The organism is Sphingomonas sp. GW821-FHT09E03, assembly GCF_059416225.1.
The window spans coordinates 1-222,558 of sequence record NZ_JBWKOS010000001.1 but is presented as its reverse complement, the minus strand read 5'-3'; the positions used below and the strand labels follow the sequence as shown (position 1 = coordinate 222,558).

Below are 222,558 nucleotides of genomic sequence, written 5' to 3'. Positions count from 1 at the left end.
CCAGGCTTCACGCGCGCTTCGCGGTGTGCGGGATGATCGATGGCTATAACGCCGCCGATCCGGTGCAACTGCGCTACATCGCGCGGATGATCGGCATGCGGGTGCGGCTGCAGGGCTTCATCGTCACCGACTTCGCCGACCGCGCCGCCGACTTCTACCGCGACATGGGCGGCTGGCTGAAGGACGGCAAGCTCTCCGGCGAGGAGACGGTGATCGACGGGCTGGAGCGAATGCCCGAGGCGTTCCTCGGGCTGTTCTCCGGGCAGAACAAGGGCAAGATGTTGGTGCGGGTTTAATCCGCCGACCCCGCCCTTTCATTCCGGCTGACGCTGGGATGACAGGGCGGGATGATAGGCGTTAGCGCGCCACCTTCATCGGCTGGCGGCTGGCGTACAGCCCGTAGGCGCCGATCACGGCGTAGCAGAGCGCCGGCAGCAGCAGCGAGAAGTGGAGCGAGCCGCTCTGGTCGGCGAGATAGCCGGTGAGCGGCGGCACCACGGCGCCGCCGACGATCGCGGTGGCGATGACCCCCGAGCCCTCGGCCGCGCGCTTGCCAAGACCGGCGCTGGCGAGGCTGAAGATCGTCGGGAACATGATCGAGTTCATCAGCCCGATCGCGAGCAGCGTCCAACCCGAGACATCGCCCACGGTGTTGGCCGAGATCAGGATCAGCGCGATCGAGCCGGTGGCAACGCAGGCGAGCACCTTGCCCGGCGACACCAGCCGCAGCACGCCCGAGCCGATGAAGCGGCCGACGAGCGCGCCACCCCAATAATAGAAGACGTGGTTGCCGGCGATCTGGTCGCTGACGCCCCACACGTCGCTCTGGGTGAGATAGGAGACGATCAGCGAGCCGATCGAGACTTCGGCGCCGACGTAGAGGAAGATGCACAGGGCGCCCATCGCGAAGCGCGGGCTGGAGAGCAGCGTGAGCGGGTGGAAGATGCTGCCACCCTTTTCCTGCTCCTCCTGGAGCCGGTTGCGGCGGGTCCAGACCACCGCGGCGATCACCAGCAAGGCGACCGCAAGGCCAAGATAGGTGTGGACGATCGCGCGCGACGATTCGACGCGATAGGCCTCGAGCGCGGCGCCGGTCAGCGACGCGGCCGACAACGACGCGAGGCCGCCAAGGATCAGTGCCGAGCCGACCCGCGGGAAGATGGTGGTGCCGAGCGAGTTGAACGCCTGGGCGAAGGTCAGCCGGCTCGGTGCCGTCTCGGGCTTGCCGAGCAGCGAGATCAGCGGGTTGGAGACGACCTGGACCACCGTGATGCCGGCGCCGAGCACGAACAAGGCAAGCAGGAACATGCCGAAGGTCGCCGAGGAGGACGCCGGAATGAACAGCAGGCAGCCCGCGGTCATCGTGACGAGGCCGATCGAGGCGGTGCGCATGTAGCCGAACCGACGCACGATCGCCGCGGCGGGCAGCGAGAACAGCGCATAAGCGAAGAAGAACGCCGAATTCACCAGCTGCGAGGTAAAGTGATCGAGCGTGAACAGCTCCTTCAGCTTGGGGATGATCACGTCGTTGAGGCTGGTGATCCCGCCAAAGATGAAGAACAGCGCGAACACGAAGACGCGCAGGTCCGGTGCGTCATAGCCGTGGGCGGCGTCGCCGGCGGCGGCCGGATCGCTGCTGCTGGTGGTATCGAAATGCATTGCCATGGACGAACGCGGCCCCTCTCGTGGATCTTTGCCGGTGGGCATAGGCCGCGCGCGCAGCCGGTGGCAAGCGGATCAGCCGAGGCGGAATCCCGAGACGACCCACCCCATTACCGTATCGCGATAGTCGCGCACCGCCCGGTCACCGCCGCCGGCGCCGACCGTAACCATCAGCGGCAGCAGATGCTCGGCCTCGGGATGGGCGAAGCGGGCGTGCGGCAGCGAGCGCCAGTTGGCGAGCCGCGCGGCGCGGCAATCTGGATCGGGGTCAGTCACCGCGGCGGCCAGCGCATTGTCCCATTCGGCCGCCACCGGCGTCACCTGGGGTCCGCGGGCGCGCAGATTGTGGAAGCTCATCCCCGAGCCGACGATCAGCACGCCCTCGTCGCGCAACGGCGCGAGCGCGGCGCCGACCGCGAGGTGCGCGGCGGGATCGAGATCGGCGCGCAGCGAAAGCTGCACCAGCGGGATGTCGGCGTCCGGCACCGCGACCATCATCGGGATGAACACGCCATGGTCCCAGCCCCGGCTCGCCTCCTCGCCGACCTCATGGCCCGCCGCCATCAGCAGCGCCGCGGCCCGGCGGGCGACATCGGGCGCGCCCGGCGCGTCCCAGCGCAATTGGTAGGTGTGCGGCGGGAAGCCGGCGTAGTCGAACAGCAACGGCTTGCCGTCGCCGACATGCACCGTCACCGCGGCCGTTTCCCAATGGCCCGAGACCATCAGAATAGCGCGCGGCCGCTCCGGCAGCGAGGCGATCAGCCCGGCGAGATAGGCTTGCATCGGCTGCCACATCGGGTCCGCCGGGCCGCCGTGCGGGTCCATGAAGAAGCACGGGCCGCCGCCGTGTGGGATGAAGAGGGTGGGAAGCGTCATGCCGGCACCATCGGCAGGCACCAGCCCTGCCGCAATCGCCTGGATCGAAACGCACTGTTCGGGCTTGGTGGCTGAGGCTAGGAGACGGCATGACGCGCCTCACCGTCAACAACCAGCCGGTCGAATACCGGCTCGACCCTGCGACGCCGCTGCTTTGGGCGCTGCGCGACGCGTCAAACCTCACCGGCACCAAATATGGCTGCGGCACCGGCGCGTGCGGCGCCTGCACCGTCGATGTCGACGGCCGCGCGGTGCGCGCCTGCCAGGTGCCGATCGGCACGGTGGAGGGCACCTATGTCACCACCATCGAAGGCCTCAGCCACGAGCGCAACCACCCGCTCCAGCTTGCTTTTATCGCCGCCAACCTGCCGCAATGCGGCTTCTGCATCCCGGGCATGATCATGGCCGCCGCCGTGCTGCTCAAGAAGGACGCCGAGCCCGATGAGGCGGCGATCCGCGCAGGCATCGACAATCTGTGCCGTTGCGGCGTCTATCCGCGGCTGATCGAGGCGATCCAGCGCGCCGGGCGGGCGCTGCGCGGCGAGGAGACGATCACCGCCGGTGCCCGCCCGGGGATCGACGCCGCCGATGCCGCGCGCGTGGTGCCGGCGCTGGTGCCGCACCGCGACTGAGCCTCCGCGAAGCTTTCGCAATGCTGACGAACCAGTTCAGCCTTCGATCAACGCGCCGGGCGTAATCGTCGATCATCGGAGCCGGCCCGGGTGCCGGCGGGAGTGAGGACGACCATGAACATCGTGATCAAGGCATTGCTGGCCGCCACCGCGCTGATGCCGATTGCCGCCCACGCGCAGGAGGCCCAGCAGCCGGACCGCCAGGGCCGCGCCGAGCATCAGGGCGGCCGCGGCGAGCGCGGTGACCGCGGCAATCGCAACTACCAGCGGCCACAAGGTGCGGTGCAGCCGGTCAACGGCCAGCGCGGCCAGCCGCAGCCATTCCAGGCCGATCGCGGCCCCGATCGCCAGGCCTTCGCCGCCGACCGTGGACCGGATCGCGGCGGGCGCGACCTTGCGGCCGGTCGCCCGGATTTCACCGGCGGCCGCGGTGACGAGCGTCGCCAGGGTCAGGGTCGCCCGGTTCAGTTCCAGGATGGTCGCGGGAGCCAAGGTCGCCCGGTGCAGTTTCAGGGTGGCCAGGACCCGCGCGGCGATCGCGGCGATCGCAACAATGTCATCCAGGCCGGCCAGCGTGGTCGCGACGACCGTGGCCGCGGCGGTGATCGCGGCAATTATGGCGGAGGGTACGGCGGCGGTTATGGCGCCGGCGCAGGCCGCGGCTATGCCGACAATCGCGCCGGGGCGTGGAACCGCGGCTGGCGCGGCGACAATCGCTACAATTGGAACAGCTACCGCCAGGTGAACCGCGGCGCCTATCGCCTGCCGCATTATTATGCGCCTGGCGGCTGGGGCTATGGCTATCGCCGCTTCTCGATCGGGTCTGTGCTGTCGTCGGTGCTGTGGAGCGACAATTACTGGATCGACGATCCCTACGACTATCGCCTCCCGGAGGCGTACGGCCCCTATCGCTGGGTGCGCTATTATGACGATGCGATGCTCGTCGACCTGCGCTCGGGCCGGGTGGTCGACGTCGTTTACGACATCTTCTGGTAAGCGGCGGTCAACTTGACGGTTGATCGGTAAAGAGGGCTCGGCCGGGCGGCCGGGCCCTTGCCTTTGCCGGTTACCAGCGGCACCGTTGGGCTCATGTTCTTCCGCAAATCTTTTTCCGCCAGCAAGCCCAGCAAGGCCCGCCAGCTGGTCGGACGCCGCGTCGCCGAGCGGCTAGACGCCAATCCGAGCGTCACCAAGGCCGAGATCGAGGCCGCGCAGGTCTTCTACCATCTCGACTTCCTTGATGCCGCGCAATGCGACGCGCTGATCGCGCTGATCGACGCCAATCGCCGCCCCTCCACCCTGCTGTCGGACACCGTCAAGGACGACTTTCGCACCAGCGAGAGCTGCGACATGGACCGCTGGTCGCCCGCGGTGCAGCCGATCGACGAATCAATCGCGCAACTGCTCGGCATCGACCCCGACCACGGCGAGACCATGCAGGGTCAGCGCTACGCCCCCGGCCAGCATTTCCGCGCCCACCATGATTTCTTCCACGAGGCCGAGAGTTATTGGCCGGCGATGAAGGCATCGGGCGGCCAGCGCACCTGGACCGCGATGATCTACCTCAACGACGTCGCCGATGGCGGCGCTACCTGGTTCCCGCAGGCCGGGTTCAAAATCGCGCCGCGGCGCGGCCTGCTCTTGTGCTGGAACAACATGAACCCGGACGGCAGCCCCAATCTGCTGACGCTGCACGAGGGGACGGACGTGGTGGTGGGGACCAAGTACATCGTCACCAAATGGTTTCGCGAGGGCGCCTGGGTGAAGCGCTGAGGAGATGGGTTTTCGCTGTTGGTGAAGCGGATGGTTGGCTCGGCGTTCGCGATCGACGACCAGCAATCTACCCTCAGCCCCAGCTCCCGTCCCACATCGGCCCGTGCGATCCGGGCGTGGCGGTGGTAACGGGAACGATGTCCTCCACCATTGCCTCGCTGTCACCCCGCGCATGACCCCTGTCCTCGGCGTCACCACCTCGATCCTCGGCCAGCCGTGGCGCTGGCGCGCGCTGTCTGCCGATACTCGCGACGGCGTCGGCGCGGACGGCTTTGGCGGCGACGATCTCGTCACGCAGTTGCTGCTCGCCCGCGGCTGCCCGCGCGAGGCGCTCGACCAGCATCGCGCGCCCTCGATCCGCGCGTTCATGCCCGATCCGTCGATCTTCCGCGACATGGATCGCGCCGCCACCCGCCTCGCCGATGCGGTCGCGGCCGGCGAGCAGATCGCGGTGTTCGGCGATTATGACGTCGATGGCGCAACCTCGGCGGCGGTGATGATCCTGGTGCTGCGCGACCTCGGGCTGGAGGCGCGCGCCTACATCCCCGACCGGCTGACCGAGGGCTATGGCCCGTCGGGCGCCGCGATGGTCCGGCTCAAGAACGAGGGTGCGTCGCTGATTGTCACCGTCGATTGCGGCGCGCAGGCGTTCGAGGCGCTGGCGACCGCGCGCGACGCCGGGGTCGACGTGCTGGTGGTCGACCATCACAAATGCGCCGCCACCCTCCCGCACGCCCATGCGGTGGTGAACCCCAACCGGCTCGACGAGGATGAAGGCGCCGCGCACGGCCATCTCGCCGCGGTCGGCGTCTGCTTCCTGCTTGCCGCGGCGCTGATCCGCACGCTGCGTGCGCGCGGCTTCTTCCAGGATCGGCCCGAGCCCAAGCTGATCGACCTGCTCGATCTGGTAGCGCTCGGCACCGTCGCCGATGTCGCCCAGCTCAGGGGGCTCAACCGCGCCTTCGTCGCCCAGGGTCTCAAGGTGATGGCGCAGCGCCGCAACATCGGCGTCGCCGCGCTGATCGAGGCATCCCGGCTCACCCGCGCGCCGACCTGCAGCGATCTCGGCTTCGCGCTGGGGCCTCGGATCAACGCCGGCGGCCGGGTGGGCCGCGCCGATCTCGGCGTCCGCCTGCTCACCACCCGCGATCCCGAGGAGGCGCGGGCCATCGCCGAGGAGCTAGACCGGCTCAATGACGAGCGCCGTACCATCGAGGCCGGCGTCCAGGAGGCGGCCGAGCTGCTCGCCGCCGAGGACCGCCGCGTCGCGGTGGTCGCCGGGCTCGGCTGGCACCCCGGGGTGATCGGCATCGTCGCCGGGCGGCTCAAGGAGAAGCTCGGCCGCCCGGTAATCGTGATCGCGCTCGACGAACAGGGCCTCGGCAAGGGATCGGGGCGCTCGATTCCCGGCGTCGATCTCGGCGCCGCGGTGCTCGCCGCCAAGGAGCATGGCCTGCTCGTCGCCGGCGGCGGCCATGCAATGGCGGCGGGCCTGACGATCGCGGCAGGCGAGCTCGTCGCTTTTGCCGACTTCCTCGAGCAGCGGCTCGCAGATCCTGTCGACCGTGCCCGCGAGGATCGTTCGCTGCTGCTCGATGCGGTGCTCGCCGCCGGCGGCGTCAATCCCGCGCTGGTCGAGGCGCTTGAGGTCGGCGGCCCCTATGGCATGGGCTGGCCGGCGCCGCGGGTGGCGATGGGGCCGGTGCGGATCATCAAGGCCGATGTGGTCGGCAACGGCCATGTCCGCGCGGTGGTGGCAGGCGACGACGGCCGCAGCCTCAAGGCGATGGCGTTCCGCGCCGCCGACAATGCGCTCGGCCAGGCGCTGCTCTCCGCCGCGCCGCACCGCCGGCTGTGGCTCGCCGGCCGCGCCAAGATCGACGACTGGGGGAGCCGCCCTGCCGCCGAGCTCCACCTCGAAGACGCCGCCTGGGCCGATTGAGCGGCTTGACCCCGCCGCCCGCGCCGCCTAGGGGACATCGGCGCTGGCCCCTTCGTCTAGCGGTTAGGACGCGGCCCTTTCACGGCTGAAGCACGGGTTCGATTCCCGTAGGGGTCACCAGCATCTGCCCAAGGGGCGGCAAATCATAATTCCGCAGGATTCGAGGGCGCATCACCATCCTTGTTTGCAAAGGATGCGTACAACTTAGCCGCATGGCTGCTCTTCGATGTTCCTCGCACGGGCATTTCTACTGCCGCGAGGTCATCCCGGTCGCACTCCGCCCGTTCTTCGACAGTGGCGCTAGCGAGTGTAAGCGGGGTGGCCTTCGCCTGAGCTAAAAGACCGGCGATGACGGTTTATCGCCGGTGTGTTCGTTGGCGCCGGGTTCGATCTGTTTAAGTGCTAAACATTGCCGCGCGAGCACGGTCCGTCGGGTTCAGGGCAATCGGGCCAACACCCGTGCTGTAGCAGTTCGGTAAAACACCGTGTTGACGACCGTCGAAACGCGCGCGATGATCCGATCTCGGACAAGGGCACGATCAACACGCGATCGTCGCCACCGGGACAGGGAAGCGCCACGCAGAGGACACTCGCGGGCGATATTGGGGGAACGGCGTTGGATAGACGGGACTTCCTGGCCGCGAGCGGCTTGGCACTTGGCGGCGGTCTGTTGCCGACCTTCCTCGGACGCGCGATCGCCGCCGAGGAGCTGATCTCGACCGTCGACGTCGCCGTGAAGAAGCGCCTCGCCGACGCCGCACTGAACGCCGCTAAAAGCGTTGGCGCCAGCTATTGCGACGTCCGCGTCGGCCGGTACCTGCGCCAGTTCGTCATCACGCGCGAAAAGAACGTCGAGAACGTCGTCAGCACCGAATCGACCGGGATCGGCGTCCGCGTCATCGCCAATGGCGCATGGGGATTTTCCGCCACCAACGAAATGACCGTTGACGCGGTCGCCAACGCCGCCAAGCTCGCCACGGCGATCGCCAAGGCCAATGCCACGTCGCAGACCGCGCCGGTGCAGCTCGCGCCCACGCCCGGCGTAGGCGAGGTATCGTGGCGCACGCCCATCAAGAAGAACGCGATGGCGGTACCGCTCAAGGAAAAGGTCGATCTGCTGCTCGGCGTCAACGCTGCGGCGATCGACGCCGGGGCGAGCTTCGTCAACTCGATCCTGTTCCTCGTCAACGAGCAGAAGTATTTCGCCTCAACCGACGGATCGTACATCGACCAGGACGTGCACCGCATCTGGGCGCCGCTGACCGTCACCGCGATCGACAAGGCGTCCGGCAAGTTCCGCACCCGAGAAGGCCTCTCCGCGCCGATGGGCATGGGCTACGAATATCTCGACGGTGCCGCCTCGGGCAAGTTCATCTCGCCCAACGGGGTCGTGAACTACGGCCTGTCCTACGACATGAAGGAGGACGCAATCGCCGCCGCCAAACAGGCGCAGGCAAAGCTCAAGGCGCCGTCCGTGAAACCCGGCAAATACGATCTCGTGCTCGATCCGTCGCATACCTGGCTGACCATCCATGAATCGATCGGCCATCCGCTCGAGCTCGATCGCGTGCTCGGCTATGAAGCCAATTATGCCGGGACCTCGTTCGTCACGCTCGACAAGGTCAAGCAGCGCTTCCAGTACGGCAGCCCCGAAGTCTCGATCGTCGCCGACAAGACGCAATATGGCAGCCTCGGCGCAGTCGGTTACGACGACGAGGGCGTCAAGACCAAGAAATGGGACCTGATCCGCGACGGCAAGCTGGTCGACCTGGAGGCGATCCGCGACCAGGCGCACATCATCGGCAAGTCCGCATCGGACGGGTGCTGCTATGCCGACAACTGGGCCAGCGTGCAGTTCCAGCGCATGCCCAACGTCAGCATGGAGGCCGGCAAGAAGAAGCACAGCGTCGCAGACATGATCGGCGGCGTTGAGAACGGCATCTACATCATCGGTGACGGCAGCTTCTCGATCGACCAGCAGCGCTACAATGCGCAGTTCGGCGGGCAGCTGTTCTACGAGATCAAGAACGGCAAGATCACCCAGCAGATCGAGGACGTCGCCTATCAGATCCGCACGCCCGAGTTCTGGAACGCGTGCGTCGGCGTCTGCGACGCGAGCGACTACCGGATGGGCGGCTCGTTCTTCGATGGCAAGGGCCAGCCAAGCCAGGTGTCGACGGTGAGCCACGGCTCCTCGACCGCGCGCTTCAACGGTATAAACGTCATCAACACCGCCCGCTCGCTCGGCTGATAGGAGATACAGGTCATGAGCATCCTCACCGAAGAGCAGGCGCGCGCCATCCTCACCAAGGTCGTCGCGCTCTCCAAGGCCGACGAATGCACCGCACAGCTGGCAGGGTCGATCGACGGCAACATCCGGTTCGCGCTGAACAACATCTCGACCAGTGGCGTGATCACCAACTCGGATCTCGCCGTGCAGGTCGCGTTCGGCAGGCGCGTCGGTACCGCAACGATCAACCAGTTCGATGATGCCTCGCTCGAACGCGTCGTACGTCGCGCCGAAGACCTCGCTCGGCTCGCCCCCGAAAACCCCGAGTTCGTTCCTGCCGTCGCCAAGCAGGTCTACAAACCCTCGCCGACGTTCAGCGCCGCGACCGCAGCCATCAATCCCGATTATCGTGCCAAGGTTGCGGGCGACTCGATCACCGCGTGCAAGGCGGAGAAACTGATCGCTGCCGGCTTCCTTCAGGATGGCCAAAGCTATGTCGCGTTCGCCAATTCCAAGGGTAATTTCGGCTATCAGCGCGCCTCCTCAATGGATTACACCTGCACGGTCCGCTCCGAAGACGGTCGCGGCTCGGGTTGGGTCGGTCGCAGCCTGCAGGATTCCGCGGCATTCAGCGCCGCGACCGATATCCGCACCGGCATCCGCAAGGCATCCGCCTCGGTCGACGCCCGCGCGCTGGAACCCGGCAAATACACCGTGATCCTCGAACCCGCGGCGGCAGCGGGGCTCATCAGCTTCATGATGAACTTCTTCGATGCGCGGCAGGCGGACGAGGGGCGCAGCTTCCTGTCGAAGAAGGGCGGCGGCAACAAGGTCGGCGAGCAGGTCTACGATCCGCGTGTCACATTTACGGCCGACCCCTGGGCGCCCGGCGCCGCGGTGATGCCGTGGGACGACGAGGGCCTGCCGCGCGAGACGATGCCGATCGTCAAGGACGGCAAGGTCGTGAACCTCAACTATTCGCGCTACTGGGCCCAGAAACAGGGCAAGCGCGCGGTCGGCGCACCGGGCAACCTGCTGATGGCAGGCGGCACCAAGTCGACCGCCGACCTGATCCGCGGCACCGAGCGCGGCATCCTTGTGTCGCGGACCTGGTATATTCGCATGGTCGATCCGCAGACCGTACTGCTGACCGGCCTGACGCGCGACGGGACCTTCTATATTGAGAATGGCGAGATCAAATATCCGGTGAAGAACTTCCGCTTCAACGAAAGTCCGGTCATCATGCTCAACAACATCGACGAACTCGGCAAACCGGTTCGGGTGGCGGGCGACGAGAGCTCGCTGGTGATGATGATCCCACCGATGAAGCTACGCGACTTCACCTTCACCTCGCTGTCGGACGCGGTCTGATTTGCCTGACGTTCAACGCCACCACCCCGCCATGGGCCGGGGTGGTGGCGTGACACGGCGATGCCAGACGACATGACGCGTCACGACTTCCTCAAGCTAATGGGTGCGGCCGTGGCCACCGCCCTCCTCCCGCGCGCGGCCACAGCCGCCGGGGCGTACGACTTCTGGTTCACGCGGCTTCGCTATCAGTCGGGCGACTGGGACGTCGACCAGCGGATGCCGTCGAACATCCTTACCTCGCTGATCGATTACACCAACCTGCGCGTCGACCCGAAAGAGCATGTCGTCGCGCTCGCCGACCCGAAGATGCTGACGGCGCCGTTCTGCTACATGGCCGGGCACAAGCTGGTCGAGTTTTCCGCCGACGAACGGCGCAACTTCGAACGCTATGTGCGCAACGGCGGGTTCGTGCTGGTCGACGACTGCAATCACGACATCGACGGGCTGTTCGCCCAATCCTTCGAACGCCAGATGACCAAGATCTTCGGGGCCCGCGCGCTGCAGAAGCTGCCGCCGAAGCATCCGATCTACACCAGTTTCTTCAAGTTCACCGGCCCGCCAGCGACGACGTTCGAACTGAACGGCTGGGGCGACGACCTCGTCCACGACTATTTGAAGGGAATCACGATCGATGGCCGGCTCGGGCTGCTGTACAGCAACAAGGATTACGGATGCGAATGGGACTATGACTGGCGCAACAAGCGCTTTCTCGCGCAGGACAACACGAAGTTCGGTGTCAACATCGTCATGTACGCGCTGACCGTTTGAGACAGGCCCTCCCCCGAGTATGCTCTTATGAACGACATGACCCGAACGGACGTCACCGAGACCGAGGTCGCCGCGCAATTGGCCAAACTCGGCGATCTTCGCGCCGCCATCGGCCAGGCGATCGTCGGGCAGGAGGCCGTGGTCGAGCAATTGCTGATCGCGCTGATCGCCGGCGGGCATTGCCTGATGGAAGGCGTTCCCGGGCTCGGGAAGACGCTGCTCGTGCGGTCGCTCGGCGAGGCGCTGGCGCTCGATTTCCGCCGCGTCCAGTTCACGCCCGACCTGATGCCGAGCGATATCCTGGGCACCGAATTGCTCGAGGAGGATCACGGCACCGGCAAGCGCTATTTCCGTTTCCAGCAAGGCCCGATCTTCACCAACCTGCTGCTGGCCGACGAACTCAATCGCACGCCGCCCAAGACGCAGGCCGCGTTGCTGGAGGCGATGCAGGAGCGCACCGTCAGCTATGGCGGCACCACCTACACGCTGCCCGACCCGTTCTTCGTGTTGGCGACGCAGAACCCGATCGAGCAGGCCGGCACCTATCCGCTGCCCGAGGCGCAGTTGGACCGCTTCCTGCTCCACGTCCGCGTCGATTATCCGACAGAGGCGGAGGAGCGCGCGATCATCGCGCAGACCACCGGCAGCCGCACCGCGACAGTGCCGCGCGTCCTCGGGGCGGAGGATGTGATGCGGCTGCGCCGCTGGGTGCGCGACGTGCATCTCGGCGAAGACCTGCTCGACTGGATCACGCGGATCGTCCGTGCGAGCCGGCCGGGCGACGCGATGCCGGACGCAATCCGCAGCTATGTCCGTTGGGGGGCCGGGCCGCGTGCCGGCCAGTCTCTGGTGCTCGCGGCCAAGGCGCGCGCGCTGCTCCAGGGGCGGCTTGCCGCGACCCGTGACGACATTCTCGCGCTTGCCGCGCCCGTGCTGCGCCACCGCCTGATCCTGTCGTTCGCTGCCGAGGCGGAGGGTGTCAGCCCGGAGCAGGTTGTCGCCCGGCTCGTCGGCGCGATGAGAGGACCGGGTGCCTGAAACACTTCTACCGGCTGACGTCCGGCACAGGTTGAAGGGACTGTCGCTGGTCGCCCGCCGTGCCGTGGGGGATCGCGGGATCGGGCTGCACGCAAGCCACAGCCGCGGGACGGGTCTCGAATTCGCGCAATATCGGCCGTACGAATTCGGGGACGAACCGCGCCAGATCGACTGGAAGCTGTACGCGCGATCGGATCGCTTCTTCGTTCGCGAAGCCGAGCGGGAAAGTCCCGTCGCGCTCTGGATCCTGCTCGATGCGAGCGCGTCCATGACGCAAGCGGACCGGCGCCGCCCTGAGTATTCCAGGCTCCATGCGAGCAAGGGCTTGATCGCTGCGCTGGCCGAGCTGGCGTTGGCACAAGGCGACCGGTTCGCGTTCGCCGCGTTGCGCGACGCGGGGCTCGCGCTGACGCGTCCGGCGAGCGGCACGCGGCACCGCGACCGCCTCCACCTCGACCTTCACGGACTGGCGGCGGCGGGCGGCTTTCCCGACGAGGCCGCCTTGTCGCCCTTGTGGGAGCGCGTCGGCCCGCGCGACCTGGTCGTCATCCTGTCGGACTGGTTCGACCCGGCCTGCCTCGATCTCGCGCGGCGCCTGTCGGCGGCGGGGCGCGAAGTGCTTGGCATACAGATACTGACCGTCGGCGAACGCGATTTCGATTATGACGGCGGCTACCGGTTCCGCGACCCCGAGACGGGCGAGGACCTGCTCGGCGACGCCGCCGCTTTGCGGGCGGACTATCTTGCCCGTTTCGGCGAGGCACAGGCGGGCCTCCACGCCGCGCTCGACGCGGCCGGCGTCCGCCACGCCGCGCTCGTCCTTGATCAGCCGCTCGACACGCCGCTGCAGCGGCTGTTCGGCCGCACCGGCAACCGGGTGGGCGGGGAATGACCCCGACGCTGCTGCTGCCGCTCGGCCTCGCGGCCCTCGGGGCGATCCTTGTTCCGCTCGTCCTGCATCTCGCACGCCGAACCGAGCAACGCCCGACCGACTTCGCCGCATTGCGCTGGCTGCGCCAGAAGCCGCGCCCGCGCCACCGGCCCAGGTTCGACGAACTGCTGTTGCTGGCGGCCCGAATGTTGTTGCTCGCACTGCTGTCGCTCTTCCTCGCCGCGCCGGCGCTGCTGGACGCGCAGGATGCGACACCCGTGATCGCCTTCGCCCCGGGAACAGATCCCGCGACCGTGCCGCGGGATGCGAGCGCGCGCGCGGTATGGCTCGCACCCGGCTTTCCGTCGGCGGACACTCCCTCCCCGCAAGGCCAGGTTCCGATCGGCAGCCTGATCCGCCAGCTCGACCTTCAAACCGCCGCGACGGCGCCGTTGACCATCGTCGTTCCGGCCACGCTGGACGGCGCGGATGCCGAGCGGCCACGCGTGTCACACCCTGTGCGCTGGCGGATCGTCCCCGGTGCCATGGCCGCGGGCAATCCCGTCCCATCGCCGCTCCGCCTCGCCTTGCGCACCGACGCCGCGCATGCGAGCGGTGCCCGCTATATCCGCGCGGCAACCGCCGCACTCGATCTCGCGAGCGACGTCGGCGATACCGCGCGCGCGCTGCCATCGCAGACGACCGCGCTGATCTGGCTGGCGAGCGGTACGCTGCCCGCCGGCGTAACCCGCTGGATCGATGGCGGCGGCACTGCGCTCGTTGCCAGCGATACGGTGATCGAGGCGGGGCCCACGGTCCCGGCATGGCATGACGAAACCGGGCGGCCGCTCGCCGAGACGCGGGCGGAGGGCAAGGGGCACGTCACGCGACTGCTGCAACCGCTCGATCCGATCGCCATGCCCGCCCTCGTCGAGCCCAGCTTCCCGAAGAACCTTGCGCAGAGCCTCGCACCTGCTCCGCCACCGGCGCGGGTCTCGGCGCGCGCGTACCGGCCGCTGCCCGGCCGCCTGCCCCCGGCGAGCCAGTCGCGCGATCTCCGCCCCTGGTTCGCGCTGGCCATCGCCGCCGCGTGGCTGGTCGAGCGCTGGCTCGCGACCCGTGCCGGGCGGGCGATCGCCCCATGAGCCTGGAGCCGCCCGTTACCGGCTGGGCCGGATCCGCGCGCACGCGGTCGATGCGTGACGACGTGCTGCTCGCGGCGCCGATCGTGATCGTCATCGCCGCATCAGGCTGGCGGCTGGCGAACCCTGCGGCGGGGTTCGCCCTGGCCCTCCTCGGCGCCGTCGCGATCGTCCTGATCGCCCGCACCCGCGCGCGTCGCTACGACCGTCGCTGGCTGATCGCGGCGATCGATGCCGCGCGATCCGACACGGAGGATAGTAGCGACCTTCTGTTTGCCGATCCGACGGCGCTGACGCCGTTCCAGCGCCTGCAACACACCCGGATCGAGGCGAGACTGGCTACCGAACCCACGCCCGATTTGTATCGGACTCGATCGCATCGAACCACGGCGGGGCTGTGGCTGGCCGCCCCCATCATCATCGCCGCGATTGCGCTCTGGCCCGACCGGGCCGGGCCGGGCGGCGCACTGTCCCCGGCACATGAAGGCACCGCGCAGCCCGGCGTCCCTACGCTGACCGCACAGCGCCTGACGGTGGTCCCGCCCGCCTATACCGGCCTGCCGGTGCGCGCGCTCGATACGCTCGACGCGCGGGTCCCGGCGGGATCGCGGCTCGAATGGACGCTCGCCTTCTCGCCCGAGCCGGTGGCCGCCGCGCTCGCCGTCCTCGACGGAACGCGGACACGGCTCGCGCAATCGGGCGTGACATGGACGGCCGCGCGCACCGCCGCTTCGGCCTTCCTCTACCGCGTCGTCGCGCAGGGTGGGCAACTCGCACCGCCGCTGCACCGCATCGATGTGATCGTCGACCAGCCGCCCCAGATCCGCCTCATCTCGCCCGCCGCAACGCTCGTCCAAATGGCGCCGGGCCAGCGCAGCTGGTCGCTGTCGTTCGAAGCGACGGACGATTATGGCGTGCAACCGGTGGCGTCGCTGCGCCTCGTGGTCGCGCAGGGCGAGGGCGAGAACGTCCGCTTCAGCCAACGCATCGTTACCGTTCGTGGGACCGGCGCCTCGCGCCGTCGCCTCTTCGCAACGACCATCGCGATCGCCGGAACCGGATTCACCGAACCCGGCGATCTTGTCGCGCAGCTCACCGTCGCCGACACCCGTTCGCCGGCGCCGCAGCGCGTGATCGGTCCTGCCATCATCCTTCGCCGCCCACCCGCCAGCGGCGGCGAGAGCGGCCTGGAGGCGATGACCCGCCGCACGATGCCGGCCTATTTCAGCAGCCAGCGGCAGGTCATTATCGACGCCGAAGCGCTGCTCGCCGAGCGTCCCCGCCCCGCTTCCGATCGCTTCCTCGCACGCTCGACCTCGATCGCCGACGACCAGCGCCTTTTGCGGATGCGCTATGGGCAGTTCATGGGGGAGGAAGTCGGCGGTGGCGCGACCAACGCCATGCCGACCAGCGACGCGGAAGAGGGCGCCGTGCCCCCGCCCGGGGAGGAACATGCGGGGGAGCCTCCCGCTCCGGTACCTCAATTCGGGCAGGAGAGCGCGATCGTCGAGACGTACGGCCACACTCATGACGAATCCGAAGCTGCGACGCTGCTCGACCCCGGGACACGCGCGACGTTGCGCCAGGCGCTCGACAATATGCGCCAATCCGAAACCGCACTCCGACTAGGCGACCCCAGGCGCGCGCTGCCGTTCGCGTACAAGGCGCTGCGCTTCATCAAACAGGTCCAGCAGGCGACCCGCATCTTCCTCGCGCGCACCGGATCGCACCTGCCCCCGGTTGATCCCGCACGCCGGCTGACGGGCGACCGATCCGACATGGCTGCGCGCGGCCTCGCTCCCACCGTTGCAGATCCGGTCGACGCGACACCCTCGGCGATCTGGGCGGCGCTCGACACGCGCAACGACGTGGGCGGGCTGGACGCATTGGCGCGCTGGGTACGCGCGAACGCGGCGCGCGTGTCCGATCCTCTCGCCCTGTCCGCCGCGATCGACACGCTGCGTCGCGATCCGACCTGCGCCGCCTGCCGTGCGAAGCTGCGCGGTACGCTGTGGAGCGCGCTGCCCCGGCCGACCCCCGGGCTGACCCGACGCCCGGCCGGAGACGCCATCGGCCGCCGCTACCTGGACGCGCTGCCATGACTGTTGCGACGTGCGTCGCAGCGATCCTGACCCTCGCGGTCGTGCTCGGCTGCGTGCGGCTTCTCCTGTGGCAGCGACGTGCCCCGGCGTCATCCCGTTCGCGGCGCTGGCGCCTAGCCGTGTTACTGGCGCTGCAGCCGGTGGCAGCCATGTTGCTCTACTGCGCGCTGTTTCCCCCCGCTGCCGCAGGAAAGGCGACCGGCACGCTGGTCATAGCGACGTCCGGGGCGCGCCGATTCGTCCCGACCGGACCGGGCGAGCGGCTGATCGCGCTGCCCGAGGCGCCGGCCGTGGTCGGCGCCGAGCTCCTGCCCGATCTCGGGACCGCCCTCAGGCGATACCCCGATGCCGGCGCCCTGCGGATCGTTGGCTCCGGTCTGGAACCCCGCGATCGGCAGGCCACCGCCGGACGGTTGGTGCGCTTCGAACCCACAAGCGAGCCACGCGGCCTGATCGCGCTGCAACCGCCGGCACCGATCGCCGCCGGCGCGCGGTTCGCCGTGACCGCCCGCGCCGCGCGGCTTGCAGGCGGATCGGCGGAGTTGCTCGATCCAGCCTCGCAGATCGTCGATACGCAACCGATCGGACCAGCGGGCGATGTCGCGCTATCCGGCACCGTACGCGCCCCGGGAACGACGCTCTTTACCTTGCGTCTGCGCGACGGATCGCGCGCACTGATCGAGCAAGCATCCGTACCGGTCCGGGTCCCCTCCTCGTCGCCCGCACGCGTCCTTATTCTTGCCGGTGCGCCGAACCCTGAAGTCAAGTATCTGCGCCGATGGGCGACTGATGCGGGGCTGGCGCCACAGGTCCGCGTCGACGTGGGTGGTGGCGTCTCGCTATTCGATACGCCGCCCGATCTAGCGACGGCTGCACTCGGGAAGGTCGATGCAGTCATCATCGACGACCGCGCCTGGGACACGATCGGCACGGGCGGGCGCCAAGCCGTCGCCGCCGCAGTGCGGGGCGGCCTGGGCCTGATCGTGCGGATAACCGGGCCGGTGCCGCGCGACTGGCACGTTCTGGGATTGACCGCATCCGGCACCCCCGACGTCGCGCCGGTGACGTTGGATGCCGACGTCCCCAGCGACGAAGCGCTTGCCGCGCGCCGTGGCCCCGGTACGCGCGACGACCCCGCCTCGATGGCAGGCGCGCGCGAAACCGTGCCGCTGCTGACCCGACAGGCGGTGATCCTCGCGGGCGGCTTGCCGATCCTTCGCGACATCCGCGGGACTGTGCTCGCGCTGTCGCGGCGCAGCGGACGCGGCAAGGTCGCCTTGATCAGCCTTCAGGACAGCTTCGCTCTCGTCACCAGCGGCCATGGCGATGCTCACAACGAATTGTGGAGCCACTTGGTCTCGGATGTCGCCCGTCGGCAGGCCGGCCCGTTCATACGGGTCGAAAATCCGGCGTTCGCCGGCCAGCGAATGGCCATCTGCGGCGCCGGTCCCATTTTCGTGACCGATCCCGCAGGAGACGTAGGTCGGGCGCTCGTCGATCCCGCGAGCGAAGCAGCCGGATGCGCGGGCTATTGGCCGACCGTCGCCGGCTGGCACCGTTCATCGGGTCCCGCGGCAATGCCCTTCTACGTCTATCCGGCTGACGCACTGCCGGGCCTCCGCGCGAAGGATCGTCGCGACTGGACGCTGAGCCAAGTTGGTGGCGGCGATCGCGCAAGCGTGCGGCAGGTCGAGACCAACCGTGAGCCATCCTGGCCTTGGTTCATCGGCTGGCTCATCATTGCCACATTGGCATGGTGGTTTGAGCGTGCGCAAACTGGCCGAACTGCACAGCATATCCTTGAAGAACAGCACGTATCCTGATGTGCTCTTGACCAACAGCTGACCGTTCCTGCTCGCGTCGCGCCTGTTGCGCGCCGAGGAGAAACACCGCGCCGTCCCCATCAAGCGGCCCACCGAAAAGGCAGGCCGTTTCACTAAGGACCAGGACGGTGGCGACGCCAGCCGTCCGAGCGACACCTTGGGTAAGGCGCAACACGGGCCGCCGCGGATGTCATCGCTCATCTAGCTGACACTTAGAGAATGGCCGTGCCTGCGCCGATGCTGCACGGAGCAGTTGCTGCGATACCGTTCAAGCATGGCCAGAGCACCCGCTTTCAAACCGCGGGCGATCGTCAAGCTGCAAGCCCCTGGAGCGCCGCTGCGCGAAGTGCTTGGATCGAATGGAATCGCTGACACCGATCATGTCGCGCGCGTGTGAGCATACGGTTACATCTTCGGCGGCCGATACCCAGTGGCGACCACCCACGATCTGCTCGGCGCTTCTCAAAATTCCGCAACGTGCGCCGTGCGCGGCCATTCAGATAAACCGGTTGGCGGATCGGCTAAAGCCCACCTACCTTCAACAGGCGCAGTGACGCGCGCCCACGCAGTTGTCGGGAGAGAGGACGTGGAACACGGTCGCAATTGGCTGATTGACCATACCGGCATCGGCGTCTCCGATATCGTCCGATCCTCCCAGTTCTACGAAGCTTCATTGCGCCCGCTCGGGTGCACCATCATCATGTGCATCGACAGCGAGATGAAGCTCACCGAGATCGATAACCGCAACTTGGCCGGCGTGGCATTTGGTGTGGATTACCCCTCCTTCTGGATCGACATCTTTCATCCGAGCGCGGCAAAGCAACATACCGCCTTCCGCGCGACGTCGCGCGACGAGGTTGACGCGTTCCATCGAGAGGGCCTTGCCGCGGGAGGCTTGGATAACGGCGCCCCAGGTTTGCGTTCAGCGGGTTACCCGGCCGGCTACTATGCCGCCTTCCTGCATGATCCCGATGGCAACAACGTCGAGGCCGTCTATCGTGAGTTCGGTGGACCTGAACGTTGAACCCCATTACCCGGGGATGGCCTTGCCCGAAACATCTTGCGCCCATTCATTGAAGAGCAACGAGAGCCAAATCCGATCACTCAACCTGCCCTCGTCGCCTGCCTAGACCGGACGTTCATTCATGAACTGAACTGCGCGGTTCCGCGATCTGGCAGCGAGCGTTACGCGGATGGCGACCTTCAGTCCCGAGGGTCGGGCGGCTTAGGCAACGCTGGTCCTGCGGGCAGGACGGGGGCTTGTCCTGGAACCTCGGTGCCGATGGCGGCATCCCCTACGGCTGGGTGGCGCGGGACAAGCTCGGATTGGTCGCTCCACAACTCCGCACTTTCAAAAAGCAGTTGGCTGATGGCGAGGATCCGACGGCAATGCGGAAAGCTGTTCAGCAGGCCAAGCACTTGGTGTTCCTCGCCTTCAGCTTTTACAGCCAGAACATCCGCCTGCTCGCGCCCGACCTGGATGCCCGATCAACAAAGATCGTTTGCTCTCTATACCGAGAGCCTGGCGCTGCCAGGGAGACGATCGCTGAGGAACTCAGACGGCTCACCCGACCGCTCGGAGCGACCGCGGCGATCGTACCGAGCTTACCCAACATGAAGCCTGCGGCCGGCTCAGCAGCCTCATTCAGCGCCTCAACTCGGATCCCCAACGTCCGCATCCAAGGTCGCAGCTAACGCGCACCGCCACCGGCTGAGGCCGGAGCCTCGGCTACCGAGCACCTGGACGCCGGCGCGCCGCGGATCGACTGGCAGCGAGTGACGTTGGGGCGGGGCATGGCGATGCAGCGTCCCCTTGGTCGCTTGTCGCCTGCCGCGAAAGGTAACGATCCGATGGCAACCGAAAAGCTCGATCCCGATTTCGCCCACCTGCCGCCGGCGGAACGCGCCGCGATCGAGGGCCTGTCCGGCATCGGACTGCATCACGCGCCTCCTGCCGCCAACCCCGATGTCACCGGTGCAGCGTTCCATCACCCCGAACGCGACGCTGCCGGGACCGAGTGGGCACCCGATTGGGAGCCGATCGATACCTATCAGGACGGCGACGTCGTCATGCTCGACGATGGCGAGCAACAGCTGCTCGGCCGGCGCGAGATGGGGATGTGGATGCGGCTGGTCGACGGCGAGGAGATCGCCCAGCCCGATTTCCTGCCGATGCTCTGGTCGGCCGCACCCGAGCAGGTCAAATATGACATGATGTGACGGACCGGCGGCTTACCGCCTCGACCCGCCCCAAACTTGCCCCAAGTTCCTGTGGCATAGGCTCGGTGGTAGCCTTCGCCCCTTGCACCAGCGCCATAGCTCCGCGATGGGGGCGGGGAGAGGATGCCCGGTGGCCAGTGTAGAATTACGTCGGGTAACCAAGCGCTTCGGCGAGATCGAGGCATTGGCGCCAGCCGATCTGATGATCGAGGACGGCGAGTTCGTGGTGATCGTCGGGCCATCGGGGTGCGGCAAATCGACGTTGCTGCGGGTTATCGCGGGGCTCGAGGAACCGAGCGACGGCACCGTCCTGATCGGCGGCCGCGACGTCACCCATGCCGCGCCGGCCGATCGCGGGCTGGCCATGGTGTTCCAATCCTATGCGCTCTATCCGCACCTGACGGTGGCCGAGAACATCGGCTTCCCGCTGAAGGTCGCCCGCCGCCCGGCGGCAGAGATCCGTGCCCGCGTCGCCGCTGTCGCCGCCACGCTGGATCTCGCCCACCTGCTCGAACGCCGCCCGCGCGCGCTCTCCGGCGGGCAGCGCCAGCGTGTCTCGATTGCCCGCGCGGTCATCCGCAACCCGCAGGTGCTGCTGCTCGACGAGCCGCTGTCCAACCTCGATGCCGAGTTGCGGATGCGCATGCGCCATGAATTCGCGCGTCTCCATGCCCAGCTCGGCGCGACGATGATCTACGTCACCCACGATCAGCTCGAGGCGATGACGCTCGCCAACCGGATCGTCGTGATGAGTGCCGGCAAGGTCGAACAGATCGGCGAGCCGATCGACCTCTATGATCGCCCGGCGACCGTCGCCGTCGCCCGCGCGATCGGCTCGCCGGGGATGAACCTGATGCCCGCGACGGTGGTGGCCGCGGATGCGGCGGGGACGACGGTGCAGCTGGCCGACGGGCAGACGCTGCGCGCGGCCGCCCATGGAGCGGTCGGCGCGGCCGTCACGCTCGGCGTGCGCCCGGAGCATCTGCTCCCCGCCGACGACGGCGTGTTCGCCGGCGCGGTCGAGCTGTTCGAGCGATTGGGCCCCCTCTCCTTCGCGCATCTCGGCGCGCGCGGGGCGAGCGACACGGTGGTCGCGCAGCTGCCCGGTGATCGCCGCATCACCCTTGGCGAAAACCTGCGGTTCGGCACCGCGCCCGGTCGGGTCCATCTGTTCGGCGGCGACGAGCGCGCCCTGCCGCGCGTCGGCGCTTGAGGCTGCCGCGCCTCAACCCTTGATGCTGCCGCCGAGCAGCCCGCTCATGTAATAACGCTGCAGGCAGACGAAGATCGCAAGCACCGGCAGCGTCGTCACCACCGCGGCGGCCATCATCAGCTCGCCATCGGCGGCATGCTCGCGGGCGATCCCCGCCACCGCCACCGGCAGCGTGTATTTGTGCTGGTCGGTCAGCACGATCAGCGGCCACAGAAAGTCGTTCCAGCTCGCGAGGAACATGAACAACGCGAGCGTGACGGTGATCGGCGCAAGCAGCGGCAGCACGATCGAGACGAAGATCCGTGGTTCGCTCGCGCCATCGATCCGCGCCGCGTCGAGCATCTCGTCGGGGATGCCGAGCGACGCCTGGCGCACGAACAGCAGCGCGAAGATGCCAGCGAGGCCGGGCAGGATGACCCCGGCATAGCTGTTGACCAGGCCCAGCTCCTTGAAGATCAGGAACAGCGGCAGCATTGCCACCTGGCCCGGCACCACCAGGCTCATGATCAACGCCTTAAGCAGCCGCTCGCGGCCGGCAAAGCGCAATTTGGCGAAGGCATAGCCCGCCGGCACGGTGAGCAGCAGCCCGAACAGGGTGGAGAGCGCGGCGACGCCGAGGCTGTTCCACAGCGCTGGGACGATCCGGTAATCGAACCAGGCGCCATCGATCTCGCGGCGGACCAGCAGCTCGTGGTAATTCTCCCACGACCAGCGGCTCGGCCAGAACGGCGGCGGGAAATGGCTCGATTCGCCGCGTGGCATGAACGACACCGTGATCATCCACACCAGCGGCACCAGCGTGACCGTGGTCAGCAGCGCGACGACCATGTTGGCGATGATCGCGCGGCCAGCCCGCCGCCGGTTGATCACAGCCATTCGAACCGCCGGCCGATGCGGGTCTGGACAAGCGTCACGGCGAGGATCAGCCCGAACAGGATCAGTGCGACCGCGCTCGCCTGGCCGAGGTTCCACCATTTGAAGCCTTCGTCGAACATGAAATAGAGGATCGTCACCGTGCTCTGAGACGGGCCGCCAAGCGTCATCACATAGGGCTCGGCGAACAGCTGGAGGAAGCCCGCAACGCTCATCACCGCGGCGAGCAGCAGTGTCGGTCCGATCGCGGGCAGCGTGACGTGGCGGAAGCGCTCCCAGCGCGACGCGCCGTCGAGCCACGCCGCCTCCATCAGGTCCTGCGGCACCGCCGACAACGCGGCGGTGAAGATGATCATGTTGTAGCCGAAGATCTTCCAGGTGACGAACAGCAGGATCGCCGGGATTGACGCGCGCGGATCGCCGAGCCAGTCGACCGGACCGATGCCGAGGAAGCCGAGCGCGTAGTTGATCAGGCCGTAGCGGGCGTTGAGCAGGAACTGCCACACCACCGCGGTCGCGACCACGCTGGTGACATAGGGCGCGAACAGCGCCACCCGCCACAGCGCCTTCCAGCGCACGGTGGTGTCATGGAGCAGCAGCGCCGCGGCGAGCGAGGTGCCGATCGCCATCGGCACGCCGAGCAGCGCGAACAGCGCGGTGTTGAGCAACGCCCGCCAGAACAGCGGCGTCGCCAGCAGCCCCGTGAAATTGCCGAAGCCGATGAAGCGAAGATTGCCCCGGTCGGCGAGCGCATAGATGCTGTAGTCGGTGACGCTCAGCGCCAGCGCCAGCGCGGTCGGCAGCACGAACACCAGCGCGATGATCGCCAGCACCGGCGCGGTGAACAGCCAGGCGGTCCGTTCCTGCCGGGTCATGCGATCCGCCCCGCCTCGACGAGCTGACGCCGCTTGGCGAGGATGCCGTCGGCGCGACGGTCCATCTCGGCTTGCGCCGCCGCCAGCGTCAATTGCCCGCGCACCAGCCGTTCGGCGACAAGCTGGACCTCGATCCGGATCCGCTCCCATTCGACCACATTGGGCGAGATGGCGGGCTGCGCCATCTGCTCGAGGAACGGGCGCAGCGCCGGTGCCTGCATCTGCGACGTCTGCCAGGCGGCCGTGCGCGCCGGCAGGCTGCCGATCAGCGACTGGAAGCGCAGCTCGGCGGGCACGTCGGTCATGTAGCGGACCAGCGTCCAGGCCGCGGCAGGATCGCGCGCCTGCGCCGAGACGCACAGGGTGGCGCTGATCCCGCCGGCGGGTCCCGGGCCATGCGGCCCGGGCATGCGGGCGACGCCCCACGGCGCCTGCGCCATCTCGTCGCGGCGGCGGTGGAGATCGAGCAGCATCGCCGGCGATCGCGGGTAGATCGCGAACGCGCCCTGCGCAAAGGCGGCGAAGGGATCCTGCAGCTCGGTCGACAGCATCGCCGGCGCCAGCCGCTCGTCGTAGAGCGACGTGTAGAAGGCGAGCGCCTCGCCGAAGCCCGCCGAGCGGAAATTGCCGCGGGTGTCGCGCTCGCGCAGCAGCGGCGTGCCGGTCTGGCCGGCGAAGGTGAACAGCGCGTCCCACCAGTTGAGCGGCATCAGGAACACCCATTCGTCCGGCCGCCGGCGCTTGAGCGCCCGCCCCATCGCGCGCCACTCGTTCCAGCGCAGCGGCGGCGACTGATAGCCCGCGGCGGCGAGCAGATCGCGGCGAAAGAACTGGGCTTCGGGCGCAACCGACCAGGGCACCGAGTAATCCCGTCCCGCGTACCGGCCGGCATCGAGCGCCCCGGGGAACAACCCCGCGAGCAACCTTCGATCGGCGACGGGCGCAAGCGCCCCGACCATCGCGAACTCGCCCACCCAGCCGGCGGGCAGCATCAGCACGTCGGGCAGCGCACCGCCGGCCTGGGCGGTGAGCAGCTTCTCATGCGCCGCCGTCCACGGCAACGATTGCACCTCCACCTCGATCCCCGTCGCACGCGTGAACGCCGGCATCAGCATCGGCGAATAATCGCCTTCGTAGCTCATCGCCCACAGCCGCAGTGCCCGGGCCGGCGGTCGCCCTGCGCAGCCGGCGACGGCCGACGCCGCGACACCCGCCAGCACGCTGCGGCGCGTCACGCCCGGCTGTTCCGCTTCGCTCATCCGCCGCGTTGTGACAGCGTGAAACGTTTTGCGCCAGCAATTGCCATCTTCGTAACTTCGCCCGATAGGGCCTTGAGAAAAAACAAAGGTTGGGCGGCGGCCCAACACAGATTTGGGGACACGCACCACCATGACGACCAAGCTCCTTGCGCGCGCCCTGCTGTTGGCCGGCGGCGCATTCCTCGCCATGCCCGCGTTCGCCCAGCAAGCCGATCCGGCCGCTGCCGCTGCCGTCGCCGACCCTGCGCCGGCGGACGAGATCGTCGTCACCGGCTCGCGCATCCAGCGCCCCGACTATGAGGCGCCCAACCCGATCGTGTCGGTGGACGCCGCCCAGATCCAGCGTTCGGGCAACACCAACATAACCAATTTCCTCCAGCGCGTGCCCGCGCTGACCAACTCGCTCGACAGCACCCGCACCGCGGGCAATGCGCAGGGCGACGGCGCGCTCGGCCAGGTCGGGCTCAACCTCCTCGACCTACGCGGTCTCGGCACAAGCCGCACGCTGGTGCTGGTCAACGGCCGCCGCCATGTCGCCGGCCAACCCGATACCGCGGCGGTGGACATCAACTCGATCCCCACCGATCTGATCGAGCGCGTCGACGTGCTCACCGGCGCAGCCTCGGCGGTCTATGGCGCCGATGGCGTCTCGGGCGTGGTCAATTTCGTGCTGCGGCGCGATTTTGATGGTCTGGCCGCGCGCACCCAGTTCGGCATCTCGGATCATGGTGACGCCGGCAACCGTTTCGCCTCGGTGATCCTCGGCCGCAACTTTGCCGATGGTCGCGGCAATGTCACCGCGGCTTATGAATATAACGCCGACGACCCGCTCGCCAACGATGACCGAGCCTATCTGCGCAGCGCCAACCGCGCCAATTTCGTCAATCTCAACGGCTATGATCCGGCACGCCCCGGCAGCTATCAGCAGGGCCCGGTGCGCGACCTGCGCTATCCGGACAGCTCGACCTACGGCTATGTCGACATCGCCGGCGTCCGCTACCGCGGCGATGGCGCGCTCTACACGCCGGGTACCCGGCTCGACAACGACGGCTATTCCACCGGCGGCGACGATACGCCGGTGGCGGGCTATGTCGGTGACATCTTCCCCGCCACCGAGCGCCACGCGGTCAACCTGCTCGGGCATTATGACGCGTCTGATGCCTTCAAGCTTAGCCTAGAAGCCAAGTTCGTCCAGACCACGGTGACGACCTTCAGCGGCTTTGGTGGCGACTATCCCGCGACGATCGCGCTCGACAATCCGTTCATCCCGGCCAGCATCCTCGCCGCGGCCAATGCCGCCGGGCTCGCCGCGGTCGACGTCAACCGCAACAACTTCGACCTTCCCCGCCGCGGCGAGCAGGATCGCCGCCGCACCTGGCGCGGCGTAATCGATGCAGCCGGGCGGATCAGCGATCACGCCAGCTACGACATTTCCTACACCTATGGCCGCACCGACCTGCGCGCGACCAAGCTCAACGATCGCCTGTCCGACGCCTTCACCGCCGCGCTTGATGCGGTGCGCGATCCCGTCACCGGCCAGGCGGTGTGCCGCTCGGCGAGTGCGCGCGCGGTCGGCTGCGTGCCCGTCAACCTGTTCGGCGCCGGCGCGGTCGATCCGCAATCCTATGCTTATTATCTCTACAACCCGGTCAGCGATGCCAGCATCCAGCAGCACGTCGCCAACGCCTCGCTGACCGGCGATTTCGGCCAGTTCTTCCGCCTGCCGGGGGGGCCGGTGCAATTCGCGGTCGGGGGTGAGTATCGGCGCGAATCCAGCAGCTTCCGGCCTGCCCAGGAACTCGTCGACAACGTCTTCTATCAATATGACGAATACATCATCCCGACGCCGTCGAGCGGCAAGTTCGACGTGTGGGAAGCATTTGGCGAGCTCAACCTGCCGCTGGTCAAGGACCGGCCGTTCGCGCACCTGCTGTCGGTCGGCGCCGCCGGCCGGTTGTCCGATTATTCCACCGTGGGCCACACCCAGGCCTATCAGTTCAACGGCATCTGGGCGCCGGTGGAGGATATCAGCTTCCGCGGCTCCTATGGCCGTTCGGTGCGGGCGCCCAATATCGCCGAGATCTTTCGGCCGCGCACCGGCTCGAGCGATTTCATCACCGATCCCTGCTATCTCGGCAATCGCGACCAGGGAACGACTTATCGCGCCGCCAATTGCGCCGCGTTGATCAGCGCCGCTGGGGGCAACCCCGCCGCCTTTACCGCCGCCAACAACCCCAACGCCAACGTCAACATCCCCGGCGCGCAGCAGGGCAATGCCGATCTGCGCCCCGAAGTCGCACGGACCTGGACGGCGGGTGTGGTGCTGCGGCCGCGGTTCGTGCCCCGCCTGCAGATCGCGCTCGACTGGTATGACATCCGCCTCAAGGACGCGATCAGCACCGCCAGTGCCTCCACCGTGGCCGCGCTCTGCGTCGACCAGCCGACCACCGCCAACCCGTTCTGCCAGACGATCAGCCGGGCGGCGGGCAGCGGCTATATCGACGGCTATGTCGTCCAGCCGGAGAATGTCGCCGCGTTCCGCACCGCCGGGCTCGAGCTGAACGCCAGCTACCAGCTGCCGACCAGCCACATCGGCACCTTCGACCTGCGGCTGGTCGGCGGCTATCTGCACCGGCTCGAGCAGATCGCCACCCCCGGCGCGGTGGTGGAAAACAACGTCGATCGCCCGTTCCGCCCCAAATACACGCTCGATTTCTCGCCTAGCTGGAGCCTCGACAAGGTGACGATCAGCTACAATCTGCGCTGGCAGGATGGCGTGCGCCGGTTCGACCGGATCACCACCGACGACAATCCGAGCTTCGTCGACCCGCGCTATTTCAGGTTCAAGCCGCTGTGGCAGCATGACGTTCAGGTGCAGGTCCAGGCGACCGACGCCTTTGCGCTCTATGGCGGCGTCAACAATCTCGGCGGGCAGACTCCGGACATCGGCTATGACACCAACGTGCCGGTGTCACCGCTCGGCCGCTACCTCTACGCCGGGGTAAAGCTGTCGCTGCCGCACCGCTGAGGCGGACAATGTCTGGCATGACACCACAGACGCCTTGCCCGGCGCCGCTGCACTGCACATAGCGCCGGCATGCTCAATATTGACGCCCCCGTCGCAGTGGCCCTGCCGCTGCCTGCCTATGACGTTGTCATTCCTTGCTACAATCGTGCTCATGTCGTCGCCGATGCGGTGGCGAGCGTGCTGGCGCAGGACCATGCCCCGTCGCGGGTCATCATCGTCGACGACGGCTCGCGCGACGATAGCGGCACGGTGATCCACGCGCTGGCGGCGTCCAACCCGGCGTTGATCCAGGCCGCCGTCCTGCCCCGCAACGGCGGCGCGTCACACGCGCGCAACGTCGGCGCGGCTTTGTGTCGGTCACCGTGGATTGCCTTCCTCGACAGCGACGACGTCTGGCTGCCCGGCGCGGCTCACGCGCTGCTCGCGCGCGCGGGCCAGGCGGACATCGTCTGCGGCCATTTCGCGCGAGTGGAGGATGGCGGGCCGCCCGGGGCGCCTGAATGTGGCTGGTGGGGCGACGACATCGGCGTGGCGCTGAGCCAGGGCGGCGTGATCGGGCCCTCGTGGTCGATCGTCCGCCGTGACATAGTTACCTTGATCAACGGCTTCGATCCGTCGTTCCACAACTGCAACGACTGGGATTTCTACACCCGCGCCGCCGCTGCGGGAGCCGTCTTCACCCGGATCGAAACCCCGATCGCTTTGTACCGGACCACGGCGGGCGAGCGCCTGATGAACGATCATGCGATCGGCGCCGCCAATGCCCAGCGTGTTCTTGCTCACCCGTATTTCGCCGACGTCAGACGCATGATCGCTTGATGTGCGCGTTGATGCAGCACCTGCCCGTCGTGACTGCCTAACCCAAGGGTAGGTCCGCCGCCGGCTTGAAGAATTGCCAAACCATGGAAGGCGTCAGCGCTAGGCGGGCACGTGTGCCGAACGCCTCGCGCTCAGGGTCGGTCGCCCGAGCCGCCATCCTCCCTACTCATGCCGGCATTGGCGATAATGGCCTGTGCGGCGCTCGGCCAGGCGCCCGTCACCGGATGGTCGTCCGAGATCAGGTTGTTCATATCGGCCGTCCATTCACCCTGCACGCGCCCACCGCGATGCCAGTTGCGGGGCGCCATGTATCGATGGTGATCCGCATCGAGAAAATGGCGTGCACCGTGTTGGCGTTGAGCCACACCCCCGCCTGATCGACCACATTGTCGCGCACGGTGACGCACCGCAATTCCTCGTCAAGGTAGAGGCCGATCGCGCCTGGCGCGTCGAACACTCGGTTCTCGGCGATCACCGCGTCGGGATCGGCCGAAAGGTCATAGATGGCGCCACCATCCTCGAACCACTGCTTGACCTTGTGGATGCGATTGCAGGCGACGAACGTGTCGCGCAGGATAGTCGGCGTGTCGTAAATCGGCGGGGGTGGCATGGCCGCCATGCTGTCGCAGGCAATCGGTCAGTCCAACGCCGCCTTGATGCTGCTCACGGGTAATCCGATCGACAGCGCCCGCGCCCGCGATTGAGGTCTGGTGAGCGCGATCGTTGATCCTGATGACTAGATGCCGCTTCCGCGTGAACTGGCGAGCACCATTGCCTCGCGTGCCCCGATCGCCGCCGAAACCGCCAAGGCCAATCTGCGCGCCGCCGTGTCCATGCCGCTTGATCAGGCGATGCGTATGAGCGCGATCTTCAGGCGATCTGTTTCGCCACCGACGACGCGCGCAAAGGCCGCGCGACTTTTGCGGAAAAGCGCACGCCGGTGTTTCGCCGACAGTAACCGCAATGGCGTGACGCCGGGCTGGCGAGCGGTGGAGCACAAGCGCAATCATGGCGACCGCCGAGCAGAACCATCTGACAGCGGCCACGTAGCACTACTGCCCTTTCCTCACCACCAGCCGGATCACGTTCCGTCTCGACGCGTCGTAGACCAAGTGGCATTACCAACACCCATGGCTAACGTAAAATGGCCGATCATGGGAGAGTGTCGGGTGCGACGAATTTGCCGGCTGACCGTCATGGCTCTTGTCACCAGCCTGTTCGCTTGCGCCGCCGACGCCCGGGCCTTTGACTTTCATGACAGCACCCTGATTGCCGATCCCGCCGGCACCGGCGACACCATGACGCTGGCGACGGGCATGCTCGCCGACGACCTGGCCGCTCTCAGCGGCAAGCGCCCGTCGATCGCAACGCGGCTGCACGACTGTGCCCGTTCCTGCGTCCTGATCGGCCGTTACGATGCACCGATAGTCGCACAGGTGGCGCGCGCGGGGCATGTCGATCTGTCCGCGCTCGTCGGCGGCTGGGAGCGCTACGTGCGCGCCGCCGTGACCATCAACGGACAGCGAATATTGCTGATCGCGGGCTCCGACCGTCGTGGCGCGATCTATGGCGTCACCGATCTCTCCCGCACGCTCGGCATCTCGCCCTGGTCTTGGTGGGCAGACGTGACACCGCGCCGCCGCGCGACGGTGGCGATCGACGATGCGACCATCGTATCGCGAACGCCCTCCGTTCGATACCGTGGCATCTTCCTCAACGACGAGGATTGGGGGCTCGAGCCCTGGGCCGCCAAGACCCTGGACCGCGGCACGGGCAACATCGGTGCGCACACCTATGAGCGCGTGTTCCAGCTGATGTGGCGGCTGAAGGCAAACACACTGTGGCCGGCGATGCATTCGGTTTCGACGCCATTCTATGCCGATCCCGCCAATGCGCCGCTCGCGGATCGCTATGCGATCGTGATCGGCACCAGCCATGCCGAACCGATGCTGCGCAACAACCTGCGCGAATGGCAGGAGGCGCTGCGCGGCCCCTTCGATTTTACCCGCCGCCCCAAGGCCATCCTTGATTATTGGCGCGAGCGGGTCGCGGCAACGCGCAATACGGAGGTGATGTACACGCTCGGATTGCGCGGAATCCACGACGGGCCGATGCAAGGCGCGACCACCACAGACGAGCGTCGCGCGATCCTGGAGAAAGTGGTTGGGCTCCAGCGCGATCTGCTGACGGGCACCTTGAAGCGGCCACCCGCAAAGATTCCGCAGGTGTTCGTCGCCTATCATGAGTTGCAGGAGGCCTATGACGCGGGATTGACGCTCCCGCCCGACGTTACCTTGATGTGGACTGACGACAATTACGGCTACCTTCGCCGGCTGTCGTCGCCGAGCGAGCGCCGGCGCGCCGGCGGCGCGGGCATCTACTATCACTTGTCCTATTGGGGCCGTCCGCACGATTATCTGTGGCTTGGTACCACCCACCCGGCACTGATCCGCGAGGAGATGGGGCGTGCGTGGGCCACCGATGCGCGGCGGCTGTGGATCGTCAATGTCGGCGACATCAAGCCGATCGAATATCTGTCGCAATATTTTCTTGATCTCGCCTTCGATGCCGATCGGCTGACCCAATCGCCCCAGGATCATCTGCGCGACTTCATGGCCGAGCAGTTCGGCGATACCGATGCCGCTGAGATCGCCGCGATCATGATGCGCTTCTACGATCTTGCCTGGGAACGCCGGCCCGAGTTCATGGGCTTTGGCGAGACGGAATGGGTGACGCCCACCCGCGCTACCGATTACGTCCAGTCGGATGGTGAGGAGGCGCAGCGTCGGCTGGCGGCCTACGCCGCGCTGGTCGTCCGTGCTGAGGCTGTCGCCGCACGGCTGCCGGCCGATCGCCGTGACGCGTTCTTTGAGCTGGTGCTGTATCCAGTGCGGGGCGCGGCGGCGCTCAACGAGCGCATCCTGCGGCTGGATCTTGCCGCACTATACGCGCGCCAATATCGTGCCAGTGCCAATTGGTATGTCGCCGGCGCCCGCGCCGCGCATGCCTCGCTGCTCGCCGATACGGCGCGCTACAACAAGCTCGCCGGCGGCAAGTGGGACAGCATGATGGACATGATGCCGCGGCGGCTGCCGGTCTTCGACGAGCCGCTGTGGCCAGCCTGGGCGCCATCCAGCAAGACGGGCTGCGAGGCGGCGCTGTGGGGAGAGTGGATCGGCGACGAGAACACGCTGACCTTCAAGCAGGGGCAACCCGACCGGCATACGATCACGCTGTTCGCCCACCAGCCTCGGCCGCTGCCGTGGCGGGCGGCGTCGCTGCCTGGCGGAGTCACCCTGTCGGCGACCAGCGGCACCCTGTCTTCGGCGAACGGTTATGAGCAGCGGCTGACCTTGTTATATGACGGCCGCGGGGCGGCGGGTACGGCCGCGCTTGCCTGCGGGGATATGACGGTGCCGATCCATACGGCGCTGGTCGCCCCAGCATCCGCCGATGCGCGTGTGATCACCGAGCGGCAGCGCCGCGTCACCCTGCCCGCGCTCGCTGCGCACCCCGGTCGTGACTGGCAAGCCGTACCGGATCTTGGTAGCCAGCATGGCGCGCTGCGCTCGGTGCTGACCCTGCCGAGCAAGCCGCTGTCGCGCGTGAGCGACGGCGATCCCGCCACGTATCGCTTCGCCACCATCACCGCGACGGGCGCTACCCTGCGCGTGGTCGGGCTGCCCACCCACCCGCTGACGCCGGCGCAGGGCGTGCGGATTGCCGTCGCAATCGACGACGCCGCCTATCAGGTGCTCGACTTGGCCACAGTGGGGCGGAGCGACGCCTGGCGACACAATGTGCTGACCAACACGGCGATCGCGACCGTGCCGGTCAAGATGATACAGCCAGGCCTGCACCGGCTGCGGCTGGTTGCGCTCGACCCCGGCGTCATGCTCGATCGCATCGAGCTGGTGTTCGATCGCGCCAGGGCGCTGTACGGCACCGACGCCCCTGATCAGCCCTGAGCGCTTCGCGCACCGGGTGGCAAGGCCAACCGGACACATTGGCCTATTGTACTGCTTTCCCCGGCATGACATTTAAACAGCCATGAAGCAGCGTGCCGAGAAGCTCTACCAGAAGATCGCGGCCGCGATCGCCGAATCGATTGCCGATGGCCAGTATCAGACCGGCACGCGGCTGCCAGGCGAGCGCGAGCTGGCCGAGGAATTTGGCGTCAGCCGGCCGACCGTTCGCGAAGCGATGATCGCGCTCGAGATCCGTGGGCTGGTCGAGGCCCGCCACGGCTCGGGTCTTTACGTGATCGCCACGCCAACAGACACGCCGGCGCCGGCGGAACTGGACGTCGGCGCATTCGAGCTGATCGAGGCGCGGATCTTGTTCGAAGGCGAGGCCGCGGCAGTCGCTGCGACGGTGATCGAGGACGATGCCATCGCCAAGCTTGACGACATCCTGGTCGAGATGGCGTCGTGCGACCCTGCCGGCGCCGCGGCGATGGACGCCGATCGCCGTTTCCACCTGCTGATTGCGGAAAGCACCGGCAATTCGGTGATCAGCACGGTCATCGACATGTTGTGGAACCTGCGCGAGCGGGCGCCGCTCAGCGCCTATATGTTCGCCGAGGCACGGCGCGAAGGCGTCCACCCGCGAGTGGAGGAGCATCGCCTGATCGTCGACGCGTTACGCGCGCGTGACCCGGCGCTCGCCCGCAAGACGATGCGCGACCATCTGCAGCGGGTGGTGGAGGATCTGCTCGCCGCCACCGAGGTGGAGGTAATGCGCCGTGCCCGGTCCGAGATAGAGACCAAGCGCGGCCGGCTCGCGCTGCGCCTCCACGCCTGAGCCGTCGACCGTCTCGGCCGCAAGCCGGGTGCTACCGTGCTCCTGCCAGGCAGGAGCACGGTACCGGCCCTAGCGTAGATCCAGCATCACCACGGATTTGGCAGGAAGCGTCACCGTCAGGGTCGTCCCTGACAGGCTTGCACCCGCAAACGGCGTCGGGCTCACCGCGTCAGGGTGATCGACGCTGTTGTGTGCATCGATCGTGGGCGCGGTCAGAACTCGCCCGGTCACCGCGGCGCCACCGATGCCCTCGAGCGTCACCTTGACGATTTCGTCGCGGTTGGGATCGACGTTGGTCAGGCCAAGGTGGATGACGCCGTCGACTCCGCGGACCGCGCTCGCGCTGACCGCCTTCATCGTCCACTCGTTCTTGTTGTACCAGCGCGACTGCACCTCGACCGGCAGGACGACGCCGTCCTGATAGTCCTTGTACAGATCGAACACCCAGTAAGTGGGTGTCTTCACCATGTGAGCGCCATCCGTCAGCAACATCGCTTGAAGCACGTTGACCATCTGCGCGATATTGGCGCCGCGCAGTCGATCGGTGTGCCGGGCGAAGATGTCGAAGTTCAGGCTCGCGACCAACGCGTCGCGCAACGAATTCTGCTGATAAAGGAACCCCGGGTTGCTGCCCGGTTCGCCATCATACCAGGTGCCCCATTCGTCCACCAGCAGCGCCACCCGCTTGGCCGGATCATATTTGTCCATCACCTTGGCGTGGCCGGTAATCAGCTCGTCCATGCGCAGCGTCTTGGCGAGCGTCCGCGCCCAGCGGTCCTCGTCGAAGCCCGTTGCCGCACCCTTGGCCTTCCAATCGTATGGCACCGTGTAATAATGCATGCCGATGCCGTCGAACCGATCGGCGGCCTTGCGCATCATCACGTCCGTCCATTCATAATGGTCGCCGTTGGCGCCACTGGCGATCTTCATCACCTGCTGGCCCTGCGGCACCTTGACGAAGGTGCCGTAGCGACGCGTCTCGTCAGCGGCATAGTCGCCGAGCATGTTGCCCCCGCAGCCCCACAGCTCGTTGCCCAGCCCGAACATCGGCAGCTTCCACGGCTGCTTACGACCGTTGCTGGCCCGTTCCTTGGCAAGGCTGGAGCCGGTGGGAGACGTGATATATTCCACCCACTCGGCCATCTCGTACGGCGGCGCATTGCCGACATTGCCCGAGACATAGGCTTCTGCACCGACCAGTTCGGAGAAGTTCATGAATTCGTGGGTGCCGAAGCTATTGTCCTCGGTGACGCCGCCCCAATTGGTGTTGACCTTGATCTTGCGCTTGGCCTGAGGGCCGATGCCCTCGCGCCAATGATATTCGTCGGCGAAACAGCCGCCCGGCCAGCGGATCTCGGGCACCCTGATCGCCCTCAGCGCCTCCACCACGTCGCGGCGATACCCCGCGATATTGGGGATCTTGCTCCCCTTGCCGACCCAGATCCCACCGTAGATGCCATGGCCAAGATGCTCGGCGAACTGGCCGAACAGCCGGCGGTCGAACTTGGCAGCAGGACGATCGCCGTGAACGATCACGGTATCCACCGGAGCGGTCGGCGTGTTCTGCGCCGCGGCGGGCGCCGCCAGCAGCAGGACGGCAGTGAGCATTAATCGCATGATCTGGTCTCCTTTGAGGGGCACGTTGGCACGTCGCGGTAGCGGCACAGAGCGGCCGGCGTCCGGGGGGTCACTCACCCGTGACGTGCCATTCGATGATCTCGGCGCCGTGGGGGAAGCGGGCGCGGAGGTATCGCGCGCGACCGGCAGCGGGAATCGTCAGTGGTGAACCGGCAACGACATGGTCGCCCCCGATCGGCCGCCAACGAGTGCCATCGATCGAGGCCTCCACCGAGAAGCGCAACGGACTGCCAGGGAAGCCGGGACGCAATGATGACGCGCCGACGGTGACCACCCGGCCCAGATCCGCCTGCAGCCAGGCCGCTCCCGGACCGGACCGCCAGCTGGTTGCATAATTGTCGTCGCCGGCTGCCGCCGCTTGATGATCCGGGTCGGCTGCCGCAGAGGCGATAAAGGTTGCCGGCAAGCCAGGCTGCCGACGCGCGAGCCCGCCGGGAACGTCGTCGCCGGCATTGGTCGGCTGCACGGTGACCAGCCGGTCGCCCGCGATGCGCAGTCGATCCACCGCGATCTGGCGTAACACTGGGCCGCCCTCGACGAACGGTAGCGACTGCCGGTGATAGAGGATGAAGTCCTTGCCTTCGGCGTGGAACATCGCGTGGTGCCCGGGGCTGATCACCCCGCGCGTCCGATCGGTGGCGAGCAGCGGCGCGTCATCGCGCTCGCGAAACGGGCCGAGCGGCGAAGCGCCGACAGCATAGCGAACCTGGTAGCTGTCCTTCGTGGTATTGCCCCAGCTGTAGCTCAGAAAATAGCGGCCGTTGCGCTTGATCATGAACGGCCCCTCGAAATAATGCGGCGGCGTCACGTCACGCGGGTCGCCGTCGAACGAGACCATGTCGGGCTTGAGTTTGACGGCAAAGCAATGCCCGTTCACCCAATTCAGCCCCGATCCCCAGTAGAGATAGGCCTGGCCATCATCGTCGACGAACGCTTCGGCATCGATCATGTGAAAGCCGGGGCGGAAGTTGCCCGGGATCAGCGGCTTGCTGCCAAGGGCATCGCGCCACGGCCCGGCGGGATGGTCGGCGACGCCCACCCACACCTCGCTGCCGACCGAGACATACATCCAGTAGCGGCCATCGCGGCCCCGCACCACGGACGGCGCCCATACCTTGCTTCCGTTCGACGTGGGGCTGGTCGCCGCCGCCTTGGTCGGCCAATTTGGCGTCGAAAAGGTCCAGTGGCGAAAATCGCGCGAGCGCCACAGCCCCAGCGTCTCACCACCCCAAGGATCGATCGTCGCATAGACGAACCATTCGCCGTCGGCCCGGAGGATCGACGGGTCCGCAAAATAGCCCGGCAGCAGCGGATTGCCGGCATGCGGCGCCAGCGGCCCCGCCTCGCGTGACCGTGGGGCGTCGCCGGCCGATGCGCCGGCCGCGGCGATCGCGGCGAGACCCGCAGCACACCACCTGGACACCCGGCTGCGCGTGGCCACGTTCATGCCGGCTTGATGCCGCGTGCATGAGCGAGCCCCAACTCCAGCCCGCGCAGCTCGGCCAGCCCCTTCATCCGCCCGATCAGCGAATAGCCCGGGTTGGTGCTGCGCCCCAGATCGTCCAGCATCTGATGGCCATGATCCGGGCGCATCGGTATGCTGCGGCCGGAGTCCGCCGAGATATCGATGACCGCGTCCATGACGGCAGCAACATCGGTGCTCCCTTCGAGGTGCGCGGCCTCGAAGAAGTCGCCATCGCCCTGTCGCTGAACCGCGCGCAGATGAAGAAAGCCGATGCGATCGCCGAACCGCCTGATCATGCCCGGCAGATCGTTATCGCCGCGTGCACCAAGCGAACCGGTGCAGAAGCACAGGCCGTTAGCAGGGCTGGGAACACGGCGGAACAGCGTCGCCAGATCAGCCTCGGTGCTGACGACCCGTGGCAGCCCCAGCAAAGGAAATGGGGGATCATCCGGATGCACGACCAGTCTGAGGCCGAGCGCTTCGGCGGTCGGGCAGATTGCCTCTAGGAAGGCGATGTGATTGGCGCGCAACCGGTCGTCGTCCACGCCAGCATAGGATTCGATGGCGGTCAGAAATTCGGCCGACGTGAAGCTTTCCTCGCTGCCGGGCAGGCCGGCAAGGATCGTGCGTTCGAGGCGCGCGCGCGCGGCCGAGTCCATACCGGCCACCCGGCGGGCCGCCCGCTCGACCACTGCCGGCGGATAATCGTGCTCGGCGTTGCGGCGGCCGAGGATGTGAATGTCATACGCCGCCAACGCCTCCCATTCGAAGCGCAACGCCAGCGCACCGTCGGGCAATGACCAGGCCAGATCGGTTCGTGTCCAATCGAGCAGCGGCATGAAGTTGTAGGTGACAACCGTGATCCCGCACGCCGCGAGATTGACCAGGCTCTGCCGATACGTGTCCAACGCCGCGTCGCAGCCTGCCCCGCTGGTCTTGATCGATTCGTGGACCGGAAGGCTTTCGACCACCGTCCAGCCGAGCCCCGCTGCTTCGATCTCCGCCCGCCGCGCCGCGATCGCCTCACGTGTCCACACGTCGCCGTTGGGCACCTCGTGAAGCGCGGTGACGACCTCGCGCGCTCCTGCCTGTCTGATGCCCACCAACGGCACCGGGTCGGCCGGACCAAACCAGCGCATCGCTTGTGTCATCAGCAAACCGGCGTCTCCCATCGCCTTTAACTCAGAATGCTTCGTCGACTGTCAGGCCATCTTGGTCAAGCCAATTATACCGTCATCGGCTGATTGCGGCCATTGCGGCAGCCACGGTAAGCACGCGGCTAGGTGCATCGACTGCACGGCAACGGCACTGCCTGTCTCATTTCACAACCCGCACAGGGACACGCCGTGCATTCATCCGCAAAAAATGTTTTGCCAAATGCGTCTTGATCAGTACGGTAAGATGGTAAGGCCAGTTCGCCCGACCGTTGCACCAAGCCGCGGCGATCGAACTGGGTGGCGACTGTACGCCGGCACTAGGGGAGGTTTCGATGCATTCACGCCATCCGCGCTTCAAGTATCTGACGGCAATGCTGCTTGGCGGGAGCATGTTCGCCGCGTTGCCGGCGATCGCCCAGACGGCACCACAGAGCGCGCCGGCGGACACGCCGACACCGACCGTCGCCACCCCCGCCAACCCTGATCAGAGCACCGAAGCGCAGCCCGGCCTCGAGCCGGTCAAATCGGTCACGGGCGATGCCGATATCGTCGTCACCGGTTTTCGCCAGAGCTATGCCAATGCCATTGCGACCAAACGCGACTCGGTGGGCATCACCGATGGCATCTCGTCGGATGGCCTGGGCCGGTTTCCCGATCTCAACGTCGGTGAAGCACTCCAGCGCGTACCCGGCGTCCAGATCAATCGCGAGGCGGAGGGGCGCAACGCCACCATCAACCTGCGCGGCCTGCCCGGCGAATATGCCCGCCTGACGTTGAACGGCGTGGCCTTTGCCGAACCGATCCTTTCCGAAGCGGCACCGCTCGGTGCGTTCAACTCGGACATCTTCAGCGCGATCGTCGTCGACAAGTCGCCACTGGCCAATGCGCAGAGCGGCGGCCTGTCGGGCAACGTCGATCTGCAGATCGCCTCGGCGCTGAGCCGCAAGGAAGGCGGTTTCGCCAAGGTTGCCTATGAGCACAACGATCTCGGCAGCGTTGGCGGCCCCGAAGCCACGGTTGGTTACAACAAGCACATCACCGACGACTTCGCGGTGTTTGGCACCTTCGCCTATAAGCGCGAGCATTTCCGGCGCGATTCGCTGCTGTTCAACAGCTACACCGCGCTGACGCCCGCGCAGGCCCAAGCCAACGCCGCCACCGTCGGCGCTTATTACCCGACATCGGCGGCCTGCCCGTCGTGCACCGGGACCACCTCCACCGCGGGAGTGATCTACGATTCGACCATCCGGCAATATTCACGTGATAACGTCGGCAACCTCTACTCGGCCGCCGGTGGCGCCGAATGGCGCGTGTCGCCCGAAGCCAAGATCGGCCTGACCGGCTTCTACACCAACCGCCAGCAACCCAAGACCACCCAATATCTCAATATCGCCTACACCACCGACGCGAGCACGGTGACGGCATTGTCGGATCCGACCAAGCTGTCGGACGGCCGCTATGTCATCAACGACGTCCAGTACGGCAATCCCGTCACGGTGACCTCGACCCGTCGCTACGGCCAGGAACAGCTCGCCTGGGGCGGCAACCTTACCGGGGAATGGAAGAGCGACGACTGGCGGGTAAGCGCCGTGGGCACCCTGTCGCAGGCGCATAACCGTTCCAGCGAGACCGAAGTCGATCTCGAGCGCACCCAGGTGGCCGGTGGCAATGGCGTCTCGGCAATCATCCACACCGGCGGCGGGTCGCTCGACGATTTCTCCTACACGATCACGCCCAATCCGGTCGCGACGCTCAATGGCCTCACCACCGGCGTATGGGGCGGCGCCGCCGATCCCACCTATTTCTACAACAGCGCCGATACCGCCCTGCGCACCAATCGCCTGCAGTTCACCGGTACCCAGAGCTATGCCACCAACAAGCTGCTCGCCGGCCAGTTCGACGTCGAGCGCACCCTCCACGGTTTCATTACCGGGCTTCAGGCGGGTGCGCGCTACGAGCGCAACAAGTTTGAATCGCAAGGCTTCCGCACCATGGCCTATGGCCTGCAGCTGCAGAATCTGACGAGCGACGTGCTGATCAACAGCCCCGCCGCAAGCGACTTCTTCAACGGCCATGGCGGTGATCAGACCACCAACTGGCAGGCGGTCGACATCGACAAGTTCCTCGACGAAGTGACCCCGGTCACCGTCTACCCGGGCGGTCAATTGTCGCCGCTCGGCTATAACATCCGCTACAATGACAACAGCTATTCGCTGTACAATTACTCGAACGAGAACAACATCGCCTCGGTCTATGGCCAGGTGAAATACGAGTTCAACCTCGGCAGCATCCGGGTGCGCGGCAATGGCGGCCTGCGCTTCGAGCACACCGACAACACCATCGTCGCCTTGAACCGAGTGTCGCTGACCGGGGCGCTCGGCTCGCCCAACGACTTCGCACCGACCACCTACAAGCAGAATTACAACAAGCTGCTGCCCTCGTTCATCGCCATCGCCGACATCACCGACAAGTTGCTGGTCCGCGCCGCGGCCTATCGCACCTATGTCCGCCCGCAGCCGCGGCAATTCTCCCCGGTCACGGTGGTCAGCGCGCCTTCGAACGGCGCCTATTCGCTCACCCTCGGCAACCCGAACCTCAAGCCCTACAATTCCACCTCGCTCGACATCTCGGCGGAATGGTACAACCGGCCCAACGGCATCATCTCGATCGCCGGCTTCCAGAAGCGCATCACCGGGCTGATCGGCCAGATCACCGATCCGGCGCAGCTCTGCCCTGCAGACGCCACGGCGCTTGGTCTCGGCACGCTGACGGTGAATGGTGATCGCTGCGAGAGCAGCCTTACCTACACCCAGGCCGGCGTGACGACGCCCTATCTCGTCACCGCATCGGGCGTCGAAAATCAGAACAACCCGATCACCGTACGCGGCGTCGAGTTCAACCTGCAGCAGACGCTCGACTTCCTGCCCGGCCTGCTCAGGAATTTCGGCGGCGGCTTCAACTATGCTTATACGACGATCAGCGGCAAGACCGCGACCGGCGCCGACGCGACGCTCCCGGGCGTGTCAAAGCACAATGCCAACTTCATCGGCTATTACGAAACCCCGGGCTACGGCCTGCGCCTGGTCTACAACGTGCGCAGCAAATATGATCTCGCCTCGGCAGGCACCTTCACCGGCGCCGCGCGCCAGGTGCGCTCCCGCGGCCAGCTCGATGCCTCGGCCTCGTATAACATCAGCAGCTTCCTCACGCTGTCGGCCGATGCCTACAATCTGACCAATGCAGTGCGCTACGAATATGAAAACCAGCCGGAGCTGCCACGCCGCTTCGACTATGACGGCCGCACCTATACGGTGACGTTGCGCGCGACGTTCTGAGGTACTGGCGCCGGCGGCGATCGCGCGCCGCCGGCGCTCCCTCGGCGGGGCGTGAGCGAGGATTGATGATCGAAAAGGATCGAATGACCATGAGCCGTGTCAGGCACCTCCTGCTGGGAGCGGCCGTGCTGGCTTTGACCGGCAACGCGGCGGCGCAGAGCGGGTCGCTCTCACGCTATGTCGATCCCCGGGTCGGGCTCGGCAACGACAACCAGGGCGATACCATCCCGGGGCCGGCGCTACCTGCCGGATCGATCCATCCCAGCCCTGAAACGCTCACCGGCAGCAACGCCGGTTATGATCCCGCCGCCCCGATCAGCGGTTTTGCGCAACTGCACACCCAGGGCTCCGGCGGTCGCACCACCTACGGCACCTTCCTCGTCTCGCCGCAGACCGGGGCCCCCGCACTCGACGAGCCGGCGCATCTCTCGCCCAAGGCAGACGAACAGTTTGCGGCCGACCATTACGCGGTGACGCTGAGCCGCTACGGCATCCGCGCCGAAGTGACGCCGGGTCATTATGCCGCCATCTATCGCTTCACCTACCCCACCGACCGGCAGGCGACATTGGTGTTCGACCTGACGCGCAAGATCGGCGGTGAACTCGCCAGCGATGGCGCGGACGTGCAGTTGCTACCCCAACAGGGCCGCATCATCGGCCGCGTGCGCGCCAAGAACTACTGGTCGCCGGCCAATGTCGACATCTGGTTCGTTGCCCAGCTCGATCGGCCTCCCAGCGCCTGGGGCATTCGCGCCGGCGACGCGGTCACCGCTGGCGGCACGACCGCGACGGTGCCTGCCGATACCAAGCTCGGCGCCTGGTGGCAGTTCAGCGGCGGTGGCCCCGTTTCCCTCAAGGTCGCGGTGTCCTTCACCAGTGCCGAGCGAGCCGCGGAGCTGCTCGACGCGGAGCTCGGCAACCAGCGCTTCGAGGCGGTGCGCACCGCGGCGCGCGCCGCCTGGGACGCCGAGTTGCAGCGCGCCACCATCGATGGCGTTGGCGAGGCGGACAAGCGTCGGTTTTACACTGCGCTATACCATTCGGTGATCCAGCCACGCGATCGCAGCCTGGATCAGCCCCTCGCCGATCGGGCGACGCCGCACTGGGACGATTATTACACACTGTGGGACACCTATCGAACCGGCTTCCCGCTAATGTCGCTGCTGCGGCCAAGCGTCTACGCCGGCAACATCGCCTCGATCGTCGGCACCTATCGCCGCTTCGGGGTGGCGCACACGGCCTTCATTGCCGGGCGCAACTATCATGTCGGCCAAGGCGGCGACGAGATCGACAACGTGCTGGGCGAAGGCCTGATCCGTCAGGTGCCCGGCGTCAACTGGAAGGCTGCGGCCGAGGTGGCGCTCCACAATGCGCTGGAGGTCCGCCGGCCGCGCTACCTGATCGACGGCTGGTTTGCGGTGAACGACCGCAGCCCCGAGCCTGACAATCAGCGCGCCAAGTCGGGATCCTCGACCGTCGCCTTCGCGCTCAACGATTTCTACGCCGCGCGTCTGGCAGCCAAAACCGGCCAGGCCGACCTCGCCGCCACGCTGGACCATCGTGCCGGCAACTGGCGCAACGTCTGGGACAAGAATGCGACCAGCGACGGCTTTGCGGGCTTCATCATGCCGCGCTACGCCGACGGCCGATTCCAGCCGATCGATCCCAAGCTGGGCTGGGATGGCAAGACCTATGACAATGTCGGCTTCTACGAAGGCACCGCCTGGGTCTATTCCTATGATGTTCTTCACGATCTCCCCGGGCTGATCACGGCAATGGGCGGCCGGACCCGGTTCATCGCTCGCCTCAGCCATGCGCTCGACCATGGGCTGATCGACATCACCAACGAACCAAGCTTCGCAACGCCGTGGCTGTTCAGCGAAGTTGGCCGCCCCGATCTCGCCAGCTTCTGGGCCAACCGTATCTTCCAGCGATTCACCGCTGACGCCTATCCGGGCGACGAGGACAATGGCGCGATGAGCTCGCATTATGTGTTCAACCGTCTCGGCCTGTTCCCCAAGCTGACGACCGATCTGTTCTACCTTCATGCGCCGCATCAGCCGCGTGCGACACTGCGGCTGGAGAACGGCCGTACGTTCACCATTGCGGTGCCTAATTGGAAGCAAGGCAGGATCTACATCACGGCGGCCCGCCTCAACGGTAGGCCGCTTGAGCGCGCGTTCATCAGCCAGTCCGACATCATGGCGGGCGGCACGCTGAACCTTACCGTTGCCGCGCATCCCAACGGCTGGGCGCAAGCCACCGCCGCCCCCTCCAGTGCTGAGTGATCCCGATGCCCCGATCCTTCCGCCACCTCGCGCTGGCTCTGCTGCTCGGATCCACCGCGGCACTCGCCGCCGACATTCCGCCGCCGCTCCAGCCGCAAGTCGATCCCTCGCGCCCGGAGTGGGAAAACCCCGCAATCTTCGCGATCGGCAAGCTACCTGCGCGCGCGACCGGTTTTCCGTTCGAGAATGCGGACAAGGCGCAGGTCGGCGACATTGCCGCTTCCTCACGCTTTCTGTCGCTCGACGGCCAGTGGAAGTTCGCCTTCTCGCCATCGGCCGACGGCGCGCCGAAGGACTTCTTCCGCCGTGATTATGACGTGTCGGGCTGGAAGAGTATCAAGGTGCCGGCAGATTGGCAGGCCGAAGGCTATGATCAGGCGCGCTACAACAACATAACCTATCCCTTTCCCGCCAATCGGCCGCTGATCCCCCACGCGACCAACCCGGTCGGCTCCTACCGCCGCGACGTGACGCTGCCGGCGACCTGGCGAGGCAGCGATGTGATCCTCCACATCGGCGCGGCGGGATCTGCTTATTACGTCTGGGTCAACGGCCAGAAGGTCGGTTACAGCGAAGACAGCAAGCTACCCTCCGAGTTTGATGTCACCCGCTGGATGCGCCCGGGCCGGAACAGCGTTTCGATCCAGGTCTATCGCTGGTCCGACGGCAGCTACATCGAGGACCAGGATTTCTGGCGCGTGTCGGGAATCGAGCGCTCGGTGTATCTGATCGCGGCACCCCGCGCGCGCTTGGCCGATTTTGCCGTGACCGCGGGGCTCGACAGCGATGATCGGCAGGGCAAGCTGGCGCTGTCGCTTACCACCACCGCCGCGGCCAAGGGCATGACGCTGCGCGCCACGCTCAAGGATGGCGCCACCACGATCCTCACCCGCACGGCGATGGCAGCCACCGCCGCCACGACCGTCATCTCCGCCCCCGTACCTGACGTCCGGCCCTGGACCGCAGAGACCCCCAACCTCTACACGCTGCTGATCGAACTGGTCGACCGTCACGGCCGGGTCGTGCAGGCGACCGCCCAGCGGATCGGCTTTCGCACGGTGGCGATCCGCAACGGGCTGGTGACGATCAACGGCAAGCCGATCACCATTCGCGGCGTCAATCGCCACGAGCATGATCCCGAGACCTTCCACGTCATCTCCGCCGCGTCGATGCGCCACGACCTGCAGTTGATGAAGCTCGCCAACATCAACGCCGTCCGCACGTCGCATTACCCCAATGACGAGCGTCTTTACGCGCTCGCCGACGAGCTCGGCCTTTACGTGATGGACGAGGCCAACATCGAGAGCCACGCCTATCTTGGCGCGGGCCGCGCGACGCCCGAGCTGCAGAAACGCTACTTCCTCGGCTACGACCCGGCCTGGGAAGCGGCGCACATCGCGCGCGTCACCAACATGGTCGCGCGTGACCGCAACCATCCGTCGATCATCTTCTGGTCACTCGGCAATGAAAGCGGCGTTGGCCCGACCTTCGAAAAGGCGGCCGCCGCCGCCCGGGCGCTGGATCCCACGCGCCTGATCTCGTTCCTCGGCTGGAGCGCCACCGAGGATCATCGCATCGTTCCCTATTCCGATATCTTCGCGCCGATGTACCACAGCATCGCGCAGATGCTCGATTACGCGCAGCACACCGAGCTGAAGCAGCCGCTGATCGCCTGCGAATATGCGCACATGCAGGGCAATTCGGGCGGCGGGTTCAAGGACGATTGGGACACGATCTACGCCCATCCCGATCGGCTGCAGGGCGGCTTCATCTGGGACTGGGTCGAGCAGACCATGTACCGCTACACCAAGGACGGGCGCCGCTATTGGGGCGACGGCGGGGAATATGGTCCCAATCCGGGTGGCGACATCGAGTTCGGCGATGGGCTGATGCAATCGGATCGCACGCCCAACCCGCAGCTGTACGAGGTGCAGAAGGTATACGCGCCCGTCCAGTTCGCCGCCACGGACGCTGCCGCGGGCCGGTTCACCGTCATCAACCACAACGACTTCCGCGATCTCTCCGGCTATCGCGTCACCTGGCAGATAACCGAGGATGGCGTGCCGATCGCCCATGGCGAAGTGCCCGCCCTCCACACCCCCGCACGCGGCACGATGCCGTTCACCCTTGCGCTACCTGCCCTCACACGAAAGCCGGGAGCAGAATATTTCATCACCCTGCGCGCCTATGACACCACCGGCGCGATGCCTTATGCGCCGGCTGGTCACGTCATCGGCTGGGATCAATTCGCGTACGGCGCACCGGCGGCTCGTGCGGCACCGCCGATCGCCGGTCGCGTCGGGCTCAGCCAGACCGCGAGCGCCATCACGCTCTCGGCCAGCGGCGCGACGCTGTCGGTCGACCGGCGATCTGGCCTCGTCGCCGGCTATGCGGCAGCAGCCACCGCGCTGCTCACCGGCGGCACGCCCAATTTTTACCGGATGCCCACCGACAATGATCTTGGCACCGGCACCGCCAAGCTCGCGGCGCCCTGGGCGACGATGTCGACCGAACGGACGGTTGAAAGCGCGACGGTGGAGCGTCGCCGTGGCGGCGCCACCATCATCGTCCGCTATGGCCTGGGCGCCGGCGCCGCGCGCTTCGAAACGCGCTACACCATGCACGGCGACGGCAGCCTCGCCGTTGACGGCCACTTCACGCCATTGAGGCCCGATCTGCCCGAGATGATGCGGGTCGGGCTCGAGTTTGCAATGCCGACACGCTTCGACACGGTCCAATGGTTCGGGCGCGGGCCGCACGAGAGCTATGCCGATCGCAAGTCGGGCGCGATGATCGGCCTGTGGCAGGGCGCGATCGCCGATCAATATCACGACTTCATTCGCCCCCAGGACACCGGCACCAAGACCGATGTACGCTGGATGCAGCTGAGCGGTGGCAACGAGCCTGCGCTCCGCGTCACCGGCACGACGCCGCTGACGATGAACGTCCTGGCCTTTCCCTACGAGGATCTGCGTCGGAAACCGCCGGGCGTCGCGAAGAGCAGCGACATCGTGCCGCACGACCACGTGACCCTGCTTGTGGATGCCGTGCAGGCGGGGTTGGGCGGCAACACCACCTGGGACAGCCATGGCCGTCCGCTGCCGCCCTATCGTGTTCTGCCCGTCGAGCGGCGGTTCGGCTTTGTCCTGCGCCCGCAGGCGGCACGGTGATGGCCGCGCTGACGGACATGATCAGCGGTGTAGAGGCGGCAGCTAAGGATGTTTCGGCAAGCCGGTACACGGTCGGCGTCGAACTGGGCGGCACCAAGACCATCGCAGTGCTCGGCTGCAACGGCACCATCATCGAGCGGGTGATCGTCCCGACGACCATGCCGGCGGACACGCTTGGCCTGCTCGGCCACCGGCTTCGGCAGTGGCACGAGCGCTACCGGCCGGTCGCGCTGGGGATCGCGAGCTTTGGTCCGATCTCGCTCAACGGCCGCCACGGCCAGCGCGGCACGATGCTGCCCAACCCAAAGCCGGGCTGGTCGACCGCCGACATTCTCGGCCCGCTGGGCGAGGCACTGCCGGTGCCGGCGACGCTCCACACCGACGTCACCGCCGCCGCCCTCGCAGAGGGTCGCTGGGGTGCCGCCAAGGGGTTGCGCGATTACGTCTACGTCACCGTTGGAACGGGCATCGGCATGGGCATCATCGCCGATGGACGGCCGCTCGCAGGGCGCATGCACCCGGAGGCGGGTCACATGCACGTTCGCCGCCTCCCCGGCGATACGTTCGGCGGCGTCTGCCCCTTCCATGGCGACTGCCTGGAAGGGCTTGCCTCGGGACCGGCGGTGGCCGCGCGGGCCGGCGTCGATGGCGAGGGCTTGTCGCCGACCGACCCCGCGTGGATCCCGGTTGCGGACGCCTTGGCTGAGGCTTGCACGGTGCTGCTTCTGACGCTGTCGTGCGAGCGCATCGTCATCGGCGGCGGCGTGGGTGTTGGGCAGCCACACCTCCTGCCCATGGTACGCGCCGGGATCGTCGCGAAGCTCGGCGGCTATCTGCCCGGGATCGATGCAGCCACGGCCGAGGAGATCGTCGTCGCTGCCGCGCTGGCCGGCGACGCCGGGCCGCTCGGCGCCTTGCTGCTCGCAGACCAGGTGAACGACTGAGCCTCGGCAAATCACGGCTTGGCTGACGGCGAGGCGTCACCGTAGCTGCAAACGATCACCACTCGCGATGACAAGAGCGCTTGCGCATTGCTCAGTGGCCTTACATATAGGCCAGGCCTCTCAAAGGCTTTCTCTCCATCCTATCGGCCGATGTCACCATCGGCCGTTTTTGTTTGTGCCGAATTATTGGCGGGGCGACGCCGGGCCGCATGGGAGCGACGCCGCCGACTGTGGCAACGGTTCTGCTACCGAGCGCAAAGACGCGCAGCATTGTCCCCACCACCAGTGCTTCAAGTCGCAGCCGTCTGCCACTTTGAGGTAGATTGGCAAGACCAGTTGTGCGAGCAGGGTCATGGGAGATAGTAATCCATGCCAGCGCTTACGCTCGATCCAGATCGCCTCTTTCCGGTCGACCCGGACACCCGCGCCATCGCGCGTCGACTGTTCGGCGCGGTGGCGACGCTCCCGATCATCAGCCCGCATGGTCACACTGATCCGCGCTGGTTCGCTGACGACGCGCCGTTCGGCGACGCGACCGAGCTGTTGCTGACCCCCGATCATTACGTCCTGCGCATGCTGTACAGCCAGGGTGTGCCGCTGGAGGCCCTTGGCGTCGCTGCTCACGGGAGCCAGCCGACGGCCGATCCTCGGGCCGCATGGCGGCTGTTTGCCGATCATTACCATCTGTTCCGCGGAACACCGTCACGGCTGTGGCTCGACTGGGTGTTCGCCGAAGTATTCGGGCTGGATCTCAGGCTCGAAACGGCAACGGCAGACCTCTATTATGATCGTATCACCGAGGCGCTGCGGCAGGACGCCTTCCGCCCGCGCGCGCTGTTCGATCGCTTTGGCATAGAAGTGCTGGCGACCACCGAATCACCGCTCGACCCGCTTGATCATCACGCCGCCATTCGGGCAAGTGGGTGGCATGGGCGGGTGATCTCCACCTACCGCCCTGATCCGATCATCGATCCCGCGTTCGAGGGTTTCCGCGACAATCTTCGCCGGCTTTCGTCGCTGACGGATCAGGACGCCTTCGACTATCACGGATACCTTGCCGCGCACCGTATCCGGCGCGCATGGTTCGCACAGATGGGGGCGACGGCGACCGATCATGGCCACCCCACGGCGGCGACGGCCGACCTGACCCCGCAGGCAGCCCAGGCGCTGTTCGGCCGGGTGACGGCCGAGGTGGTCGATCCGGCCGACGCCGAGCTGTTCCGCGCGCACATGCTGACGGTGATGGCGGGGATGAGCCTGGAGGACGGGCTGGTGATGCAGATCCACCCCGGATCGTTCCGCAATCATAACGCCGCGCTGTTTGCGCGCTTCGGTCGTGACAAGGGCGCTGACATCCCCGTCGCCACCGATTATGTTCATGCGCTGCAGCCCCTGCTCTCGCGCTACGGCAATGAGCCGGGCCTCGGCATCATCGTCTTCACCCTCGACGAGACGAGCTACGCGCGCGAACTGGCCCCGCTCGCAGGCCATTACCCCGCACTCAAGCTGGGCCCCGCCTGGTGGTTCCACGACAGCCCGGAAGGCATGCGGCGGTTTCGCGAACAGACCACCGAGACCGCAGGCTTCTACAACACGGTCGGGTTCAACGACGATACCCGCGCCTTCCTCTCCATCCCGGCGCGCCATGACGTGGCACGGCGTATCGATTGCGGCTTTCTTGCCGGACTGGTGGCCGACCACCGGCTGGAGGAGTGGGAAGCGGCGGAGCTAGCGGTCGATCTTGCCTACACCTTCGCCAAGCGGGCCTACAAATTGTGAGGCTGGCACCGGAAACGCTTGCCGCCTTGCCAGCCACCGTGGAGCGTCCTCGCTACGATGCGGCCCAGCAGCGGATCGGCCAGGTCCATCTCGGCATCGGCGCGTTCCACCGCGCCCATCAAGCGGTGTACACCGACGATGCCTTGAACGCCGGGGATCGTGACTGGCGGATCGCGGGCGTCTCGCTCCGCCAGCCCATCGTGCACGATCAACTGGCGCCACAGGCGGGGCTTTATACCGTCACCGAGCGGTCGGGCGCCGGCGAACGCTCGCGCCTGGTAGCGGCGATCGCTCAGATCCTCGTTGCGCCGCGCGACCCTGCACGGGTCAGCTCGCTCTTGGCGGCACCCACCACGCAACTGGTGACACTCACCGTCACCGAGAAAGCCTATCAATTTCCGTCGCCGGGCACTGACGGCACGATCTATGATTATCTTGCGAGCGGGCTGGCGACGCGGCGTGCGCATGGCCACGCGGGGCTGACGCTGCTGAGCTGCGACAATCTCGCCGGCAACGGCGAGGTGCTGGCGGGAACGCTGGACGATTTCCTCCGCCGCAGCGACCCTGCGCTCGCCGATTGGGTCGCGGCCCGTTGCACCTTTCCCTCATCCATGGTCGACAGGATCGTACCGGCGACCACATCGCTCGACCGCGAGACACTGGTATCGCGCCTCGGCATCAAGGACGAAGCTGCCGTCTTCACCGAACCCTACCGGCAATGGGTGATCGAAGACCGCTTTGCCGGACGCCGTCCCGACTGGGAAGCGGGCGGCGCCGAGCTGGTGGCCGATGTACGCCCCTATGAGATGGCGAAGCTGCGCATGCTCAACGGCGCTCATTCCGCGCTCGCCTATCTCGGCCTCGAGCGTGGCCTCGGCTTCGTTCACGAGGCGGTCCGCGATCCGGTCATCGCGCCGATCGTCGATGCGCTGATGCGGCTTGAGGCAGCGCCGAGCATCAACGCCATGCCCGGCCAGGACCTCGGCCGCTACGCCGATGCCCTCATCGATCGGTTCGCCAATCCGGCCTTGAACCACCGCCTTGCACAGATCGCGATGGACGGATCGCAGAAGATTCCGCAACGCTGGCTCCACACCCTCGCCTGGCATCAGGCTCGCGATCACGCCTGTCCTGCGATTCTCCGTGCGCTAGGGGCATGGCTGCGCCACCTGCGCGGCACCGGTCATCCGGTGTCGGATCCACGATCGGCTGAACTTGCCGCACTGTGGACCGCAGGAGGTGCCGCCACCATCGTCGACGGCCTGTTCTCCGAGCGCGGCCTGTTCGCCAGTGACTGGACAGCCTCGCCGGCGAACCGCCAGCTCCTGCTTCGCGAGACTGACCGCGCCGTCCTGGCGAGGCAGCCATGAAGAACCAGCTGCGCTGGGTGATCATCGCGCTGGTCACGCTCGGCACCGTTCTCAATTATCTGGCGCGTTCGTCGCTATCGGTCGCGGCGCCGACGCTGAAACACGAGTTCGGTCTGTCGACGCAGCAATACAGCTGGGTCGTGGCGGCGTTCCAGGCCTGTTACACGGTGATGCAGCCGATTGCCGGCTATGTGCTCGACCTTGCCGGCCTCCGTCTTGGTTTTGCGCTGTTCGCCATCGGCTGGTCGTTGGCCAATTGCTGCCACGCCTTCGCGACGGGATGGCCCAGCCTGGCTCTCTTCCGCGGCATGCTGGGCTTGACCGAGGCCGCCGCAATCCCGGCGGGCATGAAGACCGTCGCGCAATGGTTTCCGCCGCACGAGCGGACCGTCGCCACCGGCTGGTTCAATATCGGCACCTCGATCGGCGCGATGATCGCACCGCCGATCGTGGTGTTCTGCATCGCCGTCTGGGGCTGGCAATCCGCCTTTGTGGTGACCGGCGCGGTCGGCTTCATCTGGGCTGCGCTGTGGTACGGTTTTTACCGCAACCCCGACGAGCATCCTTGGGTGTCGGCGGAGGAGCGCGCCTATATCGCGGCCGGTGACGTCGAGATCGCCGATCGCGGTGGTCCGCTGACTTGGCGCGCCGTCCTTGCAACCCGCGCCTTCTGGAGCATCGCCATTCCGCGCTTCCTTGCGGATCCCGCCTGGCAGACGTTCAGCTTCTTCATTCCCCTCTATCTGGTCGAGCAACGCGGCATGGATCTCAAGGGGATCGCGGCGTTCGCCTGGCTGCCCTTCCTCGCCGCCGACGCCGGCTCGGTGCTCGGCGGCTATTATGCCCCGTTGTTGATCCGCCGCTACAAGGTGTCGCTGCTCACATCCCGCAAGATCGTGGTCACCACCGGGGCAGCCCTGATGATCGGGCCGGCCTGCATCGGCCTGACGGTAAGCCCCGCCGCCGCGATCGCGCTGTTTTGCATCGGGGGCTTCGCCCACCAGATGCTGTCGGGGGCGCTGATCACCCTGTCAGCCGACGTGTTCGATCAGCGCGTCGTGGCGACCGCGACGGGCATGGCGGGATCGGCGGCCTGGATCGGCGGCCTCAGCTTTTCGCTGCTGATCGGCGGCCTGGCCGATGTGGTCGGCTATGGGCCGCTGTTCGCCTGCTTGGCGCTGTTTGACGTGATCGGTGCCGTGATCCTGTGGCGGCTGATGCCCCCGTTTGGCATCGCCCGGCAGCAGGTGGTTGCGATCGGCACCGGTCGCTAACGCTTGTAACAATTCGCTGTCACGGGGGCCTTTTTAAGGATCCCACGACCATGGTCATGCCCCTCCCGGCGATGCTTGCCGCCGCTGCCGCCGCCTCATCCCCGGCGCCGGTGCGCATCAATGACATCGCCGTGATCGGCACCCACAACAGCTACAAATTGCCGATGCCCGCCGCGACCATGGCGCGGATCCGCGCCGCCAGCCCGGCGATGGCCGACGCCCTCGATTACGGCCACCGCTCGCTGGTCGCGCAGCTCGACGCCGGTGCGCGCCAGCTCGAGATAGACGTCAACTACGATCCCGAGGGCGGTCGCTACGCGCGCGGCTCGAATGATCCCAAACTCACGCGCCCGGGCTTCAAGGTGCTGCACATCCCCGGCATCGACAATTCGAGCAGCTGCTTGCTGCTGGTCGATTGCCTGCGCCTGATCCGCGGCTGGTCGGACGCGCATCCCGGCCATGTCCCGATCATGCTGATGTTCAACGCCAAGGACGAGCAGAACGCCGCCAAGGGCGGGATCGACGCCCTGCCCTTCACCGCCGCCGCCTATGACGCGCTCGACGCCGAGATCCGCTCGGTGCTGTCGCCCGACAAGCTGATCACGCCCGACGACGTCCAGGGCCGCTACCCGACGCTGCGCGACGCGGTGCTCGCCGGCAACTGGCCGACGCTGGACACGGCACGCGGCCGCATCCTGTTCGCGCTCGACGAGCCCCCCGCCAAGGTCGCGGTCTATCGCGGCACGCGGCGTTCGCTCGAGGGCCGGGTGTTCTTTATCAACACCGACGAGGCCTCGCCGGCCGCCGCCTATCTGACGATCAACGATCCGGTCGCAGAGGGCGCGCGGATCAGGCGCGATGTCGCGCTGGGCTTCCTGGTGCGCACCCGCGCCGATGCCGATACCCGCGAGGCGCGTGCGAACGACACCACCCGCCGCGACGCCGCGCTGGCGAGCGGCGCCCATTATGTCTCGACCGATTATCTGTGGGCGGACCCGCGCTTTCCCGGCAATTACACCGTGCACCTGCCCGGCAACGCGGTCGTGCGCTGCAACCCGGTGCGCGCGACGGCAAGCTGCGCCGCGGCGACGCTGGAAGCCCCGATCAAGTGACACTGTAGCCTTCGAGGTCGGGCGGCGCGGGCGCGATCAGCCCTGGTGATGCGGATCGTGATGCGGGTCGTCGGCACCGCCACCCATGCCCCCCATCCCGCCACCGCCGCCCAAGCCGCCGCCGCCACCACCACCGCCGCCCGCCCTGCCGCCCTCGTCCTTGCCGCCGCCCTTGGCGCCACCACCCGATCCCGCCGGCCGGGTCGGCCCCTGCATCGGGATCACCAGATCGGCCGGGATCGGATCGAGATCGAGCGCGTCGCGCACGAAGGCGCGCAACGACACCACCAGCTCATGGGTGTGAACGGGATGGCCGGCGACCAGCTCGCGCACCGCACGGTCGGCGAGACGGACATGCTCCTCGGTGCCGAGCAGGATGGTGTCGGACAGCGCCGCCTCGACCGCGTCGCGGATGCGCCGGGTGCGATCCGATCGCGACGCGCCCTCGGCGCTGAGATCGAGCGTTGCCATCGGTTCCTCGCCCGCCGGCGCGTCGGCCATCGGCGGCGTACCGCGTCGCGCGTCGCGCTTGTGCGCAGGGTCGACGGTGAGATCGCCGGTGAACGAGCCGCCCAGCGTCTTGTACGCCGCGATCAGCGTGCGCAGCCGCTCGTTGATCTGGCGGTTCATCCGCTCGCGGCGCTGCTGGAAGGTCATCATCGTCAGCAGCCGGATGCCGACGCCGAGCAGCGTCACCAGCGTCAGGCCAAACAAGGTACCGAGCAGGCTCTGCCACGAGCTGAAATCGATATTTCTCAATCACCGTCCCCCACAGCATCCCCCGCAACGCGCGCCGGCAGCGCGCCGTTCCGGCCGGTGCAGGGCAGCCGCTGCTAGAGCCCGGCCTTGTCCAGCGCCGCGGCGAGTTCGTCGCTCACCGCGGTGTCCCCCTTGGGCGTCAGCCGGTTGAGCACGGTCTGCACCCTCGTCTGGGCGACCTGCAGCGTCTTGTGGCGCACCTCGCGGATCGCATTGGTCCGCCACGACGGGCTCTCGCCGAGCAGCGCGGCCCATTTCGCCTCTTCGGCGGCGAGAATCGACAGCGCGAGACGCAGGCCGTCGCGCCGGCCATGCGCATAGTCGCCGGTCATCGGGCCCCTCCTCGCGCCGCGGCGGGCATCGCCGGCCGCCTCAGCCGCGCACCTGGTGGATATAGCCGCTGACATTGTCGGCGAGCACGCCGAGCGGGACGTTGCCGCCGTCGACCACCGCCTGGTCGAAGTCCCGCAGGTCGAAGCGCGCGCCGAGCGCCGCCTTGGCGCGGTCGCGCTGCGCGACGATCTCGGTCTGGCCAAGCTTGTAGCCGCACGCCTGCCCCGGCCATGCGCAATAGCGGTCGATCTCGCTCTCGGCGTTGCTGCGCGGCAGCCCGGTGGCGGCGACGAATTCAGCGAGCGCGCGATCGCGCGACCAGTTCATGGTGTGGATGCCGGTATCCACCACCAGCCGCACCGCGCGCCACGACAGCCCCATCAGGTAACCGAGCCGCCCGGGTGCATCGCCCTGGTACATGCCGAGTTCGTCGGCGAGCTGCTCGGCATAGAGCGCCCAGCCCTCGGAATAGGCGTTGAAGGTGAGGATCGAGCGGATCAGCGGTAGCTGCTGGGCATATTCGCCCTGCCAGACGTGGCCAGGAATGCCCTCGTGGAAGACCAGATCGGGGATCGTCACCTTGTTGTGGATCGAGGGATCGCCGAGGTTGACCCAGACCTTGCCGGGGATCGTGCCGTCGAGCGACCCCGGGCCGCCATAGGCCGCCGCCGCGCCGGGCTCCTGCGCCAGCGGCAGGCGGCGGATCTCGAGATTGCCCTTTACCAATCGCCGGAACGCCTGCGGTAGCCGCGGCCGGATCGCGTCGAGCCGCCCCTGCATATAGGCGATAATCTGCCGCCGGCCCTCGTCGTCGTTGCCGAAGGCGATTCCGGGCCGATGCTGGAGCGCGGTGGCGCGCTCGGCAACGCTGCCCTGCGTCAGCCCCTGGCTCTTGAGGATCGCATCCATCTCACCCTGCAGCGTCGTCAGCTGCGCGCGGCCGAGCGCATGGATCTCCGTCGCGCTGCGCCGGGTGGTGGTGCCGGCGCGCAGCCCCCAGGCATACCATTCGTGCCCCTGCGGGCGCAGGCCGAGTCCTGGCGCGTCGGTCGCCACCGCGCGCTCGGCGCGCAATTCGGCGAGCTGGCGCTCGAGCGCCGGCACGATCGCCGCGCGCGCGATCTGCGCCGCGCGCTCGGTCCATGCGGCGGGGATCGCCTTCGCCTTGCGCGCCAGCGGTGCGATCAGCGGGCCGTCGGCTTTGGCGGCATCGGCGATCGTGCGCGCCATACCCGCAATCGTCTTGTCGAGCAGGAAGGAGGGCGGCACCAGGCCTTGCTCGCGCGCGGCGCGGATGCGCACCGTCTCGCCATCGAGCTGTGCCGGCATTGCCGCGAGCCGGGCGAGATAGGCCTCGGCATCCGCCGCATCGCGCACCGGATGATCGCCCTCGAGCAGTTGCGGCACATCGAGCCACGAGCCGACGTTCTGGATCACCGCATAGGGCGAGTTGCGCCAGCTGCCGATCGTGGCGACGCCATAAGGCAGTGCCATGCCGTCGAGCGCGGTGCGGAACGCGCTGTCCGCGACCGCGAGGCTGGTCGCGGTCACCGCGTCCAGCCCGGTGCGCGGCGTCCGCGCGAGCTCCGCGAGTGCCGCCGTGAGGAACTGGCGGCGCGCCGCATAGCCGGCGGGCGAGCGGTCCTCGAGCCGCCGGCGCAGATCGGCATGGGCACCGGTGTCGACGCCGAGCCCGGTCGCCTGCGCCGGATCGAAGGCGAGTAGCGCCCAGGCAAAGCGGTCGAGCATCGCCGCGGCATCGGCGGCAGGTGCTGCGGCACGGGCGGGAACGGCGGCAAGCGTCGCCGCGGCAGCGGCGCCGGCGAGCGCGTCGCGGCGGGAGGGCAAGGCGGACATGGCGACGTGATGCATGGCGCCACCGGCGAGGTCAAACGGTGCCGCGTCCGCATCGGCGGAAAACGGTGCGCGGCCCGGCGTCACCCGCTATGCCGAGGCGATGGGTGGCATGCCGCCGGCAGGCAGAAGTTGAGGAAGCGAACCATGGCCAAGCGTTTTTGGGCTCAGTTGATCGAGATGGACGAAGAGATCGAGCCCGCCAGCATCCCGGGCGCAAACGATCATGCGGATGCCGCCGACGCACTCGTCACCGATTTCGTCGGCGCGATGGGCGGCGAGATCACCAGCGGCGCGGTGCGCGTCTGGATCGAGGGCGGCGGTCAGGAAAAGATCTTCGACTGGAGCGCCGAGTTCGAGATGCCCGACACCGACGGCCTCGATCCCGACGAGGACATCGAGGTCGAGGGTGAAATCGTGCTCACCGAGCGGATGCCGCAGGCCTGACGACCGCCGCGCGCGCTCGGGTGACCAACCCGTAGGTCAGGCGCGGATCGGCGGCACCGCGGTCTGGTCGCTGCCGCCCAGCGCCGCGGCGATCATGCTGCGAACGTCGACTCGTGCCTTGAGCCGGGCGGCGAGCAGCGCGGTGCCGCTGATCTTGCGCTGGACGAACAGCGTCTCGACCGGCGGCACGTGCCAGGTGTCGCGGTCGGCGGCCATCGTCATGCCCTGCTCGCGCAACCCGCCGACGAAGGCGCGATCGCCGAAGTCGAACGGGCCGGCGCGGTTGAGCTCGCCAAGGATGACATCGATCATCGCGTCGATCTGCGGCCGGTGGGCGTCAACCGCCGCTTCGCCCAGGAACCCTGCCGCGATCGCCGCCGCGCGCACGTCATCGCGGCTGCCGCTGAGCCCGGCGGCGAGCAAGCGGCGATAGCCGTCCGCGGTTGCCGGCGTGATCGCCCGCGTCGCGCCGAAATCGAGCAGCACCAGCCGGCCGGTCGCCGGCTGGTAGCGGTAGTTGGCGAAATTGGGATCGGTCTGCATCAGCCCGAAGTCGAACAATTCGCGCAGCACCAGCGCGATCAGCGCCCGCATCGCCGCGTCGCGGACGGCCTGGTCGGCGTCCGCCAGCGTCTCGATCGCAACGCCATCGACGAAGCTCATCGCCAGCACGTCGTCGCCGCTGAATTCCGCGTCGAGCGTGGGCACGACATAGGCGGGATCGTCCGCCAGCAGCGCGCCGAACCGTGCGAGCTGCGTTGCCTCGCGGCGATAATCGGCCTCCTCGTGGAGCTGGCGCTTGGCCTCGGCGAGCAGCGGCGCAATGTCGAGCGCCTTGGGCAGCACGCCCGACACCCGCAGCAGCGTCGCGACATTGTCGACATCGGCGTCGATGCTGTCGCGCACGCCGGGATATTGCACCTTGATCGCGAGAATGCGGCCATCGGGCGTCGCCGCCCGGTGGACCTGACCGATCGACGCCGCGGCGACCGGCGTCGCGTCGAACCACGCGAACCGCCGCCGCCAGTCCTTGCCCCAATCGCGCGCCAGCACCCCCTGCAGCTGCGCGGGCGGCATATGGTGTGCCCGATCGCGCAGCCGGCTGAGGATCTGCGTCAGCTCGTCGGGCAAGAAATCGCCGGCATCCATCGAGATCATCTGGCCGAGCTTCATCGCCGCGCCGCGCAGGTGCGAGAGCTGGTCGGCGACCCGACCGATGTTGCCCGGCGTCATCAGCAGGTCGCCCATTCGCGGCCGTTGTCCGTCGGCGAGCCGCCGCGCGCCCTCGGCGATCACCCCGCCGGCGACGCCGCCGGCAAGCCGCCCGAACACGCCGAGCCGCGCCAGCCGCCCGCTCGGCACCGCCTTGCCGCGCCCGTCCCGCTCGTCGGTCATGCCGCCGCGCGCCGTTGCGCGAGCCGCTGGAGCCGCGGCCGCACGCGCAGGAACTGCCGATAGCCCCGCTCGAGCCCTGTCAGCACCAGCCGGTTGCGCGCGATCAGCCCGAGCGGCCGCAGCACCGGGATCGCCCGCCACATCGCCGCGAACGCCGCCGCTCCCGACACCAAGGTCCCCTCCTCGCGTGCGTGGAAGCGGCCGAGGAGCTCGGCGCGATCCACCGGGCAGGCGATCGGCGCATCGCCCGCGGCATCGACGAAGGTGATGCGCCCGCGCCGGTCGAGCCGCCGCATCAGCGCGATCTCGCGCCGGCACAGCGGGCAGTTGCCATCGTGCCAGACGGTCAGTGTGGCGGAGGTTGCAGCGGGATCGTCAGGAGTCATGCGCAGCGTCAACGCCGCCGCGCCACGATCGGGCGCGGCAGCCATAAGCCGTCACCGCTAATTAGTCGGGCGACGGCGGACCTATCGTCTCGGATGCATCGTTGGGACACCAGTTTCGAGAGGATGACCATGGACGCCACTTCGCAAATCCTCGCCTCGAGCGGCACCGATGCCGCGGCGCTGGGCAGCCGCTTCGGCCTCAGTGCCGAGCAGACCCAGTCAGCGATGGCGTCGCTGCTGCCCGCCATCCTCGGCGGCCTCCAGCATCGCCCCGACGCCGCAGCGGCGGGACAGACGATCGACCACACCGATCCCGCCGCGGGCAACGACGTGCTCGGCCAGATCTTCGGCACCAAGGACGTCAGCCGCGAGGTCGCGGATCACGCATCGGGGCAGACCGGCGTCTCGAGCACGGTGCTCAAAGCGATGCTTCCGATCGTCGCGGCGATGGTCGCGCGTCACTTCGCCACCGCCGGCGGCGGGGGCGGCGGCCTCGGCGGCCTCCTCGGCTCGCTCCTCCAGCAGGGCGCCGGCAATCAGGGCGGCGCCCAGCCCGGCCTGCCGGGCGGGCTTGGTGGCCTCGCCGGCATGTTCGGCGGCGGCAACCCGCTCGACGCGATCCTCGGCCGCAACCGCTAACCATCGCATTCCATCGGAGACGACGACATGGCCGTATTCAACAAAGACATGATCGCGCTGGCGACCAAGAACAGCCACTTCCAGAAGGAAGTCTATTACGACGAGAATTGCCAGGTGGTGATGATGAGCATCGAGCCGGGCGACGACATCGGCGAAGAGACGCACGATGCTGATCAGACGACCTTCTTCGTCGCCGGCGAGGGCCAGGCGGTGGTCGACGGCAGCCGCAGCAAGGTGACCGTCAACCACATGGTGATCATCCCCAAGGGCGCCAAGCACAACATCATCAACAAGGGCGACGAGCCGCTCAAGCTGTTCACCGTCTACGCCCCGCCCGCCGAAGAGGAAGGCGTCAGCCACAAGACCAAGGCCGACGCCGAGGCCGCCGAGGAGGAGTGATCCTCCCTTCCCCGGTCGGCGCGCGGCGCCGATCGGGTCGGGCCGTCCGCCCGCCCGCATCGACCATCACCTTCCCCGCCTGGGCATCCAGCGCCACCAAAGAGACAGCCGCCGCATGAGCGAATTAGACAGTGTTGCCGGCTACAAGGACGTGTTCACCGGTAGTCGCGACGCGCCGCCGCCCGAGGCCGGCGCGGCCGCGATCAAGCCGGTGTCGGCGCCCGAACTGAAGACGCTGGCCGGCGTCGCGGTCGGCACGCTCGTCATCGCCGCGCTCTATTTCGGCCAGCAGGTGCTGATCCCGATCACGCTCGCAGTGATGCTCTCCTTCGTGCTGTCGCCGGTCGTCAACCTGCTGCAGCGGCTGCGGCTGTGGCGCGCGCCGGCGGTGATGCTGACGGTGCTCGCCGCGCTTGGCGTGCTCGGGCTGGTCGGCACCCTGATCGGCAGCCAGGCCGCCTCGCTCACCGCCAACGCCCCGCAATATGCCCAGACCATCGAGGCCAAGGTCCAGGGCGTGCAAGGCTATGCGGTGTCGCGCCTGGCGTCGATTTCCAAGGAGTTCGGCAGCGGCCGACAGAATGGCGCGCACCACGGCACGGCGCCCGCAGCCGGCAGCACCGCCGCCCCCGCGGGCAACGGCCAGCGCCGGCCGATCCCGGTCGAGGTGGTGCAGGACAGCACCTCGCCGTTCACTATCGCCAAGACCGTGCTCGAACCGATTCTGGGTCCGCTCGAGACCACCGTCATCGTCCTCATCGTCGCGATCTTCGTGCTGATGCAGAAGGAGGATCTGCGCGATCGCTTTATCCGCGTGTTCGGCTCGAGCGATCTCCACCGCACCACCCGCGCGCTTGACGACGCCGGCCAGCGCCTCAGCAAGTATTTCCTGTCGCAGCTCGCGGTGAACGCCTGTTTTGGTGTCGTTATCGGCCTCGGCCTCTGGGCGATCGGCATCCCCTCGCCCGCAATGTGGGGCGTCATGGCCGGCCTGCTGCGGTTCGTGCCCTATATCGGCTCGTTCCTCGCCGCGGTCGCGCCGGCCGCGCTCGGCGCCGCGGTTGATCCCGGCTGGGGCATGACGCTCGAGGTGGTGGCGCTGTTTGCCGTCATCGAGCCGCTCACCGGTTATGTCGTGGAGCCTTTGCTCTACGGCCACTCCACCGGGCTGTCGCCGGTATCGGTGATCGTCTCGGCCATCTTCTGGACCTGGCTCTGGGGGCCGATCGGACTGATCATGTCCACCCCGCTCACCTTGTGCCTGGTGGTGATGGGGCGCCACGTGAAGAGCCTCGAGTTCTTCGACGTGCTGCTCGGCGATCGCCCGGCGCTCACCCCGGTGGAGAGCTTCTACCAGCGCATCCTCGCCAACAACCCCGACGAGGCACTGGCGCAGGCCGAGACCTTGCTCACCGATCGCCCGCTGGTTGCTTATTACGACGGCGTCGTGCTCGAAGGCCTCAAGCTCGCGGTGGAAGACGAGGCGCGCGGCACGATCGATCCCGCGAGCGCGACGCGGATGACGCGCTCGATGCTGTCGGTGATCAACGATCTGCAATCCTATGCCCCGCGCGACGCCGCGGCGACCGCACCGGGCCGGGTGATCTGCGTCGCCGGCCATGGCGCGTTCGACAAGGCCGTCACCGCGATGCTCGTGCAATTGCTCGGCCAGCGCGGCATCGACGCGCGCAGCGTCGCCGACGCCGCCGTGTCGCGCGAGACGATCGCCACGCTCGACGTCGCCGATGTCGGCGTGATCGCCATCTCCTATCTGGAGGTCACCGGCTCTCCTGCCAGGCTCCGCTACCTCATCCGTCGCCTGCGCGCCCAGGCACCGGCGGCGCGGATCGTCGTTGGGCTATGGCCGCAGGGCGAGGCGGCCTTGAGCGACACCGCGATCCAGCACGCGCTCGGCGCCGACAGTTATGCCGGCTCGCTTGCCCAGGCGGTCGACCTGATCGGCGTGAACGATGCCGCCGCCAAGGCCCGCGCAGCCTAGCCGGCGTCGACGACGACCATCCGCGCCTCCTGCGCCAGCGCGCGCTCGGCCTTGATCGGCGCACAGTCGGCCGATTCATGGAAGGCGAGCGCGTCGGCGAGGGTGGGGAATTCAAACACGCCGGCGATCGGCAATGGCGTGACATCGCCCTCCAGCGTCGTGGCGACCGGGACAAAATGGAGGATGAGGCCGCCCGCCGCCTGCAGCGCTGCCTGGAAGCGTGGCGTCAGCGCCGCCTGCCGCTCGGGATCCTTGATGCGCAGGTTCACGTGGACATAGGCCGTCATTCCGTTGCTCCCAAGCAATGCCGTCGCGTCCGCGATACCTAGCGAGGGAGGCGCCGGGCCATCGACGCGACCACCCAGGAGAATGGCTGCCTCAGCGGTGCTGTGATATGACGGTCGCGAACCCACAGGATGACCATCATGAAGCTCAGCGCGCGCAATCAAATTTCCGGCACCGTCGTCGCCATCACCCCCGGCGCCGTCAACGGCACGGTCAAGATCGACATCGGCGCGGGCAACATCGTCACGGCGAGCATCACCGAGGAGGCGATCGCCGATCTCGGCCTCGCCGAGGGCGACGCCGTCACCGTGGTGATCAAGGCCAGCGACGTGATGATCGGCAAGTAACCGCGATGCGCGTCGGCCCGCTCAAGCTGAAAGCGCAGCTGTTCTGCGACGGCGAGACCGCGATGGGTCCCGGCAAGGCCGATCTGCTCGAGGCGATCGACCGCGAGGGCTCGATCTCGGCGGCCGGCCGCGCGCTCGGGATGAGCTATCGGCGTACCTGGCTGCTGGTCGACACGATGAACCGCTGCTGGGCCGAGCGGCTGGTCGACACCGTTCGCGGCGGCAACAGCGGCAACGCCCGCCTCACCCCGCTCGGCCGCGAGGTGCTCGCAACCTTCCGCGCGCTCGAGGAACGGCTCGCGGCGGTGGCCGCCGATGATCTCGCGACGCTGGCCGCGCTGCTGCGCGCGCATCCGCTGGGTACCGAGGACGAGGTCGGGGCGGAAGTCGGAGAGTGATGCTATACCAGGATCGTCACCCCAGCGAAGGCCGGGGTCGTTCACGGCTCCTGCCCTGCGCTCGCCGCAAGAGATTCCAGCGTCCGCTGGGATGACCGATATCGAACGGCGACCACCCGTCGTCGCGCAACTCTACCTCGGCACCCTCGCCACCATCACCGGCACCGACACCGTCTTGCTGCCGGTCACCTGCAGCACGTAACGGCCGGGCTTGAGATCGAAGTCCACCATCTTGCGGATTCCCGAGCAATCCGGCCCATGGCTGTGCGCAGCCGAGGCGAGGACCTTGCCGGCGCTCACCACGTCGATCCAGGCGCCCTCGCCGAGCGCGACGCGATAGCGCCCTGCCCGTGCCACCGCGAACTGGAACAGGCCGGCCTGGCCCGGCGCCTCACCGCTCTTGGTCGACGGCGCGGCGAGCTTCACGCCCGCCTCGTCACGCAGCGTCGCGCGGACGCTACGGCCGATCGTCAGCACCGGCGCCAGGCCCACCCGCTCGCCGGCCTGGATCGGCGCCATCGCCGTCCAGCCGCGCAACGCCGCGGGCGGCGCCACCGGCCGTGCCGGGCACGCCGGCTGATGCTCGGCCATGCCTTGCGCCACCGCGGGCGCCGTGCCCGTCGCCAGCAACGCTCCCGCCAGCACCGCCGCTTGCCGCATCCATGTCGTCGCCACTGCCGCCATTCCTTTAGCCATTGTTGCCGGCACCATCGGCGCAGGCGCGGGTCGAGGCAAGGCGGCATCCCGCGGGATGGGGCGCCGGCCGCGTCTCAGTCGTCGACATCGCCATCCGCATACCGTGCCCCGACATGCGCCTCGCCCCGCGCCGCGGCGAGCCGTGCCTGGCGATGCCGCTCGGCGTAACCCGCCTGCTGGGTCGCATCGCGCTCGTCGTGGCAGCGCGGACAGGCCACACCATCCACATACAGCGGCGAGGCGCGATCGGCCGGGTTCACCGGCATCCGGCAGCCATGGCACAGGCTGTGCGTGCCCGGGGCGAGGCCATGGCCCACCGCCACCCGCTGGTCGAACACGAAGCATTCGCCCTGCCAGCGGCTCTCCGCGGCGGGCGTTTCTTCCAGATAGCGCAGGATCCCGCCCTGCAGGTGATACACCTCCTCCACCCCTTCCGCCTTGAGGAAGGCGGTCGATTTCTCGCAGCGAATGCCGCCGGTACAGAACATCGCCACCCGCTTGCGCCCGGCGAGCAGCGCGTCGCGATGCTCGCGGAACCATCCGGGGAAATCGCGGAAGCTGGCGGTGTGCGGATCGATCGCGCCGGCGAAGCTGCCCACCGCCACCTCATAATTGTTGCGGGTGTCGATCACCAATGTGTCGGGATCGTCGATCAGCGCGTTCCACTCTGCCGGCGCGACATAATGGCCGGTAGCGAGCGGGTCGATCTCGGCCATTCCCATCGTCACGATCTCGGCCTTCAGCCGGACCTTGGTGCGATGGAACGGCATGGTCTCGGCCCGCGAGTTCTTCACCTCCAGATGCTCGCAGCCCGGCAGCGCGCGGATATGGTCGAGCACCCGCTCGACGCCGTCGTCGCTTCCCGCGATCGTGCCGTTGATCCCTTCGCGCGCGAGCAGCAGTGTTCCGCGCACGCCGTTCGCCTCGCAGGCGGCGAGCAGCGGTGCCCTGAGCACCGCGGGATCGGCGAACGGTGTGAATCGATACAAAGCGGCAACGCGGATCGGCATCATGCGCGGCCCCATAGCGCGGTTCGGGCGCCAGCAGGAGTGTTTCGCCATGGCGGATGGCGGCGAAATGCTTATCTCGGGCACGTGGCTAAAAAACCAAGAGCAGGGCTGCCGACGCGGCAGCAAATCCTCACCTTCATCGAGCAATCGGACGTTCCCGCCGGCAAGCGCGAGCTCGCCCGCGCCTTCGGCCTCACCGCGCAGGACAAGATCCAGCTCAAAGCGCTGCTCAAGGACATGGCTGACGAGGGGCTGATCGACAGCGCGCCGGGCCGCGCCTTCCACAAGATGGGCGGACTGCCCAAGGTCACGGTGCTGCGCGTCGCCGAGGTGGACGATGGCGGCAACGTCTGGGCGGTGCCCGATCGCTGGGAGGCCGACACGCCGGTGCCGCGGCTGCGGGTGCGCGAGCGCAAGCGCGGCGCCCTGGGCGTCGGCGAGCGCATCCTTGCCCGCACCGAGGAAGCCGGCAACGGCTGGATCGCACACCCGATGAAGGTGCTCGCCAAATCGTCCGAGCAGATGCTCGGCGTGCTCCGCGCCGAGGGCGAGCGGTTCTGGCTGGTCGGCGTCGAGAAGAAGGAACGCCGCGAGTTCATGGTCTCCGACACCGGCGGCGCCGAGGCCGGCGACCTGGTGATGGCCGAGCTCGCCGGCAAGCCGCCGCGGATCACCGCGCGCGTCGTTCAGCGGCTCGGCGATCCGTTCGCGCCGCGCAGCTTCTCGCTGATCGCGATCCACAAGCTCGGCATCCCCGACGTCTTCGCCGACGAGACGCTGCTCGAGGCCGAGCGCGTCGCGCAGACACCGCTCGGCGATGACCGCGAGGATCTCACCCACCTCCCCATCGTCGCGATCGATCCCGCCGACGCGCGCGATCACGACGATGCGGTCTGGGCCGCGCCCGACGACGATCCCGGCAACGCCGGCGGCTGGAAGGCGGTGGTCGCGATCGCCGACGTCAGCTTCTACGTCCGCCCCGGTTCGGCGCTCGACCGCGAGGCGCGCCGCCGCGGCAATTCGGTCTATTTCCCCGATCGCGTCGTGCCGATGCTGCCCGAGATCCTGTCCGCCGAGGTCTGCTCGCTCAAGATGGGCGAAGACCGCGCCGCGCTCGCCTGCCACCTCCAGATCAGCAAGAGCGGCGCGCTGACCGCATGGCGCTTCACCCGGGCGGTGGTGCGGATCGCGGCGAACATCGCCTATGAAGACGCGCAGACGATCGCCGACGCGGTCGCGGGCGACGCCCTGAGCCCGGGTGCCGAGCGCCCGCTGCTCAACCCCGCGCTTCGCCCGGGGTCAAACGAGCGCGAAGTGGTCGCCAACGCGCTCGTCCCCCTGTGGGCCTGCTGGCGCGCGCTCGCCAAGGCGCGCGACGGTCGCGAGCCGCTCGACCTCGACCTGCCCGAACGCCGCGTCGTGCTCGACGAGAAGGGCCGGATCATGTCGGTGGCGCCGCGCGAGCGGCTCGACGCGCATCGGCTGATCGAGGATTACATGATCGCCGCCAACGTCGCCGCCGCCAAGGCGCTGGAGGCCAAGAAGGCGCCGGTGATGTACCGCATCCACGAGCCGCCGAGCCGCGAGAAGCTCGCCGCGCTCAAGGAGTATCTCGACACCTTCGACGTCCCCCTGGCGCTCGGCCAGGTGATCCGCCCCGCCACCTTCAACCGCATTCTCGATCGCGTCGGCGAGGCCGAGTTCCGCCCGCAGGTGATGGAGCAGGTGCTGCGCACCCAGACCCAGGCCTATTATGCGCCGGAAAACCACGGCCATTTCGGCCTGTCGCTCGGCAGCTACGCCCACTTCACCTCGCCGATCCGCCGCTACGCCGATCTCCTCGTCCACCGCTCACTCGTCGCGGCGTACAAGCTCGGCCCCGGCGGGCTGACGGCGGGCGAGGCGGAGGCGATGGAGGCGATCGGCCAGGGCATTAGCCAGCTCGAGCGCCGTGCGATGGAGGCCGAGCGCGACACCATCGATCGCTATGTCGCCGCCTTCCTGTCCGAACGCGTCGGCCAGACGCTCGAGGTGCGCATCACCGGCGTCCAGAACTACGGCTTCTTCGCCACCGTCGAGGGCATCGGCGGCGACGGGCTAATGCCGGTGCGCGATCTCGGCGGCGAATATTTCCGCTTCGACGAGGCCGCGCGTACGCTGATCGGCGAGACGACGGGCGAGGAATATAGCCTCGGCCAGCGCCTCGAACTGCGCCTCGCCGAGGCCAATCCGGTGTCGGGCGCGCTACGCTTCGAGCTCCCCCAGGGCAAGACGGCCCCGCCTGGCAGCAACGGCCCATCGCGCCGCCGTACTGATCGCATCCTCAAGCAGCGCGGCCGCCCCGCCAACATCCGCCATCAGGGCAAGCGGCGGTGACCGAGCTGCAGCGCACCGATGGGCAGGGCGTCGAGCGGACCCGCTATCTCGTCCGCGGCACCATCGCGCCGCGCTTCGTCGATGCCCGGGCGGTGTGCGCCGCCGATGCGATTGCGTTCGCACCGGCCAGCCCGCGCGAGCGTCGCGCGCTGGCGGCAATGATCGCCGACGGCTCGATCCGCCTCGCCGCGCCCGGGCGCTTCTATTTCGACATGAACGCCTATGAGGCCGCCGCGGCAGCCCGCGCGCGGCGCCTGTTGCCGCTGTGGATCGGCGGCGCGCTCGCCATCGCGGTGATCGCGTTGCTCTTCTACCCGCGCTGACCCGACCGGCTCAGCAGGCGGTAAAGGTCAGCCCTGCGCGCGCCTGCAGCCGATCGCGCAGGCCCGTGCCGAGCAGTGCCCCCGGCGTCCACACGCCCCCGGCGCCGTCGCTGTCGAGCAGGCACAGTGCGGTTTCCGCGATCATCTTGCTGGTCGAGCCATAACCCGGGTCGCGGTCGCCGGTGACCACCGCATCGATCCGCTCGCCATCCGGCATCAGCCCCGCGAACAGCAGGTCGTAATGCCCCGCCTCGCGCTCCTCGCGGCTCGGCCCTTCGCCCGGCTGCGGCCCCTTGTCGCCGGCGAAGGGATTGAACTTGGCGATCGCCTCGGCGGCGACCTTGCCCATGTCGCCCAGCCCCGCGACCATCATCTCGTCATAGACGAAGTCGGCGCCATAAGCGTGGCCGAGCAGGAAATTGGTGCGGTGGACGTTCTTGGTGTTGATCGGCGCCATCACGAACGGCGCCACCCAGCTGCCGATCGTCGCGTCATATTCGGGGATCATCCCCACCGGCTGGTGCGGCCCGGCAAAGCCCGGGGTCAGCGCGAACGGGCTGGCGAGCAGCCCCATCAGCGAGGGATCGCGCGCCAGCGCCGCCAGCGTCGCCTTGACGCTCGCCGCGGTGCCGCCCGAGAAGCTTCCCTTCATCACCCGCACCCGCCCCTTCACCCGCGGCACCGGCCGGCCGAAGCGCGCGCGGGCATGCTCCTGCAGCGTCAGCACGCCGAGATCGAACGGTATCGAATCGAAGCCGCACGAAAACACGATCCGCGCCCCGCTCGCCTGCGCCGCAGCCTGGTGGGCATCGATCATCGCCCGCATCCAGTGCGGCTCGCCGCACAGGTCGACGTAATCGGTCCCCGCCGCCGCGCACGCCTCCACCAGCCCCGAACCGTAAAGCTGATACGGCCCCACCGTCGAGATGATCACCCGCGCCCGCGCCGCCATCGCCCGCAGCGCCTCAGGGTCGTCGGCCTCGACGACCACCAGCGGCGTCGCCGCCGCGCCCGCGAGCCGCTCGCGCACCGCCTCGAGCCGCGCCAGCCCGCGCCCCGCCATCGCCCAGCGCGCGACGCCACGCTCGGCCAGATACTCAGCCACCAGCTGCCCGGTGAAGCCGGTCGCGCCGTAGAGGATGATATCGAACTCGCGGGCCATGATCGCGTCTCCCTGGCAAACCGGTGCCGCTCACTCTACCCCCACGACCGGCTGCGACAAGCCCGCCGGCGCCGCGCCGTCGCTGGCCATCCGGGCCCGACCGGCTAGAACAGGCGAGCGGCAGGACAAGGGGCGAACGGGATCAATGACCTATACGATCGAAGCGATCGGCCATGTGCGCGGCGGCCGGACCGAGCCGACCGACGACGATTGGGGCACCAGCCACGCCGCCATCCAGCTCGATCCCGCCGTCTTCGCGCCCGACGCGCTCGCCGGGCTGGACGCGTTCAGCCACGCCGAGATCGTCTTCCTGTTCGACCAGGTCACGCCGCAGCAGATCGAACGCGGCGCCCGCCATCCTCGCGGCCGGGCGGAATGCCCGCTCACCGGCATCTTCGCCCAGCGCGGCAAGAACCGGCCCAATCGCCTCGGCGTGACGATCTGCCGGATCATGGCGGTGGACGGCCTCTCCCTCCACGTCGAGGGCCTGGACGCGATCCACGGCACCCCCGTGATCGACATCAAGCCGGTGATGCGCGAGTTCTTGCCGCGTGGCGACATACACCAGCCGGCGTGGGTTTCGCCGCTGATGGCGGCTTATTGGTGAAATCCTGCGTGCCCGTCGCCACCGGGTCAGCATGGTTGCTCAGGCATCGTTTAGGCTTCACCCTGCTGCAATGATGACGTTCGGTTTTACAACCTTGATCGATCTCCTGAGCTGGATCGTCGCTTGTTTGCTTTGAGTGAAGGTCGTGTCGACACTGATCATCCTGATCGTGGACAAGCAGATGCGGGATCGACCGGGTTGGGGATCGATGCTGTGGTGGACGACCAAGATCACGCCCTTGGTGGCAGTGCCTTGCGCCATCTGGATTGCCGTACCGGAACGCGAAGCAGGTCTCGCCCGGCTGTTCATCGCAGTAGGATTGTACGCCGTCATGGCGGTGTCGCTGAAGATCCGGCAGCGTCGCAGGCGTATGGCCAGGCACATGGCAGCGGCCAGCCCCGTTCACTTGTAGATCAGGCTGCTCACCGATGTTGATGGCGCGAAGCGACGTCGTCCGCAGAGCAGCGCCTGCCCCCTCAAGCCGCCTCGCTGAACTGCAGGCTCGCCAGCCGCGCATAGAGCCCGCCATGGCCGATCAGGCTGGCATGGGTGCCCTCCTCGACGATTCGCCCGGCATCCATGACGATGATCCGCTCGGCCGCGCGCACCGTCGCCAGCCGGTGCGCGATCACCAGCGTGGTGCGGTTCTCCATCAGCCGCTCCAGCGCCTGCTGCACCAGCCGCTCGCTTTCGGCGTCGAGCGCGCTGGTCGCCTCGTCGAGCAGCAGGATCGGCGCGTCGCGCAGCAGCGCGCGCGCGATCGTCACCCGCTGGCGTTGGCCGCCCGACAGGCGCGCGCCGCCCTCGCCGAGGAAGGTGTCGAGCCCCTCGGGCAACGCGCGCAGGAAGTCTGCCGCATTGGCCGCCTCGGCCGCGGCCCACAATTGCTCGTCGCTCGCCTCCCACAGCCCGTAGCGCAGATTGTCGCGCGCGCTGGCGCCGAAGATCACCGTGTCCTGCGGCACCATCGCCATCTGCGCGCGCACCGCCGCCGGGTCCGCCTCGCGCAGGTCGACCCCGTCGAGCAGCACCCGGCCGGCATCGGGATCGTAGAAGCGCTCGGCGAGCTGGAACAGCGTCGATTTGCCCGCGCCCGACGGGCCGACCACCGCCACCGTCTCGCCCGGCCGCACGCTCAGCGAGAAGCCGCCGAGCGCCGCGGTGTCGGGCCGGGTCGGATAATGGAAGCGCACCTGGTCAAAAACCAGCGCGCCCTTGACTGGCACCGGCAGCGGCATCGGCGGCTCGGGCCGGGCGATCTCGGGCTGCTCGCGCATCAGCTCGGCGAGGCGGCTCGCCGCGCCGGCGCCGCGCAGCAGGTCGCCATAGACTTCGGTCAGCGCGCCGAACGCGCCGGCGACGATGCCGCCGGTGAGCACGAACGCGGCGATCGCGCCGCCGCTGATCCGCCCCGCGGCGACATCGGTCGCGCCCTCCCACAGCACCAGCGTGATCGAGCCGAAGATCAGCCCGATCATGATCGCGGTCATCACCGCGCGCAACAGCACCCGCCGCTTGGCCGCCGCAAAGGTCGCATCCACCGCCGCGCCGAACCGCTGCGCCTCGCGCTGCTCCTGGCCGAACGCCTGGACGATCTTCATCGCGCCCAGCGTCTCGTTGATCAGCGACCCGACGTCGGCGACGCGATCCTGCGAGGTGCGCGACAGCGCGCGGATCCGCCGCCCCAGGATCGTCACCGGCAGGATGATCAGCGGGATGCCGAGCAGCAGCATGCCGGCGAGCTTGGGCGACAGCGCGAACAGATAGATCATCCCGCCGATGCCGGTGAAGCAGTTGCGCAACGCGATCGACACGGTGCTGCCGATCACCGTCTCGATCAGCGCGGTGTCCGAGGTCAGCCGCGAGGCGATCTCCGACGGGCGGTTCTGCTCGAAGAAGCGCGGGGTGAGGCCGAGCAGGTGGCGCTGCACGCCGGTGCGGATGTCGGCGATCACCCGCTCGGACAGCCAGGAGACGAAATAGAAGCGGATTGCGGTGGCGATCGCCAGCACGCCGACGATCATCAGCAGGTAATGGAACGACGACGACACCGCGCCATTTGCTCCCGGCCCGAAGCCGCGGTCGATCACCCGCTTGAAGCCATAGGGAATGGCGATCGTCGCCGCCGAGGTGGTGGTCAGCGCGACCAGCGCGATGGCCAGCTGCCCGGGATAATCCAGCACCCGCTGCCAGACGAGCATGAGATCGCCAAGGCGACGGCGGGATGGGGTGGGCTCGGCCATGCCGCCGCCTAGCAGCCGAGACGGATGCGCTCAACGCCGGTGCGGGGTGATGCCGTCAGCGGTGGCTTGTCCCAGTCATGCTGAACTCGTTTCAGCATCCATCACCCCAACCGTTCCGCTTGGCCCGGCGCGCGGGCCAGACCCTGAAACAAGTCCAGCATGACAGAGACCTCCACCTACCGCTGCAGCGCAGCAATCCTGGCCTGCAATTTCCTGCACGACACACCCGCCCCCGATACGCTACACGATACCGCATGCTCTACGACGCCTATGAAATGCAGCGGAAGATGCTCGCCGGCGCCAGTGCGATGGCGCGATTCGGTGCCGGCTTGTTGCAGGGGCCGGCAAACCCGTTTTCCTATATGGGCGGTGGCACGGTGGTCGCCTCGGCGCTCGAGGTGTTCGCCCATGCCGCTGCACCGCGAGGTAAACCGGCGTTCGGCCTCACCCACACCGTGATCGACGGCGACGAGATCGCGGTGCATGAGGAGATCGTCCTCCAGCGGCCGTTCGGCCAGCTCAAGCGCTTCCGTCGCGAGGGGATCGAGCAGGCGCCCAAGCTGCTGATCGTCGCGCCGATGTCGGGCCATTACGCCACGCTGCTGCGCGGCACGGTCGAGCGCATGCTCCCGGTGGCCGACGTCTACATCACAGACTGGCGCGACGCGAAGCTGGTCCCGCTTGCCGATGGCCGGTTCGATCTCGATGATTACATCGATTATCTGGTCGCCTTCCTCGCCGCGATCGGGCCCAATGCGGGCCAGGGCGGCACCCATATGCTCGCGGTGTGCCAGCCCTCGGTGCCGTGCCTCGCCGCCGCCGCGCTGATGAGCGCCGATGCCCATCCCTGCCGGCCGAAGACGCTGACCATGATGGGCGGCCCGATCGACACCCGCGAGGCGCCGACCGCGGTCAACACGCTCGCCACCGAGCGCCCGCACAGCTGGTTCGCCGACAATGTGATCGTTACCGTGCCCGCGGGTCACCCCGGCGCTGGTCGCCGGGTCTATCCCGGCTTCCTCCAGCTTGCCGGCTTTATGTCGATGAACCTCGGCAACCACATGCAGAGCCATTGGGAGATGTTCGCGCATCTCGTTCAGGGCGATGGCGAGGGTGCAGGCGCGACCAAGGCCTTCTACGAGGAATATCGCTCGGTCTGCGACATGACCGCGGAATTCTACCTGCAGACGATTGACCAGGTGTTCCAGACCCACGCCTTGCCGCGAGGGCTGATGACCCACCGCGACCGCCCGGTCGATCTCGCCGCGATCACCGATGTCGCGCTGCTCGCGGTGGAGGGCGAGAAGGACGACATCTCCGGGCTCGGCCAGACCAAAGCGGCGCTGACCCTCGCCACCAGCCTCCCCGCCGAGCTGAAGCGCTACCTCGTCGCCGAAGGCGCCGGCCATTATGGCATCTTCAACGGCAGCCGCTGGCGCAACACGGTCGCGCCGGTGGTCGAGCAGTGGATCGCCGCCCACGGGTGATTCGGGGCTGTCCTACAGTGCCCTACCCTGTCACGCTCGCCGGACGCCCGGCGCATCACCCAAGTCGTCGGGCTCTGCCATGGTCGATATGCGTGACCTTAGCGAAGTTAGCGCTCAATAGGCCCGCGCGAGCAACACCCGCTCCACCGCGGCCTCGCCGGTGAAGATGCAGGTGCCGTCCGCCGGCGCCGCGTCGACCGGCACGTTGCGCACCGTCAGCTTGAGCGCCTTCAGCCGCTCCACCACCGCGTCGAGCGCCGCGCCGGTCGGCTTGGCCCATTGCACCTCGACCCAGCCGGGGTTCTTCACCCCCTCGGCGAAATGAGCCTCGACCGCGGCGAAGTCGGCCGCCGGCACGATGGCCGCCTTCAGCCGCGCGGTCGCTTCGTCGTGCAGCCCGGCCTGGATCGCTTCGAGCAGCGCCGGCGCCGTGGCGACCAGTTCGTCGCGTGCCATCACCTGCGAATCGAGCTTGCCGTCCTCGCGGTACAGCCGGTCGCGGCGGATCACCGAGACATTGCCGCCGGCGACGTCGCGGCCGCCGATCTCGATCACCACCGGCGCGCCCTTCTTCACCCAGCCCCAGCGCTTGGTCGCCGCCTTGGCCGGCTTGAGGTCGATCAGCGCGCGCACCGGCTCGCCGAGTGCCGACAGCGCCGCAAGCTCGGCCTGCAGCGCCTTGGCGTAGGCGACGATGCTTTCGTCTTCGGGCTGGTCGCGCAGCATCGGCACGATCACGATCTGCCAGGGCGCGATCCGCGGCGGCACGCGCAGGCCGTCGTCGTCACCATGGACCATGATCACGCCGCCGATCATCCGGGTCGAGACGCCCCAGCTTGTGGTGTTGGCGAGCTCGAACTGGCCGTCGGCGTTCTGGAAGCGGATGTTCTGCGCGTGCGCGAAGTTGGTGCCGAGGAAGTGGCTGGTGCCCGCCTGGAGCGCCTTGCCGTCCTGCATCATCGCCTCGATCGACCAGGTCTCGACCGCACCCGGGAAGCGCTCGTTCTCGGGCTTCTCGCCCGCGACCACCGGCAGCGCCAGGCACTCCTCGGCGAAGGAGCGATACACCTCGAGCATCGTGAGCGTCTCGTCGCGCGCCTCGGCGGGCGTCGCATGCGCGGTATGCCCCTCCTGCCACAGGAACTCGGACGTGCGCAGAAACATGCGGGTGCGCATCTCCCAGCGCACGACATTGGCCCATTGGTTGATCAGCACCGGCAGGTCGCGCCACGACTGGACCCAGCGCGCGAAGGCGGCGCCGATCACCATCTCCGAGGTCGGCCGCACGACCAGCGGCTCCTCGAGCTTGGCGGTGGGATCGGGCACCAGCCCGCCCTTGCCGTCGCCGACCAGCCGGTGGTGGGTGACGACCGCCATCTCCTTGGCGAAGCCCTCGACATGCTCCGCCTCCTTCTCGAAATAGGAGAGCGGGATGAACAGCGGGAAGTAGCAATTCTCGTGACCGGTCGCCTTGATCCGGTCGTCGAGCAACCGCTGGATTCGCTCCCAGATGCCATAGCCCCAGGGGCGGATGACCATGCAGCCGCGCACGCCGGACTCCTCGGCGAGATCGGCCTCGCTGATCACGGACTGATACCAGGCGGCGAAATCCGCTTCGCGGGTGACGGGGAGTGCGTGCTTCATCCGCGCGCTTTATCCGCGCGCGGGATGTTCGTCACCCCGGCTCGTTCAGGCGGTCGCCGGCGCCCGTGCCGCCGCCAGCATGCGCCGCGCGCGCAGGTACATCTCCAGCCGCGTCGTCGCGAACAGCCCGACGGCAAGCGCGATCAGCACGTCCGTGATCAGCATCGTGCTGAGATGCAGGCTGTAGGTGCCGCTGCCGGCCAGCAGGTCGCGCGCGGCGAAGCGGACGCCGATCAGCACGACGATGAACAGCATCGCCGCCGGCGAGGTCTGCTGGTTGAGCTTGTGGGTCTCCGCATCCACGGTGATCCGCATCATCTTGCCGCGCTGCCAGCCGAGCGCGCCGCCGACCAGCAGGGCAAGGCCGCTGAACAGCCAGCCGAGCCGGCCGGGCGGGAACTGGACGAACATCACGCCAGCGAACGCCGCGTAGATCGCCGGGATCACCCACAGCGTCTCGAGCCGCAGCGGCCGCATCCGCTTCATCCCCCGCATCCGGATAGCCAGCACCACGACCACGATCACCGTGCTGATGACATAGCCGATCCACTGGTTCGGCTGTGCTGCGTGTGCCTGCATAATACCCTCCCCGCTACCACTCCAACGCTGTGGTAACAGGGTAAGGCACCAACGATCCAGGCCTATTCGGCGGCGGCCTTGTCCTTCCACACCAGCACCGGCTTGCGCGCCGCCTGTGTTTCGTCGAGCCGGCTGCGCGGCGCGAAATGCGGCGCGGTCTTGAGCGCCTCGTCACCGGCCTTGGCGCGTTCCGCCACCGAGCGCAGCGCGCCGATGAACTGATCGAGCGCCGCCTTCGACTCCGTCTCCGTCGGCTCCACCAGCATCGCGCCATGGACGACCAGCGGAAAATAGACCGTCATCGGGTGGAAGCCCTCGTCGATCAGCCCCTTGGCGACGTCGAGCGTCGAGAAGCCTTCGGCGAGGTTGGCATCGGAGAAGATCGCCTCGTGCATGCACGGCCCGCTGCCCGCGAACGGCGCATCGAGCGCACCTTCGAGGCTGCGCAGCACGTAATTGGCGTTGAGCACCGCATCCTCGGCGACTTGGCGAAGGCCATCGGCGCCGTGGCTGAGGATATAGGTCAGCGCGCGGGTGAACATGCCCATCTGGCCATGGAACGCGACCATGCGGCCAAAACTCTGCGCATGATGATCCTCGGCAGTCTCTTCCTCGACCAGCACGAATTGGTCGCCCTGCTTGTCGACGAAGGGCAGCGGTGCGAACGGGGTGAGCGCCGCAGAGAACACCACCGGCCCGGAGCCCGGGCCGCCGCCGCCGTGCGGCGTCGAGAAGGTCTTGTGGAGGTTGATGTGCATCGCATCGACGCCGAGGTCGCCCGGGCGCACCCGGCCGACGATCGCGTTGAAATTGGCGCCGTCGCAATAGACGTAGCCGCCCGCAGCGTGCACCGCGTCCGAGATCACCTTGAGATCACGCTCAAACAGCCCGCAGGTATTGGGATTGGTGATCATCACGCCGGCGACGTCCGGCCCGAGCCGCGCGGTCAGTGCCGCGGTGTCGACCCGGCCGTCGGCGGTGGCGGGAATGTCCTCCACCGTGAACCCTGCGAAGGCGGCGGTGGCGGGATTGGTGCCATGTGCCGATTCGGGCACCAGGATCACCTTGCGATGACCCTCGTTACGCGCCTCGAGCGCCGCCTTGATCGCGAGGATACCGCACAGCTCGCCATGCGCGCCGGCCTTGGGGCTCATCGCCACCGACTGCATGCCGGTAAGCGTCACCAGCCAGTGACTGAGCTGGTGAATTACCTCCAGCGCGCCCTGGACGGTGTCGACCGGCTGGAGCGGATGGACGTCGGCAAAGCCCGGCAGCCGTGCCATCTTCTCGTTCAAACGCGGATTATGCTTCATCGTGCATGAGCCGAGCGGGAACAGGCCGAGATCGATTGCGTAATTCTGTCGGCTGAGCCTGGTGTAATGGCGGACCGCCTCAGGCTCGGACAGGCCGGGTAGACCGATCGGTGCGGCACGGTCGAGCCCGCCGAGCCGCGAGCCGACCTTGGCAGGCGCGGCGACTTCGACGCCCGTCGTGTCGGTCGAGCCGATCTCGAAGATCAGCGCTTCCTCGAGCATCAGTGCCTTGTTGCCGGTGAAGGTAGCGGCGATCGACTCGCCCTTCTCCGGCGCGGTCGGGCGCCAGCCGCTCTGGTTGATCGTCATGCGAGCAGCTCCTCGAGCGCAGCGGCAAGGGTTTCGACATCCTCCGCGGTGGTGGTTTCGGTCACCGCGACGACCAGCCCGTTGGCGAGATCGACGGCGTGCGGATAGAGCCGGCCGAGCGACACGCCAGCGAGAATTCCGCGCTCGGCAAGCGCACGCACGATCGGCCGGGCTTCCGTGGGTAGCTTCAGCGTGAATTCGTTGAAGAAGCTCTCGGTGACAAGCTCGACTCCCGGGACCCGCACGAGCCGCTCGGCCGCTGCGACCGCGCCGGCATGGTTGGTCGCGGCCAAGGCGCGCAGACCCGCCTCGCCGAGCAGGGTCATGTGGATCGAGAAGGCGAGCGCGCACAGCCCCGAGTTGGTGCAGATGTTGCTCGTCGCCTTTTCGCGGCGGATATGCTGCTCGCGCGTCGACAGGGTGAGCACGAAGCCGCGACGGCCCTCGGCGTCGATGGTCTCGCCGCACAGCCGGCCGGGCATCTGGCGAACGTATTTGTCCTTGCAGCCGAACAGGCCGACATAGGGTCCGCCGAACTGGAGCCCGACGCCGAGCGACTGGCCTTCGCCGACAACGATGTCGGCATCCATCTCGCCCGGGCTCTTGATCGCCCCGAGCGCCACCGGCTCGGTGACCACCGCGATCAGCAGCGCCTTGTTGGCGTGGCAGGCATCGGCGAGCGGGGTGAGATCGGCGATGCGGCCGAGGATATCGGGATATTGCACGACAACGCATGAGGTGTCGGCGTCGATGCTCGCGATCAGCCGCTCGATGTCGGTGTCCGCGCCAAGCGTCGGCGTCGCCGTGTCGAGCACGTCGCCGGTGTATTTCGCCATGGTGTTGGCGACCGACACGTAATGCGGGTGCAGCCCGCCCGAGAGGATCGCCTTGCCACGCTTGGTGATCCGCCGTGCCATGCCGATCGCCTCCCAGCAGGCGGTCGAGCCGTCGTACATCGATGCGTTGGCAACATCGGTACCGAGCAGCCGCGCCACCTGCGTCTGAAACTCGAACAGCATCTGCAGCGTGCCCTGCGCGATTTCAGGCTGATAGGGCGTGTAGGCGGTCAGGAACTCGCCGCGCTGGATCAGGTGATCGACGCTGGCGGGCACGTGGTGGCGATAAGCGCCACAGCCGAGGAAGAACGGCCCCTCGCCCGCCACAATGTTCTTGCGGGCCAGCGCCGTCATGTGCCGCTCGACCGCCAGCTCGCTGGCGTGAAGCGGCAGGCCGGGCACCGGTCCGGGGAGGCGCGCCGACTCGGGCACGTCGACGAACAGATCGTCGATCGACGCGGCACCGATCACGCCGAGCATGGCCTCGCGATCGGACGGGGTAAGGGGCAGATAGCGCATCACGTTCCTTTGAAACGTCACCCCCAACAATGGTGGGGGTCTCGGGCTACTGGATCGACGATAGCGTCGCGCAGAGGGCGCAAGATCCCGGCTCGCGCCGGGATGACAGTTACGGTGGGACTTACAGCTTCGCGACGAAGCCTTCGTAGGCGGTCTCGTCCATCAGTGCCTCGACCTCGGACGGGTCGCTCAGCGTGATCTTGTAGAACCAGCCTTCCGCTTCGGGGTCGGTGTTCACCAGGCTGGGATCGTCGGCGAGCGCGGCATTGCCCTCGATCACCGTGCCCGACACCGGCGAATAGACGTCCGACGCGGCCTTGACCGATTCGACCACTGCGGCCTCGTCACCCTTGCCGAGTTGCTTGCCCTCTTCGGGCACGTCAACGAACACGATGTCGCCGAGCTGGCCTTGCGCGTAATCGGAAATGCCGACGGTGCCGATGTCGCCATCGACATCGATCCACTCGTGATCTTCGGTGAAGTAACGGCTCATCTCATCTGCCTCCCAAAAAGCTCAAAGTTGCTGCTCAAACCTGGCGAACGTAGCGGTGTGGCACGAACGGCATCGGCGCCACCGTGGCGTTGTGGATCTTGCCGCGCTGCACGAGCTGGACGGTCCGCCCCTCGACCGCGAGCGATGCCGGCAGATAGGCCATCGCGATCGGGCCGCCGAACGACGGCGCGAAGCCGCCGCTGGTAACCTTGCCGATTTCAGCGCCGCTGGCATCGACCACGCCCGCGCCCTCTCGCACCGGCTGGCGGCCACTGACCACCAACCCGACGCGCTTGGTCGCGGGGCCATGCTCACGCTCCTCGAGGATCCGCTTGGCCCCCGCAAAATCCGCCGCCTCGCGACGCTTCTTGGCGAGCGCAAAGCCGAGATCGGCCATCACCGGCGTCGTATCGGGATCGAGGTCATGGCCGTAAAGCGGCAGCCCGGCCTCGAGCCGCAGTGAGTCGCGGGCGCCGAGGCCGATCGGCTTGATCTCGGGCTCCGCGCACAGGGCATCGGCAAAGGCTTCGGCCACGTCGGCAGGTATCGAAATTTCGACCCCGTCCTCGCCGGTGTAGCCCGAGCGGCTGATCCACAGTGGCGCGCCGTTCCACTCGAACGCATCGGCGGTCATGAACACAAGGCGATCAACACCCGGCACCAGCCGCGCTACCGCGGCAACCGCCTTGGGGCCCTGCACCGCGAGCAAAGCCTGCTCGTCCATCAGGTTCAGCGTCACCGCGTCGGGCAGGAAATCGAGCAGATAGGCGATATCGTCATATTTGGTGGCGCCGTTGACCACCATGTACAACTCGTCGCCATCCTCGCCGTCGCCGGTCGCCGAACGCCGGGTGATCATCAGGTCGTCGAGGATGCCGCCCTGCTCGTCGAGCAGCAGCGAGTAGCGGTTGCGCTTCGGGGCGAGGCCGGTGACGTCGCCGGGCAGCACCGCCTCGAGCGCCTTGTCGGCGCCCTCGCCGGTGAACACCAGCTGGCCCATATGGCTGACGTCGAACAGTCCCGCGCTTTCGCGGGTCCACAGATGCTCGGCCATGATGCCCTCGTACTGGACGGGCATATCATAGCCGGCGAACGGTACCATGCGGCCGCCGCGGGCACGGTGCCACCCGTCGAGCGGGAGCTGCTGGACGACGTCGTGCGCGGCATCGTCGCCATCGGCATTCGCCACATCGGCAATATCGGACTTGGGGGGCATGCTCATCGAACCGTCTCCACAGGGCGGCCGACTGCAGCCTGGCGCCGCAACCGAACCAAACCCCCTCTGTCACGGTACCTGAGAGCTTTCGCCGGCCCGCAGATGGCCCGGCTTACCCCTTCGGTGGCCCCTCGAAGGAGCGCTTTCCAGAGTGTCGATCGGCGCGCGCGGTCCGGGTTGCCTGAGAGATTCCGGGGTGGTTGCTCCTTCGGCGGCCTCCTTCTTCCGACCGGCAGCCATGATGCCAAGGTCGAAACGGAGGCTCTCTCCCGCGCGTGCCCATGCTGGTTGCCCGGCATCGACCCGTCAGGCTGTGGCGGGGCTGAAAACCCAAGTCAATCGGCAATCAGCCCAGCCGCGATCAACGCTGCGCGTTATACTTCAGCTGATCGTCGGTTAGCTGGAAACCGACCAGCGCCTCGAAGCTCGCGCTCAGCACTGCCTGGCGGATTTCGGGGCGGGTCAGCGGATCGGTGGCCGCATCCTGGTCGCCGGCCTTACGCTTCTTGGTCAGCTCGTCACGGACGTTCTGCGGGAGGGTCGCCGCAGCGCGGCCCACCCAGGTGGTTGCCTGACCGGTGGCGGTGGCACGCGCCTGGCCGGCATCGAAATGCACCGCAACCTGGCCGACCCGCTTGGCGGTGACGTTGGTGCCGCCGCGAACCATGGCAATGAAATAGGGCAGCGTCAGGTCACGCGGCGCATCGGCGCGGGTGCGACGGGCGTTGACCTGGAAGGTGACGGTGGTGGCAATCTGCTCGCCGCTGTCGTTGCAGGTGGAGCGAACATTGGTGACATCGGCAACGACGTCGATCGCACTGGCGTCGCGGCTGCCCGCCGGATCAAACAAGGTTACGTCGCCGGTGCCGGCCGGCACCCCGACCACCGGGCAGGCGGAGCGAACCGCGGAGATGCCGCCTTCGACGATCTCGCCTTTGCCGGCGCAACCGCCAAGAGCAAGCGCGCCAATGGCAAGTGCCGGGGCGGAAAGGCCAAGCAGGGTGGTTTTCACGGGAACGCGTACCTTTTCGAACGGCTGGGGCCAGACCGAATGGCGGCCCCGGATCGGCGCGCACCATAGGAACCGGCTTTCACCCGCGCAAGCAATGGCGTAGAGCCGCGGCATCATGACGCCCAGCGACAAACCGGCCCTCACGCTGCTGATCGCAGCCCCGCGCGGCTTCTGCGCTGGCGTCGATCGCGCCATCCGCATCGTCGAGCTGGCGATCGAGAAGAATGGCGCGCCGGTCTATGTCCGCCATGAGATCGTCCACAACAAGTTCGTGGTCGACAGTCTCAAGGCCAAGGGCGCGATTTTCGTCGATGAGCTGGATCAGGTGCCCGATGGCGCACCGGTGGTGTTCTCCGCGCACGGGGTGCCGAAGTCGGTGCCCGCGGCCGCCGAGGACCGGGGCATCGGCTATTTCGACGCGACCTGCCCATTGGTTTCCAAGGTCCACCGCCAGGCAGAGCGGCTGGTTGCCGCAGGGCGCCACATCGTCTTCATCGGCCACGTCGGTCATCCCGAGGTGATCGGCACCTTCGGCCAGGTGCCCGAAGGGGTAATGACATTGATCGAGACGGAGGCGGACGCCGAGCTGTTCGCCCCGGCCGATCCCGCAAACCTCGCCTTCCTGACGCAGACGACGCTGTCGGTTGACGATACCGCCGCCGTGGTGCGGACGCTGCAGCGCCGCTTTCCGCTGATGCAGCCGCCGCGCGGCGAGGACATCTGCTATGCGACGTCGAACCGTCAGGCCGCGGTCAAGGCGATCGCCGCTTCCTGCGACCGCATGTTGGTGATCGGCGCGCCCAATTCGTCGAACTCGGTACGACTGGTCGAGGTCGCCGAACGCGAGGGCGTTCAGGCACGCCTGATTCAGCGCGCCAGCGAACTCGACTGGGACTTTCTCGCCGGTGTCACTACGCTCGGCATCACCGCCGGCGCATCCGCCCCCGAACTGTTGGTCCGTGAACTGGTCGACCGGCTCGCCGAGCGCTACGCGATCACCGAGCAGGAGGAGGAGACCACCCGCGAGACGATCGCCTTCAAGCTGCCACGCGGGCTCGACGCGGCGGCCTGATGGCGGTTTATACGCAGGTACCCTCGGAGACGCTGGCGGCATTCCTCACCCGGTTCGATGTCGGCGTGCTGGTCGCGCAGAAGGGCATCGCGGAGGGAGTCGAAAACTCCAACTATCTGGTCGATACCAGCAAGGGGCGGTTCCTTCTCACCCTCTACGAAAAGCGCGTCGACGCCGGCGATCTGCCGTTCTTCCTCGATCTGCTCGAGCATCTCGCGCGCCGCGGCAATCCGGTGCCACGCGCCCTGCCCGACCGTGGCGGGCAGACGATCCATCAACTCGCCGGCCGCCCCGCCTGCCTGATCGAATTCCTGCCGGGCATCTCGGCCAGCACACCGACGCCCGTGCAGGCGCGCCACGTCGGCACGGCTCTCGGCAAGCTGCACGGCAGCCTGCAGGATTTTGCGCCGACACGCGCCAATACGCTCGGCCCCGGCGCCTGGCAGGCGCTGCTCGATCAATGCGGCGCCGGTCTCGACGCCATTGCGCCAGGGCTATTCACCCAGCTGTCGGCAGCGGTCGCCGAGGTGGTCGCGCACTGGCCCGGGCAGCTGGCCCAATCGGTGATCCACGGCGACCTGTTCCCGGACAATGTGCTGATGCTGGATGACCAAGTCAGCGGCCTGATCGACTTCTATTTCGCATGCACCGACGTTCGCGCCTACGATCTCGCCGTGACCCACACCGCCTGGAGCTTTGACGCCACCGGCGAGCGGTTCGACGAGACGGTCGGCGATGCGTTGATCGACGGCTATACCGAGCGCTTTGCGCTGACCGCCGACGAACGCGCGGCGCTGCCTGTGCTCGCGCGCGGCGCGTGCCTCCGCTTCACCCTCACCCGGGCATGGGACTGGCTCAACACGCCTGCGGGCGCGCTGGTGACGCGCAAGGATCCGCTAGCCTATTGGCGTCGCTATCTGGCTTACACGCAAGGAAATCTGTTCGCATGACGGTGGTGGAAATTGCGACCGACGGCGCCTGCAAGGGCAATCCCGGACCAGGCGGCTGGGGCGCGCTCGTGCGCTTCGGCGAGCATGAGAAGGAGTTGTCCGGCGGCGAGGCGCTGACCACCAACAACCGCATGGAACTCACCGCCGCGATCAAGGCGCTCGCCATCTTGACGCGGCCGTGCACGATCAAGCTCTCCACCGACAGCAAATATGTCATGGATGGCCTCACCCGCTGGATCCACGGCTGGCGCAAGAACGGCTGGCGCACCGCCGACAAAAAGCCGGTCAAGAACGCCGATCTGTGGCAGGCGTTGTTCGATGCGGCGCAGAAGCACGAGATCGAGTGGGTCTGGGTCAAAGGCCATGCCGGCCACCCCGACAATGAACGCGTCGACAAGCTCGCCAGCGACGCCGCGGTGGAAGCGGGCCGCAAGCCTGCGGCCTGATCGCGATGCGCTAGAGCGCGAACCGGCCGGGCGCGTAACGCGACGGATCGATGCCGGCATAGCCCTCGCCAAGCGACTCGCCGAGCAACAGGCCGGCCGCAACTGCAGCACCCGCAGGCGCGGTTTGGATGCCGAAGCCGCCCTGACCTGCACACCAGAAGAAGCCAGGTACCAGCGGATCGAAGCCATATATCGGCAACCGATCCGGCGCAAAGCTGCGCAGGCCTGCCCAGCTACGCTCCACTGCCGTGACCTTCCACTCGACCACCTGCTCGAACCGATCGATTGCGATCGCGACATCGAGTTCCTCGGGCGCGGCGTCCCCTGGTGGCGCCGGGGTCTCGTCGTGGGGCGACAGCCACACGCGCCCACCCGCCTCCGGCTTGAAGTAAAAATTTCCCGAAATGTCCGCAACGTGCGGCATGGTCGCGGGCGCCGGCGGATCGGTACGCAGTTGCACGAGCGTTCGCCGGTATGCGCGGATCCCGAGCGGTCGGGCGCCAGCCGCGCTGGCCACCGCGTCGGCCCAGGCGCCAGCGGCATCGACCAGCACGGTAGCGGTAAATTCGCCGGCGTCAGTCTCCAGCGACCACCGTCCATCGGTGCGACTCGCCTGCTTCAGCCCGGCTCGCGCGACGATCTCGGTGCCGGCGCGGCGGGCGTTCGCAAGGTAGAGGGCATGAAGCGCAGCGACATCGATATAGGCGCAGGTCGGCTCGCTGATGCCGAGCGTCCAATCGGGCTTCAACCCCGGAATGTACGCAGCTGGATCGACCCGCGCCAACGGCACCGAGCTATCCGCAAAGCTTGCGAGGAATGCGTCGATCCGCTGCGCGTCGCTTGGCCGCCCGATCTGCACGGAGCCGAGCGGAGCAAGAAAGCCGCCCTCGCGCAGTGCGGTCTCCGAGGCACTGGTCAGCGGCTGGACGCCCGGCCCGCCATAGGTTTCCGACCAGAAGGCGGCCGAGCGCCCGGTGGCGTGGTAGCCAGGCTGGTCCTCCGCCTCGAGCATCAGCACGCGGGCACGCGAGCCGAGCGTCGCGGCCAGGCTGGCGCCGGCCATGCCGGCTCCGACGATGGCGATGTCGTAGGTCTTCGTCACGCGGCGCGCTCATCGAGGAATTGGTCGATTGCCGCATAGGCGCGCTGCCGGACCCCGTCGTCCTCGCGCAAAATTTCATGCGCCGACTCGGTCCCGAATCGTACCAGCTCGACGTCGGGCAGGCGTGCCGCGAGGCGTCGCGCCGCCGCCGAGTCGACCAGGCCGTCGTGGTCGGCGATCAGCATCAGCACCGGCACGGCGAGCGTGGCGAGACGCGGATCGGCCTGCAGCGCGGCGCCCGAGCGGAACGCTTCGCGCACCCAGGCCCAGCTCGGTGGGCCGAGCAGCAGCGCGGGTTGGCGGCCGTACCACCAGGCTTCGTCGCCATGGCGCTCGACCGAATGGGTGAGCAGCCGCTGGCGGTGGCCGGCGGAGCGCTGGTCCGGCCGCACCCGCCACGCCGCGCGCGCAGGATCACCGGTACGCGCGAGCGCGCTCGCCACCCACGCACCGATCCGCGACCCGAGCGGCGAGCGTATACCGATCATCGGTGCGACCAGCACCGCCGCGTCCGGCGCCACCAGCCCGTCGAGCATTGCGCGCAGCGCCAGATGCCCGCCCATCGAATGCGCGAGCAGCACCGCCGGCCCTGCCTGTCCAGCCGCCTCCGCTATCCACGCCTGCCAGAAGGCACCAAGGTCGCTGACCAACGCCCCGAAGTCGTCGGCATGACCGACATGCGGATTGGTCGACAATCGCCCGGAGCCCCCCTGACCGCGCCAGTCGAATGCGGTGACTGACCAGCCACGGCCATGCAGATGGGCGATCACCTCTAGATACTTCTCGATGATATCGGCGCGGCCACCCTGGATGAGGATCCGTCCCCGCCCCGCGCCGGGCCAGTCGAATCGACGGTGGAGCCAGCCATCGGGCGCCTTCCAGGAGGAGAAGGTAGCGCCGGCGGGAATGGTGCGGCGAAAGGCCATGGGATCGAGCATCATCGCCATGGTTACGTTTTCGCAAGCCATCGCGTCTACCGGTGTGCGCCGATGGGGTGGGACAATGTCTTTGCGGTGGCGCTGCTCGTAGCGCTCGGGGCCTTGCTGGTATCGGCGGGCATCGAGGATGCGCGTATCCGCGAAATCGCCAACTGGAAGAACGCGGCGATCGCGCTGGCGGCGCCCGCTTGGTGGTGGGCGATCGGACTCGGCTGGGCTGACATCGGCGTCCAGCTGATTGTCGCCACCTTGGTTTTCGCAATCTTCTGCGGCTGTTTTGCGATGGGCTGGATGGGCGGCGGCGACGTCAAGCTGATCGCCGCGCTCGCGCTGTGGCTGCCGCTCGGCGGGTTGATCCAGATGCTGATGGTGATGTCGATCGCGGGCGGCGCGATCACGCTGCTGATGCTGATCGAGCGCACGATTCGCCAGAAACAGGGGCAGCTGGAGATCCCCTACGGGGTCGCTATCGCCGCCGCGGCGCTGCTCGCATTACCACAAACCGGTTTTTAACCACTTTCCTGCAAATGCTTATCGCCGGTTCAATCACCGGCGCTCCGAAAGGCCCGAGTTAAATGGATAGTCGCAAGATCGTGTTGCTGGTGGGCGCGTTGTTCGTCGCCGCTATCACGGCATTCTTCGCCCGCACGCTCATCGCGGGCTCGGCGGCACCGCAGGCGTCTGCCATGGGCCAGCCGGTCGCGCCGATCGATGGCCCCGAGGTGCTGGTCGCGACTCGCGCGCTGCCGGTCGGCACCATCCTCGAGCCTACCGCCTTCAAGTTCCAGCCTTGGCCCAAGGAACTGGTGGACGGCGCCTATTACATCAAGACCACCACCGATGTCGCCAAGCTGCAGGGCACGGTGGTGCGCAACGCGATCACCGCAGGGCAGCCGATCACCCAGGGTACGCTGGTCCAGCCCGGCGACCGCGGGTTCTTGGCCGCCGCGCTCGGACCGGGCATGCGCGCCGTCACCGTCGGTGTTTCGGGCCAGGCCGCAGTTGCAGGCTTCGTCTTCCCGGGCGACCGGGTCGATCTGGTGCTGACCCAGAGCGTCGCGGGCGGTGGTAACGGCGCCCCGCTCAAGGTATCCGAAACGATCATGCGCAATGTCCGCGTGCTCGCCACCGATCAGCGCACCGACAACACCGTGGGCGAGAACGGCAAGAGCCAGGTAAGCACCTTCTCCACCGTCACCGTCGAGGCGACGCCCAAGATGGCCGAGCAGCTCGCGGTGGCCAAGACGCTGGGCGATCTGTCGCTGTCGCTGCGCAGCCTTGCCGACAATTCTGCCGAACTCGAGCAGGCGATCGCCAGCGGCGCGGTCAAGGTGCCCGATGGCGATCCAAAGGCGGAGAAGGCGATGCTGCTCCAGCTCGCCAGCCAGCCGCAGGTCGGCAACACCACTTTTGCCACCGGGGCCGACGTGTCGCGCTTCCAGCGCAGCAGCGTCCCCGGCAAGTCGATGGATGGCACCGCACCGATGAACGGTGTGCCGGTCGCCGCCAATGCCGGGGGTGTGGCGCCTGCCATCGCCCAGGGTCCCGTCGTGCGCATCGCGCGCGGCACCAGCGTGACCGTGGTTCCGGTCGGGGGGAAGAATTAAGATGGCTAAGTTGTTGAAGCCGATCGGCCTGCCGCTGGCGATCGCGCTGGTTGCCGCCGCCGGCGGCGCGGCCCCGGCACCGGCGCAGAGCATCTCGCAGGCGCGCCCGCCGGTCGTCGAGGTCAATACCGGCCGCGGCCGGCTGGTGACGCTGCCGCGGCCGATGACCGACCTGTTCGTTGCCGACGACTCGGTGGCCGACGTCCAGGTTCGCTCGCCGACCCAGCTCTACATCTTCGGCAAGAAGACCGGCGAGACCACCATCTCCGCTACCACCAAGAGTGGCGCGGTGGTCTATGCCAGCACGGTTCGCGTCGGCAACAATTACGACTCGATTGGCGCGATGCTCCGTCTCGCTATGCCGGATGCGCAGATCACCGCAGTGCCGATGAACGGGCTGGTGCTGCTCACCGGCACCGTCGCTGGCCCAGGCGATGCCGCGGAAGCCGAGCGGCTGGTCCAGGCCTATGTCGGCGAGACCACCAAGGTGCTCTCGCGCCTCAAGTCGGCGACGCCGCTGCAGGTCAACCTCCAGGTCCGTTTCGCCGAAGTGAACCGCTCGTTCGCCAAGAACGTCGGCGTCAACCTGCTTACCGCCGATCGCGGCTCGGGCATGCTGTTCGGCAGCACCTCGGGCACTCCCGGCACGATCACCTACGACGCCACCACTGGCGCCAAGACATCCACCTATGCCGTCGGCGCGCAGCGGACCACCTTGGGTCTGGCTGGCCGCCTGCTTGGTGTCGACTTCCTCGGTACGCTCGACCTCGGCGAGACTACCGGCCAGGTGACCACGCTCGCCAACCCGAACCTCACCGCGCTGTCGGGCGAGACCGGCACCTTCCTTGCCGGTGGCGAAGTGCCGATCCCGATCGCGCAGGGCCTCGGCACCGTCTCGGTCGAGTACAAGCAATATGGCGTCAGCCTGTCGTACACGCCGACGGTGCTGTCGGACGGCCGCATCTCCCTGCGCGTCCGCCCCGAGGTATCGCAGCTCGATTATTCGAACGCGGTGACGATGAACGGCACCCGCGTGCCGGGCGTCACCACCCGTCGCGCCGAGACCACCCTCGAGCTCGGTTCGGGCCAGAGCATGATGATCGGTGGCCTGCTGCAGAACAGCCACAACAACTCGCTCGACAAGACGCCCTTCCTCGGTGACCTGCCCATCCTCGGCGCGCTGTTCCGCTCCAACAGCTGGCAGCGCAACGAGACCGAGCTAGTGATCGTGATCACGCCGTATCTGGTGAAGCCGGTCAACAACCCCAGCCAGATCGCACTACCGAGCGACGGCTATCGGTCGCCGAGCGATGCCGCGCGGCTGCTGATGGGCCAGCTCGACGGTGGCCCCTCGGGTACCCCGCGCCCGGTGCCGCTGATGGTACCGATGACGCCTCCGCCGCCGACGATCGGTGCCGCCGCGGCGGTCCCTGCCGTGCCGCAGCGCGATCCGCAGGCCGTCGCCGCAGACACTAAATCGACCACGACTAAGCAGAAGAAGGGCGCCACTCCGACGCCCGGCTTCTCCAACTAAGCCCGCGAAGGATATGGCTTCGATGATCAAGCATCCCCTTCTCCTCGCCGCGCTGGCCGCCCCGGCCCTGCTGGGTGGCTGCATGGGCACGCAGAACCGCGGCGTCGAATCGGTTCACCAGCCAATCGTCGCCCGCGCCGATTACGCGCTGGACCTCGCCACCCGCGGCACCGCGCTCGCACCGGGCGAAAGCCGCCGACTTGCCGGATGGATGACCGTCATGCACCTTGGCTTCGGCGACAAGGTCGCGATCGACGATCCCGGCTATGACAGTGTACGCGCGCGTGACGAGGTGGCCGGGGTCGTCGCCAGCTACGGTCTGCTGTTGTCGGATGACGCGCCGATCACCAATGCGCCGGTAACGGCGGGAACGATCCGAGTCGTCGTCAGCCGCATGCGCGCAGGCACGCCGGGCTGCCCGGACTGGTCGCGCAACGCCAGCAACGAATTCGACAGCAACACCTCCTCCAACTTCGGTTGTGCGGTCAACGCCAACCTCGCCGCGATGGTCGCCCGTCCCGAGGACCTGGTCCACGGCCGTGGCGGCGACACGTTCATCGATACGGCGACGTCGGGCAAGGCCATCGACGCCTATCGCAAGGCGGCGCCGACCGGCAACGGCAACACGGTCAAGGCCGAAAGCGCGAAGGGCAGCTAAGATGAATGCACCTTGGAAACCGGCCGGTAGCGGCCTTCGCGATCCCTTCGCGGCCTATGTCTGCGACGAGACCACGCTCGAAACCCTGCGCCCGATCGCGACCGAACTCGGCTGGTCGGTCGACAAGATCTACAAGGGTGGCCTGCGCAACGCGGTCCAGTCGCTGTCGGTCTCGGCCTCGCCGCAGATCCTGTTCGTTGATCTCGCCGAATCGGGCGATCCGCTGAACGACATCAACGCGCTCGCCGAGGTCTGCGAGCCGGGTACGGTGGTGATCGCGGCCGGACAGGTCAACGACGTCCGCCTGTATCGCGATCTGGTCGCGAGCGGCATCCAGGATTACCTGCTGAAGCCGCTGCATCCCGACATGCTGCGCGAGGCGTTCGGCCACGCCCAGGCGATGCTCAACGCGCCCAAGCTCGCCGAGGCGGTGATCGACCGGCCGCATGCCTCCACTGCCGTGATCGGGACGCGTGGCGGTGTCGGTGCCTCGACAATTGCGACCTCGCTTGCGTGGCTGATGAGCGAGCGTGAGAAGCGCACCACCGCGCTGCTCGATCTTGACGTCCATTTCGGTACCGCCGCCCTGGCGCTCGATCTCGAGCCCGGCCGTGGCCTGACCGATGCGATCGAGAATCCCAGCCGGATCGACGGGCTGTTCATTGAGCGCGCGATGGTCAAGGCATCGGAGAAGCTCGCGGTGCTCAGCGCCGAGGCACCGATCAACGCGCCGCTGATGACCGACGGCTCTGCCTTCTTCCAGCTGCAGGAAGAGATGCGCGCCGCCTTCGAATGCACCGTGGTGGATCTGCCGCGTGGCATGCTCGTCCAGCATCCGCATCTGATCAGCGACATCCAGTGCGCCGTGGTCGTCACCGAGCTGACCCTTGCCGCGGCGCGCGACACGATCCGCATCCTATCGTGGCTCAAGACCAATGCGCCGCAGACCCAGGTGATCGTCGCCGCCAACCGCATGCACGCCACCGGCCAGCTCGAGATCAGCCGCAAGGACTTCGAGGGCTCGATCGAGCGCCGCATCGATTTCGTCGTGCCGTTCGACCAGAAGCTCGCTGCCCAAGCTGCCAAGCTCGGCAAGCCGATGGCGGAGGCCGGCAAGAACTCGAAGACGATCGCGCCGCTGATCGAGATGCTCGGCCGCGTGCTCTACGTCGCGGAGGAGAGCAGCAGCGACACCAAGGGGGCCGCCAAGGGCAGCACCAAGGGCAAGTCGCTGATCTCGTCGCTGATGGCAAAGCGCGCCAAGAAATGATCCCCGCCGCCCGCTTCGGCGGGCGGTTCTGACGATTGGAGGCTGTTTGCCGCAATGGACTTGATGCCGCTCCTGATGGTGTTCCTGGGCTCCTTCGCGGTGCTGGCGATGCTGCTGTTCGCGTTTAGCGGCCCTTCGCCGCAACGCGCCCAGACGCGACGGCTGGCAACGGTGCGCGAGCGCCATGGCGATGGTGCGATCGTCGAGGCGCAGATGCGCAAGATCACCGCCGGGCGCGGCAAGACCAAGACCGATGTCGCTTTCGGTCGCATCCTCCCCAACCCTGCCCAGCTTGCCAAACGGCTGGCGATGACGGGCAAGGACTGGACCGTTGGTCGCTATGGCCAGGCGAGCGCCGCGATCTTGGTGGTGGTTGCCGCGCTGCTCTGGCTAAAGGGCGCGCCGCTGCTGCTCGCGTTGTTCCTCGGCATGTTCATGGGTGCCGGCATTCCGCATTTCGTGGTCGGCTTCTTCATCAAGCGCCGCATTGCCAACTTTACCGCAAAATTTCCTGACGCAATCGAATTGCTCGTCCGCGGCCTTCGCTCGGGTCTTCCCGTCACCGAGACGATCGGCGTCGTCGGCCAGGAAATGAAGGGTCCGGTCGGCGAGGAATTCCGCATGGTGTCCGACAAGATGAAGATAGGCCGGTCGATGGACGCGGCGTTGCAGGACACCGCGGATCGCCTCGGCACGCCCGAATTTCAGTTCTTCGTCATCACCATTGCCATCCAGCGCGAGACCGGCGGCAATCTGGCGGAGACGCTCGCCAATCTGGCCACCGTGCTGCGCCAGCGCGGGCAGATGAAGCTCAAGATCAAAGCGATGTCATCGGAGTCCAAAGCTTCTGCCTACATCGTCGGCTCGCTGCCCTTCATCGTCTTCGGCATGATCTGGATGATCAACGCCGGCTATATGCAGAACTTCTTCGTCGATCAGCGACTGATGATCGCCGGGATCGGCGGACTGATCTGGATGGGCATCGGCGCCTTCATCATGGCCAAGATGGTCAGCTTCGAAATTTAAGGGACGGACAAGCAGGACATGGAGCAGCCAGCCGGACCGACCCTGATGGGTATAGACGTATTGTGGGTCGCGACGATCCTGTCGGGCGTCGCCGCCTTCGCGGTGATGTTCGCTATCTACACCGTGACCACGGTGCGCGATCCGATGACCAAGCGCGTCAAAGCGCTGAACGATCGCCGCGAGCAGCTCAAGGCAGGCATCACCGCCTCCACCAAGCGCCGTGCCAAGCTCGTCCAGCGCAACGACACCACCGATCGCATGCGCAACCTGCTGAGCTCGCTCAAGGTGTTGCAGGACAGCCAGCTCAAGGTCGCGCAGGTCAAGCTGATGCAAGCCGGCATCCGCTCCAAGGACTGGGCGGTGGCGGTGATCTTCGGGCGACTGGTGCTGCCGATCGTGCTCGGCGGCTTCATGGTGTTCGTTGTTTACGGCACCGACTTCGTCGCGACCTACTCGCCGCTCAAGAAGTACGGCATCGTCGCGATCACCTTTATCCTGGCGTACAAGGCGCCGGATATTTTCCTCAAGAACAAGATCACCAAGCGCTCCAACGCAATCCGCAAGGGTCTGCCGGACGCACTCGACCTGCTGGTGATCTGCGCCGAGGCGGGTCTCACCGTCGATGCCGCCTTCCATCGCGTCGCCAAGGAACTCGGCCGCGCCTATCCCGAACTCGGCGACGAGTTCACCCTCACCGCGATCGAGCTGGGTTTCCTTTCTGAACGGCGGCAGGCGTTCGAAAATCTGGCGACCCGGGTCGATCTCGACGCCGTGCGCGGGGTCGTCACCACCATGATCCAGACCGAGAAATACGGCACCCCGCTCGCCTCGGCGTTGCGCGTGCTCTCGGCCGAATTCCGCAACGAGCGGATGATGCGGGCGGAGGAGAAGGCGGCGCGGCTGCCGGCGATCATGACCGTGCCGTTGATCCTTTTCATCCTCCCAACGCTGTTCGTCGTCATCCTCGGCCCGGCCGCCTGCTCGATCAGCGACGCTTTCTGATCGGCGCGCGCGCCAAGCAACCGATCAGGGCATCGCTTCGTTAAGCCTGCGTAACAGGGAGATTTACCATGCTGTTCTCCACGCCCACGCAGTTCGCGGTGCTCGCGCTGCTGTTCGTTGCCGGCTGGCTGTTCGGCCTCGCCAGCCATCCGGGTGGCCGCAAGTGGAAGGAGCGCTACGTCGCCGAGCGCGAGGCGCATGCCGCCAATCGCCGCACCGCGGAAACCAGCATCGCCGCCGCCAATGCGCGCACGGCCGAGGTGTCGCGGGAGAATACCCGCCTCGCCGAGGCGACCCCGGTCACCACGACCACCATCCGCGACGATCGCGTGGTGGCGCATCCAAGTGCAGTAGCCGCGCCCGCCCCGCTGTCGCCAGCACCGCTGGCGAGCGCCCGCCCCGCCTACCCGGCGACCGACTACGCCGCGCGCGAACGCCGCGGCTGGTTCGATTGGACGCCGCGCCCGCGGTGACCGGGCGCGGCGAGGCCATAGCGCAGGCTTAGCGGTTGAGTGCCGCCTGTGCCGCCGCCAGCCGCGCGATCGGCACGCGATATGGCGAGGCACTGACGTAATCGAGCCCGACCTTCTCGCAGAAGGCGATGCTGGCCGGATCGCCGCCATGCTCGCCGCAGATGCCAAGCTTGATGTCGGGCCGGGTCTTGCGGCCGCGCTCGACGGCGATCTCGACCAGCTCGCCCACGCCTTCGACATCCAGGCTGACGAACGGGTCCTTGGCGTAGATCCCCTGCTCGACATAGGCGCCGAGGAAGCGCCCGGCATCGTCACGGCTGACGCCGAGCGTGGTCTGGGTGAGATCGTTGGTGCCGAACGAGAAGAACTCGCCGGTCTCGGCGATCTCGCCGGCCTTGAGCGCGGCGCGCGGCAGTTCGATCATCGTGCCGACAAGATATTCGATAGTCTTGCCGCGTTCAGCGAACACCGCCTTGGCGACCCGGTCGACCACCGCCTTCATCAGGTCGAGCTCGCGCTTGGTGGCGACCAGCGGGATCATCACCTCGGGGATCGGCGCCTCGCCGGATTTGTCGGCGACGTCGAGCGCCGCCTCGAAGATCGCGCGCGCCTGCATCTCGTAGATCTCGGGATAGGTGACGCCGAGCCGGCAGCCGCGGTGGCCAAGCATCGGGTTGAACTCGTGGAGCTCGGCGGCGCGGCGCTTGAGCGTATCGACGTCGATCCCCGCGGCCTCGGCAACCTCGGCGAATTCATTCTCCTCGTGCGGCAGGAATTCGTGCAGCGGCGGATCGAGCAGCCGCACGGTGACCGGCAGGCCGACCATGACCTCGAAGATCTCGGTGAAGTCGCTGCGCTGCGCCGGGAGCAGCTTCTCCAGCGCGGCGCGGCGGCCGGCCTCGTCGGCAGCGAGGATCATCTGGCGCACCGCGGTGATCCGCGCCGCATCAAAGAACATGTGCTCGGTGCGGCACAGGCCGACGCCCTCGGCACCGAACTCGCGCGCGGTGCGGCAATCGAGCGGGGTCTCGGCATTGGCGCGCACCTTGAGCCGGCGGACCTCGTCGGCCCAGCTCATCAGCGTGCCGAAGTCGCCCGACAGTTCGGGCTGCACGGTCGGCACCGCGCCGGCCATCACCTCGCCGGTGGTGCCGTCGATGGTGAGGGTGTCGCCCTCCTTCACCTCACGGCCGCCGACGCGCATCACCCGTGTCTTGTTGTCGATCGACAGCGATCCGGCGCCTGAGACGCACGGGCGGCCCATGCCGCGTGCGACTACCGCGGCGTGGCTGGTCATGCCACCGCGCGCGGTGAGGATGCCCTTGGCGGCGTGCATGCCGTGGATGTCTTCGGGGCTGGTCTCGACGCGAACCAGGATCACCGCCTCGCCCGCGGCAGCCCGCTTCTCGGCGGTGTCACTGTCGAACACCGCCACGCCCGAGGCGGCGCCGGGCGACGCGGGCAGGCCCTTGGCGATGACGTCGCGATGCGCGGCGGGATCGAGCGTCGGGTGAAGCAATTGGTCGAGCGCCTGGGGATCGACGCGCAGGATCGCCTCCTCGCGGGTGATCAGCCCCTCATTGGCCATGTCGACCGCGATCTTGAGCGCCGCCTTGGCGGTGCGCTTGCCCGAGCGGGTCTGGAGCATCCACAATTTGGCCTGTTCGACCGTGAATTCGATGTCCTGCATGTCGCGATAATGGTTTTCGAGCGTGTCGAACACCTCGGCCAACTCGCCATAGACCGCCGGCATCGCCTCTTCCATCGAAGCGGGCTTGGCGCCGGCCTCCTCGCGCGCGGTGCGGGTGAGATATTGCGGGGTGCGGATGCCGGCGACGACGTCCTCGCCCTGGGCGTTGATCAGGAACTCGCCGTAATAGGCACGATCGCCCTTTGACGGGTCGCGGGTGAAGGCGACGCCGGTCGCTGACGTGTCGCCCATGTTGCCGAACACCATCGCCTGGATGTTGACCGCGGTACCCCAGCCGCCGGGAATGTCGTTGAGCCGACGATACACCTTGGCGCGCTCTGACTGCCACGAGCCGAACACCGCGCCGACCGCGCCCCACAGCTGATCGTGGACGTCCTGCGGGAACGGCTTGTGCCATTCCTGCTCGACCAGCTTCTTATACTCGGCGACCAGCGCTTTCAGATCATCGGCGCTGAGTTCGGTATCGAGCGTATAGCCATTGTCTTCCTTGGCGACCTCCAGCGCTTCCTCGAACGCGCCATGGTCGAGCTCGAGGACGACGTCGGCATACATCTGAATGAAGCGGCGATAGCTGTCCCAGGCGAAGCGCGCGTCGCCCGACCTGGCGACCAGCCCCTCGACCGTTTCGTCGTTGAGGCCGAGGTTGAGCACCGTGTCCATCATGCCGGGCATCGACACCCGCGCGCCCGAGCGCACCGAAACGAGCAGCGGGTTGGCCGGGTCGCCGAACGCCTTGCCGGTGATGCCCTCGATATGGCTCAACCCGGCCGCGACCTCGTCGCGCAGCGACTCGGGGAAACGCTCGCCCTCCTCGTAATAGCGCGTGCACATCTCGGTCGAGATAGTGAACCCGGGGGGTACCGGCAGGCCGATCGAGGCCATCTCGGCCAGGTTTGCGCCCTTGCCGCCGAGCAGATTCTTGTCGCCCTTGCCGCCATCGGAAACGCCGCCGCCGAACCGGTACACATATTGGGTCATCGCTGATCCTTGCCTTGGTGAGTGCTTCGCCCCCGGGGAGGAAAGGAAAACACGCTCGTCATTCCAAGTTCACGTCGAACCCGTTGGAGGATGTTAGTTCATCCCTCGATCCGCGAGAAGTCCGCAACCGTATGCACCGCCGCGCGTACCCGGGCGAGCAGCGCGAGCCGGGCCGAGCGCTTGGCGGGATCGGCATCGTTCACCGTGACGCTCTCGAAAAATGCGTCGATCGGTGCGCGCAGGGTGGCGAGCGCGGTCATCGCCGCCTCGAAATCCTCGTTGGCGACCGCATCGGCCGCCGCCGGCTCGGCCGCGTCTAGCGCCGCGATCAGCGCGGCTTCGGCCGGTTCGGGTGTGTAGCCCAGCGATCCGTCGCCGTTCGCCCCTGCCTCGGTGACCGAGACGCCCTCCTTCTTGAGGATGTTCGCCGCCCGTTTGTACCCCGCAAGCAGGTTCGCCCCATCCGCCGTGCCGACGAACGCCTGCAACGCATGGACCCGGCCGAGAAGCCGGACCAAATCGTCCTCGCCGCCGAGCGCGAACACCGCATCGATCAGATCGTGGCGGACGCCGGCGTCGCGCTGCTGGACCTTGAGGCGGTCGGCGAAGAAGTCGAGCACCGACCTCCCAAGACGCTCAGCTGGCGTGTCGGAGCCCGTCCAGCCGTAAGCCTGTACTATCACGCCACTTCCGGGTTGCCGCCGCTTCGCAGCGAGGTCCAAAGCCTTCACCATGTCCATCACTACGGGTTCGAGCCTTTCGACTGCGTTGCGCAGTGGAAGACGCAGGCCATTGGTTTCAATCAGTGAGATGATGCCGAGAGCGGCGCGGCGAAGAGCAAAGGGATCTCGGGATCCAGTAGGTTCCATTGCGACGTACGGATGGAAGAAACTCGCGATGGTATCCAGCTTGTCTGCTAAGCTCACGGCCACCGTTACAGGCGCAGTCGGCACGTCATCACCCTGCCCGACCGGCTTGTAGTGATCGCGGATCGCGGCGGCGACCTGGGGGTCCTCGCCTTGCGCGGCAGCGTAATAGCCGCCCATCAGGCCCTGGAGCTCGGGGAACTCGCCGACCATGCCGGTGACGAGATCCGCCTTGGCGAGCCGCGCGGCGCGCTCGGCGAGGTCGGCCAGCGAGGTCGTGCCCCCGTTCGTCACCCCAGCGGAAGCTGGGGTCTCTTGCGGCTCTTGCCCGGCGCCATCGCTGGAGACCCCAGCTTTCGCTGGGGTGACGGATGAGGGAATAATCCCCTCTTCCACCAGCCAGCGCGCGAGCGTGGCGACGCGATCGACCTTGTCGGCGACGGTGCCAAGCTTTTCGTGGAACACGATCTTCTCGAGCTTGGCCGCCTGCTCGCCTAGCGGCGTCTTGAGATCGGTCTCGTAGAAGAAGCGTGCGTCGCTGAGCCGTGCCGCGAGCACCTTGCGGTTACCCTCTACGATCTTCGCGCCGCCGTCGCTCGCCTCGATGTTGGCGGTGCAGACGAAGGCGTTGGCGAGCGCACCGGCGCCGTCGCGGCAGACGAAATACTTCTGGTTCACCCGTGCGGTGAGCTGGATCACCTCGGGCGGGACGTCGAGGAACGTCGCGTCGAAGCGGCCGAGCAGCGGCACCGGCCATTCGGTGAGCCCGGCGTTCTCGGCAACTAGGCCCTCGTCCTCGACCAGCACCAGCCCGGCCTCGGCGGCGAGCGCGCTTGCCCGCTCGCGGATCAGCGCGCGGCGCTCGTCCTGGTCGACGATGACGTGGCAGGCACGCAGCTTCTCGGCATAATCGGCCGCCGAGCCGATCGTGATGATGCCGGGATGATGGAAGCGATGGCCGAGCGTCGCCGCGGCCGAGCGGACGCCGGCGATCTCGATATCGACGATTGCCTCGCCGAGCAGCGCGACGATGCCGTGCAGCGGCCGCACCCAGCGCAAGCTCTCGGTGGACGTGGAATCGCCACCCCAGCGCATCGACTTGGGCCAGGGGAAGCCGCGGATGATCGCGGGCACCGCCTCGGCGAGCACGGCGGCGGTGGCGCGGCCGGGCTTGTTGGTGACCGCGTAGAAGATGCCGTCGCGCTCGGTGAGATCCTCACGAGCGAGCCCCGTCTTGCGCAGGAAACCGTCGAGCGCCTGCGGCGGCGCGCTGCTGCGCGGCCCCTTGATCTCCTCGCTCACCGCCTCGGTTTCGGGCGGCAGCGCGCGGGCGATCAGCGTCAGCCGGCGCGGGGTGGCATAGGTCTCAAGCGCGCCGGCCTTGAGCCCGGCCTTGTCGAGCTCGGCGGCGAACAGGCGGGCGAGGTCGTCGCGCGCCTTGTCCTGCATCCGCGCAGGGATTTCTTCGGAGCGGAGTTCGAGGAGGAAATCGGTCACGCCGCCCATCCGTTCTTGTCCATCCACGCCCCGCAGGCGCCCTTGGCGAGGTCGCGCACCCGGCCGATATAGGCCTGGCGCTCGGCGACCGAGATCACACCGCGCGCCTGGAGCAGGTTGAAGGTGTGGCTCGCCTTGATCGCCTGCTCGTACGCCGGGATCGGCAGGTTGCGGGCAAGGCAGTTCTCGCACTCGGCCGCCGCCTTGCGGAAGGCGTCGAACAGCGTGTCGGTGTCGGCGACCTCGAAGTTCCAGGTCGACATCTCCACCTCATTGTTGTGGAACACGTCGCCATAGGTGACGCCGCTGTCGTTGAAGGCGAGATCGTACACCGAATCCTTGTTCTGGATGTACATCGCCAGTCGCTCGAGCCCGTAGGTGAGCTCGCCCGCGACCGGCTTCATGTCGAACCCGCCCATCTGCTGGAAATAGGTGAACTGGGTCACCTCCATGCCGTCGCACCACACTTCCCAGCCGAGCCCCCAGGCGCCGAGCGTCGGGCTTTCCCAATCGTCCTCGACGAAACGGATGTCGTGGGTGGTCATGTCCACGCCGATTGCGGCGAGGCTGCCGAGATACAGGTCCTGCAGGTTCGCCGGCGAGGGCTTCAGGATCACCTGATATTGGTAATAATGCTGCAGCCGGTTGGGGTTTTCGCCATAGCGGCCGTCGGTCGGCCGGCGGCAGGGCTGAACGAAGGCGGCGTTCCACGGCTTGGGGCCGAGCGCGCGCAGCGTCGTCGCCGGGTGGAAGGTGCCGGCACCCATCTCCATGTCATAGGGCTGCAGGATCACGCAGCCCTGCTCGCTCCAATAGTCATGGAGCGTCAGGATCATGCGCTGGAAGCTTAAGGGCTGTGGCATATGCCTCGAGCGCTTAGAGGGAAGCCCCCCGCTCTAGCAAGTTGGAAGGTGCGCCCCTAGCTTGTCGCCAGCCTCTCCCGTGTCCCTCCTGTGGAACCCTTGCCGCTTATGATCCGATCGATCGGCGCCGCGCTCTCGGCGCTCACGCTTGCCCTCGCGCTGCCCGCCTGCGCCCAGCGGCAACCCGCTGCCGCCGCACGCGACGCCAGTGATGCCGATCCGGCGCTGTGGGTGGTCAAGGACCAGGACACGACGGTCTATCTGTTCGGCACCATCCATGTGCTCAAACCCGGGATGAGCTGGTTCGACGAGGCGGTGAAGGCGGCATTCGATCGCGCCGACGAGGTCAAGCTGGAGCTGGTGATGCCCGACCCTGCGGCAATGGCATCGCTGGTCGCCGCCACCGGGGTAGCGCCTGCCGGGACGCCGCCGCTGACCGAGCAGGTCCCCGCCGACAAGCGCGCGGCCTTCACCAAGGCGGTGCTCGATCTCGGCCTGCCCGCCAATGCGCTTGATCGCTACAAGCCCTGGCTCGCCGCGACCCAGCTCTCGATCGCGCCGCTGTCCAGGCTCGGTTACGACAGCGCCAACGGCCCCGAGGAAGTGATCACTGCCGCCGCCAAGCAGGCGGGCAAGCCGCTCACCGGCCTCGAAACGGCGGAGCAGCAGCTCGGCTATTTCGGCGCGCTGTCGGCGCCCGCGCAGCTCCAGTTCCTGACCAGCACGATCGACGAGCTGCCCAAGCTCGACAGCAGCATGAAGGAAATGGTCGATGATTGGGCGCACGGCAAACCCGAGGCGCTGGCCAAGGAAATGAACGACAGCCTCAAGGACTCGCCCGAGGTCGCCAAGGTGCTGCTGGTCGATCGCAACAAGCGCTGGGCCGCCTGGGTAAAGCAGCGGATGGCGCAGCCGGGCACGGTGTTCATCGCGGTCGGCGCCGGGCATCTCGCGGGGCAGGACAGCGTCCAGGCGCAGCTCGCCAAGCTCGGTGTGAAGGCCGAGCGGGTGACATACTGACGCTGGCGCGCTCCACCCTCTTCCTTGCTTTTCCCGGCCCCTTCCGCTACGCGCGCCCGCTTCCGGTCCATGGTCATCCCTGGAGGCGTGGGCGGGAAGAACAACAAACGAGTTTCGGAGAATATCGATGAGCGACACCATTACGCTCGCAGCCGAGACGCGTGACCGGGTTGGCAAGGGAGCCTCCCGGGCATTGCGTCGCGACGGCCGCGTGCCCGCCGTGATCTATGGCCAGAACCAGGAGCCGAGCTCGGTTCATCTGGAAGAGAAGGCGCTGATGAAGGCGCTGATGACCGGCCACTTCATGAACTCCGTGATCATGGTCAACGGCGAGCGCACGCTGCCCAAGGACGTCGCGTTCCACCCGGTCAGCGATCGCCCGATCCACGTCGATTTCCTGCGCATCGGCGAGCATTCGACCGTCACCGTCTCGGTGCCCGTCGTGTTCACCGACGAGGAAGAATCGGCCGGCCTCAAGAAGGGCGGCGTGCTCAACATCGTCCGCCACGAGCTGGAGCTGGTGGTCGACGCGGCTGACATCCCCAGCGAGATCACCATCTCGCTTGCCGGCACCGACCTTGGCGATTCGATCCACATCAGCGCCGTGACCCTGCCGCAAGGCGCGACCAGCGCGATCGAGGATCGCGACTTCACCATCGCTACGATCGCGACGCCGTCGGCGCTGCGCTCGGAAGCGGATGCCGATGCTGCCGAGGGCGAGACCCCGGCCGCCTGAGGCTTGCCGTCAGGGCAATACGGATCGGGCAGGGCGGCATTCGCTTCCCTGCCCTTTTTCTTAAGTGGAGACGCGCGACGTGCAGATCTGGGCAGGGCTCGGTAACCCGGGCGCGCAATATACCATGCACCGCCACAATGTCGGCTTCATGGCGGTCGACGCGATCGCCGAGGTGCACGGCTTCGGCCCCACCAAGAAGCAGTTCCAGGGCTGGACGCAGGAGGGCCGGATCGGCACCGACAAGGTGCTGCTGCTCAAGCCAGCCACCTTCATGAACGACAGCGGCCGCGCGATCGGCGAGGCGCTGCGCTTCTACAAGCTCGGGCCGGACGCGCTGACCGTGTTCCACGACGAGCTCGATCTCGCGCCGTTCAAGGTCAAGGTGAAGCGCGGCGGCGGCACTGCAGGGCATAACGGCCTGCGCTCAACCGACCAGCACCTCGGCCCCGAGTTCCGCCGCGTTCGCCTCGGCATCGGCCATCCGGGCCACAAGGATCGCGTTACCGGCTATGTGCTCGGCAATTACGCCAAGACCGAGATCGATCCGCTCGCCGACATGCTCGGCGCGGTAGCGGCGGAAGCGGGCTGGCTCGTCGCGGGCGACGACGTGCGCTTCATGAACGATGTCGCGCTGCGCCAGCAGCCCTAGACCGCCGCTTGGACCGACACGGGCGCGATAGCGGTTGATGCGCTCGCGCGCCCGTGCTTCGAGGAAGACATGATCCGCTCGCTGTTCGCCACCCGTTTTTACGAAGACCTGCTCGGCGACGAGGCGCTGCTCGAAGAGCTGGAGGAAGCTTGCCACGATCTGGCGCAGCAGGATCGCGCCGGGGTCGCCTGGTCAAAGGCGCATGGCTACCGCGGCTATACCTCCTACGCCTCGCTCAACGATCTGCCCGCGCGCGACCCGCGGTTCGCCGATCTGGTCAAGCTGCTCAACCGTCACGTCGCGCGCTTCGCCGAGGCCTGCGCCTTCGATCTCGCCGGGCGCAAGCTCAAGCTCGACAGCCTGTGGGTCAACGTCCTCAAGCCCGGCGGCACCCATTCGGGTCACATCCATCCCCATTCGGCGGTGTCGGGCACGATCTACATCGCGGTGCCGCCGGGCGCCGGCGCACTCAAGCTCGAGGATCCGCGGCTGCCGATGATGATGGCCGCCCCTACCCGCCGGGCCGACGCCGGCGAGGATCATGCCACCTTCGTCTATGCCGAGCCGCAACCGGGCACGGTGTTCCTTTGGGAAAGCTGGTTGCGCCATGAGGTGGTCGCCAACGCCGCCAAGGGCGAGCGGATCAGCATCAGCTTCAACTATCGCTGACGCGGGCGATCGTTTCCCGCCAGCGCCATCGGACCGCCGCAATCGCCCCTCACGCTCCACGCAGCACGGGAGAGGCAGATGCTGGTGGCAGTCCTGATCGCGATGCAGGCCGGCGGCACCTCGCCGGACCCACGCCTCGCCACCTTCGATCTCGCCGCGATCAAGCCGCCCGCCGGCTGCGACGCGAGCAGCACCGACATCGTCGTCTGTGGCCGCAGCGAGGCAGCGCGCGACCGGCTGAAGGGCGCTCCCCAAGGCATCGAAGCCCCGCCGGCGCTTCCCAAGGCCGAGATTGGCGTAATCGGCACCGTCCGCGCGACCGCTGAAACCGAAGCTGTCGGCGTCGGCGGCTTTCCCAGCAATCGCGTCATGCTGCGGCTCAAGGCGCCGTTCTGAGCCGTTGCGCGGCCAACAAGCCTTGACGCCCCGCCCCGGCTCGGCTTCTCGTGCCCGGGTGTGCGGACGTGGCGAAACCGGTAGACGCAGCCGACTTAAAATCGGCTTCCCCTGGAGTGCGGGTTCGAGTCCCGCCGTCCGCACCATCCTGCTCGCGCTGGCGCTGGCCGGGTGCAACCCGCGGCCCGATTCGGGCGCGGTGATCGTCAGCGCGATCGGCGCCGCCCCTCGCCTCGCCGATGCCGCCCGCCACGATCTCAGCGCGTCGGACCGGATGCTGCTCGACTCGACCGCCGAGGGCCTGGTCCGGTTCGATGCGGCGGGCCAGATCGAGCCGGGGCTGGCCGAACGCTGGATCGTGATCGACGACGGCCGCAGCTACATCTTCCGTCTGCGCGAGGCGCAATGGCCCGACGGCAGCGACGTCACCGCCGACGACGTGGTGAGCAATCTGCGCCGCGAGATCGCGCCCGGGTCACGCAATCCGCTGGCGCCGTTCCTCACCGCGATCGACGAAATCGTGGTGATGACACCGCAGGTGATTGAAGTGCGGCTGGCGCGGCCGCGGCCGGATCTGCTCAAGCTGTTCGCCCAGCCGGAGCTGGCGGTGTGGCATCGCGCCAATGGTGGTGGCGCCGGACCGATGCGGGTAGCGCGTGCCGGCCGCAGCCCGCTGCTGCGCCCCGCATTCGATCCGTCGCGTGCGGATCCCGAGGACCGGCGCACCACCGCGCCCGAGCAGGAGGTTCGCCTGATCGGCGAGCGCGCCGCACGGGCGATTGTCCGCTTCACCGCGCATGATTCTGATCTGGTGAGCGGTGGCACCTTTGCCGACTGGCCGTTGCTTGGGCTCAGCGGCGTCGCGCGGATCAACATCGCCGTCGATCCTGCTGCCGGGTTGTTCGGGTTGGCGATCGTCAACCGCGACGGCTTCCTCGCCGATGCCGGCAACCGTGCCGCGCTCAACGGTGCCATCGACCGCGCGGCGGTGACCGGCGCGATCGCCCCCGATTGGGAGGTCGCCGAGCGCACCCTGCCCGAGCAGCTCGATTCCGCCGCCCCGCCGGCGGTGCCAAGCTGGTCGCTGCTCACCCCCGACCAGCGGCGCAGCGCCGCCCGCGAACGCGTTGCCGCCTGGCCGGGCGGCGCGGTGCGGCTAAGGATCGCGATGCCCGACGGCCCCGGCGCGACATTGGTCTATGGCCAGCTCGCCGCCTCGCTACTCGCGATCGGCATCACGCCTGCGCGGGTAAGGCTGACCGACCCAGCCGATCTTGCTCTGGTTGATCTGGTCGCGCCCTATGACAGTGCCCGCTGGTATCTCGCCAACGCCTGCGGCTTGTGCGGCGATCAGGCGCGCGCGGCGCTGCTGGCCGCCCGCGACGCGCCGACGATGAGCGAACGCGCGCGGCTGATCGCGGCGGCGGATATCGCGCTCAACGACGATGTCTCGTTCATCCCGATCGCTCGGCCATGGCGCTGGTCGCTGGTGGCGCTGAGGCTGCGGCAATGGCACGCCAACCCGCGCGCGTGGCACCCGTTGAACCGACTGCGGAATGACCCCACATCATCGTGATGGATCAACGCGCCCGCCCGCTCAACATCGACCCTTTGCTCGCTTCGCTGCCTATCGGCCGTGATCCCGCATCGGTCCGCAAACGGCTGGAAGCGATGGAGCATCTGCTCGAGGGCCTGTTCACCATTCCCGGTATTAATCGCCGGGTAGGTCTGGATGTGCTGCTCGATCTGGTGCCGGTGGTCGGCACCACCGTGGCCGCGCTGCTCGGCTCCTGGCTGGTGTGGGAAGCGCGCAACGTCGGCATGTCCAAGCTGCAGATGGCGCGGATGTTCGGCAATGTTGGCGTCGACTGGGCGCTTGGGCTGATCCCCTGGGTGGGCGCGGTGCCGGACTTTTTCTTTCGATCCAACACCCGCAACATGCGGCTGATCCGCCGCCACCTTGACAAGCATCACCCCGCCTCGGTGACGCTGGAGGGCTGATCGCCGCTCCGGCGTCGACCGTGGCTGCCCGCTAGCGGCTGCCCCGCCAGATGGTCAGCGGTGCGCCGGCGGGTAGCCCGCCCTGGTGCGCCGGGCAGCGCTGGTAGCGGAAGCGACGATCGAGGCAGATCCACACTTCGTCGAGCCAACCTTGCTTGGTGGCGGTAACCCGCATCATGTCGGCGCCGAGCCCCGGATTGGCGCGCGCCATTGCCGTGGCGAAGCGCCCGGCGGTCAGCGGCGCGCGCGACAGCGAGTCCATCTCCGGATAGCGCAGCCGCGCGTACAGGCCATTGGACTGGGCAAAATAGCGCGCCGGGCGGTAGCCGGGCATGCAGGTGCCATGCTTGGCCCATTCGTGCTGCAACAGCTGCGCCGACGGGGTCGCGCACAGATGCAGGCGGATCACCGGCTGCGGCAGCAGCGCGGTCGGATGGCAATATTGCGGCCAGTCCTTGCCGAACCCGTCCGGCCACAGGCCATGCAGGGTGAAGCCGAAGCGATTACCGCTGCCGCATTGGACGCGTGCCGAAGCCTCGTCCGCATGGTCACGGCAATATTGCGGCGCCCAGGTGATCGCGAGCGTATAGCCGCCGATCGGCAGCTGCCGCGCGGGCTGACTGTCGCTCGGCAGCTCCGGATGGATCCGCTGCGCACCCGTCGGCACCGAGCATTGGTAGGCCTGGCCGGTCGCCACGGCGGGGGCGAGCAGCGCGATAGTGGCGGCGATGACCGGCGCGGCGGTGCGGAACATGGTCATGCGAACGGCTCCGTCGGCGCGGTCGGGCGGTCTAGGTCATCGAGATCGTCGTCGCGATCTTCGCCGAACCATTCCTTCGCATCTGGCCTGAACAGCATCACCGCGGCAGCGATGTAAAGCAGATTGGCGACGATCCCGAGCACCACCGGCAGCAGCGCCGGTGCCCTGCCGCCGATCACGGAAATTACGGCCAGCAGCGTGCTGATCGCGCCGATGCCGGCAAATACCACCTGCACCCATTTGGCGACGACGCTCGGGGTGCGGGCGATGAAATACCACAAGGTCACGGACACGGCGATGCTCACCACCGTCACCGCCGGCAGGAACCAGGTGGCGTTGGCAAGCACGGGGTTGGCCGCCAGCACCTGGGCGCGGCTCGTCCAGCTGGTTGCGGTGTTGATCAGGCCGATCACGAACGATGCCCAATAGAGCTGTTCGAACCGAATGATCGATGATGGTCTGATCACAGCATGTCCCCCTTGCACGCGCCGCACGCTATCGCCGCCCGCGGATCGTGCAAGCGCGGATCGCCGATGATATCAGATCAGCGCGAAGTCGAGCCCGATGTCGGCCGCCGGCGCGCTCTGGGTGAGTCGCCCCACCGACACATAGGTCACGCCTGCTTCGGCGATGGCGCTGATGCTGTCCAGGCGCACGCCGCCCGACGCCTCGGTCGGCACCCGGCCGGCCACCAGCGCCACCGACTCGCGGAGCATCGGCGGCGCCATGTTGTCGAGCAGCAGATGGGTAGCGCCGGCGGCCAGCGCCGGCACGATCTGGTCCACCGAATCGACCTCGACGATGATCCGCTCGATCCCCGCGGCGACCGCGCGGCGCACCGCCTCGCCGATGTTGCCTGCCACCGCGACGTGATTGTCCTTGATCATCGCCGCATCCCACAACCCCATCCGGTGGTTCTGCGCGCCGCCCATGCGCGTCGCATATTTCTCGATCACGCGCAGGCCGGGGATGGTCTTGCGGGTATCGAGCAACGTCGCGCCGGTGCCGGCGATGGCGCGGACATAGCTGTTCGTCAGTGTGGCGATGCCGGAGAGATGCTGCACCGAGTTGAGCGCCGAGCGTTCGGCGGTGAGCATCGGTCGCGCCAGCCCCTCCAGGCGCAGCAGCGCCGTGCCCGCCGCAACCGCATCGCCGTCGTCATGCAGCCGTTCGATCCGCACAGCCGGATCGAGCGTGCGGAAGAAGGCTTCGGCGATGGGCAGTCCAGCGACCGTGATCGCGTCGCGGCTTGCCATCACGCCGGCAAAGCGCGCCTCCGCCGGGATCACCGCCTCGGAGGTAACGTCGCGGCCGCCCGCCACTCCATCGCCGCCGAGATCCTCCGCCAGCGTCGCCGCGACGAAGCGTTCGAGATCAAAACCGGGCAGCGAAAATGTCATGAAGTGGTCTCTTAAAAGCGGCGTAGTAGGGGCGGTATACTAACCTAGGCGAGTGACAATTGAGCGAGCTTGCCGTAAAGGGCAAGCCGCAACGGTTTACCAAATCCTGCGTTTCGGGGGGGGGATGTATGTCTGACATGCGATCGCGCGACATTGCCACCTTGTACCAACAGCTGACTGCGTCGTTGGCACTGGCCGACGAACTGCAACTGACGATCGTCGCCATCCATATCGACGAAGCACGATCGCAGATGCTCGGCCTCGACATGGAAGGCCCCGCAGTCTCCTCCGACACCACCGCCTGATCCTGCCGCCAGGACGAGGCCGCGCTTCCCAAGCAGCCCCACCGGCGGATCAGTCGCCGGTTACCCTGGCGGGCCCAAGATCGCCCTGACCCACGGTAGCCGAGGCCATCGCCAGCATCGCGTCCAGGCTCTTCTTGGCCTGGATCCGCAGCCCCTCTTCCATTTCGATCCGCGGCGCGAGGTCGCGCAGCGCGACGTAGAGCTTCTCCATGGTGTTGAGCGCCATGTACGGGCAGATGTTGCAATTGCAGTTACCATCTGCGCCCGGCGCGCCGATGAAGCGCTTGTGTGGCAGCGCCTTTTCCATTTGATGGATGATGTGTGGCTCGGTGGCGACGATCAGCGTGTCGCCCGGCATCGCCATCGCATATTCGAGAATGCCGCGGGTGGAGCCGACGTAATCGGCGTGATCGAGGATGATCGCCGGGCATTCGGGATGGGCGACGATCGGCGCACCGGGATGCTGCGCCTTGAGCTTGAGGAGTTCGGTTTCGCTGAACGCCTCGTGGACAATGCACACGCCCGGCCACAGCAGCATGTCGCGCCCGGTTTTGCGCGCCAGATAGCCGCCAAGGTTGCGGTCCGGCCCGAAGATGATCTTCTGGTCGCGCGGCAGCTGCGCGAGGATTTTTTCGGCGGACGACGAGGTGACGATGATGTCGCTGAGCGCCTTCACCTCGGTGGAGCAGTTGATGTAGGTAAGCGCGATATGATCGGGATGGGCGGCGCGGAACGCGGAGAACTGCTCGGGCGGGCAGCTGTCTTCCAGGCTGCAGCCGGCATCCATGTCGGGCAGCACGACGATCTTGTCGGGGCTGAGGATCTTGGCGGTCTCCGCCATGAACCGCACGCCGCAGAAGGCGATCACGTCGGCGTCGGTCGCCTGCGCCTTGCGGCTCAAGTCGAGGCTGTCGCCGACGTAATCGGCGAGATCCTGCAGTTCGGGCTTCTGGTAATAATGCGCGAGGATCACGGCATTGCGGTCCTTGCGCAGCCGCTCGATCTCGGCACGCAGGTCGAGCCCGGCGAAATTGGTCTTCAGTTCCATGGGACGGCTTCTACCTCAATTTGCGTTGCCGAGCACCTGCCCCGGCGTGCGGCTGGTGTCCCAGCGCTCACGGCTCGGGCTGGGGTCGTCGGCGAAGGTGACGTTGACGGTGGCGTCAATGCCCGCCGCGCGCAGCGGCATCGCAAAGCTGCGCTCGACGGCGTGGCGGGTGGCGTCGCGGGCGAGCTTCATCGGCGTCGCATCACGCGCCTGGCGGATCAGCTCGAGCTGGCCGGCACGGCGATTGGCGGCATCGAGGCCCTGATCGGCACTGGTCAAGCGCGAGAGCAAGCCGCCCGAGCCATATTCGCGGATTTGGGTGAGATCGACCTGCGGCCCGTCGATCAGCACCGGCGGCAGCCTGACCGACAGCGCGCGGGTGCCGGCGTCCCAGCGGACATCATCCTGGTCGAGCGCGCCGAGATCGACCTCGTAGCGCACCATGCCGGGCATGATCAGCGTCTTTTCAGTACTGAGCCCGAGCTGAGACTGGCGCGAGGTGACGACGGCGACGAACCGCGCGGCAAAGGCGGACAGCCGGTTCTGCTCGCGCAGCCCTTCCAGGCTGGCGCTGGCGATGGTGGTGGGGTCCGGTGCCAGCCGGTGCTCGACATAGCGCTGCACGCCCCACAGCGCGAGCAGCCCGGCAAGCACCAGCAGCAGCAGCACGCCCGCTGTCTTGGCGAGGAACGGGGCGACGCGCGACGGGCGTACCAGCTCCACCGGCGGGGTCACGCCGCGATCCGCCATGCCGTCCCCTCCTCGATCACCAGACCACGCCCCTGCAGATCATACAGATGCGCCAACACCGAGCGCTGTGCCGCGGGCAGCAGCCGCGGATCAAGCCCGACATACATCCGCTCGGTCATCGCCGGCACCGGGCGCGGCGCCTCGCGCAGCAGCCGCAGGATCTGGCCTTCACGCTGCTTGCGATGGCCGAGCATGCCGCGCACCAGCCGCTGCGGGTTCTCCACCGCCTCGCCGTGACCCGGATAATAGATGCGGTCGCTGCGCCCGAGCAGCTTGTCGAGGCTGGCCATATACTGGCCCATGTCGCCATCGGGCGGCGACACCACGCTGGTCGCCCAGCCCATCACGTGATCGCCCGAAAATAGCGCGGCCGTCTCCGGCAGGGCGAAGGCGAGATGGTTGGAGGTGTGGCCCGGGGTGGCGATCGCCGCGAGCGTCCAGCTGTCACCAGCCAGCCGGTCGCCATCGGCCAGCACCCGGTCCGGCGCGTAAGCGTGATCGAACGAGGCGTCGGCGCGCGGGCCGGCGCCGTCGGGAGCAAACGGCGCGGCGCCGACGATCGGCGCGCCGGTGAGCGCCTGGAGCGGCCGCGCGGCGGGGCTGTGATCGCGATGATGATGGGTAATCACGATCGCGCGCACCGGCCGGCCGGCGATCGCCCTCACGAGCGCGTCGAGATGCGCGGCATCGTCCGGGCCCGGGTCGATCACTGCTAGATCGTCGATGCCGACCAGATGGGTCTGGGTACCGGTAAAGGTATAGGGCGATGGATTGGGCGCGAGCACCCGGGTGACGAGGGGCTCGAGCTGGATCGGGATGCCGGTCGGGTGCTCAGCCATGGCCGGGAGATGGCGGCGACAGCGGGCGAAGGCAAGCCCTGCCCTCGTCAACACTGCCGGCCGAACTGCGCGTGCCCCGCCCTTAATCGACCTCGGACAATTGCTGGCGCATGTCGGCGATGCCCCGGTCGATGCCCTGCAGCGCCGCCCTGCGCTGGTCGGCCGACATGGTCGGCTCGTTGACGATGCCGAGCCGCGCCGCCCGCATGCCGGCGATCGCATGGTTCATCGCGTCGAGCCGGATCTGCTTGCTGTCGAGCGCCATCGCGACCGCATGGCTGGCGGCGACCGAAGCCTGAACCGCGACGGCGGCGGCCTGAGCCGTAGCCGCGGCTGCCATCTTCGCGATCCGGTCTGAGCAGATGATCATCGCCTTGCGGCCATGCTCGCGGGTCTGGATCACCACCGGGTGATCATCGCCGTTGCGCCGCCCGTCGCACACCCGCTCGCTGACCAGCGGGACGCCGGCGGCCGAGATCGGCAACCCGTCACGAGCCCGCACCGCGCCATCGGTCATCGTCACCCGGTCGTCCGCAATAGTGACGGTGCCGGCATGGCGATGCCCGCCCGGCGGGGCGGGCGGCGCTTCGGGGGCCTCGGGGGCCTCGTCTGCGGGCGCGGCATCGGCGGCCTTCTCTGCGTCGGGCGCCGCGGGTGCGGCAGGCGCGACGCGTGCGGCGGGTGCGCGCGGCGCCGGCGGCATCTGCAAGTTAATGCCGATCGTCTCACCGACCTTGCCGGTCAGCGCCGCGGCGGCGCTCGTGCCCGAGGCGGTGAGGCCGAGGCCGGTGAGTACCAGCAAGGTGACCATGGCGCCGCCGGTGGCGATCCGGCCGCGTGAGCGTGGCAGGGTGGAAAGCATGCGTATTCTCCCTTTCAGATCGTCGATGGTGTGGAGGTGACAGGCAGCGGAAACGGCGCCGCCGTGCGCCGCCTTGATGATCGCGCAGGCATAAGCGTGACGATCGATCGTCGAGCGGCCGGCGAGCACGCGCGCGTCATTGGCCAGTTCCTGGTCCGCGCGGAACGCCCTGAAGGCGCGCCAGGCAATGGGATTGAACCAGTGGATCGCGAGCACTGCGAGCGCCGCCCAATTGGCGACAAGGTCGCCGCGCTGGTGGTGGCCGATCTCATGCGCCAGCGCGAGTTCGCGCTCGTCGGCATCGTAGCGATCATCGAAGTCGAGCGGAAAGGCGACATAGCGGCGCAGTACGCCGAAGGCGAGCGGCCCGGTCGCGGCCTCGCTGGCGATGACGCTGACCCCGTCTAGCCGCTCGACCCGCGCCGCGGACCGCAGCAGCCGCCGGCAGAAGCGGCTATGCGCTGCGAGGTGCCAGCACAGAAAGACCGCGCTCCCCGCCAGCCACAACAGCCCGAGCAGGAGCCCCGGCGACGGCAACGTCCATGCCAATGCCGGCGCCTGCGGCGCGACCACATGGCTCAGCGCCGCGCCGGGGGTGATGATAATTACCGAGAGCGTCTCGCCCGCGCGCGCGATCGGCGTCGCGGTCACCTGCTGCCAGCGCTCGGGGAGCGGCGGCAGCAGCAGGCGGAGCAACGGCAGCGCCCACAGGGCATAGCCGAGCTGCGGGCCGAACAACCGGCGCACCGGCGCACGGATCGCCATCACGAGCGCCATCAGCAGCGTCGAGGCGATCAGCGCCTGGATCGCCCAGCTCGCGAGCGCGACGCCACTCACTGCTTCAACTCCCGGAGCAGCGCCTCGATCTCGGCGATGTCCTGGCTGGTCAGTTCGTCGCGCTCGGCGAGGTGAGCGACCAGCGGCGTCAGCTTGCCGCCGAACAACCGGTCCATCAGCCGTCGCGACTCGCCGGCGACATAATCATCGCGCGCCACCAGCGGCCGGTAGATATAGCGGCGGCCATCCTGCACATGCGCGATCACCGCCTTGGCGAGCAGCCGACCTAGCAGCGTCTTGACGGTATTGGCGCTCCAGCCGCGCTGCGGATCGACCCGTTCGGCGACATCCTGTGCAGTGAGCGGCGCCGCGTCCCACAGCACCTCCATCACCGCATGCTCCGCATCGCTGATACGCTCCGCCATCCGTCGACTCCGCTACTGACTACGCCTGTAGTCATACCGATTACGGGCGTAGTCAATGTGGTAATTCTACGGGGTGGCGACAGATCGCGAACTGCGCTGCCCGCGCCCGCTGTCAGATTTCTTTACATTAGCGCTTAAGCGCGGCGCGGCGTTAACCACCAACCGCCGCGGAATGGCGTGCTTCATCAATTCTGGCACGCAGCCTGCTAAGCTACAGGCAGCCGAGCGTTCACACGTTTCAGCAGGGTGGGCAACCGCTGCTACCAGTCTCGCGGTTGCCCACCCTCACCCGGCCTCTCCCAAATTCCGAACAGCCGCGGATTGGTCCACCTCACTGAGGCAGACACGTACCCGCCCTTGTGCGGCATCCGAGAAGAGTGCTCAGCCGGCGGTAGCCTGTCCCTGGTTCTCGCCCTGCAGCAGTTCGGCCAGTTCGCCGCTCTCGTACATCTCCATCATGATGTCCGAGCCGCCGACAAATTCGCCACCGACGTAGAGCTGCGGGATCGTGGGCCAATCCGAATAGCCCTTGATACCCTGGCGGATACCCTGGTCCTGAAGCACGTCGACGCTCTCATATTGCGCGCCGAGGTGATCAAGGATCGCCACCGCCCGGCTGGAGAAGCCGCACTGCGGGAACAGCGGGCTGCCCTTCATGAACAGTACCACCTTGTTGGTCTTCACGATCCCGTCGATCCGGGCATGGGTGTCATCGGTCATGGTCGCCATCCTTCAGGCCGCAGCCGTCTTCAATTGGAGCGCGTGGAGTTCGCCGCCCATCCGTCCGCCGAGCGCGGCATAGACCGCCTGGTGCTGCTTGCGCAGCGGCAGCCCGGCAAAGCTCGCGCTGACCACGCGGGCAGCATAGTGATCGCCGTCCCCGGCAAGGTCGGTGATCTCCACCACCGCATCGGGAATGGCGGCGCGGATCAGCGTGGCGATGTCGTCGGCAACCATGGGCATATCGTTCGTACCTACTCGGATTGGATCAGCTGGCGGCGGGCCTCGACGAGCTTCTCGTCCAGCGCGCGGCGAACGATGCCGTCATCGATCTCGACGCCCGCCGCGGTGAGGTCGCCCACCAGCTTGCGGACCACGTCTTCGTCGCCCGATTCTTCGAAATCGGCCTGAACGACCGACTTGGCATAGGAATCGGTTTCCTCGGGTGTCAGCTGCATCTGCGCCGCGGCCCACTGGCCAAGCAGCCGATTGCGCCGAGCGGTGATGCGGAACGCCATCTCCTCGTCGCGCGCAAACTTGTTCTCGAAGGCGCGCTGTCGATCCTCGAAACTGGTCATCGCCGACTTACCCCGCTCTTGCCGTCCCGCCCACATAGGTCCGCCCCCGGCGCGGCGCAACGGAGGGGACCGATGGATGGAGCGGCCTGCGGCGCCCTTAGCCCATCTGCACGACCAATTTGCCGATCGCCGTGCGGGCCGCGACCCTGGCGATCGCTTCGCCGGCACGCGCGAGCGGAAACGTCTCGGTAACGCGCGGCGCGATGCTGCCATCGCGCCACAAGGCGAACAATCGGTCGACGTGCGCCTGGTTCGCCTGCGGATCGCGCGCGGCAAACGCGCCCCAGAACACGCCGCAGACATCGCAGCTCTTGAGCAGAGTGAGGTTGAGCGGCAAGCGCGGGATACCGGCAGGAAAACCTACCACCAGATAACGTCCTTCCCAGCCGATAGCGCGCAACGCCGGCTCGGCATAATCCCCGCCGACCGGGTCGTAGATCACGTCGAAGCCCTGCCGACCGCCCGCCGCCTTGAACTGCTCGGCAAGCGCCTTGGATTGATCCTTGTCGAACGGCGCGCGGCCGTAGATCACCACCTCGTGGGCCCCGGCTGCCCTTGCCGCCGCCGCCTTGGCCTCGGACGACACCGCCGCCACTACCCGAGCGCCAAACGCCCTGCCGAGCTCGGTCGCAGCCAGCCCCACGCCGCCGGCGGCGCCGAGCACCAGCAGGGTCTGCCCCGCGGCCAGTCGGCCACGATCGAGCAGCGCATGGATGGTCGTCGCATAGGTCAGCAGCAGCGCCGCGCCCTCCGCGAAGCCGCGCTCGTCGGGCAGGCGAAACAGCCGCGCCGGATCCAGCGCGACCCGCTCGACCAGCCCGCCATGGCCGATCACGCCCATCACCCGCTCGCCGACCTGCCAGCCGGTCACGCCCTCTCCTACCGTCTCGATCACCCCGGCGATCTCGCCGCCCGGCGCGAACGGTCTTGGTGGCTTGAACTGGTATTTGTCCTCGATGATCAGCACATCGGGATAGTTGATCGCGCACGCCTTGACCGCGACCACAACCTCGCCCCTGCCCGCCGCAGGATCGGGCAGCTCGGCCAGCTCCAGAGTGTCAGGTCCGCCCGGCGCCCTCGACAGCAACGCTCGCATAGCCGCTCCTCCCCTCGATCCATGGCCGATGCTGGTTCATCGCGCCCTCGAAGTTTGAAATTGCGGTATCGCGGGCCAAGGTCAAGCCGATCTCGTCCAGCCCCTCCATCAGGCAGCGGCGGCGAAACGGGTCGAGGTCGAAGGTGAAGCGGTCCTGAAACGGCGTGGTCACCGTCATCGTCTCCAGGTCGACGGTGACCGGATGGGTCCGCGCGACCTCGACCAACCGGTCCACCGCCTCCTGCGGCAGCACCACGGGGACGATCCCGTTCTTGAACGCGTTGCCCGAGAAGATGTCGGAGAAGCTCGGCGCGATCACCGCCGTCACTCCCATGTCGGCCAGCGCCCAGGCGGCATGCTCGCGGCTCGAGCCGCAGCCGAAATTGTCGCCGGCGATCAGGATCGGCGCGCCGGTGTAGCGCGGATCATCGAACACGTTGCCCGGTTGCGCCCGCACCGTCTCGAACGCGCCGCGCGCCAGCCCCGATCGCGAGATGGTCTTCAGCCAATGCGCGGGGATGATGATATCGGTGTCGATATTCTTGGCACCCCAGGGATAGGCGGTGCCGGTAACGGTGGTGACGGGATTCACGGGAAAAGCTCCACTTGCGCCGACCCCGCAGAATGCGGGTGGCGCGGAAGGGTCAGCGCTCGGTCTTTACCGGGGTCGGCGATGTCCGCGCCGCGGCCACATAGGCGGCCACGCCGCTGAGCATGGCGCCTGCCACCAGCATCACCAGAACCTTCTTCACGCCGCTTCTCCCATCAAATCACGCACGTCGGCGAGCCGCCCGGTTACCGCCGCCGCCGCTGCCATCGCCGGCGAGAGCAGATGCGTCCGCGCTCCCGGCCCCTGGCGTCCCACGAAGTTGCGGTTCGACGTCGATGCACAACGCTCGCCGGGCGGGACTTTATCCGGGTTCATCGCCAGGCACATCGAGCAGCCCGGCTCGCGCCATTCGAAGCCCGCCGCGGCGAAGATCCGGTCGAGCCCCTCGGCCTCGGCCTGCCGCTTCACCAGACCGGAGCCCGGCACCACCATCGCCCGCACCCCGTCGGCGACATGGCGACCGTTGGCGACCGAGGCGGCGGCGCGCAAATCCTCGATCCGGCTGTTGGTGCAGCTGCCGATGAAGACGTGCTGGACGGCGACATCCTGCATCGCGGTGCCGGGGGCGAGGCCCATGTAATCGAGGCTGCGCTGGGCCGCGGCGCGCTTGGCGGGATCGGCGAAGCTCTCGGGCGAAGGCACCACGCCGGTGATCGACACCACGTCCTCGGGGCTGGTGCCCCAGGTCAGTGCCGGGGCGATATCAGTCGCGTCGATCCGCACGACCTTGTCATAGGTCGCGCCCGGATCGGTCGCGAGCGTGCGCCACCAGCCGACCGCCTTGTCCCATTCGTCGCCGTCCGGCGCCATCGGCCGACCCTTGAGATAAGCAAAGGTGACGTCGTCGGGCGCGACCAGCCCGGCGCGCGCGCCGCCTTCGATCGACATGTTGGCGACCGTCATCCGCCCCTCGACCGACAGGCCGCGGATTACCTCACCGGTGAATTCAATGACATGGCCGGTGCCGCCCGCCGCGCCGATCCGGCCCATGATCGCCAGGATCACGTCCTTCGCGCTGACCCCGAAGCCGAGGCTGCCCTCGACCCGCACTTCCATGTTCTTCGACTGGCTGAGCAGCAGCGTCTGGGTGGCGAGCACATGCTCCACCTCGCTGGTGCCGATGCCAAACGCCAGCGCGCCCAGCGCGCCATGCGTCGAGGTATGGCTGTCACCGCACACCAGGGTGGTGCCCGGCAGGGTGAACCCCAGTTCCGGACCAACGACATGGACGATGCCCTGCTCGGCGGCGATCGCGTCGATATAGTCGATGCCGAATTCTGCGGTGTTGCGGCGCAACGCATCGAGCTGTTGCGCGCTCTCGGCGTCGGCAATCGGCAGCAGCCGCCCGGCAGCGTCGACCCGCGGCGTCGTCGGCAGGTTGTGATCGGGCACCGCAAGCGTCAGCTCGGGGCGGCGGACGCGGCGGCCGCTGACGCGGAGCCCCTCGAACGCCTGGGGGCTGGTCACCTCATGGACGAGGTGACGATCGATGTAGATCAGACAGGTGCCGTCATCGCGCCGTTCGACGACGTGCGCGGCCCAGATCTTGTCGTAGAGCGTCTGTGGTCGGGAAGCCATGATCGGCGCGCGTTAACCGAAAGTTGCGCGCGAGCCAAGCCCGGCATCCCTGAAATGACCGGTCATTTGCTGTTGGGGTAGTGATCGGCGACGAGGATCCGGTCGAGAAAGCTCACGCCGTCCGCCAGGACCGGCGCCTTGCCGCGGAAGGGGCGCGACAGCGCCATCGCGACATTCTCATGGGTGAGCCCGGCATAGTCACGGAACACCACCGGTGCGCCGAGGCCGCGCAACCTGCGGTATAGATTGACCGCATTATAGGGGCGCACCTCGGTGTCGTGGCTGGCGGTGACGAGCAGCAGCGGCGGCGCGTCGGCGCGGGCGAAGTGGATCGGCTGGGTCAGCGCCGGGCTGGCGACCCCCTGCATCGCATCGATCGAGCGCTTCTTGTCGAACGGGTAGAAATCATAGGGCCCGCATAGCCCGATCGCCGCGCGGACGATGCGCGGGTCGACGCCCTCGGCGCGTAGCCAGCGCGGGTCGAGCGCGAGCATGACCGCATTATAGGCGCCCGCCGAATGGCCCGCGAGCGCGATCCGCCGCGGATCGCCACCGAAGCGGGCGACATGATCGCGGGTCCATCGCACCGCCTGCGCGCCATCCTGCAGGAAGGCGGGAAAGCGCACTCCCGGCACCTTGCGATAATCGGGCACCACCACGACGAAACCGGCCTTGGCGAAGGCGCGCGCCGCGAACGCGTAAGCAGCGCGGTCGCCGTTCACCCAGCCGCCGCCGTAGAAGAAGATCAGGACGGGCAAGCTGCCGGCCGTGGCCGCGGCTGTCGGTCGCCAGATATCGAGCGTCTGCCCCTCGGTGCCGAACGGCACCGCGCTCGCTGCCTCCTCGGCGCCCCAGCCGCCACCGGCCGCGGCATCCGCCCAGCTCAGCAGCCGCGGCGGCGACACCGCCTCGGCCGCGACCACCGCCAGCCCCGCGACGAGCGCCAGTGCCGCCATCGCGAGCCGTACGCCCCGCCGGCGTGGGATCATGCGCACATGCGTTGCACTGACAGGGTGGTCCGAGCGCTCACTGGCCGCTTGCCGCGCCGGGATCGATCCAGCGCTTGTCGAGCGGGAAGACATCGTCGAACCCGCCCTTCAGCGCGCTGCCGTACACCGGGTTGGGCAACACGAACCAGCCATTCCCCCAACGCTCGCCGATCGCCCCGGCATCGGCGGCGGCGCGGCGCTTCGCGGGCGAGGCGATCGCCGCAAACAGGTCGCTGAAATCGCCGAGCTGGTCGCCCGCCATCGCCACCACGCAATAACGCTGCGCGATGGTGGCGCGCCGGCCATCCTTGCCGCTGGATCCGTCGCGCAGGAATAGCGTCTCGCCAGGCGTGAAGCTGCCGAGCCCCGCCGCCTTCAATGCCGCCACCGTGCCGGCTGCGTTCGTCACATCGCGGTTGGAATTGATGATCACCGTGACGCCGGCGTTTCGCAGTGCTGCAAATGCCTCCACCGCGCCGGGAGCCGGCGCGACCGCGGCTGCGCCGGTCCGCTCCCAGCGGGTCCATTGCTCCGCGTCGAATGGGCCGGGGTGGCGCGCCGCCTTTTCCTCGGCGCCGAGGTTGAGCAGCACCGTCTCGTCCGCGTCGAACACTGCAGCGTGCGGCTTGATGCCGCAATCCACCCATGACGGCGCCGCCAGCGTCGCGTCCGGCGCCAGCACCACGCTGTGGCCGGCGTGCCGATCACGATCGGCAACCGCCAGTGCGGCAAGCCCGCGGAATGCCTGGCGGCTGAGCGCGGCGGCTTCGCCCGAGCCATAAAGGAATTGATAGCCCGACGGCACGGTGTCGCCAGCGCCGGAATGAGAGGCTGCCGCCGCGGACCCGCCCGACGGGGCGGGCAGCGCGGTCAGTCCGGTAAGCTGCACCTTCTGCCCATTGGCTTCATAAACCGTGCCCGCGCGCGGCAACGGCTGCGGCCGCGCTGCCTGCTGGCCGGCACATCCCGCCAGCGCCAGGGCCGCGCCGGCCATCAGCCCGGCTGTTGCGCGCCGCGCGCTCGTGTGTGCCGTGCCCGCGGTAATCGTCATCGCCATGTTCCTCATCAACCGGGCGATAACGCGGCGGATCATCCGGTCAAGCGAGCGCCACCTCGACTTGCGCGCGCGCCGGCGGCATGACGGGGCATGACCAGAACCGGTGGCCGCATCCTCGTCGATCAGCTCGTGGCGCAAGGCTGCGAGCGCCTGTTTACCGTGCCGGGCGAAAGCTTCCTCGCAGTGCTCGACGCGCTCCACGACACACCTGGGATCGAGACCGTGGTGTGCCGGCAGGAAGGCGGCGCGGCGTTCATGGCCTGCGCCGATGGCACCCTCACTCATCGCCCTGGCATCGCCTTCGTCACCCGTGGCCCCGGCGCGACCAACGCCTCGATCGGCGTCCATGTCGCGATGCAGGATTCGCAGCCGATGATCCTGTTCATCGGCGATGTCGATCGCGGCACCCGCGACCGCGAGGCGTTCCAGGAGGTCGATTTTCAGGCGATGTTCGCGCCGCTCGCCAAATGGACGGCGCGGATCGACGATGCCCGCCGCATTCCCGAATATGTCGCCCGCGCCTATGCAGTGGCCATGAACGGCCGTCCCGGACCGGTGGTGCTGGCGCTGCCCGAAGACATGCTGCTCGACCAAGTCGACGCTGTCGATCGGCCACGGGTGGAGCGGGTCGCGCAGGCCGCCGATATCGATGCAATCGCTGCGCTCGGGTTCATGCTGGAGAAGGCCGAGCGTCCAGTGGCGATCATCGGCGGCGCCGGCTGGGACGAGAAGGCGGCCCATGCTTTCACCGCCTGGGCCGAGCGGACCGGCATGCCGGTCGCCGCCGCCTTCCGCCGCCAGGACGCGGTTCCCAACGGCTCGAGCGTCTATGCGGGCAATCTCGGCTATGGCCCCAATCCCGAACTGCTCGCGCGGATCAGAGCGGCGGACGTGTTGCTGGTGCTCGGCGCGCGGCTCGGCGAGGCGACCACGGATGGCTATACGCTGATCACCCCCGATCACGCCGGCCAGCAGCTGATCCACGTCCACCCCGACCCGACCGAGCTCGATCGCACCTATCGGGCCGATCTGGCGGTCTGCGCGGGCATGGCCGAAATCGCCACTGCGCTGCCTGCGCTCGATCGGGCGCCGAGGCCCGACGGCGAGATTGCCCATGCGGCATGGCAGCGCTGGTCGACGCCGCAGCCGCGCGCGGGCGCCGCACTCGACCTTGGTGCCTGCGTCACCGCGATGCGCGAGGCGCTCCCGGCGGACACGATCATCTGCAACGGCGCGGGCAATTTCTCGAGCTGGTGGCATCGTTTCTGGGCCTATGCCGGCCCCGGCACGCAATTGGCGCCCACCGCCGGCGCAATGGGCTATGGCCTGCCCGCCGCCGTCGCCGCGGCGCTGCGTCATCGCGGGCGCAGCGTGGTCGCGCTCGCGGGTGACGGCGATTTCCTGATGAACGGTCAGGAACTCGCCACCGCGATCCAGCATGGCGCCGACCTGATCGTCATCGTCGTCGACAATGGCGCCTATGGCACCATCCGCATGCATCAGGAACGCGAATTCCCCGGCCGCGTCTCCGCGACCGCGCTCCGCAACCCCGATTTTGCCGCCCTTGGCCGTGCCTACGGCGCCTGGGCTGCGACCGTGGAGCAGACCGCCGACTTTGCTCCCGCCCTCGCCGCCGCGGTCGCCGCCGGCCCCGGCGTGAAGCTGCTGCACCTCAAGACCGACGTCGAGATTATAACCCCCGCGACGACGCTGAGCGCAGTAGGTCGCAAGCGATAGAAGGCGCCACGAACGAGGCTGCGACAGGCCGTTTCGCGGCCTCGCCTTGCAGAAAGCGGATAATCGGCCCATATGGTAGGTGCTACAGTCGCACATCGACGGTCTTCGGCGCTTTGCGGCTCCTACTTCCTTCCTTCCCTGCTGCCTTAGCGGCGTCGTTCGCCTTTCGAACGTGCGCAGTTGAAGGAATACCTACATGATTACCGGCACCGTCAAGTTTTTCGACGCCACCAAGGGCTTTGGCTTCATCACCCCCGACGAGGGTGGCAAGGACGCATTCGTGCACATCTCCGCCGTCGAGCGTGCGGGCATGTCCACCTTGGCGGACAACCAGCGCGTCAGCTACGATCTCGAAGAGGATCGCCGCGGCAAGATGGCGGCGGTCAACCTGCAGCCTGCAGACTGATCTACCGGCGGCGGCCCCATCCGGGGCCGCCGTTCTTCTTTCCAGACGACGAGGTTCCACTATGTCCGGTGATGCTGAATTCTTCCGCAAGCAGGCGAACCTCGAGCGGGCCAATGCGGCGAGCGCAACGCTGGACAATGTCCGCGACCGCTGCGATCGCGCCGCAAGTTCCTGGGAGGCCATGGCCGTTCGCGCCGAACGCACCCAGACAATGCGCCAGGAGCGCGAGGCCGCCCCGCGCATCATGCCGGTGGTCGCCGCCGCATCCTGAGGCAAGACCGAGCCTCACCAGCGGCTCGTTTCTTCTTCCTTCCTTCGCGGACGTCTAGCCCGCCTCCTCGCGCCGCCACTCACCCGGCTCGATGCCGGCTACCGTCCACTCCCCGATGCTCCATCGCACCAGCCGCAAGGTCGGATGACCGACGGCGGCGGTCATGCGCCGCACCTGGCGGTTGCGACCCTCGCGGATCGTCAGCCTCAGCCAGCTGTCGGCGACGCTCTTGCGCACCCGGATCGGCGGATCGCGCGGCCACAATGCCGGATCCTCGATCAGCGCGGCCTCGGCGGGTCGCGTCACACCGTCCTTGAGCGCGACGCCGCGTCGCAGTTGCGCCAGACTGTCCGCGGACGGCACGCCTTCCACCTGGACGAGATAGGTCTTGGCGAGCTTGAACCTGGGATCGGCGATCCGCGCCTGCAGCCGACCATCGTCGGTCAGCAGCAGCAGCCCCTCACTGTCGAGGTCGAGCCGTCCCGCCGAATATACCCCCGGCACCTCGATATAGTCGGCGAGCGTTGCCCGCCTGGTGTGGTTCGGTGCGCCGGTGCCGTCGGTGAACTGGGTCAGCACGTTGAACGGCTTGTTGAACAGGATCAGCTGCGCCACGCCGCGTCCCTCACGCGCCGAGGCTCAGCGCCAGCGCCTCGGCGACCTTGATCCCGTCCACCGCCGCGGACAGGATGCCGCCGGCATAGCCTGCCCCCTCGCCCGCCGGAAACAGCCCTGTGGTGTTGAGGCTCTGGAGGTTGTCGCCGCGGGTGAAGCGCACCGGCGAGGAGGTGCGGGTCTCGACGCCGGTCATCACCACGTCCGGATGGTCGTAGCCCGGGATCTGGCGGCCGAACACCGGCAGCGCCTCGCGCATCGCCGCGACCGCAAAATCGGGCAGGCATTGCGCGAGATCGGTCGGCGTCACCCCTGGCCGGTATGACGGCACCACCGTGCCGAGGCTCGTCGAGGGTCGCCCCGCAAGGAAGTCGCCGAGCCGCTGCGCCGGCGCCTTGTAGCTCGAGCCGCCGGCCACGAACGCCAGCGATTCCCAATGCCGCTGCAGCGCGATGCCGCCGAGCGGGTCACCCGGATAGTCGCGCTCGGGATCGATCGCGACCACCAGCCCTGAGTTGGCGTTGCGCTCATTGCGCGAATATTGGCTCATGCCGTTAGTGGCGACGCGGCCCTCCTCCGAGGTCGCTGCCACCACCGTGCCGCCCGGGCACATGCAGAAGCTGTAGACGGTGCGGCCGTTCGAACAGTGATGCGAGATATGATATTCCGCGGCGCCGAGGATGTCGTTGCCCGCATCGGCGCCGAACCGCGCGCGATCGATCCAGGATTGCGGATGCTCGATCCGTACGCCGAGCGAGAACGGCTTGGCCTCGGCATGAACGCCGGCCGCATGGAGCATCTCGAAGGTGTCGCGGGCGCTATGGCCGATCGCGAGCACGACGCGGTCGGCTTCGAGATAGTCGCCGGTGTGAAGGTGAAGACCGCGGATCCGTCGCCCGCCATCGGCGGCGGTATCGATGTCGAGCCCGTCCACCCGCTGCTCGAAGCGATACTCGCCGCCGAGCGCCTCGATCGTCGCGCGCATGCTCTCGACCATCGTCACCAGCCGGAAGGTGCCGATATGTGGGTGCGCCTCGGTGAGGATTTCCGGCGGCGCGCCGGCCTTGACGAATTCGGTCAGCACCTTGCGGTCGAGAAAACGATTGTCCTTGATCCGGCTGTAGAGCTTGCCGTCGGAGAAGGTCCCTGCCCCGCCCTCGCCGAACTGGACGTTCGATTCGGGGTTGAGCACGCTGCGCCGCCACAACCCCCAGGTGTCCTTGGTCCGCTCGCGCACCACCTTGCCGCGATCGAGGATGATCGGCCGATAGCCCATTTGCGCGAGGATCAACCCGGCGAACAGGCCGCACGGCCCCGCGCCGATCACCACCGGGCGCAGCGCCGCGCCGCTCGCCTGGGCTACAGGGCGATAGCGGGTATCGGGTGTACGCCCGACGTTGCGGTCCTTGCGGAAGCGGGTGAGCACCGCCTCCTCGTTCTTGACGTTGACGTCGACCGAATAGACTAATTGGATGTTGGTCTTGTCGCGGGCATCGTGCGCCCGGCGCGCGATCACATGCTTGACCAGCTCGCGCGGCGTGATCCGCAGCCGCTTGCAAATGGCAGCGGGCAGAGCCTCGTCCGGGTGATGGAGCGGCAGCGTCAGTTCGGTGAGGCGTAGCATGGCGATGCGGAAAAATGGTGCACCCGACTGGATTCGAACCAGTGGCCTCTGCCTTCGGAGGGAAGAGGATTGTAGGAATTCAGCCGTTTTGTGCACGAGGTTGAGTGCATCCCTGCCGGAACAAGCCCAGAACACGGAGTGAACATTGGGCTAAGACACCGGAGCGACACCGGAGTGCCTTTAGTCGGCATGGGCGGGGTTCGCAAACGCTCCGGGGGCAAGCTTCTCAATCGCATCGATGATTTCCTCGGTGACCTCGAGCGCGCGGCCGAGATAGCCGGTGTCGAAGGGGGCATAGGTGTCGGATGTGGACGGCCGGCGGTGACCCAGCATGATCTGCCCCTCGATCCAGTCGCGCTCGCCGAGCTTCTGTCGGGCAAGGTGCGCCATAGATCGTCGGATGAGCTTGAGACCGCCCTCGCCATCGCCGGGCAGGCTCAGGCTGGCCTGCATGGCTTCGAAGGCCTTTCGCACCGAATCGACGGACACCCAGAAGCGGCTGCCGTTGGCGTCGAGCAGCGGCGCGACCTGGCGCGCGATCGGAACGATGGGCCGGTACTTCTTCGTCTGCGGCCGCCCGCGGGGGTTCAGGTTCAGCGCGCGCGCGTTGCTGTGCCACTGATCGCGTTTCCGATCGGTCGAAACGTCGTGCGCAGCATCCGGCCGGCTCCACGTCGCCACGCTGATCTGCAGGAAGCGGTGCAGCTGCGCGCGCTCCCGGCGGCGGCGGGCGGCGGCCTTCTCGGTGTCTCCCGGCTTGGCCTCCGGTTCCACGCAATAGCGGAACATGGCCGCAATCGTCTTCACGTCCGCGCGATAGCCCGGCGTCCGGCTCACCTCCGACGGCGGCTTGGCGGCGAACGCGGCCGGATAGAGCGTGTCCTTCCGCCCATGGGCGAAGTTCACCACCGCGGCGAGCTGCCGCACGCTGGCCTCGACTGTCCCCGGGGTGCGCTCGCGCTCGGCGCCGCTGGCCGAGCGGATCGGCACCTCCATCGCCCACTCGCGGAAGGCATCGATCCAATCCTCGTCGACATCCTCGCACGCGGTCGCTAGGCGATCGGTGTCGGCAAGATAGTCGGTGACGTGGGCGAGCCGCGGCTTGATCGAGCTGTAGCTGGACCGCGCCTCGCGGGCGACGAGATAGTCGGCAACGGCGGTGGTGAGCAGGTGGCGGGCACCGGCGCGGAGAAGCTGACCGCAGGCGTGGCAGACGGCCTGGCCGCGCTCACGCTGCAGATAGAGGCGGTCTAGTTCGTCCTCCGCCTGTTGGACGTCCTCTGTGCCCGTGCTGCGGCTGCGGTTACGTCCTGCGTCGGCGTCATACCAGAGGATCTGGATGAACGGGCTTCGAAGTGATCCGTCTCGTCGTCGGTCATAGGCGAGACGGTATTTCCCCCGCGCGTAGAGCCCTTGATCCTGCTGCTGCATGCTTCCCTCTGGGCCTCGGCGGCCTTCATCAAGATCAGTTCGCCCACGCCAATCGCGTTGAGCACGTCGAGGGCATCCGCCTCGATCCGGATCCCCTTCCCCTTGTCAGTCTGCCGCGCCCAGTGGCGCGCGAGATCCGCGATGCTGGTCATCGACATTCTCCCATATGATATTGGCGCCAGTACCGATCCCAGCGCACGGCGGCGCCGGCGGCGATCGCGGCACAGGACAGGCTGCGGCCGTCCGCCAAGGTGCAGCGCGCAACCACGCGCTGATAGCTCTTGCCCATCGGCTGACATGTGAGCCGCTTTCCGAGGACCAGGGCAGAGACAATTCGTTGGGCCTGCGCGGCGGCGCGGTCGTCGCAGGTATAACTCGCCCGGCGCGCGGCCGGGCGACGGCATGGCTCGGCGCTGGTAAAATCCGGCGCCTGAATGCCAGCCACGCGGATCCTCTCGCCTGAAGCGCACCAGAGTGGCCCGTCGCCATCATGTACTTTAACAACCTGGCAGATGAAGGGTGGCGCGGTAACGATCATGCGTGCGAGCTTTCTTTCACCGAATCAGCTTCCCGCTGATCGGAGGAGGATGTGATGACAAAGCTTGCTTTCACGGCCCTAACCGTTGCCGCGCTGTTTACGGCCCCCGCCATGGCAGCTCCCTGCCGCGACGCGCACGGCAAATTCATCAAGTGCGCCGCGGCGAAGCCCGCAGCTGCGACAAGGTGCAAGGACGCCAAAGGCAAGTTTGCGAAGTGCAGCGCTGCCGGCGCTAAGCCGATCCACTGAGCACGGCAGGGGACGGGCCGGGAGCCGTCCCTCTGCCATCGCCGCCGGAGCCGGCGCAGGGTCCCCGCTTTGAGCTGACCATTCGTGGTGTGTGTCTTTGTCATGCGGCTGGATCGGCCAAGGCGCGGGCGATGTGGTTCGCATAGACGCCGACCGCCTTCCAATAGACTGCCATGGGTGCCTTGTGGGTGCGCCAGCTCTTGTCGGCTCGGGCGCGAGCATCGTTTCGCAGGTCGAGCATAACCGCTCGGAGAGCGCCGCGCGCGTCCTTCGGCAACGCCTGTACTGCCGACGCCGCGGGCAGCAAAAGGATCGGATTGCGAACCTCCGCTTTTATCGACCGCCCCGTCACGCTCCAAGCTCCCGATCAACGGTGTTGAAGGGAGGAGCAGGCCGGCGGCGGAAGAACTGGACAAGCCGGTCCCAGCGGGCATCGAGAGCGGACAGGTCTACCGGTTCGTCGAAGTAGCGGCCGGCGGCGCGCTGGGCCCGGTCGCGGCGGATCATCACCGTTCCGTAGCCGCAGCCGATCAGGGCCACCCCGAACAGCACGGCGGGCAGCCAGGCGATCACTCGCGCACCATCTTGCCGCAGTGGTCGCACGGGCCGGTGCGATCACCGGGGCCTGGCCCCTCGAGCGCGCTGGCGTGGTGCTGGTGGCGATCGCCGCGCACCCAGGCAAACAGACGAGCAATCATGCCGCCACCTCGGCAATATGACCGGCTGAGTTATCGATCACTGATATCGAATTTGTCCGGGTAATAGGACAGCGCCGCAGGCTTGTTCGTCCGCCCGCTTCGGCCCCATTGCTGACCTCGCCAGGCGACCGAATGAGCGCCGGTGTAGAGGAGCTGAAATGGTCACTGAAGTCGTGATGGGATGGGTTGGTATCTCGTTCGCAGCGGGTGCTGCTCTCGCGATGCGCGGATACCTGATGCGCGGTTTCACTAGCGCCTACTGAGGAAGGAATGGGGTGGCCGCACATCGCGGCCACCATCGCGTCCCAGTAATTCGCTACCGTATCAATTATCGTGTAACCTGCCACGGCTGCGACGCCGCCCAGGCACAGTACGCCGATGGCATACTCGAGGTGAGCCACCATTATCGTTGCTCCTTGAGAGAGAACGCCTGCGGCTTCCGGTATGGGTAGGAGACCCAGCCGTCGGACAGGACGTATTTGTGGGCGCCGTTGGGCGCGATGACCTTCACCCGGCCGTCGGCGCGGGTGACGCCGAGCAGCGGGCACTCGAAAGCGAACACCTCGGGCATGTCCATGTCGCCGCGGTAGATCTCGATCTTGAGCGCCTGGCGCTTCACCAGCATCGACGGCGCGGTCGCAATGTCGCGGCCAAGCCGGATCAGCTCGCGCTGCTGCTCGTCGGTGAAGCGCTCGCCTCCGACCCAGCCCAGCGGCCCCTGCTCCGCACCGATAAGGCTACCCCACCAGTAGTAGGTGCCCGCCTTCGACGGCGAGTAGAGCATCGTCAGCGGCTGCCGGCCTACCGGTTCCTTGTTGGGATCCTGGTTGTTCATGACCGACTCGCCTCGAGATAATCGACGGCGCGCGCCGCGGCCGTGGCGCGCTTGGCGGCCACGCTGGCGAGGTGCTGGACGGCGACGAGATCGGCGTTGAGCTCGGCGCGCTCGCGGCCAGCATATTCACCGACGATGCGAACGACGTTGAGCAGCTTGTCGAGCGACACCGGCCGGCGACCGCGAGCTTTGCTGCGCGCCTTCTCGGCCTCGACGACGAGCAGCATGAGCGCCCACGGGTCGAGGTTGAGCTGGTCTGCCTTCAGCTTGAGCCGATCGCGCAGCTCGCCACGCTCGTGAAGCATGCTGGTGAGCTGCGGGTACCGGGCGACGCTATCGGGATCGAGCAGCTGGTCTTCGATCTGCCGGATGCGGCGCACGGGCCACTGCAGATCCTCAAGCGCCTGCTCGAGGTCGGGGTCGATGATCGGAGCCGCGGTCACGCCACCGTCTCCGACCAGCCGCCATTCGGCCCCTGGTGCCGCGCGAGAACGGTCACGACGCTGCGCCCATCGATGACGAGGCGGTCACCGGTTGCCAGCTTGACGACCTTGCAGCCGAAGTCCGCAGCGATGCAGACCGCGCGAGCATGCGAGCGGATCTCCGCCTCGGCGCGCTCATAGTCGGCGCGAGGGTCCACCCGCTGCATCCAGCGATTCACGGCATACTTGGTGACGCTGATGAAGTGAGCCATCATGCCACCTCACCCGAGGCGGCGAGATCACGTTCCCAGGCGAGGCGGCCGCGCCACTCCTGCCAGTAGCGCGCGGCGAGCGCCGGCGCGTCCTTGCCCGGCAGCGACTGCTCGAACCGCGGCCAACCGTGGTTATGCTGGCGCCGATGGCACTCGTTGCAGAGCGGGATGCAATGGCGGTCGGCCGCCTTGGTGCCGGTGCCCTTGGCGTCCCGCGTCCCCTGCCCCGCATGGTCGACATGCGCGGCGATGATGGGGTTGGCATCTGACCAGACGTGCATGCAGCCCGCGCACGGCAGCTTCCGCAGCCAGCGCTTGAACTCCTCGGCGCACTTCCACGCTGGGCGACCGGCACGCTCGGGACGCCGGGTCCGAAAAGCCGAGCGAGGGATGAACTGGCCGCGCATGGCTCAGGCCGCGAACAGCAGCTGAGCGCAGCGCGCCAGGCGCACGGTGCGCAGGTCGGCCAGCGCCGCGGCAAGGTCCGCCCCCTGCCCTTGGATCGACGCCCCGTTGACGTGCGCATGCACGGTCCACAGCTCGCGCCCATTCACATGCTGCATGCTCATCGAGCAGCTGCCGGTTGCACCGGCAAGGCGACGGATCGCCTCTTGCGTCACAGCGACTACATCGTTGTTGGACAAGGTCGGAACTCCTCATCACCGTCTGCGGCCGCACGGCGCGGCGCTAAGGCTGATGAGGAGGAATGTGCATTGCGTGCACAGCTACGTCAAGCAACAATGTGCATTTTCTGCACATTATTCTTCGTAGATCGGATCCGGCCAGAACCCGTCGCCGTCCGGTGCCTCCTGCACAACAGGATGCCGCGGCGCGGTGAAGCGAGAGGTGTTGGTAAGATCGACGATTGGCTCGCTGCCATCCAAGGTGACGCGGATCCACGGCCCGGCGGGAGAGAAGCCCTGAAACACGGCGCGCACCGTCGCGCCGGCTTTGAACTGCCCGATCAGCAGCACCGCGCGCACGGATGCGACATAGCCCAGCTGGACGCCACGGCAGGAGTAGACCGCGATCGCGTTCTCGTCGGCGGGGTTCTTGGGCTCGGGACGCAACTCGATCGGCTCGCCTGGCTTGAGCAGCTCAAGCTCGAAGCGGCGGGTCGGTCCCTTCTTGTTCGGGAACTGCGTTCCCACAATCGCTAGGCTCAAGGTTTTCATCAATCATCGCCTTTGAACGTCTCGCGTTATCTGCCATTGGCCATCCGTGTGCCGCTAATGCCGATTTTAGGTCGCCTCTTTACGCTATTGCGTGACCCTGGCGTCGCGTTGCCTGCGGCCGCGATCGCGACTGGTGTGGCGGCTTGGACGACGAGGCACGTGCTGGCGGGAACGCTGATCGGCGGCGCTGTGACCATTATTGGCGCCGCTGTTTTGCTAGTCCAGCGTAAGCGGGCGACGCACAGAGGTTCGCTGCGGTCTCGGCGATAGCACTCGAGTGATCTTGCGAGTTCGAGCTTGAGGCTCCCAGATCTGCCCCTCGAGCTGCTCTGCCCACTCGATCTCAACGCGCATCTCGACACCCTCTTGGATGGTAATCGGGATGGTGCCCTCGCGTATAGCCTCAAGGAATGAGTCATCCGCCATTCTCGCCGAGAACGTCAGTCCGTCGCGCTCAAATTTCCAACTCATCGGCGCTGACTTCATGGCCGGATGGGTGACCACCACATCCCAAACCTCTTTCCTAAGTCGCTCGTGGTTGGCTTGCTCCTGCACAGCCCACATACCGCTGCGTTCTGCGAACTGACTGTGCGGGACGGTCACTAGGGCATCGCTGTCGTCGCCCTCCTTGATACTGATGCCGATGACGCTCGGATCACGAGAGACGGTCTTATAGAATTTCTGAACGCTAGTTCTGACCGCTGGTACTTCCTGCACGCGAACTTGCTCGTGGTGCAGACGCTCTCGACCAGCAGGGCTCAGCTTGACCGTGGCGTCGGGAAGGGTGAGCGCCCCCACCCATGCAGCAGCGATTCCCGCGGGCGTACCCAACACGGTGGCAACTACCAGCTTTTTGATGCGGGGGAATTCCGCCAAAGCATCGGCAGGCGGGCCTATTATTTTATCTTCGATGAAGCGAAGCCCAGCGCGAATCCTCAGGCTGCCGACTTCCATCCCGATCAGATCGACCGAGACGTCACTCCCGGGGTCCATGGCTAAGTTGGCTGCTCGGACAGCACCAACCCAAGCGATCAAAGCTTCCGCCGCTATGAGCGCGTCTGCATGTTCACCAGGTTTGAGATCTAGGGTGAGGATCAATTCATCCTCGTCCAACAAACCTGGCTCCAGCATTACAGCTCCCTAGCGAACCAGATCACCCTACCTTCGATCCGGACGTCGGCAGCATCTACCTCAAAGTCTGGTACTAAAGGGTTATCAGACCCGATGTGCAGCTTCTCCTGCCCGGCGGCTCGAAGCCGCTTGATCCCGTGCATCCCCAGATAATCGATCCAGTAGATGCCGTTGATCCGGGAGAGTTGGCGCTCGTTGATGTCGACAAGAACCTGGTCGCCGGTGCGCAGGGTAGGCTCCATGCTATCGCCGATGCCCTTCACCAGCCGCAGCCGATCGGTGGGCGTGCGGGTGATGGCCTGAATAAACCCGAGGCTGATCCTCACCGGCTCGCCGTCGACGAAATCCTCTATGAAGGTGCCCGGCCCCATCGACAGTGAAAGGTCGAGCGCGATGATCTCGGCGGTGTCGTCGTCATCCCGCGCCGACGGCGTCGCAGGCGCGCGCGCCGCGGCCGGCTGCTCGTCCGACAGGCCGGCGCGGAACAACACCTCGTCACGAGTGACGCCCAGCAGCTGGCCGACGGCGTCAGCTCGGCGGGCGTTCATGGTGACCTTGCCGTTGGCCACCTTGTTGGCCACGGAGCGCTCAACGCCCAGCGCTTCGGCGAGCGCCGCGTCTGTTACGCCTCGGTCCTTCTTGCGGGCCTTGAGCCAGTCCACGTCCATGTGCCTATCATGCACAATCTGGCTAAATTCGTCGTGCGCATATCCTGCACACATAGCGCTTGACGGCTGTGCACCAGATGCACATACTGCAGTCATGATCACGCCGCTCGACACTTACATGAAGAAGGCGGGCATCGGCGATGCCGATTTCGCCGTGCGCATCAAACGCGATCGCAGCATGGTCAGCAAGCTGCGCCGCGGCGTGCTGCGTCCGACACTGGATATCGCGGCGGCAATCGAAGCCGAAACGGCTGGTGCAGTGCCGATGCAGGCTTGGGTCGGCGCTGCCGAGCAGGTCGCGGCATGACCAACCAGATCCCCGGTCTCCTGGTCGGATTCGTGCTTGGCGTGCTCGCCATGGCTCCTGCCCTGGTGGTGTGCCTCTGCAACGATCGCCCGAGCGACGGTCAATCTGATGCCTCTATCGGCGGTAGCGAGTGTGCTGCTGTCCATGACCATGGAGATGCAGCATGAACGGCCCTTCGTCGTCGGCTGATGGCGCAATCATCGGACCTGATCGGGTCCGTAACGACTTTCAGGACATTCTTCGCACCGCCCAGCGCCGCGGCTGGACCGACGAGAAGCTGGAAAGCCTCTCGGGCGTCAACGCGCGGACGATCAAGGGCTACCGCATCGACAGCCGCGAGCCGAGCGCCTCGGCAGCGCTGAGCATCTGCGTGACCCTCGGGAAGTGGGCGATGAACGTCTACCTTGCCGCGGCAGGTTACCAAGGTGCGCCGCTCGACGAGGCGGAAGGCATGCAGCCCTGCGCCGTTGTGGGCGATGTGGCGCGCGGCCTGGCCGTGATCGCCGCGGCCGCCAGCGACAATCGTTTCGACCACACCGAGCTTCCCGGCGTCACCGACGCGGCCGACCTGATCATCGAGACGGTCTTCCCGCTATCGCGCGCCGGCCGAGCAGCCTGAGGACTAAACCAGCGGGCGCGCCCCGCCAGGAGTAAGCATCATGGACGTCAACAATAGCGCGGGGCCAGCTAAAGCTGGTTCTGCGACAGGATCGATGTGCGCGCTAACAATTGGCTCGCATGCCGCTGAAGGTTCTGCCAATGGCGCGGCGCCCCTTATTCCTTTTGGGGCACCCAAACTCCCTTCTTGCATGGAGGGGGCACCTTCCGGCCGCGCCCCGCTCTTGGGGAGCTACCGCGGCGCGGCCGTCTTTTTTGTGCAGCACAGCCGCCAAATCCGGCTGACGCCTGCGAAGCACGTCGCCTTTACCAATAATCAAGAACCTCGCGGTACAGCTACCGCACTGGCTGAGGATTACTCCGGTCCCATTCAGCCTGGTGTGTGCAACACTGCCGGTCGCGCGCCCCTCCCCTCCCAGGCCGCGACTGGCTGTTTTGCGCGCGCTAATCGCGGCTCGCATCGCCGGTTACATTCTGTAACAACGCCGCCGCCCGAGTCAGCAATTGGGCGCTCCCTCTCTTCCGCTGCAGGCGGAATTGAGACTTCCGGCCGCGATCCGCTTCTGGGGAGAACGCGTGAGCGCGGCCGGATTTTTACGCTCGCTGCGCGGACCGCCGCGTGATGGACCACATCGACGAAGCCCAGGCATTCACCGAGGCGCACAACGAGCGCGCGATCGCCGCGGCGCGCGCGGCGGCCCAAGTCCCCGACCTTGTTCTCGGCAGCTGCGACGCCTGTGTCGACGATGACGTGATGGTCCGCATGTGCGGCGGCATGCTCCGCTGCACCCCGTGCCGAGCGAAGTGGGAGCGCCGGCGGTGAAACGCGGCGTCATCGCCCCTGCCACCCTGCGACAGATGGATTGGCTCGCCGACCACATGGCCGAGGGCTGCCCCACGATCATCGAAGCCGCCTACCGCATGCGCCTGCCCCAATCGACGGCAGATCGCCTGTGGCAGCTCATCAAACGCCAGCTTGGAGCCCAAGCGCGATGACCCGCACGTGTTCCGATTGTCCTGCGCCGATCACCACGCATTCGAAAACCGGCCGATGCCGCTCGTGTGCGCTGGTCCGTCAGAACGCCAACCCGGCATTTCAGGCGCGGCGCGTTGCGAAGCTCAAGGTTGCCATGAACACGGACGCCTACCGCGCCAGCCACCAGGCGGGCGCCAAGCGCGGGGCGGTTGCTCGCATGGCCGACCCGGTCATGGCGGCGAAGTTCCGCGAAATGGGCCGCACGGTCGGCGCGGCGAACATCCACCACACGACGACGCCTGAGGCTCGAGCGAAGGCGGCTATCAACTGCCGGCGCGCTCACCTCGCCTGGTGCCCCGAGGAACACTGGCCGCTGAACAAGGTGCTCAAGGATGCCGGGTACCGGCTGCCGGAGCGCAAGCAGATGATCGCCGAGGAGATCGCCCGGGCGGCGCGCGCGGCCGTGGCGGCTGAAAAGCAGCGGCTGGCCGGTCTCTCGCCGTTCGAGCGGCAACTGGAGTGGGTCCGCAACGGGGGCAAGCTGGTGGCCAAGCTGGACCTCCGCAAGGCGGATCACAGCTTCACGCTCGGCGGCGTCGCCTCGGGGATGCTCTGATGTGCGCCGATGTCGAACGCCGGCGCCTGATTGCCGATTTTCGGAAGGCGTCGCGCGCCTGGAACAAGGACGGCGGCCCAATCGAGAAGACGGTGAAGGCAGGCGAGGAAATGTACTTCGCCGCTCACTTCCTGATCGAGCACCTCACTGGCGAGCGCATCTCGTGAGCGCCCGGCCAACCCGAGCCGGAAAAGCGGCTCAAGAGGCGCTTGCGCGTGAGGGCGTGTTGGCAGCGCACATCCGCGGCAGCGCTGGACCCTTCGATGCGACCAGCCTCTCCCGCTCCTACGCCGTGCCCGTCGAGCGGGTGCGCGCGATTCTCATCCGCAATGGAGGTTCCCATGCACAATGAAGGACGCCTGTACGCGCAGGTGGCTGCCGAAGCTGGCGTGCCCGCCGAAAAGGCGATGATCGCCTGCTACCTGCTCAACCTCTCCAAGGAGGGCAAGACGCTCGACGAGGCCGCGGCGCTGACGCGCCGCGATCGCTGCGAGGTGCGCGACTATGCCCGCGACTGGGGCATCAGCTTCTCGGATTACATGACCTCGCCGCAGCCGCTGGTGGTCACCTGGGAGAAGGCGCAGCGCGGCCTCTGGGAGCTGAAGCTCGACGGCCTGGTGATCGCTACGGCAATCTCAGACGGTACCGGCACCGGCGGCTATATCGCGCAGCGCAAGAGCCACAGCATGCGCGCCGACGGTTCAACGGCTGAAATCGCCATGCGTCGCCTCTCCTCTGAGCTTGAGCGGCGCTCGGTCGAGATCTTCGACCTTGAGGATGTTCAGATCTGGATGGAAGGCGATATGCTCGCGCCGCTGCCGTCGGCGGATCCTGCCACGCTGCGCAAGGCGCTGGCAGTCAGCGACACCACCGGTGCGCACCAGTGATGGATGCAGCGCTCCTCAAGCGGACCTGCGACCCGGCTGAGCTCGACGCGGCGATCCGTGGGCGCGCCGCTGACCGCCGCCAACGCGACGCGACCGAGGCGGCACGACGCCGGTCGATTATGCGAGCCGCTAAAGAGGCTCACTCAACGCACCTGATCGCGATGCCCCGCATGGCCGCCCTGATGAAGGCCGGTGCCCTACTCGGTAGCGCCAAGGCACTGGCAGAGGCGCTGGGCATCGGAGAGCGGAGCCTGCGGGCGAAGACGGGCGCCGAACGCGGCGTTTCTGACGATGACCTGCGCTCGGCGGCGGACGCGCTCGATGCGCGAGCAACTCAGCTGGCCGAGCACGCCCTCAGGCTCCGCAAGGAGGCGAACGGCAGCGCTAATTCAATGGTGCAGAATGCCCAGCCCACTCAATAGCGGCGGCGTAGCGCTCGAGATCCAGCGGCATAATCCGCTCGCCCGAGGCGAGGTCGATATAGCACCGACTCCGTTCATCCGTGCGCATGTCGACGACGGCATCCAAGCAGTCGCGGAGTGTCGCAGCGGCATCTGTCAACGGTTCGTCGCTGACGGGCAAGATGCGGAAGACCCGAGCCTTGACGTTGAGGGGGTTACTCACGCCTCAACCTCGCGGCTTGCTCCAGCGCGCCTCGACCGCACGGCGGCCGCTTCGGATCTCAACACCAATCAACGTCAGGTTGGCGGCGATAAAGCCGGACATAGCGACGTAGAATGCCATGGCACCTCTCCCGATAAAGCCGGCATCGCAGCCGGTGAGGAGCAGAGACTAAGCGGCCCTAAGGTTTACAGGAAATGAGCATCGCAGCGCTCATTCGTGATCTTGCGGCAGCCGGTGCATCAGCTGAGGCGATCGCCATCGCAGTCGAAGCGATCGAGCGTGCGCAAGCGGCGGCTGATGCCCCGCGCGCTGCCGCACGCGCTCGCAAGCAGCGGCAGCGTGACCGTGAGCGTGAGCGTGACATGTCACGTGACAGTCACGCCGAGGTCACGGGACAGGAGCGTGACGATCCCGCCCCCTCGCCCTCTCCCCTTCCTTTCCCCCAAACCCCCAAACTAACCCCACACCCACTCCCCCACCCGGAAGGGTCCGACGCACGTACGCGTAAAGCTCGGGCTACCGGTTGGCCCTGCCCCGAGGGTGTCGATCCCGAGCACTGGTCCGACCTGATGGCGAACCGGAAGTCCAAGCGGCTGACGAACACCGCCACTGCCCAAGCCGGTCTGCTCCGGGACTTGGCCAAGTTCTCCGACGGCGAGTGGCCACCTGGCCGGATCGTTCAGCACGCCGCCGAGCGCGGCTGGGGCGCAATTTTCGATCCACGACCAAAGCACGAGACCCGAAATGGCAACCGATCTGATCACAAACGACGCAGAGGCAATGGCATGCTCGATGCCATCATTGACGCCGAGCGTCATGACCGTGCTGGCGCGGGCCTTTGAGCCAGGCGCCGTGTTCAGCGCGCGCGACATCGCGTTGATCGAGCCCGTCGCTTCCGCGATCGCAGTGGCCCAGCCTGCCGATGAGCGGTGCGTCCGTCAGTCTCTGGGCGGCCTATCCGCGGCGCTGCCGAGCCAGGCGACGGACTCGGTATCCGGTAAGCTGAAGCTGGCTACCTACCTGACAATGCTCGCCGGCTGCGACGAGCGGGCCCTCGCTTATGCATGCCGCCGCTGCCTCGACGAGCTCGACTGGATGCCGACCGTCCACCAGCTGAAGGAGCGCATGGCCAAGTGGGTGAGCCCCGAGGAGACCGCCATTCGCCGCGCGCGAGCAATCCTGCGCACAGGCCGGCGCGAGGTGGCTGACGATGCCCGGCCTCTGTCGGCCTATCAGATCCGCGCGCTGAAGCCCGAGTTCCGCAGCATGGGTTTGGCCGCCGGGTTCATCACCCAGGAGCAGATCGACGCAGCCCTCGGCTACGACGACGAACCGCAGGCTGCGGCAGCATGAGGTGCCCTGGCATGAAGGCCGCACCTTTTATCATTGCAATTGCGGAGCCCGCGACGAGCACCGCGACCCAAAGCCGCCGGCAACCCTGCCCTGCTGGAACTGCAAGGGCGACATCATGGCGCAGTGGGTGCCACCCGCAGTTGCCGCGGTTAACCCTCCGATGGTGCCTCAAACAGCCACTGCTCTGCGGCCGGGTAATCCTCAGTGAAGAATCCTGCGTCGCGCCCGGTGGCAGCTCGCTTGATCTGCAGCCGGGCCAGCGACTGCGTGACGACGAAAGCTATTTTTCTCGCCGCGACGCTGGGGTTCGACAACAGTCGGGCGAAAACGTCCACGCTATCTTGCGATTGAATGTGCATCGCCTGAATGTCGACCAGCGTCACGTGCTGATTGGGTCCGCAATTCAGCAGTCGCTGAGCCTTTCGAACCTCAACCGCAAATTGCGAAATATCATCGGGCTGAAAGAAGCCGCCCATCGTGATGTGCACGAAGTCCTTTGTGGGATCCACCTTGATCGAAAAGGTCGGCTTCATAGACAGTTGATCGCACGGCTCCGCTTGCCGGACCATTAACAAACACGCGCATCGACAAATTCGCATATTGGCGATGTTCTTGTATTGTTCTATACAGATAAGCGGTCAGGGATCAGGGTGATGGTGGGCAGCAACAGGGCAGATGAGGCAAGGGATGCGACCCGCTGGTGCATTCTGTGTACCTCGGCGAGCAAGACGCTGGCTCTCGCCGCCTCACTGGCCGGCGCACGGCTTGAGGTGTGGACGCCCAAGCGCACGGTAAAGCGCGAGGCGCCCGGCAACCGGCGCCGTCTGGCGCTCGGCCAGCGCAAGGTGATGATCGAGGTGGACGCGCCGATCATCCCCGGCTTCGTGTTCGCCCGCGCTCCTCAGCGTGGCGAGCTGCTGCGCATCAGCGCCATGCCATTCAGCCCGCACCCGGGCTTCACCGTGCTGCAGTTGGGTGGCCGTGTGCCCCTCGTGGGCGATGGGCAGGTCGAAGGGCTGCGCGCCGCAGAGGCCGAAGCACTGGCAGCCATTGCGGCCGAACGCGACGAGGATCGCCGCAAGGCTGAGCGCCGCGCGCGAGCTGAGCGGTTGGGCACCGAGCGGGCCAAGCGAAAGGCGCTCAGGCAGGAGAGCAAGGCCCTTGCGCGTGGTGAGCAGGTCATGGTCGATGACGTGCCTGCGCTGGCTGGCATGGTGGGACACATTCTTGAGGGGCGTGGCACCTCGGCAGTCGTCCACTTCGGAGGTTCGCTGACCATGACAGTAGAGGCTTGGCGAGTGCGTCCTGTTGATGTACAGACCGGGAACACTCTGCAAAGGGACGCTGCCTGAGCAGCTGAGGGGAAAGACGATGTGGCGCTTGGTGCGCTTCCGCATCCCCGGTATAGGCGCAGGAGCACCGCTTCTGACGCTGTCCCTTGGCATGCTCAAAGTTAATTTACATTATCGTGTTTGAGCTTGCGGATTATCAGTCTGCAATGCCAGCTCTCGATCCAAGCGTTGCGGATGCAAAGAGGATATAGAGTTGGCTGAGCACCCTACCTTGTACCGTGAACGTGCGGCTGACATGCGTCGCGCGGCTGCCGCAGAACCTCTTATCTCGGTAAAAGAGCGCTGCGAGGCTGCTGCCAAGAAATGGGAGCAGCTGGCAGAGCAAGGCGAGTCTCTTGAGCGGGCAAGGGCGACGGGAAAAGCTCGATCGTAGTACGGCACAGGCGTCGGCGAAAATAGCTCGTTGAGCCGTAAAACCGGCTCGTCGTCATCTTTCCACGCTAATACGGCCCCGAGCGCAAGATGGTTGGGCACCTTCGTGATCGACTGTGCTATGCGCTGAAGGGCGCTAGCAACAGTGCGACCGCACGGGAGCGCTTTACATGGCCGACATCAAAGACATCTCTGCATCGATCGCCTCTGCTCTCGACGAGGCTGGCGTAAATGGCACTCTCGACGTGAAGATGGACGGTAAGCACATCGTGGCGCCGCTTGGCCAACCTACTGAGGATGACGTGAACCTAGCGGTGACGGTTGCCGCTGACCCGAAGCCAGCGAACAGGCATAAGGCCACGTAACGCCGTCCGAGCGAGAGACGCCTAGATGTACTTCCATTCGGTGTCCGTGGCCGCAGGTTCGTTCTCGATGACACCGGGTGTGATGGACGTCTTGCAGCCAAGGAGTCTGCGAACGCCGGCCCGCTCATCAACGAGGTGCTGGCGGATCGCTGCGGCCATGGCTGAAGCCGCTGATCGGTAGGTATCCCAATTGGTAAGAGGATGAGCTTTGTCACGGCCTCGTGTGTAATCGCGATACGCCTTGCCGGCCTCGATGCACGCCAACTTCAAGCGCATTGCCTCTGCGCCACGCTTCCCGCCACCAGCTATGACAGGCTCGAAGATCTCGCGGTGCTTGAACAGCGCGTACTCCATGAGCAGGCGGGATAGTTCCATCCGGCGCGCCATCAGCTCTTCAGCTACCTCGGGCGGTACAGATAATCTGCTGAATACCGGCAAAGCCCATCGGAGAATGTCACCGACTCGTCTCTGATGGTCGTCCAACTGCTTGACCAGTGAGGCTTTTCCCATTCTCATGGGAGTAGGCTCGCCTAGTTACCGATAGGCTTGCGATCAGTACCGTAGTTTCCGCATAGCTAGCTACTGAGCCTACCTAGACGCGCCTCGAAAGCCATGTCTTGAGCACCGACGCTTCGAGATCAAGCTGCCTCAGCATGGACGATCGAACATTAGCCGAGTCACGGCAATATCCCTGCCAATCGCTCTCGATCGCGCGAACCGTCCACTTGCCGATGTGTGTACCGGATGCGAGCCGAGCCTCTCGCAAGCTCATCACGACCCTCTCTAAAGCTGCGTGGTCCTCTCGCGTTTCACTGCGCCTGGCCTCCAGCATAGCCTCCTCAATCAGCGTAGCCCGCCGCCGACTGGCTTGTGTGAGCTTCATGCGAATGGCTGTGACCGTGCTCATGTCCGCTGCCGGCTTTGCTGTCTCGGCAGCAAGCTGGCCGATTAGCTGTCTAAGTTCCTGATGTAGAGCAGTCAGGGGGTGCATGGGTACCTCGGTCGTCGTCTTACTATTCTGCCAGCGATTGGTTAACACAGGCTAAGTAGACGCTCGACGATGCTTGGCCCGAACCACCCTTTACGGCTCAGCAGCATTGGCTCGCCACCCCGCCCCCGCCCCCCGTTGGGTCCTCCCGGAAAATCGGGCGCTATACGGGGGGCAATGGCTCGACGCGCGCGAGTTTACTGTGTCGCGAACTCACTACGCCTTATTATTACGCCTTTGGATCTGCCGGCGGGCCGCTGATCTGGCGCTGGAGGTGCCATGGCGAGAACAGCGACGCCGCGCGCCGCGCCCCGAAAGCGTAAAGCCAACGAGCTGATCGTCAGCCTGGACGAATTCGCCGCGCTCTGCGGCGTGACGCCCGAGACGATGCGTAACCATCTGAAGCAGGCACCGGCCGAGGCCGACTGGCTGCTCGCGCGCGGGCGCCGCGGCGTCGGCTACAAGATTGCAGCCGAGGCCGCGCTCGCTTGGTACCGCCAGCGTGGAGCTGGCGACGGCATCGACAATGCCCGGCAGCAGCAGCTCGCCGAACTTCGGCTGCAGATGCTCGGCGACGCCGGCGACGACGACGGCCTGCTGCTGACCGGCAAGCAACGTTATGAGGAATATCGCGCCGGCGAGGCGGAGCTCGCCTACCGCCAGTCCATCGGCGAGCTCTGCCGCGTTGCCGAGATCGAGAGCGAAACCGTCAACGCGGTGATCGAGCTTCGCCGACAGCTGCAGGCGATCGGCGCCACCATCCGCCGCAAGTTCGGGCTCGAGCGCGACGTCGAGATCGCGATCGACGAGCTGCTCGCCGAGAAGCTGGTCGCGTTCGTGAAAGCACTGGACGCCGATGTTGAATCCCTCGACGGCTAGCGCCCCGTCACCGCACCCCAGGCTTGGCGCCCTGTCGCTGCTGATGCAGCAGACGCGCGAGCCGCCCAAGTTCGCCGACGCGCGCGAGACGATCCGCCGCGGCTTTCGTGAGATCCGGTTCCCGGAGAAGATCACGCCGATCGAGGCGGCAAACCGTCACCGTCACCTGCGCAACCCTGGAGCATATAGCGGGCCGTGGAAGGACAGCCCCGAGCCGATGCAGCACCTGGTCGAGCCGACCAACAACCTGTCGATGGCCAGCCCCTATTCCATCATTGCGGTGATGGGCCCAAGTCAGATGGGCAAGTCAGAGGTCGGCAACAACTGGCAGGTTCACTCGGTCATCTACGATCCTGCGGACATGGCGTTCTACGCGCCGACCCGCGAGCTGACCGCTTCTTACGTCACGACGCAGATCAACAAGCTGCTCGAGGAGTGTGAGGACGTCGCCGAGCGGCAGCTCGATACGGCCAGCGCCGACAACATCTACCTCAAGCAGTTCCGCGGCTGCGACTGGCATTTCCTTTGGCCGACCGGCCCGAACTTTCGCGCGCGGCCGTTCTCACGCGGCCGGCTCGACGATTACGACGACTTCGATGACGATATCGGCGACCAGGGCGACGCTGTTTCGCTGTTCGAAGGCCGCACCACGTCATTCCAGGGATACGGCTGGAAAGTCTATGCCAACCAACAAATAGACGGCTCAAACCCGCAGAAAACCGCCATTTTCGGCCCGCTTCGGCGGGCCTTTTCTATGTCGTCGCGAGATCAATGGCGATCAACAGAAAACGGCGGAAATCCGCCGTTCTCAACTGGCGCACGGCGCGCCCATGACACAACAGCTAGCGCAAGGAGTTACACATGGGCGACACGTCCCAGCTGCTCGATACCGACCTCCTGTACGGGCTCGAAGCCATCGGCAAAGCCATTGGCTTGGGCGCGCGGCAGGTCCAGCACCTTCATGACAAGGGCGATCTCCCGACCTTCAAGATGGGGCGGACGGTTTGCGCCCGGCGCTCCACCCTCGCGGCGCATTTCGCCGCGCAGGAGGCGGCGGCACGTGGTCAAGTGGCAGCACAGTAATGGAGCCGGATACTGGATCCTCCCCCGGCGATCGCCGGCGGCCTCGTGCGCGCAGCTACGGCACTATTGGTGACGATCGCCCCCAGCGGCCGGATCGCGTCCACACGGCCGAAGGGCTGCTTCCGTGGATCAAGACGGATCGGACAGCGGCTGAGCGAAGCGAGCTGCGCCGCCGGCTGGTCGACGTGATCGCAAATGCGACCGGTCCTGATCGCCAGTGCCACCTGACGGTGACGCTGCTCGCACTGCGCGCGCGCGCCGAGTACCGGCCCGCGAGACGGGCGCTAGCTGGCCTTGAGGAGCGAGGCATCATCAGCCGCTTCCGGCTTCCGAACGGAAGAATGGCCACAATGCTTATGCAGGCTGCCCGTGGCTGAGCGCGTCGGAGCAGATCGCCGGCTGTGGCCGCATGATCGCCCGCGGCCTCATGGCCGGTCACAAGGCGCAGCGTCGCGTGACCTCGTCAGCGCGGCTCTCGTCAGCGAGGCGGGGCCGCGAGTTAACCGCCACGCGCTTCTCGCACTGGCCGCCGCCGCAAACCCGGCCGGCCGAGCTGCGCTCCCGCTCGCCTTGCTGGCGCAGATGTTGGGCGTTCCGCTCGACACTGCCCGGAGAGCCGTGGATGAGCTGATCGCCGAGGGCCATGTCAGCCGCCGCGCCTTGGGCGAACCTGCGCTCTTCTACGTTCACCCGCGAGGTCCTGATGCATGAGCAATGCTCTTACGCGGGCGGCCCGGCCGCTGATCATGGACGCCAGCGCCAAGGCGGTGCTGATGGCACTCTGCGATATGGCAAGGGAACCGGACGACGCTGACCGCCCCGCCCAGGCATGGCCACCTCTCCGGGGCCGGGAAGGCGCCATCGGGCTATGCGACTGGACGTGCCTGTCAGAGCGTTCGGTTCAACGCGGAATGCGGGTCCTCATTACCGAGGGACACGTAAGCCGGCGGCAGCTGCGGCACGGCGCCCTGTACACGGTGCACCCCGGCGGCAAGCTGAGGCCCGTCACTCTGGCGCCCGACACTGGCGCACCTCCCGCAGGCTCACCCGCCAATATGACGTGCGCCAATATGACGCGCGACAATATGGCGCCCACACCCGTCATATTGGCACCCAAAGCACAAGGAAGCACCATTAGAGAGAAGAAGGCTACGCCTTCTCTCTCTAGCCGCTCAGGGGGTGACGCCCGAGGTTCGCGGCTCGCGCCCGACTTCGTGGTGCCGCTGGATTGGATCGAGTGGGCGGCGGCCGATCGTGGCTGGAGTACCGCCGACGCTGTTCGCGAGGCGGACAACTTCCGGGATTATTGGGTCGCTCAGCCAGGCGCGAGCGGTCGCAAGGTCGATTGGCCCGCCACCTGGCGAGTGTGGGTGCGCAGGAGCCGCCGCCGATCCGCCGCGGACACAAATGAATTCCCCACCGTCCGCGCTGCTCGAGACGCGGCGGCGATGATGGCCCGCCAACAACCATAGGAGACTACCATGGGTGACCTCGTGCACCTCGCGCCGGCTGGCGCGGGAGCGATGACGCATGCCGATCCGCGCAGCGCCTGTGCCGCCGCGATCGGCTCTCGTGCCTGCTACTTCCTCGATAAGGGTGATGCCGACGCTGCCGCCCATGCTCTCACACCTGAGTTGAGGTCGATCCTGCCAGTGGCGCTGGCGGCGGCCAATGCGCGGCTCGAGCCCACAGACCCCGGAACGATCATGATCAAGCTGACACCCGCGCTAGCGCTCACGGCCGGCGCCGGGATGACCGGCGGCGCACGGACTGAATGGCTTGCCGCCGCGGCCGACGCACTCAAGGGCATTCCCGCGGATCTGCTCGATAGAGGCGTTCGTGCGGCGCGATCGTCGGCGGACCATCCAAGCAAGATCGTGCCGCTCATCCTCACCGAGGTGAAAGACCTCTGGCGCGGGAGGCTGAGAGAGCGCGGATCGGTTCGGGCGCTCGCCGACCTCGCCAGCAATCCACCAACCTATGATGCCGGCGCAGAGCGATGCACCCCAGCTGATGCTCGTGAGATCCTGAAGGCGCACGGCCTCGGCGGCGGCGATGATCCTACCCGCCCGAACCCCGTCGCTGGCGGCAGCGATCGGCCGGGCCGCAAGCCTACGCGAGCAGACTACATTCGGATGGGCGTCAATCCGGCCGTGCTGGACGCGATGAACATGAGCAGCGCTCAACAGCAGCCCGCGCCGTGATCGCAGACCGGCCGGCGGCTCCGATCGTCCTCAACCACTTCGGCAGCGGGATTCCCCCCCGCTGAACACCCCTAGCAACAAGGAAGAAAAACGATGAACGCGATCACCAACTTGGCAACTCGGCGACAGCTGGCGGCACTTGCAAAGGCGCATCAGGGGACGGCCGAGCCAATCGCTGCGGCCCAGGCGAAATTGGAAAGCCTCCGCGATCGGCTCTCATCTTTGCAGGACCGTATCGACCAAGAGAAGGTGACGATCGCCGCTCGTGACGACGATGCCGGCGCAGCTCTTGCGGACGCTCTCGCCAACGATCCCCAGGCTGACCTCGACGGCTCCGATCTCGATGCTCTTGTCGCCAGCCACGCCGCCGTCGATCGCGAGGACATCGCACGAAAGGCCCGCGTCCGCCTGTTGGAGGATGCTGCCGGCAAGCTGGCTTCCCCGATTGCCGCTGGTGAGCGCCTCGTTGAGCAGCTCACCCGCGAGCAACAAGCCGCAGAGCGGGCGCTGCTATGGGCTGGCCATGCGGCGCTGGCGGCCGAGTTTAAGCTGCGGTTCCTCGCTCTGCGCGATGAAGTGCTCGAACCTATGCTGGCAATCAGCAGAACCTTGGGAGAGCCGTTCGGCATGGCCGTTCTCGAGGTAGGCGAAAACATCAACCTGACTTCCTACCACTCGCAAGGCGCCGACAGTGTGCTTAGCCCCCACACCGAGTGTCTGCTTCGGATGGATAGCCATGGTCGGTCCGAGCAACTCGGCCACATGAGCGAACGCATCGAAGCGTTCCTGCAGGGCGTGACCGCGAAGGGGTGACCAGGGGCGAGAGACATGGGCGCCGGCTCGGCGGCGCCCACAGAAGGTAGGGATATGAGATGGAAGCAATTGGCACGAGCTGCCTGTGGGCCATGGAGGCGTCAGCTTTGGCAGGGTTACAGGAGCGGGCAGCAATCGGAGCTATCCTCCCGCCTGGACTAGCCAAGGTGGCGGGCTTGCCGAGCCCCATGGCATATGCGGCGGGCGAGAAGGTGAGGTATGGCAGCGCCTTGGTGGTGGCACTCATGGGGCCGCTCTCACCCAAGGGCAGCTACGGCGGCACATCAACCGAGCGGTTTGCTGACCAGGTGCTCGCCGCCGCCAAAGATCCAACCGTCTCGGCGATCATCGTACCGATCATGAGTGAGGGCGGTATGGTGTTCGGGACGATGGAGGCCGCGGACGCCGTCTACCTCGCCCGCCAAGCTAAGCCGGTCATTGCCGTGGCCAGCCCTTGCAGCTTCTCGGCAGCTCATTGGATCGGCTGTCAGGCCTCCGCCTATTACGCGAGCACGAGTGCCCAGGTCGGATGCGTGGGCGTCCGGGCTGCTCACGTCGACGTGTCCGGGTTCGAAGCGAAGATCGGCATGAGGACGACGCTCGTCGCGTCGAGCCAAGACAAGATTGCTGCCCACCCGCACGCCCCGCTCTCCGACGCGGACCGCTCAGAGATCGAGGCGGAAGTGGCCGCCGTGAACGACGCATTCCGCCGGGCCATCGCGCGTGGTCGCGGTCTGCCCCTCGCTCAAGTGGCCGAGGTGCACGGCAAGGGGCACCGCTTCAGCTCTGCGAGGGCCGCTGAGCGAGGCATGATTGACGGCGTGAGGACGCTCGATGCGGTGCTCGCTGAAGCCGCTGCCGGTGCGGGCGCCTTTTCTCTCGTGCAGCGGCGGGCGGCGATCCGTGGAGCGATGTCAGGGATGTAGCAAAGGCCGGCTCGACTGAGCCAGGTGAGAGTACTCAAAAGGTGGCGGCTAACCCTCTCACCTGAGGCGTATTTCGAGGGTCGGGAACCCTGCGGTCAGGCCGAGGCGGACCGATCAGGCCCGGATCGTGTCGACCTCCCCCCGCCCCGTTGGGTCCTCCCCGGAAATACGGCGCTATACGGGGGCCAATGGCTCGGCTCGCGCAAGTGTATCATGTCGCCAATTCATTACGCCTTATTATTACGCCTTTGGATCTGCCCACCGAGCGCTTGTCAGGCGCAGGAGGGAGTGGCTGAGCGCGTCCACACCGCGCCTCACGACAGCGAAAGTTGATAGATCGAAATGCGAACGTCACTGAGCGCTGCGGCTGGTAGACGACGCGCGGCGATATCACCTGAAGCAAGTGCGGCGATGCGCGCACTTCGAAATTGACCAGTCCCATCAGGCCGTCGAGCGCACGCGGCGTCTGGTTGGTTAGCGGCTCGCAGCCGCCAGGCCATCGGCGGAAAGCAGCGATTAGTTCCGGTCAGCTTGCCACGGACAGGCCCTCAACAAAGGTATCTAAGCCGTTCAGTTCGATGCGAACTCGCCTATCGAAGCCTTGCCGTTGACCGTTCCTTGCAGCTGCTCGGTCATGACTTTTTCGAAAGCCTCCACCACTTTTCCGGGCGTTTCTGCCAGCCTGTGCTCGAACAGGAGTGCATCATGCATAGGCAGCAGAATAGTCACATCGTCGAGCTTGCCAGTTTCAAGCAGGGCTCGTTTAAAGATCAGGGACGCGGTGCCCTGCACGACTTGACTGACCACCGAGCGCCGCTCCTTTCCGGAGAGCTGGCCCGCTCCAGTCCGCCGGAAGTGATTTCCAAGCATCGTGGAAATACGTCCCTGACTCTGGAACGTGAGGCAGATGCTCTTCTTCCATTCCTCATAGCGAGTGAAGATGTTAAAAGCGGCTTTCGCTTTCTGGCGATTAGCTCCGAGCGTTTCAGCGGCGTCGATCAGCGCCTGCCGGCTCATCCCGTAAGCGTAGGACAGGAAGAGCTGCTTGGCAGCCCTCCGATTGTCCTTAAGCCCGAGATGGCTCGTCGCGAACAGGTCGTACATATCGCCTGCGGCGTAAAGCGCCGCCAACTCTGAATCGCCTGAAAGGGCTGCCATGATCCCAACCTCGTACTGATCATAGTCCACGTAACCCAGTGCCGCGCCATCACGGGCTGTCACGATTGACCTGTACTTCTTTGAGATATTCTGAAGCGAGGGGCTGCGTAGATGAATGCGAGAGGTCCGTGAACCAAAGACGTCGATGATTGGCCTTGTTCGGCCGCTTGATAAGGCGAGCGATGACAATACTCGCTTGGCTTCATCGAAGTCTCGGAGTGCAATCGTGTCGAGACCGAAGTTGTTTCCTTCCGGCACGAACTCCAAAACGTACTCGGTGGATACTCCACTAAGGTCAAGGTTAAGACCGAGGAGCTTCTGCTCGAGATCGTCCTTGGAAGGCGTCTCAAGCGGCATATCATGTTTGTCCGAGTAGGTCTTTAAGCAGAAGAAGTAGTCGTGTTCTGCTTGCTTCCGTTTTTCAGACAGCGTGGTGGCGTCGATAGGTATGCCGGCCGACATCGCCTTCTGAAGCAGTCGGCCGACAGGGACCTCGACCGCAAAGAAGCGCTCAATCTCATCGTTGGCGAATGCATCTGCGCACAATGCGAGATACATCCTTGCCATTGCAGATGCGACCTCTCCGGCGATAGCCACGTCGAACGGCATCCCCTTGTTAAACATCCGCCGATAGTTGGCACATGCCAAGGATCTTGCGCCATACGGCTCAAGGAAAGCAGAGACATCAACTGCCTCGCGCCGAGTCCGATCCTCTGGATTGCCACTGATCGAGACGCGGAACTCGTCAAGGTCTACGACGCGTTCGGGTAAGTCGTTGGTATGGTCGTGTATGACATCGCGGATCATCCAGAAGTCGTGGCAAACGACAATGCCTTGAAAAGCGACGACATGGGCAGCACTCGTCTCGGCAAGTTGGCCACCGTCTAACCAGTAGAAGCGATCCCCACCTCGTCCGGTGAAGTCCTTGGTAAAGACGAGTAGCTTCGATACGACGTCAATCATACCCGCTGACCTCATCGACCAAATTAAGTAGGTCGGGCCGCTCGCGCGCAGCGAACGGCAGGCCATCCTCGTTTCCGTGCTCAGCTGCGCGCGAGCCGGTGCCCCTCAAGCTTGTCGGGACGCGGCCGTACAGCGGCTGTTGCTTGGCTTGAGGAAGTGCCGAAGCGGCGATGAGTAGATAGCGTGCGTTTTGATAGGGAAGTGAAGCAGTGAACTTTTGTAGCGACCACTCGATAAGAGAAGCCTCGCCTACGCAGCGGAGCCAAATGAGAATGGCGGCAGCTTCGCCCGACCCCATGTCCTCCTCGAGCTTGCGGCCGGCTAGCGCCACGAGAGCATCGGACCGGTGCTTGCGCGCAGCCAGCAGCAGCCAGATGTGATAGTTCTGCCAGTCATGAATAGCACCCTCCTCCTCCAGGAGGAAGGATTCCAGAGCCCGGAGGCACCGCCCGTCCTTATCGAGTATCGAGATCAGCCGGCAGTACTGATCGGTTGATACCGCCTCCCCGGAGAGGGATCGGGTGAGCGTATCCAACATGGCCGTCGATAGGGCGTCGCTTATGTCAAATAGTCCGGATTCGACTATTTGGGCAACGCGGCTTACGGCGAAGCGAAACTGCCGTGACTGAGTCTCTCCGGATGCAATGCACTCGTTCAGCATTTCGAAAATGTAAGTAACCGAGCGCGTAACAATGCGGCGGCTTCGTGACTGCCACATGTAATTGATAGCTGTAGTTCTGCTGTCCTGCGACGGGAAGGCCTTAGAGATCTGCTCTTTAGAAGCGTCGGGTGGCAATATTTCCGTCTTGCTGGCGTTGATGTTCATGCCGACCGAGCGCAGCTGCCGAATTAAGTCCTGGAGGCCGCGCCGGGCGTGGACGTCGGATTCGGCAATTACTCGAATATCGTCCACGTACCTGTAGTAATCATACCCCTTAGCGGCCATCCCGCGATCAACCGACGACAACAAGACGTTAGACAGGAAAGACGAGGCATCCCGGTTTTGCGGAAGCCCGTGGCTGCCACTGAAGGTCCACTGCTCAAGCAGCCGGTCAAGTGTAGTGATAGCGTTTCGTATTTGCAGCTTTTCTGGGCCCGTCCCCTCGATCGATGGCAAGGCGCCTTCGAGTTCGGACACGAGGTGGGTACGTGAAATGTTTTCGAAAAAATTGCTCAGATCAGTAACAAGCAGGTGCTTCCCCGATCTAGCAAAGGTGAACGTTACGCCCTCAAAGACGAACCACCGAGCGATCTTTGGTTTGAACAGGTATTTTGGGTTCTGTGGCTTTTGATCGTATCGGTAGCTTAGGACGCGATGACCTAGAAGTTTATCATAATAAGGGATAAGGAAGCTGCAGATCGCCTGATATACGAAGCGATCGAAGAAATCGGTCTCCAAGCCATAACGCTCGCCGTACCCCTTCTTCGGAATATTTCGAACGGTGCTGCGCGTCCCTCGGTAAGCGCCGTTCCACTCTTGAAGCAAGGAGATGATGATCCTCTTGGCTTCCCGTGGCTCGTTGAAGAGGTCATTGTATTGAAGGCAGTCAAAATACCAGTCGTCGCGCATATCCTGTCGCAGGTGTCTTAGGACCAGGTCGAAGCGCACGGGAAATCCGAGCGCTTGCCCGCTTTCCCAAAATGCGGGGCTGACAAGAAGGTCCTCGGCGCCCGCCGATCCATTTTCTGCCAAGCCTGCTCCCCTCCAATTTCGCTTGATTAGTCATTTTGAGGTGCAGCGTGTCAAGGCTGAGTCGCGTCGCTTCGTCACAGTGCGCCGAGGCCGCGTTAGCCTCACAGCCCACTGTGAACCAGCATGCCGACGATGCGGATCTACCGGTACTTCTTCGGGTGGTTCGCCAGCGCCCTTAAGGGGTATTCGAAAGCTCAGACTGCCAATCGGCCATCGCGCCCGTGCCTAAGGTTCTCGCTGTTACTCTAAATTCAGGGACATAGGTGGGGGTACAGGTCGGGGTACTGCGTGCCGTCCTGAGTATGTAAGCTCGGAAATCCGCCATTAATTCGAGACGGGCGGCGGAGGTAGTCTCCGCCGCCCGGACTGTTTTCGCCTCCGGCATCTGTCGTTGAGGCCTGTTCCCCCAACTCCATAGGAGACGCTGGATGCTCACTCTTGCCCAGGTGAAGGCCGCCGGCCCGCGCGATCGTGCCTACAAGATGGCCGATGCGGGGGGACTGTACCTGTTCGTGGCGCCTACCGGCCTGCGCTCATGGAGGATGAAGTACCGCTTCGGCGGCAAGGAACGGCTGCTGACCTTCGGCACCTTCCCCGACGTGTCGCTCAACGATGCTCGCGCGCTTCGCGACGATGCGAGACAGGTCCTTCGCCAGGGCGTCGACCCCGGCGCCGCCAAGCGCGAGGCGTCGGCGCAGGCGGCTATGCACGTCCTGACCTTCGAGACGATGGCGCGGGCGTGGCACGTTCACCAGCGGCCCCGCTGGACAGACGTTCATGCGGCCGAGATCCTTACCAGCTTCGAACGTGACGTGTTCCCGGCGATCGGCGCCGCGGCGCTGGTCTCGATCGATGCACCGGCAGTGTTGGAGGTCCTGCGCGCGGTCGAGCGCCGCGGTCGCCATGAGACCGCCAGGCGCCTGCGGCAGCGCATCTCCGCCGTGTTCACCCTAGCGATGTCTGAGGGCAAGGCGACGACCGATCCGGCTGCTATCGTCAGGAAGGCGCTCGCCCCATCGATGGGATCGCGTCGGCAATCTGCGCTGCTCGACCTCGACGACGCGCAGCAGCTTATCACTGCCTGCGATGTCTTGGAGGCGGCGCCGGCGGTCAAGCTGGCCTCCCGGTTCCTCGCACTTACGGCGACGCGTCTTGCATGTGTTCGCCTTGCCGAGTGGCACGAGCTGGAGGGCGTCGATCTGGTCGGCGGGTTCATGGGGCCCCTCCTGCCTGTGTGGCGCATCCCAGCGGCGAAGATGAAACTGACCGCGGCGAAGAAGGCGGACGCGGCGAATTCACACGCCATCCCGCTTTCCGTGGAAGCAATCGAAGTGCTGCGCGCCGCACGATCGATCGCGCGATCGGACCGCTTCGTCTTTGCGACGGCGGCTGCGGCTCCGATCAGCGAGTCATCGATCAACCGCCTGTACGCGCAGTCTCGGTTCGCGGGGCGACACGTACCTCACGGCTGGCGAGCTACCTTCTCGACGATCATGAACGAACGGCGGCCAGCCGATCGGGCGTTCATCGATCAGGCCCTTGGGCATATTGCCAAGGACCGGATCGAGGCGGCCTATAATCGCGCTACGCAGATGCTACGCCGGCGCGTAGTATTTCAGGCGTGGGGGGCGATGCTCATGGACGGGGCATCACCGCCGATGAGCATCGCCCGATAGTCTAGCCGGCACGCGCAGCCGCGCCGTCAAGCCATAGCCGCAAGCTTTGCCTTTGCGGCATCCGCCAAGAAGCCCGATCGGTTTTTTGCAACCCGATCGATCCGGGCCAGCAAGCCCTCGTCCATTGAAACCTGCACTCGAACAGCACGCCCGGGTCGCTCGCCGCGCACGAGGATACGCGCGACCTCGGCGACCTCCGGATCGTGCTCCAACGCATCGAGATCCGATGGATCGGGCAGCGCATCGCCGTGCTCGATCGACACGGCGAGGTGACCGGACAGCGCTTCCTCGGCGCCGAGCGCCGCCTCCTGCACAGTGTCGCCGGCCGAGGTGCAGCCGGGTAGGTCGGGGAAGAATACGCTGTAGCTGCCGCCGGCTCGTTCAATGACAGCCGGATAATAGACGGTGGCCATGACGCAGGATCCTTTCGGGGCGTAAAGGAGTGTCACGACGGAGGCGGCTCACCGAAGCCGCACCCCGCTTTGCTTTTCGATGCTCTTCAGGGTGCCGATCGCCATCTCCGACTTGGGATGGGGAACGGTTACCGTGCCGGGCAACGTCGGGTGGCGAAACTGCTTGTGCGAGCCGGTCTGACGAACCTCGACCCAACCGGCCTTGATGATTCGCTTGATGACTTCCGCGCTTCGCATTTCGGCCTCCCGATGTGTATTCTCTACACACAGCCATTAGCGACTACAAGTGTTATGTAGCGATTACACAACAACCACAGAGGTGCTCACCCGCTCTGCGCGATCTAGGAGCGCGGCCACACCAATGCCGCCGCGCATTGCCGCTCCTTAAGCAGAACCGGAACTGCTTGGCCCTCGAGGCAGGCGTCCGGGCGGCCAGCATAGCCGCACACCGTACGCCCTTCGACGAGCCGTTTATGGGGCCATTGTTGATGTCGCGGTGAATGCTTATGCTCGATGTCATGGCGTTCAAGAAAACCAAAGGCACCTCCAAGGGCAGCGCCTTCCATTCTGCCACCACGGGCGGCTTCGTTCATACCAAATCAGCGACGCGCTCTCCTCATAGCTCGTTCGGCTTGCCGAATGGCGAGCGGGTAGCGACGGTGCGCGCCGACATCATGAACCGGGCCCTGAGTCGGTCGCCGGACAAAAGGTGAGCGATGCCACTGCCCATCCCGTTGACCGACCGGGCAAACCGTACAGCCGCGCCTTCGAGAATTTCGTAGACGCGAGCGAAGATGAGCCTGATGTCGTGGGTTTGATTGCCTATGCGTTGTTCAAGCAGGCGATCCGCGAAGAGGCTGCTGTCGGAACGATCGCCGGCGGCGAAGCTCGCAATCCTTCGGCAACCACCGTCAACTCCTACCGCGCTGCGGCCAAGCAGCTTCTAACGGGCGTCGTAGATCGGGCTTTCACCGAAGCAACTCCGGAGCTTCAGCAGTCCGCTGTGCTAACGGCTATCGATAGTGCTGTCGGCCAGCTGAAGTCGCATGTGACGGACCGGACTGGCTTCGGGTCGGCGCTCCTGACGAACGTGGTGGCTTGGGTAGTCACACTCGCCATCGCCACCTTGGTGCTGATCCTGGCGGCGCGGCCGAGTGTCGAGGCAACGGTGGCCGGCGCTGCTAATCGTCTCGGTGTTGAGCAACATCAAAATGGCGGAAAGGATGGCCAATGATCCGGGGGCTAGTTGGTGTTGTACCCGCAAACCGGATGGAGGTCGGCCGCTTCTACTTGGTGCCCGCCTACCGCGACGGAAATTGGCTGTTTCAATGTATCCAAACTAACGAACCGCTGGATGACGGATTTCGGCAGAAAGCCTTATTCATGACGACCAGCGGCAAGCCGGATATCGGCTTGCATGAGCTGCCGTACCAAACTCCTGCTGTCGTCCTTGATGACGTGCACGTCCGTGTAGACCCGACGTCGCTCACCGAGAGCGCCCTGTCCTACCCAACGCGAGGACAGTTCCTGGTTCGCGGGGACGAGGCGATAGTATGCGCACCCACTGATCAGTACCGGGGATGGATCGCGGTAAACATCAATACAGGGCGCACCTTGACAGGCGACCTAGGGAACAGCTGGCTAAGCTTTTCGCGCTGGTCGCTGGTCATGGATGACGAGCACGGCGATGAACTCACGTTGGCCGAATTTGTAAGTAAAGAAACGGACGACTAGCCTGCCGGCAAATGGAGACGGCAAGCAGGGATCATGTAGCCGATACACGATGCCGTATAGCTGCTTGGAAGTGCTCCGGCAGCGCCGCTCGTGGTCAGCCTTCAGCAGAGCCGCTACAGCCGTGCACCGCCGCTCTTGGGCGGCGGCGCTTCTAAGCGAGTAGACATCGGGGACTCGGCGCCAGCTGATTGTCGGACACGTGTCAGGGGATGTTGCGCCCTGCCGCGCGCAAACGTTGCCCCACCACGGGAACGTGCTCGATGCTAGCGCCGGTTCAACGTCCGGGATGTTGCGGCCGAGCGGGGGGTGTTGGTGTCGGACGAGGCGAAGGTGCCGGAGTTGGCGGCGGACTAGGAGTCGGACGTTGTACGCCGGGATTATTGCGCGTGCCGCCGCCGTGGCCGGGCATAAGCGTGAAAGGGGAACTCATGAGCGACAACCTCTACGAATCAGCTTCGGCAGAGATGCTGGCCGAAATCCTCCGTGAAGCCGAGTCCCTGCTCGACGGCCAGATGACGGCGGCGATCGCGGCCGACCAGCGCGCACTGACGTACTCGGGCCTGCTCGTCGCCGCGATCGGAGCGATGTTGGGCGCGGTGGCAAGCCTGGGTGGCAAGGTTTCGATCGCGATCGTCGCGGTCGCAACGACGCTTGCAGTCGCCGCATGCCTGTCCCTGTGGAGCGCACGTCCTACTGCTTGGAAGTTTCGGGGCAATGCGCCGAGTCAATGGGCGGCGGACATCATAGGGCAGCGGCCGATGCACCACAGCATGGCAGAGATGGCCCAAAATTATGAAACGGCATGGCTGGCGAACGATCGGGCGATGACCCTCGCCGCGTGGGCCATGAGGATAAGCATGATGCTAACTGCGGCGGCGCTTGTCGGCTCGCTTGCTTGGTCCTGGATGTTCGTGCTCCGCCCGTAGATGCTACTGAGGCGCTGGACTATCCCGAACTGCCGCCATAGCCTTTGACGATGCCAACATTTCACCCCGCCTCGAAAATCGCTCCTGTTGCGCTCGGCCCTGAGGCGCCTCTCGGCTACTTCCGTTCGCTTGACCCTCACAGCCATGCGACTGACTTTTGGGTCGTTGAGCAGGGGGGCAACCGGTTCGCCATCATCCTCAAGGCAAATGACCCCAAGTGGGTATTCGAAGCCGTAGCATTGAGCGACGACGAAGGGGCATGGTCGGGTATCAGCCTTGGACCAGTCGAAGTGTTGGTTGATCTGTCCAGTGGCGAATTTACACCAGCCGCAAGGTTTGGTCGCGGTGCCATCACCATCGCCGGCGGCAAAGTGTACGTGGCTGCCGTACCGGCCGGACGGCTCGGCAGCCGTGTAGCATTCGAGGTGGGGGCGAGCGCTGCCGTTGCTGGACAGGGTGCTGCGCTATTTGGCCGCTGGCAGTTGATCCAGCGCGACAATCAAGGGCGGCCTATCGTTCTATACGAACTGACCTGACCCGCTCTGTTAGACCGTGCTGCCCTGCATGGCCGACCCAGTGCGCGATTGATGGCAGGCACTGGTTTGAAGCGCCCCCCTGATCGTCACCGATTCATGCGATGCGGTGGGCCAAATGCACGTGCACGCGCCGCCCCGGTCGCGGTGACCCCTCACTGAGCGGCGCAGGACGCGGATGTAGGCGACGAAGCGGGCGGGCGGGCGATCGTCACTCCTAACGCTATAACTGAAATGATCAGGGCCAAAGTTGCCAGTACCGCCGAGGCGGCGGCGGGAGCGTCCCATGCTTTGCGGCGCTCGACCTCGGCCAAAACGGCCGCCTGGTTAAAGGGGGTGAGCCGGGCGAGTGTGCCTTGCGCGAAGATGAGGTAGGGTGCCGGCCACTCCCGCAATTGTTTCGATGTGAATGGCCGCGGGTCGTAACCCGAAACTGCGGCTGCGGTGGCGCTGGGCGTGACGGAACGTTGTTTGCGCTGGCGCGCGTAGCGAAGCGAATCGATCATTAGAAGAAATTACCGCCTAATTGTTACTGACTGGAGCGGTTTGGCGTGAAGACTGTCAGCCGCTCGACTTGAGGACGCTAACGATGAGCGAACCGGCGGCTATCAGGAGCGCGGCGGCGCTGATCCAGTAAGCGCGCCCCGCCGGCGCTGCCCATGCCTCTCGCCGCCGCAATTCGCGATCCAAGCTGATGCGCTCAGCGGGCGTGATGTTCTTCCCCGTCAGCAGCGCGTGCAGCTGACTGTCTGTGGCGCGCTTCAGGCGGCGCGGATCCTCAAGGACGAATTCACCAGCGTCCATGCCGAGCTGCTCGAAATGGTATGCGTTCCGCCGCCGATCCCAAGCTTGGAGCGGGCGGCCCACGATCGGCCAGCCCCAAAGCGTTAGATAAATGCGGCGGCGGAGTGGAGGTTTGCTCGACATTGCCTCAGGCTACCCGCTGCGCCTGCCGGATCAAGCCGCTGGCGCAGATGGGTGTTCATGTTGCAACACGGCTCCGAGTACGGGGGCATAGACGCTGCCAACCTACCCCGGGGGCCGCGGCTCGAAACCAAGCGCGAACGGGCGCGCTAATTGATCTGACTATTCATTCAATGCGGCGACCAAGATCACCTGCTTAACAGCGAAGGCAAGACGCCTCGATATTGCAGAGGATATTGGCCGCACCGTTGCCAGCTCAGGGCCGCGCAGGGCGCTTCAGACTTCGCCTGTTATCATCACTTCCGCCCAATCGTCGTAGCTGATGACCTTGATACCAAGCTTTTTCGCCGCTGCGATACGGGCTGCAGACGCGCCTTCACCGACAACTAGGCAGTCTACGTTATCTGCGGGACGGCCATAGACGGTCCAGCTGTGGCGGGCAGCTTGATCCATATACTCGCTGCGCGGCAACGGCCCTTGGCCGGAGAAGGTGACGACTGCCATTCGAGCAGATTGATTACCGATGGCGAGAGAGTCCAGCGCGACGCGCGATCTACTTCCGAACATTCGGAGGTGCAGACGCGCGGAAGCCTCCCCTTGGCGGAGGAGGACTTGCGCTCAGACAGTTAACGGTGCATCTGACCCGTGGGCGTAGAAACCCGGACCAGTGATAGGCAGCCTTCCCGTTGGCGCGGGATTGGGTGCCGAACAGAGCCCTTGGCGGGGCTCAGAGCGAGCACGCTTGGCGGCGTGGCCTCGACCTTGGCCTTATATGGCCGGGGGCGGTGCGCCATGTCCAGAGCGAAAGCTTAAAAGCCGCCGGCCTGTCTCACTGGCAGGTTTCTACCCCCCGGCTCCAGGTCCGCCACCTGGAACGGCCGTAGAAAGCCGAAACCAGTGAGAACGCCATGTATCGGTTCACTTCGAATCCGCCCTCTCGGCAGGTTCCCCCGCGTCCAGCGCTGACGCCAGCCGCCCGCCTGCTGCGCGCGGTGGAAGATCACCTCGACGAGCACGACATCTCCCCCAGCACTTTCGCTCGTAGCGTCACCGGCAGCACCCGGCTCGTTCCCCAGTTGCGCGCAGGCAGCTTGCCCGCCGCCGCCACACTCGATCGTATCCACGCGGCTCTGGCAGGTGAGGTGCGGCATGGTTGATGCTGAAAGCCTCGCGTGGAGCACGGATACTGACCTTGCCCCGCAGATCGAGTTTGGTGCCGCCGCCGTCCGCTACTGGAACGCTCGGGAAGCTGCGCTGGACGATCTCATGTCGACCGAAGCCGCGTTCATGCATTGGGGCGGTGCGGTAGATAGTGTAATCGCCTCGCCGGCGAACAACCTCGACGATCTCACCACCAAGATCCGGATCATGGTCGTAGAACGCCGCGGCGGCGAAGGGTGCCTGCTCGCGATCATCAACGATCTGGACCGCATGGCGAGCCACGCGGGAAAGGCGGTGCCTCATGCTTGAGGCTCAGAGCGTTGTGCCAAACCGCCGGGTCGAGCAGTTCCTGAGGCTCGTCGACGCATTCGAACGTGACGAGGTCGAGGAGGCGGTCGATCGCCTGATCGATATGCTCGACGGCGACGATGGCGATCCAGACTTTGAAGACGGTGACGAGGACACCGGCGGCGCGGAAGATGAGGTTCAACCGACCTGCGAAAGCGACAGCGCGACTCCCGGCTGCCCCCTCTCTGATCCCGGCGAACATGCCTATCCAGAGCACCACGAGGCGCAGGGGTTCTATCTAGATCCAACTGGCCGGTCTGAGGATGATGAGGCCGGCGACCCTGATCTGCTGCGGCGCCATCGTTTCCGCATTCAGACGACCCGATGCGACCAGCACCACTATCGGGGCACCACCTGTTACATTCTGCGGCCTACCGAGCCCCTTTCCTGGGGCAAGCGGCCATGACCGCCGTGCAACCCATGGCACTCGCCCAGCTCGGCGATGACGCCGGTCACATAGCTGCGTTGGCAGCGATGATGGCGGCAGCCTTGCTCCGCGAATCGGAAACGGCCGAGGCGGGAGAAGCCGCCGAAGGTCTGGCACGGCTGGCGAGGCTGCTTTCAAATGACCTGCTGACGCTGGCGGCGCCGTCCGCCTAAAACCTGCCCCGCCGCACGATAGCCGCGCGGCGGGGCCTTCTCATGGAGATCCCCATGAACGCGATCACACCATTCCAGTTCGACACTAAACCCGTGCGCGCAGTGGAGCGCGACGGGCAGGCTTGGTTCATCGCTAAAGACGTTTGCGACGCCTTGGGGCTTGCGAACGCCCGCGACGCGGTTGCCAAGCTCGACCAGGACGAGAAGGGTGTCGTAATCTCCGACACCCCCGGCGGCGCCCAGGAAGTGACGGCTCTTTCAGAGGCCGGGGTCTATACGCTCGCCCTGCGCTGTCGCGATGCCATGACCCCCGGCACCGCTCCCTACCGCTTCCGCAAATGGATCACCGGCGACGTGATCCCAACGCTTCGGCGCACCGGCGGCTATGGCGGCGCGCCGGCGATCCTCAACGACCCGGCTGCGCTTCGAGGGCTGCTCCTCGACTATTCGGAAAAGGTCATGGCCCTCGAACATCGGGCCGCCGAGTTGGTCGACGAGAATGCAACACTGGCGCCGAAAGCCGGAGCGCTCGATCGCATCGCGCGATCGGAAGGTAGCATGAACATCACGGCGGCGGCGAAGGCTCTGGCGGTCGGACCAAAGGCGCTGCACGAGTGGCTGCGCAGCCACAGCTGGACATATCGGCGCCCACCGGATGGCCGCGTCCTAGCCTATCAGACGAAAGTCGATGCCGGATTGCTGGAGCAAAAGTTGGTCACCGTTGAAGGCGAGCGGGGTAGCGCCTCGCGGAGCTACTGGCAGGTGCTGGTGACGCCCAAGGGTATAACGCGTCTGGCCGAACTCTTGAACGATGATCGGAGGGCGGCATGATCATCGGAAATACGATGGCCGATGCGGCTCTAGCCACTATCGCACAATGCGAGCTGGCAGGTCGGCCGCTCAATCCGCAAACGATCGATTGGGCAACGCTTCGCGCCGACTTTGCATCCGACCTGGGTCAATATCGGCATTTGAGAGACGCGTATATGGTCCGCCGCCAGGGTGCATTGGTAACTGTTCCGCTGAACAATCTGTCGAGGGCCGACCTCACGGAGGTGGCACAGCGATATGATGATCTTGGGGCGAGGTGCAGCGCTCACGCGGATGAACTGCGCGCCTTGAAAAATACAAGGCGGGCGGCGCTGCGAGGCCTTAGGAAGGAAGGCTCGTCGCGCTGCCAAGCGGCGCGCGCGGCGCACGGGAGCCGCGGCGTGAAGGGCGCGGATCTGCTGTGCGGGACGAGCGCTATTGCGGGACACGTCGGCCTGACTGTCCCCCAGGTTAAGTGGCAGATTGCCAAGAGCGGTTGGCCCACGTTCAAGCAGGGGGCGATAGTCTGCGCTCGCCGATCGGCGCTCGCCGCTCACTTCGCCAAGATGGAGGGGGCGGCACAGGTAATGCCGGCGGCTTCCAGCCCGCGGCGCACCGGTCGCGCACCCGGTCGGCCCGCATCTGTCATCGTCGGTGCTTCGGCGATCGCCGAACGCCTCGGCGTAGATCTCGAGACCCTCGCGCGGCTCGACGCCTCGCGAGAAACCCCAACCTACCGAGCCGATGGTGAGCTATGCGCGCTCGCCAGCGAGCTCGGAATCTATCGCGCGAAAGGAGGCCAATGATGGTCAGCGTGACCAAGCGGAAGTGGACGCACAACGGCGTTGCGAAAGAGGCGTGGCAGGTCCGGTTCGTCGACCGGGGCGGCAAGAGCCGGTGCAAGCAGTTCGACGGCAAGCGGGAGGCGGCGGCATTTGCGCGCCAGATCGAGAGCGAGCGAACCGCCGCCGCTGCGCCGAAAACATTCGTGGACCTCTGCAGCGACTACCTCTGTCTGGCGCATCAGCGCCGGGTAGAGGGGCGGATAGGCGCTCGGCGAATCCGGGCTCTCACGTCCGCCTTCACAACGAAGGTCCCGCGACATTTCGGGGCCAAGCTCGCGGAGGCGATCACCGCGGCCGACGTCGAGGATTATCACGATGCGCTGCTCGGCGGCGGATCCTTGAACCAGCGCAGCGCGCGGGTGCAGCTGGAATACCTGCGGCTGGTCGAGGACGAGGCGAACAAGCGCGGGCACCTCCTCACCCGCCCGGTCGCGGCGGCGATGCGCGAGTTGCGAGAGGAGCGGCGCGAGCCGATCAGGACCTTCACGGTCGACGAGATCCGGACGCTGCTTGACCATGCTCCACGCCTTCGGCCGGGAGCCCACGCGGCGGTCACGGCTCGGCTCGCGTGCTTCGTCAACATTGCCGCCTTTTGTGGCCTGCGGCGCGGTGAGATCGCGGCGCTGACGATCGACGCGGTGAGGTTCGACGAGAGGGTCATCGAGGTTCGTCACAACCTGACGGACCGCGGCGAGTTGAAGAAGCCTAAGACCCGGGCCGGCAGCCGCGACGTGCCGCTGCCGCCTCACGTGGCAGCGATACTCAGATCATGGATTGACCAGCACCACGTTCCTAATGCCCAGCGATTGCTGTTCACGGGGCGCGGCGGCGGCGCCATGAACCCGAATTCGATCAACGAAGTTTGGCCCGGTTTGCTCAAGCGGGCCGGGCTCGCCCACGAGATGCGCCCGTTCCACTTTCACGCGCTGCGCCACTTCTACGCCAGCATGATGATCGAAGCAGGAACGCCGCTCGCCGACGCTGCTATCCTGCTCGGCCACTCGAGCTTCGACGAGACACTGCAGACGTACGCCCATTCGGTGGTGCGTGCGCCGGCGCGTCATGCGTTCGTCGACCGAATGTTTGATCGGTTCACCTCGCCGCAGCCGGCGGCTTATTCCAACGCTGCGCGCCCCGCCCTCCCGGCGCCAGCGGCAGCTGCAACGACAGGAGCAATCTGATGGCGAGCGTCACCAAACGGCGCTGGACCCACAAGGGACAGCAGAAGGAAGCTTGGCAGGTCCGCTACGTCGACGGTACCGGATCCTACCGAGGCAAGCAGTTCGACACGAAGAAGGCGGCTGATGCCTACCGCCGCCGGGTCGAGCGCGAGATCGAAGACGGGGAGCACGTCGCGGCCACCCAGACGATTACAGTCGCCAAAGCGTGCGAGGAGTTCCTCATGCAGGCGTGGCAGAGGGTGATCGACGGCCGGATCGGCCGCTCGCGCTATGAGGCGTTGCGCACTTCGCTCGAAACTAAGGTGGTGCCGTTCATGGGGGCCAAGCTCATGCGCGACCTTCGCCAAGTGGACGTTGAGGATCTGTACGGCAGCCTCGTGTCCGGCGGCCTGCTTAACCCGCACAGCGCCCGCACCAAGGTCCAGCATTTCAAGATGGTCGAGGACGCGGCCAACAAGCGCGGCTACATGAAAACGCGGCCCATTGCGGCGGCACTGAGGGACCTCCGGGGGCTCCAGCGCGACCCGATCCGCACATTCACCCTCGACGAGGTCAAGCATCTAGTCGCGACGGCCGCCGTGCGGCCGGCAGGCGGACACCAGCGCGCCGCGGCGATGCTCAACCTGTTCATCAACCTTGCGGCGTTCTGCGGGCTACGACGCGGGGAGATCGGCGCGCTGGCGATCGAAAATGTGGATCTCGACGGCCGCGTGATCGAGATCCGCCGCAACCTCACCGAGTATCGCGAACTGAAGGGGCCTAAGACCCGCGCCGGCATCCGCGACGTACCGCTGCCCGGGCATGTCGCGGAGCTGCTCAGGTCCTGGCTGGCTGAGCACTACGTCGCCAACCCGGACAACCTGATATTCGCCGCCCGCGGGGGCCGTCGCTTGCAGCTCAACACGATCCAGTATCTGTGGACCGGGCTGCTCGATCGGGCTGCGCTTGCCCACGAGAAGCGGCCGTTTCACTTTCACGCGCTGCGCCATTTCTATGCTAGCATGATGATCGAGGCGGGCACGCCGCTACCCGATACAGCGATCCTGCTGGGGCACAGTACCTTCGATATGACCCTCCAGGTCTACACGCATTCGGTACTCAAGCCGGCGGCGCGGCATGGCTTCGTCGAACGTATGGTCGGGCGAATGGCGGCAATCCCTGACACAAGCGCTACACAACACCTCCTAACGCATTGATTTCATTGCCTCTGTAGAGTTGGCTGGAAGCTCTACGTCAATTCCAGTCCGAAGAAGGGACCCAAGCGCGGTATTGAGCCGCTCGTCGCCGGCGGCACCGGCAAGCGGTGGTGGGTCGACTGCCTGGTCTGCGGCTCTCCATTCGAGATGGCGTGGGAGCGCCTGACATTCGACGGCACCTCCACCGAGCTGGAGGCCGGCCGCACCGTGGAAATGGCCTGCCCGGAGCCGAGCTGCGGCGGCTCGCATAAGCAGTCGGACAAGCCAGCGCTCATGGCCAGCGGCCGATGGATCGGCAAAGGCGAGCGCGCGGTGCCGGGCGGCAAGGAAGGCGAGCTCGAACCCAACTCCGTCGACAGCTACTATTGGGATGGCGTCTTCGGCCTTGCTCCCTGGGCGTCGATGGCGCGTCAGTTTCGCACCGCGGAATTGCGGTTCGTCGAGCATCAGGACGAGGGCCCGCTCAAGTCCTTCTTCCAGACCAAGGTTGGCCGCAACTACGTCAGCCGCTCCTCGGGAGACGCGCCGGTGACGGTGGATGCGCTCACCAAGCGGGCGGAGGCTTCGGGCTACAAGCTCGGCGAAGTGCCCGATGGCGTGGTGGCGATCACCATGACGGTCGACCTCGGCATCGATCGCTTCTCAGTAATGGCGGTCGGCCATGGCGTCGGCAACCGCGCCTGGATCATCGACCGGTTCGACATCCTGACGCTGAACGACGGCATCACCAAGCTCGAGCCGTTCCGCCGGCGCGAGCATTGGGCCGTGCTCTACGAGAAGGTCCTAAAGCGTACCTATCCGCTACAGCGCGACCCGTCGCTGCGCGTGAAGGTGCTCTGCACCGGCATTGACACGGGCGGCAGCGATGATGCCACCGACAATGCTTATGCCTGGTGGCACGACATGGTGACCGGCAGCCGCAAGGAACGCCGCCCGGCGCTGCCTGCCACCGCGATCATGCTGCTGAAAGGCGGCAACCGACCGAACGGCCGGCTACTGCCGGCGCCGACGGTAGACGCGAAGCGGCAGGTGAAGGGCGCGCCCGAGTGCGAGCTCTACGTTCCGAACGTCAACCGCATGAAGGACATCGGCGACTATCGCCTGCGCCGTCCGACGCCAGGACCCGCGTACATCGACCTTCCGTGCGATATTTCACCCAAGCATATCGATGAGTTGCGCGCGGAAGAGAAGGTCGAGGGGCTGTGGGAGAAGCCGGAGGGCGTCCGCAACGAGAGTTGGGACCTCTTCATATACGCCCTGGTCGTGATGCTCCGGCTCGTTGGGCTCGACCAGAACCTGAGCCGAGTCCCGCAATGGGCGCGGCCGCCGCGGCCCAAGGGCCCAGCCCCCGTGGCGCCGCCGCCAGACGATGATGGCTCACCCGAGCCGCCGCCGCCCTCGCCTGCCCGCGCTGGCGTGAGCGTCACCCGCGCAGCGCCTGCCGCCGCCCGTCAGAAGCCGCGCCGCGCTGTCCGGGTCGTCCGATCCAGTTGAGGAGATTGCCATGTCGGACGTCGGCATCACCTTCGCGATCGCGAAGGAACGGGTGGGCATGTACCTCACCGCAGAGACCGCCGTGCTCGCTGGGCAGCAGCATCGTTTCGCTGACGGCCGCGAACTGACCCGTGCGGATCTCCGCGAGATCCGGGAGGGCCTCGCCTACTGGCAGGGCCACGTCGACCGGTTGAATCCCACTCCTGCCGCTCGGCCGAAGCAGCTCGCCGTCGGCCGCGTGCGCCGCGGCAGCTATCGGATCCGCTGACGTGAAGGTGCACGCTCGCCCTACCCTGATCGATCGTGCGGTAGCGGCCATCAACCCGGCCGCGGGCTTGGCGCGCATGGAGGATCGGACCCGCCTCGCCGCCAGCGCAACCATGTTCGGTGGCGGCACCGGCGGTTACCGCGGCGCCCAAGCGGACCGCGGCAAGCGGCGCGGGTGGTTCGCCCGCTCTCGCTCTGCCAACGCCGACATCCTGCCCGGTTCGGAGCGGATGCGCGCCGAGCAGCGCGACGCGGCCATGAACCAGCCGATCGCCACCGCGGCGATCAATCGCAAGGTGACCTTCACCATCGGTACCGGGTTGATGGCCATCCCGGCGATCAATGGCACCGCGCTGGGGCTGACGCCCGACGAGCAGGAGGCCTGGGAGCAGCGGATCGCGACCGATTACGACGCCTATATGGCGTCGAAAGACGTCGACGCCTCCCGCCAGGCGACCGGCTATGGCGTGCAGGCGATCGTCGAGCGCGGTACTATCACGTCGGGCGACATGCTGGCGCTGCGCGTGATGCCAGAAAACCAGCCGGGACGCGTCACGGAGACCGCTTGGCAGCTGGTCGAGGCTGATCGGCTCCGCAATCCGCCGATGGTCGCCGACGGCGGGGTGCATGCGCCAACGGGCAACATCATCGCCGGCGGCGTTGAGGTCGATCGATACTGGAACCCGGTCGCCTATTGGATCCTCAAGCAGCATCCAGGCGACCTGCAGCTACGCAACTCAGCCGGCCTTACGCCCGAGCGTATCGAAGCATGGGACACTGCGCTCGATCTGCCGCGGGTCGTGCACGTCTACAAGAAGGAGCGCGCGGAGCAGGTGCGCGGCGTCGGCCTGCTCGCAACCGTGCTCGAGCCGCTCAAGATGGTCTCGGACCTGAGCGACGCGGAGCTGTTCGCTTCGGTGATGTCGGCGATGATCGCCGTCGTCTACAAATCGCCGGGCGCGACGCCGATCCCCGAGCCCGATTACGGCGAGGAGGATGGGGCAGTCGGGGAAGCTGCCGAGGCCGGCTCCGGCGCTTATGACATCCCGCAAGCGGCGCCGCAGTACAAGTTCGAGTCCGGCTCCGTCATGGAGATCGACAGTGAGGCCGAGGTCGAGATCAAGTCGCCTGGGCGGCCCAACTCGGCGTTCAACCCGTTCTTCGAAGCTATCGTGCGCCAGATCGGCGCAGCGATTGGCATCCCGGCCGGCGTGCTGCTGCTGCTCTTCAACTCGAGCTACACGGCCAGCAAGGCCGAGCTCGAGGCCCTGTACATGGACATCCGCGCGGAGCGGGCGTGGTTCGGCGGCGATTGGTGCGTCCCGACCTACCTCTGCTTCATCGCCGAGAAGGTCGCCCGCGGCGACTATGCCATGACTGGGTTCTTTTCCGATCCCGCCATCCGCGCCCACTGGACCGGTGTCGACTGGCGCGGCGACGGCAAGATCGCGCTCAACCCCGCCCAGGAAGCGAACGGCTACAAGATCCGCCAGGATAACGGCTGGCAGACCGGCGAGGAGATCACCGCCGAGCTGACCGGCGGCAGCTTCCGCGAGAATGTCCGTCGCCGCGGCCGCGAGCACCGCGCCTGGCTTGCCGAAGGTCTGCCGGTCGCCGTTTCGCCCGGCACCCCCGCGGGCAATGCCGGCAAGGCTGATGCCGCTGACGACAGCCCCAAGAAAAAGGACGACGACGAATGAGCTTCCGCTCCTTTAGCCGCGCCGGCATCACCCGCCGGCTGTTCAACACCCCGCTCGCGGTGCTTCCCTCCACGGCGGCAATCGTGCTCGGCGTGGTCGGCCCGCGGTTCGACGTCAGCCAGCTGCTGATGCACGCCGGCGGCGAGCAGCTCGACATCGAGGAGCTACAGGCGCGCGCCACCGCGGCGCGCGCCGGTATCGATGCAAAGCTCACCGCCGACGAGCGCCGACCCGACCTTACCGCCTCCGACGTGCTGACGGTGCAGGACGGTGTCGCGCATATCGACATCCGCGGTGAGCTGGTCGCGGAGAATGGCGGCGGGGTCACGCCGTCGTCCGGCTTCACCGGCTACGATGCGGTGCGTGCCGCCTGGAGCTTCGCCCAGCGCGACACACAGGTCCGCGGCGTGCTGCTCGACATCGACTCTCCCGGCGGTGAAGTCACCGACCTCAACGAGCTGTGCGCGGCGATGATGGCGGACCGCGGCAACAAGCCGAGCCGGGCGATCATCCGCGGCGTCGGCGCCTCGGCAGCCTATGCGATCGCCTGCTGCTGCGACGAGATCACGGTCCAGGATCTCGGCTATGCGGGGTCGATCGGCGTCATCACCATGCACGCCGACTTCTCCGGCCAGCTCGAGCAGGCTGGGATCAAGGTCACGCTGATCCATGGCGGCGCCCACAAGGCGGACGGCAACCCGTTCCAGGCGCTGCCCGACGACGTTCGCGACGCGATCCAGGCTGATATCAATCATGCCTATGGCCGCTTCGTCGCCCACGTCGCCACCGCGCGCGGGCTGAGCGAGGAGGCCGTCCGCGGCACCGAAGCGCGCATTTACCGCGGCGAGAAGGCGGTCAGCGCCGGCCTCGCCGACAAGGTCATGGGTTGGGCGGACTCGCAAGCCGAGTTCGTGGCGACCGTGAACGGCCGCCAGCCGGCCAATTCCCATCGGCCCGCCCGAAAGTCGGGCGCCCGCGCATCTATGGAGACTGCAATGCCGGGTGAAACCGACACCACGTCGGCGGCGGCCAATCAGGCCCTCGCCGGCATCACGAGCATGACGATCATCGGCTCCGCCGCCAACGCCACCGCCCTGGCCGCCGCGCTCGCCGCAGGTGGGCATGGCGACATCGCCGTAACTGCCGTGGAAGCACCCGAGGCAGCCCCAGAGGCTGGTACCGAGGCCGCCGCAGAGCGCACCCGCGTGCTGGCGCTGGCCGACCTGTGCCCGGAAACAACCATGTCGGCATCGCTGCGCACCGCGATCGAGAGCGGCCAGGACACCGGCGCCTTCGCGATCGTTTTGGCCACCGAAGCAAAGGCGCGTGGAGCGAGCCTTTCGGACTTGCGCGCGGGCGCCGTTCAGCCCGGCCAGTTGCCCGCGCCGGGCAAGAATGCCGGTGCCGACGCGACCAGGCCGAAGACTGGGGCGCAGCAGGCGAGCGGCATTCTCGCCCTGGCCGCGTCGATGGGTCACGCGGCCGCGAAGCACCTCAAGCCCGCCGGCTGAGCCGGCCCCACACGCCCCGGCCTGATGGCCGCTCACCACAGAAGGACCTCGCGCCATGTATTCTCGCGCTACCGCCGCTTCGAGCCAGTCGACCGCACCGGTCACGCTGATCCGCTCGGGCGCTCCCAACACCAAGAAGGTCACGCTGCTCGCCGGCGCGGTCTACCTGATCGGCTCAGTGCTCGGCATCGTCACCGCCTCCAAGAAGGCGGTGCTCTCCGCCGCCGCGGCAGGCGATGGCAGCCAGGACCCGACCTATGTGCTGTCGTACACCGTCGATGCCACCGCCGGCGACGTCGACGCGATGGCGGTCGAAACCGGCGATCTGATCGGACCGGCGCTCGTGCTCGGCGCCGGCCATACGCTCGCCAGCATCCGCCCGGCGCTCCGCGCCAAGGGCATCACCTTCGACGGCTGAGGCCGCCGCCCCGCAACCCCGTGATGGCGGTCCGATGATGGTCGGGCCGCCGCTACCCTTGTCCGCAAAGGCCCGACCATGGATCCGCTTCTCTATTCGACGACCGCGCTGATCGGCATCATCACGCCGCTCACCACGCAGGGCAACTTCCTCCGCACCCTGTTCTTCGGCTCGACGCCGCTCGAATTCGACACCCCCGAGGTCATGTTCGACCGCGTGTCGGACGACAAGCGCATCGCGCCCTGGGTAAGCCCCTATGCCAAGGGCACGCCGAGCCAGGACCGCCCCTTCCAGACCGATCGCTTCGCCCCCGGCTACATCAAGCCGATCGACCGCATCGATGCGCACAAGATCGCACGGCGGCGCCCCGGCGAACCGCTCGGTGGCGAGTTTACGCTCCAACAGCGCCGCGACCTCGCGTTCGTCGACTATCTCGCCGCCCACAAGACGAAGATCGAGCGCCGTGAAGAGCAGATGGCCTCCGAGATCCTTCGCACCGGCGGCGTGATCATCGAGGGCGTCGAATATCCGCGCGCCGTGGTCAGCTTCAACCGCAAGGCATCGCTGAGCAAGACGCTCACCCTGGCCGCGCGTTGGGGTGAGACCGGCGTGTCGCCGGTCGACAACCTCGAAGGCTGGATCCAGGAGGTCGCCGAGGAGTGCGGCGCCGCGCCGAGCCACTCCGTGTTCGAGAAGGACGCTTGGGCGCTGTTCAAGGCCGACCCGAAGCTCAAGGACAAGCTCGATACCAGCTATCAGGGCAACACCAGCGCGGTGGATCTCGGCTTCAAGCCCGGCGTCCCCGGCTCGCCGGTGTTCGTCGGCCGGATCGGCACCGTCGAGCTCTACGTCTACAACGACACCTATGAGGACGTCGACGGCGTCATCAAGAAGCTGCTGCCGCAGTACACCGTCATCATCGGCGCGCCGGGCACCTATGAGGGCACGCCCTGCTACGGCGCGATCCTCGACCCGCGCAACGACTACGGCGCCACCCGGCTCTTCTCCAAGAACTGGATCGAGGAGAACCCGGCCGGCGAATACGTGATGACCCAGTCGGCGCCGATCTTCGTGCCGAAGCGGGTCAACGCGTCCGCCTGTATCACCGTCCGCTGAGACACCCTCCCGCGCTCCGGCGCGGGAGCCTTCCCTGCGGCTGAGCCGCCCTTCTGACCTGGAGAACTGCCGTGGCAGACCAAAGTCCCACCTCGCCGGCCGCGAAGGCCGCAGCCCCCAAGACGGTCCAGATGCACCGTGCCGTGCACGAGCTGATCACCGCGCCCAAGACCGACAAGGCCGAGCAGACCTCGATCGAGCCGGGCACGATCATCACCGACGAGGTCGCAAAGGAGCACAAGCTCGACAAGAAGGCGCTCGACGCGCTGACGGATTCGGGCGCGCTCGACCTGGTCGACGTCCTCAAGGGCTGATCGCCTGCACCACCGCGGTCTTCTGCATGGCCGCCGCGGTGGTGCCCTCCCGACCTCCCGTATGCCGGAGCGCCCCATGAAGAAAATCACCCTCTACAGCGCCGCCGCGCGCAACGACGGCACCTATGCGGATGCCGGTACCACGCTCACCATTGGCGATAAGCCGGACGAGATCGGCGCCGACCGCGCCAAGCTGCTGACGGAAGGCCTCACCGCCGTTTCGGAGACCGCAGCCAAGGCCGACGCACAGGCCAATTGACCGTGCAGGGAGAGGCGGCCGCGCTCGCGGCAATCCGCGCCGAGTTCGCCGATCCCGAGCCGGCAACCTACATCCAGAGCTGGGGCGCGTTGCCGCCGCTCGCGGTGGTGCGGCTGGAGACCTCGGCACCGAGCTATGAAGGTCCGGGGCGCACGCTGCGCACCATCACCTACCAGATCCTCCAAGCCGACCTGCCCGAGGAGCCCACTAAGCGCGACAAGCTGATCCACCGCGGTCGCCAGTGGGCCATCGATGACGTCACCCGGCGCGATGACATCGGCGAGTGGGATATCATCGTCAGCGATGCAGGTCGGATCGAATGACCGACGAGCTCACCGTTCGCGACCTGATCATTTCCGCGATCGAGACGGCGATCACGCCGCTCGCGCGCGAAGTCGAGGTCGAGCCCGCCGGCGACCCCAGCGTCTTCCCCGGTCTCGGCATCACAGACGGCGGCCACCGGGTGCTCGAGCGCGAGGTGATGATCACCCGCCGCGCGATGACGGTGACGGTCGACGGCTTCGTCGAGGGTGGCGGCGGCAAAGCGCCGACCGCCGAGCGCAACGCGCTGCTCGCCCGTGTCGTAGCCGCGATCATGGCCGACGAGACGCTCGGTGGCACCGTCGAGCTGGTCGAAGACGGCGACCTGCGCCTGTTCACCGCCACCCTCGCCAGCGTGCGGCGCCTCGGCTTCGCCCAGGACTTTATCATCCAGTTTTCCACTTCGCGGGCCGACCCCGCTCTACCCGCCTGAAGGAGGCTCCCCATGGACCAGACCATTCGCCCGACGAACGTCGCGGTGCTGCTCAAGCTCGAGGGTGTCGAAGCCGTCGACGCGAGCCCGGATCCCACCGTCGATGCGCTGCCGGTCGAAGCCGACAGCGTTACCTACGGCATCCCCTGGACCCAGGAAGATGCCAATGAGGCGACGGGCTCGTTGGTTGCCGGCGCCCCGCTCATCATCGGGCAGGTGACGCCGATCAGCTTCAAGTCGCGCATCAAGGGCGCCGGCGCGGGCGCAGTCTACTCGGCCACGGTCAAGCCGCCGCTCCACCAGGCGCTTCAGTCGTGCGGCTGGCGGGGCCTGTTCACCGCGGCGGTGGCCGCCGCCACGGCAACCGCTGGAACTGCCACCACCCTCACCCTGCCCGCTGGCTTCCCCGCTGTCTCGCGCGCCGTGCTCGGCATGATCCTGCTGCTGACTGCCGGCACCGGCACCGGCGCGCAGCCTGCCGTGACGGAATATACCGCCGGCCGCGTCGCCACCCTCGCCGACACCTTCAATCCGCCGCTGGACGCGACCACCACCGTGTCGCTGCCGGCAAACTGGAGCTATGCTCAGACCTCGCCCAGCGATGCGGCCTCGCGTCTGACCGACCAGCCATCGGCGACGATCTACATCTACGAAGACGGCCGCCTGATGAAGTTCGTCGGCTGCCGCGGCACCTTCACCCCAGACGGCAAGAGCGCCCGTCCCGGCTACGGCACCTTCAACATGACCGGCATCTACGCCGGCCGCGTCGACGCCGCCATTCCCGCCAACCTCGCCGTGGCGGGCCACTCCGCGCCGGTTCTGGTTCAGGGCGCCGGGATCTCGCCGGCGGCCAGCCTCAATCGCAAGGCATCGACGATCTCGACCTGGTCGTTGGACCCGGGCAGCCAGATCGAGAACGTCGACGATCCGAACACCACCTATGGGTTCGGCGCCGGCCAGATCGTCGACCGCAAGAAGATGCTCAAGATCGACCCGCTGGCGACGCTGGTCGCCAACCGGGACACGATCAGCGACATCGGCAACGGCGTCACCATGCCGTCGGTGCTGCGTCACGGCAGCCAGGCGGGCAACCGGTGGGCTCTGGTGATGCCGATGGCCCAGCCGGTCACCCTCGATAACGGCACCCGCGGCAAGCTTCGTTCCGACGAGGTCACCCTGCAGATCCGCAGCCTCGGCAAGGACGCGGTCACCCGCGACTCCGACGGCTTCCTCGTCTTCTACTGAGGCGCGCTCATGATCCTGACCAGCAAGGGTGCCACCGTGCCCTACACCCCGCCGTGGATGTGCAACGATGCCGGGGAGCCGAAGCCCGGCGCCCCGGTCATCCACCTGCGCGCCGGTGATGTTATCGAGCGAGGCCAGATGGAGGCGGAGCTGTCTGGCCCGCACCGTGCTGGTCAGGTCTGGGGATTCGAGCTGCGCCAGGCGATCCGCTCCGGCGTGCTCGCGCTGCTCGCCGATGATCCCGAGCTTGATCACCTGCTGGGCTTGATCGAGGCAGAAGGTGAAGGCGAGGCCGCCACGTTGACCGACGCCGACAAGGCCCTGCTTGCCAGCGTTCGGCACATCCTGTCGGAGCACTGGCCGGAATATCGCGAGCTGGTTGCCCAGCTTGAGCGTCGCCGCGCGATCGCGCCGATCGTTGCCCTGAAGCGCTACTGCGTTGGGATGGAGGTGGAGGGTGTAACCTTCAGCCTCGGCAGCAACGGCCAGGTGAGCGAGGCGACCCTTGGCCAGATGGAGCCGTTCCTGATCGAAGTCGCGGGGAACCGTGCTTACTACCTTCAGAAGCCGGGCGGGCTGGAGGGAAACTCGCCGCGGCCGTCGCCGTCAGACGACAGCCCGAAGCCTTCCGGTTCGGACGGCACGTCGACGGCGGGTGGGACATCGCCGGCATTCGATGGGAAGAAAACCCCCGGCTCGCGCTCCCGGCGTGGATCTGGCCGGTCGTCGACCTCTGGTTCCACTGCCGACGCTTCGCCTCGCCCCTGATGCCGCAGGTGCTGCCCTGCCCGGGCAGCCCCGGCGAACAGCCGGCCGCGCTGATGGACGCCTTCCTGATCATCGACGATCTGGAGAAACCCGGTGGCCAGTGACGGCGCAGAGCTGACGATCGATCTGGATGCCCTCGCCGCCGAAGGCGACAAGCTGGTGCGGCGCTACCTGACCGCCGGCACCGACGCGGTCGGCAGCGCGACCAAGCGGCTCGAGCGGCGGCTGGAGGCCGCGACCCGCGCGGCGGTGCCCGGCAACCTGTGGAAAGCGTGGGCGTCCGACAGCTACCCGACCAAAGGTCCAGCCCGGAACCCATCCGGTGTCGTCTATGTCAACGGACGCGACCGCACCCAGGGCGCGATTGCTTTCTGGACCAAGCCGGGCGCGATCCGCGGCCGCAGCGAGCAGTATCTCGCCGTGCCCCTGCCCGCTGCCGGTCCCCGCGGCCGGGATAGATGGCTCACCCCCGGCGAATGGGAGCGGGCGCACGGCATCCGGCTTCGCTTCGTCTACCGCAAGGGCCGCCCCTCGCTCCTCGTCGCCGATGATGCCGTGCTGAAGGGCCGCGGCCGGCTCGGCGATCGCGCCAGCCCAGGCCAACGTACAGCGGGCCGCACCGCAACCGTGCCGATCTTCGTGCTGCTGCCGCAGGTCCAGTTCCGCAACGAGGTCGCGATCGAGCCGATCATCCGCGACGCGGAGGCCGATCTGGTCAACGACTTCCTCAACCGCACCACCTCATAATCGAAAGGAGGGGGCATGCCCGGTCCCGACATCGTCGCGCGCCTCTCCCTGCGCGCGGAGCAATTCAGCAGTGAAGGCGGCCGCGCGTTCGCCGACATGGCGACACGCGCGCGGTCCGCCTCGGCGGATATCAAGCAGACCTTCAGCTCCGACCTCGCTGCCGTCGGCAAGATCGCGCAGCAAGCGCTGTCGATGCCGCGGACTGCCACCGGGTCACTGGATCTGTCGGCGGAGATCGCACAGTTGCGCGCTTCCGCGACCGCCGCGGACACCCGCGCAGCAGCGGCCATCGAACTGCGCAACGCTATGCAGAGCGCGGCGATTGGTACCCAGGCCGCAGCGGAAGCCGCCATGCGGGACGCGGATGCAGCGATGGTCGACGCGCGCGCGGCCGAGCAGCAGGCCGGCGCCATCCGCCAGCGCATCGTTCAGCTCGAAGCGTATCAGATCGAGCTCAACAAGACATCGAGCGCAACGATCGCGCACACCCGCGCGGCCAACGACAACAAGGTGTCGGCCGAGCAGCAGCGCCAGTCGACCATCATGCTCGGCCAGCAGCTGCAAGACTTTTCGGTTCAGGTGGTCTCCGGGCAGAGCGTCGCCACTGCGTTCGCGCAGCAGATCGGCCAGGCATCGTTCGCGCTGCAGGGCATGGGCGGCGCCATGGCTGGCGTGGCCAACTTCCTGACCAGCGGCTGGGGCATCGCAGCGACGATCGGCGTCACGGTGCTGGCGCCGCTCGTCGCCAAGATCCTCGACGGCAACGATGCGCTCGATGATGCCGTCGAAAAGCTGAAGAAGAACGCGGCTGAAGCCACCACCACCGCGCGGGCGCAGGACATCTTCGCCAACTCGGCCGAAGGGGTGTCCGAAGCGATCCGCGCGCAGACCAAGGCGTTCAACGACAACGAGAAGGCGCAACGCAGCGCTGCCGAGCAGGCGAATGTCGCGGCGCGGCAGGAACTCAACAGGCAGATAGCCATCCGGGCAACCACCGTGGCCCTGCTCGAGCGCGCCGAGGCCGAGTACAAGGCCAGCCAGTCGATGCTCAACCAGGGCGGCGGCGCCGCGCAGCTGGTCTATGCGCAGCAGCTCGACGTGGCGCAGAAAGCAGCCGAGAAGGCGCGAACTGATCTCACTGCTGCGCAGCAGCTTGTCGAGCGATCAAAGATCGACCTTGCCGTGGAGGCCGCCAAGCGAGCTGCGGATCCCATCGCCCGGCTGAACAAGCTCTATGACGATCAGATCGCGTTGGTTCGCCGCACCACCGAGGAGGCGATCAAGAACGGCCGGGTCGTGGGTGCTGCCACTCAAACGAAGATCGATGGCATCGAGCGCGAACGAAAGGCGGCTATTAAGGCCGAGCAGGACAGGCAGACTGCGGCCAATCGCAAGCCGCCGTCGCTCGGCAGCCAGATCACTGCTGAGCAGGGCACTTCGATCCTTTCGTCGGCACAGCGCTATCTCGGCGCGCGTGAGGACAGCTCAAGTGGCAAGGCCACGCTGAAAGACCTGTTCAGCACCGCCGGGATCAACATCGATCCGGAAAAGACCGCCTGGTGTGCGGCATTCGTCAATGCGGTGCTGGCAGGCCAGGGGATCAAGGGCAACGGCAGCCTCGCTGCCAAGTCCTTCCTCAATTACGGCACCTCCACCAGCAAGCCCGAGCAGGGCGACATCGTCGTGCTCAAGGTCGGCAAGGGAGAGCATGTCGGCTTCTACGCCGGTGAGAAGGACGGGCGGGTCCAAGTGACTGGCGGCAATCAGGCCGGCGGTACCGCGGTCAGCACCAGCTCTTTTCCCCGCGCGGATGTCGAGGCGTTCCGCCGTCCGCCCACCGCTTCGGCCGCCTATACGGCTGAGCTGAAAGCCAACGCCGATGCGACGCGCACGGCAAAGCAACAGCAGGAGCAACTCAACACTGCTCTTGGCCAGATTCTCGGCAAGTTCGATCCGGCGGCAGATGCCGCCCGCAAGTATCGCGAGGAACTTGCCCAGATCGAGAAGCTGTCGGCAGGCGACATGATCACGCCCCAGCTAGACGCCACGGGCAAGGCCTCTGCCACGCAAGAAGTCCCGAAGATCTCAGCGCAGCAGCGTGCCGAATATGTTCGTCAGGCGCGCAAGGACTATGAGGAGGCAATGACGGCCGCCTCGGGCGCGCAGCTGCGCGACGTGTTCGGTGATGCCGAGATCGACAAGGCGCTGGCGAGCTGGAACGACGGCATCGATACCGCGATCGGCAACCTGCAGGAAGGCGTCGAGAAGGCGGGTGTGAGCTTCGGGGATCACCTACGCGACGCGGTCGGCAGCGCCATGGATCTGCTCGGCGTGCGGATCTCCGGCCCCCTCCGCGGCCTGCTCCAGCCGGGCGGGATCGAGGGCCAAGCTAACGACATCGCCAAGTCGATCACGGACGGCATCAAGAACAGCAACATCAAGATCAGCCAGGAATCACTGGACAAGCTCGGGTCGCAGATCTCCTCGATCGTCTCCAGCGCGAGCTACGGGCAGATCGGCGGCTCGGCGTTCGCGTCGATCACCGGCGGCAAAAGCAACCAGCTCGCCTCCTCGCTGGGCGGCGTGCTCGGCGGCGTCGCCGGCAAGGAGCTGGGCAAGACCGTCACCACCGCGATCGGCGGCACGCTAGGCAAAACTTTGGGCGGCGCGGCCGGCCCACTCGGCTCGATCCTCGGCGGCATCGCCGGCAATGTCATCGGCGGCCTGTTCGCCAAGACGGCCAAGTCATCTGCGACCCTGACCCTGAACAGCTTCGGCGAACTGACTGCCGGCGCCGCCAGCGGCACCAGCTCTAGCCGCAAGGCGACGGCCACGGCCGAGGCGAACAGCGTCGCCGAGGCGCTGTCGCAGATCGCCGACCAGCTCGGCGGATCGGTGACCAGCGCCGGCAGCGTGTCGATCGGCACCCGCAACGGCAAATATGTCGTCGACACCACCGGCCAGGGCCGCACGAAATATGGCAAGGCCAACGACGGCATCACTGCCTATGACACTGAGGAAGAGGCGGTCGCCGCCGCACTGAAGGATGCGCTGCTTGATGGCGTCATCGGCGGCATTAGTGCGGCCAGCCAGAAGATCCTGCAGTCGGGTCAGTCGATTTCCACCGCCATCAACAAGGCGCTGATGATCGAAGCCATTCCCAAGGATCTGAAAGCGATGCTCGACCCGGTCGGCGCCGCGATCGACACGCTCAACACCAAGTGGAAAGAGACGGTCGCCGCATTGAAGGAAGGCGGCGCGACCGCCGAACAAATGGCGCAGGCGCAGCAGCTATACGATCTGCAGCTCGCCCAGGTGAAGAACAGCACCGCATCTGCCACCCAGGGACTGAAAGACTTCCTCACCAGCCTCAAGCTTGGCAGTGACTCGCCCTATTCGCTGCGCGATCAGGAGCAGACTGCCAAGGCGCAGCTGGCGCCCTATCTAACGCAGATCGCCGCCGGGCAGTCGATCGACCAGGACAAGTATCAGGCGGCGGCTCAGGCCTTTCTGGACGTCGAGCGCCAGCTCTACGGTTCCACCCAAGCGTATTTCGACGCGCTCGATGCCGTCCAGGCGGCAACGAGCAAGGCAATCAGCACCGTCGACAATGCCACGCCGGTCTCGGCTGCGGTCGAAAGTCCGTTCGCCAAGGCCGCGGCGGCCAGCGCCGCGACCACCGCCACCAACACGCAGACGGCCAACGAGCTGCTCGACCAAGTCAGCCAGCAGGCTCAGCTCACCAACGATCTGCTCGCACGGCTCCTGAGCGCGGCAGGCGGCAGCGGTACCGGCAGCTTCATCGGCTCCGCTCGCAACTTTGCGGCGGCCGCCTGATGCCAGCGCTTCCCGCAGATATCGGCGCCGCCTCCCGCGACGTCGCGACCGCAACCTGGGCGGACGCGACGATCGCCGCGCGCTACCCGGGTGCGAAGGACGGATCGGTGACGCCATCGGAGGGCTTCTTCGACAGCATCGCCGACGCGCAGACGGTGATCAATGCCCGTGCGGCGCTGATCGGCACCGAACGGCGCCGGTTCACCGCCATCGCCGAGGAGGTCGTCTGGCCTGACATGGCCGCGGGCCTGCCGCAGGTGCTGCTGATCGACAGCGAGCAGGCGGTGAACGCCGGCTTTCTTGGCGCCCGGCTCGAGCTCGACCTCGATGCCGATACCACCACCTACGAACTGTTCGGGTGATCGATGGCCAATGCGTGGATCCTCCTGCCGCTGCCGGGCATGGTGACGGCCAGCAGCACTGCGCCTGGCTATCAGCCGGGCTATGTGTTGAACGACTATGCCGGCGTGATCTGGAAAAGCGTTGCCGGCGCCACCGCCGACCTGATCATCGATCTCGGCGCCGACACCGCTGTCGATAGCCTGCTGCTGTTCGGCTGCGACGGTGCCACGGCCGCGACGACGCTGCAGGTGACGACCGCTACCGCGGCGCAGGGCGCGAGCTTCGGCTCGACCTCCTATGCCGGCGCCGCGGCGCCGCTGCTCGCGGGCTCGGTGATGCCGGTGAACGGACGCGGTATTGCGCTATGGCAGGCGCCGGTCGGTGGCATCCCCGCCAGCCGCTATGTCCGCCTGCGCTTCGCCGGCCTGGGCGGTGGCCAGGCGGCGGTTGGCCGGCTCGTGATCGGCAAGCGGATCCAGCTCGAGCGCAACTATAGCAATGGTGGCAGTTTCGGCGTCCGTGACCTCGGCAGCCTCGACTTCTCGCCCCGCGGCGTGCTGCTGCGCCGGCGCGCCGCCAAGCTTCGGACGCTGACGCTGACCTTCTCCAACATCCGCAAGGATGAGGTCGAGGCGATCACTAAGCCGCTACTCGAGCGGATCGGCAACACCGAGATGATCGGCATGGTGGTCGATCCGGCCGAGGATCCGCAGCGCCAGAACCGCTGCTATTTCGGTCCGCTGGTCGGCGACCTCGCCAATACCCGACGCAACGCAGCGGCGTGGGAAGCCAAGGTCAATCTGGTGAGCCTGTTCTGATGGCAGCTGTAATCCAGATCGACGGCTATGATCCCGTCGGCGGCGCGCCCGTGACGCTGCGCGCCGCCAGCCATGACGACCCACGTGTCTGCCACATCGGCGACATGGTTTGGTGGCCAGCGGTCGCCAAGCTGCCGAACCTCCGTCTCGATCTGTTCGACGGCTCCTTCTCGGCGCAGATCACCTCGCCGACCTCGTCATTGTCGCTCCAGATCGAGCAATGGCCGGACTTCGGCCGCTATGCCCTCGCCAACGCGCGTATCCAGCTGTGGACCGGCGAGCTCGGCGCCGCCTGGGCGAACTGGACCCAGCGGGTCGACGGGCGGATCTCCAATCAGCCGAAGGTTGCCGGCGGCGTCGCCTCGATCGACTTCGGCGTGGACGATAGCTGGCTCGACGCAGCGCTGCTCGCCACCTACGCCGGCACCACCGGGATCGAGGGGCCTGCCGACCTCAAGGGGCAGGCCAAGCCGCTGGCACTCGGCGCGCCCCGCTACGTGTCGGGCAAGCTGATCGACAGCATCAACAGCGTGTTCCAGATTTCGGCCTATGGCGCGATCCGCGGTGTCGAGGCGGCGCTCGAGAAGCTGGCGCGCTTCGATCCGTCGATCGGCGATTGCGCCAGCTATGCAGAGCTGGTCGCCGCCGACATTCCGGAGGGCAAGTGGGCGACGGCCCTCGCCGCAGGGCTCGCGCGCTTCGGCGCGCCGCCCACCGGCACGGTCAGTTTCCTGGTGCAGGGCGACGTCGCCGGCACCAACGGCTGGGCTCGCCTGCCCGGGCAGCTGATCCGCCGGCTGGCGATCATCTCTGGCGGCGCCGGCAAGATCGACGACGCCACGCTCAACGCGCTGGATGTGGCCCGGCCGTATAACCTCTCGCTCTACATCGACGAGCAGGCCACCGCGCGCGACCTGATCCAGCGCCTCGCCGCGAGCGTCAACGCGGTCGCGGGCGTGTCCTGGATGGGCAAGCTGTTCGTGCTGCCGATCGGCATCACGGCACCCAAGGTGACGCTGAGCGCCGACGGCTCGACCCTTCCGCCGGTGCGCTCGGTGGAGCAGATCGAGAATGCGGCGCCGTGGCAGAAGCTGGCGATCGGCGCTGCACGGGCCTGGACCGTGCACCAGCTCGCGGACATTGCCTTCACGGCAACGCTGGTCGACGTCGGCGCATACAACGCGGTAACGATCTACCGCGAGGGCAATATCGTTTCGCTGTCGAACGGCTCCCGGTGGCTCTATGTCAACACCGTTGCCGCAGCCGGCCACACGCCTGGCACCGACGACACCTATTGGTCGCAACTCAACCCGCCGATCACCGCCGGCGACATCAACTATGACGATGGTACGCCGCTCGAGGATCTAAAGCCGGCGCAGCCGGGCGCCGACGTCACCGGTGGCAACACCTCGAAAGACTCTAACGCGGTCGGCGGCCGGCCGGCCGCCACCGTCCTGTCGCAGATCGACCAGCTGATCGCGTCGAACGGCTCGGGCGACCTGACGCCGCCGTCCACCCCGACCGGCTTCGCCATGTCCAGCAGCGTCGTCACGGGATCGGACGGCACGACGTCGGTCGACCTGACCGCCAGCTGGAACCCGAACCCCGAAGCCGACCTGTCGACCTACACCCTCTCGGTGAAGCAGCAGGGCGGCAACCCGGTCGAGTTCGTGCTGGGCGGCGCGGCAACCTCGTGGCGCTACCCGACGCGGCCGGGCCAAATCTTCACCGGCAAGCTCAAGGCGGTCGACAAGGCCGGCAACTCGTCGGGCTACACCGCCGAATCGACGACCACCACCACGAAGGACGCGGTGCCGCCCGCCATCCCGACCGGCCTCGCGGTTACTGCGACGTACCAGAGCGCGTTCCTGACTTGGACGAACCCGGGCGACGTGGACCTGGCCGGCGCGAGCGTCCAGCTCTACTCCTCGACGGGCACGCTGGTCAGCACCTTCAGCGCAAATGCGCGGCCGGGCGCGACGGGCACGATGGAACTGCCCAATCTCGCCAAGGCCACGTCATATCGGGTGGCGGTGGCGGCAATCGACACGTCGGGCAACGCCTCGGCCTTCTCGGCACAGGTGACCTTCACCACCGCCGGCGGCATCGTCACCGCCGACCTCACCCCAGGGATCACCGCTCCTGCCTACGGCTCCACGCTGCCGTCGCCGGTCGGCTACACCGGGCCGGCGCTCTTCTTCAACACCACCGACGGTCGGCTCTACCGCTTCGGGAGCGGCGCCTGGTCGTCCTCGGTCGACGGCGACGACGTCGCGTCGGCCGACAACGCGATCATCAACGCCGACTTCTCGGTGGACGCGTCGCATTGGACGTTCTCGCCCAATAGCGCCACGACTGTACGCCGGGCGGCGGTGGCCGGCGATCCCGCCAGCTACGTGCGGGTGACCAGTACCTCCTCGACGGATGCCGGCAACGGCTACATCACGACCGATCGCACCCCGATCCCGGCCGGCGCCACCAAGCTGTACGGGTCCTACTGGAAGCGGTCGTCGGTTGCCGGCCAGCAGGTGGCGTTTGACGCGTATTTCTACGACGCGGCAGGCACGCAGGTCGGCTACGCGCGGTTCAGCAGCTTTGCCGGCGGCGCCAACACTTGGACGCAGGTCACCCAGGACCTCAATGGCAATCCGATCGTGTTCGCGGTCCCGGCGGGCGCCGCGACGTTTGCCCTCGGACCGGCAGTCGTCGTCAGCCCCGGCGCCACCCAAGACATTACGCTGATGCGCATGAGCGCGACGCAGCTCGGCGCGACCGTCGGAGCCCCGGCCGGCACGCTCGTCGGCGGGACCGACGCCGCTACCCTGGAGGCGCGGGCCAACGATCCTGCGGCCCGCGTCAACGCGATGACCACCACGATCAGTGGCGGCAAGATCACCACCGGCAGCATCACGGCCCTGCAGATCCAGGCCGCTACGATCACCGGTGACAAGATCGTGGCGGGCGCGATCACCACCGCGCTGCTCGCGGCCGGAGCCATCACGGCGTCAAAGCTGGCGGTCGGCAACACGACCAACCTTGTGCGCGACCCCAACTTCCAGGACCCGTCCTACTGGACCAACAGCGGCGTGGTTGCCGGGCCGATGCCCTTCAAGGTGAACGCGCCGGGCTGGTACTACGGCATCGACGCCAACGGGCAGGCCGCGACCAACCTCACGGATTTTGTGACCCTGTGGTCGGGCAACCAGAGCTACGGCACCGCCGCGCAAGTCCTGACCTCCGGCGTCACGCCGATTCAGGCCGGCACGGTCTACGAGCTGAGCGCCACCGTGGCGAACGCGTCTAACCAGACCATCTGGGTGACCGCCACCACGACCGCCAGCAACGGCAATAGCCAAGACTATTCCCTGTCGTGGCCGGCTGGGACGACCTCGAGGCAGAGTCTGCAGCTCACCACAACCGGCGTCATCTCGGCGGTGGTCAAGGTCTACAACAACGGCGCCCCGCAGGCCGCATTCAGCGGCGTGGTGCGCGCGGGCGGGTTCAGCCTCCTGCCCGCGGCCGGCGCCACGCTGATCCAGGACGGCGCGATCACGACGGCCAAGATCGTTGCCGGCGCGATCAGCGCGGACAAGCTGCAGGCCGGGTCGATTACCACCGACAAGTTCAGTACCACCGCGGCGCTGCCGGGGACGATGACGATCGGCACGACCGGCGTCCAGATCGGCACGATGTCGAGGCAGGTGATCGACGGGCTCACCTACACCGACACCCGCAACGACAATCAACCGCCGAGCTACTATTATGCCAAGGGCATGGTCACGGTGGCGGAATTCAAGGCCGCCAGCACTATCGGGATCACCACTGGCGGGTACTGCCAGATGGTGTCGACGGTGCAGTGGGGCGACCCCTCCGGTGGGCCGGTCCAGCAGGAGGTCCGCGATGCCAACGGGACCTACTGGAATCGGGTCAGCACGAGCACGACCGCATGGGGACCGTGGAAGGACACCAGCTCGCAGGTCAACGCGAGCACGACGCAGATCGACCCCGGCAAGATCACTATCGCAGGCGCGACGACGCTGCGCGACTGGCGCGGCGGGGGCGACCTAACGCAGATCAACGGCGGCGCCGTCGCGGCGAACACGCTCACGGCGAACAAGCTGACGATCGGCAACCGCGGCATCGTGGTGCAGGACTTCAACTTTCAAGCGAACCCGGCCACCGGCCAGGTGAGCTGGACGTCGGGTGTCATCGGCTACATCAACGACGCCGGTCAGCCGGTCTACGTCGTCGTGTCGGCGGGCTCGACGGGCACGAACAACAGCTACGCCTACATCTACTGGAACAAGGACGCGACGACGCTGTCGGTCGGCTACGGCATCGGCGACGCGATCGGCGACAACAAGATCCACATGGCCACCTACCAGGGCGGCTCGACGCTGGTCGTGACCTACGGCGGCACCATCATCGACGGCGACCGGATCACCACCGGGTCGATCACGGCGGTCAAGCTCAACGTCGGCTCGCTCTCGGCCATCTCGGCTAACATCGGCACGCTGGTCAGCACGAACAGCGCAGGGGGCACCTGCGTCCGGGATGGCAACGGCTCCAGGCTGTACAACTCGGCAGGTCAGCTCTTGATGCGGTGGGGGTCTTGGTGAAATGGGCCAGGGCGTAGAGGGCTACAATCCCGTCCTGGGCGCGGGGCCCATATTCAGCGAAACCTCCTACGCTGGCAACTTCCTGGGGTCCTTCAGCACCGGTGGGCAGGCCTCCGGGTCGATCACGGACGCGCGCATGATCGGCCTGCGGCTTGTGTACTTCAGCCCGCAGAACCTGAGCTTCTACGGCGGTCCTCAGGTGACTCTTAACAGCAGCACTGGGCAGATCAGCTGGAACTACGCGATCACGGTGAACGGCAACATAGCCGCGCCGTCGATCCCGTCGGAAACGATATACTACGGAGGCTACTGATGCCCGAGGGCTTTCAGACCCTGACTCCGGATGGCTACCGCCAACTGGACAACACCATGGTCTTCCCCAGGCTGGAGCAAAAGTGGGTGCTCGACGAGACGGGGTGGGCCGCCGACTCCGCCTTCGGCTACCCGTCCATGGTCCTATCCAGAACGCTACAGTACGCCGGGCTGTCGATGGCCAACTCCCCGGTTGTGGCCCTGACGTGCGCGACGGGCACCTTCGCGTACGTCAGCGACAACGGCAGCGGGGGCGTGCAGGTGAAGGTCTACCGCACGACGGGGGCCGGAACCCCGGCCGTGACAGTCTTCCTGTTCTCGACCAGGCCGCCCCCGGACCCGGGTTACGGCTGGGCGCTGTACAACAACGGGGCCATAGTGTTCTCGCTCCTCACGCCGATCCTGCGCCCCCTCGGAACCTACGACCAGACCGGCTACTCGGGAGTCAGCCTGGCCGGCCGCTCCTGCGCGCACGTCCCGCAGCGGCTAGCTCGCAACTACTCCCGAGACGTGTCGTGGGGCGGTCTCGGGTCCTGCACGGCCTCGGGGCCGTCGGGCTCCACCCAGCCGGGATACCAGCAGCGCTACGTCGAGAACTATTCCGTCCAGATGGTGTCCTGCACGGGGAGCACTTTGGGGCAGGCGGTCCCCCAGGCCACCACCCCGCAGCAGCCGCTCGGCGGCTGCTCCCTCAGCCAGGGGGCGGCAAGCAGCACAGGGTACTACACGACCAGCTTCCGGTCCCTCATCGTGGACGTCACGAACTACTGAGCTCTTGGCCCTTCGGCCGTGACCGTAGCCTAGGCCACGAAGCTATGCCCTGATCCTATCCAAGCAAGGAGAGATAGACCGTGAACGACGCGCCCCCGGCACCGAACACCGACCAGCTGGCCCAGCTCTCGTCCCAGCTGCACGAGGCCACCGAGCGCACCCAGCTCTTCGAGCGCCGATACAACCAGGAGCTGCAGCGGGGCCTGGGTGTGGAGCTGGCCGGGCAGAAGGCCGAGAACCTCTGCGCTCGCCTGCAGCAGGAGGCCGATCAGATGCGCCAGCGCATCGCAGAGCTGGAGGCTCAGCTCGAAGCCGCAACCGTCACCATCGCGGACGATCAACCTCTCAGCATCCACCACCAAGCCCAGGAGAACGACCAGTGACCGACGCAACCGCCACTTCCGACAACTCCCTCCTCGCCATGGCGCAGGCTGTCATGGATGCCGAGCTTGAGGCTATCGAGCAGATCCAGGCAGCCATGGATGCGCACGACGAGCAGCTCGGCGCCATCGATGCCGAGCTGACGCTTCCCGCGGGCTTCCCGTCCAACGCCAAGCGCATCCTCGGCGAGCTACGGTCGCAGGCGAACTACCGGCGCACTCAGGAGCTGCCCCAGCTTATTGCGGCGATGCGGCCTGCCGCAGCCGCCGACGGTCCGCGCCCCGCCTAAACAGCGGGCCGCGCTTGGGCGGCTGCTTTACCTCCGACATCAGGAGCACGCATGAACAACAGCAGCTTCGCGGTCCAGGCGGCCTGTTCGGGGCATCGCGCCTACTTGAGTCGTTTCTGCCGACGCGTGCGCACGTGGATGTGCTCGCGCCTAGGGGGGAAGCGCAGGCGAAACCAGAATGACGATGCCGCCTCTCCGATCGCCGGCCAGCATTTAGCTAGCATGACGACGATCGTTGGCGGGATCAGCGTCAGCGCGACTTCAATCGCGGTCGCGGTAGGTGTCCAAGGCCAGTCCGACACATAGTAGCGGGTAAAGTCCGAGACCTCGTTCAGCGCCTCGAGCCCGGCCACAGGCGCCAGCGGTAGGAACGACCTCAATGGCCTGCGCATCAGCCGGCCGAATACCACGAGCAGCAGCAGTCCGACGACCACGTGAAGGCTCCAGTGGGTCAGGTGCACCGTAGCGCTAAGCCAGTCTTTGAATGCTTCCCAGGCGAGCACGATTCCGAACATCCCCGCCCTTTCTCCTCAATGCCCCGACGAGTCCATCGGAGACACGCATGAACAACAGCAGCTTTGCGGTCCAAGCGGTCGCGAAAGGGCCGATGACGGTCGCGCCGCCCAGCTTCGACGGCCATGGCTGGCTGGTCGTTATCAACCTTGCCGGGTTCACCTCCGGCTTTGTCGTCTCGCTCATGCTGGCCTGTAAGATGGCCCGAGACATTTGGCTCAATCGAGCCTGCGACAAGCTTCACCACCCGGTTACCGTGTGGCGGGCGTTCGGAGGCACGGTAAGCTTGGCCATGGCCATTCGCTTCGGTCCTGCCGCCATGGTCCTGTGGGGCTGGGACCCGACGGCTGCCGCCTCGACCGCCTGGCTGCTGACACTGCAGCGGCTCACTGACCCGATCGCGTTCACCCTTGGCCTGCTCGCCCTCGCCCTGTTCGAGATCTCCGGCAAGGGCATGGCCAGCCACCTCAAGCGGCGTCCATTGCCGATGCGGCTTTGGGCTTCCCGCGAACAGCTCAAGCGCCCTGCCGGCATCGTCCTCCTCAGCCTGATCGCGGCGATCGGCGTGGTGTCGACCCGCTGATGTGGCGCTTCATCGTGTCCGCAGGAGCGGCACTCCCGGTAGCGGCTGCGGCCATTGCGAGAGACAAGGCGGCGACCGTGCAGGTATCAACCCCCACCATCTGGAACCTGCTCGGCTATCCTTTCGAGGCGGGCAGCATGATCGCGGGCCTCTGCGCCTGCCTCGCCGTCCGCTTCTATGTCAGCCAGGAGGCCCGAAAGGATCACCGCTGGAACGTCGACCTACCGGTCTCGGTGCTCACGCTGCTGTTCACCGCGGGCATGATCATCCGCCTGCGGCCCGAGCCATTCTGGGCGCTGGTCTACGGCACCGGGCTAGGTTCGGCCGGCGTGCTGATCATCAGCGCGTGTCTCGCCTGGGTGAAGCGCGGGAGCGACCTGTTCCAGCCTCCCGGGCAGCCCGACAACGGGCGCCGCACCGATCCGGCTGACGAGGCCGCGATCAACAAGGCCATGGGCGACCTGCACAAGATCGACTGAGGATATGGCGCCCCCACCCGTATGCCCATCGGGTGGGGCGCCAGACCTAAGGTCTCGCAGACTTCGGCCGTACCGGTCACATTAAAAGCAGCGCATGCGCTGTCAACGTAGTTAACATGCGTGAAGCGCCCCGCAGGAGTAGCGGCTCTGGCGGGGCGCTGGGCTCATCACCGGGGAGATATCAGCCCATGCCTATAATGCCCGCGGCGCTATGGCGTTCCGGACGGTTAGGCGCCCAGCCGCTGATGAACCGGCCGGGCGCCAGAGGCGCGCTATGTGACGGCAGCGCCTCTGCCGACCTGTCTAATGTACAATGATGAACCTGGGCCAAACGGCGCGGCCGATGGCGCACATCGATGCAGGATTGCACCACCTAAGCTGTTGCTGCTGGGGGAACGCTCCGCCTGTCCGTAGTGACACAGGAGCAGACGAAGCGCCGAGATTTCGCAATCTCCTGTCCCGGATAGGGTTGTTTGATTTAATGAAGGGTTAGCGCCGGAGCATATGGCGCCCCGCTTACCCTCCCGGTCCTAGCGGGGCGCCGAGGCGCGCCATGTGGTGGCAGCGGCCTCCGGAGGTTTCTAGCGCATCGCATCGGGATGTCGAGGAGACGCCCCGCCAACTCGTAGTGACACAGAACGGGCGGGGCGTCGGACCGGCCGGGGGGATGGCTTGGCCCTCCTGACGCAAATCCTGACCGACCATACTGTTCCGCAGCCCACCTGCTGAACGTCCCGCAGCGCGTGGTCAAAGGCATGCTGCGGGACGCTGGCCGCACATTACGGCCAGGGCGGGCCTACTTGGGCGCCCCGCCCTGCTCAACGTCTTCAACCGGAAGGAATTTCGATGACAACAATCGATCAGATGATCGATGGCTTGGTCGTGCGCGAGGGCGGCTACGTCAATCACCCCGCTGACCATGGCGGCCCTACCTGTTGGGGCATCACCCAGGCTAAGGCCCGCGAACACGGCTACACCGGCGACATGCGCAACTTGGCGAAGAGCAAGGCGCGCGAAATCTACTGGCAGGATTTCGTCACGGTGCCGGGCATCGACCTGCTCGCGAAGCGCTCGCTGAGGCTGGCGGCCGAGGCGCTCGATACCGGGGTGAACATGGGCGCGCCTTGGGGCGTCATGTTCCTGCAGACAGCACTCAATGCGCTAAACACCGGCGGGATCGATTGGCCAGATATCGCCAAGATCGACGGCAACTATGGCGGCAAGACCGATGCGGCGCTTGCTGCCTGCCAGAAGCGGCGTGCTACCGAGCAGTGGGAGGACGTGCTGCTGATGGCGGTAAATGTTCAGCAGGGCGCTCGCTACCTGGGCATCATCGCACGAAGTCCAACGCAGGAGGCATTCGGCTGGGGCTGGCTGAGAAATCGCGTCCTGCTCGCTGCTTGATCAGCTCAAGCGCTGCGCCCGCTCTTCTTCGACCAGACGCGCCGCTTCCACCAGCTGCCCTTGTGCCTGACAGGCGCTCTCTAGCAGTCGATCGCTCGTATCAGCGGCTGCCTGCGGGCTCATCGAATAAACCACGCCGCCGGGCCCGGTAACGGTGACGACACCCTCCGTCGCGCTCACGTCGGACGGGGTCTCGTGAACTTCGGCCATCTGGTCACTCCTTCAGAGCAGCAACGCAGTGGCCGCCTGAACGGTCCGCTTCGAGCACGCCTGCGTGCCCATGCCCACCCTTCATCACCAACGGAGAACACCCATGAAGATCCTCGGCTTCACCATCACTCGTAAGGCGGTCATCCCCGTCGCTGCCACGGCACTCACCCGCGCGGTCGCCGCGGTCGCGGAGGCGGGCAATCCGATCGGCGACGCCGCGATCGCCGCGGTCACCGCAATCGAGAGCCCCACCCTCACGGGCGCCGAGAAGAAGGCGCAGGTGATCGCCGCCATCAAGCCAGTGATCATCGCCGAGGCGGCCAAGGGTGGCCTGAAGGCCATCGTCGATGACGTCGAGCACTTCGCCGGCATGGTCGTCGAGGAGGTGTCGCCCAGATCAAGCAGACCTCGCTGCTGACGATCGCGACCGCCCTCCTGAAGCTGCTCAAGCTGGCATGAGCGGCACCGGCCGTGTCGTCGTGGTCTACGGCGGCACGGTCCCCAACACCGGCAAGGCCGCGCGCGTCGTCCAGGTAGATCCCGACGGCGGCGGCAAGCGGCTGCTCTTCTTCATCCCCATCGGGATCGATCCTCTCGTCGGCGCCGCCATCAGCTGGGGTCCGCATCACGCGGAGTTCGCCGGCCGGCGCGTCGCGAAGCTGAGCAACGAGATCGACCCCAACGCTCCCCTCACCTGATCACCGGAGACCATCATGACGCTTCAGCTTTCCACTGCCGCGCGCAACGGCCTGCTCAGCGGCCTCATTGCCGCGGTCGGCGCCGGCCCGACTTTGCAGATTCGCAGCGGCACGCCACCCGCGAACACCGCTGCCGCGGCGACGGGCACGCTGCTCGCCTCGCCTGTGCTCCCATCGACTTGGATGGCGGCGCCAGCCAGCGGCATCGCAGCCAAGGCCGGAACCTGGGAGGACACTGCGGCGGACGCGGCTGGCGATGCGGGTCATTATCGCATCGTAGCCACGGACGGCACGGTTCACCTCCAAGGGCTGGTCTCGGAGCCGTGGGCCGCGTCCAAGTCGTACCGGGTGGGACAACAGGTCCATCTCAACAACGCGGTCTACCGGGCAACGGCAGCAGGCACGTCGGCAGCAAGCGGCGGCCCTACCGGCACCGGTGCCAGCATCACGGATGGAGGCGTCAATTGGGCATATCTTGGCAGCCAGGACATGGCACTCGACAATACCAACTTCGCGGCCGGGCAGGACTTCGTCGTCACCGCCTACAGCATCACGGCACCCAACCCGTGATCCGCGCCATTCTGATCACGCTGATCGCGGCAGCGTGGAATGGCCTCTCCCGACGCGATCCCTCCCGCTACTTCGATAGGTAGATAGATGGCGCTACGGCGGTGGACGGCGAACGATCAGCCGAGCAAGCCGTCGGCTTGGGTCGACACCCAGGTCGACGGCTCGATCACGCGCGACGCGAACGGCGTGGTCTCGGCCGTCGCTATGCAGGGCGCGGCGGGCGGGACGCTGTCCCAGCCAACCGCTGCTCAGCGGCCATCGTATGATCCAAAGGCCTTTGGCGGCGCGCTGCCGGGACTGGTCTACTCATCGTCGACTGTTCAGAAGCTCTATGGCGGAACCAGCGTCGCCGATGCGCAGCCTTTCACGCTGGTGCTGGTGTTCCAGACAGCGGCTACCAGGCGCAACTATCAGATCATCTTCGACACCGCGGCAGACGGCAACGGCAACCGCGCGATCTTCTTCGGGCGTCGCAGCGACTCCAGCGCCGGCAACTTCGTCGCTTATGCCGGGTCTAACTCGGCTATCCCGAACACGACCGGCGCCAGCACCAAGTTCGTCGTCGTCATGGAGTACAACGGCAGCTCCTCGCGCGCTTGGATCAACGGCGTCCTCACGACGGGGATGAACCCGGGGACGTTTGGCGCCCTGATCGGGCTGGCGATCGGCGGCGGTGACAGCGAGACCGCCTTCAGCGGCGCGTTCGCCGAGGCGGTGCTCTACACCAACATCTTCACAGGCGACGACTTCGACCGCCTGGCGCAGGGCACTGCCTGGAAATGGGGCATGCAGGACGTCATCCCGAACGGGGCGACGTACAAGACCGACCCGCCTATGGTCGATGACGGCATCAGTTCGGCCATCAGCGGTAGCGCGGCGACCACGCTCGGCTCGCTCTCGATCGCCGCCTCGGCTGCGCTGCTGATCGCGGGCGCCGGTGCCACGACGCTCAGCGGGGTCGGTGTCGCCGCTACCGGCGTGGCGCCGATCCGTGCGGCGGCGGCGGGCAGCCTCGGCGCAATCTCGGCTAGCGGCGCCGGGTCGGCCATCATCCAAGCTTCCGCGGCGGCGGCCCTGCAGGCGGTCACGTCCCAAGCATCCGGGCAGCTGCCCGTCACCAGTGCTGCGTCGAGCCCACTGGGCAGCATCAGCGTGGCTGCGGCCGGCATCTTGCCGATCCGCGGCGCGGCGTCCGCGCCCCTTGATCATATCGCCACCTCCGCGGCCGGCGAGCTCGACATCCACGGCACTGCTGCGTCGACGCTTGCCGCCGTCACCGTCGATGCTCGAGCCGGCGGGGTACAATCCGCCAGCGGCACTGCCGCGGCCACCCTCGGGTCGGTCACCGCGGCAGCTATCGGCTCGGCGCGCATCGCCGCTGCGACCGTCGCGACGCTCGGGCCGGTGCAAGCAACTGGCGCCGGTACCTCGAAAATTGCAGCGACGATGGCGGGCCAGCTGGGCATCGTCACCGCCTCTGCCGTCGGCATGGTGCCCCTGCGCGCTGCCGCAGCAGTAGCTCTCGGCTCGATCACCGTCGCCAGCAACGCGCGGCTGCCCATCAGGGCGACAGCTTCTGTCACCCTTCAGCCGATCGTCAGCACCAGCGCGGGCGGCGTGGAAGATGCCGGCCGTCCGGTGGTCACCACCCCGCTCGAGCGAATCGTCCGCGTGCCGGCGCAGCTGCGCCTGGTTCGCGCGATCGCGCATCCCCGTATCGTTTTCGCCAGAGGATAAACGCATGCTGATATGGCCGACCAAGCGGGTCGACGAGGTGCTCGACTATCAGATCGACTGGACCGATCGGCTCGACGGCGAGGAGATCGTGGCTCTGTCGGCAACGGCTGTGCCCCGCGGCGACATCGCGGAGCTTGACCGCGATACAGCTGTCGCCGGTGCCGTGCAGACCGTATGGCTTAAAGGAGGGCGACTTGGCGTCGGCTTCATTGACGTCACCGTGCAGACCGCTTCGGGGCGGGTTCACGGAGAGGCGATTCAGATCGGTATTGCTCAGTAGAGGGCGGCTGCTCTGGAGGCGGCGGGTCGTCGCCCTGGTCCATGTCCTCTTCGATCAGCACCCGCAGACCAAAAGCCTCGAGCGCGCCGTCGCCGACATTCTCACCCCGCATGAGCCGTGTCACGAGGTATGGCAGCTGATTGGGTTCAAGGATCGCGCGGGTGTTGATCCGGGTGAGGTCGCCATCGATGTGAAGGGAGAAGAGGCGCGGCAGGCGGGGCATGCGGCCTTAGAACGCAACGGGAACAGATTCGGCAAGCGCTATCTGCCAGGCGCTGTTGAGCCATATATCATGTTAAAGCCGGGTTCACTCCAGCCGACTATGACAGCAGTCTCGGGAGACAGGAATGACCCATCAAGAACAGTCGCTTGAGCTCCTACGGGCCGCCATGCGCCTACAAGATGAACATGGCAGCGCCATCATCGCCGCGCATATCTGCTACGCCATCGATTTGCTCGAAGAGGGCACGGTAGAGGCCTACCCCCAGGCGCCCGACCCTCTACTGCACTGAAGTAATAAGCCAGTTAACGTGCTCCAGCGCGTGAGCGATTTCAGATGCGGCGTAAGAGTGGTGGCCAGCCTGCAACAGGTGCAAAGCTTCAGTCAAAATGTCTCGTAATGTCAGCAAGCGGTCCAGGTTCATGCTCATGCCTGCAACTACGCCCGAGCGCCGCTCAGGATGCTCGAATTAACCGAAATCTATACGATTTCGCTGCGCGCCTGCTTCGCACCATCTCAACTGCGCACATAAGCAGCTAGCTCGAGGTCAGCGATCAAACCGCGACATGCGACTGTAGCCCAGCGGGGTCAGCTCCCAGCGCCCGCGCAGCCTGATCAGGCTCTTGGTCGCCAGCCCGTCGAGCAAGCCGCCCTCCGTTTCCTCTGGGATAGCCCACCCCTGCCCGTCGTGCTCTGCCGCGTCGATTGTCGCCTGTTCAGCGTCGCTGATGTCGTTCATCCGCTCAGGCTACGACTTTCGCAGGCTCAAGCCCAGTTTGGTTCTGCGGCCCATGATGGCGGACTTGCTACGTCCCAAGGCTACGGCGATCGCCGGCACCTTGTGCCCCTCTTCGATCATCGTTTGGAAGCGGTAGTCATCGTCTTTCGACCACCTTGGGTGCAGTCTAGGCTTCGGTTCGTCGGGCATCAGCACCGCTCGACGCACCAGCCTGGATTAGTATCCAAGATCAATGAGCGCTTCGCCCAGCCGGTGAGTCGCTTTATCTTCGGTCATGACGCGAGCATAGACACCGCGCGTCGACCGGCACAAGCGAAGCTCAGCGGGCGGGCGAACGCAGCCCAATCACCGCGGCGACGATCAACGCCGCGCCAAATGCCAGCAGGGTCATCACCAAGCTAGTCATATGCACCCCTACCCTGCCCCGTTGCGAATGCCAGACTTGAATGGAGCGAAGCCAGCGCCAGCCGGTGAGTCGCTTCATCTTCGGTCATACTATCAGCCTCTCATGACGCGATTAGTAAAGCTACGCTTTGTTCACGCTCGACCGGTACGCCTCACTCCCTCGACAGTCCTTGCTTGGTGATGTGCCACGATGACGCGTTTCGCTCGCCTAACCGCTTCTCTGTCAGCCCTCACCTTCATGAGCGCGTGGGGACTCACGGGAGGGACCCCAAAGCACGCCGCGGGCGGGACCGATGCCGCAGCTATCGAGGACTCGGCTTACTATCCGAACTGCAAGGCCGCGTGGGCAGCTGGTGTTGCCCCAATATACCGGGGCCAGCCTGGCTACCGAAACGGCATGGATGGTGACGGTGACGGGATCGCCTGCGAGCCTTACCGGCGGTAAGGTAGCGACCAGCCCATCACAGCTTTCTCGCGGCTCTGCCCGCCAGCCTACGGCTTCTGTACTATTTTCGGACCTGGTCGGCACTTCCCGCAGGGCTCCGCGTTGACGCCGGTACCCGGACGATATAGGCTTAAAAACGTAACGACGGTGCTGCTGATTGTAATCATATGTGATACAGGTGGTTAAACCTTCGTTAATCGTTCCTATGTAAGATAGGGCAACTGATTGAGGGGTGACAGACCTCGATAGCCGGAGAGAATGAGGAGACCGATATGATCATCGCTAATGCTCGGGAGAGCTGGGGCGGTCTGAAGATCGCCCGTTAATAGCACCCCAACTTTTCCCATGATAAGAGGCCTCTCGGTAAACTCCGGGGGGCCTTTTTTCATGGATTCTAGTCTGCTGGGCGCTTGGTGGCAGGTACTTACGGCCATTGCAGTCGCAATCGTCGCAGGAATCATCGCTATATGGGGAGTGCAGTCGCAACGTGCAATTTCTCGGCGTACGCTCACATTTTCCCATCTAGGCGACATCGACACAGATAAGGACATGATCGAAGCGCGGAAGACCTTCATTACTGAGGCCCAAAAGCCCGAAGGGCTGACCCCTTGGGCTGAGAAGGGCAAGGAACACACCCCGGAATGCCAAGCCATTCGCCTAGTACTTAACGAATTTGAGCTGGTGTCAGTCGGCATTCAAATGGGGACGGTGGACTACGAGTTCTACAAGCGTTACCATCGGGGCACAGTTATTAAATACTGGTACGCCGCCGCGCCTTTTGTATATTCGGTCAGACAGCAGGTCGGTTCTAAAACTATTTACCATGAATTCGAGGAGCTTTACCGATCCTTCGAATCCGATCGACCTCCTCACCGCAAGTTCTGGTTTCTTAAAATCCGGTAGCTTCAAACGCTAGAAGGCGAGTCATCCATTGAACGGCAGCAATCAAATAAGCTGGGAAAAACGGGTCAGCGCTACTCTAAAGGCAGAACTGAAAAGAAAAGGTGTTACGTACGCGCAACTGGCTGAAAAGCTTAAAGCTATTGGCGTCACGGACTCAGAGCCCAACATCAGAAATAAACTGTCCCGTGGCAAATTCACTGCCGTGTTCATGTTTCAGTGCCTCCAAGCTATCGGAACAGAATCCCTGAGGCCTTAGCTTTAGCCGTAGTCGTCCAGTCGACACCCGACGAACGCGTGGAGGTGGTTGAGCGCTTCGCCCAGCCGGTGAGTCGCTTCATCTTCGGTCGCACCCCTCTTTGCTGATCGAGCTTTTATCGAGCAAGATTTGTTGCGACTTAGGCACATCAAGGGTGCGGAGGAGGTTCGGGGTCGCAGAACACCGATCTTGGCCCCGGGTCGTTACGGGGCCTCGGCTTACAAGGCGTTCTTGACGGTAGCTGCCAATGAGGTGGCACGTCGGGGATTATGTGGACTACCGTGTCGCCATCATTCGTAAAGAGATAAAGTCCAGTCGCGGTTTTATAAAGCGACTTGTCTGCGCCCGCAAATATGGGTCGACCGATGATCTTTCTTCCCGAAACGACAAAATACTCGTCTTGCAGAATAGGCGTGCGATAAGCTGAGAGAAACAGCCAGTCCCCCAACGCAAAGGGTGAAAGCAACGCGGCTATGCTTGCCGGAATTACCCAGATCATTGCTTTGCGCCCTGCCACGAACTCAGCGAAGCCGACACATGCCGCAACGACAAACGACAACGCAAATGCTGACCATGGACGCGCATCGGTGTTGGTCAATAAGAGAGCCACGATCAGAAACAGGCTACCTATGCCCAGGAGGAGAGATGATATCCGGCGCAATTTGCCAATTGGTAACGCTGGTTTCTCTTTCGCATCTTCAACCGGCGGCCATCCTGCGATCACGCCGACGAGTACGGACGGCACGGCCAGCGCACCTGCAAGCATGATCAGCGCTGCGACAGAAAATAGCACAGTCCCCAGCGAGCCAATAACCCATGCCGCAGCGTGGCTTACATGATCTGAGATGCTGAACGCCGGCATAAACTGCAGGCCGACCGTCCAGAAAAAGCCGACCTCAACGGCAAACGTCAGTAAATAATAGACTGTCGTCATAACGGCTATGACCGTTAACAATCTCTCGATGCCAGTCGGCTTCGTTCCCGGATTCATGTTGCCACTATATACCGCTACACGCGCAATGCACTCGGGTTGGATCATCGCGCCTACTCCGGTTCGACTAGGTGCCTTCCGAGGCTCATGCCGGCACCCCGTCGTGCTGCGGGCAAGGGTCCGCCTTCGATGCGTGAAGGTGCCTCCAAGTGCGTCCCGTGCGGAGCATGGCTATCGCCGAGCCGGAAACGCCGAACTGCTCAGCGAAGTGACGGGCGGGCAGCGGTGAGCGCAACGCTTCGATCGCCTGTTGTTCGGTCATCTTGGTCGCCGGATTGCGCTCGCCGACATGATCAGGGGGCCAGTGCGGCATCCTGTTTCGGGCGACAGCGTCGCATGCGTTATCGCTCGACGAGCCCCAACGCAGATGTCTCGGATTGCAGCAGCGCCGATTGTCACATGAGTGAAGCGCAAGATCGCGCGCTGGTGGAAAAGCACCCATGGCAGACGCGAGGGCGTATCTGTGGGCACGAACCTTTCGCCCGCCTACGCTTAGTTGGCCATATCCTCCTTGATTGATCGAGCCGCTCCATGGCCAACAATCATCGTGGCCACCGACACTGACGCTCGCCCAGAACCGCGCCAAGGCATCTGGGTGAAAGTCGCCCGCCGTCATGCCGTGGCTCCCGACATAGGAGCCGCAATGCGGATGTTCCGCCGAGCCTCACCGGACTGGCACCGGAATAAGGATTTTACCGGAAGGGCGTAAACGACTGATTTGTGGTGGTGCACCCGACTGGATTCGAACCAGTGGCCTCTGCCTTCGGAGGGCAGCGCTCTATCCAGCTGAGCTACGGGTGCCTGGAGGAGCGCGCGTAGCAAAGTGGATGCGCGCGCGCTAGCCGTTTATCGCAGCTGGCGTGCCGGACTTGGTGGCGGGCGGCGGCGTCTTGGGCTTGTAGGCGCACAGATCGGCGACGATGCAGCGCCAGCATTCGGGGGTGCGCGCCTTGCAGACGTAGCGACCGTGGAGGATCAGCCAGTGATGAGCGTGAAGGCGGAACGGCTGCGGCGTCGCCTTGTCGAGCTTCAGTTCCACCGCGAGCGGGGTCTTGCCGCGTGCCAGCCCGGTGCGGTTGCCGACGCGGAAGATATGGGTGTCGACCGCGAAGGTCTCGGCACCGAAGGCGACGTTGAGCACGACGTTGGCGGTCTTGCGCCCCACGCCCGGCAATGCCTCGAGCGCCGCGCGATCGTTCGGCACCTCGCCGCCATGATCGGCGATCAGCGCCCGCGACAGTGCGATCACGTTCTTGGCCTTGGTGTTAAACAGCCCGATCGTCTTGATGCGCTGTTTCAGCCCCTCCTCACCGAGCGCGACCATCTGCGCCGGCGTCGTCACCTCGGCGAATAGGCGCCGAGTCGCCTTGTTGACGCCGGCATCGGTCGACTGCGCCGACAGCGCCACCGCGACCACGAGCTGGAACGGGTTGCCATAATCCAGCTCGGTCTCGGGATGCGGGTTCGCTTCCGCCAGCCGGTGGTAGAAGTCGACGACGTCGGCCTTTTTCACAGTTCCAGCACGTCGCCCATGACATAGCGCCCCGCCGGCTGCCCGGCGAGCCACAACGCCGCCTTGACCGCCCCCTTGGCGAAGATCGACCGGTCCTGGGCGTGATGGCTGAGCGTCAGCCGCTCGCCGTCGCTGGCGAAGATCACGTCGTGATCGCCGACCACCGAGCCGCCGCGCAGCGACGCCATGCCGATCGTGCCCTCGCTGCGCTCGCCGACCAGCCCGGCGCGGCCGTCAACGCGCACTTCGGACAACGTTGTCCCGCGTCCCTCGGCGGCGGCCTCGCCGAGCAGCAGCGCGGTGCCCGAGGGCGCATCGACTTTGTAGCGATGGTGGCTTTCGAGGATCTCGATGTCCCAGTCGGGGCCGAGCCGCGACGCCGCCTCGCGCACCAGCAGCCCGAGCAGGGTGACGCCGAGCGAGGTGTTGCCGGTCTGGAGCACCGCGATGTCGGCGGCGGCGGCATCGATCGCGGCATGCTGGGCCGGGCTGAGGCCGGTGGTGCCGATCACCAGCGGCGTCCCCGCGGCGCGCGCCGCGGCAAGATGATGGTCGAGCGCCGAGGCCACCGAGAAATCGACCAGCACGTCGCTGGCGCGGGCGAGCATCGCCGCATCGCCATCCGCATCGGCGCCGCCGGCGAAGGTCGCGCCCTCGGCATCGATCATGTCGGTGATCGCCCGCCCCATCCGCCCGCGGCTGCCATAGATGCCGATCGCGGTCATGCCGCGCCGCCCGGTCGAGCGGACGCGTGGTTGAAGCACGCGGGACGATGGGACGGAGAAGCAAGATGGCGGGTCATCACCGCTGCTCCTTGGCACGAAAGCGCGCGCCGGCGACAGGGGGCGGAACGCTTTTTGTTTGTCGATGACGCGCCACGGCGCGTTTCACCCTGCGGTGACAAGTTGAGGAAGTTGAGATCAGCCAGCGGACTCATCAACGGCCATCGTTTCCAATTGCGCGACAATGAGAAGGAGCGCGGAGTAGATGGGCTTGTACCAGTTGGTAGCCGTGTAGGATAGCGGCCGCGGGCCGAGTGGCACGCAGTTGGGCGAGGCGCGGCTGATCAGGCCGCATCCACTCACGCCGCCACTTACGCCGCCACTTCCGCCGATTGCAGGCGGGGGCGGGTGGCATATAGTCGCTCCATGAGACCAGTCGTGACCCTTGTGCTCCTGTCCGCTTGCGTCGGCGCCGCTCTCCCCTCCACCGCCACCCGCGCGGCGCCCGGCCCGGCGCAACGCGAGGGCACGGCTGAAGGCCCGCCCGTGCGCGAGATATATGATCCGCAAGACGGACCGTTCATCGTCCGGCTGGACTCGCGCGATCAAGTCGATCGAGCGGCATATGCCGTCATCGCGAACGCCGTCAGGATGTGGTCGGCTCCGGGGTTGCGAGCCTTTGAAATATGTTTCCGAGCCCAGCAGAGGACAGTCGCCTGGGATAAGTCAAACACGGCGCTGAAGACGGTTGCACATGAACTGAAAGCCCTCGGTGCCGAGGTCGTGGTCATGCCGAACGCTGGGCTTTGTCAGTCGTCCTATCGTCCCAATTGGCCTGGCCCCTATGTCGAGATCACGGGCATGGTTCGGATTTAATCATGGCAGTGGTCGACCGATGGCATAGACCGCTGTCAGGGAGCTCACGCCGTTTGCCCTATTATCTACCGGTACCTGAAGCATGACACCGCACTTCAACATCGTCATCCTCACCGGCGCCGGCATCTCCGCCGAAAGCGGGATCGCGACCTTTCGGGGTCCCGGTGGCCTTTGGGAGGGGCACAGGGTCGAGGATGTCTGCACGCCCGAGGCGCTGGCCGCCGATCCGGTGCTGGTGCATCGCTTCTACGACCTGCGGCGGGCGGCGCTCGGCCATGTCACGCCCAATGCGGCGCACCAGGCGCTCGCGCGGCTCGATGCCGCCTGGCCGGGCGAGCTGCTGATCGTCACGCAGAATGTCGACGACCTCCACGAGCGCGCCGGTACGCGGCGGGTGCTGCACATGCATGGCGAGCTCAACGCGGCGTTGTGCGCGGCGTGCGGCGAACGCGGGAGCTGGACCGGGTCGCTGCCGCCGAACACCGTGTGCGCCGCGTGCGGCCGCGCGGCGCTGCGGCCGGACATCGTGTTCTTCGGCGAAATGCCTTACCAGATGGAGCGGATCGAGGCGGCGGTGGCGAGCGCCGATCTGTTCGTCTCGATCGGCACCTCGGGGGCTGTGTATCCCGCCGCGGGGTTCGTGCAGATGGCTGCGGCTTATGGCGCGGACACGCTGGAGCTCAACCTCGAGCGGTCGGCGGGGAGCGGTTATTTCGCCGAGACGCGGCTGGGGGCGGCCGGCGTGCTGGTGCCGGCGTGGGTGGATGAGCTGCTCGCCGCGGTGTGAGCCCTGGCGGGACGTGGCATCACGTCGCGGTCCTCCAGTCGCGGGAGACCCCAGCTTGCGCTGGGGTGACCATGGGCGACCTTGCCCGTTCGGTTCGTGCTGAGCCCGTTCGTGCTGAGCGTGTCGAAGCACATGAGGCTCATGCCCTTCGACAGGCTCAGGGCGAACGGAGAAGGTGGAGCCGGACGGCCCCCGCCTCGCCGCCCCGCTTACTCGACCCAGTCGAGCCCCAGATCGCGATACACCTCGCGGTCCTCGTCCCAGCCCGGCTTGACCTTGACGTGCAGGTAGAGGTGCACCGGCCGGCCCATGATCGCGGCTAGCTCGGTGCGCGCGCGCTCGCCGATAGTCTTGATCCGGCTGCCGCCCTTGCCGAGCACGATCGCGCGCTGGGTGGGGCGCTCGACCAGGATCTGCTGGTGAATCTCCACCGACCCATCCTCGCGCTCGCTGTACTTCTCGGTCTCGACCGCGCTCGCATAGGGCAGCTCGGCATGGAGCTGGAGGTAGATCTGCTCGCGCGTCACCTCGCTGGCGAGCGCGCGCTCGGTGGCGTCGGACACCTGGTCCTCGGGATAATGCCAGGGCCCGGCGGGCATCGCCTTGGCGAGCGCGTTCTTCAGTTCGGGGAGGCCGTCGCCGGTCGCCGCGCTGACGAACCAGGTGTCGGCGAAATCGACCAGCGCGTTGAGCTTCTCGGCGTGGAGCAGCAGCTTGGGCTTGTCGGCGACATCCACCTTGTTGAGGATCAGGATCTTGGGCTCGGGCCGGTCCTTCAGCGCCTCGGCGATCGCGGTCACCTTGCTGCCGATGCCGCCCTTGCCGTCCACCACCAGCGCGAGCAGATCGGCGCCTTCGGTGCCGCTCCACGCCGCCGAGACCATCGCGCGATCGAACCGCCGCTGCGGCTCGAAGATGCCGGGGGTGTCGACCAGCAGGATCTGGGCGTCATCCTGGATGGCGACGCCGAGCAGCTTGGTGCGGGTGGTCTGCGCCTTGGGGCTGACGATCGCGACCTTCTGGCCGACGAGCGCGTTGACCAGGGTGGACTTGCCCGCGTTCGGCGCGCCGACGACGGCGACCAGGCCGCAATGTTGGGTATCGTTCATCGTCGCTGCATAGGGCCAAGCGCCTGCAAACGAAAGCTGACGCGGTTGGGCGGCGACTCGGCTGGGGGCGGCGTACAAAGCGCGGGGCCCCGCTTCCGCCCCCCACAGCCTTCGTCATCCTGAACTTGTTTCAGGATCCATGGCCCGCAGGTTGCACCAGGCGGCGCCTGTAGGTGATGGATGCTGAAACAAGTTCAGCATGACGAAGAGAGAAGGAAGGCGCGCCCTACCCCTGCACCTTCTCGAGCAGCGCCTTGGCGGCGGCGGTTTCGGCTTCCTGCTTGTTGGCGCCGGTGGCGGTCGCCTCGGCGAGGGTGCCGATCTTGACCTGGACGGTGAAGCGCGGCGCGTGATGCGGGCCGGAGCGATCGATCACCGCATAATGCGGGACGGCGCGGCCGGCGGAGGCCGCCCATTCCTGGAGCTGTGACTTGGGATGCTGCGGCGCCTTGCCACCGCGCTGGACGCGGGCGCCCCAGGCGCCGCGGATGAAGCTGCGCGCCGCGTCCAGCCCGCGCTCACGATACCAGGCGCCGATCAGCGCCTCCATCACGTCGCCGAGGATATTGTCGCTGTCATAGGCGCCATCGTCGCGCGCCTGCTTGCCGAGCCGCAGATGCGCGCGGACGCCGAGCTCGCGCGCGACGTTGGCGCACACCGCGCCGGTCACCAGCGAGTTGAGCCGCTTGGAAAGCTGCCCCTCGGGCTCGGACGGAAACAGTTCCCACAGCCATTCCGCCATCACCAGCCCGAGCACGCGATCGCCGAGGAACTCGAGCCGCTCGTAATTGTCGGCGGCCTGGCTGCCATGGGTCAGCGCGCGCTCGAACGGGGCGGGATCGTCGGGCTGGCTGCCGAAGGTCTGGGCGAGCCAGGGGGCAAGCTGGTCGCTCAGAACCCTTCTCCGATCCGGTTCCAGCGCGCCGCCGAGAACCAGGTCCAGGGCTTGATCAGCGATGCCGAGCCATCGGTGGAGAAGAAGCCGACCACCGCTTTCCCCTCGATCCGGTCCATCGGGATGTAGCCCATGCCCTCGGGCGGGGCGAAGCGGCTGTCGGCGCTGTCGTCGCGATTGTCGCCCATCAGGAACACGTCGCCGGCGGGGACGGTGTAGAGCCCGGTATCATCGGCCTGGGGGATCTCTGCCTGGTCGAGCACCATGTAGCTGCGCCCGCCCGGCAGCGTCTCGCGGAAGCGGGGATAGCGGCAGATCGGCTTGCCGGCGGCATCGACGTCCTGGAACGCGGTGTCGCACTTCGACGCATCGAAATTGGGGGTGAGCGGCAGCACGAAATCGGCGACGCGCTGCTTGGGGATCGGCGTGCCGTTGAGGATCACCTGGCCGTGGGTCACCTGTACGGTGTCGCCCGGCAGGCCGATCACCCGCTTGATCACGTCGTGATCGTCGGGCCCCGGCGAGCGGAACACGACGACGTCGCCGCGCGTGGGGGTGTGGCCAAGGATCCGCCCGGGAATCAGCGGCACGCCGCCCGGCAGCGACCAGCGCGAGAAGCCGTAGTTCCACTTGGAGACGAACAGATAGTCGCCGATCAGCAGCCGCGGCAGCATCGATTCGGAGGGGATCGAGAAGGGCGCGAAGATGAAGCTGCGCACGATCAGCACGATCAGCGCGAGCTTGAGCAGAAAGCGCAGCGTCTCGCCGGTTTCGGAGCGGACGGCCGGCTTGCCGGCGGCGGGCGTGGAGGTAGCCATGGTCGAGAGGCGTGGCGCGACCGCCTGCCGAGGTCAAGGGCCAGGTCGAGTGGAGCCTGTTGCCCGCTCGACCGTTCGGGCAACCGTTCGGTGCCTGCTTGTCGAACCCCCGCCCCTGCTTCTACCGAGGGCAAGAACACCCGCGTCGCACACGGCTCGGGCAATTGGATGGAGTTAGCCTAACCATGAGCGACTGGTCTGCGATCGAGGCCCTGCCCTCCCCCAAGCTCGTCGAACTGTTCGACGCGGATAGCGAACGACTGTCGAAGCTGAGCCTCGACGTCGCCGGCATCCACTTCGACTGGTCGAAGACCCATCTCACCACCGAGGCGATCGACGCCTTTGCCGCGCTCGCCAAGGCCAAGGACCTGGCCGGCAAGCGCGACGCGATGTTCGGAGGCGAGCATGTCAACGTCACCGAGGACCGGCCGGTGGAGCACACCGCCGAGCGCGGCGAGGGCAAGGCCGAGAGCGTCGCCACCGCGCGCCAGTTCCATGACCGGATGCGCGCGCTGATCGACGCCATCGAGGCCGGCGCGCTGGGCGACGTGCGCCACGTGCTCCACATCGGCATTGGCGGCTCGGCGCTGGGCCCGCACCTGCTGGTCGACGCGCTCGGTCGCGAGGACAAGCGCTACGACGTCGCGATCGTCTCCAACGTCGACGGCGTCGCGCTCGAGGATGCGATCAAGGATTTCGATCCTGCGGCGACGCTGCTGGTGCTCGCCTCCAAGACCTTCACCACCAAGGAAACCATGCTCAACGCCGAATCGGCGCTGCAGTGGATGACCGAGCATGGCGTCGAGGACCCTTATGGCAAGGTGATCGCGCTCACCGCCTCGCCCGACAAGGCGATCGAATGGGGCGTCGACGAGACGCGCATCCTGCCGTTCGCCGAGGGTGTCGGCGGGCGTTATTCCTTGTGGTCGTCGATCGGCTTTCCGGCGGCGATCGCGCTCGGCTGGGGGGCATTCGAGGAACTGCTCGAGGGCGCGGCCGAGATGGACCGCCATTTCCGCCTCACTGCGCTGCACGAGAACGCACCGGCGATCGCGGCGTTCGCGGATCTCTATTACACCCAGGTCCGCCATGCCGAGACCCGCGCGCCGTTCGCCTATGACGAGCGACTCCGGCTGCTGCCGAGCTATCTCCAGCAGCTCGAGATGGAATCGAACGGCAAGGGCGTTACCGTCGACGGCCAGCCGGTCGGCCGGCCGACCGCGGCGATCACCTGGGGCGGCGTCGGGACCGATGCCCAGCACGCCGTGTTCCAGCTGCTCCACCAGGGCACCCACCTCGTACCCGTCGAGTTCATCGCGGTGATCGAGCCGGGCGATACGCTCGCCGAGGATCACCATCGCCAGCTGCTGCTCAATGCCTTCGCGCAGGGCGCGGCGCTGATGAAGGGCAAGCAGGTCGACGATCCCGCGCGCAGCTATTCGGGCGACCGTCCGTCGTCGACGCTGCTGCTCGACGTGCTCGATCCGCGCACGCTCGGCGCGCTGATCGCCTTCTACGAGCATCGCGTGTTCGTGAACGGCGTGCTGCTCGGGATCAACTCGTTCGACCAGTTCGGCGTCGAGCTCGGCAAGGAGATGGCCAAGGCCGCCGACCAGGGCGGGCAGGAGTTCGATCCCTCTACCGAGGATCTGATCCGTCGTGCGGGGTTCGCCTCGGCCTGAACCGTTCCCATATAGAGCCTTAACGGGGGCCGGGCTTGGCCAAGCCCGGCCCTTTTTCGCATACGGAGACCTTCCATGGCGGACAGCCAGTACGACTACGACCTCTTCGTCATCGGCGCCGGCTCCGGCGGCACGCGGGCGAGCCGGGTGGCCGCCGCGCATGGCGCGCGGGTCGCGGTGGCGGAGGAGTATCGCGTCGGCGGCACCTGCGTGATCCGCGGCTGCGTGCCCAAGAAGCTGCTGATCTACGGCGCCCATTTCGCCGAGGACCTCAAGGACGCCAAGCGTTTCGGCTGGCAGGTGCCCGACGATTGCGCGTTCCACTGGCCGACGCTGCGCGACAACGTGCTGGAGGAGGTCGACCGGATCAACGGCGCCTACACCCAGACGCTCGACAGCCATGGCGTCGAGATCATCAAGCAGCGCGCGGTGGTCACCGGCCCGCACAGCGTGCAGCTGGCCGACGGCACCACCAAAACCGCCGAGCGCATCCTGGTCGCGGTCGGCGCGCATCCGGCGATCCCCAACTGCCCCGGCCACGAATTCGGCATTACCTCCAACGAGGTGTTCCACCTCGACGCGCTGCCCAAGCGCGTGCTGATCGCGGGCGCCGGCTATATCGCCAACGAATTCGCCGGCATCTTCCACCAGCTCGGCAGCCACGTGATCATCATGAACCGCACCCAGGATATCCTGCGCGGCTATGACCTCTCGATCCGCGACCGGCTGCTACAGATCTCGATCATGAAGGGCCTCGAATTCCGCTTCGACGCGCAGTTCGAGCGAATCGAGAAGGACGACGACGGCTGCCTCACCGTGTCGATGTCCGGCCACGAACCAGTGACGGTGGACATGGTGATGTTCGCCACCGGGCGCGTGCCCAACACCCGCGGACTGGGGCTCGAGAGCGCCGGCGTCGAGCTCGATCACCTGGGCGCGATCAAGGTCAACGAGCGGGCGCAATCGAGCTGCGAGAGCATCTATGCGATCGGCGACGTCACCAACCGGGTGCAGCTCACCCCGGTGGCGATCCGCGAGGGCCAGGCGTTCGCGGATACCGTTTATGGCAACAAGCCGACGCTGGTCGATTACGACAACATACCCTCGGCGGTGTTCAGCCATCCGCCGCTCGCCGGGGTGGGACTCACCGAATCGCAGGCCAAGCAGAAGCTCGGCTCGGTCGCGGTCTATTCGTCGGACTTCCGGCCAATGAAGAACGTGATCGCCGGCCGCAACGAGCGCGCGCTCTACAAGATGGTATGCGACGGCGAGACCGGGCGAATCGTCGGGCTGCACATGATCGGCCCTGACGTACCCGAAATACTGCAGGCCGCGGCGATCGCGGTGAAAGCCGGCCTCACCAAGGAGCAGTTCGACGCCACTGTCGCGCTGCATCCGACCATGGCCGAAGAGCTGGTGCTCATGAAATAGGCAGATTGCACCTATTATGTTGCAGATTCGCCACGCTTTGCCGCCAAAAGCAGCAATTCCGCTGGCTCAATTCGACCATACCGGTTTTAGGACTGGCGCTTGGCGCAACGCCTGCCTAGGGGATGCGCACCGGCAGCACAGAGGCGATCAACCGCCCGACCACGCTGCGGCATGAAGCAAAGCTTCAGCCAGGGGAGGATGCCAGAAGGGCCAGGCGATGCGTCGCCGGGCCCTTTTTGTTTGATCTGTCGATGGCGGCAGAATGCGGCGATCCGCCCATACTCCGCCATCGAAATCCGCAGCCCCTCAAGAGCGCAGATCGCGGTCGTTGCTAGGCGAAGCATTCGTCCCGAGCATGTCGGACGGCATGAGACACAAGTGCTTCGACAGGCTGAGCACGAACGGGCTGAGTTGCAGACCTTCCACGCGAGCCATTGCCCCATACACCGGCAGCCGACCCGGCGCGATATCCAGCCGTCGCCCCCAACGCGTCCGTTCGCCCTGAGCCTGTCGAAGGGCCTGAGTCTCACCGCGCGTCGATAGGCCCGGCACGAACGGAACGCGCCGCCGTCATTCTGCTCCAGCAACGGCAGCCAGCCGCAAGCCCGTCACGCTTGAAGCAACATAGCGAGCCTTCCACCCGTCAGGTCGCGAACAGCAGCACCGGCGTTTCCAGTACGCGCCGCAGCGCCTGAACATAGCTCGCCGCGTCATGGCCATCGACGACGCGATGGTCGCAGCTGATCGACAGGTTCATCAGCTTGGCGCGGCGGATCTCGTCACCGCGCCCCGTGAATACCGGCCGCTCGACGATCTTGTTGGGGCCGATGATCGCGACCTCGGGGCGGTTTATCACCGGGGTGGTGGCGATCCCGCCGAGCGGGCCGAGCGAGGTCACGGTGATGGTGCCGCCGCCGAGTTCGCCCGGGGACAGCTTGTTGGCCCGGGCCGCCTCGGAGAGGCGCACGATCTCAGTGGCGAGCTGCCAGACGTTGCGATCCTGCGCGTCGCGGATCACCGGCACGGTGAGGCCGGCATCGGTCTGCGTCGCCATGCCGACATGGATGCGGCCGGCGCGGGTCACCACCCCCGCCTCGTCGTCGTAGCGCGCGTTGAGCATCGGGAATGCCGGCAGCGTGCGGCACATCCCCGCGATCAGCAGCGGCAGCAAGGTGAGCTTGGGCCGCTCGCCCCGCGCCAAGTTGAGATCGGCGCGGACCCGCTCGAGCTCGGTGACGTCGATCTCGTCGACATAGGTGAAATGCGGGATGTGGCGCTTGGCGGCCGCCATGTTCTCGGCGATCCGGCGGCGCAGGCCGACCACTTTGATCGCCTCATCGGCGCGGGCATGGGCGGCATGCGGCGCGTGATAGCCTTGCCCGCCGGCATAGCGCAGATAGGCATCGAGATCGGCATGGCGGATGCGATCGGCCTCGGTCTTCACCTGGGCGAGATCGATGCCGAGATCGCGCGCGCGGGCGCGGACCGCCGGAGAGGCGAGGACAGCACGTTCGCTTCCCCGTGCCGCAGCCGCACTGTCTTCCTTGTCCTCGGTTGGCTCTGAACTTGTCGACGGGCGTGGATCGGCTGTTGGACGTGCCTCAGGTGCTTCGACAGGCTCAGCACGAACGGTGGTTGACGTGGTGGCGGACGTCGTCGTGGCTTGGGACACCTCCTCCACTCCGGGGTTTTCCGCGCAATATTGCTCGGCGGTCTCCGCCTGCGCGGCCGTGGCCGGCGCGGCGATCACCGCATCGCCGGTTGCCGCCGCATCGGTCTCGATCACCACCAGCGCCGCGCCGATCGCGACCTGATCGCCGACCTCGCCGGCGAGCTCGACCACCACGCCCGAGACGGGCGATTCCATCTCCACCGTCGCCTTGTCGGTCATCATGTCGGCGACCTGCTGGTCCTCCTCCACGCGATCGCCGACCGCGACGTGCCAGGCGACGATCTCGGCCTCGGCAATGCCCTCGCCGATGTCCGGCAGCTTGAACGTAAAGCGCGCCATTATGCGTCCTTCATGATCTTCTTGAGCGCCTGGCCGATGCGTACCGGGCCGGGAAAATAGGCCCATTCCAGGCTGTGCGGATACGGCGTGTCGAAACCGGTGACCCGCTCGATCGGAGCTTCGAGATGGTAGAAGCAGCGCTCCTGGACCAGCGCGGACAGTTCCGCGCCGAACCCCGAGGTGCGGGTCGCCTCATGGACGATCATGCACCGGCCGGTCTTCTTCACCGATTCCTCGATGGTCTCGATGTCGAGCGGCACCAGCGTGCGCAGGTCGATGATCTCGGCATCGATGCCGGCCTCGGCGACCACCGCGGTGCAGACATGCACCATCGTCCCGTAGGCGAGGATGGTCAGCGCCTCCCCGGCCCGCGCGATCGCCGCCTTGCCGAGCGGCACCTTGTAATAGCCGGTCGGCACCTCGCCGCCGGGATGCTTGGACCAATTCTCGGCGGGCTTATCCCAATAGCCGTTGAACGGGCCGTTGTAGATCCGCTTGGGCTCGAAGAAGAGCACCGGATCATTGTCCTCGATCGCCGAGATCAGCAGCCCCTTGGCGTCATAGGGCGTCGCCGGGATCACCGTCTTGATGCCGGAGACATGGGTGAAGATCCCCTCCGGGCTCTGGCTGTGGGTCTGGCCGCCGAAGATGCCGCCGCCAAACGGCGAGCGCACCGTCATCGGCGAGGTGAACTCGCCGGCCGAGCGGTAGCGCAGCCGCGCCGCCTCCGAGACCAACTGGTCGAGCGCGGGATAGATATAGTCGGCGAACTGGATTTCGGGGACGGGGCGCAGGCCATAGGCGCCCATGCCGATCGCGACGCCGATGATCCCAGTCTCGGTGATCGGCGTGTCGAACACCCGCCTCTTGCCGTATTTCGCCTGCAGCCCGGCGGTGGCGCGGAACACGCCGCCGAAATAGCCGACGTCCTCGCCCATCACCAGCACGTAGGGATCACGCGCCATGCAGATGTCGAGCGCGGAATTGATTGCCTGGATCATGTTCATGCGGGTGGTCGCAGGGGCGTCGTCGGACGTATCGATTGCGGTGTCGGTCATGCTGCAACCTTCGTCTGTAATTTCGCCGTCAGCCCGGCGCCGCCAGTCGTCACTCGAGCGAAAGCCAGGTTCTCAAGCCGCAGGAGCAGGTGCCACCACCGCAAGACCCCAGCGTATGCTGGGGTGACGGATGTGATCGCGTCGGCGGGCGTCCGAGCCATCACTTCCGCGCCCATGGCCGCCCGCTCGCTTCTTCCTCGGCCATCATCTGCGCCTGCTGCTCGCGCAGGTGCCAGGGCATCTCCTCGAACACGCCGTCGAACAATGTGTCGAGCGGCTGATGGAGGCCGTGGCCGAGGATGCCATTGGCCTCGGCTTCCTTCTGTGCGGCGCGGACCTGCTCGGCGACCTCGCGGTCCTGCGCGGCATGGCGTTCCTCGTCCCACTCGCCGATTGCGATCAGATGGGTCTTGAGCCGCACCACCGGATCGCCGAGCGGCCAGGCATTGGGCTCGCCGGCGCTGCGATATTGGGTCGGATCGTCGGAGGTGGAATGCCCCTCGGCGCGATAGGTGAAATGCTCGATCAGCGTCGGGCCCTGGTTGGTCCGCGCCCGCTCGGCCGCCCATTGCGTCGCCGCGTAGACGGCGAGCGCGTCATTGCCGTCGATCCTGAGGCCGGCGATGCCATAGCCCACCGCGCGCGCGGCGAAGGTGGTCGCCTCGGCGCCGGCGAAGCCGGAAAAGCTCGAGATCGCCCACTGGTTGTTGACGACGTTGAAGATCACCGGCGCGCGATACACCGCGGCAAAGGTGCAGGCGGAGTGGAAGTCGCCCTCGGCGGTGGAGCCTTCGCCGCACCAGGTCGCCGCAATCCTAGTATCGCCCTTGGCCGCCGACGCCATCGCCCAGCCCACCGCCTGCGGATATTGGGTGGTGAGATTGCCCGAGATCGAGAAGAAGCCCGCTTCCTTGGCCGAATACATGATCGGCAGTTGCTTGCCCTGCAGCCGGTCCGCGCGGTTCGAATAGATCTGGTTCATCATGTCGACCATCGACCAGCCGCGCGCGATCAGCAGGCCCTGCTGGCGATAGCTCGGGAAGCACATGTCCTCGTAATCGAGCGCATAGGCTGCCGCGACCGCGACCGCCTCCTCGCCAGTGGCCTTCATGTAGAAGCTGGTCTTGCCCTGGCGCTGGGCGCGGAACATGCGCTCGTCGAACGCGCGCAGCTCGACCATGCTGCGCAGCATGCGGCGCAGCAGGTCGGGCGCGAGCTTCGGGTCCCACGGCCCAACCGCGCGGCCATCCTCGTCGAGCACGCGGACCATCGTATAGGCGAGATCGATGAAGTCGTTCGCCTTGGCGGCGCTGTCGGGGCGGCGGACGGCGCCCGCGGCGGGGATGTCCACCGCCGCGAAATCCACCGCGTCGCCGGGGCGGAAGCGGGGTTCGGGCACGTGCAGCGACAGCGGCTGCAAATTGGCGCGAGGGTGCTCGCTGGCCATCATCTCTCCAATCCTGATCCGGTCACGCTATCAACGCGCCAGGCCCGTTATTCGCCGCTTGTTATAAAGTTTCGCGACGCTTGGCGAGTGTTTCAATCGGTTGAAACACTCCGCTCGTCGCGTCGGGCGGGATTCAGCTCACCGTCTGCTCGATCACCCCGAAGATCGGGTGGTGGCGATCGTCTTCCGCCCAGATCCGCACGCTGTCACCACGCTTGAGGAACGGCGTGCGCGGCTCGCCCCCTTCGAGGGTTTCCACCGTGCGCAGCTCGGCAAGGCAGGAATAGCCCGCGCCGCCGGCGGCGATCGTCGCCCCCGGGCCGCCGTCGGCGCCGCGGTTGGACACCGTGCCCGAACCGATGATCGTGCCCGCGCCCAGCGCACGGGTCTTGGCGGCATGCGCCACCAAAGTGCCGAAATCGAAGGTCATGTCCTCGCCCGCCTCGGCGCGGCCGAACGGCTGGCCGTTGAACTCGATCATCAGCCGGCGGTGGAGCTTGCCCTCCCGCCACCAGGGTCCGAGCGCGTCCGGCGTCACCAGCACCGGCGACAGCGTGGTGGCGGGCTTGGACTGGAAGAAGCCGAAGCCCTTGGCGAGCTCGCCCGGGATAAGGGCGCGCAACGACACGTCGTTGGCGAGGCCGACCAGCCGGATCGCGCCCAGCGCCTGCTCGCGGCTCGCGCCGAGCTGGACGTCGCCCGTCACCACCACCACCTCGCCCTCGAAGTCGCCGCCCCAGGCCTCGTCCGCGAGCGGGATCGGATCGCGCGGCGCGAGGAAGCCGTCCGAGCCGCCCTGGTAGATCAACGGGTCGTGCCAGAAGCTGTCCGGCAGATCGGCGCCGCGCGCTTGGCGCACCAGCGCGACATGGTTCACATAGGCCGAGCCATCGGCCCATTGATAGGCGCGTGGCAGCGGCGCGGCGGCCTGGTGCTCGTGGAAGCGCTGGCGCGGGATCGCCTCATGCTCGAGATCGATGGCCAGGTTGCGAAGGTCCGGGAGCATCGCGTCCCAGTCGTCGAGCGCCGCCTGCAGCGTCGGCGCGATGTGGCTGGCATCGGCGTACCAGGCGAGATCGGCCGATACCACGACGAGCGTGCCGTCGCGCCCGTGCTTGAGACTCGCGAGTTTCATGCGCTCTCCTTGTGTTTCTTATCGTTGGCGCGAGCCTATCGCAGCGGAGAACCCGCGACAAAGCTTATCGACGGCGCCGTCGCGCAACGGATTACGCGCCGCCGATCACGCGGCCCTGGTATCGCCTGCGCGCAATTGCTCGACGAACTGATCGGTGGTGCGGCGCAGCCGGCGGGCGTGGTCGGACAGCGCGGTCGCGGCATCGCGCACCTCTTCGGACAGCACGCCGGCAGCATTGGCGGCCTCGGCGACCAAGCCGATGCGCTGCTCGATGGTGTCGGCGCCGATCGCGGCCTGGTGCGCGCTATATTCGATCTGTGCCGCCGTGCCGCGCTGCGCATCGACCGCGACGCGGATGTCCGCCGCCGCCCCGGCGACCTTGCCGACCGCGAGTGCCGCCGCGTCGAGGTCGCCGGCCGCGGTGCCGACCCCCTGCTGGACGTGCGCGATCAGCGTCGCGATCTTGTCGGTCGCGCGGCTGGTGGCGCCGGCGAGCACCTTCACCTCGGCGGCGACCACCGAGAAGCCGCGACCGGCGTCACCCGCGCGCGCCGCCTCGATGGTGGCGTTGAGCGCGAGCAGATTGGTCTGCGCGGCGATGCCGTTGATCTCGCCGACGAAGCCGCCGATGTCCTGCGCACGCACCGCGAGCGAATGGACAGCGCGGTCGCCGTCCTGGGCGTTGGCGAGCGCCGCCTGGGTGAGGTGGCTCTGCTCCTCGGCGCTACGCGCCACCCCCGCGATCGATCCGGTCAGCTGGCGCACCGCCTGGGCGACGCCGCGGACGGCGGTGGACGCCTGCGACGCGCCGGTCACCGCCTCGCTCGCCTGCCGCCCGGTATCCGCCGCGATCGCGTTGAGCGAGGTCGCCGATCCTTCGAGCGTCGCCGACGCGCCTTCCAGCGCCACCGCCACCTCGACCACCGTCGCCTCGAAGTCGGCGGCAAGCGCCATCAGCTCGTCGCGGCGCTGCGCACCGGTGAAGTGCTCGGCAATCGCGCGTTGTTCGCGCTCATGCGCGGAGTCCGCCTCCGCGATCCGGGCCGCCTCCAGCGCCGCCACCGCCCGCTGCCGCTCGATTCGTGCGGTTTCGCGCTGTTCGTCGGCCATTTGCGCATGCAGCTCGCTCTCGCGCTGCGCCGCCTGCTGCCGCTGCACCAACTCCCGCAACTGCAGCGTGATATACGACAGGGCGCCGAGCTGGAGGATCACCGCCACGGCGTGAAACAGCACGCGCGGGAAGTTGCCATCGCCATCGAACACCCAGTCCGGCATCAGCCAGTCGACGACCAGATGGTGGACCGCGACCATCACCGAGGCGAGCGCGATCGGCCGCCAGTCGCACAAGATCGTCAGCGCCGCGAGCGCGACGAAGAAGTACATGTGCGCGTCCATCTGCCAGGGATGGCCTGAGAGCAGGAACACGAACAACGCCGGCTGGATCGCCGCCAGGCTGCCGATCGCGAGCCGCGCACCGCCATCGTGGCGGTGTCGCAGCGCCATCACCGTCGGCACGATATTGGCCGCGCCGCCGAGCAGCGCGGTAACGAGCGTGTAGGAACTGTGGAGCAGCAGGCCGACCACGATCATCGCCGGGATCGCCAGCCAGCTCGCCGCCACCAGCCGCCGGATCCCGCGGATCCGCAGCGCGTCGAGCACATCCGGGATCATGCCGGCACCGTCTCGCCGCAGAGCAGCGCCGGTGCCCCGATCACCAGCACGCCGTTGCCGATCATCGGCCCGGCCAAGGCGGTGAAACGGCCGCGCACCACCAGCGATCCCGGCAGCCGCCCGCGCGCGACGATCGTCGCGCCGTGACTGACCGCGGCGGCAGCGACCATCCGGTGCGGCAGCAACGGCATCAGCAGCAGATTGCCCTCTGCCGGCGGTGCGATCGCCAACCCGGCGAGCATCGTCGCGACGCCGCCGATCTGCAGGATGATCATGGCACGACCATGATGCGGAGGAGGGACAGCATTCATGCCCCTGATCTAGCCTACTATGCTTTACGTAAAGGTAAATAGGGCGTAAACACTGCCCTTGTCGCATCCCGGGGCGAATACCGGGCGGAATCCATCCGATACGAGGCTGATCGTGCCGGCCGACACAAAGCGGGCCGCCCTTCGCGAAGAAGGACGGCCCCATGCCGGCAAGGTCGTGATCAAAAGTGGAAGGTGACGGCGCCGCGATAAGCCTGGTTCTTGACGTCCTTGCGCTCGATCGTGGTGTCGGCGCTGACCGACAGGTCGACCTTGCCCATCGTGTAGGTAACGCCGCCCGCAATCTCCGCCCAATCCTGATCCTGGCTGGCGAGCGCGAACGCCGCACTCGGCCCGGCACCACCGACGAAATTGGCGGTGAACACGCCGGGCCGGTCCTTGAAATCATGGACATAATAGGCCGAGGCAAACGGCTTGAAGCCGACGCCGCCGCCGATCTGCAGCCCCACGCGGGCCTGCTGGCTTTCGAGGTCGTCGCGATCGGTGCGCAGCGCCGGGCCGCCGCCGGTCTCGATGGTCGGGGTGAAGCCGATGTGGTTGACGCGGAACGCCGCGCGCGGACCGGCCTGGATGCTGCCGAGATCGAACATCTCGCTGATCCCGACTTCGGCGGAGACCGCCAGCGCATTGTCGCGGCTGCGCAGCCCGAAGCTGGATCCGGCGAGCGAGACGTTGCGGAAGGTACGGGCCTGGAACAGACCGGCACTGAACTGGGTGTCGAGCGTCAGCCCGGCATCGCTCTGCAGCTTGCCGTACAGCGTACCCTGGTAGAGGTTGCCGTGCGCCTGCTGCGCGACGCCGCCAGTGGTTCCGTCGAGCTTGGTGTAGCCGAAGCCGAAGCCGATCACGCCATGCTCGCTCACCTGGCTCTCGATGCCGCCGGCGATATAGAAACCGTCGAACTGGTCGCGCCCACCGAACGGCACCGCCGTCGGCATCGAGCGGCTCGAGCCATCGACATAGCCACCGGCGATGAACACGCCGACATTCTCGGGCAACACCCCTTCGGACACGCTGGTGCCGGTCGAATCGCTCGCCACCTGCTGGCTCGCCGGCAGGTCGCTCGCGAGCAGCGAGGCGAATTGTTGCGGCTTGCCGATCACGGTCAGCGTGCCGCCCATCGGGGTGCGGGGATCCATCCCGGCGAGCCGCTGGCGATAGAAGCGCGCCATATTGTCGGTCGCCGTCGTGCCAAGTGCATATTTGAGCGTCTGGGTCCGCGGCGCCAGGCCCTCGAGCGTCGACTGGATGGTGCCGGCGCTCTGCATGTCGAGGATGCCGTAGAGCGTCGACAGATTGGCGTAGCTGGTGGCGCGATTGCGATCGAGCAGCCCGGCGTACGCAGTCTGGATCGGGGTGTTGGCGACGACATTGGCGTAGAGGCCCGCATTGATCTGCGCCTGCACCGCAGTGGCGGAGTAGATATATTGCGGCGTCAGGATCGCCGACAACGGCGACGCGGTCTGGAACGTGCCCGTCACCCCGCCGGCCGCGGTGACGATGGTGTACACGTCGCCCGAGCGGATAGTGTAGCCGGCGACGGGCGCGAAGCCGACCCGACCGCCGATGCTGGCGAGACCGTCGGTGGCGGTGGTCTTGACCACGGCGATCCGATCCGAAGCGCCATTGGGCCCGACGTCGACCAGCAACGTGCTGCCCGACGACAGCACGACATTGCCGCCGAAGGTGAGCGTCCCGACCGTGCCGATCGTGCCCGGGGCGATCATGCCGGTGGCGTTGGTGAAATAGGGCGCGTTGATCCGCCCCGAGCCAGTCAGGCCGCCGCTGAGCAGCAGGTAATCGCCCCGCGAGGTCAACGTGCCGTCCACCTGCACCACGCCGTTGAACTGGTTAACCGCCATCAGGCTGGTCAGCGAGCCGGTGCTCGTGACGTTGAGCCGCGACTGCGCGCCGCTCACCGTGAAACGGTCGATCGTCACCGCCGAATTCAGCGTCGTCGTGCCCGCGGCGGACAGGGTAATGTCGAAATAGCGCGCGTTGGTCTTGGTGGCGGCATTGGGATCGACGTTGTTGGGCACGAAATCGGTCGCGCCGGGCAGGCCGTTGGCGAGCGTCGCCGCCGGCAGCGCCGCGGCCACCGCATCGCCGCTGGCGGCGGCGGTGACATCGGTCGCTGCGAGGCTGGCGGTGGCACTGCCGTCCTGCGCCTCGCGGGTCACCGTCATGCCGTCGGCACGGCCGCCGGTCGCCGCCGTGGTCGTGCTGGTGGCATCGGCGACCTTCACCGCGGCGGTCTCGCCTGCGGGAACCGTGGCGTCGACGGGCACGCCGTTCACCGTTTCGACGCCCGTGGCGTTGTCATAGCAGTCGCTTACGCCGCCCTGCTCGAAGCAGATCTGGCCGAACTTGCCGCTGGTGCCGTTGATGCCGTCGCCGGGGCTGGTCGGCACGCCGTTGACCAGCGCCCCGTTGACGAGGACCTGGTAGGCGGGGTCGACCAACGTCTGCCAGTGGGCGGGATCGGTCCAATTGCCATCACCCGCCTTCGCCGCTGCATAGCGATAGGGGTTGTTGGCCGCGATATAGTCCCAGAACAGGTACAGCGGCTGGTAGAAGGAGGTGGTGCCGTAGCTGCCCGACGGCTGCGCGTTATAGTAGCGACTGCCGCCCGACAGCACGCCGATCACCACCTGCTTGGCGAAGGCGCGGTCGATCACCAGCGGCCCGCCCGAATCGCCGCCGCCGGTGATCCCTTCCGAGGGCAGCGCATTGTCCTTGAACGCGTTGAAGTCGAACGGGCTTGCCGCCGCGGTGCCGCGACGGGGATCGTCGAAGTCGAGCTGGTAGAGGTTCTGCGGGAGCCCGTCGGGTTGGCCGAACAGGAACAGATCGACATCGTCGAGCGAGCCGAGCAGCCCGACGTAATTCTCGGCAGCGCGGCGGCGATAATCGATCCCGCCGGTGGCGCCGGTGGTACCCACCCCATTGGTGCCATAGCCGATCTCGGCGACATGATAGCCGGTGCCCGCGGTGGCGCTGATCGTGCTGGGAGCCGGCAGCGCCGAGAGCAGGATCGCCCAGGTCGGCACGTTGGCGGCGGGCGTGTCGAGCGACGCCAGCGCGACGTCGCCCTGCAGGAAGTTGTTCTGGATGCCGAGCGCGACCGACGCCGGATTGTAGATGACCTGGTTGACGTTGTACAAATAGTTGCTGGTCGAGGTCTGGTACTTGAGCGCACCGTTTAGCCAGCGGCCGAACGCCGAATTGCCGGCGACATTGTTGTTGGCCTGGAAGCCGAACGCGATCGGGATGCCGCCTTGCGCGGCGCCATAGCCCCAGGGATCCTGCACGCCGGTGCCGGCGGGGTTCTCGTTGACGCAATGCGCCGCGAACAACACGGTGCGCGGGTTGATCAGCGTGCCGGTGCACAGGCCGATGAAGCCGTTCTGCTGGTCGACCACCATCTGGCCGACGCCGGTGACGCCACCGGTGTCGAGCGCCGTGGTCGGGGTGCCGGGCTGCGAGATGATGATCGAAGGGTCGTTGACCATGCCGGCGGGCGCGGTCGAGGCATTCTGTGCCTCATTGTACATGCCGGTGGGACCGTCCTGGGCAGCGGCGATGCCCGGCAGCGCGACAAGCGCGGTCGTTGCCAGAAGCGCGCGGCGCGCAACGGCACGGATCGACGAATCAACCATCTGTGTATTTCCCTGTTCACCCATGCCGCTCTCCCCGCGGCTTGTGAGTGTTACGCAACGTATCTGTAGGTTACATCTAGTCAACCCGGCATGGCACAGGTTCTACAACAGGTTAGATCGAATCTGGTGGAAAGCTCGGGCCCGGCTCCTCGCCGGTTCCACGCCGGGGTTGATTGACTTTTGTTGCAGGTGCGTGCATATCGCCCACCATCGAGGCGTAATGCAGCGTGATTGGATCCGTGGGTCCAGGCTCCGCCTCGGTCGCTAACGCAAGGCTTCCCTTTTCACGCGGGGTGTCATTCTCCCCCCGCCACCCGTGCGTGCCATCACGCGTGGGCATGGCCTCTTCAAGGTTTCTCCATGTCCTTTTCCGATCTCGGCCTCGCCGAGCCGCTTGTCCGCGCGCTCGAAGCCAAGGGCTACACGACCCCTACCCCCATCCAGGCCCAGTCGATCCCGACTCTGCTCGAGGGCCGCGACCTGCTCGGCATCGCGCAGACCGGCACCGGCAAGACCGCCGCGTTCGTGCTGCCGTCGATCCAGCATCTGAGCAATGCGCAAAAGCGCGTGCTGCCGACCCATTGCCGCATGCTGGTGCTGGCGCCGACCCGCGAGCTCGCCGGCCAGATCGCCGACAGCGCCCGCGCCTATGGCCAGTTTTCCAAGATGTCGGTCGCCACCGTGTTCGGCGGCACCAGCATCAACAAGAACCGCCAGGACGTGTCGCGCGGCGTCGACATCCTCGTCGCCACCCCGGGCCGCCTGATCGACGTCGTCGAGCAGGGCTTTCTCAACCTCTCGATGATTGAGATTCTGGTGCTCGACGAGGCTGACCAGATGCTCGACCTCGGCTTCATCCACGCGCTCAAGAAGATTGTGCGGATGCTGCCCAAGAAGCGTCAGACGCTGTTCTTCTCGGCGACGATGCCGGTCGCGATCCGCGAGCTCGCCTCGCAGTTCCTGCATGACCCGGCGACGGTGACGATCAAGCCGGCGGCGACCACCGCCGAGCGCGTCGATCAGTATGTCACCTTCGTCAACCAGGCGGAGAAGCAGGCGCTCCTCACCATCACGCTGCAGGATCCGGCGATCGACCGCGCGCTTGTCTTCACCCGCACCAAGCATGGCGCCGACCGCGTCGTGAAGCTGCTCGCCGGCAACGGCATCGCCAGCAACGCGATCCACGGCAACAAGAGCCAGCCGCAGCGCGAGCGCGCGCTCGGGGAGTTCAAGGCCGGCAAGGTCAAGATCCTGGTCGCGACCGACATCGCCGCGCGCGGCATCGACGTCTCGGGCGTCAGCCATGTCGTCAACTTCGAGCTGCCGAACGTCGCCGAGCAGTACGTCCATCGCATCGGGCGGACGGCACGCGCCGGCGCCAGCGGCATCGCGGTGTCGTTCTGCGCCGACGACGAGAAGCCCTATCTGCGCGATATCGAGCGGACCACGCGCCAGAAGATCACCGTCACCGCGCTGCCCGAGGACTTCAACGCCCAGGCCGCCAAGATCAAGGCCACCCGCACCCAGGCAATCGGCGCCGATCCCGCACCGCGCGAGGATCGTCCGCGCGCAGAGCGTGGCCCGGCACGGCCGCGCGCGACGCACGCGCCGACCGCGACGGGGCGCAACTACGGCCCGTCGGGTCGTAGCGGCGGCAGCCGCCAGGGTGCCCAGGGTGGTACCGGCGGCGGCCAGGGCGGCGCTCGCAGCGGCGGCGGCAACGGCGGCGGTCGTGGTCGCAGCGGTGGCCGTGGCGGCGCCGGCCGCAGCGGTGGCGGCGCCTCCGCCCCGCGGTGAGCCATCGCGGCTGACGGATACAGAAGGTCGTCTGGCGGGTTTGCTACGGTGAACCCGCCAGGAGACCTGCCATGGACGTATCAACCACCCCCGTCGCCGAGCGTATCGCCCGCGTGCTGGCCGGCCAGCGGATCAGCGCCAATGCGCAAGGCCAGGAGGAATCCGCCTCGCGCGAGGTGGACAGCGTGTGGCGCGACTACCTTCCCGATGCCCGCGCCGTGCTCAACACGCTGCGCGAGCCAGATCACGCGATGGCCGCGGCCGGCGATCCGGCGGTGTGGGAACGCATGGTGCTGGCCGCCATCAAGGAATCGAGGCCCGAGACCGTGGTGCTCTGAGGCTGCCTCCCCTCACCTTCAATTCGCCCTGAGCTTGTCGAAGGGCATGGGACCCACCTGTGCTTCGACAGGCTCAGCACGAACGGGCTAATTGCCTCCCCCTCAATCCTCGAACACCGCGGCGCGCTTCTGCATGTGCGCCATCACCTGCTCGATCTGGTTGGGGGTGCGGATCACGCGTAGCTGCTCGTCGCTTTCGGCGCGCAGCACCGCCGCCGCATCAGCATCGGCCGCCAGGTTGAACAAGCGCTTGCTGCCGCGGATCGCGTGCGGGTTGCGCGCGGCGATGATCCGCGCCAGCGCCAGCGCCTCGTCGCGCGGATCCTCGGCGATCCGCGTGATCAAGCCATGCCCCAGCGCCTCTGCGGCGCCGAACTCGCGGGCCGTATAGGTCAGCTCGCGCAGCACGTCGTTGCGCGCTTGGCTGCGCCACAGCGCGACACCCGCCATGTCGGGGACCAGCCCCCAATGCGTCTCGCGGATTGAAAAGCGCGTCTCGGGGTGGGCGAGGCGGATGTCCGCACCCGCGACGATCTGGAAGCCACCGCCGAAGGCGACGCCATGGATCGCCGCGATCACCGGCATCGGCAGCTCGTGCCAGCCCCAGGCGGCATATTGCGCGCGGTTGGCGATGCCATGGTCGCGCGTGTCGAGCGCCAGCCCCGATCCGCCATTGGCCATCGCCGCCATGTCGAGCCCGGCGCAAAACCCCCTGCCCTCGCCGGACAGCACCACGCAGCGCACCTCGATCATCCGCTTGAGCTGGTCGATTGCCGCCGCCAGATCCTCGAACATCGCGGGATCGAGCGCGTTCATCTTGTCGGGCCGGGCAAGGCGGACGTCGGCGATGCCGTCTTCGACGGTGATGGTGACGCGACCGTTCGGCTGGGCGTTCATGCGACCTCTCCTTCACGTATCCCATAGCGCCGTGCGGCCGGCGTAGACAGCCGATCATGGCGCTGTAGGGTCGGCAAAAAACGGGAGGGGATATGGCGTTCGACATCGTGCGCTTCACCGCAGCGGGGTTCGGCGGCCACGGCAACGCGCTCGGCCTGCGGTACCACGATCACGGCGACGACTGGGCCGAACTCGCGCTGCCCTATCAGGACCGGCTGGTCGGCGACGTCGACCGCGGCGTGCTCGCCTCCGGCCCGATCATCGCGATGATGGACATGGCGACCAGCCTCGCGGTGTGGCTGCGACGCGGGCGGTTCGCGCACCAGGCGACGCTCGACCTGCGCGTCGATTACATGCGCCCGGCAAGCCCGGGGCGTACCGTGTTCGGGCGCGGCGAATGCCTCAAGCTGACCCGCTCCGTCGCCTTCGTGCGCGGCATCGCCTATCATGACGCCATCGGCGATCCGCTGGCGCAGGTGGCGGGCACCTTCATGCTGATGGATCGATTATCGTGAGCGAGGGCCTGCCGCCTTATGCCGAATTGCTCGGCATTACCCTCGAAGACCGGGCCGGGGCCGCGCCGGTGCTGGTGATGCCGTTCGGCGACGACGTGCTCGGCCGCCCGGGCTTTCTTCACGGCGGCGCGATCTCGGGGCTGCTGGAGCTCGCGGCGATCGCCGCGCTCCGCCATGTGCTGGCTGCCGATGGTGGCGGGCGGATCAAGCCGGTCAACGTCACGGTGGATTTCATGCGCGGCGGCCGCGATCGGCCGACCCGCGCGCGCGGCCGGGTCGGCCGGCTCGGCACGCGGATCGCCAATGTCGAGGCGTTCGCCTGGCAGGAAGACGAAACCCGCCCGATCGCGGCGGCGCGCATGACCTGCATGATCGTGCGCCCACCGGGCGTGAGCAGCTAGCTCGCGGGGGTGAGCTTGATCAGCCGCCCTTGCGATTCGCCGCCGTCCTCGATCAGCCAGATCGCGCCATCGGCCGCCTGCTCGACGTCGCGGATCCGCGCGCCCATGCGCCACTGGTCGGCCTTGGCGGCGTTGGTGCCGTCGAGATGGACATGGACCAGCGACTGCGACGACAGCCCACCGATGAACGCATCGCCCTTCCACTGCGGGAACAGCGATCCCGAATAGATCATCAGCCCGCCGGGCGAGATCACCGGGTTCCACCACAGCTTGGGCGGCTCATAGCCGTCGCCCGGCCGGTGATCGGGAATGTCAGTGCCATCGTAGTTGCTGCCGTTGGAGGCGTTCGGCCAGCCGTAATTGCGCCCGGGAAGGATCAGGTTGAGCTCGTCGCCCCCCTTCGGCCCCATCTCCTGCTCCCACAGATTACCCTTGGCATCAAACGCGATCCCGAGCAGGTTGCGGTGGCCATAGGTCCAGATCTCCGGCGCAAATCCCTTCGCCGCCAAGGGGTTGCCGGGTGCGGGCTTGCCGTCCAGCGTCAGCCGCAACACCTTGCCGAGCGTTACCTTGGGGTCCTGCGCGGGCGTGAACTTCTGGCGTTCGCCGTTGGTGAAGAACAGATATTTGCCGTCGGGCGAGAAGGCGATGCGGCCCGAATAATGGCCATTGCCCTCGACCAACGGGCGTGCGCGAAACAGCGTCTCGATGCCTTCGAGCTTGGCCATGACCGGGCATGGCGCGACGAAGCAGGGCGGCGATGTCTCCGCCAATCTGCCGCGGGCGAGCACCACGCCGTTGCCGCCTTCGCCCGCCGCCGAATAGCTGAAATAGATACGCCGGCTGGCCGCGAAATCAGGCGCGAGGACGACGTCCATCAACGCGCCCTGGCCTGCCGAGTCGACCGGCAAGGTTGCAATGGTCTGCCTGGACTTGCCGTCGCCGGACACGAGCAGCATCTGCCCGGCCTTCTCCGTCACCAGCAGGCGTCCATCGGGCAAGGCGGCCAGCGCCCAGGGTGACTCGAATTCGGCCACCACGGTTTCTTTGAACGGCTTGGCGCTCGGCGGCGTAGTCCCGGCCTGGCCGGCCACGTCGGCGGGCGCGTTGCCGGAGCACGCCAGCAGCGCGATCGGCAGGGTGGCAAGCAGGGTACGGCGCATGGTTCTCTCCCGGACTGCCCCGCTCGAGCAGGGCGCCGCCGAGGATGCCCCGTTTGCCGGCTTGTTTCCACCCGGCGCCTTGCGTATATGACAGCTACTTTCTCTTACATCGTCAGGTGCAAGGGGCTGCGGGGTTCTCCCCGCGGCGCCAATCGCCTGTACCCGGAGCATTCATGGCGGACATGGCCGTATTGACGCAGTTGATCGAACCCGAGGCGCGCGCGCTCGGCTTCGATCTGGTGCGTGTGAAGATGTACGGCGGCAAATCGGATCCGACGCTGCAGGTGATGGCCGAGCGGCCCGAGACCCGCCAGCTGACGATCGACGATTGCGCCGAGCTGTCGCGCCGGATCTCCGACCTGTTCGACGAGAAGGACCCGATCGAGGAGGCCTATCGGCTCGAGGTGTCGTCCCCCGGGATCGATCGTCCGCTGACCCGCGCCAAGGATTATGCCGACTGGGCGGGTCATGAGGCCCGCGTCGTGCTCGGCGAGAAGATCGACGGCCGCAAGATCCTCACCGGCGACATCGTCGGCGCCGAGGGCGACCAGATCACCATCGACGTGCGCGGCTACCAGCCGATGACGGTCGCGTTCGACCTGATCCACGATGCCAAGCTGACGATCACCGATCGCCTGCTCGCCGCTACCGCCCCGCTCTCTGCCGAGGGCGCCGACGAATTCGAAGACGCGTCTGACGACGACGCCCCTGACACTGACGGCGTCCATGACGCTCCCAAGGAAGGACAGCAGTAAGATGGCCACTGTCGCCACCGCCAACCGTGCCGAGCTGATCGCGATCGCCAATTCGGTCGCGTCCGAGAAGATGATCGACAAGGCGATCGTGATCGAGGCGCTCGAGGAAGCGATCCAGCGCGCCGCCAAGACCCGCTATGGCAGCGAGAACGACATCCGCGCCAAGCTCGACCCGCTGTCTGGCGACCTGCGCCTGTGGCGCGTCGTCGAGGTGGTCGAGGCGGTTGACGACTATTTCAAGCAGGTCGACGTCAAGGGCGCGCAGAAGATCCAGAAGGATGCCGCGGTCGGCGATTACATCATCGATCCGCTGCCCCCGATCGAGTTCGGCCGCATTCAGGCCCAGGCCTCCAAGCAGATCATCTTCCAGAAGGTCCGGGACGCCGAGCGCGAGCGCCAGTATGAAGAGTTCAAGGATCGTCAGGGCGAGATCATTACCGGTGTCGTCAAGCGCGTCGAGTTCGGTCACATCGTCGTCGACCTCGGCCGCGCCGAGGGCGTGATCCGTCGCGACCAGCAGATCCCGCGCGAAGTGGTGCGCGTCAATGATCGCATCCGTTCGCTGATCCTCAACGTCCGCCGCGAGAGCCGCGGGCCGCAGATCTTCCTCAGCCGCGCGCATCCCGACTTCATGAAGAAGCTGTTCGCGCAGGAAGTGCCGGAGATTTACGACGGCATCATCACCATCATGGCCGCCGCGCGCGATCCGGGCAGCCGCGCCAAGATCGGCGTGATCAGCCGCGATTCGTCGATCGATCCGGTCGGCGCCTGCGTCGGCATGAAGGGCAGCCGCGTCCAGGCGGTCGTGCAGGAGATGCAGGGCGAGAAGATCGACATCATCCCCTGGTCGCCCGACACCGCCACCTTCGTCGTCAACGCGCTGCAGCCTGCCTCGGTGAGCCGCGTCGTGATCGACGAGGAAGAGGACCGCATCGAGGTGGTCGTCCCCGACGACCAGCTCAGCCTCGCGATCGGCCGTCGCGGCCAGAACGTCCGCCTTGCGAGCCAGCTGACTGCCAAGGCGATCGACATCCTCACCGAGCAGGATGCCTCCGAGAAGCGCCAGAAGGAATTCACCGAGCGCACCGAGATGTTCCAGAACGAGCTGGACGTCGACGAGACGCTCGCACAGCTGCTGGTCGCCGAGGGCTTCGGCGCGCTCGAGGAGGTCGCCTATGTCGATCTCGACGAGATCGCCGGCATCGAGGGCTTCGACGAGGATCTCGGCCAGGAGCTGCAGAGCCGTGCCCAGGAGGCGCTCGACCGTCGCGAGGCCGCCAACCGCGAGGAGCGTACCGCGCTCGGCGTGGAAGACGCGCTGGCCGACATCCCTTATCTCACCGAGGCAATGCTGGTGACGCTCGGCAAGGCGGGCATCAAGACGCTCGACGATCTTGCCGATCTCGCCACCGACGAGCTGGTCGAGAAGAAGCGTGCCGAGCCGCGCCGCCGCAACGAGGATGCCCCCAAGCGTCCTGAGCCGAAGGGCGGGATCCTCGCCGAATATGGCCTCAGCGACGAGCAGGGCAACGAGATCATCATGGCCGCCCGCCAGCATTGGTTCGCGGACGAGGAGGGTGAGGCAGAGGCAGCAACCCCGGCAACGGCCGAGGCGGATGCCGACGCCGCGACGGACGGGAAGGACGCCTGATGCCGTTCGTCTCGATCCGTATCTCGGGCACCGCCACCAAGGACCAGAAGGCCGGCATCGTCGCCGACGTCACCCAATCGCTCGTCGAGCGGCTGGGTAAGAAGCCGGGGGCGGTGCAGATCGTGATCGAGGAAGTGTCCACGGAAAATTACGGTGCCGGCGGGCAGTTGCTTGCCGACCGTGACGCTCCCCAGCCGAGGGAGGACGCGCATGCGGTTCCCTCGCAATGAGACGCTAGCGCGTCACCCGCTCGGTGGGGCACGGACCGGCTCGCAGGGGATACCTGCGGGGCCGCCGTGCCGCGCCTGCCGCAGGATGCAGGCCCGATGAGCGACCCTATCCGCAAGTGTATCCTCGCGCAGGAGCATGACGCGCGCGATCATCTCGTGCGGCTGGCGCTCGCGCCCGACGGCCGGGTGCTGCCCGACGTCCGCGCCAAGGCGCCCGGCCGCGGCGCCTGGATCGGCGTCACCCGCGCCGAGCTCGAACAGGCGATCGCCAAGAAGCGACTGAAAGGTGCGCTCGCGCGATCGTTCAAGGGCGCCGACTTCACGATCCCCGAGGACCTGCCGGCGCTGATCGAGGCGGCGCTGGAGCGCAACGCGATGGACCGGCTCGGCCTCGAATCGCGCTCGGGTACCTTGCTCAGCGGCTCGGACAAGATCGAGCAGGCAGCGCGGTCTGGGCAGCTTCACGCGCTGTATCACGCGTCCGATGCCGGCACCGATGGCAACCGCAAGCTCGACCAAGCCTGGCGGGTTGGCCGCGATCGCGAAGGATCCGACCTGCGGGGGTTGGCGTTGCCGATCCCGCGCCCCATATTGTCATTGGCGCTGGGGCGTCAGAATGTGGTACACATCGGCTTGACCGACCGCGCTGCGGCGAAGCGGGTGAGCGATGCGCTCGACCGCTGGCTGCATTTTATCGGACCTGAACCCACCCCCGTGCCTTGCGAAACGGCCTCGCAGGGCGCATCGGCGCCCGAAGTGCTTCCCGAGAGATCCGGGGCCGCATTGTCCGGGGCTTTGCCGGCCGTAGACGTAAACGAGGAATTTGAGTGAGCGACACCGACAACGAAAAGCCGAAGCTTGGCATGCGCACCCCGCTGGGGTTGAAGCGCACGGTCGAGACCGGCCAGGTGAAGCAGAGCTTCAGCCACGGCCGGTCCAATACGGTTATCGTGGAAACGAAGCGCCGCCGCGTGCTCGGCCGGCCCGGCGAGGCTCAGCCCGCCGAACAGGCGTTCGCGCCCGAGCCCGAGGCAGCCCCTGCTCCGGCACCCCAGGCCGCCGCGCCCGCGCCGCGTCCTGCTGCCGACAATCTGTCGCCGCAGGAGCGCCAGTCCAAGCTGCTGCGCGAGGCCGAGGAACAGCGCATGCACGCGCTGGAAGACGCCCGCCGTCGCGATGAGGCGGCCCGCGTCCAGCATGCTGAGGACGAGCGCGCCCGCGCCGCCGAGCGTGCCGCGGCTGCCAACGCTCCTGCTCCCGCCCCCGCGGCAGAGCCGGCGCCCGAGCCTGTCCCGGTAGCCGAGGTCGCACCGCCCGTCGCTGCCGCCCCGGTCGCGGTGCCGACGCCCGCCGGCCGCGGCTTCCGCCCGGTCGAGCGCGCCGTGCCCGCTCCAGTCGAGGCAGCCCCTGCGCCGGAGCCCGAGGCGCCCGCGCCGGTGGCAACGCCCGCACCGGTCGTGACGTCGACGCCGGCACCCGTTGCCGCAGCGCCGGCACCGGC

General features: G+C 66.7%; 231 protein-coding genes, 3 tRNA genes, 1 pseudogene and 2 riboswitches (1 of these 237 only partly in view). Of the genes and pseudogenes, 143 read left to right on the top strand and 92 right to left on the bottom strand.

The annotated features are described in order from the left end of the window. Window positions 1–296 carry the 3' end of an NADP-dependent oxidoreductase gene (locus AC07M8_RS01175; protein WP_495172635.1) on the top strand. 694 nt of this gene lie to the left of the window's left edge, so 296 of the gene's 990 nt are visible here — the last part of the coding sequence; its start codon lies off the left edge, out of view; the stop codon is at window positions 294–296. Between the two features lie 61 nt (window positions 297–357). On the opposite strand, the gene AC07M8_RS01170 is transcribed toward AC07M8_RS01175, so the two are convergent. Together AC07M8_RS01170 and AC07M8_RS01165 are read right to left on the bottom strand one after the other, a co-directional pair. Then, window positions 358–1,665, bottom strand: coding sequence for a sugar MFS transporter (locus AC07M8_RS01170; protein ID WP_495172634.1), 1,308 nt, complete (start codon window positions 1,663–1,665; stop codon window positions 358–360). A gap of 72 nt (window positions 1,666–1,737) precedes the next feature. After that, window positions 1,738–2,538 carry a DODA-type extradiol aromatic ring-opening family dioxygenase gene (locus tag AC07M8_RS01165; RefSeq protein ID WP_495172633.1) on the bottom strand — a complete coding sequence of 267 codons (801 nt, stop codon included), beginning with the start codon at window positions 2,536–2,538 and terminating at the stop codon, window positions 1,738–1,740. An 89-nt stretch (window positions 2,539–2,627) separates the two neighbouring features. Here AC07M8_RS01165 and AC07M8_RS01160 point away from each other — a divergent pair, with 89 nt between their 5' ends. From AC07M8_RS01160 to AC07M8_RS01080, 17 genes are all read left to right on the top strand, one after another. Beyond that, window positions 2,628–3,170 (top strand): (2Fe-2S)-binding protein, encoded by a 543-nt coding sequence (locus AC07M8_RS01160; protein ID WP_495172632.1) that lies wholly within the window; start codon window positions 2,628–2,630, stop codon window positions 3,168–3,170. A gap of 114 nt (window positions 3,171–3,284) precedes the next feature. Then, complete coding sequence (locus AC07M8_RS01155) at window positions 3,285–4,166, top strand: RcnB family protein (protein ID WP_495172631.1); 882 nt, start codon at window positions 3,285–3,287, stop codon at window positions 4,164–4,166. Window positions 4,167–4,259: 93 nt separating this feature from the next. Further along, the gene (locus tag AC07M8_RS01150) at window positions 4,260–4,943 is read left to right on the top strand and encodes a prolyl hydroxylase family protein (RefSeq protein ID WP_495172630.1); all 684 of its coding nucleotides are present in this window, start codon (window positions 4,260–4,262) and stop codon (window positions 4,941–4,943) included. Window positions 4,944–5,115: 172 nt separating this feature from the next. Then, on the top strand, window positions 5,116–6,885 hold the full coding sequence (gene recJ, locus AC07M8_RS01145; protein ID WP_495172629.1) for a single-stranded-DNA-specific exonuclease RecJ: 1,770 nt from the start codon (window positions 5,116–5,118) through the stop codon (window positions 6,883–6,885). Window positions 6,886–6,930: 45 nt separating this feature from the next. Then, window positions 6,931–7,005, top strand: a tRNA-Glu gene (locus AC07M8_RS01140). Window positions 7,006–7,501: 496 nt separating this feature from the next. Beyond that, window positions 7,502–9,136 carry a TldD/PmbA family protein gene (locus AC07M8_RS01135; RefSeq protein WP_495172628.1) on the top strand — a complete coding sequence of 545 codons (1,635 nt, stop codon included), beginning with the start codon at window positions 7,502–7,504 and terminating at the stop codon, window positions 9,134–9,136. 15 nt (window positions 9,137–9,151) lie between these two features. Then, on the top strand, window positions 9,152–10,486 hold the full coding sequence (locus AC07M8_RS01130; RefSeq protein WP_495172627.1) for a TldD/PmbA family protein: 1,335 nt from the start codon (window positions 9,152–9,154) through the stop codon (window positions 10,484–10,486). Between the two features lie 72 nt (window positions 10,487–10,558). Further along, complete coding sequence (locus tag AC07M8_RS01125; RefSeq protein WP_495172626.1) at window positions 10,559–11,254, top strand: DUF4159 domain-containing protein; 696 nt, start codon at window positions 10,559–10,561, stop codon at window positions 11,252–11,254. 36 nt (window positions 11,255–11,290) lie between these two features. After that, the gene (locus AC07M8_RS01120; protein WP_495172625.1) at window positions 11,291–12,292 is read left to right on the top strand and encodes an AAA family ATPase; all 1,002 of its coding nucleotides are present in this window, start codon (window positions 11,291–11,293) and stop codon (window positions 12,290–12,292) included. A 31-nt stretch (window positions 12,293–12,323) separates the two neighbouring features. Continuing rightward, window positions 12,324–13,184 carry a DUF58 domain-containing protein gene (locus tag AC07M8_RS01115; protein ID WP_495172624.1) on the top strand — a complete coding sequence of 287 codons (861 nt, stop codon included), beginning with the start codon at window positions 12,324–12,326 and terminating at the stop codon, window positions 13,182–13,184. Beyond that, window positions 13,181–14,308, top strand: a complete 1,128-nt coding sequence (locus AC07M8_RS01110) for a BatA domain-containing protein (RefSeq protein WP_495172623.1) — start codon at window positions 13,181–13,183, stop codon at window positions 14,306–14,308. Before AC07M8_RS01115 ends, AC07M8_RS01110 begins: the two co-directional genes overlap by 4 nt. Before the next feature lie 62 nt (window positions 14,309–14,370). After that, on the top strand, window positions 14,371–16,407 hold the full coding sequence (locus tag AC07M8_RS01105; RefSeq protein ID WP_495172622.1) for a DUF4175 domain-containing protein: 2,037 nt from the start codon (window positions 14,371–14,373) through the stop codon (window positions 16,405–16,407). Continuing rightward, window positions 16,404–18,230, top strand: coding sequence for a serine/threonine-protein kinase (locus tag AC07M8_RS01100; RefSeq protein ID WP_495172621.1), 1,827 nt, complete (start codon window positions 16,404–16,406; stop codon window positions 18,228–18,230). Before AC07M8_RS01105 ends, AC07M8_RS01100 begins: the two co-directional genes overlap by 4 nt. Window positions 18,231–18,816: 586 nt before the next feature. Next, complete coding sequence (locus AC07M8_RS01095) at window positions 18,817–19,254, top strand: VOC family protein (protein ID WP_495172620.1); 438 nt, start codon at window positions 18,817–18,819, stop codon at window positions 19,252–19,254. Between the two features lie 236 nt (window positions 19,255–19,490). Beyond that, complete coding sequence (locus AC07M8_RS01090) at window positions 19,491–19,925, top strand: hypothetical protein (protein WP_495172619.1); 435 nt, start codon at window positions 19,491–19,493, stop codon at window positions 19,923–19,925. A 156-nt stretch (window positions 19,926–20,081) separates the two neighbouring features. Continuing rightward, entirely contained in the window at window positions 20,082–20,450 is a 369-nt protein-coding gene (locus tag AC07M8_RS01085; protein WP_495172618.1) for a hypothetical protein, read from the top strand. 130 nt (window positions 20,451–20,580) lie between these two features. Continuing rightward, window positions 20,581–21,663 (top strand): ABC transporter ATP-binding protein, encoded by a 1,083-nt coding sequence (locus AC07M8_RS01080; RefSeq protein WP_495172617.1) that lies wholly within the window; start codon window positions 20,581–20,583, stop codon window positions 21,661–21,663. A 12-nt stretch (window positions 21,664–21,675) separates the two neighbouring features. Here AC07M8_RS01080 and AC07M8_RS01075 read toward each other — a convergent pair whose 3' ends face one another. Genes AC07M8_RS01075 through AC07M8_RS01065 form a run of 3 tightly spaced genes read right to left on the bottom strand, consistent with a single transcriptional unit; the run spans window position 21,676 to window position 24,670 of the window. Beyond that, the gene (locus tag AC07M8_RS01075) at window positions 21,676–22,539 is read right to left on the bottom strand and encodes a carbohydrate ABC transporter permease (protein ID WP_495172616.1); all 864 of its coding nucleotides are present in this window, start codon (window positions 22,537–22,539) and stop codon (window positions 21,676–21,678) included. After that, complete coding sequence (locus tag AC07M8_RS01070) at window positions 22,530–23,411, bottom strand: carbohydrate ABC transporter permease (protein WP_495172615.1); 882 nt, start codon at window positions 23,409–23,411, stop codon at window positions 22,530–22,532. Before AC07M8_RS01070 ends, AC07M8_RS01075 begins: the two co-directional genes overlap by 10 nt. Beyond that, window positions 23,408–24,670, bottom strand: a complete 1,263-nt coding sequence (locus AC07M8_RS01065; RefSeq protein WP_495172614.1) for an extracellular solute-binding protein — start codon at window positions 24,668–24,670, stop codon at window positions 23,408–23,410. Before AC07M8_RS01065 ends, AC07M8_RS01070 begins: the two co-directional genes overlap by 4 nt. A 130-nt stretch (window positions 24,671–24,800) precedes the next feature. On the opposite strand from AC07M8_RS01065, the gene AC07M8_RS01060 reads away from it, so the two are divergent. Both AC07M8_RS01060 and AC07M8_RS01055 read left to right on the top strand, forming a co-directional pair. Further along, entirely contained in the window at window positions 24,801–27,698 is a 2,898-nt protein-coding gene (locus AC07M8_RS01060; RefSeq protein ID WP_495172613.1) for a TonB-dependent receptor plug domain-containing protein, read from the top strand. Between the two features lie 69 nt (window positions 27,699–27,767). Continuing rightward, on the top strand, window positions 27,768–28,517 hold the full coding sequence (locus AC07M8_RS01055) for a glycosyltransferase family 2 protein (protein ID WP_495172612.1): 750 nt from the start codon (window positions 27,768–27,770) through the stop codon (window positions 28,515–28,517). A gap of 247 nt (window positions 28,518–28,764) precedes the next feature. On the opposite strand, the gene AC07M8_RS01050 is transcribed toward AC07M8_RS01055, so the two are convergent. Further along, window positions 28,765–29,127: a hypothetical protein gene (locus AC07M8_RS01050; protein ID WP_495172611.1), complete on the bottom strand. Its 363-nt coding sequence runs from the start codon at window positions 29,125–29,127 to the stop codon at window positions 28,765–28,767. A 586-nt stretch (window positions 29,128–29,713) separates the two neighbouring features. On the opposite strand from AC07M8_RS01050, the gene AC07M8_RS01045 reads away from it, so the two are divergent. Together AC07M8_RS01045 and AC07M8_RS01040 are read left to right on the top strand one after the other, a co-directional pair. Continuing rightward, window positions 29,714–32,485: a glycosyl hydrolase 115 family protein gene (locus AC07M8_RS01045; protein WP_495172610.1), complete on the top strand. Its 2,772-nt coding sequence runs from the start codon at window positions 29,714–29,716 to the stop codon at window positions 32,483–32,485. Between the two features lie 82 nt (window positions 32,486–32,567). Continuing rightward, complete coding sequence (locus AC07M8_RS01040) at window positions 32,568–33,320, top strand: FadR/GntR family transcriptional regulator (protein ID WP_495172609.1); 753 nt, start codon at window positions 32,568–32,570, stop codon at window positions 33,318–33,320. A 69-nt stretch (window positions 33,321–33,389) separates the two neighbouring features. On the opposite strand, the gene AC07M8_RS01035 is transcribed toward AC07M8_RS01040, so the two are convergent. From AC07M8_RS01035 to uxuA, 3 genes are all read right to left on the bottom strand, one after another. Continuing rightward, on the bottom strand, window positions 33,390–34,937 hold the full coding sequence (locus AC07M8_RS01035) for an alpha-N-arabinofuranosidase (RefSeq protein WP_495172608.1): 1,548 nt from the start codon (window positions 34,935–34,937) through the stop codon (window positions 33,390–33,392). 70 nt (window positions 34,938–35,007) lie between these two features. Beyond that, on the bottom strand, window positions 35,008–36,405 hold the full coding sequence (locus AC07M8_RS01030; RefSeq protein ID WP_495172607.1) for a family 43 glycosylhydrolase: 1,398 nt from the start codon (window positions 36,403–36,405) through the stop codon (window positions 35,008–35,010). Beyond that, window positions 36,402–37,562 (bottom strand): mannonate dehydratase, encoded by a 1,161-nt coding sequence (uxuA, locus tag AC07M8_RS01025; protein WP_495173121.1) that lies wholly within the window; start codon window positions 37,560–37,562, stop codon window positions 36,402–36,404. The genes AC07M8_RS01030 and uxuA overlap by 4 nt, the downstream gene beginning before the upstream one ends. 350 nt (window positions 37,563–37,912) lie before the next feature. Between uxuA and AC07M8_RS01020 the strand changes: the two genes are divergently transcribed. The 8 genes from AC07M8_RS01020 (at window position 37,913) to AC07M8_RS00985 (ending at window position 52,852) form a co-directional block, all read left to right on the top strand. Next, window positions 37,913–40,915, top strand: a complete 3,003-nt coding sequence (locus tag AC07M8_RS01020) for a TonB-dependent receptor (RefSeq protein WP_495172606.1) — start codon at window positions 37,913–37,915, stop codon at window positions 40,913–40,915. 65 nt (window positions 40,916–40,980) lie between these two features. After that, window positions 40,981–43,203: a GH92 family glycosyl hydrolase gene (locus tag AC07M8_RS01015; RefSeq protein WP_495172605.1), complete on the top strand. Its 2,223-nt coding sequence runs from the start codon at window positions 40,981–40,983 to the stop codon at window positions 43,201–43,203. A gap of 5 nt (window positions 43,204–43,208) precedes the next feature. Then, window positions 43,209–46,373 (top strand): glycoside hydrolase family 2 TIM barrel-domain containing protein, encoded by a 3,165-nt coding sequence (locus tag AC07M8_RS01010; RefSeq protein WP_495172604.1) that lies wholly within the window; start codon window positions 43,209–43,211, stop codon window positions 46,371–46,373. Continuing rightward, window positions 46,373–47,317 carry an ROK family protein gene (locus AC07M8_RS01005; RefSeq protein ID WP_495172603.1) on the top strand — a complete coding sequence of 315 codons (945 nt, stop codon included), beginning with the start codon at window positions 46,373–46,375 and terminating at the stop codon, window positions 47,315–47,317. Before AC07M8_RS01010 ends, AC07M8_RS01005 begins: the two co-directional genes overlap by 1 nt. A gap of 369 nt (window positions 47,318–47,686) precedes the next feature. Beyond that, window positions 47,687–49,096: a glucuronate isomerase gene (gene uxaC / locus AC07M8_RS01000; RefSeq protein ID WP_495172602.1), complete on the top strand. Its 1,410-nt coding sequence runs from the start codon at window positions 47,687–47,689 to the stop codon at window positions 49,094–49,096. 38 nt (window positions 49,097–49,134) lie between these two features. Further along, window positions 49,135–50,466 carry a mannitol dehydrogenase family protein gene (locus AC07M8_RS00995; protein ID WP_495172601.1) on the top strand — a complete coding sequence of 444 codons (1,332 nt, stop codon included), beginning with the start codon at window positions 49,135–49,137 and terminating at the stop codon, window positions 50,464–50,466. Further along, window positions 50,463–51,740, top strand: coding sequence for an MFS transporter (locus AC07M8_RS00990; protein ID WP_495172600.1), 1,278 nt, complete (start codon window positions 50,463–50,465; stop codon window positions 51,738–51,740). The genes AC07M8_RS00995 and AC07M8_RS00990 overlap by 4 nt, the downstream gene beginning before the upstream one ends. Before the next feature lie 50 nt (window positions 51,741–51,790). Next, complete coding sequence (locus AC07M8_RS00985; RefSeq protein WP_495172599.1) at window positions 51,791–52,852, top strand: phosphatidylinositol-specific phospholipase C1-like protein; 1,062 nt, start codon at window positions 51,791–51,793, stop codon at window positions 52,850–52,852. Window positions 52,853–52,888: 36 nt separating this feature from the next. On the opposite strand, the gene AC07M8_RS00980 is transcribed toward AC07M8_RS00985, so the two are convergent. From AC07M8_RS00980 to AC07M8_RS00970, 3 genes are all read right to left on the bottom strand, one after another. Continuing rightward, window positions 52,889–53,611, bottom strand: coding sequence for a hypothetical protein (locus AC07M8_RS00980; RefSeq protein WP_495172598.1), 723 nt, complete (start codon window positions 53,609–53,611; stop codon window positions 52,889–52,891). A gap of 74 nt (window positions 53,612–53,685) precedes the next feature. After that, window positions 53,686–53,943 carry a hypothetical protein gene (locus AC07M8_RS00975; RefSeq protein ID WP_495172597.1) on the bottom strand — a complete coding sequence of 86 codons (258 nt, stop codon included), beginning with the start codon at window positions 53,941–53,943 and terminating at the stop codon, window positions 53,686–53,688. A 40-nt stretch (window positions 53,944–53,983) separates the two neighbouring features. Further along, entirely contained in the window at window positions 53,984–55,801 is a 1,818-nt protein-coding gene (locus AC07M8_RS00970) for a DUF885 domain-containing protein (protein ID WP_495172596.1), read from the bottom strand. 144 nt (window positions 55,802–55,945) lie between these two features. On the opposite strand from AC07M8_RS00970, the gene AC07M8_RS00965 reads away from it, so the two are divergent. Further along, a complete protein-coding gene (locus AC07M8_RS00965) occupies window positions 55,946–56,245 on the top strand; it encodes a hypothetical protein (protein WP_495172595.1) in 300 nt (99 codons plus the stop codon). Window positions 56,246–56,281: 36 nt separating this feature from the next. Here AC07M8_RS00965 and AC07M8_RS00960 read toward each other — a convergent pair whose 3' ends face one another. Next, window positions 56,282–57,640, bottom strand: coding sequence for an ABC1 kinase family protein (locus AC07M8_RS00960; protein WP_495172594.1), 1,359 nt, complete (start codon window positions 57,638–57,640; stop codon window positions 56,282–56,284). Continuing rightward, on the bottom strand, window positions 57,637–58,026 hold the full coding sequence (locus tag AC07M8_RS00955; RefSeq protein WP_495173120.1) for a thiol-disulfide oxidoreductase DCC family protein: 390 nt from the start codon (window positions 58,024–58,026) through the stop codon (window positions 57,637–57,639). Before AC07M8_RS00955 ends, AC07M8_RS00960 begins: the two co-directional genes overlap by 4 nt. Before the next feature lie 129 nt (window positions 58,027–58,155). Between AC07M8_RS00955 and AC07M8_RS00950 the strand changes: the two genes are divergently transcribed. The 3 genes from AC07M8_RS00950 to AC07M8_RS00940 all read left to right on the top strand — a co-directional run bounded on the left by AC07M8_RS00950 (window position 58,156) and on the right by AC07M8_RS00940 (window position 61,063). Continuing rightward, the gene (locus tag AC07M8_RS00950; protein ID WP_495172593.1) at window positions 58,156–58,665 is read left to right on the top strand and encodes a DUF937 domain-containing protein; all 510 of its coding nucleotides are present in this window, start codon (window positions 58,156–58,158) and stop codon (window positions 58,663–58,665) included. 27 nt (window positions 58,666–58,692) lie between these two features. Beyond that, window positions 58,693–59,064, top strand: coding sequence for a cupin domain-containing protein (locus AC07M8_RS00945; RefSeq protein WP_495172592.1), 372 nt, complete (start codon window positions 58,693–58,695; stop codon window positions 59,062–59,064). A gap of 115 nt (window positions 59,065–59,179) precedes the next feature. After that, a complete protein-coding gene (locus AC07M8_RS00940; RefSeq protein ID WP_495172591.1) occupies window positions 59,180–61,063 on the top strand; it encodes an AI-2E family transporter in 1,884 nt (627 codons plus the stop codon). On the opposite strand, the gene AC07M8_RS00935 is transcribed toward AC07M8_RS00940, so the two are convergent. Continuing rightward, entirely contained in the window at window positions 61,060–61,350 is a 291-nt protein-coding gene (locus AC07M8_RS00935; RefSeq protein WP_495172590.1) for a DUF1330 domain-containing protein, read from the bottom strand. The two genes, AC07M8_RS00940 and AC07M8_RS00935, sit on opposite strands and share 4 nt — an antisense overlap. Before the next feature lie 138 nt (window positions 61,351–61,488). Here AC07M8_RS00935 and AC07M8_RS00930 point away from each other — a divergent pair, with 138 nt between their 5' ends. Beyond that, window positions 61,489–61,695, top strand: coding sequence for a TOBE domain-containing protein (locus tag AC07M8_RS00930; RefSeq protein WP_495172589.1), 207 nt, complete (start codon window positions 61,489–61,491; stop codon window positions 61,693–61,695). 5 nt (window positions 61,696–61,700) lie between these two features. Continuing rightward, entirely contained in the window at window positions 61,701–62,093 is a 393-nt protein-coding gene (locus AC07M8_RS00925; protein ID WP_495172588.1) for a winged helix-turn-helix domain-containing protein, read from the top strand. Window positions 62,094–62,225: 132 nt separating this feature from the next. On the opposite strand, the gene AC07M8_RS00920 is transcribed toward AC07M8_RS00925, so the two are convergent. Then, a complete protein-coding gene (locus AC07M8_RS00920; RefSeq protein ID WP_495172587.1) occupies window positions 62,226–62,768 on the bottom strand; it encodes a homogentisate 1,2-dioxygenase in 543 nt (180 codons plus the stop codon). A gap of 95 nt (window positions 62,769–62,863) precedes the next feature. Next, entirely contained in the window at window positions 62,864–63,799 is a 936-nt protein-coding gene (gene trhO / locus AC07M8_RS00915; RefSeq protein WP_495173119.1) for an oxygen-dependent tRNA uridine(34) hydroxylase TrhO, read from the bottom strand. Window positions 63,800–63,883: 84 nt separating this feature from the next. On the opposite strand from trhO, the gene AC07M8_RS00910 reads away from it, so the two are divergent. Beyond that, window positions 63,884–66,175: a ribonuclease R family protein gene (locus AC07M8_RS00910; protein ID WP_495172586.1), complete on the top strand. Its 2,292-nt coding sequence runs from the start codon at window positions 63,884–63,886 to the stop codon at window positions 66,173–66,175. After that, window positions 66,172–66,498 carry a hypothetical protein gene (locus AC07M8_RS00905; RefSeq protein ID WP_495172585.1) on the top strand — a complete coding sequence of 109 codons (327 nt, stop codon included), beginning with the start codon at window positions 66,172–66,174 and terminating at the stop codon, window positions 66,496–66,498. The genes AC07M8_RS00910 and AC07M8_RS00905 overlap by 4 nt, the downstream gene beginning before the upstream one ends. Before the next feature lie 10 nt (window positions 66,499–66,508). Here AC07M8_RS00905 and AC07M8_RS00900 read toward each other — a convergent pair whose 3' ends face one another. Further along, window positions 66,509–67,660 carry a saccharopine dehydrogenase family protein gene (locus AC07M8_RS00900; RefSeq protein ID WP_495172584.1) on the bottom strand — a complete coding sequence of 384 codons (1,152 nt, stop codon included), beginning with the start codon at window positions 67,658–67,660 and terminating at the stop codon, window positions 66,509–66,511. 145 nt (window positions 67,661–67,805) lie between these two features. Between AC07M8_RS00900 and AC07M8_RS00895 the strand changes: the two genes are divergently transcribed. Both AC07M8_RS00895 and AC07M8_RS00890 read left to right on the top strand, forming a co-directional pair. Next, the gene (locus AC07M8_RS00895; protein WP_495172583.1) at window positions 67,806–68,267 is read left to right on the top strand and encodes an SAM-dependent methyltransferase; all 462 of its coding nucleotides are present in this window, start codon (window positions 67,806–67,808) and stop codon (window positions 68,265–68,267) included. Between the two features lie 145 nt (window positions 68,268–68,412). Further along, window positions 68,413–68,679 (top strand): hypothetical protein, encoded by a 267-nt coding sequence (locus AC07M8_RS00890; RefSeq protein ID WP_495172582.1) that lies wholly within the window; start codon window positions 68,413–68,415, stop codon window positions 68,677–68,679. A 64-nt stretch (window positions 68,680–68,743) separates the two neighbouring features. Here the strand turns inward: AC07M8_RS00890 and AC07M8_RS00885 are convergent, their stop codons facing one another. Beyond that, on the bottom strand, window positions 68,744–70,510 hold the full coding sequence (locus AC07M8_RS00885) for an ABC transporter transmembrane domain-containing protein (protein WP_495172581.1): 1,767 nt from the start codon (window positions 70,508–70,510) through the stop codon (window positions 68,744–68,746). 254 nt (window positions 70,511–70,764) lie between these two features. Here AC07M8_RS00885 and AC07M8_RS00880 point away from each other — a divergent pair, with 254 nt between their 5' ends. Continuing rightward, a complete protein-coding gene (locus AC07M8_RS00880; RefSeq protein ID WP_495172580.1) occupies window positions 70,765–71,997 on the top strand; it encodes a polyhydroxyalkanoate depolymerase in 1,233 nt (410 codons plus the stop codon). 114 nt (window positions 71,998–72,111) lie between these two features. Here the strand turns inward: AC07M8_RS00880 and proS are convergent, their stop codons facing one another. The 7 genes from proS to AC07M8_RS00845 all read right to left on the bottom strand — a co-directional run bounded on the left by proS (window position 72,112) and on the right by AC07M8_RS00845 (window position 79,918). Then, window positions 72,112–73,641, bottom strand: coding sequence for a proline--tRNA ligase (gene proS, locus AC07M8_RS00875; protein WP_495172579.1), 1,530 nt, complete (start codon window positions 73,639–73,641; stop codon window positions 72,112–72,114). Between the two features lie 45 nt (window positions 73,642–73,686). Continuing rightward, the gene (locus AC07M8_RS00870) at window positions 73,687–74,220 is read right to left on the bottom strand and encodes a CcdC protein domain-containing protein (protein WP_495172578.1); all 534 of its coding nucleotides are present in this window, start codon (window positions 74,218–74,220) and stop codon (window positions 73,687–73,689) included. 62 nt (window positions 74,221–74,282) lie between these two features. Further along, window positions 74,283–75,842: an aminomethyl-transferring glycine dehydrogenase subunit GcvPB gene (gcvPB, locus tag AC07M8_RS00865; RefSeq protein WP_495172577.1), complete on the bottom strand. Its 1,560-nt coding sequence runs from the start codon at window positions 75,840–75,842 to the stop codon at window positions 74,283–74,285. Next, window positions 75,839–77,197 carry an aminomethyl-transferring glycine dehydrogenase subunit GcvPA gene (gcvPA, locus tag AC07M8_RS00860; protein ID WP_495172576.1) on the bottom strand — a complete coding sequence of 453 codons (1,359 nt, stop codon included), beginning with the start codon at window positions 77,195–77,197 and terminating at the stop codon, window positions 75,839–75,841. Before gcvPA ends, gcvPB begins: the two co-directional genes overlap by 4 nt. A 121-nt stretch (window positions 77,198–77,318) precedes the next feature. Beyond that, window positions 77,319–77,690 carry a glycine cleavage system protein GcvH gene (gcvH, locus tag AC07M8_RS00855; RefSeq protein ID WP_495172575.1) on the bottom strand — a complete coding sequence of 124 codons (372 nt, stop codon included), beginning with the start codon at window positions 77,688–77,690 and terminating at the stop codon, window positions 77,319–77,321. Window positions 77,691–77,724: 34 nt separating this feature from the next. Next, a complete protein-coding gene (gcvT, locus tag AC07M8_RS00850) occupies window positions 77,725–78,912 on the bottom strand; it encodes a glycine cleavage system aminomethyltransferase GcvT (RefSeq protein WP_495172574.1) in 1,188 nt (395 codons plus the stop codon). Window positions 78,913–78,962: 50 nt separating this feature from the next. Next, window positions 78,963–79,064, bottom strand: a riboswitch (glycine riboswitch). Further along, a riboswitch (glycine riboswitch) is annotated at window positions 79,065–79,188 on the bottom strand. It lies immediately after the preceding riboswitch. Between the two features lie 79 nt (window positions 79,189–79,267). Beyond that, window positions 79,268–79,918, bottom strand: a complete 651-nt coding sequence (locus AC07M8_RS00845) for a hypothetical protein (RefSeq protein WP_495172573.1) — start codon at window positions 79,916–79,918, stop codon at window positions 79,268–79,270. Window positions 79,919–80,033: 115 nt separating this feature from the next. Between AC07M8_RS00845 and ispH the strand changes: the two genes are divergently transcribed. From ispH to rnhA, 3 genes are read left to right on the top strand one after another with little or no spacing between them, the layout of a single operon-like run. Continuing rightward, window positions 80,034–80,990 carry a 4-hydroxy-3-methylbut-2-enyl diphosphate reductase gene (ispH, locus tag AC07M8_RS00840; RefSeq protein ID WP_495172572.1) on the top strand — a complete coding sequence of 319 codons (957 nt, stop codon included), beginning with the start codon at window positions 80,034–80,036 and terminating at the stop codon, window positions 80,988–80,990. Further along, window positions 80,990–81,940, top strand: a complete 951-nt coding sequence (thrB, locus tag AC07M8_RS00835) for a homoserine kinase (protein ID WP_495172571.1) — start codon at window positions 80,990–80,992, stop codon at window positions 81,938–81,940. The genes ispH and thrB overlap by 1 nt, the downstream gene beginning before the upstream one ends. Then, entirely contained in the window at window positions 81,937–82,386 is a 450-nt protein-coding gene (gene rnhA / locus AC07M8_RS00830; protein ID WP_495172570.1) for a ribonuclease HI, read from the top strand. Before thrB ends, rnhA begins: the two co-directional genes overlap by 4 nt. 10 nt (window positions 82,387–82,396) lie before the next feature. On the opposite strand, the gene AC07M8_RS00825 is transcribed toward rnhA, so the two are convergent. Both AC07M8_RS00825 and AC07M8_RS00820 read right to left on the bottom strand, forming a co-directional pair. Continuing rightward, on the bottom strand, window positions 82,397–83,488 hold the full coding sequence (locus AC07M8_RS00825) for an NAD(P)/FAD-dependent oxidoreductase (RefSeq protein WP_495172569.1): 1,092 nt from the start codon (window positions 83,486–83,488) through the stop codon (window positions 82,397–82,399). Continuing rightward, window positions 83,485–84,426 carry an alpha/beta fold hydrolase gene (locus AC07M8_RS00820; protein WP_495173118.1) on the bottom strand — a complete coding sequence of 314 codons (942 nt, stop codon included), beginning with the start codon at window positions 84,424–84,426 and terminating at the stop codon, window positions 83,485–83,487. Before AC07M8_RS00820 ends, AC07M8_RS00825 begins: the two co-directional genes overlap by 4 nt. Window positions 84,427–84,477: 51 nt before the next feature. On the opposite strand from AC07M8_RS00820, the gene AC07M8_RS00815 reads away from it, so the two are divergent. The 8 genes from AC07M8_RS00815 (at window position 84,478) to AC07M8_RS00780 (ending at window position 91,996) form a co-directional block, all read left to right on the top strand. Beyond that, on the top strand, window positions 84,478–84,939 hold the full coding sequence (locus AC07M8_RS00815; RefSeq protein WP_495172568.1) for an A24 family peptidase: 462 nt from the start codon (window positions 84,478–84,480) through the stop codon (window positions 84,937–84,939). A gap of 62 nt (window positions 84,940–85,001) precedes the next feature. Continuing rightward, window positions 85,002–86,033: a Flp pilus assembly protein CpaB gene (gene cpaB / locus AC07M8_RS00810; protein ID WP_495172567.1), complete on the top strand. Its 1,032-nt coding sequence runs from the start codon at window positions 85,002–85,004 to the stop codon at window positions 86,031–86,033. A 1-nt stretch (window position 86,034) separates the two neighbouring features. Beyond that, on the top strand, window positions 86,035–87,567 hold the full coding sequence (locus AC07M8_RS00805) for a type II and III secretion system protein family protein (protein WP_495172566.1): 1,533 nt from the start codon (window positions 86,035–86,037) through the stop codon (window positions 87,565–87,567). 22 nt (window positions 87,568–87,589) lie between these two features. After that, window positions 87,590–88,225, top strand: a complete 636-nt coding sequence (locus tag AC07M8_RS00800; RefSeq protein WP_495172565.1) for a CpaD family pilus assembly protein — start codon at window positions 87,590–87,592, stop codon at window positions 88,223–88,225. Window position 88,226: 1 nt separating this feature from the next. Further along, window positions 88,227–89,495: a CpaE/TadZ family protein gene (locus tag AC07M8_RS00795; RefSeq protein WP_495172564.1), complete on the top strand. Its 1,269-nt coding sequence runs from the start codon at window positions 88,227–88,229 to the stop codon at window positions 89,493–89,495. A gap of 54 nt (window positions 89,496–89,549) precedes the next feature. Then, a complete protein-coding gene (locus AC07M8_RS00790) occupies window positions 89,550–90,521 on the top strand; it encodes a type II secretion system F family protein (protein ID WP_495172563.1) in 972 nt (323 codons plus the stop codon). An 18-nt stretch (window positions 90,522–90,539) separates the two neighbouring features. Next, window positions 90,540–91,523: a type II secretion system F family protein gene (locus AC07M8_RS00785; RefSeq protein ID WP_495172562.1), complete on the top strand. Its 984-nt coding sequence runs from the start codon at window positions 90,540–90,542 to the stop codon at window positions 91,521–91,523. Between the two features lie 68 nt (window positions 91,524–91,591). Next, window positions 91,592–91,996 carry a hypothetical protein gene (locus AC07M8_RS00780; protein WP_495172561.1) on the top strand — a complete coding sequence of 135 codons (405 nt, stop codon included), beginning with the start codon at window positions 91,592–91,594 and terminating at the stop codon, window positions 91,994–91,996. Window positions 91,997–92,024: 28 nt separating this feature from the next. Here AC07M8_RS00780 and ppdK read toward each other — a convergent pair whose 3' ends face one another. From ppdK to AC07M8_RS00765, 3 genes are all read right to left on the bottom strand, one after another. Further along, the gene (gene ppdK, locus AC07M8_RS00775; RefSeq protein ID WP_495172560.1) at window positions 92,025–94,685 is read right to left on the bottom strand and encodes a pyruvate, phosphate dikinase; all 2,661 of its coding nucleotides are present in this window, start codon (window positions 94,683–94,685) and stop codon (window positions 92,025–92,027) included. A gap of 98 nt (window positions 94,686–94,783) precedes the next feature. Beyond that, window positions 94,784–97,048 (bottom strand): glycine--tRNA ligase subunit beta, encoded by a 2,265-nt coding sequence (gene glyS / locus AC07M8_RS00770; RefSeq protein ID WP_495172559.1) that lies wholly within the window; start codon window positions 97,046–97,048, stop codon window positions 94,784–94,786. Then, a complete protein-coding gene (locus AC07M8_RS00765; RefSeq protein WP_267395227.1) occupies window positions 97,045–97,911 on the bottom strand; it encodes a glycine--tRNA ligase subunit alpha in 867 nt (288 codons plus the stop codon). Before AC07M8_RS00765 ends, glyS begins: the two co-directional genes overlap by 4 nt. A 108-nt stretch (window positions 97,912–98,019) precedes the next feature. Here AC07M8_RS00765 and AC07M8_RS00760 point away from each other — a divergent pair, with 108 nt between their 5' ends. The 8 genes from AC07M8_RS00760 to AC07M8_RS00725 all read left to right on the top strand — a co-directional run bounded on the left by AC07M8_RS00760 (window position 98,020) and on the right by AC07M8_RS00725 (window position 103,382). Continuing rightward, a complete protein-coding gene (locus AC07M8_RS00760) occupies window positions 98,020–98,931 on the top strand; it encodes a TraB/GumN family protein (protein ID WP_495172558.1) in 912 nt (303 codons plus the stop codon). A gap of 127 nt (window positions 98,932–99,058) precedes the next feature. After that, a complete protein-coding gene (locus AC07M8_RS00755; RefSeq protein WP_495172557.1) occupies window positions 99,059–99,667 on the top strand; it encodes a 50S ribosomal protein L25/general stress protein Ctc in 609 nt (202 codons plus the stop codon). A gap of 79 nt (window positions 99,668–99,746) precedes the next feature. Beyond that, window positions 99,747–100,316: an aminoacyl-tRNA hydrolase gene (gene pth / locus AC07M8_RS00750; protein WP_495172556.1), complete on the top strand. Its 570-nt coding sequence runs from the start codon at window positions 99,747–99,749 to the stop codon at window positions 100,314–100,316. A gap of 69 nt (window positions 100,317–100,385) precedes the next feature. Next, on the top strand, window positions 100,386–100,985 hold the full coding sequence (locus AC07M8_RS00745) for a TIGR02466 family protein (RefSeq protein ID WP_495172555.1): 600 nt from the start codon (window positions 100,386–100,388) through the stop codon (window positions 100,983–100,985). A gap of 78 nt (window positions 100,986–101,063) precedes the next feature. After that, window positions 101,064–101,381, top strand: a complete 318-nt coding sequence (locus tag AC07M8_RS00740) for a hypothetical protein (RefSeq protein WP_495172554.1) — start codon at window positions 101,064–101,066, stop codon at window positions 101,379–101,381. Window positions 101,382–101,443: 62 nt separating this feature from the next. Continuing rightward, a tRNA-Leu gene (locus AC07M8_RS00735) sits at window positions 101,444–101,527 on the top strand. A gap of 53 nt (window positions 101,528–101,580) precedes the next feature. Further along, the gene (locus AC07M8_RS00730; RefSeq protein ID WP_495172553.1) at window positions 101,581–102,957 is read left to right on the top strand and encodes an ABC transporter substrate-binding protein; all 1,377 of its coding nucleotides are present in this window, start codon (window positions 101,581–101,583) and stop codon (window positions 102,955–102,957) included. Then, entirely contained in the window at window positions 102,957–103,382 is a 426-nt protein-coding gene (locus AC07M8_RS00725) for a DUF4112 domain-containing protein (RefSeq protein ID WP_267395278.1), read from the top strand. The genes AC07M8_RS00730 and AC07M8_RS00725 overlap by 1 nt, the downstream gene beginning before the upstream one ends. Window positions 103,383–103,413: 31 nt before the next feature. Here AC07M8_RS00725 and AC07M8_RS00720 read toward each other — a convergent pair whose 3' ends face one another. The 3 genes from AC07M8_RS00720 to nadC all read right to left on the bottom strand — a co-directional run bounded on the left by AC07M8_RS00720 (window position 103,414) and on the right by nadC (window position 105,542). Then, the gene (locus tag AC07M8_RS00720; protein ID WP_495172552.1) at window positions 103,414–104,142 is read right to left on the bottom strand and encodes a ribonuclease T2 family protein; all 729 of its coding nucleotides are present in this window, start codon (window positions 104,140–104,142) and stop codon (window positions 103,414–103,416) included. Beyond that, entirely contained in the window at window positions 104,139–104,609 is a 471-nt protein-coding gene (locus AC07M8_RS00715) for a hypothetical protein (protein WP_495172551.1), read from the bottom strand. The genes AC07M8_RS00720 and AC07M8_RS00715 overlap by 4 nt, the downstream gene beginning before the upstream one ends. 72 nt (window positions 104,610–104,681) lie before the next feature. After that, window positions 104,682–105,542 carry a carboxylating nicotinate-nucleotide diphosphorylase gene (gene nadC / locus AC07M8_RS00710; RefSeq protein ID WP_495172550.1) on the bottom strand — a complete coding sequence of 287 codons (861 nt, stop codon included), beginning with the start codon at window positions 105,540–105,542 and terminating at the stop codon, window positions 104,682–104,684. Between the two features lie 128 nt (window positions 105,543–105,670). Between nadC and AC07M8_RS00705 the strand changes: the two genes are divergently transcribed. Then, window positions 105,671–105,847, top strand: coding sequence for a hypothetical protein (locus AC07M8_RS00705; protein ID WP_495172549.1), 177 nt, complete (start codon window positions 105,671–105,673; stop codon window positions 105,845–105,847). A 49-nt stretch (window positions 105,848–105,896) separates the two neighbouring features. Here the strand turns inward: AC07M8_RS00705 and nadA are convergent, their stop codons facing one another. The 13 genes from nadA to AC07M8_RS00640 form a co-directional block, all read right to left on the bottom strand. Next, the gene (gene nadA, locus AC07M8_RS00700) at window positions 105,897–106,895 is read right to left on the bottom strand and encodes a quinolinate synthase NadA (protein ID WP_495172548.1); all 999 of its coding nucleotides are present in this window, start codon (window positions 106,893–106,895) and stop codon (window positions 105,897–105,899) included. A gap of 15 nt (window positions 106,896–106,910) precedes the next feature. Then, window positions 106,911–107,645 carry a DUF4230 domain-containing protein gene (locus tag AC07M8_RS00695; protein WP_495172547.1) on the bottom strand — a complete coding sequence of 245 codons (735 nt, stop codon included), beginning with the start codon at window positions 107,643–107,645 and terminating at the stop codon, window positions 106,911–106,913. Beyond that, window positions 107,627–108,484 carry an MBL fold metallo-hydrolase gene (locus tag AC07M8_RS00690; RefSeq protein ID WP_495172546.1) on the bottom strand — a complete coding sequence of 286 codons (858 nt, stop codon included), beginning with the start codon at window positions 108,482–108,484 and terminating at the stop codon, window positions 107,627–107,629. The genes AC07M8_RS00695 and AC07M8_RS00690 overlap by 19 nt, the downstream gene beginning before the upstream one ends. 82 nt (window positions 108,485–108,566) lie before the next feature. Next, a complete protein-coding gene (locus tag AC07M8_RS00685; RefSeq protein WP_495172545.1) occupies window positions 108,567–110,183 on the bottom strand; it encodes a M56 family metallopeptidase in 1,617 nt (538 codons plus the stop codon). Then, window positions 110,180–110,548, bottom strand: coding sequence for a BlaI/MecI/CopY family transcriptional regulator (locus tag AC07M8_RS00680; protein WP_495172544.1), 369 nt, complete (start codon window positions 110,546–110,548; stop codon window positions 110,180–110,182). The genes AC07M8_RS00685 and AC07M8_RS00680 overlap by 4 nt, the downstream gene beginning before the upstream one ends. 381 nt (window positions 110,549–110,929) lie before the next feature. Continuing rightward, window positions 110,930–111,268, bottom strand: a complete 339-nt coding sequence (grxD, locus tag AC07M8_RS00675; RefSeq protein WP_495172543.1) for a Grx4 family monothiol glutaredoxin — start codon at window positions 111,266–111,268, stop codon at window positions 110,930–110,932. Between the two features lie 12 nt (window positions 111,269–111,280). Then, window positions 111,281–111,511 (bottom strand): BolA family transcriptional regulator, encoded by a 231-nt coding sequence (locus tag AC07M8_RS00670; protein ID WP_267395290.1) that lies wholly within the window; start codon window positions 111,509–111,511, stop codon window positions 111,281–111,283. Between the two features lie 11 nt (window positions 111,512–111,522). Continuing rightward, window positions 111,523–111,846, bottom strand: coding sequence for a DUF1476 domain-containing protein (locus AC07M8_RS00665; protein ID WP_495172542.1), 324 nt, complete (start codon window positions 111,844–111,846; stop codon window positions 111,523–111,525). Between the two features lie 97 nt (window positions 111,847–111,943). Then, window positions 111,944–112,942 (bottom strand): NADPH:quinone oxidoreductase family protein, encoded by a 999-nt coding sequence (locus AC07M8_RS00660; protein WP_495172541.1) that lies wholly within the window; start codon window positions 112,940–112,942, stop codon window positions 111,944–111,946. Continuing rightward, window positions 112,905–113,534 (bottom strand): 3-isopropylmalate dehydratase small subunit, encoded by a 630-nt coding sequence (leuD, locus tag AC07M8_RS00655; RefSeq protein ID WP_495172540.1) that lies wholly within the window; start codon window positions 113,532–113,534, stop codon window positions 112,905–112,907. Before leuD ends, AC07M8_RS00660 begins: the two co-directional genes overlap by 38 nt. Before the next feature lie 156 nt (window positions 113,535–113,690). Then, a complete protein-coding gene (gene leuC / locus AC07M8_RS00650) occupies window positions 113,691–115,130 on the bottom strand; it encodes a 3-isopropylmalate dehydratase large subunit (RefSeq protein WP_495172539.1) in 1,440 nt (479 codons plus the stop codon). A 62-nt stretch (window positions 115,131–115,192) separates the two neighbouring features. Then, a complete protein-coding gene (locus AC07M8_RS00645) occupies window positions 115,193–116,119 on the bottom strand; it encodes an alpha/beta hydrolase (protein ID WP_495172538.1) in 927 nt (308 codons plus the stop codon). A 37-nt stretch (window positions 116,120–116,156) separates the two neighbouring features. Beyond that, entirely contained in the window at window positions 116,157–117,170 is a 1,014-nt protein-coding gene (locus tag AC07M8_RS00640) for an HAD family acid phosphatase (RefSeq protein WP_495172537.1), read from the bottom strand. A 96-nt stretch (window positions 117,171–117,266) separates the two neighbouring features. Here AC07M8_RS00640 and AC07M8_RS00635 point away from each other — a divergent pair, with 96 nt between their 5' ends. The 3 genes from AC07M8_RS00635 to AC07M8_RS00625 all read left to right on the top strand — a co-directional run bounded on the left by AC07M8_RS00635 (window position 117,267) and on the right by AC07M8_RS00625 (window position 119,590). Continuing rightward, window positions 117,267–118,913, top strand: coding sequence for a thiamine pyrophosphate-binding protein (locus AC07M8_RS00635; RefSeq protein WP_495172536.1), 1,647 nt, complete (start codon window positions 117,267–117,269; stop codon window positions 118,911–118,913). A 196-nt stretch (window positions 118,914–119,109) separates the two neighbouring features. Beyond that, a complete protein-coding gene (locus AC07M8_RS00630) occupies window positions 119,110–119,319 on the top strand; it encodes a cold-shock protein (RefSeq protein WP_267395300.1) in 210 nt (69 codons plus the stop codon). 61 nt (window positions 119,320–119,380) lie between these two features. Then, the gene (locus AC07M8_RS00625; RefSeq protein ID WP_267395301.1) at window positions 119,381–119,590 is read left to right on the top strand and encodes a hypothetical protein; all 210 of its coding nucleotides are present in this window, start codon (window positions 119,381–119,383) and stop codon (window positions 119,588–119,590) included. A gap of 54 nt (window positions 119,591–119,644) precedes the next feature. On the opposite strand, the gene AC07M8_RS00620 is transcribed toward AC07M8_RS00625, so the two are convergent. From AC07M8_RS00620 to AC07M8_RS00605, 4 genes are all read right to left on the bottom strand, one after another. Next, a complete protein-coding gene (locus tag AC07M8_RS00620) occupies window positions 119,645–120,205 on the bottom strand; it encodes a pseudouridine synthase (RefSeq protein WP_495172535.1) in 561 nt (186 codons plus the stop codon). A gap of 10 nt (window positions 120,206–120,215) precedes the next feature. After that, window positions 120,216–121,829, bottom strand: a complete 1,614-nt coding sequence (locus tag AC07M8_RS00615) for an NAD(P)/FAD-dependent oxidoreductase (protein WP_495172534.1) — start codon at window positions 121,827–121,829, stop codon at window positions 120,216–120,218. 180 nt (window positions 121,830–122,009) lie between these two features. Further along, window positions 122,010–123,260 carry a hypothetical protein gene (locus AC07M8_RS00610; protein WP_495172533.1) on the bottom strand — a complete coding sequence of 417 codons (1,251 nt, stop codon included), beginning with the start codon at window positions 123,258–123,260 and terminating at the stop codon, window positions 122,010–122,012. A gap of 148 nt (window positions 123,261–123,408) precedes the next feature. Beyond that, window positions 123,409–123,798 carry a thermonuclease family protein gene (locus AC07M8_RS00605; RefSeq protein ID WP_495172532.1) on the bottom strand — a complete coding sequence of 130 codons (390 nt, stop codon included), beginning with the start codon at window positions 123,796–123,798 and terminating at the stop codon, window positions 123,409–123,411. A gap of 54 nt (window positions 123,799–123,852) precedes the next feature. On the opposite strand from AC07M8_RS00605, the gene AC07M8_RS00600 reads away from it, so the two are divergent. Then, window positions 123,853–124,047, top strand: a complete 195-nt coding sequence (locus AC07M8_RS00600; RefSeq protein ID WP_495172531.1) for a hypothetical protein — start codon at window positions 123,853–123,855, stop codon at window positions 124,045–124,047. Window positions 124,048–124,147: 100 nt separating this feature from the next. Here the strand turns inward: AC07M8_RS00600 and AC07M8_RS00595 are convergent, their stop codons facing one another. From AC07M8_RS00595 to AC07M8_RS00540, 12 genes are all read right to left on the bottom strand, one after another. Beyond that, window positions 124,148–124,288, bottom strand: coding sequence for a hypothetical protein (locus AC07M8_RS00595; protein ID WP_495172530.1), 141 nt, complete (start codon window positions 124,286–124,288; stop codon window positions 124,148–124,150). A 107-nt stretch (window positions 124,289–124,395) separates the two neighbouring features. Further along, the gene (locus tag AC07M8_RS00590) at window positions 124,396–124,620 is read right to left on the bottom strand and encodes a hypothetical protein (protein ID WP_495172529.1); all 225 of its coding nucleotides are present in this window, start codon (window positions 124,618–124,620) and stop codon (window positions 124,396–124,398) included. Beyond that, on the bottom strand, window positions 124,617–124,745 hold the full coding sequence (locus AC07M8_RS00585) for a hypothetical protein (RefSeq protein ID WP_495172528.1): 129 nt from the start codon (window positions 124,743–124,745) through the stop codon (window positions 124,617–124,619). Before AC07M8_RS00585 ends, AC07M8_RS00590 begins: the two co-directional genes overlap by 4 nt. Next, a complete protein-coding gene (locus AC07M8_RS00580; RefSeq protein WP_495172527.1) occupies window positions 124,742–125,149 on the bottom strand; it encodes a hypothetical protein in 408 nt (135 codons plus the stop codon). The genes AC07M8_RS00585 and AC07M8_RS00580 overlap by 4 nt, the downstream gene beginning before the upstream one ends. Continuing rightward, window positions 125,149–125,580, bottom strand: coding sequence for a hypothetical protein (locus AC07M8_RS00575; RefSeq protein ID WP_495172526.1), 432 nt, complete (start codon window positions 125,578–125,580; stop codon window positions 125,149–125,151). The genes AC07M8_RS00580 and AC07M8_RS00575 overlap by 1 nt, the downstream gene beginning before the upstream one ends. Then, the gene (locus AC07M8_RS00570) at window positions 125,577–126,023 is read right to left on the bottom strand and encodes a hypothetical protein (RefSeq protein WP_495172525.1); all 447 of its coding nucleotides are present in this window, start codon (window positions 126,021–126,023) and stop codon (window positions 125,577–125,579) included. Before AC07M8_RS00570 ends, AC07M8_RS00575 begins: the two co-directional genes overlap by 4 nt. Next, window positions 126,020–126,274 carry a hypothetical protein gene (locus tag AC07M8_RS00565; protein ID WP_495172524.1) on the bottom strand — a complete coding sequence of 85 codons (255 nt, stop codon included), beginning with the start codon at window positions 126,272–126,274 and terminating at the stop codon, window positions 126,020–126,022. The genes AC07M8_RS00570 and AC07M8_RS00565 overlap by 4 nt, the downstream gene beginning before the upstream one ends. After that, window positions 126,274–126,681 (bottom strand): DUF968 domain-containing protein, encoded by a 408-nt coding sequence (locus tag AC07M8_RS00560; protein WP_495172523.1) that lies wholly within the window; start codon window positions 126,679–126,681, stop codon window positions 126,274–126,276. Before AC07M8_RS00560 ends, AC07M8_RS00565 begins: the two co-directional genes overlap by 1 nt. Window positions 126,682–126,684: 3 nt before the next feature. After that, window positions 126,685–126,918, bottom strand: a complete 234-nt coding sequence (locus AC07M8_RS00555; RefSeq protein WP_495172522.1) for a hypothetical protein — start codon at window positions 126,916–126,918, stop codon at window positions 126,685–126,687. 114 nt (window positions 126,919–127,032) lie between these two features. Beyond that, the gene (locus AC07M8_RS00550; protein ID WP_495172521.1) at window positions 127,033–127,449 is read right to left on the bottom strand and encodes an HIRAN domain-containing protein; all 417 of its coding nucleotides are present in this window, start codon (window positions 127,447–127,449) and stop codon (window positions 127,033–127,035) included. A 216-nt stretch (window positions 127,450–127,665) separates the two neighbouring features. Next, entirely contained in the window at window positions 127,666–128,580 is a 915-nt protein-coding gene (locus AC07M8_RS00545) for a hypothetical protein (protein WP_495172520.1), read from the bottom strand. After that, entirely contained in the window at window positions 128,580–129,248 is a 669-nt protein-coding gene (locus tag AC07M8_RS00540) for a LexA family transcriptional regulator (protein WP_495172519.1), read from the bottom strand. The genes AC07M8_RS00545 and AC07M8_RS00540 overlap by 1 nt, the downstream gene beginning before the upstream one ends. Window positions 129,249–129,342: 94 nt before the next feature. On the opposite strand from AC07M8_RS00540, the gene AC07M8_RS00535 reads away from it, so the two are divergent. The 11 genes from AC07M8_RS00535 to AC07M8_RS00485 all read left to right on the top strand — a co-directional run bounded on the left by AC07M8_RS00535 (window position 129,343) and on the right by AC07M8_RS00485 (window position 134,629). Then, complete coding sequence (locus tag AC07M8_RS00535; RefSeq protein ID WP_495172518.1) at window positions 129,343–129,555, top strand: hypothetical protein; 213 nt, start codon at window positions 129,343–129,345, stop codon at window positions 129,553–129,555. After that, entirely contained in the window at window positions 129,552–129,722 is a 171-nt protein-coding gene (locus tag AC07M8_RS00530) for a hypothetical protein (protein ID WP_495172517.1), read from the top strand. The genes AC07M8_RS00535 and AC07M8_RS00530 overlap by 4 nt, the downstream gene beginning before the upstream one ends. After that, window positions 129,719–130,174 (top strand): hypothetical protein, encoded by a 456-nt coding sequence (locus AC07M8_RS00525; protein WP_495172516.1) that lies wholly within the window; start codon window positions 129,719–129,721, stop codon window positions 130,172–130,174. The genes AC07M8_RS00530 and AC07M8_RS00525 overlap by 4 nt, the downstream gene beginning before the upstream one ends. Before the next feature lie 621 nt (window positions 130,175–130,795). Further along, on the top strand, window positions 130,796–130,996 hold the full coding sequence (locus tag AC07M8_RS00520; protein ID WP_495172515.1) for a hypothetical protein: 201 nt from the start codon (window positions 130,796–130,798) through the stop codon (window positions 130,994–130,996). Then, entirely contained in the window at window positions 130,993–131,169 is a 177-nt protein-coding gene (locus AC07M8_RS00515; RefSeq protein WP_495172514.1) for a hypothetical protein, read from the top strand. The genes AC07M8_RS00520 and AC07M8_RS00515 overlap by 4 nt, the downstream gene beginning before the upstream one ends. After that, complete coding sequence (locus AC07M8_RS00510; RefSeq protein ID WP_495172513.1) at window positions 131,166–131,765, top strand: hypothetical protein; 600 nt, start codon at window positions 131,166–131,168, stop codon at window positions 131,763–131,765. Before AC07M8_RS00515 ends, AC07M8_RS00510 begins: the two co-directional genes overlap by 4 nt. Continuing rightward, window positions 131,765–131,932 (top strand): hypothetical protein, encoded by a 168-nt coding sequence (locus AC07M8_RS00505; RefSeq protein ID WP_495172512.1) that lies wholly within the window; start codon window positions 131,765–131,767, stop codon window positions 131,930–131,932. The genes AC07M8_RS00510 and AC07M8_RS00505 overlap by 1 nt, the downstream gene beginning before the upstream one ends. Window positions 131,933–132,106: 174 nt before the next feature. Beyond that, a complete protein-coding gene (locus tag AC07M8_RS00500; RefSeq protein ID WP_495172511.1) occupies window positions 132,107–132,652 on the top strand; it encodes a hypothetical protein in 546 nt (181 codons plus the stop codon). Further along, on the top strand, window positions 132,652–133,074 hold the full coding sequence (locus tag AC07M8_RS00495; RefSeq protein ID WP_495172510.1) for a hypothetical protein: 423 nt from the start codon (window positions 132,652–132,654) through the stop codon (window positions 133,072–133,074). Before AC07M8_RS00500 ends, AC07M8_RS00495 begins: the two co-directional genes overlap by 1 nt. A gap of 396 nt (window positions 133,075–133,470) precedes the next feature. After that, window positions 133,471–134,118, top strand: coding sequence for a phage replication initiator YdaU family protein (locus tag AC07M8_RS00490; protein ID WP_495172509.1), 648 nt, complete (start codon window positions 133,471–133,473; stop codon window positions 134,116–134,118). Continuing rightward, window positions 134,093–134,629, top strand: a complete 537-nt coding sequence (locus tag AC07M8_RS00485; RefSeq protein ID WP_495172508.1) for a hypothetical protein — start codon at window positions 134,093–134,095, stop codon at window positions 134,627–134,629. Before AC07M8_RS00490 ends, AC07M8_RS00485 begins: the two co-directional genes overlap by 26 nt. A 149-nt stretch (window positions 134,630–134,778) precedes the next feature. On the opposite strand, the gene AC07M8_RS00480 is transcribed toward AC07M8_RS00485, so the two are convergent. Then, the gene (locus AC07M8_RS00480; RefSeq protein WP_495172507.1) at window positions 134,779–135,162 is read right to left on the bottom strand and encodes a hypothetical protein; all 384 of its coding nucleotides are present in this window, start codon (window positions 135,160–135,162) and stop codon (window positions 134,779–134,781) included. A gap of 120 nt (window positions 135,163–135,282) precedes the next feature. Between AC07M8_RS00480 and AC07M8_RS00475 the strand changes: the two genes are divergently transcribed. After that, entirely contained in the window at window positions 135,283–135,981 is a 699-nt protein-coding gene (locus AC07M8_RS00475; RefSeq protein ID WP_495172506.1) for a hypothetical protein, read from the top strand. 542 nt (window positions 135,982–136,523) lie between these two features. Beyond that, the gene (locus tag AC07M8_RS00470) at window positions 136,524–136,718 is read left to right on the top strand and encodes a hypothetical protein (protein WP_495172505.1); all 195 of its coding nucleotides are present in this window, start codon (window positions 136,524–136,526) and stop codon (window positions 136,716–136,718) included. A gap of 21 nt (window positions 136,719–136,739) precedes the next feature. Here the strand turns inward: AC07M8_RS00470 and AC07M8_RS00465 are convergent, their stop codons facing one another. Further along, on the bottom strand, window positions 136,740–137,234 hold the full coding sequence (locus AC07M8_RS00465) for a hypothetical protein (protein WP_495172504.1): 495 nt from the start codon (window positions 137,232–137,234) through the stop codon (window positions 136,740–136,742). 751 nt (window positions 137,235–137,985) lie between these two features. Between AC07M8_RS00465 and AC07M8_RS00460 the strand changes: the two genes are divergently transcribed. From AC07M8_RS00460 to AC07M8_RS00440, 5 genes are all read left to right on the top strand, one after another. Next, a complete protein-coding gene (locus AC07M8_RS00460) occupies window positions 137,986–138,585 on the top strand; it encodes a hypothetical protein (protein WP_495172503.1) in 600 nt (199 codons plus the stop codon). Between the two features lie 43 nt (window positions 138,586–138,628). Continuing rightward, entirely contained in the window at window positions 138,629–139,741 is a 1,113-nt protein-coding gene (locus tag AC07M8_RS00455) for a phage terminase large subunit family protein (protein ID WP_495172502.1), read from the top strand. 1,408 nt (window positions 139,742–141,149) lie between these two features. After that, a complete protein-coding gene (locus tag AC07M8_RS00450; RefSeq protein ID WP_495172501.1) occupies window positions 141,150–141,872 on the top strand; it encodes a hypothetical protein in 723 nt (240 codons plus the stop codon). Between the two features lie 93 nt (window positions 141,873–141,965). Further along, window positions 141,966–142,685, top strand: a complete 720-nt coding sequence (locus AC07M8_RS00445) for a hypothetical protein (protein WP_495172500.1) — start codon at window positions 141,966–141,968, stop codon at window positions 142,683–142,685. A 188-nt stretch (window positions 142,686–142,873) separates the two neighbouring features. Then, the gene (locus AC07M8_RS00440) at window positions 142,874–143,611 is read left to right on the top strand and encodes a S49 family peptidase (RefSeq protein WP_495172499.1); all 738 of its coding nucleotides are present in this window, start codon (window positions 142,874–142,876) and stop codon (window positions 143,609–143,611) included. A 570-nt stretch (window positions 143,612–144,181) separates the two neighbouring features. Here the strand turns inward: AC07M8_RS00440 and AC07M8_RS00435 are convergent. Then, complete coding sequence (locus tag AC07M8_RS00435) at window positions 144,182–145,732, bottom strand: DNA polymerase (protein WP_495172498.1); 1,551 nt, start codon at window positions 145,730–145,732, stop codon at window positions 144,182–144,184. Then, window positions 145,725–147,425 (bottom strand): RNA-directed DNA polymerase, encoded by a 1,701-nt coding sequence (locus AC07M8_RS00430; RefSeq protein WP_495172497.1) that lies wholly within the window; start codon window positions 147,423–147,425, stop codon window positions 145,725–145,727. Before AC07M8_RS00430 ends, AC07M8_RS00435 begins: the two co-directional genes overlap by 8 nt. Before the next feature lie 428 nt (window positions 147,426–147,853). Between AC07M8_RS00430 and AC07M8_RS00425 the strand changes: the two genes are divergently transcribed. Further along, window positions 147,854–149,101 (top strand): tyrosine-type recombinase/integrase, encoded by a 1,248-nt coding sequence (locus AC07M8_RS00425; RefSeq protein WP_495172496.1) that lies wholly within the window; start codon window positions 147,854–147,856, stop codon window positions 149,099–149,101. Window positions 149,102–149,127: 26 nt separating this feature from the next. Here AC07M8_RS00425 and AC07M8_RS00420 read toward each other — a convergent pair whose 3' ends face one another. After that, window positions 149,128–149,514, bottom strand: coding sequence for a type II toxin-antitoxin system HicB family antitoxin (locus AC07M8_RS00420; RefSeq protein WP_495172495.1), 387 nt, complete (start codon window positions 149,512–149,514; stop codon window positions 149,128–149,130). 48 nt (window positions 149,515–149,562) lie between these two features. Next, on the bottom strand, window positions 149,563–149,751 hold the full coding sequence (locus AC07M8_RS00415) for a type II toxin-antitoxin system HicA family toxin (protein WP_495172494.1): 189 nt from the start codon (window positions 149,749–149,751) through the stop codon (window positions 149,563–149,565). Between the two features lie 269 nt (window positions 149,752–150,020). Here AC07M8_RS00415 and AC07M8_RS00410 point away from each other — a divergent pair, with 269 nt between their 5' ends. The 5 genes from AC07M8_RS00410 (at window position 150,021) to AC07M8_RS00390 (ending at window position 152,710) form a co-directional block, all read left to right on the top strand. After that, window positions 150,021–150,227 (top strand): hypothetical protein, encoded by a 207-nt coding sequence (locus tag AC07M8_RS00410; RefSeq protein ID WP_495172493.1) that lies wholly within the window; start codon window positions 150,021–150,023, stop codon window positions 150,225–150,227. Further along, window positions 150,224–150,748, top strand: a complete 525-nt coding sequence (locus tag AC07M8_RS00405; RefSeq protein ID WP_495172492.1) for a hypothetical protein — start codon at window positions 150,224–150,226, stop codon at window positions 150,746–150,748. The genes AC07M8_RS00410 and AC07M8_RS00405 overlap by 4 nt, the downstream gene beginning before the upstream one ends. Further along, window positions 150,745–151,248 (top strand): hypothetical protein, encoded by a 504-nt coding sequence (locus AC07M8_RS00400; RefSeq protein ID WP_495172491.1) that lies wholly within the window; start codon window positions 150,745–150,747, stop codon window positions 151,246–151,248. The genes AC07M8_RS00405 and AC07M8_RS00400 overlap by 4 nt, the downstream gene beginning before the upstream one ends. 428 nt (window positions 151,249–151,676) lie before the next feature. Continuing rightward, window positions 151,677–152,174, top strand: coding sequence for a hypothetical protein (locus tag AC07M8_RS00395; RefSeq protein WP_495172490.1), 498 nt, complete (start codon window positions 151,677–151,679; stop codon window positions 152,172–152,174). 50 nt (window positions 152,175–152,224) lie between these two features. Further along, on the top strand, window positions 152,225–152,710 hold the full coding sequence (locus AC07M8_RS00390; RefSeq protein WP_495172489.1) for a hypothetical protein: 486 nt from the start codon (window positions 152,225–152,227) through the stop codon (window positions 152,708–152,710). 152 nt (window positions 152,711–152,862) lie between these two features. On the opposite strand, the gene AC07M8_RS00385 is transcribed toward AC07M8_RS00390, so the two are convergent. The 3 genes from AC07M8_RS00385 to AC07M8_RS00375 all read right to left on the bottom strand — a co-directional run bounded on the left by AC07M8_RS00385 (window position 152,863) and on the right by AC07M8_RS00375 (window position 154,135). Then, window positions 152,863–153,213, bottom strand: a complete 351-nt coding sequence (locus AC07M8_RS00385) for a hypothetical protein (protein WP_495172488.1) — start codon at window positions 153,211–153,213, stop codon at window positions 152,863–152,865. A 55-nt stretch (window positions 153,214–153,268) separates the two neighbouring features. Beyond that, a complete protein-coding gene (locus tag AC07M8_RS00380) occupies window positions 153,269–153,634 on the bottom strand; it encodes a hypothetical protein (RefSeq protein WP_495172487.1) in 366 nt (121 codons plus the stop codon). A 273-nt stretch (window positions 153,635–153,907) separates the two neighbouring features. Then, window positions 153,908–154,135 (bottom strand): BRCT domain-containing protein, encoded by a 228-nt coding sequence (locus AC07M8_RS00375; protein ID WP_495172486.1) that lies wholly within the window; start codon window positions 154,133–154,135, stop codon window positions 153,908–153,910. A gap of 645 nt (window positions 154,136–154,780) precedes the next feature. Between AC07M8_RS00375 and AC07M8_RS00370 the strand changes: the two genes are divergently transcribed. From AC07M8_RS00370 to AC07M8_RS00230, 29 genes and pseudogenes are all read left to right on the top strand, one after another. Beyond that, entirely contained in the window at window positions 154,781–155,101 is a 321-nt protein-coding gene (locus tag AC07M8_RS00370) for a hypothetical protein (RefSeq protein WP_495172485.1), read from the top strand. Beyond that, complete coding sequence (locus AC07M8_RS00365) at window positions 155,094–155,546, top strand: hypothetical protein (protein ID WP_495172484.1); 453 nt, start codon at window positions 155,094–155,096, stop codon at window positions 155,544–155,546. Before AC07M8_RS00370 ends, AC07M8_RS00365 begins: the two co-directional genes overlap by 8 nt. Then, complete coding sequence (locus AC07M8_RS00360; RefSeq protein ID WP_495172483.1) at window positions 155,543–155,740, top strand: hypothetical protein; 198 nt, start codon at window positions 155,543–155,545, stop codon at window positions 155,738–155,740. Before AC07M8_RS00365 ends, AC07M8_RS00360 begins: the two co-directional genes overlap by 4 nt. Window positions 155,741–155,794: 54 nt before the next feature. Continuing rightward, window positions 155,795–156,571 carry a phage antirepressor KilAC domain-containing protein gene (locus tag AC07M8_RS00355; RefSeq protein ID WP_495172482.1) on the top strand — a complete coding sequence of 259 codons (777 nt, stop codon included), beginning with the start codon at window positions 155,795–155,797 and terminating at the stop codon, window positions 156,569–156,571. Continuing rightward, a complete protein-coding gene (locus AC07M8_RS00350) occupies window positions 156,568–157,356 on the top strand; it encodes a hypothetical protein (RefSeq protein WP_495172481.1) in 789 nt (262 codons plus the stop codon). Before AC07M8_RS00355 ends, AC07M8_RS00350 begins: the two co-directional genes overlap by 4 nt. Further along, window positions 157,356–158,576: a tyrosine-type recombinase/integrase gene (locus AC07M8_RS00345; protein WP_495172480.1), complete on the top strand. Its 1,221-nt coding sequence runs from the start codon at window positions 157,356–157,358 to the stop codon at window positions 158,574–158,576. Before AC07M8_RS00350 ends, AC07M8_RS00345 begins: the two co-directional genes overlap by 1 nt. Beyond that, on the top strand, window positions 158,576–159,772 hold the full coding sequence (locus AC07M8_RS00340; RefSeq protein WP_495172479.1) for a site-specific integrase: 1,197 nt from the start codon (window positions 158,576–158,578) through the stop codon (window positions 159,770–159,772). Before AC07M8_RS00345 ends, AC07M8_RS00340 begins: the two co-directional genes overlap by 1 nt. A gap of 39 nt (window positions 159,773–159,811) precedes the next feature. After that, window positions 159,812–160,051 (top strand): annotated as a pseudogene (locus AC07M8_RS00335) (phage terminase large subunit family protein); the annotation flags it as partial. Continuing rightward, window positions 160,046–161,266, top strand: a complete 1,221-nt coding sequence (locus AC07M8_RS00330) for a terminase gpA endonuclease subunit (protein ID WP_495173117.1) — start codon at window positions 160,046–160,048, stop codon at window positions 161,264–161,266. The pseudogene AC07M8_RS00335 and the gene AC07M8_RS00330, both read left to right, overlap by 6 nt. A 10-nt stretch (window positions 161,267–161,276) precedes the next feature. Continuing rightward, a complete protein-coding gene (locus AC07M8_RS00325) occupies window positions 161,277–161,534 on the top strand; it encodes a DUF6148 family protein (RefSeq protein WP_495172478.1) in 258 nt (85 codons plus the stop codon). A gap of 1 nt (window position 161,535) precedes the next feature. Continuing rightward, the gene (locus AC07M8_RS00320) at window positions 161,536–163,233 is read left to right on the top strand and encodes a phage portal protein (RefSeq protein ID WP_495172477.1); all 1,698 of its coding nucleotides are present in this window, start codon (window positions 161,536–161,538) and stop codon (window positions 163,231–163,233) included. Further along, window positions 163,230–164,744 carry a S49 family peptidase gene (locus AC07M8_RS00315; protein WP_495172476.1) on the top strand — a complete coding sequence of 505 codons (1,515 nt, stop codon included), beginning with the start codon at window positions 163,230–163,232 and terminating at the stop codon, window positions 164,742–164,744. The genes AC07M8_RS00320 and AC07M8_RS00315 overlap by 4 nt, the downstream gene beginning before the upstream one ends. A gap of 55 nt (window positions 164,745–164,799) precedes the next feature. Continuing rightward, entirely contained in the window at window positions 164,800–165,162 is a 363-nt protein-coding gene (locus tag AC07M8_RS00310; RefSeq protein ID WP_495172475.1) for a head decoration protein, read from the top strand. 78 nt (window positions 165,163–165,240) lie between these two features. Beyond that, complete coding sequence (locus AC07M8_RS00305; protein WP_495172474.1) at window positions 165,241–166,278, top strand: major capsid protein; 1,038 nt, start codon at window positions 165,241–165,243, stop codon at window positions 166,276–166,278. Between the two features lie 71 nt (window positions 166,279–166,349). Next, complete coding sequence (locus tag AC07M8_RS00300; protein WP_495172473.1) at window positions 166,350–166,592, top strand: hypothetical protein; 243 nt, start codon at window positions 166,350–166,352, stop codon at window positions 166,590–166,592. A 76-nt stretch (window positions 166,593–166,668) separates the two neighbouring features. Then, a complete protein-coding gene (locus tag AC07M8_RS00295) occupies window positions 166,669–166,851 on the top strand; it encodes a hypothetical protein (RefSeq protein ID WP_495172472.1) in 183 nt (60 codons plus the stop codon). Further along, entirely contained in the window at window positions 166,848–167,174 is a 327-nt protein-coding gene (locus AC07M8_RS00290) for a hypothetical protein (RefSeq protein ID WP_495172471.1), read from the top strand. The genes AC07M8_RS00295 and AC07M8_RS00290 overlap by 4 nt, the downstream gene beginning before the upstream one ends. Next, the gene (locus tag AC07M8_RS00285) at window positions 167,171–167,605 is read left to right on the top strand and encodes a hypothetical protein (RefSeq protein ID WP_495172470.1); all 435 of its coding nucleotides are present in this window, start codon (window positions 167,171–167,173) and stop codon (window positions 167,603–167,605) included. Before AC07M8_RS00290 ends, AC07M8_RS00285 begins: the two co-directional genes overlap by 4 nt. 12 nt (window positions 167,606–167,617) lie before the next feature. Then, window positions 167,618–168,850 (top strand): hypothetical protein, encoded by a 1,233-nt coding sequence (locus AC07M8_RS00280; protein ID WP_495172469.1) that lies wholly within the window; start codon window positions 167,618–167,620, stop codon window positions 168,848–168,850. Window positions 168,851–168,859: 9 nt separating this feature from the next. Further along, window positions 168,860–169,618: a hypothetical protein gene (locus tag AC07M8_RS00275; RefSeq protein ID WP_495172468.1), complete on the top strand. Its 759-nt coding sequence runs from the start codon at window positions 168,860–168,862 to the stop codon at window positions 169,616–169,618. 93 nt (window positions 169,619–169,711) lie between these two features. After that, entirely contained in the window at window positions 169,712–170,365 is a 654-nt protein-coding gene (locus tag AC07M8_RS00270; protein ID WP_495172467.1) for a DUF6441 family protein, read from the top strand. Window positions 170,366–170,380: 15 nt separating this feature from the next. Beyond that, on the top strand, window positions 170,381–174,202 hold the full coding sequence (locus AC07M8_RS00265) for a TIGR02594 family protein (RefSeq protein ID WP_495172466.1): 3,822 nt from the start codon (window positions 170,381–170,383) through the stop codon (window positions 174,200–174,202). Further along, on the top strand, window positions 174,202–174,564 hold the full coding sequence (locus AC07M8_RS00260; RefSeq protein WP_495172465.1) for a hypothetical protein: 363 nt from the start codon (window positions 174,202–174,204) through the stop codon (window positions 174,562–174,564). Before AC07M8_RS00265 ends, AC07M8_RS00260 begins: the two co-directional genes overlap by 1 nt. 3 nt (window positions 174,565–174,567) lie before the next feature. Next, window positions 174,568–175,362 (top strand): hypothetical protein, encoded by a 795-nt coding sequence (locus AC07M8_RS00255; RefSeq protein ID WP_495172464.1) that lies wholly within the window; start codon window positions 174,568–174,570, stop codon window positions 175,360–175,362. Further along, window positions 175,362–179,981 carry a hypothetical protein gene (locus AC07M8_RS00250; RefSeq protein WP_495172463.1) on the top strand — a complete coding sequence of 1,540 codons (4,620 nt, stop codon included), beginning with the start codon at window positions 175,362–175,364 and terminating at the stop codon, window positions 179,979–179,981. Before AC07M8_RS00255 ends, AC07M8_RS00250 begins: the two co-directional genes overlap by 1 nt. 1 nt (window position 179,982) lies before the next feature. Further along, a complete protein-coding gene (locus AC07M8_RS00245) occupies window positions 179,983–180,294 on the top strand; it encodes a hypothetical protein (RefSeq protein WP_495172462.1) in 312 nt (103 codons plus the stop codon). Next, window positions 180,294–181,064 (top strand): hypothetical protein, encoded by a 771-nt coding sequence (locus AC07M8_RS00240; RefSeq protein ID WP_495172461.1) that lies wholly within the window; start codon window positions 180,294–180,296, stop codon window positions 181,062–181,064. Before AC07M8_RS00245 ends, AC07M8_RS00240 begins: the two co-directional genes overlap by 1 nt. An 80-nt stretch (window positions 181,065–181,144) precedes the next feature. Then, window positions 181,145–181,447, top strand: coding sequence for a hypothetical protein (locus AC07M8_RS00235; protein ID WP_495172460.1), 303 nt, complete (start codon window positions 181,145–181,147; stop codon window positions 181,445–181,447). Then, a complete protein-coding gene (locus tag AC07M8_RS00230; protein ID WP_495172459.1) occupies window positions 181,444–181,734 on the top strand; it encodes a hypothetical protein in 291 nt (96 codons plus the stop codon). Before AC07M8_RS00235 ends, AC07M8_RS00230 begins: the two co-directional genes overlap by 4 nt. Window positions 181,735–181,835: 101 nt before the next feature. Here the strand turns inward: AC07M8_RS00230 and AC07M8_RS00225 are convergent, their stop codons facing one another. Then, complete coding sequence (locus tag AC07M8_RS00225; protein WP_495172458.1) at window positions 181,836–182,249, bottom strand: hypothetical protein; 414 nt, start codon at window positions 182,247–182,249, stop codon at window positions 181,836–181,838. A gap of 47 nt (window positions 182,250–182,296) precedes the next feature. Here AC07M8_RS00225 and AC07M8_RS00220 point away from each other — a divergent pair, with 47 nt between their 5' ends. From AC07M8_RS00220 to AC07M8_RS00210, 3 genes are all read left to right on the top strand, one after another. After that, window positions 182,297–182,830, top strand: a complete 534-nt coding sequence (locus tag AC07M8_RS00220) for a hypothetical protein (RefSeq protein ID WP_495172457.1) — start codon at window positions 182,297–182,299, stop codon at window positions 182,828–182,830. 77 nt (window positions 182,831–182,907) lie between these two features. Further along, a complete protein-coding gene (locus tag AC07M8_RS00215) occupies window positions 182,908–183,309 on the top strand; it encodes a hypothetical protein (protein WP_495172456.1) in 402 nt (133 codons plus the stop codon). Between the two features lie 864 nt (window positions 183,310–184,173). Continuing rightward, window positions 184,174–184,713: a glycoside hydrolase family 108 protein gene (locus tag AC07M8_RS00210; protein ID WP_495172455.1), complete on the top strand. Its 540-nt coding sequence runs from the start codon at window positions 184,174–184,176 to the stop codon at window positions 184,711–184,713. Here AC07M8_RS00210 and AC07M8_RS00205 read toward each other — a convergent pair whose 3' ends face one another. After that, window positions 184,714–184,923, bottom strand: coding sequence for a hypothetical protein (locus AC07M8_RS00205; protein WP_495172454.1), 210 nt, complete (start codon window positions 184,921–184,923; stop codon window positions 184,714–184,716). A 103-nt stretch (window positions 184,924–185,026) separates the two neighbouring features. Here AC07M8_RS00205 and AC07M8_RS00200 point away from each other — a divergent pair, with 103 nt between their 5' ends. The 6 genes from AC07M8_RS00200 to AC07M8_RS00175 all read left to right on the top strand — a co-directional run bounded on the left by AC07M8_RS00200 (window position 185,027) and on the right by AC07M8_RS00175 (window position 188,720). Next, window positions 185,027–185,341 (top strand): hypothetical protein, encoded by a 315-nt coding sequence (locus tag AC07M8_RS00200; RefSeq protein ID WP_495172453.1) that lies wholly within the window; start codon window positions 185,027–185,029, stop codon window positions 185,339–185,341. Window positions 185,342–185,378: 37 nt separating this feature from the next. Next, window positions 185,379–185,621: a hypothetical protein gene (locus AC07M8_RS00195; protein ID WP_495172452.1), complete on the top strand. Its 243-nt coding sequence runs from the start codon at window positions 185,379–185,381 to the stop codon at window positions 185,619–185,621. A 15-nt stretch (window positions 185,622–185,636) separates the two neighbouring features. After that, window positions 185,637–186,191, top strand: a complete 555-nt coding sequence (locus AC07M8_RS00190; RefSeq protein ID WP_495172451.1) for a hypothetical protein — start codon at window positions 185,637–185,639, stop codon at window positions 186,189–186,191. 87 nt (window positions 186,192–186,278) lie between these two features. Next, a complete protein-coding gene (locus tag AC07M8_RS00185) occupies window positions 186,279–187,928 on the top strand; it encodes a hypothetical protein (protein ID WP_495172450.1) in 1,650 nt (549 codons plus the stop codon). 4 nt (window positions 187,929–187,932) lie between these two features. Then, complete coding sequence (locus AC07M8_RS00180) at window positions 187,933–188,208, top strand: phage fiber-tail adaptor protein (protein ID WP_495172449.1); 276 nt, start codon at window positions 187,933–187,935, stop codon at window positions 188,206–188,208. A gap of 347 nt (window positions 188,209–188,555) precedes the next feature. Then, window positions 188,556–188,720 carry a hypothetical protein gene (locus tag AC07M8_RS00175; RefSeq protein WP_495172448.1) on the top strand — a complete coding sequence of 55 codons (165 nt, stop codon included), beginning with the start codon at window positions 188,556–188,558 and terminating at the stop codon, window positions 188,718–188,720. A gap of 255 nt (window positions 188,721–188,975) precedes the next feature. Here the strand turns inward: AC07M8_RS00175 and AC07M8_RS00170 are convergent, their stop codons facing one another. Together AC07M8_RS00170 and AC07M8_RS00165 are read right to left on the bottom strand one after the other, a co-directional pair. After that, window positions 188,976–189,167, bottom strand: coding sequence for a hypothetical protein (locus AC07M8_RS00170; RefSeq protein ID WP_495172447.1), 192 nt, complete (start codon window positions 189,165–189,167; stop codon window positions 188,976–188,978). 319 nt (window positions 189,168–189,486) lie between these two features. Then, window positions 189,487–189,651 (bottom strand): hypothetical protein, encoded by a 165-nt coding sequence (locus AC07M8_RS00165; RefSeq protein ID WP_495172446.1) that lies wholly within the window; start codon window positions 189,649–189,651, stop codon window positions 189,487–189,489. A gap of 111 nt (window positions 189,652–189,762) precedes the next feature. Here AC07M8_RS00165 and AC07M8_RS00160 point away from each other — a divergent pair, with 111 nt between their 5' ends. From AC07M8_RS00160 to AC07M8_RS00150, 3 genes are all read left to right on the top strand, one after another. Then, complete coding sequence (locus tag AC07M8_RS00160) at window positions 189,763–190,017, top strand: excalibur calcium-binding domain-containing protein (protein ID WP_495172445.1); 255 nt, start codon at window positions 189,763–189,765, stop codon at window positions 190,015–190,017. 387 nt (window positions 190,018–190,404) lie between these two features. Then, on the top strand, window positions 190,405–190,920 hold the full coding sequence (locus AC07M8_RS00155; protein WP_495172444.1) for a DUF4760 domain-containing protein: 516 nt from the start codon (window positions 190,405–190,407) through the stop codon (window positions 190,918–190,920). Window positions 190,921–190,948: 28 nt separating this feature from the next. After that, window positions 190,949–191,176 (top strand): DUF6471 domain-containing protein, encoded by a 228-nt coding sequence (locus tag AC07M8_RS00150; RefSeq protein ID WP_495172443.1) that lies wholly within the window; start codon window positions 190,949–190,951, stop codon window positions 191,174–191,176. 148 nt (window positions 191,177–191,324) lie between these two features. Here AC07M8_RS00150 and AC07M8_RS00145 read toward each other — a convergent pair whose 3' ends face one another. The 4 genes from AC07M8_RS00145 to dapB all read right to left on the bottom strand — a co-directional run bounded on the left by AC07M8_RS00145 (window position 191,325) and on the right by dapB (window position 194,405). Continuing rightward, on the bottom strand, window positions 191,325–192,215 hold the full coding sequence (locus tag AC07M8_RS00145; protein ID WP_495172442.1) for a hypothetical protein: 891 nt from the start codon (window positions 192,213–192,215) through the stop codon (window positions 191,325–191,327). 676 nt (window positions 192,216–192,891) lie between these two features. Beyond that, window positions 192,892–192,968, bottom strand: a tRNA-Arg gene (locus AC07M8_RS00140). 37 nt (window positions 192,969–193,005) lie between these two features. Beyond that, window positions 193,006–193,680: an endonuclease III gene (gene nth, locus AC07M8_RS00135; RefSeq protein ID WP_495172441.1), complete on the bottom strand. Its 675-nt coding sequence runs from the start codon at window positions 193,678–193,680 to the stop codon at window positions 193,006–193,008. Beyond that, on the bottom strand, window positions 193,677–194,405 hold the full coding sequence (gene dapB, locus AC07M8_RS00130; protein WP_495173116.1) for a 4-hydroxy-tetrahydrodipicolinate reductase: 729 nt from the start codon (window positions 194,403–194,405) through the stop codon (window positions 193,677–193,679). The genes nth and dapB overlap by 4 nt, the downstream gene beginning before the upstream one ends. Window positions 194,406–194,840: 435 nt before the next feature. Here dapB and AC07M8_RS00125 point away from each other — a divergent pair, with 435 nt between their 5' ends. Continuing rightward, window positions 194,841–195,278: a hypothetical protein gene (locus tag AC07M8_RS00125; protein WP_495172440.1), complete on the top strand. Its 438-nt coding sequence runs from the start codon at window positions 194,841–194,843 to the stop codon at window positions 195,276–195,278. A gap of 82 nt (window positions 195,279–195,360) precedes the next feature. Further along, complete coding sequence (locus AC07M8_RS00120) at window positions 195,361–196,065, top strand: NAD-dependent deacylase (RefSeq protein WP_495172439.1); 705 nt, start codon at window positions 195,361–195,363, stop codon at window positions 196,063–196,065. A 209-nt stretch (window positions 196,066–196,274) separates the two neighbouring features. Here the strand turns inward: AC07M8_RS00120 and era are convergent, their stop codons facing one another. From era to lepB, 3 genes are all read right to left on the bottom strand, one after another. Then, a complete protein-coding gene (gene era / locus AC07M8_RS00115; protein ID WP_495172438.1) occupies window positions 196,275–197,174 on the bottom strand; it encodes a GTPase Era in 900 nt (299 codons plus the stop codon). Window positions 197,175–197,400: 226 nt separating this feature from the next. Beyond that, a complete protein-coding gene (gene rnc / locus AC07M8_RS00110; RefSeq protein WP_495173115.1) occupies window positions 197,401–198,069 on the bottom strand; it encodes a ribonuclease III in 669 nt (222 codons plus the stop codon). Further along, window positions 198,066–198,887, bottom strand: coding sequence for a signal peptidase I (lepB, locus tag AC07M8_RS00105; protein WP_495172437.1), 822 nt, complete (start codon window positions 198,885–198,887; stop codon window positions 198,066–198,068). Before lepB ends, rnc begins: the two co-directional genes overlap by 4 nt. A 185-nt stretch (window positions 198,888–199,072) precedes the next feature. Here lepB and pgi point away from each other — a divergent pair, with 185 nt between their 5' ends. Both pgi and gorA read left to right on the top strand, forming a co-directional pair. Further along, window positions 199,073–200,569: a glucose-6-phosphate isomerase gene (gene pgi, locus AC07M8_RS00100; protein ID WP_495172436.1), complete on the top strand. Its 1,497-nt coding sequence runs from the start codon at window positions 199,073–199,075 to the stop codon at window positions 200,567–200,569. A 75-nt stretch (window positions 200,570–200,644) separates the two neighbouring features. Next, window positions 200,645–202,000 carry a glutathione-disulfide reductase gene (gene gorA, locus AC07M8_RS00095; RefSeq protein WP_495172435.1) on the top strand — a complete coding sequence of 452 codons (1,356 nt, stop codon included), beginning with the start codon at window positions 200,645–200,647 and terminating at the stop codon, window positions 201,998–202,000. 643 nt (window positions 202,001–202,643) lie between these two features. Here the strand turns inward: gorA and AC07M8_RS00090 are convergent. The 7 genes from AC07M8_RS00090 to AC07M8_RS00060 all read right to left on the bottom strand — a co-directional run bounded on the left by AC07M8_RS00090 (window position 202,644) and on the right by AC07M8_RS00060 (window position 213,310). Then, window positions 202,644–204,011 carry a dihydrolipoamide acetyltransferase family protein gene (locus tag AC07M8_RS00090; protein ID WP_495172434.1) on the bottom strand — a complete coding sequence of 456 codons (1,368 nt, stop codon included), beginning with the start codon at window positions 204,009–204,011 and terminating at the stop codon, window positions 202,644–202,646. Next, window positions 204,011–205,018: an alpha-ketoacid dehydrogenase subunit beta gene (locus AC07M8_RS00085; protein WP_495173114.1), complete on the bottom strand. Its 1,008-nt coding sequence runs from the start codon at window positions 205,016–205,018 to the stop codon at window positions 204,011–204,013. Before AC07M8_RS00085 ends, AC07M8_RS00090 begins: the two co-directional genes overlap by 1 nt. 211 nt (window positions 205,019–205,229) lie before the next feature. After that, window positions 205,230–206,516 carry a 3-methyl-2-oxobutanoate dehydrogenase (2-methylpropanoyl-transferring) subunit alpha gene (locus tag AC07M8_RS00080; protein ID WP_495173113.1) on the bottom strand — a complete coding sequence of 429 codons (1,287 nt, stop codon included), beginning with the start codon at window positions 206,514–206,516 and terminating at the stop codon, window positions 205,230–205,232. A 133-nt stretch (window positions 206,517–206,649) separates the two neighbouring features. Beyond that, the gene (locus tag AC07M8_RS00075; RefSeq protein WP_495172433.1) at window positions 206,650–207,651 is read right to left on the bottom strand and encodes a fumarylacetoacetate hydrolase family protein; all 1,002 of its coding nucleotides are present in this window, start codon (window positions 207,649–207,651) and stop codon (window positions 206,650–206,652) included. 105 nt (window positions 207,652–207,756) lie between these two features. Then, window positions 207,757–209,322 (bottom strand): methyl-accepting chemotaxis protein, encoded by a 1,566-nt coding sequence (locus tag AC07M8_RS00070; protein WP_495172432.1) that lies wholly within the window; start codon window positions 209,320–209,322, stop codon window positions 207,757–207,759. Next, complete coding sequence (locus AC07M8_RS00065) at window positions 209,319–209,597, bottom strand: hypothetical protein (protein WP_495172431.1); 279 nt, start codon at window positions 209,595–209,597, stop codon at window positions 209,319–209,321. The genes AC07M8_RS00070 and AC07M8_RS00065 overlap by 4 nt, the downstream gene beginning before the upstream one ends. A gap of 215 nt (window positions 209,598–209,812) precedes the next feature. Then, the gene (locus tag AC07M8_RS00060) at window positions 209,813–213,310 is read right to left on the bottom strand and encodes an autotransporter domain-containing protein (protein ID WP_495172430.1); all 3,498 of its coding nucleotides are present in this window, start codon (window positions 213,308–213,310) and stop codon (window positions 209,813–209,815) included. Between the two features lie 360 nt (window positions 213,311–213,670). Here AC07M8_RS00060 and AC07M8_RS00055 point away from each other — a divergent pair, with 360 nt between their 5' ends. Further along, window positions 213,671–215,107 (top strand): DEAD/DEAH box helicase, encoded by a 1,437-nt coding sequence (locus AC07M8_RS00055; RefSeq protein WP_495172429.1) that lies wholly within the window; start codon window positions 213,671–213,673, stop codon window positions 215,105–215,107. A 71-nt stretch (window positions 215,108–215,178) separates the two neighbouring features. Next, window positions 215,179–215,445 carry a hypothetical protein gene (locus AC07M8_RS00050; RefSeq protein WP_267397405.1) on the top strand — a complete coding sequence of 89 codons (267 nt, stop codon included), beginning with the start codon at window positions 215,179–215,181 and terminating at the stop codon, window positions 215,443–215,445. Window positions 215,446–215,547: 102 nt separating this feature from the next. Here AC07M8_RS00050 and AC07M8_RS00045 read toward each other — a convergent pair whose 3' ends face one another. Continuing rightward, complete coding sequence (locus tag AC07M8_RS00045; protein WP_495172428.1) at window positions 215,548–216,342, bottom strand: crotonase/enoyl-CoA hydratase family protein; 795 nt, start codon at window positions 216,340–216,342, stop codon at window positions 215,548–215,550. A gap of 92 nt (window positions 216,343–216,434) precedes the next feature. Here AC07M8_RS00045 and AC07M8_RS00040 point away from each other — a divergent pair, with 92 nt between their 5' ends. Together AC07M8_RS00040 and AC07M8_RS00035 are read left to right on the top strand one after the other, a co-directional pair. Next, on the top strand, window positions 216,435–216,857 hold the full coding sequence (locus AC07M8_RS00040) for a PaaI family thioesterase (protein ID WP_495172427.1): 423 nt from the start codon (window positions 216,435–216,437) through the stop codon (window positions 216,855–216,857). Continuing rightward, window positions 216,848–217,258: a PaaI family thioesterase gene (locus AC07M8_RS00035; protein WP_495173112.1), complete on the top strand. Its 411-nt coding sequence runs from the start codon at window positions 216,848–216,850 to the stop codon at window positions 217,256–217,258. The genes AC07M8_RS00040 and AC07M8_RS00035 overlap by 10 nt, the downstream gene beginning before the upstream one ends. Here AC07M8_RS00035 and AC07M8_RS00030 read toward each other — a convergent pair. Then, window positions 217,255–218,421 (bottom strand): PQQ-dependent sugar dehydrogenase, encoded by a 1,167-nt coding sequence (locus AC07M8_RS00030; protein WP_495172426.1) that lies wholly within the window; start codon window positions 218,419–218,421, stop codon window positions 217,255–217,257. The two genes, AC07M8_RS00035 and AC07M8_RS00030, sit on opposite strands and share 4 nt — an antisense overlap. A gap of 173 nt (window positions 218,422–218,594) precedes the next feature. Between AC07M8_RS00030 and rimP the strand changes: the two genes are divergently transcribed. The 5 genes from rimP to AC07M8_RS00005 all read left to right on the top strand — a co-directional run. Beyond that, complete coding sequence (rimP, locus tag AC07M8_RS00025; RefSeq protein WP_495172425.1) at window positions 218,595–219,176, top strand: ribosome maturation protein RimP; 582 nt, start codon at window positions 218,595–218,597, stop codon at window positions 219,174–219,176. Window position 219,177: 1 nt separating this feature from the next. Next, window positions 219,178–220,827 (top strand): transcription termination factor NusA, encoded by a 1,650-nt coding sequence (gene nusA / locus AC07M8_RS00020; RefSeq protein ID WP_495172424.1) that lies wholly within the window; start codon window positions 219,178–219,180, stop codon window positions 220,825–220,827. Further along, complete coding sequence (locus AC07M8_RS00015) at window positions 220,827–221,057, top strand: tautomerase family protein (RefSeq protein WP_267397398.1); 231 nt, start codon at window positions 220,827–220,829, stop codon at window positions 221,055–221,057. The genes nusA and AC07M8_RS00015 overlap by 1 nt, the downstream gene beginning before the upstream one ends. 96 nt (window positions 221,058–221,153) lie before the next feature. Next, window positions 221,154–221,888, top strand: coding sequence for a DUF448 domain-containing protein (locus AC07M8_RS00010; RefSeq protein WP_495172423.1), 735 nt, complete (start codon window positions 221,154–221,156; stop codon window positions 221,886–221,888). After that, on the top strand, window positions 221,885–222,558 hold a 674-nt coding region (locus AC07M8_RS00005; protein ID WP_495172422.1), incomplete at its 3' end, for a translation initiation factor IF-2 associated domain-containing protein. The genes AC07M8_RS00010 and AC07M8_RS00005, both read left to right, overlap by 4 nt.

Coding starts and splice junctions, on each gene's coding strand:
- AC07M8_RS00965 (WP_495172595.1), top strand. CDS start 55,946: ATGGCCAAGCGTTTTTGGGCTCAGTTGATCGAGATGGACGAAGAGATC.
- AC07M8_RS00295 (WP_495172472.1), top strand. CDS start 166,669: ATGAAGAAAATCACCCTCTACAGCGCCGCCGCGCGCAACGACGGCACC.
- AC07M8_RS00935 (WP_495172590.1), bottom strand. CDS start 61,350: ATGACGGCCTATGTCCACGTGAACCTGCGCATCAAGGATCCCGAGCGG.
- AC07M8_RS01050 (WP_495172611.1), bottom strand. CDS start 29,127: ATGCCACCCCCGCCGATTTACGACACGCCGACTATCCTGCGCGACACG.
- AC07M8_RS00960 (WP_495172594.1), bottom strand. CDS start 57,640: ATGACCGACGAGCGGGACGGGCGCGGCAAGGCGGTGCCGAGCGGGCGG.
- AC07M8_RS00945 (WP_495172592.1), top strand. CDS start 58,693: ATGGCCGTATTCAACAAAGACATGATCGCGCTGGCGACCAAGAACAGC.
- AC07M8_RS00315 (WP_495172476.1), top strand. CDS start 163,230: ATGAGCTTCCGCTCCTTTAGCCGCGCCGGCATCACCCGCCGGCTGTTC.
- AC07M8_RS00050 (WP_267397405.1), top strand. CDS start 215,179: ATGGACGTATCAACCACCCCCGTCGCCGAGCGTATCGCCCGCGTGCTG.
- AC07M8_RS00415 (WP_495172494.1), bottom strand. CDS start 149,751: ATGCGAAGCGCGGAAGTCATCAAGCGAATCATCAAGGCCGGTTGGGTC.
- AC07M8_RS00985 (WP_495172599.1), top strand. CDS start 51,791: ATGGTCATGCCCCTCCCGGCGATGCTTGCCGCCGCTGCCGCCGCCTCA.
- gcvPB (WP_495172577.1), bottom strand. CDS start 75,842: ATGACGATCAACCAGAGCGGCTGGCGCCCGACCGCGCCGGAGAAGGGC.
- gcvPA (WP_495172576.1), bottom strand. CDS start 77,197: ATGCGCTATCTGCCCCTTACCCCGTCCGATCGCGAGGCCATGCTCGGC.
- AC07M8_RS00870 (WP_495172578.1), bottom strand. CDS start 74,220: ATGCAGGCACACGCAGCACAGCCGAACCAGTGGATCGGCTATGTCATC.
- gcvT (WP_495172574.1), bottom strand. CDS start 78,912: ATGAGCATGCCCCCCAAGTCCGATATTGCCGATGTGGCGAATGCCGAT.
- AC07M8_RS00465 (WP_495172504.1), bottom strand. CDS start 137,234: ATGAGAATGGGAAAAGCCTCACTGGTCAAGCAGTTGGACGACCATCAG.
- AC07M8_RS00470 (WP_495172505.1), top strand. CDS start 136,524: ATGGCCGACATCAAAGACATCTCTGCATCGATCGCCTCTGCTCTCGAC.
- AC07M8_RS00210 (WP_495172455.1), top strand. CDS start 184,174: ATGATCGATGGCTTGGTCGTGCGCGAGGGCGGCTACGTCAATCACCCC.
- AC07M8_RS00530 (WP_495172517.1), top strand. CDS start 129,552: ATGACCAACCAGATCCCCGGTCTCCTGGTCGGATTCGTGCTTGGCGTG.
- AC07M8_RS00040 (WP_495172427.1), top strand. CDS start 216,435: ATGGCGTTCGACATCGTGCGCTTCACCGCAGCGGGGTTCGGCGGCCAC.
- gcvH (WP_495172575.1), bottom strand. CDS start 77,690: ATGAGCCGTTACTTCACCGAAGATCACGAGTGGATCGATGTCGATGGC.
- AC07M8_RS00120 (WP_495172439.1), top strand. CDS start 195,361: ATGACACCGCACTTCAACATCGTCATCCTCACCGGCGCCGGCATCTCC.
- AC07M8_RS00015 (WP_267397398.1), top strand. CDS start 220,827: ATGCCGTTCGTCTCGATCCGTATCTCGGGCACCGCCACCAAGGACCAG.
- AC07M8_RS00445 (WP_495172500.1), top strand. CDS start 141,966: ATGAACGCGATCACCAACTTGGCAACTCGGCGACAGCTGGCGGCACTT.
- AC07M8_RS00400 (WP_495172491.1), top strand. CDS start 150,745: ATGATCCGGGGGCTAGTTGGTGTTGTACCCGCAAACCGGATGGAGGTC.
- AC07M8_RS00225 (WP_495172458.1), bottom strand. CDS start 182,249: ATGTTCGGAATCGTGCTCGCCTGGGAAGCATTCAAAGACTGGCTTAGC.
- AC07M8_RS00185 (WP_495172450.1), top strand. CDS start 186,279: ATGGCGCTACGGCGGTGGACGGCGAACGATCAGCCGAGCAAGCCGTCG.
- trhO (WP_495173119.1), bottom strand. CDS start 63,799: ATGCCGATCCGCGTTGCCGCTTTGTATCGATTCACACCGTTCGCCGAT.
- dapB (WP_495173116.1), bottom strand. CDS start 194,405: ATGACCGCGATCGGCATCTATGGCAGCCGCGGGCGGATGGGGCGGGCG.
- AC07M8_RS00180 (WP_495172449.1), top strand. CDS start 187,933: ATGCTGATATGGCCGACCAAGCGGGTCGACGAGGTGCTCGACTATCAG.
- AC07M8_RS00085 (WP_495173114.1), bottom strand. CDS start 205,018: ATGAACATGATCCAGGCAATCAATTCCGCGCTCGACATCTGCATGGCG.
- AC07M8_RS00895 (WP_495172583.1), top strand. CDS start 67,806: ATGACCTATACGATCGAAGCGATCGGCCATGTGCGCGGCGGCCGGACC.
- AC07M8_RS00645 (WP_495172538.1), bottom strand. CDS start 116,119: ATGATCCCACGCCGGCGGGGCGTACGGCTCGCGATGGCGGCACTGGCG.
- AC07M8_RS01035 (WP_495172608.1), bottom strand. CDS start 34,937: ATGCGATTAATGCTCACTGCCGTCCTGCTGCTGGCGGCGCCCGCCGCG.
- AC07M8_RS01125 (WP_495172626.1), top strand. CDS start 10,559: ATGACGCGTCACGACTTCCTCAAGCTAATGGGTGCGGCCGTGGCCACC.
- AC07M8_RS00795 (WP_495172564.1), top strand. CDS start 88,227: ATGAATGCACCTTGGAAACCGGCCGGTAGCGGCCTTCGCGATCCCTTC.
- AC07M8_RS00635 (WP_495172536.1), top strand. CDS start 117,267: ATGACCAGAACCGGTGGCCGCATCCTCGTCGATCAGCTCGTGGCGCAA.
- ispH (WP_495172572.1), top strand. CDS start 80,034: ATGACGCCCAGCGACAAACCGGCCCTCACGCTGCTGATCGCAGCCCCG.
- AC07M8_RS00065 (WP_495172431.1), bottom strand. CDS start 209,597: ATGATCATCCTGCAGATCGGCGGCGTCGCGACGATGCTCGCCGGGTTG.
- AC07M8_RS00485 (WP_495172508.1), top strand. CDS start 134,093: ATGACCGTGCTGGCGCGGGCCTTTGAGCCAGGCGCCGTGTTCAGCGCG.
- AC07M8_RS00460 (WP_495172503.1), top strand. CDS start 137,986: ATGGCGAGAACAGCGACGCCGCGCGCCGCGCCCCGAAAGCGTAAAGCC.
- AC07M8_RS00055 (WP_495172429.1), top strand. CDS start 213,671: ATGTCCTTTTCCGATCTCGGCCTCGCCGAGCCGCTTGTCCGCGCGCTC.
- AC07M8_RS00820 (WP_495173118.1), bottom strand. CDS start 84,426: ATGCTCGATCCCATGGCCTTTCGCCGCACCATTCCCGCCGGCGCTACC.
- AC07M8_RS01160 (WP_495172632.1), top strand. CDS start 2,628: ATGACGCGCCTCACCGTCAACAACCAGCCGGTCGAATACCGGCTCGAC.
- AC07M8_RS00385 (WP_495172488.1), bottom strand. CDS start 153,213: ATGATCGATTCGCTTCGCTACGCGCGCCAGCGCAAACAACGTTCCGTC.
- AC07M8_RS00930 (WP_495172589.1), top strand. CDS start 61,489: ATGAAGCTCAGCGCGCGCAATCAAATTTCCGGCACCGTCGTCGCCATC.
- AC07M8_RS00815 (WP_495172568.1), top strand. CDS start 84,478: ATGGGGTGGGACAATGTCTTTGCGGTGGCGCTGCTCGTAGCGCTCGGG.
- AC07M8_RS00955 (WP_495173120.1), bottom strand. CDS start 58,026: ATGACTCCTGACGATCCCGCTGCAACCTCCGCCACACTGACCGTCTGG.
- AC07M8_RS00455 (WP_495172502.1), top strand. CDS start 138,629: ATGCAGCAGACGCGCGAGCCGCCCAAGTTCGCCGACGCGCGCGAGACG.
- AC07M8_RS00275 (WP_495172468.1), top strand. CDS start 168,860: ATGATCCTGACCAGCAAGGGTGCCACCGTGCCCTACACCCCGCCGTGG.
- AC07M8_RS00545 (WP_495172520.1), bottom strand. CDS start 128,580: ATGCTGGAGCCAGGTTTGTTGGACGAGGATGAATTGATCCTCACCCTA.
- AC07M8_RS00610 (WP_495172533.1), bottom strand. CDS start 123,260: ATGCAGCAGCAGGATCAAGGGCTCTACGCGCGGGGGAAATACCGTCTC.
- AC07M8_RS00155 (WP_495172444.1), top strand. CDS start 190,405: ATGGATTCTAGTCTGCTGGGCGCTTGGTGGCAGGTACTTACGGCCATT.
- AC07M8_RS00070 (WP_495172432.1), bottom strand. CDS start 209,322: ATGATCCCGGATGTGCTCGACGCGCTGCGGATCCGCGGGATCCGGCGG.
- AC07M8_RS00510 (WP_495172513.1), top strand. CDS start 131,166: ATGACCCGCACGTGTTCCGATTGTCCTGCGCCGATCACCACGCATTCG.
- AC07M8_RS00265 (WP_495172466.1), top strand. CDS start 170,381: ATGCCCGGTCCCGACATCGTCGCGCGCCTCTCCCTGCGCGCGGAGCAA.
- AC07M8_RS01130 (WP_495172627.1), top strand. CDS start 9,152: ATGAGCATCCTCACCGAAGAGCAGGCGCGCGCCATCCTCACCAAGGTC.
- AC07M8_RS00665 (WP_495172542.1), bottom strand. CDS start 111,846: ATGACCAGTTTCGAGGATCGACAGCGCGCCTTCGAGAACAAGTTTGCG.
- AC07M8_RS01165 (WP_495172633.1), bottom strand. CDS start 2,538: ATGACGCTTCCCACCCTCTTCATCCCACACGGCGGCGGCCCGTGCTTC.
- AC07M8_RS01110 (WP_495172623.1), top strand. CDS start 13,181: ATGACCCCGACGCTGCTGCTGCCGCTCGGCCTCGCGGCCCTCGGGGCG.
- AC07M8_RS00540 (WP_495172519.1), bottom strand. CDS start 129,248: ATGGACGTGGACTGGCTCAAGGCCCGCAAGAAGGACCGAGGCGTAACA.
- thrB (WP_495172571.1), top strand. CDS start 80,990: ATGGCGGTTTATACGCAGGTACCCTCGGAGACGCTGGCGGCATTCCTC.
- AC07M8_RS01070 (WP_495172615.1), bottom strand. CDS start 23,411: ATGACCCGGCAGGAACGGACCGCCTGGCTGTTCACCGCGCCGGTGCTG.
- AC07M8_RS01045 (WP_495172610.1), top strand. CDS start 29,714: ATGGCTCTTGTCACCAGCCTGTTCGCTTGCGCCGCCGACGCCCGGGCC.
- AC07M8_RS00190 (WP_495172451.1), top strand. CDS start 185,637: ATGACGCTTCAGCTTTCCACTGCCGCGCGCAACGGCCTGCTCAGCGGC.
- AC07M8_RS00640 (WP_495172537.1), bottom strand. CDS start 117,170: ATGACGATTACCGCGGGCACGGCACACACGAGCGCGCGGCGCGCAACA.
- AC07M8_RS00720 (WP_495172552.1), bottom strand. CDS start 104,142: ATGACCATGTTCCGCACCGCCGCGCCGGTCATCGCCGCCACTATCGCG.
- AC07M8_RS00690 (WP_495172546.1), bottom strand. CDS start 108,484: ATGGCTGAGCACCCGACCGGCATCCCGATCCAGCTCGAGCCCCTCGTC.
- AC07M8_RS00030 (WP_495172426.1), bottom strand. CDS start 218,421: ATGCGCCGTACCCTGCTTGCCACCCTGCCGATCGCGCTGCTGGCGTGC.
- AC07M8_RS01060 (WP_495172613.1), top strand. CDS start 24,801: ATGACGACCAAGCTCCTTGCGCGCGCCCTGCTGTTGGCCGGCGGCGCA.
- AC07M8_RS00410 (WP_495172493.1), top strand. CDS start 150,021: ATGCTCGATGTCATGGCGTTCAAGAAAACCAAAGGCACCTCCAAGGGC.
- AC07M8_RS00450 (WP_495172501.1), top strand. CDS start 141,150: ATGGGTGACCTCGTGCACCTCGCGCCGGCTGGCGCGGGAGCGATGACG.
- nadC (WP_495172550.1), bottom strand. CDS start 105,542: ATGACATTTTCGCTGCCCGGTTTTGATCTCGAACGCTTCGTCGCGGCG.
- AC07M8_RS01030 (WP_495172607.1), bottom strand. CDS start 36,405: ATGAACGTGGCCACGCGCAGCCGGGTGTCCAGGTGGTGTGCTGCGGGT.
- lepB (WP_495172437.1), bottom strand. CDS start 198,887: ATGGCTACCTCCACGCCCGCCGCCGGCAAGCCGGCCGTCCGCTCCGAA.
- AC07M8_RS00435 (WP_495172498.1), bottom strand. CDS start 145,732: ATGATTGACGTCGTATCGAAGCTACTCGTCTTTACCAAGGACTTCACC.
- AC07M8_RS01040 (WP_495172609.1), top strand. CDS start 32,568: ATGAAGCAGCGTGCCGAGAAGCTCTACCAGAAGATCGCGGCCGCGATC.
- rnhA (WP_495172570.1), top strand. CDS start 81,937: ATGACGGTGGTGGAAATTGCGACCGACGGCGCCTGCAAGGGCAATCCC.
- AC07M8_RS00425 (WP_495172496.1), top strand. CDS start 147,854: ATGCTCACTCTTGCCCAGGTGAAGGCCGCCGGCCCGCGCGATCGTGCC.
- AC07M8_RS00240 (WP_495172461.1), top strand. CDS start 180,294: ATGCCCGAGGGCTTTCAGACCCTGACTCCGGATGGCTACCGCCAACTG.
- AC07M8_RS00480 (WP_495172507.1), bottom strand. CDS start 135,162: ATGAAGCCGACCTTTTCGATCAAGGTGGATCCCACAAAGGACTTCGTG.
- AC07M8_RS00565 (WP_495172524.1), bottom strand. CDS start 126,274: ATGGCTCACTTCATCAGCGTCACCAAGTATGCCGTGAATCGCTGGATG.
- AC07M8_RS00765 (WP_267395227.1), bottom strand. CDS start 97,911: ATGCCACAGCCCTTAAGCTTCCAGCGCATGATCCTGACGCTCCATGAC.
- AC07M8_RS00220 (WP_495172457.1), top strand. CDS start 182,297: ATGAACAACAGCAGCTTTGCGGTCCAAGCGGTCGCGAAAGGGCCGATG.
- AC07M8_RS00090 (WP_495172434.1), bottom strand. CDS start 204,011: ATGGCGCGCTTTACGTTCAAGCTGCCGGACATCGGCGAGGGCATTGCC.
- leuC (WP_495172539.1), bottom strand. CDS start 115,130: ATGGCTTCCCGACCACAGACGCTCTACGACAAGATCTGGGCCGCGCAC.
- gorA (WP_495172435.1), top strand. CDS start 200,645: ATGGCGGACAGCCAGTACGACTACGACCTCTTCGTCATCGGCGCCGGC.
- AC07M8_RS00490 (WP_495172509.1), top strand. CDS start 133,471: ATGAGCATCGCAGCGCTCATTCGTGATCTTGCGGCAGCCGGTGCATCA.
- rimP (WP_495172425.1), top strand. CDS start 218,595: ATGGCGGACATGGCCGTATTGACGCAGTTGATCGAACCCGAGGCGCGC.
- AC07M8_RS00305 (WP_495172474.1), top strand. CDS start 165,241: ATGGATCCGCTTCTCTATTCGACGACCGCGCTGATCGGCATCATCACG.
- AC07M8_RS00695 (WP_495172547.1), bottom strand. CDS start 107,645: ATGGCGGATCGCGGCGTGACCCCGCCGGTGGAGCTGGTACGCCCGTCG.
- AC07M8_RS00475 (WP_495172506.1), top strand. CDS start 135,283: ATGGTGGGCAGCAACAGGGCAGATGAGGCAAGGGATGCGACCCGCTGG.
- AC07M8_RS00370 (WP_495172485.1), top strand. CDS start 154,781: ATGGTTGATGCTGAAAGCCTCGCGTGGAGCACGGATACTGACCTTGCC.
- AC07M8_RS01020 (WP_495172606.1), top strand. CDS start 37,913: ATGCATTCACGCCATCCGCGCTTCAAGTATCTGACGGCAATGCTGCTT.
- AC07M8_RS00505 (WP_495172512.1), top strand. CDS start 131,765: ATGTGCGCCGATGTCGAACGCCGGCGCCTGATTGCCGATTTTCGGAAG.
- AC07M8_RS00345 (WP_495172480.1), top strand. CDS start 157,356: ATGGTCAGCGTGACCAAGCGGAAGTGGACGCACAACGGCGTTGCGAAA.
- proS (WP_495172579.1), bottom strand. CDS start 73,641: ATGAAGCACGCACTCCCCGTCACCCGCGAAGCGGATTTCGCCGCCTGG.
- AC07M8_RS00790 (WP_495172563.1), top strand. CDS start 89,550: ATGGACTTGATGCCGCTCCTGATGGTGTTCCTGGGCTCCTTCGCGGTG.
- AC07M8_RS01075 (WP_495172616.1), bottom strand. CDS start 22,539: ATGGCTGTGATCAACCGGCGGCGGGCTGGCCGCGCGATCATCGCCAAC.
- AC07M8_RS00925 (WP_495172588.1), top strand. CDS start 61,701: ATGCGCGTCGGCCCGCTCAAGCTGAAAGCGCAGCTGTTCTGCGACGGC.
- AC07M8_RS00520 (WP_495172515.1), top strand. CDS start 130,796: ATGGACCACATCGACGAAGCCCAGGCATTCACCGAGGCGCACAACGAG.
- AC07M8_RS00760 (WP_495172558.1), top strand. CDS start 98,020: ATGATCCGATCGATCGGCGCCGCGCTCTCGGCGCTCACGCTTGCCCTC.
- era (WP_495172438.1), bottom strand. CDS start 197,174: ATGAACGATACCCAACATTGCGGCCTGGTCGCCGTCGTCGGCGCGCCG.
- AC07M8_RS00200 (WP_495172453.1), top strand. CDS start 185,027: ATGAAGATCCTCGGCTTCACCATCACTCGTAAGGCGGTCATCCCCGTC.
- AC07M8_RS01065 (WP_495172614.1), bottom strand. CDS start 24,670: ATGAGCGAAGCGGAACAGCCGGGCGTGACGCGCCGCAGCGTGCTGGCG.
- nadA (WP_495172548.1), bottom strand. CDS start 106,895: ATGGAACTGAAGACCAATTTCGCCGGGCTCGACCTGCGTGCCGAGATC.
- AC07M8_RS00900 (WP_495172584.1), bottom strand. CDS start 67,660: ATGGCCCGCGAGTTCGATATCATCCTCTACGGCGCGACCGGCTTCACC.
- AC07M8_RS01120 (WP_495172625.1), top strand. CDS start 11,291: ATGACCCGAACGGACGTCACCGAGACCGAGGTCGCCGCGCAATTGGCC.
- AC07M8_RS00375 (WP_495172486.1), bottom strand. CDS start 154,135: ATGGCAGTCGTCACCTTCTCCGGCCAAGGGCCGTTGCCGCGCAGCGAG.
- AC07M8_RS00585 (WP_495172528.1), bottom strand. CDS start 124,745: ATGATTGCTCGTCTGTTTGCCTGGGTGCGCGGCGATCGCCACCAGCAC.
- AC07M8_RS01015 (WP_495172605.1), top strand. CDS start 40,981: ATGATCGAAAAGGATCGAATGACCATGAGCCGTGTCAGGCACCTCCTG.
- AC07M8_RS00975 (WP_495172597.1), bottom strand. CDS start 53,943: ATGACCGGCGACTATGCGCATGGCCGGCGCGACGGCCTGCGTCTCGCG.
- AC07M8_RS00420 (WP_495172495.1), bottom strand. CDS start 149,514: ATGGCCACCGTCTATTATCCGGCTGTCATTGAACGAGCCGGCGGCAGC.
- AC07M8_RS00325 (WP_495172478.1), top strand. CDS start 161,277: ATGTCGGACGTCGGCATCACCTTCGCGATCGCGAAGGAACGGGTGGGC.
- AC07M8_RS00395 (WP_495172490.1), top strand. CDS start 151,677: ATGAGCGACAACCTCTACGAATCAGCTTCGGCAGAGATGCTGGCCGAA.
- AC07M8_RS00175 (WP_495172448.1), top strand. CDS start 188,556: ATGACCCATCAAGAACAGTCGCTTGAGCTCCTACGGGCCGCCATGCGC.
- AC07M8_RS00500 (WP_495172511.1), top strand. CDS start 132,107: ATGCACAATGAAGGACGCCTGTACGCGCAGGTGGCTGCCGAAGCTGGC.
- AC07M8_RS00350 (WP_495172481.1), top strand. CDS start 156,568: ATGATCATCGGAAATACGATGGCCGATGCGGCTCTAGCCACTATCGCA.
- AC07M8_RS00705 (WP_495172549.1), top strand. CDS start 105,671: ATGTCTGACATGCGATCGCGCGACATTGCCACCTTGTACCAACAGCTG.
- AC07M8_RS00630 (WP_267395300.1), top strand. CDS start 119,110: ATGATTACCGGCACCGTCAAGTTTTTCGACGCCACCAAGGGCTTTGGC.
- AC07M8_RS00880 (WP_495172580.1), top strand. CDS start 70,765: ATGCTCTACGACGCCTATGAAATGCAGCGGAAGATGCTCGCCGGCGCC.
- AC07M8_RS01155 (WP_495172631.1), top strand. CDS start 3,285: ATGAACATCGTGATCAAGGCATTGCTGGCCGCCACCGCGCTGATGCCG.
- ppdK (WP_495172560.1), bottom strand. CDS start 94,685: ATGACCCAATATGTGTACCGGTTCGGCGGCGGCGTTTCCGATGGCGGC.
- recJ (WP_495172629.1), top strand. CDS start 5,116: ATGACCCCTGTCCTCGGCGTCACCACCTCGATCCTCGGCCAGCCGTGG.
- AC07M8_RS00970 (WP_495172596.1), bottom strand. CDS start 55,801: ATGTCCGCCTTGCCCTCCCGCCGCGACGCGCTCGCCGGCGCCGCTGCC.
- AC07M8_RS00195 (WP_495172452.1), top strand. CDS start 185,379: ATGAGCGGCACCGGCCGTGTCGTCGTGGTCTACGGCGGCACGGTCCCC.
- AC07M8_RS00745 (WP_495172555.1), top strand. CDS start 100,386: ATGATCCGCTCGCTGTTCGCCACCCGTTTTTACGAAGACCTGCTCGGC.
- AC07M8_RS00535 (WP_495172518.1), top strand. CDS start 129,343: ATGATCACGCCGCTCGACACTTACATGAAGAAGGCGGGCATCGGCGAT.
- AC07M8_RS00615 (WP_495172534.1), bottom strand. CDS start 121,829: ATGCTACGCCTCACCGAACTGACGCTGCCGCTCCATCACCCGGACGAG.
- AC07M8_RS00285 (WP_495172470.1), top strand. CDS start 167,171: ATGACCGACGAGCTCACCGTTCGCGACCTGATCATTTCCGCGATCGAG.
- AC07M8_RS00575 (WP_495172526.1), bottom strand. CDS start 125,580: ATGAACAACCAGGATCCCAACAAGGAACCGGTAGGCCGGCAGCCGCTG.
- AC07M8_RS00755 (WP_495172557.1), top strand. CDS start 99,059: ATGAGCGACACCATTACGCTCGCAGCCGAGACGCGTGACCGGGTTGGC.
- AC07M8_RS00010 (WP_495172423.1), top strand. CDS start 221,154: ATGAGCGACCCTATCCGCAAGTGTATCCTCGCGCAGGAGCATGACGCG.
- cpaB (WP_495172567.1), top strand. CDS start 85,002: ATGGATAGTCGCAAGATCGTGTTGCTGGTGGGCGCGTTGTTCGTCGCC.
- AC07M8_RS01010 (WP_495172604.1), top strand. CDS start 43,209: ATGCCCCGATCCTTCCGCCACCTCGCGCTGGCTCTGCTGCTCGGATCC.
- AC07M8_RS00355 (WP_495172482.1), top strand. CDS start 155,795: ATGAACGCGATCACACCATTCCAGTTCGACACTAAACCCGTGCGCGCA.
- AC07M8_RS00160 (WP_495172445.1), top strand. CDS start 189,763: ATGACGCGTTTCGCTCGCCTAACCGCTTCTCTGTCAGCCCTCACCTTC.
- AC07M8_RS00550 (WP_495172521.1), bottom strand. CDS start 127,449: ATGAAAACCTTGAGCCTAGCGATTGTGGGAACGCAGTTCCCGAACAAG.
- AC07M8_RS00560 (WP_495172523.1), bottom strand. CDS start 126,681: ATGCGCGGCCAGTTCATCCCTCGCTCGGCTTTTCGGACCCGGCGTCCC.
- AC07M8_RS00740 (WP_495172554.1), top strand. CDS start 101,064: ATGCTGGTGGCAGTCCTGATCGCGATGCAGGCCGGCGGCACCTCGCCG.
- nusA (WP_495172424.1), top strand. CDS start 219,178: ATGGCCACTGTCGCCACCGCCAACCGTGCCGAGCTGATCGCGATCGCC.
- AC07M8_RS00260 (WP_495172465.1), top strand. CDS start 174,202: ATGCCAGCGCTTCCCGCAGATATCGGCGCCGCCTCCCGCGACGTCGCG.
- AC07M8_RS00255 (WP_495172464.1), top strand. CDS start 174,568: ATGGCCAATGCGTGGATCCTCCTGCCGCTGCCGGGCATGGTGACGGCC.
- AC07M8_RS00165 (WP_495172446.1), bottom strand. CDS start 189,651: ATGAAGCGACTCACCGGCTGGCGCTGGCTTCGCTCCATTCAAGTCTGG.
- AC07M8_RS00360 (WP_495172483.1), top strand. CDS start 155,543: ATGACCGCCGTGCAACCCATGGCACTCGCCCAGCTCGGCGATGACGCC.
- AC07M8_RS00780 (WP_495172561.1), top strand. CDS start 91,592: ATGCTGTTCTCCACGCCCACGCAGTTCGCGGTGCTCGCGCTGCTGTTC.
- AC07M8_RS00280 (WP_495172469.1), top strand. CDS start 167,618: ATGGACCAGACCATTCGCCCGACGAACGTCGCGGTGCTGCTCAAGCTC.
- AC07M8_RS00365 (WP_495172484.1), top strand. CDS start 155,094: ATGCTTGAGGCTCAGAGCGTTGTGCCAAACCGCCGGGTCGAGCAGTTC.
- AC07M8_RS00390 (WP_495172489.1), top strand. CDS start 152,225: ATGCCAACATTTCACCCCGCCTCGAAAATCGCTCCTGTTGCGCTCGGC.
- AC07M8_RS00330 (WP_495173117.1), top strand. CDS start 160,046: ATGGCCAGCGGCCGATGGATCGGCAAAGGCGAGCGCGCGGTGCCGGGC.
- grxD (WP_495172543.1), bottom strand. CDS start 111,268: ATGACCGATGACACCCATGCCCGGATCGACGGGATCGTGAAGACCAAC.
- pgi (WP_495172436.1), top strand. CDS start 199,073: ATGAGCGACTGGTCTGCGATCGAGGCCCTGCCCTCCCCCAAGCTCGTC.
- AC07M8_RS00250 (WP_495172463.1), top strand. CDS start 175,362: ATGGCAGCTGTAATCCAGATCGACGGCTATGATCCCGTCGGCGGCGCG.
- AC07M8_RS00525 (WP_495172516.1), top strand. CDS start 129,719: ATGAACGGCCCTTCGTCGTCGGCTGATGGCGCAATCATCGGACCTGAT.
- AC07M8_RS00440 (WP_495172499.1), top strand. CDS start 142,874: ATGGCATATGCGGCGGGCGAGAAGGTGAGGTATGGCAGCGCCTTGGTG.
- uxuA (WP_495173121.1), bottom strand. CDS start 37,562: ATGCGCTGGTTTGGTCCGGCCGACCCGGTGCCGTTGGTGGGCATCAGA.
- AC07M8_RS00495 (WP_495172510.1), top strand. CDS start 132,652: ATGGATGCAGCGCTCCTCAAGCGGACCTGCGACCCGGCTGAGCTCGAC.
- AC07M8_RS00800 (WP_495172565.1), top strand. CDS start 87,590: ATGATCAAGCATCCCCTTCTCCTCGCCGCGCTGGCCGCCCCGGCCCTG.
- AC07M8_RS00340 (WP_495172479.1), top strand. CDS start 158,576: ATGGCGAGCGTCACCAAACGGCGCTGGACCCACAAGGGACAGCAGAAG.
- uxaC (WP_495172602.1), top strand. CDS start 47,687: ATGCCAGCGCTTACGCTCGATCCAGATCGCCTCTTTCCGGTCGACCCG.
- AC07M8_RS00600 (WP_495172531.1), top strand. CDS start 123,853: ATGACAAAGCTTGCTTTCACGGCCCTAACCGTTGCCGCGCTGTTTACG.
- AC07M8_RS00725 (WP_267395278.1), top strand. CDS start 102,957: ATGGATCAACGCGCCCGCCCGCTCAACATCGACCCTTTGCTCGCTTCG.
- AC07M8_RS00950 (WP_495172593.1), top strand. CDS start 58,156: ATGGACGCCACTTCGCAAATCCTCGCCTCGAGCGGCACCGATGCCGCG.
- AC07M8_RS00625 (WP_267395301.1), top strand. CDS start 119,381: ATGTCCGGTGATGCTGAATTCTTCCGCAAGCAGGCGAACCTCGAGCGG.
- AC07M8_RS01085 (WP_495172618.1), top strand. CDS start 20,082: ATGGCAACCGAAAAGCTCGATCCCGATTTCGCCCACCTGCCGCCGGCG.
- AC07M8_RS00075 (WP_495172433.1), bottom strand. CDS start 207,651: ATGAAACTCGCGAGTCTCAAGCACGGGCGCGACGGCACGCTCGTCGTG.
- AC07M8_RS00885 (WP_495172581.1), bottom strand. CDS start 70,510: ATGGCCGAGCCCACCCCATCCCGCCGTCGCCTTGGCGATCTCATGCTC.
- AC07M8_RS00595 (WP_495172530.1), bottom strand. CDS start 124,288: ATGCTCGACCTGCGAAACGATGCTCGCGCCCGAGCCGACAAGAGCTGG.
- AC07M8_RS01100 (WP_495172621.1), top strand. CDS start 16,404: ATGACTGTTGCGACGTGCGTCGCAGCGATCCTGACCCTCGCGGTCGTG.
- AC07M8_RS00785 (WP_495172562.1), top strand. CDS start 90,540: ATGGAGCAGCCAGCCGGACCGACCCTGATGGGTATAGACGTATTGTGG.
- AC07M8_RS00205 (WP_495172454.1), bottom strand. CDS start 184,923: ATGGCCGAAGTTCACGAGACCCCGTCCGACGTGAGCGCGACGGAGGGT.
- AC07M8_RS00380 (WP_495172487.1), bottom strand. CDS start 153,634: ATGTCGAGCAAACCTCCACTCCGCCGCCGCATTTATCTAACGCTTTGG.
- AC07M8_RS00660 (WP_495172541.1), bottom strand. CDS start 112,942: ATGCGAGCGTTGCTGTCGAGGGCGCCGGGCGGACCTGACACTCTGGAG.
- AC07M8_RS01150 (WP_495172630.1), top strand. CDS start 4,260: ATGTTCTTCCGCAAATCTTTTTCCGCCAGCAAGCCCAGCAAGGCCCGC.
- AC07M8_RS01170 (WP_495172634.1), bottom strand. CDS start 1,665: ATGGCAATGCATTTCGATACCACCAGCAGCAGCGATCCGGCCGCCGCC.
- AC07M8_RS00680 (WP_495172544.1), bottom strand. CDS start 110,548: ATGGCGGAGCGTATCAGCGATGCGGAGCATGCGGTGATGGAGGTGCTG.
- AC07M8_RS01055 (WP_495172612.1), top strand. CDS start 27,768: ATGCTCAATATTGACGCCCCCGTCGCAGTGGCCCTGCCGCTGCCTGCC.
- AC07M8_RS01005 (WP_495172603.1), top strand. CDS start 46,373: ATGGCCGCGCTGACGGACATGATCAGCGGTGTAGAGGCGGCAGCTAAG.
- AC07M8_RS00170 (WP_495172447.1), bottom strand. CDS start 189,167: ATGAACGACATCAGCGACGCTGAACAGGCGACAATCGACGCGGCAGAG.
- AC07M8_RS00080 (WP_495173113.1), bottom strand. CDS start 206,516: ATGGCCAGCGAGCACCCTCGCGCCAATTTGCAGCCGCTGTCGCTGCAC.
- AC07M8_RS00805 (WP_495172566.1), top strand. CDS start 86,035: ATGGCTAAGTTGTTGAAGCCGATCGGCCTGCCGCTGGCGATCGCGCTG.
- AC07M8_RS00045 (WP_495172428.1), bottom strand. CDS start 216,342: ATGAACGCCCAGCCGAACGGTCGCGTCACCATCACCGTCGAAGACGGC.
- AC07M8_RS00940 (WP_495172591.1), top strand. CDS start 59,180: ATGAGCGAATTAGACAGTGTTGCCGGCTACAAGGACGTGTTCACCGGT.
- AC07M8_RS00990 (WP_495172600.1), top strand. CDS start 50,463: ATGAAGAACCAGCTGCGCTGGGTGATCATCGCGCTGGTCACGCTCGGC.
- AC07M8_RS00310 (WP_495172475.1), top strand. CDS start 164,800: ATGTATTCTCGCGCTACCGCCGCTTCGAGCCAGTCGACCGCACCGGTC.
- AC07M8_RS00145 (WP_495172442.1), bottom strand. CDS start 192,215: ATGATCCAACCCGAGTGCATTGCGCGTGTAGCGGTATATAGTGGCAAC.
- AC07M8_RS00060 (WP_495172430.1), bottom strand. CDS start 213,310: ATGGTTGATTCGTCGATCCGTGCCGTTGCGCGCCGCGCGCTTCTGGCA.
- AC07M8_RS00670 (WP_267395290.1), bottom strand. CDS start 111,511: ATGCCCATGGTTGCCGACGACATCGCCACGCTGATCCGCGCCGCCATT.
- AC07M8_RS00245 (WP_495172462.1), top strand. CDS start 179,983: ATGGGCCAGGGCGTAGAGGGCTACAATCCCGTCCTGGGCGCGGGGCCC.
- AC07M8_RS00580 (WP_495172527.1), bottom strand. CDS start 125,149: ATGGTGGCTCACCTCGAGTATGCCATCGGCGTACTGTGCCTGGGCGGC.
- AC07M8_RS00605 (WP_495172532.1), bottom strand. CDS start 123,798: ATGATCGTTACCGCGCCACCCTTCATCTGCCAGGTTGTTAAAGTACAT.